The organism is Paenimyroides aestuarii (assembly GCF_024628805.1).
Taxonomy (GTDB): Bacteria; Bacteroidota; Bacteroidia; order Flavobacteriales; family Flavobacteriaceae; genus Flavobacterium; species Flavobacterium aestuarii_A.
This window is the reverse complement of the sequence record NZ_CP102382.1, coordinates 632,786-863,471: the sequence shown is the minus strand read 5'-3', so window position 1 is coordinate 863,471 and position 230,686 is coordinate 632,786. Positions and strand designations below refer to the sequence as shown.

The following is a 230,686-nucleotide window of genomic DNA, read 5'->3' as shown; positions in this document are numbered from 1 at the left end:
TGGAGAGGCGCCATGTAGAGTAGTTGTCATTACTTATTTTGAACAATTAGCATTTCAGTTAGATCCTAATGCATGCTTACCTGCTTTGATTCCTCCTCAAACTCACCAAATTGCTTTATATGAAACAACAAATTTTATTGATATAATAGTTACACAACACAATGGATGTCCGTTAACTAATGACGGAAATGCCATTTTAGGTATCAATAATGCAAATGGAACACAAGCTTATACGGCACCAAATAAAAATCTTGCTATTTATGATATTGTTCAACAGTCATGGAGGTTTAAACCGGCTGGAGAGCAATGGTATCGAATGGAATGGTTGGTAGATGGTGTGTTGCAAAGTAACCAAAATGCCCCTTTTGATGTGGTGATAGACAAAACTAAAATCATTACTGCTAAAATTATTCCTTTTGACTGTGATGGAGAGGATAAAGATGAAGATTTTGATAAATACGAAGTACGATTTAGACCTGCTATTGATCTGGATGAAATTGAATTGGATCGCTTAATTGTATGTGATAAAAATCAGAACACCTATAACTTGAATGAAATAGCACAAATGGTAAAAGATGGTCAGCCAAATGTGGATCCGGCAGAGTTAGATAAGCTTACCTTCTTGTATTATCCAACAGAAGATGATGCTATAAACAAAACAAATCGTATCACAAATCCTCGTGAATACCCAATTCAAATGGGTGAGAATGAATTATATGTGAGAGTAGAATCAGAAATTGCTAACTGTTTTGAAATTGCTAAAGCTTTAATAATAAAGGCGCCGGTTGAAGTTAAAACACCAGTTGATGTTAATAATTGTTTTGGATACGAACTACCTGTTTTAACAGATGATGAGTTTTACTATAAATTGGAACGACTTGATGAAGATGGTAACTTTGTAGTTAGTACATTACCACAACCTTCGGAAAAGCAAGTGATTGATGTGGTAGGGTATTACAGAGTTTCTATTAAAAAAACCAATGAATATGGATGTGAAGATGTTAAATCATTTATCTTGTTTGTAGAAAGCTGTAGTTTTCCTAAAGGAATTTCGCCAAACGGAGATGGTGCAAATGATTATTTAGATTTAACCTATAATAATGTACAAGAGTTGAAAATATACAACCGCTATGGAAAACTTGTATACGAGCATGGAAAAGGCTATAAAAGACAGTGGAGTGGTCAAGATTCTAGCGGTAAAATATTACCTTCAGGTACTTACTTTATGTATGTAAAAACAAAAGATAGTGAGTATCAAGATTGGATTCAATTAATGTATGAAGTGAAATAATTATAACAATTAATATTAATGAACATGAAAAATATAATATGTATTATCTTCTTAATTGTTTCGGCAAATGGTTTTGCGCAATCAGGAATTGCTAATGATCAATTGTTTTTAAAATATGAAGCAGCCTATCTAACATATCTAAACAATACTGATGCACAAGTGCTAAAAAAGTTAGATGATGATGAGTCTACTTTTTATAAAATGTTTATAAGTCCAAAGGCAATAAAAAGCTTTAAAAAACAAAAAAATCAGTCTAAGTGGTTGGAGAAAAACTTATCAAAGACACATTATAAATCTGTAATGGAAGCTCAAGAGGCATACAATGGCATTGTGACTGCTAAAAACAAGATGAATGATGACAGCAAGATATTTACTGAATTATTAGATGAACTTCTTAAAAAGTATGATTCTAAACTTATTTGGAAAACTTTAACAGAAAGAATGGACAAATAACCTTTGTTCCATTTTAATTACAAGTATAAAAGCCCGATAGTCAATTTCGGGCTTTTGTATTACTTTTTTATTACTGCTTACTCTTCATTAGCATCATTTTCGGTGTATTCCGGATAAAGAAAGTTATTATACGGAAAGCGGGTAATATGAATTTGCCTAACAGCTTCGTAAACCTTTTCGCGTAATTCTTCAAAATTTTCTTTTTCAGTAGCCGAAATAAATACAGTGTGTTCTTTACCTACTTTATTCATCCATGTTTTTTTCCATTCATCAATAGTGTAGTGCTTAGAGGTGCGCGCTATTATCAAGTCTTCTTCGTCAAAATATGCAGGTTTGTAAGCATCAATTTTGTTAAAAATCATAATTGTGGGCTTGTCATCGCTTTTGATATCTTTTAAAATTTGTTGTACCGATTCAATATGGTCTTCAAATTCAGGATGCGAAATGTCCACAACATGTAATAATAAATCTGCTTCGCGTACTTCATCTAAAGTAGATTTAAAAGATTCTACCAACTGAGTAGGTAATTTTCTAATAAACCCTACCGTATCTGAAAGTAAAAAAGGAAGGTTTTTTATAACCACTTTTCGAACAGTTGTATCCAAAGTTGCAAACAATTTGTTTTCAACAAACACTTCACTTTTTCCCATTGCGTTCATCAATGTAGATTTTCCTACATTGGTATATCCCACCAAGGCCACCCGAACCATAGCGCCGCGATTGCTGCGTTGCACAGCCATTTGGCGGTCAATAGTACGAATTTTTTCTTTCAGCAAAGCAATGCGGTCACGAACAATTCGGCGGTCGGTTTCAATTTCGGTTTCCCCCGGTCCGCGCATTCCAATACCTCCACGTTGGCGTTCCAAGTGGGTCCACATACCAGTTAATCGGGGTAACAAATATTGAAATTGTGCCAATTCTACTTGCGTCCTTGCGTAGGAAGTTTGTGCGCGTTGGGCAAAAATATCTAAGATTAAATTGGTACGATCTAAAACCTTACAATCTAATTGCCGCGATAAGTTTTTTTGCTGTGCCGGAGTTAATTCATCGTCAAAAATAACGGTGTCAATTTTGTGTTCCTTTGCAAAAAGCTCAATTTCTTCCAATTTTCCGGTTCCTACAAATGTTTTAGGATTGGGCTTATCCATTTTTTGAGTAAACCTTTTCACCACTTCTCCACCAGCAGTTTGGGTTAAGAATGCCAGTTCATCCAGATATTCCTGCAATTTATCTTCAGATTGATTTTGGGTAATAATGCCCACCAATACTGCTTTTTCATAATTAATCTCTTCTTTTTCTAACATTTTTTTATTTTTTGTAGTCTATATAATGCAAATTTATTAAAATAGCAGGTAAGAAACATGCCTAAAATTGGGCGAAGATTGTTTTTTTATAAATATTCAAAAAAATATTGATTATATTAAATTAATATTGTTATTTTAGTAATTTCTTAACAACGGCTGTTTAGGAAGAAATAATTGGCAATTATTATGCTACAAAAAATTAAAACTTATCTTTGTAATATTGAAATATAAATTTGTCCTTATGAAAATAAATAAGAGTATTGTTGCAGTAGTTTGTATTTTACTGGGGAGCTTAAAAGGTTTTGCCCAACAAGATCCTCATTATACGCAGTATATGTACAATCAAAGTATATTAAACCCTGCGTATGCAGGTATAAATGAATATATGTCAACCGGGGTGTTATACAGGTCACAATGGCTGGGTATGAACGACGCTCCTAAAACAGCAACCGCTTTTGTGCATACACCGGTTGCAAAAAATTTAGGTGTTGGTTTATCATTTATTAATGATAATATCGGTCCCGTAAGCGAAAATAATGTGTATGCTGATGTTTCTTATACCATCCGTTTAGGACAAGGTCATAGTTTGGCTTTGGGGGTTAAAGGAGGTGTTACTATGCAAAACATTGGCTTGTTTAGCGATATTAATAGTACATTACCTGAAAAAAGTGATATTGTTTTTGCAGAAGACAGTAGCGCTACTAATTTCAATGTGGGTGCAGGTTTGTTTTATTTTACAAATAAGTACTATGTTGGTTTTAGTATGCCTAACTTTTTGCAAAATACTTTTGTTGAAAAAAATAACAGAAAATTTGGTACCGATGTGGCGCACATGTTCTTAACAGGTGGATATGTATTTGATTTGAACAGAGAATGGAAACTAAAACCATCAACCATGTTAAAAATGGCTGTGGAATCTCCGGTTTCGGCAGATCTTTCTGTGAACGCTTTATACGATGAAAAATTAGAGTTTGGTGTAAGTTACCGTTTGCAAGATTCATTTGGAGCTATGGTAAATTATAGAGTTACACCAAAATTAAGAGTAGGTTATGCATACGATTATGTTACTTCAGCGCTAAATTATTCAACAAGCGGATCACACGAAGTTTTCATTTTGTTTGATATTTTCTACAAGAAAAAAGTATCTAGTTCACCACGTTTCTTCTAATATGCAAATATAAATCATGAGAAAAATTTACTTATCACTTCTATTAATAGGTTCCTTATACACTGCACAAGCTCAAAATACGGCTTTCATCAGTACACCTCAAGAACGCTTAAAACACGCCGATGAGTTGTTTAAACGTTACGAGTTTACAGATGCTGTAGAACATTACAAAAAATTAGTGCGCGGAGAAAAAACCGATAGTTATGTAGTTTTGCAATTAGCAGAAAGCTATTACCACTTGTTCAATACCGTTGAATCTGCAAAGTGGTACGCAAAAGCTGTAGAACTAAACCCTAATCAAGAACCTGAAATTTATTTCAGATATGCACAAATGCTTAAGGCAAGTGGACGTTATGATGTTTCAAACAAAATAATGAAGAAATTTGCCGATTTAAAACCAGAAGATTCGCGTGCTATCGATTTTCTTAAAGACCCGGATTATATCCCCGCTTTAAGAAGCCAAGAAGCGTTGTTTACTTTTGAAGACAGCCGAATGAATCACTCGCAGTTTTCTGATTTTGGAGGTATTTTAACAGCAGATAACATCTTATATTTTGCGTCTGCACGAGATGAATCTAAAAAGAAATACGGCTGGAACAACCAACCATACCTGAATGTTTATGCAGCCACTTACATCGCCGATGAAGAAAAGTTTAAAGACATTAAGCCGGTTGATGAATTAAATACAAAACATCACGACGGACCCACTACTATTACCGCAGATGGTCAAACAATGTTTTTTGCTACGGAAAGTTTCCGTGGAGGAAAATATGAAAAAGACAAAAAAAACCGTTTGAAAAAAGGTAAAGTTAGTGTATATCGTGCAAAATACAACGGAAAACGTTGGACAGATGTAGAGCCTGTACCTTTCAACTCTGCAAATTATATGGTGAGTAATCCGGCTGTAACGCCTGATGGAAAAACCCTTTACTTTGCTTCAGATATGCCCGGATCAGTGGGTGATATGGATATTTGGAGAGTAGCTTTAAACGACGATGGAACCTACGGAACTCCTGAAAACTTGGGAGCAATTGTAAATACAGAAGGTCGTGAATCGTTTCCTTTTATCTCTGAAGACGGAAAGCTTATCTTTGCTTCAGATGCTCATAAAGGCTTCGGTGGATTGGATTTGTATATGTATGATTTAACAGATCCAAATGCATCAGTACGCAACATTGGTGACCCAATTAATACCGCAAAAGACGATTTCCATTTGTCGTATTATCCTGAAAAAGGAATTGGTTTCTTATCAACCAACCGTGTGGGACGCGATGATATCTATAAAGTACGCCCAGTGTGTGTTACTGAAATGGTAATCACTGTGAAAGACCAAAAAACTGGTGCTATTCTAAAAAATGCAGAAGTAGCTATTTTAGATTATGACAGTAACATCATCGAAACTAAATATACCGATGCGTATGGTATTGTACGATACGATACCGATTGTAACAAGGTTTTTGCTTTGCAAGTTGGGGCAGAAGGTTATGAAAGCAAAGACGTGGAACTTCAAAAATGGGGTAATGGTAAATATCCAATCGATGTGGAACTACGACCTATTGAAATGATTGTTATTCCAGAGAAAATATTATTAGGAGACATTTATTTTGAGTTCGATAAATCGAATATTACCCAACAAGGGGCTTTTGAATTGAATAAGTTGGTTCAGGTTTTACAAAGAAATCCAGGAATGATGATTAAGATTGAATCGCACACCGATAACAAAGGAAGCGATGTATACAACTTAAAATTATCAGACGAACGTGCTCGTTCAACCAGACAATATGTGATTTCTAAAGGAATAAATCCTGCCCGCTTAGAAGCTCGTGGATACGGTGAAAGCCAACCAAAAGTTGATTGCGGTGCCGACTGTACACCAGAGCAAGATGCAATGAACCGCCGTTCAGAATTCCTTATCATAAAAAAATAAATGTTATCAATTATAATGTTAAAAGACCTCATTTTTTGAGGTCTTTTTCTATTAAGTGAATTTTGGCACAGTACTTGTTATTTTATAAGTGTAATAAAACTAAAAACAATAAAAATGAAAATATTTAGATTCGCATTAATAGCAACAGCCATGCTAACCGCAAGTGTTAGTAATGCGCAATACAACAGTGGTAATGCAACTGTTGTTGCTCAGAATTATGATATTTCTGATAATCTAGATTTGCAGGCAGTAGCATCTATTTTTGGCGAATCTAGAGATTTAGAAGATTTTGAGCGTAGATTGAATGATCCGTCTGCACAAATATCCAACCTTGATTTAAACAATGATAATTATGTGGATTATTTGCGTGTGGTGGAAGTAGGAGAAAGCGATGTGCGTGTGATTGTAATTCAAGCAGTTTTAGGACAAGACCAATTTCAGGATGTAGCAACGATTGAAATGGAACGTCAACGAAACAGAACCGTTCAAGTGCAAATTGTAGGTAATTCCTATTTATATGGACCAAATTATATTTATGAGCCGTTTTTCTATTCGCCTCCTGTATTTTTTGATATGTTCTGGTTGCCTACTTATCGCCCTTATTTTTCACCATGGTATTGGGGATATTATCCAACCTATTTTTCATATTGGAGACCAATGCCGGTGTTTAGATACCACAGACACATATATTCACATATCGACCGAAGAAACAGATATTCTTATACCGATAACCGCCGTTTAGTTCGTGCAGACCGTATGGCTAGTGGTGTGAGAGGGAATTCATTAGAGCGTCAAAGTCCGAACAGATCTTTTGCAAGCCGTAATGAAAACATAACCAATCGCAGAGCATTAGAATCAACCAGAACTTCAAGAGTAAATTCATTGAGTAATGGATCTAATTTAAGAAGCGCAAACCGAAGCGAAGGTATTGGTAGATCGCAAAGTTTTAACCGCAGCAATACAAATACGAGCCGTTCTGCTGTGCAGTCTGGTAGAGAAAGAGTTTCAAGCGAAGCATTTTCGCGTGGTAGAGCAACAAGCAGTTCGAGTCGTACAGAAAGAGTTCGTGTGCAGAACAACAACTTTGAAAGTGGAAGACTTAATTCTTCATCCATTAGGAGGGAAGCAGCTCCAGCACGTTCAAGAATAGAACGTTCCTCACGCATCTCTTCACAACCAAGCAGAACTTTTAACCAATCTAGCTCAAGCAGAAGTTCGGCTCCAACCATGCGTAGCTCGTCACCAACTATGAGTCGTTCGTCGGCTCCATCAATGAGCAGAAGCAGTGGTTCAATGAGTAGAAGTGGCGGCGGCGGAAGAAGTTCATCAGGTGGTGGAATGACCCGAGGAGGTAGATAATCATAAAATTATTCAAAAACAAAAGAGTGTGCTTTTCAGTACACTCTTTTCGTTTTTAAAGCTAAATAAAACTAAAAATCATTAAATAGTTGCGTGTTTTCAATATATTTGTGAAATGCAAATCTTTAATAACACACATCGCAAAATAATTTTATTGCTGTTGGCACTGCTTATAGTTGTGCCTTGTTCTGTTAAGAAAGATTTTAAAATTTCTATGCAAATTGGGCATTCTCAGCACCATAAAACTGAAAATATTCGAATTGCATGTGCTTCGTTTGTTAGTTTAAAAGAACAAAGTGAAGCGAAAACTACTTTAAACCGGACAGTACCTAAATTACCTCTTAATTCAGGAGGTGCAATTCACCGTTTTTGCACTACAACTGTCATTGCTTTTGAGGTATATAATCAACAAAAGGAAAAAGTTCCTTCATACCTTCTTTTAGAGAGATTTCTAATATGATTAATCGGAATATGCCAGTCTATTAAAGACACGTTTCGTTTAATTAAATATAGAAATTATGAATAAATCCTTACAAGTGAGTAGTTTATCTGTTCTAATTCTTCGTTTGTGCCTAAGCGGTATTTTTGTTTCAGCGGGCATTTCACATCTATTAAAACCTGAAGTAGTAATTCAGCGCATTCTTGATGCTTCATATAACTCTTTTGCATTATTTTTTGGACACTTACATCTATTAGTTATTTTATCGGGAGTATTAATGCTGATTGGTGGTATTGTCTTGCTATTTGGTTGGGCTAGCCGATGGTTTTCTTTGATGTTGTTAATTATTCTTATCCCAATAACAATAACTATCCAAATGGGAAATGGGTTCTTTTATGGCCCTTTGTGGAAAAATATAGCATTGATTGGTGCTCTTCTTTTCTTTATTCAGAACAATCCTAAAATTACAGTATTTACTCAAATTAAATTATAAAAACATGAAATCTTACATATTTTTAATTGTATCACTAATCAGTTTTACAACACAAATCGCTTATGCGCAAACCTCTAAAAACATAAAGCAAACAGAAGAATCCATCAAGAAAAAGGGAAAGTATGCTTTGCTGGTAATGAAAAAGCAACATTTAAAAGCAGCTGTTGAAACAGGTGCGGAGTTTAAAGCAAAAAGCAGCAAAATCAGTTTTGAAATTGTTATTTGTGGCTCGCTAGTAAAAGAAATTTCGGAAGATAAAGAATTGCAAAGATTGGTTATAAAAGCGGTAAAAGAGCAGCAACTGCACCTTTTAATTTGTGGTTTGTCTGTTAAGCAGTTTCAAGTTAATAGTACGCTTTTGCCCAAAGAAGTGCCAATAACCACGAATGGACTTATTTATATTTTCGGATTGCAAGAACAAGGTTTTAAAACCATAATACTTTAAAAAAATGAACTCATTTAAAAATAATAATTTAGATAATAACGCAGGTTTGTTTACACTTACTTTACGATTAGTTGTTGGTTGGACCTATTTTTCTGCTTTTTGGCGACGTTTAATTTTAGAAAATAAATTAACAATTGATGAAGCGGGATATATTGGAGAAAAATTCAATCACTTTTTACCAAACGCTTTAGGTATTAAACCTCTTATTGAATATTTGGTAACAAATCCGGAACAATTGCACACCGCAATGGTTGCTTTTACAGTGATAGAAGCGATAGTAGGACTTTTCATTATGTTGGGATTGTTTACCAGACTAATGAGTATTGGTGTTTTTGGCCTAGCAATGGGTATCTTATTGGGTTCGGGCTGGCTGGGTACCACCTGTTTAGACGAATGGCAAATCGGAGTGTTGGGAATTGCAACCGGATTTACATTGTTTTTTACGGGTAGCGGTGTTTTTTCATTAGATAATTATTTTATCAGAACCCAAAAAAGTTTTACAAAAAAGCAATGGTTTTTATGGCTGGGTTCGGGTGCTTTTACTAAAATGAATTTAAAAGCAGTTGTTTTAGTGGGATCATTATTTATTTTTGGAATCACTTTATTTACAAACCAATATTTTCATGGAGGCGTTTTTGGCAAATTACATAATAAATCGGTGAAACCTAAAATTGAAATTACAGCCATTAAGCACGAGCAATCTTTACTAACTTTCGATATTTTTCGTGTGGAAGGTGCAGATGTTTATGGGTCTTTTTTAATTGGTATTGAAATATTGGATAAAGAAAATAAAGTTTTAAAATCGTGGACTATGGAACAACTTGCTAATTATCCCGCAGAAAATATACATAATTACTATGTTGCCAAAATAAAGACGGGTGCACATAGTTTAGTAGTTCCTTTAGGTGCAAAAGCAAGAATTTCATTAAATATTAAAGATATAGATATACCTGAAAAAAGTAGGTTAAAACTTATTGATATAAGTGGAATTGAATGGCAGCAGCCAATAAAATAGTTAAAAAAAGCAAATAAAACATCTGTTCTATTTGCTTTTTAATTTTTTTAGCTGAATAAAGCTTTTAATTCGGTGGCTTCGCTGGGTTGCATTTTGCCTGCTAAAACCAAGCTTAATTGCTTGCGGCGAAGGGCAGCATCGAATCGGCTTTTTTCCTCATCGGTTTCAGGGGTAATTGCGGGTATTTCAATCGGAGTTCCCATTTCATCAACAGCAACAAAAGTGTAAATAGCTTCATTTGCTTTTTGGCGGTTGCCCGATTCGCGGTCTTCTATCCATACATCAAGAAAAATTTCCATAGATGTCCTAAAAGTACGCGATACTTTTGCCTCTACGGTTACCACACTTCCCAATGGAATACTTTTGTTAAAAGCCACATTGTTCACTGATGCGGTTACGCAAACGCGGCGCGAATGTCTGCGGGCTGTGATGCTGGCTGCGCGATCCATTCGGGCTAATAATTCGCCTCCAAAAAGGTTGTTCAAAGGGTTGGTTTCCCCCGGCAGCACAATATCTGTTAATATCGTTATAGAATCTTTAGGTGTTTTGGGTTGCATATTCGTAATTTTTTACAAAAGTAGCAGAATTAAATCATATCAAAATAAAAAAAAGACCAATGCGGTCTTTTTTTCTGTATTTAGTTTTCAATAAAAATCCAAGCGTCTTTATTTACTTTTTCGTGTATTACTCGCAATTCTTGCTGTGCTTCTTCTTGCGTTGCATAGCTGTTGTAAACCACCGGTCGCATGTTGTGTTTGGACGTGGATAAATATTTTGCATGGGCATAACCTTTTGCTTTTAACTCATTGGTTAAAATTTGAGCTTTGGCTTCGGTTTTGAAAGCGCCAGCAACAATATGAAAAGGTTTTTGTTCTATTTTTGAAGTAACTTCGGCAACTTTTTCTTTAATAATTTGCGGTGTTTCAATAACAAAAGTGGCTTGTTGCAGTTTTTGTTCGATTTGCGACTGCACTTCTTTTTCTACTGCCAATTTTTTGCCTTGATACACTTCGTATTCCTGATAGGTAGATACAGAACTGTATAAACCAATCACAGCTGCCACAGCTGCTGCATAGCGCATCCACTGTAAACGTGGTTTATTTGCTGTAGCTTTTAAAGCCACAACTTTTGTATTGGTTTGTTCATCTTTCGTTAAAGCATTCGCCACAACCGCAGATAAACCAAAAGAGGATGTAAGGTAATTGGTAGATCCAACGGGTTCAAACTGCAATTTTTGTTCGCTGTTTAAAGAAAGCTCACCAATATTTTTTAGGTAAATAATTTGTTTTTCATTCAAGGCATTTTTCCAGCTGTTTACTTGCTCATAAATCAAAGCTACCGCCTGATTAAACGAAATATTTTCTTCTAAAGCAATATGGTTTGCCAATAATCCATCGTTTTGTTGTAACAAACTGTTAAACAAAATGGTTTTTTTGGGTGGAACAAATGCATGCGTGGTTTCATTGTATCTTGCAGATACTGCTTCGGTAATAAAAGCACCAAAACCAGGTACCGTTACGCATTGGTAGCGGTATAATAATGCGGAAATATGTTTTTCGATCATCATAAAGCAAAAGTAAAAAATCAAATACAGTTTAAAGAAAATTATTCACAAATGTTATCAACAATTTTTGTCTGTTGTTGATAACATTTTCAGTTGCCTTGATTTAAGTGTTTTTCAAAATTAAAAAATGATTTATATTTATAAAAGAATGATAATCAAAAAGTAAATGAACAAGGAAACGTTAACGGCTTATTTGAAACTATTGGCGTGTGATGGGATTGGGGTGCTGCACGCGCGGAAAATACTTGATGCCTTTAAAAATGCAGAAGCTGTTTTTAATGAAGAACAGCATCATTTTTTTGCCGATGGAAAACTTTCCAACACTATCGAAAAGGCGGTGAAAGCATTCAATAAACAGGAAATAGTGGAAGAAGAACTGCGTTTTATCGAAAAAAAAGGTATTGAATGTGTCGGGATTTTAGATGATGCGTATCCTGCATTGTTAAAAGAATGTTCCGATGCACCTATTCTGCTGTTTTATAAAGGTGATTTGTCATTGTTGCATAATCGTTGTTTGGCTGTTGTAGGCACTCGTAAAATATCAGCCTACGGAAAAGAAATTACCACAAAGTTGATGGAGCATTTGGAGCCTTACAAACCCACAATTGTAAGTGGAATGGCTTATGGTGTTGATATTGCGGCATACCATGAAGCCCGAAAGTTAAACCTGAATATGGTAGGAATTATGGGTACAAGTTTTAAAAAATTGTATCCAAGTGTGCACAAAAAATATTATGATGATTTATTTACAAACGGATTAATCATTTCTGAATATGCAGGTTTTAACACATTGGTTCCCGAATTATTCACTCGAAGAAATAGGATCATTGCCGGTTTGTGTAATGCAACCGTGGTGGTTGAAAGTGCAGAAACAGGCGGGTCGCTTTCAACGGCCTATTTTGCCAATGATTATGCGCGCGAAGTGTATGCAATTCCCGGAAAAATAACCGATGCGTTTAGCAAAGGATGTTTGCGATTGATTCATGAAAACCGAGCACAAATTCTTTATAATTTTGACCACTTAATTACCGATTTAAATTGGAATACAACAGATGAACCCAAGAAACAAGCGGAAGTTAAAAAACAAATCAACTTAAATGATTTTACCGATTTGCAGCAAACTATTCTAAAAATTTTGCAAAACGAAGCCTTACATATTGATGAATTGGCGTTGCAAACCCAATTGTCAATGCCGGTTTTAAATGCTGAATTAATGATGCTGGAACTAAACGGAATTGTTGTGGGTTTGCCAGGGAAAATGTTTAAAGTGAAAGAATAATAAACAACTCTGCCAATGTTTTAAACTTTGGCAGAGGTTTATAAGCTATAATAAAAATCTTAAAAAGAATACCCCAACTTCTCACGAACTCGGTTCAATGTTCCGTTAGCAACAACAGCGGCTTTTGCAGCGCCTTCTGTCAAGAAACGATCAACCTCTTCCAAGTTGTTCATGTAATAGGTATATTTTTCGCGTATGTCTTTAAATTTTTCGCAAATCAATTCAAACAAAGCTTGTTTTGCGTGTCCGTAACCGTAGTTTCCACCTAAATAATTGGCACGCATTTGTTCAGTTTGTTCAGGTGTTGCCAATAATTTGTAAATAGCAAACACGTTGCACGTATCTGGATTTTTAGGTTCTTCTAACGGAGTAGCATCGGTAACAATTGCCATAATTTGTTTGCGCAATTTTTTATCGTCTTCAAAAATATTGATGAAATTGTTGCGAGATTTACTCATTTTTTCGCCATCTGTTCCAGGAACAGTCATGATTTCTTCGGAAATTTTTGCAGTGGGCAACACAAATGTTTCACCCATTTGGTTGTTAAATCGCGATGCCACATCACGCGTTATTTCCAAATGCTGTAATTGGTCTTTACCAACCGGTACAAATTCGGCATCATACAATAAAATATCAGCAGCCATAAGCATTGGGTAAGTAAACAATCCGGCGTTTACATTTTCCAAATAACTCGATTTATCTTTAAAAGAATGCGCCAACGTTAAACGCTGAAACGGAAAAAAACAGCTTAAGTACCAAGTAAGCTCACAAGTTTGTGGCACGCTTGATTGCTTGTAGAAGGTAACACGATTGGTGTTTAATCCACACGCAAGCCAAGTTGCAGCCACACTATAGGTGTTTTCTTTCAATGTTTTTGCGTCTTTAATCTGTGTAGCCGAATGCAAATCGGCGATAAATAAAAACGTTTCATTTTCAGGACTATTTGCCATTTCAATAGCTGGCAAAATGGCTCCTAAAAGATTTCCAAGGTGTGGGGTTCCGGTACTTTGAACTCCTGTTAATACTTTTGCCATTATTTAAAATTAAATTTTTACAAATTTAAAAGTTTATAACGTTAGTTGTTAAAATTATTTATTTATTAATTTGCATTGTCTAACAAAAAACACATGGATTTTTTAAAAAAAGCAGTTTGGTTTTTCTGGAAACTTTGGTTTTACCTCATCATACTGATCGTAATCGTGGTGCTTTCGCCCTTTTTAATTGTTTCGTTATCAACCGATAAATTCTATCGATTCTTTTTCTTTTTGGCTCGAATTTGGGCGTTTGCAGTCTTTTACGGAACAGGTTTTAGAAAATCAATCGTTACCAAACAGCCATTCGATCCCAATAAAAGTTATATGCTTACGGCAAACCACACGTCGATGATGGATATTATGCTGATGTTGATTTTGGTAAAAAATCCGTTTGTGTTCGTGGGGAAGAAAGAATTGGCAAAATTGCCCATTTTTGGATATTTCTATAAAAAAGCCTGTATTTTGGTTGACAGATCAAGTGCTGTGAGCCGACAGAGAACCATGATTATGGCGGCGCAAAAGTTGGCAAGCGGTTTAAGCGTTTGTATTTTTCCCGAAGGTGGTGTTCCAAACGACGAATCAGTTGTTTTAGATGATTTTAAAGACGGCGCTTTTCGTTTGGCAATCGATTTTGAAATTCCGGTAGTTCCCATGACCTTCATCGGATTAAAAAAGATGTTTCCTTTTCGGTTTTTTGCCGGACATCCCGGAAATGTGTTGGTTTACCAGCATCCGTTTGTTGCCACGAAAGGATTAACCCAGCGCGATAAACCCGAATTAAAAGATCAAGTACGCGAATTGATTTTAAAACCTTTATTAAAACATGAAAAAAATAATCATTCGTAGCTTAATAGCAATTTTTTTATTGGTTGCAGCTGCTTTGTTGATACTTAAATTCGTTCGTCCGCAACATGAAATATCGCAAGATTCTAAAGACCGATTTGCTGAAAACATTCAAATTTCTAAAACGTTTTTAAGCCATAACCCTGAGTTTAATCAAGATATTGTTTTATTGGCAGATATGGCTATTAAAAGCCGCTACAACCGTTTTTTTGTGTACGATGTAAAGAACAACCGTGTTTTGCACAAAGGTTTGGTGGCGCATGGAAAAGGATCGAATACCGGAACCTACGGCGAACTGCAATTTAGCAATGTGGAAGGCAGTAATATGACATCGTTAGGAAATTATAAAGTTGGAGCAAGTTATGTGGGCCGATTTGGAAAATCGTACAAACTGCATGGTTTAGATCCAACTAATGACCAAGCATTTGCACGTTACGTGGTACTACATACCTATACGTTTATGCCGCACGAAGAACATTTAGTACCTATTATAAATAGCGAAGGCTGCCCAATGGTAAGCCAAGAAACCTTTAAAATTCTTGAAAATATTATTGATAACAGCAAAAAACCTATTTTGTTAAGGATTTATTATAAGTAACACTGTTTTTCATATAGAACTTGATTCAGGACGAACAAGAAGAGATAAACTGTGTAAAGTTTTCTATGTAGACACAAAGTCAGGAGACTTCGCGTAGTGGGGACTGCGCGTAGCGGGTTAACATTTAAGTTGCCCCTTTTTTTAGTATGTTATTAAAGATTTAGTAGCCTCACAGGGATTACTTTTCACTGTTTCTTCATCAACACAAAGTATTGTTTCACGGCAACTAAACAGCATCGAATTAGTTTCTTTATCAATTCCAAAGAATCTTGCAAAACAATTTTTATCCCCTTCACAGATAAAAATTCTAATTCCATATTTATTATCAATAAAAAGTTTATCATCAATTTTTTTAAGAGCAATTACTAAATCTTTGTTCATATTAGATTTCATACTAATATAATAATAGTTTGCTCCTTCGTAATATTCCTTTTGAATAGTCATATAATTAAAATATTTTTTTTTGTCTGAAAAATGATAATTCATTGTTTCAATAAAATCTTTTTCATTAACGACTATTTTTTGAGTTTCATTTTCAATTTTTCCAATTTCTAATTTATCAATATAAAGTAATTTTTCTTCATATTGTTGGGAAAATGATTGTTGAGAAAATGAATTAAAAAAAACAAGTACGAATATGATGACAAATAATTTTTTCATGCAATTAATTATAAAAATTGATTAAAGGTGTATTCAGAAGTTGTTGAAGAGTTTTTTTCACAATCTCTAGTAGCACCGAAAGGAAGTGAACAACTAGAACAATAACAGTTTGAACCATCATCATTAGCCATAGATTGACAACCTGGTGATGAAGCACAAGCTTTACTTTTACATGAGCAAGTTTTTCCTCCAATTTCAAATATTCCACCACCTTTGTAAGTTAAATTGATTTTAATATTTTGTTCCCCATTTGTACTAATTGTTCGTAGAAAGAACGCACGAGAATCTGTTTCTTCAATTGTAAAATCTGTAAATTCCATTGCAGCTTCAATGTCAAGAGCAGTGCGCCAGTAATTAACTAATTGATGAGGTGTCAGCTGATGAAATTCATTAGTATCTGCATCAGTAAATCCAATTACATTGTTAAAAGCAATATCATAATCTATCTCTGCAAAAGATTTAGATTGTAGATTGGTCTCATTAACAACAGAATCTTCAGTTGTAACTTCGTCTTTCTCACAAGAAACTGCAAAAATTGATAAAAACATTAAAAGTCCTACCGAACTTAATAATAAATAAATTCATCTTTTCATTTTGAAAATGTTTAAATAATTAATATTTATAAAAATAATATTTTTTTGTTAAAAAGCAATACTATTATAAAAATAATAATAAATTTTATTTTACGTTTGTAATACAAATCCAGTCAGTAGCAATATAATTAAGAACACACTCTTCTAAAATTCGCATGCTGTGTAGCGGTAAAATAATCGCAAAATATTTGCTGAATAGGTTCGTTGGTGTGCGATGCTTTGATGCCTAACTGAAAATACAAATCTAAAATTCTGTGCGATAGATTGGCAACTAATGTTTCGCCAAACTGATGAATTTCGGTTTGAACTTCGGTTGTTATTTTCTGCTGGTTTTCTAAAAGTGTTTCCATTTTATTGGCAAATAAATAGGTTTTGTTTTCTTCTGAAGAAAGATCGTTTCTAAAAGCTGTTAAATCTAACTGCGGTCTTATTTTTTCAGCTTCATCTAAAAAATGTGCAGCCATTCCCAAATAATTTACCAACAAGGTTAAATCGGCAAAAATGCGAAACGGAATGCGATCTAAAACTGCATCGGTATAAAATTCATTGTAAATAAAACTGTGATGGACATCAACCAAAACGTTATCAACCGTAAACGAAAACGTTCCGGTAGCCTGCATTCCCATTGCATTCCAATCGGCAATGATTTCCGCTTGATCTTTCGGAATGATAAAAGATCGAACCAATTCTTTACCATTTTCGTCTAAAACAGGTTGGTCGTTTTCTGTAACCACTGCGTTCAACGTAAAATGACTCAAATGTGGTGCGCCGGTAGCAAATGTCCATCTGCCATTAATCAAATAAAAATCGTTCAGTTTTTCGGCAGTTCCGCCAATAGCTCCGCTTCCGCCAAAGCATGTAAAATTATCTTTAAAAAGTTCTTTCGCAATATCCGGTTTCAGGTTGCGCGAAAAATAATTGGCACCTGCACACAATGTAACCATCCAGCCCAGACTTCCATCGATAAAAGCCAATGATTTTAAAAGTTTTAATCCGTTGATAAAGCTTAAACCTAAACCGCCATACCTCTTTGGAACCCAAATTTGCAGCCAACGTTCATTATAAATGTGCTCCATCACATCAGCAGGAATTTCTTTGGCTTCCAATAGTTTTTGTTGAATTTTGAAACTATCCATTGTTTTGCTGCTTTAAAATTTTGTACCAATTCATGTATCCAAAAATGGCAACCACAAACAAAAAAGCGGTTAATGTGGCATACAAATACAGTTCTTTGTGGATGAAAAGCGGCACGGCAAGAAAGTTGCTCATATTTAGCAGCACCCAATTTTCTATTTTGCGTTTCGCCATAAGCCACATTCCCGCCCAAGCAAAAGCGGTAACCAAAGAATCCCAAAGCGGCACATCGCTGTTGGTGTAATTGGTTAAAAAAATATAGAAAATTAAAAAAGCAGCAACTACGATGCCTATTGCTTTGTATTTCTCTGTGGTTGTGGTAAACGAAATGGGTGTTTCAGTTTGTTTTTTGCCAAATTTCCAGAACAGCCAACCGTAAACGCTCATTACCAGATAGTAAAAATCCAGCGTAAACTCAGCATAAAGCTTGGCGTTGAACTTAACAAACATCGCCAAAATAATACCGGCAATTCCAAAAAGATAATTGTGAATGTTGTTCCGTTGTGCTAACAACACTTGCACTACTGCAAAAAAAACGCCTAGCCATTCTAGCCAAGAGGTTTTTGATAAAATTTCCTGCATCATATAAATAAATTAAATGATGAGATGATAAAGTTACAATCCCTACGCCGGCATTATCCGGATCAGGTGCAGAACAAAGTTCATGGGTATCATCTCAGCCAATCGTAATCGGCACCCCATTGTTTGTTCAAAATTGATGATTTTTTCTGGATTGGAAAAGGATTTGATAAAAAATTCCCTTTCCGTATTGGAAAGGGAGATTTTTGTTAAGCATTTTGCTGTTCTTTAATATGTTGTTTAATGCGGTCTTCTAATTCTTCCTGAAGTTCCGGATTATCTTTAATGAGACCTTTCACCGCATCGCGACCCTGACCTAATTTGGTATCGCCATAGCTAAACCATGATCCTGACTTTTTAACGATTTCAAAATCAACAGCTAAATCTAAAATTTCACCTGTTTTTGATATTCCTTCGCCATACATGATGTCAAATTCAGCGGTGCGGAACGGTGGTGCCACTTTGTTTTTGATGATTTTAACCTTAGTACGGTTCCCCATTACGTTGTCGCCGTCTTTAATTTGGGTTGATTTGCGAATATCTAAACGAACCGATGCGTAGAACTTCAATGCGTTACCTCCTGTGGTGGTTTCTGGGTTTCCAAACATCACCCCAATTTTTTCGCGCAATTGGTTAATAAAAAACACCGTACAATTTGTTTTGGAAATAGTAGCGGTTAACTTTCGTAAGGCTTGCGACATTAAACGTGCGTGTAGTCCCATTTTAGAATCGCCCATCTCGCCTTCAATTTCGCTTTTTGGTGTCAATGCAGCAACCGAGTCAATGACTACTAAATCAATTGCTCCTGAACGAATTAGGTTTTCGGCAATTTCCAACGCTTGTTCCCCATTGTCGGGTTGAGAAATAATCAAATTATCAATATCTACCCCCAATTTCTGCGCATAAAAACGATCAAAAGCATGTTCAGCATCAATAAAAGCGGCAATTCCACCAGCTTTTTGTGCTTCTGCAATGGCATGTAATGTTAAAGTGGTTTTACCAGACGATTCAGGCCCGTAGATTTCAATGATTCTTCCACGCGGATACCCCATTACTCCCAGAGCTAAATCCAACCCTAACGAACCCGATGGAATAGCATCTACCTCTTCCACTGCACTATCGCCCAATTTCATTACGGTACCCTTGCCGTATGTTTTGTCTAATTTATCTAATGTTAATTGTAAAGCCTTTAATTTTGCTTCTTTATCTGCACTCATAATTTATTTCTTTTCTAAGGTAAAAATACCTTTTTTTATTGAATAATTAAATATAAAATCTTTTTTAAAACGCAATAAATATTTTGATGAACCAAAAACCTTTCGTACCTTAATTTATCAAAACAACATATTGCTATGAGAAATTTAATTTTAATGATGGGATTGTGTTCCATCGCGTTTTACAGTTGCAAAGATACAACTGATTCACGACAAAAAATGTCGTCTGAAAAAAAATTAGAACGAAAGTATGAAAAAGCACAATCATACACTTATACGAATTGGGTGCTGAAAAGCAGCGATTCGGTTCGCAAAGTTTTCAAAGAAAAATTCACTTCCGAACAGCTTGCAACTATTGTGGCGCTGAACCGAGTTGATAAAAGCACTTTTACTTCGGTTGACACCTTGTTGATTCCCGATCAGTTTGATGATGATTTTTTGGCATATGCTCCTTTTCCTTATACATTAAATAGTGCGAAAGAAATATCTAAATTAGCCATATTTTCCTATCCCATTCAAGCGTACGGTTTGTACGAAAATGGCGAATTGGTAAAATGGGGGCCATCAAGTATGGGTTCTAAAGAGCATGCAACTCCCACAGGTTTGTATTTCTGTAATTGGAAAGGTGAAGAAGTGATCAGCACGTTTGATGACGAATGGGTTTTGCGCTGGAACTTTAATATTGAAAACGAAGAAGGAATTGGCTGGCATCAATATTCCATGCCTGGTTATCCGGCATCGCACTCTTGTTTGCGTTTGTTAGAAGCCGATGCGAAATGGATGTATGATTGGGCAGACGAATGGATTTTGGCTGATAAAGAAACTGTAAAAGCAAAAGGTACACCTGTAATTATTTATGGAAGCTATGATTTTGAAGGAAGAAAACCTTGGTTAGATTTAGCAAAAAACAGTCATGCCAATGATATTTCTGCCGAAACGTTGAACGAAATTGTGAAAAAACATCAAACCAATATCCTAAAAGAACAGAAAAATAGGGCTGCTGTAACGAATGCTAAATAATTTATTCCGAATTCATTAACCAATTATTTTAACAAACGGTTTTTTTATTATTTTCGTAAAAAATTTGGAATGAAAAAAATCATTGTTGTATTGTCGCTAACATTGTTTTTGGCAAGTTGTAAAAAAGAAGTTGAAACCGATACGGTAGAGTTTGAAGAAGACACCACCGCGGTTGATCGTTCTATGGAAAATCAAATTGATTCTATAGCCATAAAAAGGAATGATTCCATTGAAATGGCTAAAAAAGATTCCATTGCAGCCGTAAAAAAAGCAGCAATAGAGGAAAGTAAAAAATCAAATAAATTCAGTGTTTTTAAGGGCGATGCGTATAGTTATTGGCCCATAAAACCAAGCGATTCACTGCGTAAACTTTTTTACAATACTTTTACGAAAGAACAGCAATACACCATTGCTGCGCTGAATCGTATCGATACGGATCATATCAAGACCCGCGACACACTTATTGTGCCCAACGAGTTTAAAACAGCGTTTATAGATTACAGCCCTTTTCCACGCAAATTGACCAATATAACTGAAGTTCCTAAAATAATCATTTTTTCGTACCCCATTCAAGCCTATGGTGTGTATGAAAATGGAAATTTGGTGAAATGGGGACCAACCAACATGGGTAAGAAAGCATCGCAAACACCTAGAGGATTGTTTTTTACCAACTGGAAAGGACGCAAAGTTCGCAGTACTGTTGATGATGAATGGATTTTAAATTGGAACTTCAACATCAGCAACCACGGCGGTGTGGGCTGGCATCAATATGCTTTGCCAGGATATCCCGCTTCGCATTCGTGTTTGCGATTGTTAGATGCCGATGCCCAGTGGTTGTACAATTGGGCAGACCAATGGGTGTTAACAGAAGACCGAAACACAGTAAAGGTAAAAGGAACACCAGTAATTGTTTATGGCGATTACAAGTTTGGCGTGAAAGGTATTTGGCACCAATTAGTGGAAAATCCGTCGATAACAACCCTTTCGAAAAGTGAGTTAGAAGCCATTATTGAACCTTATTTGGCTGAAATTTTTAATCAGCAAACCATTCGCGAAGCCTATAACGAAGCAAAATTAAACAACAAGCCTAAAGAAGATAGTTTGAAAATTGTGAAAGATAGTATGAAATAATTCATTATATTTACACTTATAACATTGTAAATAAGTGAATTATGAAAAAATATACTTTTTTGTATCAATTGGTCGTAGTGCTTTTCACAGCATGTTCATTAGTTTCTTGCCGGTATTTAGATGATGCGGTTACAACACCAATTACATCAAATTGCGATAAAAATGCAATCTTAGACCCTACACAATTCACAAATGTTACAACCACGAATTACAGCATTACCAATGTGGTTTTAAACGGCGATTGTTTAGAGGTTACTGTATCATCGAGTGGATGCAACCCTGACAATTGGCAAATGGATTTGATTGGCGCAGCAAGTTTAACCAATATTTATCCACCGATGTTTCATGCTAAAGTAAAATTAATTAATAACGAAGCATGCCAAGCAGTTTTTCAAAAAACACATTCTTTTGACTTAACCCCTTTTCAAATGAATAACCAAAATACCATTCAAATAAATATAGAAGGTTGGAACGGGAATGTTGTTTATCAATACTAAAAAATTAAAAATTCTATGATTTTCGTCATTTGAACTTTAAAAATTAAAATCATAACTTTGCAGCCAGATTCTTCCATTTAGAGTCTGGTTTTTTTATTCTATTTGATCACTTAATTGTTTATAGCATGCAACTGTACAACACCTTAAGCGCTGAACAACGCGCACAATTAATCGAAGAAGCGGGACAAAACCGTATCACACTTTCTTTTTATCAATACGCAAAAATCGCAGATCCCCAACAATTTAGAAATGAACTGTTTTTGGCTTGGTCAAAATTAGATGCTTTGGGCAGAACATATGTGGCACATGAAGGGATTAATGCGCAGATGAGTATTCCTGCTGAAAATTTGGAAGCGTTCAGAGAAACTTTGGAAGCGTATGATTTTATGAAAGGAATTCGGTTGAATGTGGCGGTGGAACAAGACGATTTATCGTTTTTAAAACTAACGGTAAAAGTGCGCAATAAGATTGTTGCCGATGGATTGGACGATGCTACTTTTGATGTTACCAATAAAGGAGTGCATCTAAATGCCAAAGAATTCAACGAAATGTTGAACGATCCCGATGTGGTTTTGGTAGATTTCCGTAACCATTACGAAAGCGAAGTGGGTCATTTTACAGGAGCTATAACGCCTGATGTGGATACTTTTCGCGAATCATTGCCTATTATAAACGAACAGTTACAAAATCATAAACAAAATAAAAAATTATTAATGTATTGTACCGGCGGCATCCGTTGTGAAAAAGCCAGTGCATACTTTAAACATCAGGGTTTTGAAAACGTGTATCAATTAGAAGGCGGTATCATAGAATACACACGCCAAGTAAAAGCCGAAGGTTTAGAAAGTAAATTTATTGGGAAAAACTTTGTGTTTGATCACCGTTTGGGCGAACGTATTACGAACGATATCATTGCGAATTGCCATCAATGCGGTAAACCTTGCGACACCCATGTGAATTGTGCCAATGAAGCATGTCATTTGCTGTTTATTCAGTGCGATGAGTGCCACAGCAAAATGCACGGATGTTGTTCCGATGCATGTTTAGATATCATACAATTACCCGTAGAAGAACAAAAACGCCTGCGAAAAGGACAGCAAAAAGGTAATTTAATCTTTAAAAAAGGAAAATCGCCTGCCTTAAAATTTAAGAAAGAACGCAATGTTTTTGAAGAAGTAGTTCCTGTAAAAGTAGCAACCGTAACCGAAATTCGCAAAAAGAAACACGAGCGAAAAATTTTAGTAGGTCAAGGCGAACATTTCTTTACAAAGGCTTCGGTAGCACAATTTACCATCACAAACAATGAAGTAAAAGTAGGAGATGAGGTGTTAATTGTGGGGCCATCAACCGGAGAAGAGCGAATGGTTTTAACTGCTTTTAAAGTGAATGGTACAGAAGCCAAAGTTGCACAAGCAGGTGATAAAATAACCTTTGTGGTTCCGTTCCGCATTCGTTTATCTGATCGATTGTATTTGATCAAAAAAGAAAATTAATCAAATTTCATAAAAATATTCTAAAGCAAGTTGGTAAATTACGAACTTGCTTTTTTTAATAAAATGATTTTAAGGATGAAAAAAATCTATTACCTAAAAACCTGCGATACCTGTAAGCGTATCTTACAACAAATTGATAACATACAAGCATTTCAATTACAAGATATTAAAGAAGAATTTGTAACAGAGAAGCAACTCGAAGAAATGTATAAACTTACAGGCAATTACGAAACTTTGTTTAGCAAGCGCGCAAAACTTTACAAAGAGATGGGGTTAAAAGATAAAAACCTTACCGAAACCGATTTTAAACGATACCTTCTAGAGCATTATACCTTTTTGGCACGGCCGGTGATTATTTATGAACAGCAAATATTTGTAGGAAATAATAAAAAAACAATCGATGCAATGCTTCAAAAAGTAAACAACAGTTAAGCATTTTTACGCTGCTGAAACTGGCTTTTTTCATATAGCGCATATATGGTATTTTGATGAAACAGCCTTGTTTTTAAAGAGCAAAGTGTTAGTTTTAACATAAATTTTTAAAAAATCAAGTTGTATGAAAAAATTATTTGCAGAGTTCTTTGGAACTTTTTGGCTGGTTTTTGGCGGATGTGGAGCGGCAGTTTTTGCAGCAGGCGTACCCGAAATTGGTATAGGTTTAGCGGGTGTTTCGTTGGCCTTTGGTTTAACCGTTTTAACAATGGCTTATGCAGTAGGGCATATTTCAGGCGGACATTTTAACCCGGCAGTTTCGTTTGGTTTGTTTGCAAGCGGTAGATTTCCCGCAAAAGACTTATTCCCTTACATTGTTTCGCAAGTGCTGGGGGCATCGGCTGCTGCGGCATGTTTGTGGTTTATTTTAAACGGAGCAGGTGCATTTAGCGTTGAAGGTGTAGGAGCCTTTGCAACAAACTTCTACGAAATGGAAGGATATGCAGGCAGAAGCTACAGCATGGAAGCTGCATTTGCAGCAGAATTTTTGTTAACAGCATTTTTCCTAATCATTATCTTAGGAGCAACAGACAAATGGGCAAACGGTAAATTTGCCGGTATTGCTATTGGTTTGGCATTAACATTAATTCACTTAATTTCGATTCCAATCACCAATACATCGGTAAATCCGGCACGTTCTACTTCGCAAGCGCTATTTGTTCAAGGCGAAGCGTTATCGCAATTATGGTTGTTCTGGGCAGCACCAATTGCTGGTGCAATCGTTGGAGGGTTAATCTATAAATTTTTACTTGAGAAAACAGAAGAGTAGGTTTTGATAAAGAAATAAGAATGGCACATAGTATACTTTAGCTTCTAATAAAATACTATGTGCCATTTTTTATAATATTTTCCAGCTTTCCTCACTATTTCAAAAATTAAAAATAAATAATTCACTTTTTGGTTAATTATATTAAAAAATGAGTATATTTATAAAAAATCAGTGTAAAATTACGAAAGGGCATACTGTAATAGCTGATTTTTAAGAAAATTTAGAAAATAGGGCAAATGAAAAAATACATCATTTTTTTGTTATTTTTTGGCATTAAAGGTTTTTGTCAAACAGGAATTAATACACGCACTCCGCACAGTTCTGCCGAATTAGAAGTACAGTCAGACACCAAAGGTTTCTTACCTCCACGATTAGCATCGGCAGCCATAAGCACTTTATCTGCTACTGCAGCCGAAGGACTTATTGTTTTTGATAAAGATAAAAAGTTGTTTTTAGGTTGGGACGGTGCAAAATGGCAAATATTAGGCAATGCAGTGGCAACCACTTCTACAAGCTTTGCATCGTGGGAAGTAAACGGAATCACTAATTACGGCTCGTCGCCCTTTGCTGCATCAGCTATAAATGCAAATCTTAGTAGTGCTGCATTGAGCAGAGGATCTGGTTTATCTACAACTGGTGGTGGTGCTAACGATACTTGGGGCGGTTCAGATTTTAATAGTTTAATACTTGCAGATGCAATCACGAATGGCGATTTCTTTGAATGTACCTTGAATTTTGTATCCGGCAAAACCGTTTCTTTTAATCAAATTAATGCTATGAATATTCGTACAACCAATACCGGATCCACCAATATTCAATGGCAATACAGTATAAATGGCAGTGCTTTTGTGAATATAGGAAGCGCTTACACTTTAACTTCTACGGCTGCTACGGGAAACAATATTCCAAATATAGATTTAACGCTTTATTACGATTTGCAGAATATTAATACAACTTCAACACCCACAATCACATTTAGAATGGTAGGTTTTGGTGGAACTGCTAATTCTGGCAGAACCTATATTAATAATATTTCAGGCAACGATTTAGAGATTTTAGGGTCTATTCAATAAATTCGGAAGTATTGATCGCAAAATAGATTGATTTCGTGTTGATAATAATTACAAAGAACTTTCACAAAGAAATCTTAAAAAGCAAACAATTCTATTGAAGATAAAAATGTTTTGGTTACCTTCCTGGTTAGAATTATTTTAAAACCGTATATCGCATGATTTGGAGTAAACAGCAACAAACAGATAAGGTCTTAAGTATTGTAATTACTTGCAGTTTTCTATTTTGGTTTTTGGCGAAAATTCCCTATTTATGGGATTATACTTTATTTGGTGTTTTCTATGAAATGGGTGCATTAATCACCATGATTAGTACCTTACTTATTACGTTTTATTTTTTAGTAAGATGGGTGATGAATAGGCTTTCAGTAAACAAAATGCATTTATACGTTTTTTTACTCGGAGGCATCACTTTGCTTATGATGAGGTTTGTTTATAGTATATCTTTTTCGGGTATTACACTTTTTTAAGACGGTGAATAAATTTAAAAAGTCCCACAAACGTAGGACTTTTTACAACTAAACTAACCAAAATAAATTTTCCTTTTCATAACTTATATCGATTAATCAATTAGTGTGCCAAAAATATTATTGTAATATAAAAACTAAAAATAATGCGGGTATAAAGTAAATTACAATGGTTCGTGCACCGTCGTAATCTTTTGCAATTCGTTGACCAAAAAGTAAGAATAACAAGGTGATACACGAAACAATTCCCGAGTATAACGCTATTTCTTTGTTGTCATTCATAGTTAAAAACCAAATTCCGGCAAGCGCTAAAATTCCGGCAATGATTTCCAGAATCAAGATAATTCCTAACGAAAACGGAACTTTATTTCCTAAAAAAGTATTTTCAAAATGCGATTTTAACCAACCAACATTTCCGTTCCAATCTGCGATTTTATCGTAACCCGATTGCAAAAAGGTAATAGCCAAGAACAATAAAATAAGTATTTCTGTAATGTGATTCATGTTGTTTAATTTTTTTTTGTAAAGGTAAAATTTATTTTACGGATTCTGTTCCAAATTCGTAAATCTTATCCGGAGTGATGCAATAATCTAAGCGAATATCATGGCGGTTTGTATCGGCAATTGTTGGTTCAGCATCAAAAAAAGACAATCCTATTTTTACCACATTGGGCTTGCATTTTGATAAAAATAAATCATAGAAACCTTTGCCATAACCCACGCGGTTTCCTGAAACATCATAGGCTAAAAGCGGTATAAAAACCACATCGATTTGCTCATCCACCACCGAAAAACCGTTTTGCGGTTCGGGTATGTTCCATTCGTTTTTTTTAATGGTGACATTGTCTGTTAGTAAAACATGCTGCATGGTTCTGTTTTCAAAATCAGATTTAGAAACAATCACATTTTTATCTTTTCCGTTTAAGATATGCAACAGATAATCGGTCTGAACTTCTCTATGCTCGTGAATCGACAGAAAAATATGATAATTCTCAAAATTCCAAATGGGTAATTTTAATGCCTGATTGGCAATTTTTAAACTGAAATCCTCTATTTCGTCTGTGCTTAAAGCACCTCGTAAACTTTTGTATTTTCTCCGTAAATCTTTTTTATTCATCTTTTAATTGGGTTGAAATATGATAAACCGCATCACCTTGAAACACAATAGATGCTTGGTTTTCACAAATAATGTATCCATCATTTGGTGCTAAAATAGGTTCTTCTACCAAACCGTAGGGGTCGGTAATTATTCCCAATGTTTCGCCTTCTTTTACAAATGTTCCGTTTGGAGTGAAATTGTGTAGTAAACCTGAGTATTGCGCCCTGATCCATGTAGAATTTTCAATATAAATCATTTTTTTATCGGGTTTTTCTACTGAAAAATTCTTGTGCAGCATTTGCAATTTATCCAAAAAGCGAACCGTACCTTTTATACCTTCTTCAATAATACTTGTATTAATATCCAAAGCTTTTCCACCTTCAAAAAGCAAGTATTTTTTGCCTAATTTATCACATGATGATCTAAAAGATCCATCAATATTATTGGAATACAGCAAAAATTGGGTAGAAAATGCATCGGCCAAATCATCTAACTCATGATTGTTGGGTTCAATACGAATTTGTGGGGCATTGAATCTACTGCGTCCTCCTGCATGAAAATCAATCACGTAGTCAACCGTTGGTATCACATCGTTCATAATGCGATAAGCAAATCTGCTTGCCAGCGAACCATTTGCCGAACCAGGAAACACACGGTTTAAGTCGCGCCCATCGGGAAAATCGCGCGATTGGTTCACAAAACCAAACACATTTACAAGCGGCATGCAAATAATGGTGCCACGTTCGGGATAATTAAGTCCTTTTCGAATAATTTGCCGAACAATCTCAATACCAGTTAGTTCATCGCCGTGAAGCCCCGCAGTGAGCAAAACTGTTGGGCCTTCATACACCGAACGCGAAACAATAATCGGAATTTTCAACTGGGTCATGGTATGCAGTTTGGCAATTTTTAACTCAATTGTTTTTGTTGCCCCAGGAATAACCGATTTACCTAAAATTTTAAGGTTGCGAGATGTAAATTCCATAGTTAAATTTTATATAATGGTTTTTAAAGATACTGTTTTAGCCCAAACAATTCCAAAAGTTAATGTAAATTTGTTTTGGAAACAATTATATGAGTACAACAAAATCAGATATTTCGTTACAATTACAAACCTTACCCAATTTACCAGGTGTTTATCAGTATTTTGATAAAGATCAAAAATTACTATATGTGGGCAAGGCAAAAAATTTAAAAAAGCGGGTGGCTTCTTATTTCAATAAAACCCACGACAATGCCCGTTTAAATGTTTTGGTTCGAAAAATAGTGACCATAAAACACATTGTGGTTAAAACCGAAACCGATGCACTGCTTTTAGAAAACAATCTTATCAAAAACCTGCAACCTCGCTACAATATCATGTTGCGTGACGACAAAACCTATCCATGGATTTGTATCAAAAACGAACGTTTTCCAAGGGTTTTTTCTACCCGAAATTTCATAAAAGATGGTTCGGAATATTTTGGACCTTATACCAGCGGCAGAACCATGCACACTTTGCTTGATTTAATTCGCGAATTGTATCCTTTGCGCAATTGTAATTACGATTTAAGCGTGCAAAATATAAAAAACGAAAAGTATAAAGTTTGTTTGGAATATCATATTGGCAATTGTTTGGGGCCTTGCGAAGGCAATGAACCCGAAGAAGAATACCTGCACAAAATAAAAAATATAAGGGAGCTTTTAAAAGGAAATTTCAAAGAAAACTTGAAAGATTTTAAGCAATTAATGCTGAAATATGCCAGTGAAATGAAGTTTGAAGAAGCACAAGCGATAAAAGAAAAAATGCAGGTTTTGGAAAATTATCAGGCAAAATCTACAGTTGTAAACCCTAAAATAAACAACGTAGATGTTTTTTCGATTGTATCAGACGAAACCATGGCGTATGTGAATTTTCTACAAATAGCTCATGGAGCTGTTGTGCGGTCGCATACTTTAGAGTTGAAAAAGCGTTTAGATGAAACCGATGAAGAGCTGTTGCCATTAGCAATTATAGAAATTCGCGAGCGTTTTAAACTGTTAACGAAAGAAGTTGTTGTTCCGTTTGAAATTGATTTAGGCGAAAAAATCACTGTTACTGTACCAAAATTAGGCGATAAAAAACAACTTTTAGAGCTATCTGAACGCAATGCACGCTACTACCGATTAGATCAATTAAAACAAATCAAAATAGTAGATCCAGACAGGCACACTAACCGATTAATGGCACAAATGAAAGCCGATTTGCGTTTAAGCAAAGAACCGCGACATATTGAATGTTTCGATAATTCAAATATTCAAGGGACTAATCCGGTGGCTGCTTGTGTGGTTTTTAAAGATGGAAAACCCAGTAAAAAAGAGTACCGCCATTTTAATATTAAAACCGTTGAAGGCCCCAATGATTTTGCATCGATGGAAGAGGTGGTTTTTCGCAGATACCGCCGTTTGTTAGAAGAAGGCGAACCATTGCCCGATTTAATCATTATCGATGGAGGTAAAGGACAATTAGGTGCGGCGTTAAAAAGTCTGGATATTTTAGGTTTGCGTGGAAAAATAGCCATTGTGGGTATTGCCAAACGTTTGGAAGAATTGTTTTATCCGGGCGATAGTGTTCCGCTGTACTTAGATAAAAAATCAGAAACTTTAAAGGTGATTCAGCATTTGCGAAACGAAGCCCACCGTTTTGGGATTACTTTTCACAGAAACCAGCGCAGCAAAAACGCCATAGACAGTGGGTTGACCACCATTCCGGGAATTGGTCCAAAAACCATGGAAAAGCTTATGATTCAGTTTAAATCAATTAAAAGATTGGCCGAAACCCCCGAGGAAGAAATCGTGAAACTAATTGGTAAAAGTAAAGCAGAAAAAGTGATTTCGTATTTTAAAAACACTTAAATCAAGCCGTTACCAATCGTTTTCTTCTATTTCTTTTGCTTTTTTATCGTTTCGTAAATACGCATCATTATAAGTTTGCCAACCTTTTTTGTTGTATTTTTCGTTGGGACTAAATGCACCAGCGCCCAAATCAAAATCGGCAGAAACATTCGGTACACGAAAATCGCCCCAATTGCAAATTTTGGCTTCCTTGGTTTCGTAATCTGTCCAAAAACCTTGATACATGTTGTTTATGTAGCTGTCGCGCGATAAATCCAAATCGTTATAAAAAACGCCATCGTTTTCTGTAATTTGAAACATGGCGTGATATGTTCCTTCAAAAACTCCGGAATGGCTGCGGTCTTTAGGTTCATTAAACTGATAAACACCCGAAATTATCCCTTGATATTTTGTGGGTAAACTCACCGAATTTTCATCAAGTTCTCGGTCTTTGATTCGTTTTATTGTTTGCAGTTTAATCGTTCCTGTAAAGTGTTCAATATTTTTGCCCACTTTCGATTTTCCTGTTACATGATACAAATCTGCATTGGATGGATCTTTCTCTACATTGGTGATTTTAATGTGTATGCGTTTGTAATTATCGCCAATAATTCCATAGACTGTATTCATTTGCAAACCCAAAATCACAGGCGAAAAATCGTAGCTGTTCCATTTTTCCAATTCGTTTTCATGTGAAATATACTCCTTTTCATCTAAAATGGTAGTGAAGCGGTTTTGAGCCATTCCCGCAAAGCTTGCACACAGCGCAATCACAACAAATAATATTTTTTTCATTCGGAACAATTTTTTGTAAAAATAGTACTTTTTATTGCAATCTATCTAAAATTGTTTGTATCGTAACCTTATAAAAACCATTAATTTACATTTGATTTCAATCTTTGAATCAAAATTTAATTTCATGAAAAGATCCATAGAAATTGCTGTGATTTCTGATACCCATTTGGGAACTTACGGATGCAAAGCCCAGGAACTTTTGCGGTATTTACAGTCAATAGATCCAAAAATATTGATCATAAATGGCGATTTTATCGACATTTGGCAATTTAAAAAAAGCTATTTTCCCGAAAGCCATTTAGAGGTGATTAAATACATTTTAAACTTGTCATTAACCAATTGCCAAGTGATTTATTTAACCGGAAATCACGATGAATTTCTACGAAAATTTTCGCCTATGACTTTTGGTAAGATCCAATTGGCCGATAAATATATTTTTGAAATTGATGGTAAAAAAGCATGGGTTTTTCATGGCGATGTGTTCGATTCTTCGGTGCAACATTCCAAATGGATTGCCAAATTAGGTGGAATTGGGTATGATTATTTGATTCGTTTGAACAATCTATCGAATTGGATTTTAAACAAAATGGGTCGCGAGAAATATTCCTTCAGTAAAAAAATAAAAAACAATATCAAAAAAGCAGTAAAGTTTATTGGCGATTTTGAGCAAACAGCTTCTGAACTGGCTATCGAAAACAGCTTTGATTATGTAATCTGCGGGCATATTCATCAACCGCAAAAAAGGGAAGTTGTCAATGCAAAAGGAAAATGTATGTATCTAAATTCGGGCGATTGGATTGAAAACCTTACCGCTTTGGAATACAACAACGGCGATTGGGAGATTTACTATTTTGAGAATGATTTACTGATTGATTTGCTGGATGAAACCGCAGAAAAAACAGCCGATTTTCCGTATGATTATCAAAACATTGAAGCCCTTTTTATATGAAAATATTGTATGCTTTGCAGGCAACGGGCAATGGACACATTGCGCGTGCCAATGTTTTAGTGCCAAAATTGAAAGAACATGCCCAAGTGGATGTTTTTATTTCGGGACAAAATGCGCAGTTACATTTTAAGGGCGATGCAACAAAAAATAAAGGACTTTCGCTTTTCTATTCAGAAAACGGAGGCTTGAATTACGCCAAAATACTTCGTAAAAATTCGTTGATGCAATTCGTGCAATCGGTGCATCATTTTCCGGTGCAACCTTACGATTTAATCATCAACGATTTTGAACCCATCACTGCATATTCCGCTAAACTTCGCAATAAAAAGATCATTGGTTTAAGCCATCAAAGTGCGGTTTTGCATAAATTGGCACCACAACCCGAAAAAAAGCACCGGTTTAGCAAGTGGGTTTTGCAAAAGTATGCGCCGGTAGAAAAATCGTTTGGTTTTCACTTTACAAAATATGATGAAAACACCTTCCATCCCATTATTCGCGATACCATTAAAAAGCTAAATTGTGCCAACGAAGATTATTTCTTGGTGTATTTACCTAGTTACAAAAACGAAGAGATTTACAAAGTGCTTTCGAAATTAAAACACGTTGATTGGATGGTTTTTTCGCCTTTTAGTAAAGTTTCAAAAAAACAAGGAAATTGCACTTTTTTCCCCATTGATGAGCAGTTGTTTACGTCCTATTTGGCCACGGCAAAAGGCGTTTTGTGCGGAGCCGGCTTTGAATTTCCCGCGGAAGTGTTGCACTTAAAGAAGATGCTATTTGTGATACCTATTAAAGGGCAATTTGAACAATATTGCAACTATTTGGCTTTAAAGCAATTAGGAGTGATGGGCGCTGAGGATTTATGTGTTGAAAAAATAGACACTTGGATTGCATCCAATCACATTGCGGCTGTTTCGTTTACAGATGAAACCGATCTATTGATTGAAAAAGTTTTAAATACCTGATTACAAATTGTTTTTCTTTAAATGCGGATAAATCTTAATGTACAATTGTTCTACTTTTTCGCGTGCCCAAGGCGTTTTTCGCAAAAAAGTCAGCGATGATTTAATACTTGGGTTTTTCGTGAAGCAATTAATGGGAATTTCTTTGCCCATTGCGGTCCATCCTTCAAAAAATTCTACCATTTCTTCGAGTATTTTTTGAAGCGTCATTCCGTGTAATGGATCTTTATTTGTCATAAATAATATAATAGATAAAGCTGCATTGAATTTTTCTTGTCATTCCGACGAAGGAGGAATCTGTTCTTATAATTGAAAAATTCTTCACTTCATTCCTCCTTCGTTGTAATGACAGATCGAGATTTAATGCAGCTTTACTTTATAAATTAATGTGTTTCAGTACCATCGATACCATGCGCATGTCCGTGTGCTAATTCTTCTTCCGTAGCGGGGCGAGTAGCCACCACTTCTACATCAAAGTTTAAAGTTTTACCAGCCATTGGGTGGTTTAAATCTGCAACCACAGCATGGTCGTTTACTTCTGCAACCACAGCACGGAATTGGTTTCCTTGGTCATCTGTCAGCGGCAACATTGCACCAACTGGTGGTAAGCCCGACTCGCTAAACATTTCTAAAGGCAACTGTGCCAAAGCATTTGGGTCAATAGGTCCGTAACCTTCTTCCGGAGAAATAGTGAACGATTTTTTATCGCCTGCAGCCAAACCATTCATTTCGTCTTCGAATTTAGGAATCATCATACCCACACCGTGTAAATATGTTAATGGATTTTCTGTTGTAGTTTCTTCCACAAATATTTTTTCGCCGTTTGCTTCAATCGTGTGCAATTTGTAGTTTACTGCAACTACGTGGTTGTTTTCTATTGTCATTTTTTTGTTTTTGTGAGATATAATTCTCGTTTACACAAAGATAAAGGTTTTGAATTTGCTACAAATAAAATGAAGCAAAGATTCCTTTTTTTAAGAATAATTTAAGGGTAGGGGATTTTTATTGGATGATAAAAAGTGTTATTAACTAGGATGTTTAAGATTTTTTGAAACAAGTAAACAACCTCGAAATAAAAAACCTACAAGGTCATGCAGACCTTGCAGGTTCTAATATCAAATTGCTAACAAACTACAACGGAATGTTTCCGTGTTTGCGGTTTGGTGTGGCTACTTCTTTATTTTCAAGCATTTTAAATGCTTTGATTAATTTGCGTCGGGTATCTTGTGGGAAGATGACTTCATCGATAAATCCGCGTTGTGCGGCACGGTACGGGTTCGCAAATTTTTCGGCATATTCTGCTTCTTTTTCTGCTAATTTGGCTGCTGGATCTGCTGCTTCGGCAATTTCGCGTTTAAAGATGATTTCCGATGCACCTTTTGCTCCCATTACAGCAATTTCGGCTCCTGGCCATGCAAAATTCATATCGGCACCAATGTGTTTAGAGTTCATTACATCGTAAGCTCCACCATAAGCTTTACGCGTAATTACAGTCACTTTTGGTACAGTAGCTTCAGACAATGCATATAATAATTTGGCACCATGAACAATGATTCCGTTCCATTCTTGATCGGTTCCTGGTAAAAATCCTGGTACATCAACCAATACTAATAACGGAATGTTGAAAGCATCGCAAAAACGCACAAATCGAGCCGATTTTATCGATGAATTCACATCTAAACATCCTGCCAAAAACATCGGATTGTTGGCTACAATACCAACCGATTTTCCACCGATACGTGCAAATCCTACAATAATATTCTCGGCATAATTTTTATGAATTTCGTAAAAAGAATCTTCATCGATTACATTGTTGATTACATCGTGCATATCATAAGGCTTGTTGGCATTATCGGGCACAATATTGTTCAATTGTTCGCGGATTTCATCACCCAATTCATAAGGCAAATCTTCTACCACTTCTTGATTGTTTTGCGGAATGTAACTCAATAGTTGTTTTACATCTTCTAAACACTCAATATCGTTAGCCGAAGTGGTATGCGCAACACCTGATTTGGTAGAATGGGTTGATGCTCCTCCTAATTCTTCTGCCGAAACGGTTTCGTTGGTAACGGTTTTCACAACGTTTGGACCGGTAACGAACATATACGAAGATCCTTCAACCATCATGGTAAAATCGGTCATTGCTGGTGAATAAACCGCACCACCTGCACATGGTCCCATAATGGCTGAAATTTGTGGAATAACTCCTGATGCTTGTACGTTTCTAAAGAAAATATCGGCATAACCACCTAACGAACGCACCCCTTCTTGAATACGCGCGCCACCCGAATCGTTCAATCCAATCATGGGTGCACCCACTTTCAATGCCATGTCCATTACTTTACAGATTTTTTCTGCATGTGTTTCAGACAATGCGCCTCCAAAAACGGTGAAATCTTGTGCAAAAGCATACACCAAACGTCCATTTACGGTTCCATATCCTGTAATCACACCATCGCCTAAATAATGTTCTTTATCTAAACCAAAATCTTTGGTACGGTGTGTGACAAATGCACCAATTTCTTCAAACGACCCTTCATCGAAAAAATATTCGATACGTTCACGAGCCGTTAATTTCTTTTTTGCATGTTGCGCGTCGATACGCTTTTGACCGCCACCTAATTTGGTTTCGGCTAATTTTTTATTTAAAATATCAAAATTTGTATTCATAGTTTTATTGTTCTTTTATGAGTGATTTTAAATCTTCTTTGCTTGGAAGTACGGTTTTGTATCTGCTTGCAAAAATATGCTCATTGTTTTCAGGTAGTGTGAACTCAACTACCGCTTCGCTTTTGTTCTGACAAAGAATAATTCCTATGGTTTTGTTTTCGTCTTCTAACCGAACTTCTCTGTCGTAATAATTCACATACATTTGCATTTGGCCGATATCTTGATGCTTTAATTCACCTATCTTTAAATCGATTAAAACGAAAGATTTTAGAATACGGTTGTAAAATACTAAATCAATCCAAAAATGTTTATCATCGAATGAAATACGCTTTTGTCTTGCCACGAATGTAAATCCGCTGCCCAACTCTAGTAGAAAATGTTCTAATTTGTTAATAATTTCTTCTTCAAGTTGATTTTCAGTGTAAGAAGAATGAGCTGGCAAACCAATAAATTCTAAAATATATGGATCTTTAATCGCGTCTTTTGGTTTTTTGATAATTAACCCTTTTTTCGAAAGTTCTTTTACTTTTTCTTTATCTCTGCTTAAAGCCAACCGAGTGTATAGTGCAGAATCGTACTGACGTTCCAATTCCCGTACACTCCAATTGTTTTTTACGGCTTCAATTTCGTAAAATTTGCGTTCATTTTCATCGTCTATTCGCAATAACTTTAAGTAGTGCGACCAACTTAAATGGAATTGTGCAGATATCGTCTGCGATTTTTCATTTTGCAATTCGTCAGACATTGTTTGACCTTTTTTAGAAATCCTCAACGCTGTTGAGGATATTGAATACGCTAAATAAAAAGACCGCATTCTTTCTAAATTCTGAACAGAAAAACCTCGTCCAAATTCTTTGGTTAGCACTTTCGATAACTCTTTTAAAAGTTGTTTTCCGTATGCGGCTCTTTCTTTTCCTCCCTGCTCTTCTTCAACAATCATTCTTCCTATCTCAAAGTAAGTCAATACCATTGTTTGATTAATGGCACGCACTACATTACTCCTTGCCGATTGCAATAAATCAACAATTTGGGAAAAGAATTTTGTATTTGAAAGATTGTTAGTCACTTTTTTCTGGCTATTTTATCAAAAATATCTCCATTGAATTAATCCGCAATTGTGGTATCTACTACAATTTCGTTGGTACTCTCAAAACTTTTTGGTCTGTGAAATATTGTTTCAAAGCTATTAAAGCTGCAACTTCGGCTTCTTTCGCTTGGCTTTCTTTGATGATTTCGGGGCTGTAATATTTCTTCACGAAATTGGTATCAAAATCGCCCGAAACAAAAGCATCGTGCTTACAAACAAATGTTCCAAATGGCAAAGTGGTGCTCACACCTTCAATTTTGTAATCTTGAATGGCTTGTAGCATCAACTGTATGGCTTCGTTACGATCTTTTCCGTAAGTAATTAGTTTTGAAAGCATTGGGTCGTAATAAATCGGCACATCCATACCTTGTTCAAAACCGTTGTCCACACGTACACCTTCGCCTTCCGGTAAAATATAAGTCGATAAATTCCCTACAGATGGTAAGAAATCATTCAAAGGATCTTCGGCATATACCCGCAATTCCAGTGCATGACCTTTTATTTGTAAATCTTCTTGTTTGATAGGAAGTACTTCACCACGAGCCACACGAATTTGCATTTCTACTAAATCGATTCCTGTGATTAATTCGGTAACTGGATGCTCTACCTGCAAACGCGTATTCATTTCTAAAAAGTAGAAATTTTTGTTTTCGTCTAATAAAAACTCAACCGTTCCTGCGCCCACATAATCACACGATTTTGCCACTTTTACAGCAGCTTCGCCCATTGCTTTGCGAATTTCGGGCGTTAAAACAGCAGATGGTGCTTCCTCAACCACTTTTTGGTGGCGACGCTGTACCGAGCATTCACGTTCGAACAAATACACTACGTTTCCGTGGGTATCTGCCATGATTTGAATTTCGATATGACGCGGCGAACCTACATATTTTTCAATAAAAACAGATCCATCACCAAAAGCTGAGGTTGCTTCGGAAATAGCACGTTGCATTTGCGATTCAAAATCGGCTTCTTTTTCAACTATTCGCATTCCTTTTCCACCACCACCGGCAGATGCTTTAATCAAAATAGGAAAACCTACTTCTTTGGCTACTTTCTTGGCTTCGTCGATATCAGTAATGGCGTGGTCTAGTCCAGGAACCATCGGAATATCGTAGGCTTTTACGGTATCTTTTGCTGCCAATTTATCGCCCATCACTTCAATGGCATGCGATTTTGGACCGATAAATGTGATGCCGTTTTTCTCTGCCAATTCGGCAAATTTTGCGTTTTCTGATAAAAATCCGTATCCTGGATGAATTCCGTCCACGTTCAACTCTTTACATACTTCGATGATTTTATCACCCAAAAGATACGATTGGTTTGATGGTGCTTCACCTATACAAACGGCTTCGTCGGCAAATTTTACATGGGGTGACTGGCGATCGGCAACCGAATATACAGCTACGGTTTTAATGCCCATTTTTTTGGCTGTTTTCATGACACGCAGTGCAATTTCACCGCGGTTTGCAACTAATATTTTTCTCATTGGATTATTCAAATTCAATTAATAACTGACCTTTTTCAACTGCCTGACCTTTTTCAACTGCAATTGATTTAATGATTCCGGCACGAGGCGAATCGAAACTGTTTTCCATTTTCATGGCTTCTAAAATCAATAAATTATCACCTTCGTTCACTTCTTGCCCAACGCTCACATTGATTTCTAAAATCAACCCCGGCATTGGTGCTTTTATGGCATTTATCAATTTAGTTTTACCTACTTCAAAGCCCATTTCTTTAATCAGTTGGTCTAAATGGTTGGCAATTTGTACTACATATTCATTGTTGTTTACCAAAACCTTATAGGTTTTATTGATAAAATCGGTGTGCACAATTTTTGCATGATACGATGTATTGTTGTGCAACACATGAAAGTTTTCCTGATCTAAACTCACTGCATCGGCTGCAAGCATTTGCTTTTCTGAAATTTCAAAGTTGTGTTCTTTGTTTACAGAGACTTTAAGTGTGTTATTCATTGTATGTAATTGTTTCTAAAGGGTAAAGTTATTTAAAAAAATACAATTATTTTAATTATAAGAGCGGTTTCATATAGAACTTTTTGATGTTTTAAATACATAAAATTTTATAGGAGCATTTCATTGCTTAAAATGTTTAAGCACCTCATCATGTTTGGTCCAATAAAATTTAATGATATATTAATCAGTGATTTGTTTTTTGTCACAGATGTGTAGATACAATTTTGTATCCTAGAAAAAGAAAAAAATCTTAAAAAGAATGCGAAAAAAAATTAGTTTACGTTTTGTGAGAATCAACTCTGACAAAATTTTAAACTTTGTCAGAGTTTTTTATTATTGTTTCTTTTTTAAATAATGTTTCAACAAAAAAGTGGTCGAACAATCGTGTTGTTTGATTTGTTCTGATTGCAGTTCTGCTTTGATATTGTTTGCCAGTACTTTTCCATATTCCACACCAAATTGATCAAAACTGTAAATATTCCAAATATAACCTTGCACGAATGTTTTGTGTTCATACATTGCCAATAAACTTCCCAATGATTTAGGGGTTAATTGGTCAATTAAAATGGTGTTTGATGGGCGATTGCCTTTAAATTCTTTATAAACAGCGTTTTTGTCGTTAGTTGCCTCGGTATGGTATTTTCCTTCTTTTCCGTTCATTAATGCTTCGGTTTGTGCAAAGAAATTTGCCATTAATAAATCGTGCAAATCACTTGGGTTAAATGCATTTACAAAGCCAATAAAATCGGTAGGAATAATCTTTGTTCCTTGATGGAATAACTGAAAAAATGCGTGTTGTGAATTCGTACCCACTTCGCCCCAAACAATGGTTCCGGTTTCATAATTTACAGGGTTTCCGCCGCGGTCCACACTTTTTCCGTTGCTTTCCATAACCACTTGTTGCAGGTAGGCGGGAAGCATTTTTAATTTATCAACATACGGCACAACGGCTTCGGTTTCAAAGCAAAAAAAGTTATTGTACCAAACAGATAGCAAAGCCAAAACTACAGGAATATTCTGTTTAAAAGGAGTTTGGGCAAAGTGCACATCCATTTCGTGGGCACCGTTTAGCAATTCTTTGAAATGATTAAAACCAATAGCCAATGCAGTGCTAACGCCTACTGCACTCCACAAAGAATAACGTCCGCCAACATAATCCCACATTGGGAAAATATTTTGGGTTTCAATACCGTAATTCACCGCTTCTGGAATATTCGAAGAAACGGCTACTAAATGATCTTGTGTTTTTAAATTGTTTTGCAACAACCATTGTTTAAAGATATTGGCGTTGCTTATGGTTTCTAACGTTGTAAACGATTTTGAAACAATTACCACTAATGTGGTAGCCGGATTTAGTTTGTTTTTTAACGATTGAATGCTGTCATTGTCAATATTTGAAATATAGTGTACATTCAAATGGTTTTTATAATCGGTCAAAGCTTCGGTTACCAATTTGGGTCCTAAATCGGAACCGCCAATACCAATATTGATTACATCGGTAAAAGGCAAGCCGGTAGATCCTTTTAAATGGCCTTTAATCACATTTTCTGTAAATAGCTGTATTTGGTCTAATGCTGCGGCAACTTCTTGATTTTGATTGTTTGTTAGTTGGCGTAAATCGGTATGAAGCACTTTTCTACCTTCGGTTTCATTGATTGTTTCGCCTTTTATTAATGCTTCAATTCCTGCTTTTAGCTGTACTTCATCTGCCAATTCTGTTAATAAATCAATGGTAGTATTGGTGATGCGGTTTTTAGAAAAATCAATTAAAAAATCGTTCCAAACAATATGAAATTCATTTATTCGGTTGGGATTTTCTGCAAAAAGCTGTTGCATTTTTACAAATTGCACTTCGTAAAAATGTTGTCGCAGCTTTTGCCACGCTTGTGTTTCGGTTGGATTAATTTTTAATAACGGCATTTTTTCTAATTAAATTTTTCTGTAATCTTATCATCGATTGCTTTTTTTACAGGTTGTATTTGTGCTTTGAAATGAGCAATATCGCTTTGATCCATTGCCAATGACGTTGGTAATTTTTGTTTTAACGGATCTACTTGTACACCATTTTTCCAAAAACGATAGCAAACATGCGGACCTGTTGCCAAACCTGTGCTGCCAACTTTACCAATAATATCGCCTTGATTAACGCGCTGTCCGCGGCGAACCAAGATTTTAGACATGTGCAAATATTGCGTGGTGTACATGTTGTTGTGCTTAACTTTCACGTAATTTCCATTGCCCGATGTGCGTCCGGTTTCTATTACCACACCTGCTGCGGTGGTCATGATGGGTGTTCCGTGCGGTGCTGCATAATCGGTACCGTTGTGTGCTTTGAAACGCTTTTGAACGGGATGAAACCTGCTTTTGGAAAATTTTGAAGTGATGGTGAAATATTTTAAAGGCGATTTTAAAAACATGGTTCGCATTTGCTTGCCGTTTTCATCGTAAAACTGAGTTTCGGTTTCGCCGGGTTGTTTGTACGGAAATCCATATACATCTTTGCCATCATAGTTAAAATATGCACCTAAAATTTCCTCGGTTCCCACATAAATAGAATCATTAATAAATTTTTCGCGCACGGATAATGCAAATTGATCTCCTCTTTTAAACTTAAAGAAATCCACGCTCCAAGCAAATCGCTTCGCCAAAGCTGTTGCCAATCCAGGGTCTAAACCTTCTTTTTGAATAGATTCTGAAAGCGATCCTTCGATTTCGCCTGCAATGGTTCGCACTTTATAGGAAACCGGATAATTTACTGTATATGCATGAATGGAATCTCGAAAATCAATAACCTGAAACCCCATATTATCGGGCTGATAAATAAGTATTTCTAATTTAGATAACGCATCCTTCGATTTTAAAAGCGTAAATGTTTTGCCGGCTTTAATTTTCCTAACATCAAATGAATCTTTTACTTTACTTACAATGTCGTGTATTTCAGTGGCATCGTAATTATGATGCGCCAAAATCATACCTAAATTATCGCCACGTTCTACTGTATCGCGTTCTATATGGTATTCGTTTAATGGAAAACCATACGCAAATTCGGGTATTGTTTCTTCTTTTTCGTTTTTAACCACTTCGGCAAATTCAGACTCGGACTGTTTCTTACCACACGAAAAAAGTACAGCAACAATGGTTATATATAATATGATTTGAAAACGTTTCATTACAAAGCATCTTTGCCCCAATTGGCTAATTCTTCTTCGCTCCACAATTCTGGAAAGAAAATTCTTCTTTGATATTGTGGCAACATGTATTTTTTCCAATCACTACCGCCTGTAGCTTCTTGCGGACCAGCTTCGCTTTCAATATATTTTTTGGCCGCATTAAAGTGTCCCATTACCCAAGTGATGTTCACCGTTTTGTCGTAATGGCGCATGGCTTCTCGCAATTCTTCGTTTTGTTGATCTTCCAAAGGAAGTTGTTTAAACGTTTGCCACAAGTTTGCAGTGTTGTATTTTTCCATGAAATCAATAAATTCCTTTTTATATTTTTTTTCGAATTCATTGATAAGGTATGACTTTTGACCGGTTTTGTAATCTTTTCCAGCTGCTTGCCAGTACATGTGCTCTAGGGCATGCTCATAAGGCGTGTTTCGGTCGATTGTATCGCGGTAACGGGCATCAATTAAATTAATCAAATCGGTTGAAGCAAACTCTATAAGTCGGTATTGTGCACTTTGAAAGCCACTGGCAGGGGTTAAGGTGTTGCGGAATTTAAGATACTGATCGGTATCCATACCATCGCGCATAATGGTGAAAGATGTGGTGAGCATATCAAAATAACGCGAAATTCTTCCCAAGCGGTCTGTAAAAAAAGTAGTTGTTAAATTTTCCGCGAAACAAACCTGCTCCATTTCCCAAAGAATCATTTTGAACAATAATTCATTTACCTGATGATACATGATAAAAACCATTTCATCGGGTAGGGTAGATCTTTGAATTTGCAAATTCAGCAAGGCATCGGTTTGAATATAATCCCAGTAGGTGATTGGCTTTTGCCATTTCATGCCTTCTAAATGGGTGTCTAATTTTTGGTTGATGTTGCTGAATTTTTCTTCTAAATCTTGAATTTTTTGCAGGCGTTCGGTTGAAATTTCCATTATTTTACGACTTTCAAATTGGTTTTTAAATTTTTGTATTGAATTAATTCTGCTTTTAAAGAACCCACAAGTAAGCTTGCCTGAATTTTTAACGGAACTTTGTTTTCATCGTTTGAAACCCAAAGAGTTAAACTTTCTTCTTCTTTAAAAACACGCCCCGACATTACATACGGACGAAACTTCATGGCGTTTACCGTACCAAATTTAGTTTTAATTTTTTCATAACCCATAAATTTTAGTTTAAATTTAAAGGTTTCGTCGTCAAAAAACATATCAATTTGTATGGTTTCGCCTACTTTCACGTTGTCTATTTTGTCATGATTACGCAAATAGTAAAAAGCAGAAATAACGTCTTGAATATTATCTGAAACATTGTATGTTTTTTGGCTTTTTGCTTTGTAATCTTTCAGTAAAATGGTGTTGTTGGCATTGTTTACAAAACCTTCTTGGTTTTTGGTGTAACCCCCTTCGTTGATTTTTCTGATAAAACGATACGGTTGCCCCGTGTTGATGTCAAAATAACTTTGGTAATCGTCTTTTACTTTAAAAAATGCTTTAGACAATCCAGTGGTGTAACCATCGCCTTTTGCGTGATATACTTTTTTTCCGTTGTAGGTGGTTTCCTTTAATTCTAATGTTGCAATACCTGCATTTATAAAGCCATACGACACTTGAAATTTAAAGTACTCGCCCGACTTAAAAGCAGATGATTGCCCGAATGTTAATGCGGTTGTTAGAAAAAATAAAATAGCTAAAATGTTGTTTTTCATATTCTTTTTCAATTTTGTTCGAAAGATACAAAACAATATCTGTTCCAAAGTTACTAAAAACAAAAAAACCCAGTTGTTTCCAACCAGGTTTTTATGCTATTAACCAACCAAAAAACTATAAATTATGAAAAATTTATTACACTCCAATAAGGTTATAGAAGCCTTATTTTTGCGAGTGCAAAGGTAGGTTTATTTTTTAAAACACTAAATATAAACTTTTATTTAACTTATATTTAACATTTTAAGACTTTTAATTAAAGAGTTCCACGCTTTTCTTGCTCTCTTTCAATAGATTCGAACAAGGCTTTAAAGTTACCAGCACCAAATCCACGAGCACCCATGCGTTGAATTACTTCAAAGAACAAAGTAGGGCGATCTTCTACGGGTTTAGTGAAAATTTGCAACAAATATCCTTCTTCATCAGCATCAATCATGATACCTAATTTTTGAAGCTCTTTGATGTCTTCTTTAAATTTATCCATGTGGTCTTTTAAACGCTCTGGAATGGCATCATAATAGGCCTGTGGCGGCGTAGATAAAAATTCTACTCCACGTGCTTTCATATCGGCAACGGTTTTAATAATGTCGTCGGTAGCTACTGCAATGTGCTGCACGCCTGCGCCTTCGTAAAAGTCTAAGTACTCTTCGATTTGTGAACGTTTTTTACCTTCTGCTGGCTCGTTGATAGGGAATTTGATGCGCCCGTTTCCATTGGCCATTACTTTAGACATTAAAGCCGAATATTCGGTGGTAATTTGTTTATCGTCAAACGAAAGGAAGTTTACAAAGCCCATAATATCTTCAAACCATTTCACCCAAACGTTCATTTGGTTCCAACCAACGTTGCCCACCATGTGGTCGATAAATTTTAAGCCAACCGGAGCTGGGTTGTAATCGCTTTCCCATTTCACGTATCCTGGCATAAACAATCCATTGTAGTTTTTACGCTCGGTGAATAGAAAAACGGTTTCGCCATAAGCAAAAATACCTGCTTGAATAATTTCTCCGTTTTCGTCAGATGATACGGTTGGCTCCATGAAAGGTACCGCACCGCGCTTGGTGGTTTCTTCATAAGCAGCGCGTGCATCTTCTACCCACAATGCAATTACTTTTACCCCATCGCCATGTTTTTTTACATGTTCGCCGATTGGTGATTCTGAGTTTAAAGCGGTTGTTAAAACAATTCTGATTTTATCTTGCTTAATTACATACGAAGCACGGTCGCGAACGCCTGTTTCTAATCCTGAATAGGCTTCAGACTGGAAACCAAATGCTGTTTTGTAAAAATGAGCTGCTTGTTTGGCATTTCCTACATAAAATTCTACATAATCTGTACCTAAAATAGGTAAGAAATCTTGTGCTCCTTCAAATATTTTTTCTAATCCGTATTCTACAGATTTTAATTCTTTTGACATAATAATTGCTGTATTTTGTTACTATTGTTGTTTTATTCTTGATTTAGTGAATCTTGTGGTTGATTCAATGAATCGGTATAAATATAAATGCTGTCTTCTTCTGCTTCGTAATCCCATTCTTCGTCATCAACTCTTGATAATGTATCGTTTTTAGATTTGTTCATTTCATCTCTGATTGCTGAGAACATGAAAGAACCGGTAATGACTAAATACACCACAAAAGACAAAGTGATGAGTCCGTTTATAACAAGTGCAATAATGTTGATGATGCGTGCCGTATTTACATTTTCTCTACTGTTATGAGAATATGTTTCTGGATTTACTAGGTACTCTTTTAAACTTTTATTGGCGCTAACAAGTCCAATTATTGAAAGTGCCAAGCCAACAAACGAAAGCCCACAGCAACCAAAAAGAATTGCCATGCACAAAGCAACAATTGCGAGCACTAAAGCACTGGGATCGGCAGGTAGTTTTCTTTGAAACATTTATATTTTTATTAATCTAACCATGATTGATAATATTGTTCATCGGCAATTTTCATTGCTTCTTCGGTAACCATCAACGGCTTGAATGTATCAACCATTACGGCTAATTCTTGTGTATCTACTTTGCCAATGCTTCGTTCCATTGCGCCCGGGTGTGGTCCGTGTGGAATTCCTGCTGGATGCAAAGAAATGTGTCCGGCTTCGATGTCGTTTCGGCTCATAAAATCACCATCTACATAATACAATACTTCGTCTGAATCAATGTTGCTGTGATTGTAAGGCGCCGGAATAGATTCTGGGTGGTAATCATACAAACGCGGCACAAATGAACATACTACAAAGGCATCGGTTTCAAATGTTTGATGCACTGGTGGCGGTTGGTGAATACGTCCTGTGATGGGTTCGAAATCGTGTATTGAAAAGGCGTATGGAAAATTATATCCATCGTATCCAACCACATCAAAAGGATGAGTTGCATATACCATATCAAAAATTTCGTCTTGTTTGCGAACTTTGATCAAGAAATCGCCTTTTTCATCGTAGGTTTCCAATTCTTCCGGGCGGCGAATATCGCGTTCGCAAAAAGGGGAATGTTCTAATAGCTGACCAAACCAGTTGCGGTAGCGTTTTGGTGTGTAAATGGGTCTGCGCGATTCTACAATAAACAAACGATTATCTTCTGTGTCGAAATCGATTTTATAAATCACTCCGCGCGGAATCAATAAATAATCACCGTATTTAAAATCTAAATTTCCTAATATGGTGCGCAATTTACCGGTTCCTTTGTGAATAAAAATCAATTCGTCGGCGTCGGTATTTTTATAGAAATAATCTTGGGTTTTGTTTGTAGGTGCAGCCAAAGTAATGGTGCAATCGCTGTTTGTTAAAACCGCTTTACGGCTTTCTAAAAAATCGGGGGTAGGAGGCACTTGAAAACCACGCAAACGGTAAGACTGTATGTTGTTTTTTCGGGCAATTTTTGGTGCCACGCTATAAGAACCCTTGATTTCTTTTACTTGCGTAGGGCGGTGCTCATGATACATGTTTGACGACATGCCATCGAAACCAACCGTGCCAAAAAGCTGCTCGTAATAAAATCCGCCGTTTGGTTTGCGGAATTGTATGTGGCGTTTGTGCGGAATTTTTCCTAATTTATGATATAAAGGCATAGTTTATTTGTTTTTAATTAATAAATAAAAGCATAGCATTGCCTTCTTCATTCGGGGTTGCGTTTAATGAAGTATTTAAGTTTTGATAATAATCCTTGCCATGTTTTCATACCTAACAAATATAAAAACTATTTTTTTGAGATGTATTAAATTTAAGAAAAAATAAAAAGAATCATTTAAAAAAGAACCTCATTTAAAACCAAAAACCCAAACTAAACCAAGTGTAATGCTTTTTTACCTCGGGCGAATAGGATTGTTTAATTTCTAATGGACCAATAACTGTTTGAAAACCATAACCCAAAGCATACCCCGATTTTATGGGCTGTTCTAACCAATCGTTGTACTGAAACATGGCGTTTTGCAAGTGCATATAATTGGCGGTGAAATTGAGATGGTGTTTTTTATAGAAACGGTAATCCACTCTAAAAAGGGCTTTTAGATAGGTGTTGGCATTTAAACTTAAAAAATCATAGCCAAAAAAGGGTTTGATGTTAGATATTGATTGAAAACCGTATCCGCCTAAAAAATAATTCAGGTTTGTGGAAGGCAAACTGCCAATGGTTAAGCCCACGTCTGCTTTTGCTTCAAAGGAAATGCGATTAAAAAATGTTTTTACAGTTCCCAATTCGCCATTGATTTGTGTAAAGGGTTCAAAATTTTCGTTATAGTCTGACGATAAAAAAGTGTGTTTAATTTCTGCGTTGAAATTTAAACCTTGGGTGGGGAAATATTTATTGTCGTACGTGTCTAAAACGAGGTTAAAATACGAGCTAACATAGTGGCTGTTGTCTAACCAATTTTTGCTGAGGTTTACATTGCTTATATCCACAATCTGGTATTTGTGTTCTAAGCCCAAGCCAATAAGAAATTTATTGTTGTAATAATTTTGCAGATATAAGCGGTTGGTTAAATCGGTAAATTTGGTGCTGAATGTTTCTAATGTGAAAAACTGGTCGGTAATAATGGGTTTTTCGTCGGTTAATACATTGTATTTGAATTTATTAAGCCTGCTTTGTGCACCAAAACTCCATCGTAATCCATTGTCTATAAAATAATTAAAATTGTATCGCACATTGTCGCCAAAAACAAAATCCAGCGAAGCTACATCGTTTTTAAAAAGAAGCTTTTTTTGGGTTATATTTACTAATGCGGCACTTTTATACAAATTGTCAAAATGCAAACCAAATTTTAGAAATCGGTTAATGGTATTTTCCTTTAGATGCAACACTAAATAATCGCCTGTATCGTCGCCTTTTTCAAAATGATAATTAATACTGCTGAAATTTTGAGTGGCATTTAGATTGGTGATGCCGTGTTTTAATTCGTTAAACGATACACATTGTTCTTTAAAATAGCCCAATTTTCCAAAAACATAATCTTTGTTATAATTTTTTAAAGCGTTTATTTTTACTTCTTTGATAGCCAAATCATCGTGTAATAAATATTCAGGAAGTTTCTTTTTTGTGTAACCATTGCTGATTTTTTGTAAGTCTGCCGTTTTTTCTCGGGCAGCATCGATTCCTTTTTGAATGATTTCGTTTCCTTTATCAAAAGTTACAACAGAGAAGTTTGAAATATCGGGTTTCATGTAAATATCAGTGGCATTTTTCTTTTCTTCCATCCCTTGATACATACTGTAGTTGGCAATTTGCATTAAAATATCAAAAACGCCTTTTATTTCGCTGCGGTCTTTTTTGCCGTCTTGCACATCCACACCAATAATTACATCTACACCTTTATCGCGTAATTCTTTTATAGGATAATTATTAACCACGCCGCCGTCTATCAACAAACGATTGTCTATTTCAACAGGCGTGTATAAAGAGGGAAACGCGCCACTAGCCAAAATACTTTGTGCCAAATTTCCTTTTTCAAGCACCACGGCTTCCCCTGTAACCACATCGGTAGCCACGCAAAGAAAAGGAATGGGCAATTGCGTAAAATCATTTTCATAACGCACATGCGCCAGCAACTTGTTTAGTAAGTTATAGTTGTACATGCCCTTTGAAAGCGAAACGGGACTTCCTATTTTGAATTGATCAAACGGAAGCTGCAATGCATAAATTTCATCGTTTCTTTTTTCATAAAACGACTTGGAATTTCTAGGGATATAATCTTGTAATAGCGCATCGGCATCAACCGATTTAAAGATAGAATCTAACTGATTGGCGGTGTATCCCGATGCATACAAACCACCAATTATGGCGCCCATGCTGGTACCCGCAATATAATCTACTTGTACACCTTCTTCTTCAAGTACTTTTAAAACACCAATATGTGCCAAACCTTTTGCACCACCACCACTGAGAACCAACCCAACTTTAGGACGCTGATTTTCTTGAGGAAAAGCGGAAAGGCACAAGCAAAATAAAAAGCTTGTAAGAATAAATTTAAGCATCATATTTGGCTATTTTATAATATACTGATTTCTTTAGTGTTGCTCAAATTTAATTAAAATTAAGGAATAATTGGTTTGGAGTGGGATGAAAAAAATTAATTTTCAGGGGTTTATATCTAAAAAGCTTTCTATTTTCTCTGTTGATACTACTCGGTTTTTGGGTGAAGAAGTATATGAAAACGGAGGTAAAGATACATCATGTTCTTTTGCAGCATCTTGGTAAAAAACTTCTTTTGTTCTGTGGTCTGTTTCTACTAGATTAAAAACCGTATTAAGCAATGGTTGTTTAAGTAATAGGCAAATGGTTTTTAAGATGGTGTCTTGATACACAATGTTTACAGGTTCATTTCCATCTGTAATCTGGTCTTTTTTGGCTAAATGTTTTACAGGATGTCTGTTTTTTCCGATTAATCCACCAAGGCGTAGAATGGTAGCGTTAAATGCAGCATCTGTCAAAAAAACATCTTCGATACTTTTGAGTAGTTGTACCTTTGGAATAGTTAGCTTTAAAGCACTTGATTCTTTTACAATTCCTTCACAATCTTGATAAATGCCAGTGGAACTGCAAACTACGACATTTTTAATAGCGTGTTTTTTTAATACATCGGCTAAAGGATAAAAAACAGCAACGGCTTGCGGGGTTAGTGTACATATCAAAACATCTACATTTTTAAAAAAATCTAAACTGCCCGATACACCATTTAGTGACAACACTACTGTAAAAGCGTTCAAACCTTGCGTTTGCAAAAGCTCTTTTTTTTCATTGGTAGTTACCGAAACCTTTACCGTATGATTTTTGCTTAATACCTTTGCCAATTCGGTTCCTAACCACCCCGCGCCTAAAATTGCTATATTCAATTTATTTTAATTTTCTTAGTTTATATAAATCCAATCTTCGATCCTTTTTAATACGCACACTTCCCAATTCGTGTAGTTCTTTTAAAGCGTTTAATTCCACATCAACAATCAACGTCATTTCGGTATTTGGTGTAGCTTCGGCTTTGACACCATTATTTGGAAAAGCAAAATCAGATGGAGTGAAAACGGCTGCTTGCCCGTATTGAATATCCATATTATTTACTTTTGGAAGGTTTCCTACACAACCGGTAATAGCCACATAACACTCGTTTTCAATAGCACGAGCTTGGGCACAACTACGCACGCGGGTGTATCCGTTTTGCGTATCGGTTAAATAGGGAACAAAAAGAATTTCCATACCATCATCGCTCATTAGTCTGGAAAGTTCCGGAAACTCTACATCATAACAGATAATAATACCTATTTTTCCGCAATCGGTATCAAACGTTTGTATCACATCGCCGCCCTGCATTCCCCAATACAGTCGTTCGTTTGGTGTGATATGTATTTTTCGGTACATTTCGGAAGATCCATCGCGTTTGCATAAAAAGCCTACATTATAAAGTACATTTTCATCTAAATACGGCATACTTCCTGTGATGATATTGATATTGTATTGAATGGCGAGTTCTTGAAAACGTTTTTGAATGGTATCGGTATATTTTGCTAGTTCACGTATGGCTTCCGATTCAGATAAATGGTTGTAATCGGCCATAAGGGGTGCCACAAACAATTCAGGGAATGTTGCAAAATCACTTTCATAACCCGAAACGGCATCGATGAAAAATTCTGCCTGATCAAAAAATTCCTCTAAATTGTTCAAAGGCCGCATTTGCCATTGTATTAAACCTAAGCGAACCACGCTTTTTTTGGTATTGATTAATACAGGTGATTTATCGTATGAAATATTGTTCCACTCCAGCAAAACGGCATAATCACGCGAATCGCGATCGCCTTCTAAATAGTTGCGAAGCAATCTTTTAATGTGGAAATCGTTATTAACCTGAAACGAAATAACAGGATCATGAATTTCCTTTGTTTTTACTTTTTCAAGATATTGCTTTGGAGTTAAATCTTTGGAATAATTATGGTAATTTGGAATGCGACCGGCAAAAATAATCGATTTTAAATTGAGCTGTTCGCACAATTCTTTTCGTCCATCATACAAACGTCTTCCTAGTCGCAAACCACGGTAATTGGGGTGAATGAACACGTCTATTCCATACAAAACTTCCCCGTCAGGATTGTGTGTGTTAAACTTTCCATCGGTTATAATATCGTTGTATTTATGGTTTGAAAGAGCAACACTTTCATCAACAATTAGTGACAAAGCAGCACCCACAACAACATCATCTACTACAATAACGATTTGCCCTTCAGGAAAAATCTTTAATAATCGTCGAATTTCTTCTTTTTTCCAATACGGATCATCAACACCTTCTTCGTATGCTTGCAGCATTGAGTTCTTTAATCCGATATAATCTTCAATTTCTAAATTTCGTAGTTCAACTTTGTTAATTTGCATTTTTTTCAAAATTTTTTTTTAAGATAAAGAAAAAGCAGCAACTTTTTCTTAAATAAAACTAAAAATAATCTGATTTTGAAACTAAAAAAGGTTTTAAATTTTAAAAAATATTTGAATTGATTGATTTGTAGGTAATTGAAAGGCTTTTTGTAATCTATTTCTCAAAATAAGTAAACTGCTTTTAAACAAAAAAGTCTGCATCATTTAAATAATACAGACTTTTTTAGGTTTTTAAAGTAACCCTTAAAACGTGTAGCCCAACTTCACACCAGCTTTAAATACGAAGTTATCAAAATGGCGGTTATCGATGCCACCTTTGCCACGCACTTCCCATTTCCAATTGAAACCAACCGATGGGTCGATACTTAAATTTTTACTAAGATGTATTTTGTATCCAAGATTGGGGTTAAAAATACTCCAGAAACTGTACTTTCCTTCAAAATTTTCTCCATTGATCATTTCGTCGAATTTGATTTGTCCGTGTGTAATAAAGTTTTCTGCATAGAAACCTTCTCGAACTCCTTTTTTGAAATAGGTGCGGCTACCCAATTCAACCACAAACCCTTCTCCAGTGCTTTTTAAATAATTGTTGTCGTATTCCACTTGTCCGTAACTAACATTCAACAAGCGCGATGTTAAGCGTTCGTCTTTTTTAGCTTCTTTTGTGAATTCTATGCTAACACCGTATTGTGTAGGTTCGGAAAAGTTGTAGTTTGCAGAGATGGTTACCACATCTTTTTGTTGTTCTTGGGCAAAAGCACTTGTTGAGATTAGGGCTAAAAGGTAAATAATTCTTTTCATACTATTTTGTTGTTTTATGATTTGTTAGGGTCAACCCAAATTGCGTGCCAAAATTTTGTTAAAACTAAAAAAACTACTAAAAGTAGTAGCTTTAATAGATTTAATTTTTATAGTGTATCTTATTTAAGAGGGTAAAAACTCTTTGTTTTAAATTCTTCTGTTACATACAATTGTTGTATTTTTCAAATAGTTTGTCGAAGTTTATTTTTTCTATTTCTAAATGTTTTGGAGCACCATTTTGTTTTATGAAATTCCACTTTGCTTTTTTGTCGATTTGCATTGGCTGAATTTTTTCACTTAATTGATAAATTTGTCTATTCGTAAGGTTGAAAAAGACCTCACTATATATTTCAAATTTTGAGGAAGGAAATTTTTTATTTAGGTTGTATTCAGTATCCCATAAGTATAAAACTTCGTTTTGATTAATTTCAATAATGTATAAGTCACTCTCGTCATCATACTCTGGTGCTATTGCAATTTTTTTAGCAGTAATTAGACAAGTGTCAACCGTTCCTTTGACTATAATTGTATTTAGTTGTTCTAAAAATGACTTACATTTTTTTCTTTTTTTGTAGATTTCATATGGTGCAAAAAAGACAAATGCAAATAGTAAAACGGCAGTTGTTCCTGAAAGGAAAAGCCAAAAACTATCAGTAACTTTAAAAGAAATATATATTAAAACTGTTCCCAAAATTGTAGCTGCAACAAAATGATGGAGTTTAATTTTACTGCTTTTTTCTTTTTCTTTCTGCAATTTCAAGGTGTTTAATATTCGTAGTTCGTCAGGGTATAAATTCCTTGTCTTAAAGTGAATATTCATGATACTAATCTGTGTATCTGTGGTAAAAATTACTCTTTTATAACAATTTGCATGGTTTCGCGATTAATTTGCTGCAAAAGCACTGCTTTGTTTGCAATTACTTTTTCAGCAGCTTCGGGCGTGAAATGTCGAATGGTATAAAGCGATACATTTTCGTTGTATGTAATCTTGAAATTGTTGTCTAAATCTTCTAGAATGTGTTCAAAGTTGCCAAATTTATCTTCCACGCAAACCGTGAAACTAATTGCCGCATTTTGTATAACATTTACTTTTATGTGTTGATCGGCAAACAATTTAAAAATATCGCTTACTTGGTGTTCCATAATAAACGAAAAATCTTTTGAAGCAATAGAAATAAGTAATTGGTTTTTCTTTACAATAAAACAGGCAGTGTGAGGTTCTAAATCGGCACCTTTAGAAACCGATGTTCCCGGCAAGGTTGGGTTTACAAACGATTTAACAAACAAGGGGATTTCTTTTCTTTGTAAAGGTTGTAAGGTTTTTGGGTGAATGACCGATGCTCCGTAAAAAGCCAATTCAATGGCTTCGTGATACGAAATTTGGTTCAATAAAACAGTGTCTTCAAAATATCTTGGATCGGCATTTAAAACACCCGGCACATCTTTCCAAATGGTTACGCTTTCGGCATTCAAACAATAAGCAAAGATCGCAGCCGAATAATCAGATCCTTCTCTGCCTAAAGTAACCGAAAAGTGATTGGGATCAGACCCTATAAAACCTTGGGTTACATAGAGTTTTTTGCCTTGTAATTGATTGGTGATATTTTGTTCGGTTGCTTTCCAATCTACCAAACCATCGCGGTATGTGGTGTCGGTTTTAATCAAATTACGGGCATCAATCCAAATGTTTTCAATGCTTTGATCGTTAAAAAAATAACTTAAAATGGTAGTAGAAATAATTTCGCCATACGAAACAATTTGATCGTACACAAAATTGTAATTGGGCGATTTGTTGGTAGAAAGGAAAAATTCCATTTCTACGAATAAAACACGTACTTTGTCAAAAACCAAATGGCTTTTATTTTCAAACAATTCATTCAGAATTTCTAAATGGTAATCAGAAACAATTTGTAGGGCGTTTTTTAGCTCTTCGGGTTTCTTAAAATAAGCGTTCACCACATCTTCCAAGGCGTTTGTGGTTTTGCCCATTGCCGATGCAATGATTAAACTATTGTTGAAACCAACGGTTTTTAATACATGTAACACGTTGCGAATTGCTTGCGGATCTTTGATAGACGCACCACCAAATTTGAATACTTTCATTTTGCTTATTAGTAAATTAGGTTCATAAAAAAATAGAATTGTTTTGTTTGTTTGCGGCAAAAATAATGAACCGTTTTCATTGAACAATAACTACATTGCAAAAAACTTAAAAGAAATGGGTTTATATTTACATTTTACCGATATTTGTACCAGTTTTACAATAAAAAATGGAAGAAAGATATACTACTTTAGGTGAATTTATAATAAAGAAGCAGCAGGATTTTGCGTATTCTTCGGGTGAATTATCTCGGTTAATGAACTCTATTCGTTTGGCATCGAAGATTGTGGCGCAAAAAGTAAACCAAGCAGGTTTGGTAGATATTACCGGAGCTTTCGGAAGCGAAAACATTCAAGGCGAACAGCAACAAAAGTTAGATGTTTTTGCCAACGAAGTGTTTATCCAAACGCTTATTAACCGCGAAATTGTTTGCGGAATTGCATCGGAAGAAAACGATGATTTTATTACCGTTTGCGGAGCCGATGGCAACAACAATAATAAATATGTGTTGCTGATGGATCCTTTAGATGGTTCATCAAATATAGATGTGAATGTTTCTGTTGGAACTATTTTTTCTGTGTATCGTCGTATTTCAGAACCAGGAACACCGGTTACCCAGGCCGATTTTCTTCAAAAAGGAATTCACCAAGTGGCAGCGGGTTATGTGATTTATGGTTCTAGTACCATGTTGGTTTACACAACCGGCAATGGTGTAAATGGGTTTACGTTAGATCCATCTTTGGGAACGTTCTTTTTATCGCATCCCGATATGAAAATAAGTGCTAACGGTTCTATATTTTCTGTTAACGAAGGAAATTTCAATCAGTTTCAGCAAGGGGTAAAAGATTATATTTCTTTTTGTAAGGATGATTCCAACAAAAAACCATACAGCGGTAGATACATTGGCAGTTTGGTAGCTGATGTGCACAGAAATATCTTAAAAGGAGGTATTTATATGTATCCCGGAACCACATCAAAACCCAACGGAAAATTGCGTTTATTGTATGAATGTAATCCTTTTGCCATGATTATTGAACAAGCGGGCGGAAAAGCAACCGACGGGCACCAACGAATTTTAGAAATTGAACCCACCGAATTGCATCAACGCGTGCCAATTTTCTGCGGAAGTAAAAATATGGTTGATAAATTAGAAAGTTATTTGTAAAATATTAAATAGTCTGAAGAAATTCAGGCTATTTTTTTTAAATTAGCAAGAAGATTAATCAGGAAAATCATGGAAAACAAAAGTATATCAAAAGCAGTAATTCTAAGCGTGTCCATTATAATAGGTCTTTTTTTGTTAGGCTTTTTTATATTTAAAGGACTTAAAACATTTAGCGACAAAGACCGCGTTGTAGCCGTAAAAGGACTCGCAGAAATGGAAATGAAAGCCACTTCTGCTTGGGTTACACTAAGTTTTTCGTTTTCGGGCGATGATTTAAAAGGCGTTATCAACCAAACAGAGGTTAAAAAGAACAACGTTATAACTTATTTGGAAAGTATTGGATATGCAAAAGATGCAATAAAAGTGAACAATTTGAATGTTACCGATCGCCAAACATACTATTCCAGCGAATGGCGTGATGGCAAAGAAGTTCAAATTAAAATTGATCGATACACAGCCGCACAAAGCCTTTCAATAAAATCTAATGAAGTAGAAGAACTGGAAAGTAAAGCATCGAAAATAGAGCTTGATTTAATTAGTAAAGATCTAACATCAAAAATATATGTTGCATACACCTTTCCCGAACTAAACACGATAAAGCCAAAGTTAATAGCAGAAAGTACAAAAAACGCCCGGATTGCAGGGGAGCAATTTGCAAACGACTCGCAGGCGCAATTGGGAAAAATAAAAACGGCCTCACAAGGACAAATTTCTATTGTGGGTAATTATAGATATTACGATGGCGAAGGCGCTGAACCTTCGGAAAGCCCCAAAGAACCTTATATGCAAAAAGCAAGAGTGGTGAGTACCATTGTGTTTTTCTTAGAATAAAAAAGGATAAAAAAGAAGCTGTCCAAAAAGTTTGGGCAGCCCTTTTTTTGTTGTGTTTTCTCTAAAAAATTCGTATTTTAGAGTTGAACAAAAAACCCAACTATGGCTAAGGTAACATTTAAAAATCAAACAGGCAACTCTCCAGAACTTTTCCCTATCAATATTTTTGATTTGATTCCAGAAGACCACCCCGTTCGGTTGGTGGATTCGGTAGTTAATCAATTGGATATCAGCGATATTACAAATCTTTACTTAGGCGGAGGTTGCTCTGCATATCATCCGAGAATGATGATTAAAGTGTTGTTTTACAGCTATTTGTCCAACGTTTATTCGTGTAGAAAAATCGCCAAAGCCCTTACCGAAAACATTCATTTTATGTACATTTCGGGAAATTCTACGCCAAATTTTAGAACCATCAACGAATTTAGAGGGAAAATTTTGAAGGAGAAAATCAAAGATTTGTTTGCCGAAGTGGTGAAAATGCTGGTAGAATTGGGCTACATCAGCCTTGATGTTCAGTATATTGACGGCACAAAAATAGAGGCAAAATCCAATAAATACACCTTCGTTTGGCGGGGTTCTGTGGAAAAGTACAAAGAAAAATTAGAAGTTAAAATCAATACGATTCTTTCAGATATTGAAAACAGTATTCAATCAGATAATCAAGAACTTAACAAGGAAGAACTGCCCAAAAAAATCAATTCCGAAGAACTAAAAGAGAAGTTATCTGAATTGAACAAAAAACTAAAAGAACCTACCAAAAAACAGGCAAAAGAGCTACAAAAACTTCAGGATGAGCATCTTCCAAAATTAGAAAAATACGAAAAAGACCTAGAAACTTTAGGCGATAGGAATTCGTACAGCAAAACCGACCCCGATGCTACTTTTATGCGGATGAAGGAAGATCACATGAAAAACGGACAACTTAAACCTGCCTATAATACGCAGATTTCAACTGAAAACCAGTTTATTACCCACGTTTCCATCCATCAAAAACCGGGGGATACCACGACTTTGGAATCGCATCTCGATGGTTTTGAAAATGCTTACAAAAAACAAAGCAAAGAAGTGGTTGCCGATGCGGGATACGGAAGTGAGGAGAATTACGAAATGCTTGAAAATAAAAACGTTACAGCGTATGTGAAGTATAATTATTTTCATGCAGAACAGAAAAAGAAGATGGAAAACAATCCGTTTTTGGTTCAGAATTTATTCTATAACCAAGAACAAGATTTTTACGTTTGTCCGATGGGTCAACGAATGGAAAATATAGGCAAAGGCAAACGAATATCGAGCAACGGACACGAATCGCAAGTGTCTTATTATCAAGCTAAAAACTGCAACAATTGTCCGCTTCGAGGGGAATGTTTCAATGCAAAAGGCAACCGAAAAATAGAAGTCAATCACCGATTAAATGAATTAAAACACAAGGCTAAAACATTATTAACCAGCCAAGAAGGTTTACAACACCGAAGCAAACGCCCGATAGAAGTAGAAGCTGTCTTTGGTCAACTCAAAAGCAATAATAAATTTAACAGATTTACATTCAAAGGATTAGAAAAAGTAGAATTAGAATTTCTACTGATGGCTCTTGGGCATAATTTTAGAAAAATGGTGGCAGTAGCAGTTGAGGGAAGAAAAACGGTATTCAAACGCCGTATTTTTGGTTCTAAACTTGTCATTTTTGTCGAATTTAGATGCTATCAGCGGTCTTTATTTCAAGAAAAGCAAAAAATTAACTTTATTGATGATGTTGAAAAGTTAGTAGTATAAAAAAGAGGCTATCCTTTTTGGACAGCCTCTTTCACTTATTGTTTTAATGTAAAGATCCATTTCCAACTTAAAATCCTCTAAACTATATTCCATTACCAACAAACTAAGCGCTTTATTGGTAATAGCCCGAATATCGCCTACAAATCCCAAAGCCGATGCAAATTTTTGCAAAATGGCTTTCTGTTCAGGACCCAAAATATGGTTAATAAACACAATATGCGCCAGATCAAACAAGCGCTCAATGCGTCGTTCCTGTAAATAAGGAGGATTTACGGGATATTTTGTTGGATCTTCTAAAATCGATTTAAAATCTTCTTCTGTAATATCCAGTTTACTTGCCAATGCTTCAATGAATTGGCGTTCTGTTTCCGTGTATTTTCCATCGCTAAAAGCAATGCGTACAATCGATGCAAAATGACCTTTATTTCTTTCTTTTAATCCGCTATCATAAATATCCTGATACGACATATATTTTTATTTTAAAATTACCTATTAAATTTAACTATTAAATAAAAAATATGCAATTATTTTCTTACATTTATCATAATTTTAATACATTTATCTTACTATAAAAATATTTTAAATACCCAAATATATCTTTCGTTTAAATTTTTAGAATTGTTTTTTTTATGTAATTTTGCACTACCAATTTCTGTTAAAAAAAACAAAATAGTTCCTTTTTTCAATATATGAAAAACCAAACAAAGCTTAATAAGTATGACAAAGCCTACTTAAAAATTGCAAAAGAGTGGGGGCAGTTATCTTATTGTCAGCGAAAAAAAGTGGGTGCCATTATCGTTAAAGATAAAATGATTATATCCGACGGATATAACGGTACGCCATCGGGTTTTGAGAACTGTTGTGAAGACGAAGAAGGAACAACCAAATGGTATGTGCTACACGCAGAAGCCAACGCCATTCTAAAAGTTGCCAAATCTACGCAATCGTGCGATAATGCAACACTTTACATTACAATGAGTCCTTGCAAAGACTGTAGCAAGTTAATTCACCAAGCAGGTATTGTGCGTGTGGTTTATCAAAATAGTTATAAAGATTTAGCTGGTATCGATTTTTTAAAGAGAGCTGGAGTGGAAGTGGTTCAGATAGAAGATTTAAGCTCTTTGTTGTATGAGTAAGAAAAATTATTTATGGCCTTTAATAACAATGGGTTCCTTGGCAGCCGGTATTGTTTTAGGCGGATTTTTTGCTAAAAACGGTGCCCCCTTTTCTGTTAAAGAAGAAAAAGGGCGCGTGAAGCTGAACAAACTTATCGACTTGATTGAGCAGGAATATGTGGACAACGTAGATACCGATTCCATTATCGATATGACGGTTAACAATATCCTTTCGCAACTAGATCCACACTCTACCTATATTTCAAAATCAGAATTTGATGAGGTTCAAAACGTGATGAAAGGTTCCTTTGTAGGTATAGGAATTAATTACCATATTTTAAACGATACTTTAGCGGTTGTAAAACCTTTGCCAGGCGGTCCTTCAGACAAAGCAGGACTAAAACCGGGCGACCGAATTCTATATGCCGAAAAGGTACAATTGTTCAATCAAGGTCTTTCCAACGATTCTATCGTAAACCTCTTAAAAGGAAATGCCGGCACAAAAGCACTTTTAAAAGTTTATAGAAAATCTACCAATAAAACCTTTGATGTTGAAATTGCACGAGGAGAAGTGCCTCTAAAAAGCGTGGATACTGCTATAAAAATTGATAGCGAAACAGGTTATATCAAAATAAACCGATTTTCAGAAACCACCTATTCCGAATTTAAAAACGGCTTGCAATCATTGTTGAACCAAGGGATTAATGAGTTGGTGCTAGACCTGCGCGAAAACGGCGGCGGGTATATGGAACCGGCTATCCAAATTGCTGATGATTTCTTAGACGGAAACGAAATCATTGTGAAAACAGTAAACAAAAAAGGTAACGTAAAAATCACCAAAGCATCGAACAAAGGGCTGTTTCCTAATAAAAAACTATATGTTCTCATCAATGAAAATTCGGCATCTGCAAGCGAGATTATTGCCGGAGCCATTCAAGATAACGACCGGGGAACAATCGTTGGCCGACGTTCTTATGGAAAAGGTTTGGTGCAACGCGAAATGTATTTAGGCGACGGATCTGCCGTTCGGTTGACCACAGCACGTTATTACACGCCTTCAGGTAGATCGATTCAAAAACCCTACAACGATGGACTAGATGAATACAATAGCGATCTAAGTAACCGTTTCAAATCAGGTGAGTTGTATTCTAAAGACAGTATTCATTTAGCAGACAGCCTTAAATTTAAAACAATAAAAGGCAGAGTTGTTTTTGGCGGTGGTGGTATTGTTCCAGATGTTTTTGTGCCGTTAAAAAACAAACACGGGGAAGACGCTATACAGCTTTTAATGAAAACATCGTTGGTAAGCTACTATGTTTTTGAGCAAATCGAAAAAGAACGTGCCGTTTTGGAAAAACTATCGCCCAAACAGTTAGCAGAGCGTATCTACAACAACCCAAAATATTTTAATGAGCTAAAAGCACATTTAAAAACAAGCGGACTTACATTTAACTTAGACCGTCACAAAAACAATATCATGTTTTACTTGGTTGCCGAATACGTGTACCAATTATACGACGATAATGCATATTACCACTGGATTTTACAACAAGACCCCATGATACAAAAAATAAACACCTTGCAATAAGGTGTTTTTTTTTCGGGTTTATTGAAAAAGTCATTTTTGTATATTTGAGGAAACAATCAAACAGTTATATGAAGAGATTTTTTCATTTATTGCCTTTTTTATTCGTTCTGAATTCATGCGGATTGATTATCGTAAACGGCTTTTCAGACGATTATAATAATTTAAAAGAACAACACAAAGCCAATGATTGTTTCTTTTAAACCCAACCAACCTGTAGATAAAAACCGCATTTTTGTTATTAATCCGGTTGAATTACGCACTGAAATAAAAAAATATCCTAAAGCATTGGTTTATACATTTGCAAGTGGTTGCTCGTCTGAGTTTTGTAAACCTTTATATGTTTATGAGAATTGGGCCCAAAAAAACAATTACAAACTTTTTCTGGTAATGGTAAGTTATGCCAATTTAGATTATACTTTGCAAGAAATATATGATTCGCAATTATATGTTATAGATAGTCATTACTTTAAAGAATCTCGCTTTAGAAGCTATGTTTCTTATTTTGAAAATGAATTACAAGGTTTAGACAGATATGCAAAAGATAAAACAATAGGGAATTTATTCTTTTTTGAAAATGGTGTCTTTATTAAAAATCTGCGCGAGTTACCTAGGGAATAATTAAGAAAAAACCGTCTCAAAACTAAGTCTTGAGACGGTTTTTTATAGCTGTTTGAATTTTAATCTAAAAACTCACAACCAATACTAATCATTCAGTTTTAAAACAGCCATAAATGCCGATTGTGGTATTTCTACGTTACCCACTTGGCGCATACGTTTTTTACCTGCTTTTTGTTTTTCTAACAATTTTCGCTTACGGGAAATATCACCACCATAACATTTTGCAGTAACATCTTTTCGCAACGCTTTAATGGTTTCACGTGCAATAATTTTTGCACCAATTGCAGCCTGAATAGGAATGTCGAACTGTTGACGAGGGATTAATTCGCGTAATTTTTCGCACATTTTTTTTCCAATATGATAGGCGTTGTCTTCGTGAATTAAAGCCGAAAGCGCATCCACATTTTGGCCGTTTAACAACACATCCAAGCGTACTAATTTAGAAGAGCGCATACCAATTGGGTGGTAATCAAACGAAGCATATCCTTTTGAAACCGTTTTTAATCGATCGTAAAAATCAAATACAATCTCTGCCAAAGGCATATCAAAATTCAATTCAACTCGGCTTTCTGTTAAATAAGTTTGGTTGGTTATTAATCCGCGTTTTTCAATACACAAACTCATTACTTGTCCCACAAAATCAGATTTGGTGATGATTGTGGCTTTAATAAAAGGCTCTTCAACACGGTCTAATTTCGATGGTTCTGGTAAATCAGACGGGTTATTAACCACAAACGGAGTATCAGGTTCTTTTTTGGTGTATGCAAAATACGAAACATTGGGAACGGTTGTAATCACCGTCATGTTAAACTCACGCTCTAAGCGTTCCTGAATAATTTCCATGTGCAACATTCCCAAGAATCCACAACGGAAACCAAAACCTAAAGCCGCCGAACTTTCTGCCTGAAAAACCAACGAAGCATCATTTAATTGCAATTTTTCCATCGAAGCACGCAAATCTTCGTAATCTTCTGTATCAACAGGATAAATTCCAGCAAAAACCATCGGTTTCACGTCTTCAAAACCGGTAATCATATTTTTGGTAGGGTTTACCGCATCAGTAATGGTGTCACCTACTTTTACTTCTTTTGCTTCTTTAATTCCCGAAATCAAATAACCAACATCGCCTGCAGAAATTTTCTGCTTTGGCACTTGGTTTAATTTCAACGTACCCACTTCATCGGCATAATATTCATTGCCCGTAGCCATGAATTTGATCTTTTGATTCTTTTTAATTTCTCCATTCAAAACACGGAAAATAACTTCAATTCCACGGAACGGATTGTAATGCGAATCAAAAATCAACGCCTGTAAAGGTTCGTCTGGATTTCCTTTTGGTGCCGGAATTTTCTCGATAATAGCTGCCAAAATATTTTCAACACCAAACCCAGTTTTACCCGATGCATGAATAATATCTTCTAATTTACAACCCAATAAATCAATAATATCATCACTTACTTCTTCAGGGTTTGCAGATGGTAAATCAACCTTATTCAACACAGGAATAATCTCTAAATCGTTCTCTAATGCCAAATAAAGATTTGAAATAGTCTGTGCCTGAATACTTTGCGCTGCATCAACAATCAACAATGCACCTTCGCAGGCAGCAATTGATCGAGAAACCTCGTATGAAAAATCTACGTGTCCCGGAGTATCAATCAAATTCAAGATATAATCTTCGCCTTTGTATTTATATTCCATTTGAATGGCATGACTTTTAATCGTAATACCACGTTCTCTTTCAAGGTCCATATTATCAAGCAATTGCGCTTTTTCTTCACGAGCCGTCACCGTTTGTGTGGCGCCTAACAAGCGGTCTGCCAAGGTACTTTTACCGTGGTCAATATGGGCGATAATACAAAAGTTTCTAATATTTTTCATTGGTGTAAAATGTCTAAAAATAATTTTTCTTTGGGCGTGCCGTTCGTCGTTCCTCCTTCGTCGGGCTATATGCTTCAAGTCCTCATTCTTGCGGGCTTTCCGCTTCTATCCCTCACGCAGTTTCCAAAGGCTATAATGTGCAAATATAGTTTATTTTTTTGGTAGATTTTTACGGTTTCATTTTTTAATAAAACAATTTTTAACATGAAAAATTAATAAAAAATCGTATATTTATTTCATTACTAATCAATAAATTAACCTTGTTATGAAATTTAAAGCAACTTTTTTTATGATATTGCTGTTTTCACTTACTGAAAGTGCAAAATCGCAAGCAATGCAGCAATATGTATTAGTCGAAACGGATCATTCCTTTCAAGACGCATCTGGTTTGCCATCGAATCTAGTGAATATGTCTATGCCTGAAAAAATCAAAACTACAGGCTCTGAATATGTAAACGAATCGTTCAGTGAAGCAACTGTAAATAATGGCTCTCAATTTTTTGATTTAAGATATAATAATTATACCGGCTATTTTGAATATAAAAAATCTGCAACGGAAACAATTATTATAGCAAAGGAAAAAAATAAAGAAATACAGTTTAAAGATGGTAGAAAATATGTTTTGAAGAATATTGTAGAAAAAAAAGAACAAAAACCAACCTATTTGCTGGCTGTGGGCAATTCTAGCAGTGCTGTAAAATTATTTAAAGAAGAAATTGTAACCTATATTGCTTATCAAGAAGCTTTAAATAGTTATCAAGAACAAAAATTACCAGAATATAAATGGCAAAAACCTTTGTATTTTATAGAACATGAAAATACTATAACTGCTGTTCAGAAGAGTAAAGACATAGAAAAAATGTTTCCTGCTCATGCCAAAGAAATCAAAAAATTTATTAAACAAAAAAACATCGATTTTAATTCTGATGATTTAATTTTGGTTCAAAACTATTTGAATTCGATTCTTTAAAAGAAGCATAATAGTAGAAAAAAAATGGAATGGTCAAATTACCTTTCAGATGAGATAAATTAGAAAAGGCTTGGATATTAAAAACCAAGCCTTTTCTAATACAAATGATATTATAGCTACTTCTTAATGAATTTATGTGTAGTAGTGTGTTTATCCGTTTTAATAACCAAAATGTATGTGCCTGTGGTTAAATCAGCAACATTTATCTGCTGGTCAATTATACTAGAATTTTGGTGAAAAACCGTTTTAATTAATCTTCCGTTTAAATCAAAAATATTAAATGTAACGGTTCCGGTATCTTTCGTAGAAAAGGCAACATTTAAAACACTTGTAGTAGGATTAGGATAGATTTTCAAATCGTTTAAAGCCAATTCTTCAGTGCTTAAATTTGGATCCCACAAAGTGAACTTTTTAGAAACGGTATAGAAAATGTTTCCAACTGCTTCAATTTTTATTCGCGCCTCATACGTGCTGGTTAAATTGGTTGGTATAGTAACTGTTGCAGACCCGTTATTGGGTACGTTGGAAGCAATAGGCGTAAACGTTAGTCCTGCATCTGTTGATACTAAAATGTTTACATTGGTAGTATTTATATTATTTGCAGTGGTACCTGCCACATTCCAAGTAATTGTTTTGGTAGAACCCATAAACCATACTGGTTCGGTAGTGTTTGGGTTGTTGTTTGGTGCTGTTATTACAAAAGGTCCAGTATTGGCAACTGTGATTGTTGCGGGTTGGGTGTACACCACTCGTGCACCGTTTGCATTATTATCACGAACGGTTGCCACAAAACTGTATGTTCTTGCAACCATTGATAAACGTTCCCAATCATTACTTACCACACCATTTGTATTGGTAGTACCAGCTAAAACAGTTCCTAAATTAGGAAACGAGCGGTAATTATTCGCAGTAGGTGGCACAGACCTAAATGCGGGACCGATAGTCGTGGTTGCACTAGGTGGTTGCGAAGTTATTTGTGGATTGTTTTGTTCAAATGCATAGGTTAGAGCATCGCCGTCGGCATCGGTAGCTGTTACACTCAATATAAAAGGTGTTCCATAAGGAATGGTTTTGGGGGTTAATGGCGTTACAACCGGCGCTGCATTTGCAACAGTGGTTTGCTGCGCACACGTAGCAGAAAGTAAAAAAGTTTGCATTTCGCGAATACTTACATAATGATAATAAGCATCAACGTTGCTTTGCATGTCGGGTGGGCAAATACCTGCATATGACATAATGGTGCTTCCGCTCCCTGTTTCTACGGCTGTAGAGTTGTTTCTGTTAAATTGGCAAGAGTTATTAAAGGTATGGTTTGCACCAAATTGATGTCCCATTTCATGGGCAACATAATCTACATCATAGGCATCGCCCACTGGTGCGGAAGATCCTGTGATTCCGGATGCTTTGCTCCATGAACTACATACCGAACCTAGTGCTGCCAATCCACCTTGACCCGTACTAAAAGTGTGCCCTATATCGTAATTTGATGAGCCAATTACATTATCTATAACCGTTTGGCTTTCATCAATTAAAAAATCGGCATCATTATTCGAGAAGTTATCAGATGTGATAAAAATAATATCTTTATTATTGGCAATAAGATTTAGGTGCACGTTGAGCTCTCTCTCAAAAATTTGATTTAAACGGGTTAATGAAACATTCATGGCTGCCAACACGATATTTTTCTTTTGATCTACCGTTGTGTTGGGTGTGCCAGCAGGAGCATTGTTAATGTGAAAAGCTGCATATTCTATCGTACATGCTAAAGCCAATCGGTAGGTTCTTCGTTTGTTATCTAAGCTGAAAGATTGAATAGGATTTTCTAACGAAGTAATGGCATCGTCAAAATGATCTCCAGTCACCAGACATGAAAAATTGCTTTTTGGTAATTCTAAGTTGTTTCTTTGATAAGCAATAACGTTGTTTAAATCGGTGGTATAATTATCAATATAAAAAACAGATCCATCGGTTTTCATTCCCATACCATGTAATCCAAATATGTCCGAAATACTAATACTAATACTGTTTCCTGGGTTTTTTATATCAACTGCTTTTAAACTTCGAATGTTTTTCACGGTTGATGCCAATTCTGATTCCATTGCTGGATTGTCGTAAACCCAATAATTAGAAAAATTCCCATTGCCATCGGGAAATGCCAATACTAATGGAGAAGGTTCATTAGACAAGGGCGGCGCGTCTTTCACGCGTTCAAACAAATTTTTTACATCCAATTGATAAATTTCAAAAGTATGTGGAATGTGTTTTCTCACAAATTTTTCTTTTTCCGAAAAATTGCGCTCTGAAGCATTTGAAAATGCATTAAACTGGGCAAATAGGTTTCCGGTACATAAAAGCACCACGAAACAAATCATTTTGTTGTAAAATTTCATGCGGTAGAAATATAATCTTTTCAAAAATAGTAACTTTATTTGTAGCAAACATATTCGAGGCTGTTCAATTTTCAAAATTATTAACCTACATTAAGAACCATAATTCGCTACTTTATGTATTTTATTAATAACTTTGAAGAAAAATTCGATAAAATGAATGTTTTTCATTCGGCACAATCTTTTAAATCTTCCCAAAAAACCATTGTAACGCTTGGTACTTTTGATGGTATGCACATTGGGCATCAGGCTATTTTGAACAAATTAAAATTGCAAAAAAAAGCAAATGGTTACCAAACTTTGGTGCTTACATTTTTTCCACATCCGCGAATGGTTTTAAAAACCGATCACCAAATATCGTTGTTGAATACCATTGAGGAACGCATCAAACTGATTGATCATTTTGGAATTGATTATTTGGTGGTACAAGAATTTACCCAAGATTTTGCCAATTTATCGGCCGAAGAATTTGTGAAAACCATTTTGGTAGATCAGTTCAATATCGGAAAAATCATTATTGGATACGACCACCGTTTTGGAAAAAACCGTTCTGCCAATATTCACGATTTAATAGAATTTGGAAAAAAATACCATTTTGATGTGGAACAAATTTCTGCCGAAGAGTTAAACGATGTTTCCATAAGTTCCACCAAAATTCGCAATGCACTAAAAGTGGGCGATGTTGCTTTGGCAAAAAACTATTTGGGCTATCCGTATATGCTTTCGGGCAAAGTGGTTTCGGGCAAGCAATTGGGAAGAACCATTGGCTATCCCACAGCTAATATACAGATTGCTGAAGATTACAAACTCATTCCCGCAATTGGCGTTTATGTGGTGGGCGTTACTGTTAAAGGTAAAGATTATTTCGGAATGTTAAGTATAGGCACAAACCCCACAGTGGGCGGAATTGAGAAAACAATCGAAGTGTATATTTTTGATTTTAATGATATGATTTATGAAGAGGAAATAACCGTACGTTTTTTAACTAAAATTCGAGAAGAAATCCATTTTTCTTCGGTTGATGTATTGATAGAAGCATTAAAAAACGACGAGATTTTTTCTAGAAACTTCCTTTCAACAATGGAATAATTATGTGGAAAAAAGCATTTCAAAAAATAGATAATTCATCGTTGGTAGTTTTCCGGATTTTTTTCGGAATCATTTTTCTGGCTGAAGCTGTTGGCGCCTTAGCATTGAAATGGGTTGATCGCAATTTTGTTGATACCACTACTAATTTCACATTTATTGGCTTTGAATGGTTGCTGCATTTGCAAAACGAAACCATGTATGTAGTTTTTGGTTTAATGGCAGTGGCCTCAGTAGGAGTGATGCTGGGTTACAAATACCGATTTTCTGTTATAGCACTGACGATTTTGTGGAGTTTGGCTTATTTCGGACAAAAAACATCTTACAACAATCACTATTATTTAATGTGGCTAATTGGTTTAATTATGTGTTTTTTACCTGCAAACGCCAATGCTTCTATCGATGCGAAACAAAATCCATCTATAAAAAAGAACTACATGCCCCAGTGGATTCGATTGGTTTTTATCATCCAAGTAAGTTGTGTGTATTTCTATGCCACCATTGCTAAGTTTTACCCAGATTGGTTAGATGGAACGGTAACGCGCAATATGTTTTCTGGAATGAACAATGTGCCCGAAACCGTGCAAATTTTATTCAAAAAAACCGAATTTCAGCTTTTTATCGCCTATATGGGTATTGCTTTTGACGGATTGATTGTACCGGCATTGCTTTGGAAACGTACCCGTTGGTTTGCAATTATCGCATCGCTGATATTTCACATATTCAATTCAATAACCTTACAAATTGGCGTGTTTCCGTATTTTGCATTGAGCTTTTGTGTGTTCTTTTTTCCGCCTCATCAAATTCGGAATTTCTTTTTTAGAAAAAGACCAAAAGAAGATTACAGCGAAGAAACAACTGCCGATTACAGCACTATTTTTAAATACTTTTTCGTTCCGTATTTAATCATTCAGATTTTATTGCCCATTCGGCACTGGTTTTTTAAAGACGATGTATTGTGGACCGAAGAAGCACATCGATTAAGCTGGCGCATGATGTTAAGATCGCGAACAGGAGAAACATACTTTAAAGTAATCGATAAAAAAAACAATGAACGCTTAGCGTTTAGCAACACAGAATTATTGAACCAAAAACAGCGTTCGCGTTTAAATGCACCCGATGTGATCTGGCAAATGGCACAGAAAATTAAAGAGCATTTTAAAGAACAAGGAAAAGATGTGGCCGTGTATGCCGAACGAAGCAATGTAAGTATCAATATGCACCCAAGTAGCCGATTGATTGATCCTACTGTTGATTTAACAACCGTAAAATGGAGCCATTTTAAGCATCATGATTGGATTTTGGAACGAAAACTTCCGAAAGATCCTCCTTCGAAAAGGCACGCAGTTCAAAACCTGAAGCGGTTAAAACACCAAAAGTAAAGTACTGAATCCAATCGCCTAAATTGATGTATAAGGCATTTGGATTGTTTTTCAAGGGAAGTGTCATGGGTAAATGGCGGTGACCAAAAATAAAGTAATCGGCAAATTGTTCGTTCACCTTTTTGTTGGCGTATAAAATGAGCCATTCGTTATCTTCGCCTAAATATTTAGCATCGTCATCCCCTGAAATCAGTTTGTTTTTCACCGATAGATATTCCGCCAAACGCACTCCAACATCAGGATGCAACCAACGAAACAACCATTTTGAAAACCGGTTGGTAAACACTTTTTTCATGCGTTTGTAACCTTTATCACCCGGACCCAAACCATCGCCATGACCAATAAAAACAGTTTTGTTGAATATTTTAAACACTTTAGGTTCATGAAAAACAGGAATATCCAGTTCTTCTTCAAAATAGTCTTCCATCCATAAATCATGGTTTCCTACAAAAAAATAAATGGGCAAACCGCTGTCGCGCATCTGTGCCAATTTTCCTAAAATTCGTACGAATCCTTTGGGAACTACCTTTTTATATTCAAACCAAAAATCGAACAAATCGCCCACGATAAACAATGCACCTGCATCTTTCTCGATAGCGTTTAACCACTTTAAAAACAAGGCTTCGCGCGGAAGGCTTTTTTCACGAGTGGGCGCTCCGAAATGATGATCAGACGTAAAATATACTTTTTTATCTTTAGGAATTTCGAGTGTAATCATGTTTACGAATTGTCAGAAGCAAACCATTCGGCATACGAACTTTCGGTTTCTTGTAAACGCAAAGAGAATAACTTAATATTTTCGGGCAAACGGTTTTTGATACGTTCTGCAAAATCAATCACTAAATTTTCGCTTGTAGGTTGGTAATCTACCAAAATCACATGATGGCCGCGCTGTTCCAATTCTTTCGCCAGTTCCACATGAGGTGTGTTTTGGTTAAAAACCGTTGCATGATCAAACTGATCTACCACTTCTTCTTTAACAATAGCTTTTAAATCGGTAAAATCGATTACCATTCCGTATTTCACATGGTTTTTATCGGTAATAGGTTGCCCAATAACGGTAACCGACAGTTTGTAGCTGTGTCCGTGAACATTTCTGCATTTCCCGTCGTAACCATAAAGTGCATGACCGGTTTCAAAAGTAAATTGTTTAGTGATTCTGATAAAACTCATGATGCGAAAATTTTTAGCAAAATTAGTGATTTAAATTTTAATACCTGATACAGCTTGGCTAAAAACCACACATACACAGATTACCACAGAATTTAATAAAGTATGCTGGATGAGAAGCTGAATCAAATTCGGCTTGACAAAAGCTGTCATTCCTACAAAGGAGGAATCTTAAGCAAAGATTCTTCACTTCGTTCAGAATGACAACTTTTATATTATTTTCCTTTAAAAGCATGCAATGCATTCACAGTAAAATCAGATAAAACCAATTTGCCCGAAATCGCAGCGCGTTCTTTTAAAAGTGTATCCCAATTTTCGGTTCCTTCCCATAAAACTTTTTTCATTTCATATAAAGCTTCCGGATTGTAACTGCTTAAACGGGTAGTGAATTGTTCCAAGGCTTTATCCATTTGTGCGGCATCGTCAAACAATTCTGTGAATAATTTATTGTCAAAAGCCCAATTGGCAGTTTTCCAATTTTGGGCGTCTAAAGTCATTTCGGCTAAAGCAGGTTTTCCAATTTTGCGGCTCACGGCAGGTTCAATCACAAACGGACCAATACCAATTGCCAGTTCTGATAATTTAATCGAAGCGTTTTTGGTAGCAAATGTATAATCGCAGGCTGCTGCCAAACCAACGCCACCACCCACAGTTTTTCCTTGAATGCGTCCCACAATAATTTTGTTTGATTTTCGCATGGCGTTTATCACATTGGCAAACCCGCTAAAAAATTGTTCGCCTTGTTCCAGATTATTCACTTGCAACAATTCATCAAACGATGCACCTGCACAAAATGCTTTTTCGCCTGCACTTTTTAGTACAATAACCGCAATATGCTGCTGGTTATTCAAGTTGTTTAACGTGTTTGCAAGTTCTGCCAATTGAGAGCTTGGAAAGGAATTACTTGCCGGATGAAAGAATTCCACCACAGCAATTTGGTCTTTAATTGTAGTTGTAACGTATGCTGATTGTTCCATTAAAAAAATTGTTTGTTAATACAAATATAAAGCATGTTGGCAATTTGTGATTTATTTTTGATAAATATGTACATTTGCACCGTTTTAAAAGCACAAACATGTTTAAATATTTCATAACCTTATTTAGTTTTTCTTTTGCGGTATCGGCACAGCAAACAAATACGGTTTACTATGCAGCGCCTTATTTGCAGATTGAAGATGTACAGAAAAAAGCAGTTGCTGATGCCAATGATTTTGGATACAACATTTTAGTTCACCCAAAAGAACACTTTGTGAAAGAAGGTTTTTTTATGTGGGTAGATGATCAATGGTATGAAATTTTAAACAGTAAGGATCTTTTTATACCTTATCAAGATTTTAAAACACTTTTTACCATATCGAAGGATAACAAAAATCCTTTAAAAATAAAAGACGTTAACGATGTGGTTTACCTTTTTCCGATTGAAGCACTTGATAGTTACATTGTTTCTCCGTCTGATTTTGTAACACTTTCGCAAACCATTCAAAAGCAAAATGTGATTACTTATACCAAGCCTGTTGAGGTGATTGCAGAGAAAAAACCAGTTGTTTTAGATGTGATCGATGTGGTGGAAGTACCAAAAGAAGAGGCTCAAACTGTAATTGAAAAAGAAGAAAATACAGTAGTTTCTGTAAAAGAAGAAGGAGCTGTGGCAGCAGAATTACCAAAGCTAAATGGCAACGAACAGGTTTTGATTACCAGCGAAAACCCACAATCGGTTTTGTTAGACGTGATGGATGTGGTTGAAGTAGTAAAACGTGAAGAAATACCCTTTGATCCAACACAAAATACCGTTGTTGATAATCAGCCTGAAATAGTGGTGGAAAAACCAAAAGTTGAAGAGCAGATTACAGAGGAGGTTCCTGTGAAAATTGCAGCAAAAAACACACTGATTATCCCAAATCCAAGCAACGATTACGAAATTGCGGTGAACGAAGGTTTTGACGGAACGGTAACCGAATGGGTTGAAATGATTGATGCAAAAGGAGGAAAAACGGCATACCAGCAAGCGGTTGACAAAGGTTATAAAGGCACAGAAGAAGAGTGGATGAAAATGCTTTGGGGGCGCGAAGTGGATGTGGAAATTGCCAAACGCGATAAAACCACAGCAATTGTAACCGAATGGATTCAGTCATTGAAAACATCGAAAGGAAGCTCGCCTTACGAAATGGCCTTAAAACACGGTTTTTACGGAACATTTACTGAATGGGTAGAATCAGTAATAGGAACCGATGGTGAAAAAGCCTACGAGCATGCAAAAGAAAAAGGTTTTGAAGGAACATATAAAGAATGGATCGAACAACAATTGAACCAATCCAATCAAGAGGTATTGCGAAAAGAGCAATTGTCTAAAACACAAATGTTTGTGGCACCAAATGTATTAATGCCATTGCAAGCAACAGCAAATGAGCCTCTAACTTTTGATTTATACGATTACTACAATCAGTTTTATGGCGCGCCAATGGTTAGTAGTGCCGGAGAAAACAACAATGCTTTAGAAATAAAACCTACAGATTTGGAATATCAAATTACGTGGTTTGAAAAAGATAAAGTAAAAATTATAGAACTAACCAAAGAAGGTGTTTTAAAATACCAACCGTTAGAAGGTGTTTTGGATACCAATACCAAACTAAATGTGCGGTATGTTTTGAAGTAACAGCATCCTGCAAGGTTTTTTAAACCTTGTAGGTATTTAATAAAACCTACTGATTTTCCCGCATCGCCTTATAATAAGCGGCACGACTTAAAGGCTCGTATTCATTGGTTTCGCCCAGCATAACCAAATTATCGTTGGCTGCTTTTCTAAAACTATAATTTGCTAAATTTCCGGTGCGTGTGCAAACCGCATGAACTTTAGTCACGTACTCGGCAGTTGCCATTAAAGCAGGCATGGGGCCAAAAGGTTGTCCTTTAAAATCCATATCCAACCCTGCAACAATCACTCGGATTCCCGCATTTGCTAAATCATTGCAAACCGTTACGATTTCATCGTCAAAAAACTGCGCTTCATCAATCCCAATCACATCACAACCATCGGCCAAAATACGGATGTTTGCAGCAGCAGGAACGGGAGTAGATCTAATTTCGTTTCCCTGGTGCGAAACCACCAATTCGTCGTCATAGCGCGTGTCTACAGCAGGTTTGAAAATTTCTACACGCTGTTTGGCAAATTGTGCCCTACGCAATCTACGAATCAATTCTTCGGTTTTTCCCGAAAACATAGACCCACAGATCACTTCGATCCATCCAAATTGTTCTTTATGATTTACAGGATTTTCAAGAAACATTTTAGCAAATATAAGTTGTTTAAAACAGTTTTTTCTGTTACTTTGTATCTTGCAAATTTATCAAAAAATAATTGGTAAAAATTTAAAGTTATGAAGAAAATCATTGAATCAGATTTAATAAGTATTGCACACAGAATCTTAAAGTTAAAAGATAAATCCGAAATTTCTTCGCTATTGAAAGAAACTGAATTGTTGCATAATAAATTGATTTTGTTGCAGTTTTATGAAGATAATAAGTTTCGATTGGATCCATCAATCACTCCTGAAAAATTGTTAGAAGAGGTCACTGAAGAACCATCAAGCAGTATTTTTTTGAGCGAAGATAGGAAAGATGATGTGGTTTCTTTTGAAGAAGAATTAATTACGCCGATTGAATTAAGCGTTACAAATGCAGCTGCTATTGATGCCGCACCTCCGGTTGAAGATTCGGTTTTGAAGATACACGAATTGGAAAGCGAAGAAGAACCAGAAATTCAAGAAGATGATGTGGTGGAGTTTACGCCATCGCTTCATGAAACCATAAAAACTATTGATGCTATCGAGGAAGAAATAAAAAACGTGGAACAGCTAAATCCTGTTGAAGACGCAAAAGAAGCGGTTGAACGCGCTACGTTAGAGATTGATCCCGTTTTTTCTATTCCGCACAACGAACTTTTTAATACGAATGATTCCAACGAAAAAAAGGAAGATACGTTTAAAGGATCTCAACACTTTGTAACCAATCAGTCAGCAGATAAATCGACAGAAAATTACCGTCAAATACCTTTAAATAAATCGATAAACGATGCGTTTGCCAATAAAATTTCGATTGGTTTGAACGACAGGATAGCCTTTGAAAAAAACTTGTTTAACGGAAGCAGCGACGATTTAAACCGAGTGATTTCGCAATTAAACACCATTGAAAGTTACGAAGAAGCCAAAGATTTTATTGATGATCTAGTGAAGCCCGAATTTAACAACTGGAACGGAAAAGAAGATTACGAAAACCGTTTCATGCAGTTGGTTGAAAAAAGATTTTTGTAGTAAGTTTGATATACACAGATGAAAGATAAATTTAATCCAAAAAGGGTGATAATTCATAAACCACATTGAAATAATGTTTTGATTTCTTAGAAAACATAGACCATTTTTTAAGCTATGCTTAAAAACTATGAGCAACTAAAAAGTCTTTATAAAAGCTATATTTTCTATAAGTCTATGTGGTGAAAGATTATTTTAAAGATAGATCCGTGCATCTGTGGAAAAAATAAAAAAAGAAACTCAACAAATGAGTAAATTATACATTGTGCCAACGCCCATTGGCAACTTAGAAGACATGACTTTTAGAGCCATCAAGGTCTTAAAAGAAGTCGATTTAATTTTAGCAGAAGACACACGCACCAGTAGTAAATTGTTGAAACATTTTGAAATTGCTACACATATGCAAAGCCACCACATGCACAACGAGCACCAAACAGTGGAACATACAGTGCAAAAATTAAAAAACGGACAAACCATTGCCTTGATTTCTGATGCGGGAACGCCTGCTATTTCAGACCCCGGATTTTTATTAACGCGTGCTTGTGTAGAAAACGATATACCTGTGGAATGTTTACCGGGTGCCACGGCGTTTGTACCGGCATTGGTAAACAGTGGTTTGCCAAACGATAAATTTGTTTTCGAAGGATTTTTGCCTGATAAAAAAGGACGACAAACACGCTATTTGGCATTGGCAGAAGAAACCCGAACCATGATTCTGTATGTATCTCCGCATAAACTGCTAAAAACATTAACAGAGTTTGAAACCTATTTTGGGAAAGAACGCCAAGTTTCGGTATCGCGCGAATTATCAAAACTGCACGAAGAAACCATACGCGGGTCGGTAGAAGAAGTGTTGCAACATTTTGAAACCAAACCACCAAAAGGCGAAATAGTTGTAATTGTAGCAGGAAAGCAAAAAGAAAAAAAGAATAAAAATGAGTAGCCATAAAATCACCACCACTTGGAAAGGAAATATGCAATTTGAATCGACCAATCCGGGCGGTTCGTTAATGATTGATGCAGCAGAAGAAGTGGGCGGAACAAACAACGGATTACGGCCAAAAGCGTTAATGCTATCGGCTTTAGCCGGCTGTTCGGGCTTGGATGTTGCATCGCTGATTAAAAAAATGCGATTAGAAGTCACCGATTTCAACATTGAAACCCAAGGTTTTTTAACCGATACCGAACCACAGGTTTATAACAAAGTTATGGTTACCTATCATTTCTATGGAAGCAATTTAAACGAAGAAAAACTAAACCGCGCTGTTCAACTTTCAGTGGAAAAATATTGCGGCGTTATGCACATGTTCCGCAGTTTTGCCGATGTGAAAATTGAAACGGTTTTTCATAAGATTTAAAAAAAACAAAGGTTTCACCAATTTTTGGACAGCTTGATCAATATACAAAAACATTCAGCATCATCCTTAACCTGTGAATATTATGAATTCAATAAAAATCGGGCGTTCCTTTATGCTTCTTTCTGTTTTCTGTTTGATATTAAAGACCATATAACCGAGATAGCCAATACCGAACCAATGATGGTTAACGATACAGAGGAATCGAAATGATAATAAGGCATAATAATCATTTTTACTCCGATGAATGCCAAAATAATTGCCAAACCATAATGCAGTTTAGAAAACATATCCATGGAATTGGCTAGTAGGAAATACATAGAACGCAATCCTAAAATTGCAAAAATGTTCGATGTATAAAGTATAAATGGATCGTCTGGGGCGATGGCAAAAATAGCAGGAATGCTATCTACTGCGAATACCAAATCGGTGATTTCTATTACAGCTAAAGCTACAAACAGTGGCGTAACCATTTTTACGCCATTTTCTACCGTAAAAAATTTATCGCCGTGAAAATCTTTTGTTACTTTAAAAAACTTGTGTACAATACGCACACCGATGTTTCTTGACATATCTGCTCCTTGCTGAAAGATTGTTAGAAAATGCAGGAAAATTAAATTTATCTAAAAATGAATTGAGGCATATAAAACATTATTATCAAATGACATAATTGGTAAAGTCGCTAAAGACGGAGTTGAAATGTTATCAGAACTTATTATAAAATTTAAAAATTACAAACTATGACAGATAAAGAAATAATTGAAAAAGCAACTAAAGCCTTAAAGGTTCTAGATTTATTAGCAGAGTATAATTATATTGGAGTATACTAGGAAATAAATCCTGATATTGAATTTGAATACACCGTTCATTTTAGTTTTAATCCTCCTATATGAGGAGCAGGTGCAACAGTAACTGTAGATAGAAAAACCCATACATTGTTAATGATTATTACAAAAAGTGGGTTATATAATGTTCCCGAAGAATTGCAATAATTATAACCAGAAGTCGTCTCACAACTAGAGACGGTTTTTTTATGTAATTTTCTTGCATAAAAAAATGTTATTTTGCTTATATATACCTTATATAAAGATGGTTATACATAAATTTCAAACATTACAATCAACGTCAAACCACACTTTTACCTTATTCGTTTAACGACTTTATTTCAGAAAGACATCCCGTTCGGGTAGTGGACCAAGTGGTTGAATCTATCAATATTCAACCTTTGTTAAAAGCATACAGTAAAGAGGACAATCCTGACTATCATCCAAAATGCTCTTAAAAGTAATGTTGTACGCCTACATGACCGATATTTATTCTTCCCGAAAAATAAAATTAGCTATCAGAGAGAACATCAACTTTATGTGGCTAACGGGAATGACTATCGTTGATCACAATACCATTAACTGAGCACAAACATCAACCGAAAATCAAATCATTGTTAATTACACCATCTACCAAAATCCAACAGATACAAAGACATTAAAACCACATTTAGAAAACCTGAAAGAAACCTTTGGCGAAGCAATCTTTAAAAATATAGAAACAATCACAGCCGATACGGGGTACGGAAGCGAAGAAAACTATGATTACCTTGAAAAAGAAGAGCTAACGCTTTATGTGAAGTACAATACTTTTGACAAAGAACAAGATAAAAATTACCAAAAAATGCACAAAACATTCAGCAAAGAAAACCTTTATTACAACCAAGAATACGATTATTATGTGTGTGGGATGGGACAAAAAATGCACAAAACCCACGAAAGCACAAAAACAACACAAGCCAGATACACACAGTATTTATCACACTATCAGGCTGGAAATTGTCAAGGATGTCCGCTTCGGGGCATTTGTTTTAAAGCAAAAGGAAATTGGAGCATAGAGCGAAACAACAACCTTGAAAGGCACAAAGAAAAAGTGCGAAATCTGCTTTTAAATGATCGGGAACATCAAAAACAATCGAAACAGCCAATGGTGTTTCTCTTCGTATTTCTTTAACCTTTAAAGGATTGAATTTTGACATTTTGATTGAATTTCTGCAAAAATACAAAATTACAATGGCTTACTAATGATATTTATCATTTTCAAAATAAAATTATACCTAATATTTGGATGCATAAAAAAATGATGTATATTTGTTATACCTAAAAGTCATAAGTATATGAAAAAGCAACAACAATTGTACAAAGGAAGTTTAAACACCATTATTATGAAACTTCTAGAGCAAAATGGAAAGATGTATGGTTACGAAATCACTCAAAAGGTGAAAGAAATCACCCAAGGTGAAATGAATATCACCGAAGGCGCTTTATATCCGGCATTGCACAAGATGGAGGCAGATGGTTTTTTAGATGTAGAAATGGATCGTGTAGATGGTCGGGTTCGTAAATACTATAAGCTTACCGAAAGTGGGGTAAGAGAAACCGTTTCGCGTATGGAAGAGTTAGAGAATTTTATTCGAAACATGCAAAATATTGTAACAAGTCCCCATTTAAAATTAGATTATTAATGAAATTATCAGTAGAACAAATACACTTCATTGAAACAGCATTGATTGTAAAATGTAATTTTAAAGATTTTGATGATGTTAGAATGGAACTTACCGATCATATAGCATCAGAGATTGAAGTTGAAATAGAGAATAATAGGTTATTATTTGATACTGCATTTGTAAAAGTAATGACGCGTTGGAATCCAATGATTTTACCAAAAAGCTGGAGTAGATATGAAAATGTACCTTATATGGTTTGCAAGCTATGGAAATCGTTAGATTGGAAATATAATTTTAGTGCAATTCCTTTTACATTAATACTTACGGTTGGAATTATGTTTTTACAAAGAAAAGAAGTAGAAGTAGGTTTCTTAATATATTTTATAGAATTTATAGGTGTTTTGTCATGCTTGTTTTTGAATTTTAAAGCAAGAAAAAATAAATTTAAAACAACTTTAAGTATTTATGCAACAGATAGATTATTTACCTATTCCCTTCTGTTGATTTTGTTTATTTCTATTGCAATTGGTTTAAATGTTTACGATGGAGACACAAAAAGTCAACCTTTATTATGGGTAATTATTCATACAACAGTTATTTTGTCATTAAGAAGCATTTTAATGTATAAAAATGTAAAAATAGAAAATCAACTCTTAAAAGTAATGTAATGAAGTTATCAGTAGAACAAATAGAACAATTATTCACTTTTACTAAAAAACACTTTGTAGAACATTACGATGTGCAGGTGGAATTAGTTGATCATTTGGCAAATGCTATTGAAGATCAATGGAAAGAAAACCCCAACATTTTGTTTGAAGACGCTTTGCAAACCGAGTTTAAAAAGTTTGGTGTTTTTGGATTTACAGGTTTGGTTGAACAGAAACAGGCGCAATTACATAAGTATTACAATAAAATGCTTTGGAATGAAGTATTGAGATTTGTGTCTATTCCTAAAGTTATCATAACTGCAGTATTTTATTTAGGTATTTTTTATCTTTTAAACTATTATACATACTGGGCGGAAAATGTATTGTTAGCAATTATGTTTATATCGTTTCTTTATTTGACAATAGACGGATTTAGGTTTATGTTAATAATTAAAAAGGAACAGAAAAACAAGCAACGCACTTGGCTAATACAATCTGTGGCACAATCGGTTTTTTCTTTGCCAATTATTGGATTTGGAGGTTTTTATTTTAATATGTTTGGTCATTTTTTTGAATCTTCGAATGAATTATCCGTGTTAGGTATGCATTTTCTATCATTATTCTTTTTGCTTCATTTTATACTTTTTCATGTATTTTTCAAAATAATAAAACCCAAGTTTAAAAACGAAATAAGACAAACCGAAAAACGATTTCAATTTGTTTAAATTTGTAAAAATGTAACGTATGAATCTTTTTACCTATTATAGAATAGCGTTTGTATTAAGTTTTATCATCTTAATGGCGGGGTCGGTATTTAAAGTAACCCACATGGAGGTTGGCTTTTTAAACGGAAACCATTTAATCACCGCTGGTTTGCTTTCATCTGTTTTTTATATTGCTTTGGCGTATTTTATGATTTTTAAATCCAAAAAAATGCCTGCTGGCGAAAAATTAATCTGGGTAATTTGCTTCGCTTTAGGGTTTATTGTAAACGTTGGATTTATATCGTTTGCAACTGCTTTGGTGTTCTTTTTTGTTGGTCCCAAACGTTTGTTTTTCAGCAATAAAGAAAACATCTAGGATTGCACTTAATCAACAGACGTTCCAATAGCATTCACCGATTGATGCAGGTACAAATCTTGTTCAAAATCTTTTTTTACTACAACAGCACTCTTAGGAATGCTATCGTGCCAACCATTTTCGCCTAAAAAACTAAATGCTTCAAAAGGAATAAGTCTGCAAAAACTTCTTTTTATAAAAACACTATTTGCGGGTTGTTCTCCGTCTACGGTAACTACTTTGGTTCCTGTAATATATTTTCCTATGGATCTGCCTTTGGTTAATGTTTCAACACAAACATAATAAAACAGAAAAATAATTATACCAAACAGCCTACTTATTAGTTCATTGTCCAAAAAGGAGATGTCAAAATTAAATAACACTGATAATATTCCAATAAGGGCACCTACAATAAAACTTACAATAATAACTGCAATAAAATCAATTAAATAATTGGCAAAACGCAACCCTTTGCTTGCTTTGCTTTTCTGAACAATATCTGTTGTATTCATAAAATATTTTTTCCAAAAATAGAAAAAGCTCTTGAATAAACAAGAGCTTCACCTATTTTTAATATGCTAAATTCTAAAAACTTGCCTTAAATTGTTCTAAAAAGCGCACATCATTTTCAAAATACATTCTAATATCGCCAATTTGATACAAAAGCATTGCCATGCGCTCTAATCCCATACCAAAAGCAAAACCTGAATATTCCTCTGGATTAATGTTCGAGGCTTTTAATACGTTGGGATCCACCATTCCGCAACCCATAATTTCCAGCCAACCTGTTCCTTTGGTAATGCGGTAATCGGTTTCGGTTTTCAAGCCCCAATAAACATCTACTTCGGCGCTTGGTTCTGTAAATGGAAAATACGAAGGGCGCAAACGAATTTTCGATTTGCCAAACATTTCTTTTGTGAAATACAATAGTGTTTGTTTTAAATCGGCAAACGATACATCTTTGTCTATATACAATCCTTCTACCTGATGAAAAATACAGTGCGAACGCGACGAAATGGCTTCGTTACGGAAAACGCGCCCGGGCGAAATGGTTCTAATAGGCGGTTGGTTGTTTTCCATATAGCGCACTTGAACCGATGAGGTGTGCGTGCGCAACAAATAATCAGGATTCATTTGCACGAAAAAGGTATCTTGCATGTCGCGGGCAGGATGGTGTTCAGGGAAATTCAAGGCTTCAAAGTTGTGCCAATCGTCTTCTATTTCTGGACCTTCGGAAACGTTAAAACCAATGTTCGAGAAGACATCAATCACCTGATTTTTTACCAACGATATGGGGTGGCGCGCACCAATTTGCACGGGTGTTCCCGGACGAGTTAAATCGCCATAAATCCCAATTGCATCTTCTTTAGATTCCAATGCATCTTGTATGGTTTTAATTTTGTTTTCTACGGCATTTTTTAAGGTGTTTATTGCCTGTCCAAATGCTTTCTTTTGCTCGTTTGGAACATTTTTAAACTCGGCAAAAATCTCATTAATCAAGCCTTTTTTAGAAATAAACTTAATTCTAAAAGCTTCTAAAGCATCTTTATCAGTAGTGGTAAAAGCTTCTGCTTCGCCAATCAGTTCTTTAATTTTATCTATCATTGTTTTATAAAACAGGTAATTGTTGCAAATTTACGCTTTTTGGGCGATGCTGAAAATTAGAAAGGTTAAAAATTAGTCAATATAGCCATTCTCTAAAAAATACTGCACAATGGCATCTTTCATTAATATGGTTTGTTCGCCTGCTTTTAGGTGGGGCAACTGATCTTTTACGGTATAATGTGGCCAACCGTCTGCATCATAGTGCGAAAATTCATAGTAGCCAAAAGGTTCCAGCAAACGGCAAATGGCTATGTGCATAATGTTTACTTTCTCGTCTTTCTTAAATTTTTTATTGAACTTACCAAGTTCTTGTATGCCAATTAAATAGGTGATTCCATCAACATCTAAAGCATCGCCGTCTGCAAATTGTTTGGATAGTTTTTCTACCAAAACGCTCCATCGCTCTTTTAGTTGTTCGTCTCGTGTCATAAATTTTTTATTGAGCTACAAAGATATTTCTTAATACCGAAACTGCTTTATATTTGTATTTTATTTTATAGTTATGATTGTTGTAGATTTAATAATTGCCGTTTTATTGGGCTATGCTTTGTTTAAAGGCGTGAAAAACGGTTTGGTGGTTTCGGTAGTTTCGTTTGTGGCACTAATCGCCGGAATTTATCTGTCGTTGCGTTTTTCGTTTTATGTTCGTGGTTTTTTAACAATACACACACAATGGAACCCTGAAACGTTAACGGTGGTGGCTTTTATGCTTACTTTTATTATTGTGTTGGTGTCGCTTTTTTTCTTGGGAAAAGCATTAACCAAAATAGCTGAAAGTTTGGCATTGGGTTTTGTGAATAAGTTGCTCGGTGCTGTTTTTGAAGGATTGAAAATGCTGTTGATTATATCGGTTTTTTTGAATGTATTCCAAAAGATTAATTACAACAACCTTATTGTGTCGGAAGAAACATTAGATACATCTGTTTTTTACAAACCTATCGAAAAAGTGGCGCAATACATTTTTCCTTTAATGGAACAGTGGTATCAATTGGCGTTAACCGAAACAATGGATCAAATAAAGAATATCGACACACAACAAAAAAAGTAAATGAGCTCATTATCCTACCGAAATGCAACCATAGAAGACCTTTCTGAAATTGTTGCCATATACAATTCTACCATTGCTTCCCGAATGGTTACTGCCGATACAGAAATGGTTTCTGTGGAGAGCAAACAGAAATGGTTTTACGAACACAACGTTTCCACACGGCCTTTGTGGATGGTGGAAAACAACCGCAATGAGTTAGTGGGGTGGGTGAGTTTTCAATCGTTTTATGGTCGGCCGGCATACAACGCTACTGCCGAAATTAGTATTTATTTGCATGAAGCACAACGAAAAAAGGGGTATGGCAAGCAAATTTTACAATATTGTATGGAAACGGCTCCCGAGTTTGGCATAAAAACCTTATTGGGATTTATTTTTGCGCACAATCACCCCAGTTTAAAACTTTTTAAAGATTTAGGATTTAGCGATTGGGCAACTTTGCCAAATATTGCAATGCTTGATGGGCAAGAGTTTGGGTTGAAAATTGTAGGAAAACGCATCGCTTAAGCCATTCATTTGTTCGTTTTTCCGAAACTTATGTGATTTTATTGTTAATATAGCATAAAAATGCTATATGTTATTGGTAGTATAGTAGAAAATCAGTACATTTCAACAGAAAATTTTAGTGATTTTAAAGTGTTGTTTCAACAGGCCCAATAAAAGTATTATGTATAAAATTACAGATGAACTCAATGAAAACGGTTTCAGCGTAAATTCGGTAGATGTTTTAATTAAAAGGAATAATGGCAGCCGTGCCTTTAATACCTTAGATTATTTTGTAATCTTAATTGCTGTTAGCGAAGCCCAATTTACCATACAAGGAATTGATTACAAGGTAAAAAAGGGAAGTCTTACTTTTTTAGGACCGGCAAAAGATATTGTGTTTTGTCCCAATTGTAATGCAGAAGGGAATGTGTATGCCTTAACATTTTCTTCTTCTTTTTTCGAACGATCTGCAAAAGACACCTTGTTGCTGCATTCTGATTTGTTTTTTAATACCGCTTTGCCTTTTGTTACCACGCAAGCTTCTATCCCTATTGATGAAGTTTTAAAATTGATTATAAACCGTTTGGCTCTTTATAAAACCAAACAGAACAATGGCTTGTATATTTCTGTTGCACACAATTGCGTAGAAGCGCTACTGCTTGACGGGTTGTTTTATGTAGATGAAAAAGTATGCGAAATCAACGATACGCGTAAGTTCACTTTTCTAGACATCGTAAACCGTTTCCGGGTGTTGTTGCAACGAAATTATCAAACAGAAAAGCAAGTGAGTTTTTATGCCGATTTGCTGCATATCACACCACGCCGATTAAGTGAAATGACAGAATCTGTTTTAGGGAAAAGTGCCAAACAAGTGATTATTGATAAAATAGTGGGTGAAGGCACTCGAATGTTAAAACACTCCAACTATACCGTTTCAGAAATAGCTTACCAATTAGGGTTTAATGACGAAGCAAACTTTAGTACATTCATAAAGAAATACACCCACAAAAATCCACGCATGATTCGGGAGGAAGTAAACACTGTGTTAGGAACCTAAAGAGTATCAATGTGTAAGGTTTTTTAATGATTATTTTTTTGTAAATAAATGATAATTGTCTGTTTTTGATCAGAATTATTTCGTTATATTTAACATATTAATTGTTAAACCGATTAATTATCGGACGTATGTTTATAAAAAACGGAATAGCGGTCATTGCACTACATTTTTTTAGTTTTGCGGTTCAGGCACAAAGTAGTGTAACGCTGAACGTGAACTTATATCCGATACAAACATTAGTTGTTAACGCAGAACAAAAAAGTGTAGATTTATCATACAACACCCGCGAAGACTACAAAAACGGTGTGGTTTCTGAACAAAAAGACCATTTAACCATATACAGCACAGGCGGCTTTCAGGTAAAAGTAAATGCAATTGCTGCTTCTGCAACCGATAAAACTTTTGAAAATATCGCTGTTTTGCCCACATCAGGTTCTCAACCTTTAAGCAACTCGCATGCGGTTTATACTCAAAAAAACATTTCCGAAACAGCACAGCCCATTATATCTGCTACCAAAGGAGCCATCAATAAAAATGTAAACATTAGCTATAAAGGTGCTGCCAATGACACTTTTGCTGATTTTGCGAACAGTAACTCGGTTATCAACAAAAGCTACACAATTGTTTATACGATTATTTCACAATAAACGACTGTTTATCAGTTTGTTGTGTATCAATTTTTTCTTCAAAATTTAATAAGGAATTCAAACAAGTAAAAAACTACAAGTTTTATGCATATTTTAATAAGTAGCATAAAAATGCTATGCGGTACTTTTGTATCCGAATTTAGAAGTAAGTATTTCCAACTATCAAATATAATAAAAAGAATTAAGCAACAAAATAAAAAATAAGAAAAAAATGAAAAAATTAGTAATTGCATCTTTAGTAGTTTTATGTGGAATCACAGCTCAAGCACAAACTGACAACGTAACTTTAAATGTGCGACTAAATCCTATTCAAACATTAGTAGTGAATCCACAACAGAAAACAGTTAATTTAGATTACACAACAAAGCAACACTACAACGATGGGGTATCTTCAAGACAAGAAAACCATTTGAATATTTTCAGTACGGGTGGTTTTGAAGTGAAAGTGAAAGCAAGTGGCTCTGAATTAACAAATTCTGGAACAGCGGGTCCTAATGGAAATATTGCTGCAGCAACAATCAAACTTACTGCTTTAGCGGGTACACAGGATGCGTTAGCAGATGCACAATACAGCCAAAACATTGAATTGTCTGCTACAGAAGGTGTTATTGCATCATCTACAAAAGGAGCAAGAGATAAAAATATCGACATTGAATACAAAGCTGCTGGGAACGATGCATATCTTGACAAATATGTGGCAAACCAAACCCCAACAACGTTTACAACTACAGTAACTTATACCATTTACGCTAAATAATAGCCTAAACAAATTACATATAAAAGTGCTGCATGATTTGTAGCACTTTTTTTAAATAATTTCTTTTCGTTTTTTTTATGAAAATAACAGCCTTTCTTTTAGTAACCTTTTGCTGGTGTTTTGGAGTTTTTGCCCAAACCGGTGTTTCGGTTTCGCCGCCCCGTCTTTATTATGAATCAGATGCCGGGCAAAGCAGTAGGCAAAAAGTAGTTGTTACCAATGTAAGTGCCGCGCATGTAATGGATCTTGCAGTGAGTTTGGGCGATTGGCAATACAATGATTTGGGCGAAAATATGATGTATGCGGCTGATAGTTTGGCAACATCGTGTGCGGGTTGGGTGAGCATTAGCAAAAAAGATAGTTATTTTTCACTAAAACCTGGCGAGCAAAAAGAAATCGAAGTAAACATTACGGTTCCAAACACTTTTAAAGACGATATTCCCGTGCACACGGCTATGTTGTATGTAACCCAAATGAATCCAATTGATGATGTGGACAGCCGCGGCGCCAATATAAAAGTAAGTGTTCGTTCGGGCATTAAATTGTTCCATAGAACCCAAGCAATTAAAAATCGAAAATTAGAAATAGAGAATATTCTGTTCGATAAAAAAAGCAATCAAATTGAATTGTACTTTAAAAATACAGGAAACATTTGGGCAGATGGTATTGTGTATCCGGAACTGTTAAACACGCAAACGGGTAAGAAAACAATTATTGATCATATAATCTTTTACACCATGCCGGCAGACAATCGCAAAATGATTATTGCATTGCCCGAAGCTATTGAAAAAGGAAAATATACAGCGACTATACTTATTGATTACGGCGATGAAAACACCATAGAAATGGGCGAATTAACTTTTACCAATGAATAGCAAGTATTTTTTTATTGTTTTAGTATGCTTTTGTTCATTAATCCATGCACAAAATTTGAATGTGGATAGTAACAACTATGCCAGTATTAACTCTTACAATGGTATTGTGAAAACTAATGCCTATAAAGTTTGGATTGATGGTAACGGCAATTTAAACTTACCCACATGGAGGGTTTCTGTGCGCGTGAAACAACCAATTAGCAACGGAAGCCAGATTTTTCCTGCAGATAAAATCAGTTTGTTGCCCACCACCACCTACGGACAATTCAACGGAGGAAATGTGCCTACAATTACACAAATTGGCATGCCTTTGCAAACTTTTTTACAACAAGGTCAGGAAGTTTTCTTAGTACCTCAGTCACAAGCAGGTTTGTACAATGTGGCGGCAGGTGGAAATCCGTATTATAATTTGCACATTCCTTTTGATTTAAAGGTAGAAGGCGGGGCTTATCTTTCACAATTTACTACTTGGTCTGAATTTGCAATGGTTTTAGAATTTAGATTTTACGATCATAAAAATCAAGTTAAGGGCATACAAGAGCGGTATTACCGATTGCAAATCGCTACTTTGAGCGGCACACCACCAACACCAACCAATCAATTGGCTATCAAAATAGCTTCGAATGCGGTAAATGGTTTGGTAGAATTAAAAACAAAGCAAGATTATTTGCAAGGCACCAATGCTACTTATGCAAATGGACTAATGGTGACTACAAATACCAACTATCAATTGAAAGTAGCTTCTTTGCAGCCACATTTTTTGTCGGTATCAAATAATACATTGCCTTTAAATACGATTAACTTGTCATTGGTTCCCACTTTAGGCAATCAAGCCGTGGTGTTTCCAGTTTTGTTAAGTGCAACTTCGCAAAAAATAGCAACAGGAGCATCAACCCAAGGGGCGCAGGTTTATTTTGATATGATGTATGCCACCAAACCAAACGATATCAATTTAATAAACGCAAAACCAGAACAATATACCACTACTTTGCAATACGAGATTGTTCCTCAGTAAAAAAACAAAATTCATGTTTCATTTCTTCCTAAAAAGGCTTTGGCTTTTGCTGTGCATGGTTGCTGCTTGCTACGAATTGCAAGCACAGCAAATTGTGGAAATGCATGTGGAAACAACAGCTGCAAAGGGAAGAGCCAATATAATTGACAGTACTGTTGCTTTAAAAAACAGTTCTGAAAATCCGTTTAGCGGATTTATACAAATTACCACTCCGCAAGGTTTTAAAAGCATTTCAGGATCAGAAATAGCGGTGCAACTGCAACCCAATGAACAAGTTTATATCCCTTTGAAAATAATCAAAGGAAAAGCTGCAACAGCCGGAACTGCAGAAATTGTAGTAACACTTTTAGATAATAACAACCAATTAATTGCAACGAACAGCGTGGAAGAACACGTGGAAGAGAATAACGCAATGAGTTTGCAGGCTGTTTCGCCCACTATTTTTCTAACTAACGCCAACGATTCACTATCGGTAAAAGTTCGGATAAGCAATTTGGGCAACAAACCGCAACAAGTTTTTGTGGTTTTTAGTATTCCGCAATTAACAAGTGAAAATAATTTTTTCGAGCAAACTGCTGTGATAGATGTTCGAAAAGATTCTGTATTCGATTTTAAATTTTGGGTAGAAAAATCACTTTTAGAAAAATCACAATTTACGGTAAACGTAGCAGCAATGCGCAGTTCAGAAAAAATATTGTTTGGAAACCTAGCTATAAATGTGCAAAATGTGTCGTCGGTAAAACGCTATGAAGACACTCAAAGTGCAACCTATTCGCGTTACTATCAAAAAAACACGCTTACAACCAGCTATCGAACCAGTGGATCAAACAGCAATGTGTATCAATTAATGGGTTCAGGCGATGTGGATTTACCTGCGGGTTATTTATCGGTAAACGGAAATATTTACAAAACCGATAGTCAAAACCAACCCTTAATCAGCAACACTTATTTGGCGTATCATTTAGAGCAGCATCAATTAAAAATAGGCAATTTAAGTCAGCCTTTAGAGATGCCTTTGTTTGGACGAGGAATTCAATTAGAATCGGCCAATAAAAATTTAAACAACCGTTTTGTGGCAGGATTTATCGATGAAAATTTTAATTTAATTGAGCAAGATGCCTTTTTAAAGCGAGGTTTTGGTGTGTATGCCTTGGGAACGTTTGGAGCCAACAATCCATCCAATCAAAAAAGTTTTAATTATGTTTTTAAGGAAGATAAAATAGAGGCTGCAACCCATCAGGTGTTTGGTGTGGAAAAAGCACAGTTTATCAACAATAATTGGAGTCTTCGGTTGAAAGCCCACGGAGGTTTTAGTCATTACAATCGCATCAATAAAAAGCAACCTTCGTTTGCGCTTGAAACGCAGTATAATGGTTCCATAAACAATATCCGCTTGTCTGGAAATTACTATGTTAGCAGTGATTATTTTCCAGGAAATAGGAGAGGAGTGGTGCAAGTGCAACAAAATTTCATGAAAAACCTAAAGCGCGAACGCACTGTGTTTGCCAATATTTTTTATGCCGATTTTGCTCCGGAATCTTTCACGTATCAATTTAATATGCAAACCACCACATTTCGTTTGGATACGGGGTTTACCCTTCCGCGCGTAAAATCAATCGGGAAAAGCTTTGGTTTTCAATATTATAAAGAAACAAGTGATGCGTTTGCCTGGCTTGTGCCTAATGGTTTTTTGGCGATGGATGCTTTTCGTCTTACGCAGCATTTTAATTGGTTGAGTCCCAATCAAAAACACTCAATTATTTTGGGGATTGAAGAAGGTTTGCTAAAAATGTCTGAGAAAGCAAAGATGTATCCGCAGTTTAAGCTGAATAGTATTTACAGTTTTAAAGGTTTTAATGCCAGCGCAACTTATCAGCAAGGCAGTTTTTTTCTGTCTGAATACACCTCATTATTGGCGTTAAACAAAAATCAGAACGATTTCAAACGATTGTCTATCTCGGTTGCAACAGATCATAAATTCTTTTCCAACAAATTGATGCTGAGAAGTGGTATGGCTTATTTGAATGATTTCGTTTCGGGCGAAACACCTTCAGCTTTCCTAAATATGAATTATGCTCCAACAGATATGTATCGGTTCTTTTTAAATGCATCATGGTTCCGTTACAGCAATAACACTTTTTTTCAAACCAACACCCAATTTATTGTAGAAGCTGGGTTTAGTATGAATTTAGGTGGAAAAGCAGCTTCGGCAGGTAGAAAAGGAACACTTACCGCACATGTTTTTTACGATAAAAACAGTAATAATATATTTGATGAAGATGATGAGTCGGCACCTGATTTTTTAGTTACTATTAACAAAACAACTTTTAAAACCAATGCCAATGGAATCATTCAATACAAAAGTATTCCTTTTGGAACCTATAATTTGCAAGCTGTTTTTCAGAACGGATGGTTTGCCGAAAGCACCAATTGTGTCATCAATAATTACAGCAATGAAGTGGCTATACCCTTGCAACAAAACGGCACCTTAAAAGGAAAAATCAAGTATCAATACGATGAAAAATTGGTTAAAAATTTCGATTTTAAAACCGGAGGAATTATATGCATCATCACCAAAAATGGTCAGTTTATACAAAGAGTTGTTACCAATGATGAAGCAGATTTTGTAGCATTTTTACCCACAGGAAATTATGAAGTTACCATAGATACCCACTCTTTACCAGAACATACTTTTTGCAAAGAAGTAACTCAAAGCGTTCAAATTCAGTCTGGTGCGATAACTACCATCCCCGATTTTGTGATACAAGTACAACAAAAACAAGTAAAAGTGAAAAAGTTTGGGGGGTAAACACTTTGTAATTTTACTTTTTATGAATCAATCGGGTTAATTTAATGGATAAATCAGTAAGGATAATTTTAGCGTTTCCGTTGCGTTCAATATGGTAAATAGCGTCTTCGATTTCTTTGTAGATGTCTAAAATATTGTTTTCGTTGACAAAAGGGGCAAAATTCTGCAAGTTAAATCCCTCCACTTTGGGCTGCATATACACTAGTTTCGGTGTGCTGTAATTCAGTAATAACGCCTGACGAAAAAGCTCCATACAATGGTTTAAAAACTGTTTTTGTTTTTCTCTGCCAATGGCCGAAATTTCATCGCTCCATTTTATTAAATCGTTTACAACACGTGCGTTTTTGTTTGCTCTAAAAGCTGCTCGTACCCAAGTGACAAACCATTCATCAAAAGGATATTCGCTAGTGATATTGTACCGCAATTTTAGTGCTTTGTTATAATTGCCTTGTGCTTCTTTAGCAATTCCGTAAGCATCTGCTTCATCGCAATTTTCTCTATCAATAAGTGCTTGAAAAATTTCTTGTTCGTTCAAAGCAGTAAAATGCAGAACCTGGCAACGAGACACAATGGTTTGCAACAACGCTTTTTCATCTTCTGCGATTAATAGAAAAATAGTTTTTTCGGTTGGCTCTTCTAATATTTTTAGCAGTTTGTTTGCGGTTTCAGTATTCATTTTTTCAGCCATCCACACAATCATTACTTTATAACCACCTTCAAAAGGTTTCAAAGCTAATTTTTTTAGAATACTTGCCGCTTCGTGCACCGAAATGTTTCCTTGTTTTTTCTGAATACCAATAGCTTCGTACCAATCATTTACCGAACCATATAGGTTTTGTTTGATAAAATCATTCCACACAGTTAAAAAATCGCTACTCACAGGTGTAGATTTTACGCTATCGGTTGTTGCAACAGGATACACAAAGTGCAAATCGGGATGTTGCAAATGGTCAAACTTTAAATTGCAGGCAGCTGCTCCGCCTTCGTTTTCATTTCCTTGATTATTGCAAATAATGTATTGGGCATAAGCAATTGCCATTGCCAAAGTGCCGCTTCCTTCGGGGCCAATAAAAAGTTGGGCATGAGGAATTCTGCCTTTTTGTACACTATTCGTTAAGTGGTTTTTTAAATGGTTTTGACCAACGATTTCAGAAAATTTCATACCGCAAAAATAGGATTATTAAATATATTGGAGGAATAATTTTATTTTTTCATTGTTTTCTTTAATCAAGCGATACTAAAAATCCCCAATATTTGCTTTTATGGGAATCACCATAAATTGTTTTTTATATTCGTTGTCTTTTGTGGCAACATTCCAACGGGTTGATGCAATTACACGAACGGCTTCTTTATAAAAACTGTTTTCGGCCAAAATTTCTTTAGGTGAAAATTCAAATGCTTTGCCGTCTTCACTCACTGCAAACACCACATAAAAAACAAAATAAGGTTTGTTTTTAGCAGCTGCTGGTATATCTTCCTTTTTTACGTTGTTGTAATTGAAATTGTTGTTTACGTAATAGTACAAATCTTCGGTGTTTCCGCCGGCATAGTGGGCATCTTTAACAATGGGTTTATAAGGCAAAACCAATGTGTCTTGCGCAAATGCCGATAAATTATTAAAAAGTAAAAGTATTAAAAGGCATAGATTTCTCATAGTTGCTGTAGTTTTTGAAGGTTCTCTAACGCTTTACTGATTGATTTGATGTGATCGAACGTTAAAAGCAATCGCAAGCCGTTTTTGGTTTGTTTTTCTTTTAATGTGGCTAGTTTTGGATACAACTGAACAAACTGTAACACTTTGCGGAATTGTGCCGATTGATAATACATGGACTGTTGGTCGCTTACAAAATAGCCAATCATTTTGCCTTGTTTCAACACTAATTTTTCAATTCCAGCTTTTGATGCAATCCATTTAATTCGAACCGAATCTAACAGATTCAAGGCTTGTTTAGGCAATGCGCCAAAACGGTCAATCAATTTGTTTTGAAAAGCAATTAATTCTTCTTCGGTTTTCAATGTTGCCAGTTCGTTATACAACGTTAATCGTTCAGAAACATTATTGATGTATTCATCTGGAAACAAAATCTCGAAATCAGATTCTATCACAATATCTTTTACATATTCTTTGGTGTCTATATTTTGTTCTTCTTCGTATAAATCTTTAAACTCGTTTTCTTTCAATTCATCAATGGCTTCATTCATGATTTTTTGATAGGTTTCAAAACCAATTTCATTAATAAAACCACTTTGTTCGCCACCCAAAATATCGCCTGCACCACGAATTTCCAAATCTTTCATGGCAATATTAAATCCACTGCCTAAATCGCTGAATTGTTCCAATGCTGAAATTCGTTTACGCGCCTCTTCGGTCATTACACTGTAAGGCGGCGTGATAAAATAACAAAACGCCTTTTTATTGCTTCGCCCAACTCTACCGCGCATTTGGTGCAAATCGCTCAAACCAAAATTGTTGGCATTATTAATGAAAATGGTGTTTGCATTAGGAACATCTAATCCGCTTTCAATAATCGTTGTGGCAACCAACACATCAAATTCGCCTTCCATGAACGATAAAAGCAAGTCTTCCAACTTCTTCCCTTCCATTTGTCCGTGACCGATTCCCACTTTTGCATTTGGAACCAAACGTTGAATCATTCCTGCGACTTCCTTAATATTTTCAATTCTATTATTGATAAAATAAACCTGCCCGCCTCGTTCAATTTCGTACGCAATGGCATCACGAATAACTTCTTCGTTGAACCCAATCACATTAGTTTCGATGGGATAACGATTCGGCGGCGGCGTGGTAATTACCGATAAATCGCGCGCTGCCATTAACGAAAACTGTAAGGTTCGTGGGATTGGTGTTGCGGTAAGCGTTAGCGTATCAATATTTTCACCAATGGTTTTTAGTTTGTCTTTTACGGCAACTCCGAATTTTTGTTCTTCATCAATCACCAATAATCCCAAATCTTTAAAAACCACGTTTTTATTGACCAATTGATGGGTTCCAATGATGATATCAATTTTGCCTTCTGCCAATTCTTTCAAGGTTTCGGCTTTTTGTTTGGCGGTTTTAAATCGGTTTAAATAAGCCACATTCACAGGCATATCTTTTAAACGCTCGGTAAACGTTTTGTGATGTTGAAATGCCAAAATAGTTGTTGGCACCAATACGGCGACTTGTTTGCCGTTATCGACCATTTTAAAAGCGGCACGAATGGCAACTTCGGTTTTACCAAATCCCACATCTCCACAAACCAATCGATCCATTGGACGTTCGCTTTCCATATCGGTTTTCACATCAATAGTAGATTTTAACTGGTCGGGCGTGTCTTCGTAAATAAACGAACTTTCTAATTCTGCCTGCAAATAACTGTCGGGTGCACACGCAAATCCTTTCTCTAGTCGGCGTTTTGCGTACAGTTTTATAAGGTTAAACGCAATGTGTTTTACGCGCGCTTTTGTTTTTTGCTTTAAGGCTTTCCATGCACCAGAGCCAATTTTGTAAATCTTTGGTGGCGCCCCTTCTTTACCGTTGTATTTTGATATTTTGTGCAGTGAATGTATCGAAACATACACAATATCGTTATCGGCATATACCAGTTTTATGGCTTCTTGTTTTTTGCCTTCCACATCAATTTTTTGCAAACCGCCAAACTTTCCAATGCCGTGGTCAATATGTGTTACATAATCGCCCACAGAAAGCGTGGTTAGCTCTTTTAGCGTAATGGTTTGCTTTTTGGTGTAGCCGTTTTTTATGCTGAATTTGTGGTAGCGTTCAAAAATCTGGTGATCGGTATAACAAGCAATTTGGTTTTCTTTGTCGATAAACCCTTGAAACAAAGGCATAACAACGGTTTTGTATTGCTGAATGCTTTTGTTTTGATCTTTTAAGCTACTGAAAATTTCTTCGAAACGTTTGCTTTGCGATTCGCTTGAACAATACAGATAATTGGTGTATCCGTTTTCGGTATTTTGATTTAGGTTTTCAATCAATAAATCGAATTGCTTATTGAACGACGGTTGCGGATTAAAATGAAAATCAACCGAAAAATTAGGTGTAAAAAAGTTTTGCTGTGCTAGTTCAACCACCGTAAAATCATCGGCTTTTTGAAGAAATTCAGCCGAAGGCAAAAACATTTGTTCGGGGCTTAAATGCTGAACATCCTTATTGAGTTTATCGAACACTTCGGTTGCTTTCTGAAACATTTTAGTGAGTTGTTCCTTGACCAAAATGGTGTTTTGAAGAAACAAAACCGTATTAGGACTGATGTAGTTTAGAAAACTTTCCCGGTTTTCCTGTAAAAATTTATTTTCTACATTCGGAATAATGGTGATTTTTTTATTGGTTTCGATCGAAAGTTGGGTTTCCACATCAAAAGTACGGATACTGTCTATTTCATTTCCGAAAAATTCAATTCGATACGGGTTTTCATTCGAAAAAGAAAATACATCGATGATTCCGCCACGAACTGAAAATTCGCCCGGTTCCGAAACAAAATCTACCCGTTTAAAATTGTATTCAAACAACACTTCGTTCACAAAATCAATCGTCATTTTATCGTTAACGGCGATTTTCAACGTGTTTTTGTCCAATTGTTTGCGCGTAACCACTTTTTCAAACAACGCATCGGTATATGAAACAATTACAACCGGTTTTTTTCGTGCGTTCAATCGGTTTAAAACCTCGGCACGCAACAACACATTGGCATTATCTGTTTCTTCGATTTGATACGGACGACGGTACGATCCCGGATAAAACAGCACATAATCTTTTGAAATCAAATGCTCTAAATCGTTCAAGTAATAAGCCGCTTCTTCTTTATCATTAAAAATCAATAAAAAATGCTGGTCGGACTCTTTAAACAACGCCTGAATTTGAAACGACAATGCCGAGCCAATAAATCCTTTTGCATGAATTTTATTGCCTAACTTATTTATTTGTTGCTTTAGTTGTTGTGTTTTGGTTGCTTGTTCAAATACTTTTTTAATACTCATTATTCTTGTGGTAAGGCATTTAAAGTGGCACGTTTAATAGTGTCTATTGGTTGAATAAGTTGTTCTTCGCCAGATTCTTTTGGAATTTTTGCTTTTATTTCAAATTCATTGAATTGATACAAAATAGAATTCGTGTTTTTTTGAATATTAGCAAGCAAATGAATGATTTCTTTGCTGTTTAAAGGCTCTAATTCTAGCAACATATCCAAATTTTGAATATTGGTTTCAAGCAATGCCATTCGTGCTTTAGTTTCTGGTCTGTTGTACATTTCGGGTATGTTTTTTTTCAAAACAGCCGATTTTTCTACCAGAGCATTGGCTTTTCGGGTTAAATTTGCCAAACTGGCATTCGGCGCAATGGTGAGCTCATTCACATAGTTGCGCCAATCATCCCAACTGTTTAATTTAGAAGTAACCGCAGGGTTTGTAGCTGCTACGGTAAATTTCCATTTTTGGTGTATATTTTTAACCATAGAGTCTTGTGAAATCTTGCTGGTTGCATTTGGTGCTACAACAACCTCTTTTTTACAACTAATGGTAGCTGTTGTAAGCAGTATTAAAAGAAATATATATTTCATAAAAATGTTCTGTAAATCAAACTACAAAATTACTAATATTGGCGGAACGAATTCGTTTAAAAAACAAATATTAAGGTGCTTTTGAGGAATTTTTGCAAAAGATTAAAAAAAAATAGTTACAAAGGCTATCTTTGTAAAAGAAATTAAACAACATGAACGATACCAAAATACTAATCATTGGAGCCTGCGGCCAAATTGGCTCTGAACTTACCTTAAAATTACGCGAAATATACGGAACAGAAAACGTAATAGCATCAGACATTCGGAAAGGCGAACAAGACGTTTTTAAAACAGGACCTTTTGAACTAGTAGATGCTATGAATTATGAACAAGTGGAAGCTTTGATTGATAAATATAAGGTTGAAGAGGTTTATTTAATGGCAGCCTTGCTTTCTGCTACTGCAGAAAAAAATCCGGCTTTTGCATGGGATTTGAACATGAATTCGCTTTTCCATGTACTGAATTTAGCAAAAGAAGGTAAGATAAAAAAGATTTTTTGGCCATCAAGCATTGCGGTTTTTGGACCAACAACTCCAAAACAAAACACGCCACAATACACCGTTATGGAACCATCGACCGTTTACGGAATTTCTAAACAGGCTGGTGAACGTTGGTGTGAGTATTACTTTAATAAATATGGTGTTGATGTGCGCTCTATCCGCTATCCGGGATTAATTTCGTGGAAGACGCCTCCGGGTGGTGGAACAACTGATTATGCGGTTGATATTTATTACAAAGCAGTAGCAGAAAACAAATACACTTGTTTTTTAAGTGAAAACACCGAATTGCCAATGATGTATATGGATGATGCCATTCGTGCAACCATAGGAATTATGCAGGCTGATAAAGAACAAATAAAGATTCGGTCGTCGTATAATCTTTCTGCGATAAGTTTTACACCAAAACAAATTGCAGCAGCTATTGCGAAAGAAAAACCAGGTTTCGAGATATCTTATGCACCCGATTTCCGTCAGGAAATTGCCGATTCTTGGCCAAGTAGCATTAATGATTCTGAAGCCCGAAAAGATTGGAATTGGCAACATCACTACGATTTAGAACGCATGACCCAAGAGATGTTAGAAAATTTGTCGGAATAGTTTGGTTTAAAAAAAAAGTTTTTTTATCATTGTAAATTACAAAAAAATAGTACATTAGCATAAAAATACCTAAACTATAAATAATTAACTATGAAAAAAGTATTTTCACTTTTATTAATATGTTTACCATTAACATTCTTAGCTGTTTCATGTCACGAAGAAGAAGATCCGATTGTTAAAACTACACCATATTCAAAGTATAAAGGACCTTGGTCTGGAAGCTATTCTGGTGGTGATTCAGGAATTATCGAATTTAGTATTAAAGATGATGGATCAATTATTGGAACAATTGAGTCTGATAATTTTCCAGAGTCTGATATGAGTTTAAAGGGAAAAGTGACGATTGAGGGAGAAATTAACATAAGAATCCTTTATTTAAACCAGATTGATTGGGGAGGATTTGTAGGAAACATAACTGAATCATCAGGATCTGGAACTTGGATAAATACTTCAGCAGGAAATATCACGGGAACGTGGGTTGCAGGCAAATAATCAAATGAAATAAAATAACCAAAGGTGATGTAAATGAATGTTTACATCACCTTTTTCTTTTAAGCACTACTCTTTTTTTTAAGATGTAATTAACACCTTAGGGCATTAGTTTTTTAGAGAAGTATTTATATTTTTACAAACTAAATATTATATAATTAGTATAAAAATAGACCAATTTAGTAAAATATTGTTAGGAGCGTTTTTATGGCAAAAAATATACAAACAGAATTCAACAGTAAAAAGCTGTTTACTTATGTAACAAAAGAAAAAAAAGATGTGGCAAGTATATACATATATGCCATTCTTAGTGGTTTGGTGCAATTAAGCATACCTTTGGGCATACAAGCAATTGTAAGTTATGTGATGGGCGCAACCATGGTCACTTCGCTTTATATTTTAATAGGCTTCGTGGTTTTTGGAACTTTTTTAGCCGGATTTTTCCGTATAAGAGTGATGCAAATTATCGAAAAAATTCAACAAAAATTATTTGTAGAATATTCATTAGCCATCGCTGATAAATTGCCTAAAATCAATTTAGCATCTACCAAAAAATATTATTTACCTGAATTGGTGAACCGTTTTTTTGATGTACCTAATCTGCAAAAAGGGATATCGAAAATTTTGCTCGAAATTCCAACAGCTTTAATACAAATTGTTTTTGGAATTTTACTTTTATCGTTCTACCATCCATGGTTTCTAGTATTTGGAGCTTTGGTTTGTATTTTGGTACTTTTAATCTTTAGATTTACATCAAGCTCTGGTATTGAATCAAGTTTAAAAGAAAGTGATAAAAAATACGAGGTAGCATCATGGCTTGAAGATATTGCCGGATCGGTTAAGACTTTTAAAATCAATTCAAAAAGTCACACTCATTTGCGGGGTACAGATAATCGCATTGTTTCTTATCTAAATCATAGAACAAGTCATTTTAAAGTACTGCTTTTTCAATATTGGACCATTGTTCTTTTTAAAGTTTTAATTACCCTGTTAATGCTTTCCATAGGAACCTACTTATTGATCAATCAAGAGTTAAACATTGGGGCATTCGTTGCGGCTGAAATAGTTGTTTTAACCATACTTACAGCGGTTGAGAAGCTTATTAAAAGCCTAGAAAGTTATTACGACGTGATAACTTCGTTAACCAAATTAAGCAAAATTACCGAACTGCCCGAAGAGCATAATTCAGACATTGAAATTAAAAACAAAAAGAAAGGTATTGAAATGGCGTTTAAAGATGTAAGTATCCATTTTTACGACCAAAAGCCAATTATTTCCAACTTAAATTTTGAAATACAAAAAAATACCATAAATGTTATCAAAGGATACTTAGGATCGGGGAAATCTTTATTATTAAATATGATGGCAGGTTTTTATGAACCAACCAATGGAACCATCATGTTTGACAAAGTACCATTTAATAATATAGATAAAGCCGCTTTTAGAGAACAAACGGGTATTTATCTGGAAGATATGCACATTATTAAAGCATCTCTTTTAGAAAATATCACTCTAAATAAAGAAGAATTTCAAACGCAAGATGTGCTAAACCTAGCGGAAGAATGGGGCGTGGAAGATTTTTCAAGTCAATTTACACAAGGTTTGTTAACACCATTAAGCGAAACCGATACCGAATTATCATTTAGTTCGCGAAAAAAAATTCTGCTCTTGCGTGCCATGCTAGGCAATAAACGTTTATTGTTGTTAGAAGATCCTGTGGATGGAATGAACCAAGAGTTCATAGAAAAAATGATGAACTATCTAATAAAGATAAAATCAGAAACAACAATCGTTATTGTATCTGAAAGCAAAGAATTAGAAAGCATTGCTGACCATATTTTTTCTGTTCAAAATGGCAGTGTATTCCAAGTAAAATAAACCTATTTTAAAAATTAAAAAGCAACAGCACCAATGAAACCGAAATCTTTTGAAAATATATACCACGTACATCGAAATTCAAGAGTAAAAAGGTGGTTCTACATTTTTATGGCATTGGCTATCATTACCCTTTTTTTGCCTTGGACCCAAAATATTAAAACCGCTGGAACCGTTACTACGCTTTACCAAGAGCAACGACCACAGCAGCTAAATTCTCCCATTCCCGGACGTATCGTTAAATGGTATGTTAAAAACGGTGATTTTGTAAAAAAAGGAGATACTATTCTGAAACTTTCTGAGGTGAAAGAAGACTATATGGATCCCATGCTTATCGATAGAACTGAAGAACAAGTAGCGGCCAAAAAAGGGGTTCGTGATTTTTATGAAGCAAAAGTAGGTACAACAAACGCACAACTTGAAGCACTGAATAGCGCACGCGAATTGAAATTGCAACAATTAAAGGTAAAAATTCAGCAGTTAAATAATAAACTAGCTGCAGAAGAAGCTGAATTAAAAGCGGCGGAAAATGCGCTAACTTTATCGGCCGATCAATACGAACGCCAGCAAAAAATGTACAACGAAGGTTTGGTTTCGCTTACGCAATTTCAGCAACGAAGCGTATCCTACCAAAATGCGCTCGCGAAAAAAACAGCAGCCGAAAACAAACTGGCACAAACCCGTCAAGAAGTTATTGCAACAACCATTGAACAAAACGCCACTATACAGGATTATACCGAAAAGCTAAGTAAAATTCAGGGCGATCGTTTTCAAAGTATGGGACAAATTGAAAGCAGCTCTGGCGAAATTGCAAAGCTTGAAAATCAAATGTCGAATTACAAAATCCGTCAAGGGTTGTATCATGTGTTGGCATCACAAGATGGTCAAATTGTACAACTTCACAAATCGGGGATCGGGGAAATTTTAAAAGACGGCGAAAGCATCGGTTCCATTGTGCCTTTAAACGTTGATTATGCAGTTGAAATCTATATAAAACCTGTCGATTTGCCTCTGGTAAAACCCGGACAGCGTGTCATGTGTATTTTCGATGGTTTTCCTGCCATTGTTTTTTCAGGTTGGCCCAATACAAGCTACGGAACCTTTGCCGGAAAAGTAATAGCTGTAGAAAGCAATATTAATGCAAACGGACTTTTTAAAGCTTTGGTAGTTGAAGAAAAAGGCAAAAAACCTTGGCCTCCGCAAATAAAAATTGGTGCCGGTGTGCAAGGAATTGCTATTTTAAACGATGTGCCGGTTTGGTATGAATTATGGCGAAATATTAATGGATTCCCAGCCGATTACTATACCGTACAACCTGATAAATCTGAAAAGAAAGATGAAAAAAAGAAATAAATGGGTTGTTACCTTCTTAATGTTTTTCTGCACCTTTTTTGTTTTTGGGCAAGATACGTTGCGCATGAGTCATAAAGAATTTATTTCCATTGTAAAAAGCTATCATCCGTTGGCCTATTCGTATCGTTTGCAGAACCAAATAGCCGAAGCAGAAATCCAAAAGGCTCGTGGCAATTTTGATCCATTGGTCGATGGAAAAAATGGTTCAAAAACAATTGATGGCACACAATATTACAAAGAAACCAATGTGGGACTTGATATTCCAACTTGGTATGGTATCGAATTAAGCGGAAGTTACAATTACATCAATGGAGAAAAATTGAACAACAGCGATACAAAAGGAGGTTTGTATCAATTTGGAGTGACTTTACCATTGGCTAAAAATCTTTTGTACGACAAACGCCGTGCGCTGTTAGACCAAGCAAAATTTGCTTTAGAAATGACTCAGGCAGAACAAAGACTGCTTACCAACGAATTGTTGCTGAATGCCGATAATGCATATTGGAACTGGGTGCGGTTGTATGAAAACTATTTACTGCAAAGCCAAACGGTTGCTGTAAATGAGCAGCGGTTTATTCTTACCAAAAAAACCTACGAATATGGCGAAAGAGCTGCGATTGATACCACCGAAGTGGCTTCGCAATTACAAAGTTTTGTGGTGGAAAAAGAAAACGCATATCTTAGTTTTTTAAAAGCTACTCAAGAACTTTCATTGTTTTTATGGACCGAAAACCAGCAACCTTATAATATAGAGCAGTTAATCGTTCCTTCACAACGTATTACACAAGCAGAATCGTATGATAATTATGGTGTTTTGTTGGCTTTGATTGATCAAAGAAGCATGAACCAACATGCCGCTTTGCAGTACTATCAGCAAAAAAACAACATTTTAGAAAGCGAGCGCCGATTGAAAAAACAAAGTTTATTACCCAAATTAGATTTTACCTATAACTTTTTTAATAAAGAGAATTACCGGGCAGAGTTGATTCCTTTTTTTCAAAATAATTATCAATATGGTTTAAAGTTAGAAATACCGCTGTTTTTAAGACAAGCCCGAGCAGATTATAAAATTGCAAAGTATAAAATTGAACAGAATCAATTAGATATTGATTATAAACAGCAAGAATTACAAGCGAAAATTACGGCTTATAAAAACGAAGTTTTAAGTTATCAAACACAAATAAAGGTAATGCAAAACAATATTGAAAACTACAAGCGTTTGTTATATGCCGAAGAAATACGTTTCAGCAATGGAGAAAGTTCACTTTTTTTAATCAATTCGCGTGAAAATAAATTGCTAGAAGCCGAACAAAAACTCTTGGATTTGCGTTTAAAGTTCATCAACAGCTACAATCAATTAAAATGGTTTAATGAAAATTTTGAGGGATAATTTGTCCTATAAATGATAATTAAAAAGCTTTATTTATTCTATTGTAGGTTAAAAAAACACGAAAACATAATTGCTAATTTTTACACAACTATATGTATCTCACAAATAAAAGAAAGTAAGCTGTTTAAGTCGGTAAATACGAAAACATTTAGTTTAATCTGAACAAAATTTGCTAAAATTAAGCATTAAAAAAAGTTGCAATTGCAACTTTTTTTTAATCAGTTAAACGTTAATATGTTATATGCTTTAAAAGGCTTAGTTTCTACTCATTAACAAACGCAATACATACCAGAATAATAACATTAACGATGCAAACAATGATAAAGCTGCTGCAATGTATTGGTTGGTTCCAAAGTTGTTTTTAATTTGGTGGGTGTTGTACAAAATAGATCCTGATGCTAAAACAATCATTCCTACTGAAAACCATAAACCTAAATCGAAGTTAAAAAGCATACCGGCAACGATTGCACCTATTGCCACAAAAAATCCAATGGCTAAAATGCTTCGTAGAAATGAAAAATCAGCTTTTGTACTAAATACTACAAAGGTCAATCCTAAAACAAACTCCCTGTAATAATGGCTGCTTGGGTTAATAAATCAGTACCACCTGTATAAAAGATGGCAATATAAAGTATCGGCACAAATATTAATGCTTCAGCAATAATATACAAAAAATACCCTAAATATTGTTGAGGTAAGCTGGCGCTTTTGTATGTTATGTTTTGAGCAATATACGTTACTCCCATAAAGCCTCCTAAAAGCAACAACCACAAATATCCTTGAGTTAAACTAAGCATAAATGTTACTAAAGGCTCTATGCGCAAAAAAGCGGTTTCTAAAATCACAAACGCTACAATGCCCAACGCTAAGTTTAAGTAGGTTTTTTTGTAAAAAGTTGCTTGTTCTTGTTTGGTTGCTTCTGCGGCTAATTGATAAGTATTCATAAGAAATGTATTTTAGTTTTTACTATTTTAATGTATAAATATAAACAAGTTTTTTGTTGAAAAGAAAAAACTTATTTAAAAACTTTTTTGTTGAAAAGAAAAAACTTATTTAAAAACTTTTTTGTTGAAAAGAATTAAGAGACCTACTCCAACAGATATGGCTACGTCGGCAACGTTGAAAATAGCGTTAAAGAATGTAAATTGTTCGCCGCCCCAAAAAGGCAACCAATTAGGTAAATTTCCTCTCCAAATTGGAAAATAAAACATATCTACCACCTTTCCGTGAAACCAAGTTCCATAAGGTTCATCACTAAATAAAGTGGCAATTTGCCCATGACTGTCGTTAAAAAGCACTCCGTAAAAAACCGAATCGATAATATTACCAACTGCGCCTGCCAAAATCAAGGCAATGGCAACAATCAAAATTTTTGATCCTTTCTTTTTTACGGAATCATTCAACCAATAAATAATACCGGCTACTGCGATGATTCTAAAAACGGTAAGCAACAGTTTTCCGTAATTTCCGGGCAGTTCTACACCCCAAGCCATTCCTTCGTTTTCTATAAAATGAATACGGAACCAGTCTAAGCCCAACACCTCAAATCCACCATAAATGGCATAAGTAGTTTTGATATATATTTTTGAAATTTGATCAATGATAATTACTACAATCGCTAAGAATAAAGCCTTGTTAAACGACATAATATGCAAAAATTTTGCACAAATGTAAGTTATTTAAAACAAAAAACGCTCTTAATTAAGAGCGTTTTATCATTTTTTAAATATTGTTTGATAGGTATTGTTTATTCTAATCGGTAGGGATGCTTGTTCTTGTATGTAAAACACAACCCTGCCAAGTTAAAACCTACCAAATCTTCACTCGATTTTTGGGCGAAACGTATAATTTATCTCCTGGTTTAATATCGAAGGCCTCATACCAAGAATCTACGTTTTGCAACGGCACATACGAACGATACATTCCCGGAGCATGTGGATCAGTTTTTACTTGGTTTTTAATGGCTTCATCGCGCATTTTTGTTCTCCAGATGGTTCCCCACGAAATAAAGAAACGTTGTTCCGGCGTGTATCCATCAATCAATCCCGGACGGCCTTTATCTTGTAAATATAACTGTAAACCATCATACGCAGCATTTACTCCACCTAGATCGCCAATGTTTTCGCCTAAGGTAAATTTACCATCAACAAATGTATTTGGAAGCGGTTCTAAAGCCGAGTATTGATCTGCCAAGGCGCCGCCTAATCCTGTGAATTGTTTTAAATCGTCTTCTGTCCACCAGTTAACCAAGTTACCATCGGCATTGTATCGAGAGCCAGAATCATCAAACCCATGCGAAATTTCGTGGCCAATTACAGCGCCAATTCCACCAAAATTCACAGCCATATCGGCCTTGTAATCGTAAAAAGGCGGTTGTAAAATAGCGGCCGGAAACACAATTTCGTTGTTGGTTGGGTTAAAATAAGCGTTTACCGTTTGTGGCGACATGCCCCATTTGGTTTTATCTACCGGTTTGCCGTATTCTGCCATGTTTTTTGCAAAGCCCCAACGTGCCACGTTTTTCATGTTTTCGTAATACGTTCCAGCGTTTTCAGGTGCTTTAATCTCTAGTTTAGAATAATCTTCCCATTTATCTGGATATCCAATTTTCACGGTCGATTTACGCAATTTGTCAATAGCTCCTTGGCGTGTTGCTGGTGTCATCCACGGTAAATTGTTAATGCGGTTTTCAAACGCCAAAAACACATAATCAATCATCTCTTTTGCTTTTGCTTTCGCTTCCGGTGGAAATTTCTTCTCCACATATAGTTTTCCCAAAGCTTCGCCCACCGTTCCGTTTACCACTTGCAACGCACGTTCTTCAATAGGGCGCTGTGCAATGGCTCCGGTCAATGTTTTTCCGTAGAAATCAAAGTTGGCTTCGTCTATCGCTGTTGTTAAAACTCCTGTGTTTTTATTAATCAGCGTCCATCTTAAATAGGCTTTTAATTCATCAATACTTGCTGTTTTAAAGATATTTTCTAAAGTTTCCATGTATTTGGGCATTGAAACTACCACGTTGTCCACATTTTTTAATCCAGCTGCATTGAAATAGTTATTCCAATTTACAGAAGGTGTTAGTTTTTGCAATTCTGCAACCGACATTGGATTGTAGGTTTTTCTGCGATCGCGACGCTCCACACGGTCTAAACGTGCTTCTGCCATTTTGGTTTCTAAAGCCACAACTTGTGCCGCTTGTTTTTTAGCCGATGCTTCATCAATTCCTAAAAACCGCAACATACGGGCAACGTGTACTTCGTATTTCTGTTTTTTGTCTTGCGAATCGGCATCTTTTGAAACATAATAATCACGGTCGGGCAAACCAATACTTCCTGGTGAAATATTTACTACATTTTTGTTAGAATCCATGGCATCGGCATAAACATACATGCCAAAAAATCCTAAGCCACCTTCGGGCATTTTATCGGTAAGCAACGCCACCACATCTTTTGTGTTTTGTACTTTATTGATTTGATCTAATGTAGATTGAATAGGTTGAATGCCTAATTTGTTGCGTGTTTCTAAATCTAAATACGTTTTAAAAACATTCACCGCTTTCATTTGATCCGAATTTGGATCTAATTTTTTATTGTTAACCGCTTCTTTCAAAATGGTCAACGCATCGATATCGGTATTTTGACGCAATTCATCAAAACTTCCCCAACGGGTTCTGTCTGCAGGAATTTCGGTTTTGTCAAACCATTCCCCGTTTACATATCTAAAGAAATCATCACCTGGCTTCACGTTTTTATCCATGTATTCCAAGTTGATTCCGTGGTTTTCGTTTGATTGATCTTGTGCCTGAACTGTTGCAGTTGCAATCATTAATATTGTTGCAGGCAAGAACATAAATTTTTTATTCATTTTACAATTGATTAGGTATATATCCTTACAAAAATAAAAATATTGCCGAATTAATAGGTTGTTTTATAACTTATTTAACCGTTTTTAGTGGAAACGTTTTGTAATTTCGCACAAAATTGAAGTAATGAAGGCTATTTTTTATCGATACAGATACTTGTTTATAACCATTGGCGTATTGTCGGTTGTGATTCTGTTTTTGTTTTACAATGCTTTGAAACCAGAGAAACATTTACCTATTTATACACCTGCAATGGTAAATCCGGAATTGGTGGATAGTTTGGTGCAGCACGAAAACAATAAACTAAAGCATCAAATTGCCGATTTTTCGTTTCAAAACCAAAACAATGAAACCATTACGCAAAACGAGTATGAAAACGTAATTTATGTTGCTGATTTCTTTTTTACAACTTGCCCCACAATTTGTCCTAAAATGACCGATAATATGGTGTGGTTGCAAAATCAAATCAAAGAAATGCCCGATGTGAAGTTGCTTTCTTTTTCGGTTACTCCTGATATTGATACGCCTGAAGTATTGCGAAAATATGCCGATGAAAAAGGGGTGAACGATGCCAAATGGAACTTGCTCACTGGCGATAAAAAAGCGATTTATTATTTGGCACGACAATCATTTTTGGCGGTGAAGACCGAAACCACCGGAGAGTTGTATGATATGGTACACACCGAAAATTTTATTTTGGTGGATAAAAACAAACGCATTCGTGGTTTTTACGACGGCACCAATTTGGATACAGACAAAGACGACGGCACCAAAAACATGATGCAACTTCTAGAGGATATTAAATGGCTTCGAAATAAAAACTGATTTTTGATGCGCTTTTAATAGATGTTTAAAACGTTTTTAAAACGCTGAAAAGCATATTTCAAAAGTTAAAATATTTATAAATGTTAAGTAATTGTAAAGGGGAATTTTCCAAACATTGGGATTTCCCTTTTTTAATAAGTAGATTTGCAATCTAAAATAAATCTAAATAAGATGATGACGCTGGATTTTGTGAAAAAGGGTCAAAAAGCAGAAATCCTTTCAATAAACACTTTTAAGGTGCCCTTGAAACTAATTGAAATGGGTTGTTTGCCGGGTAATATTGTAGAAGTGTTGCAAATTGCACCATTGTCTGACCCTATATATATAAAAGTAAACGATTCTTTTTTAAGCATTCGCAAAGATTTGGCAAAAGAAATTGAAGTGAAAATGATCTAACAACGCATGAAACAACTAAAAATAGCTTTAATTGGAAACCCCAATGTAGGAAAAACCTCGGTTTTTAATGCGTTAACAGGTTTAAACCAGCATGTGGGCAACTATCCGGGCGTTACTGTGGAACGCAAGTCAGGATCGTTTCATTTATCAAAAGATACAAAAGCAAGTATTGTAGATTTGCCGGGTGTTTATTCCATAAATCCCACCTCAAAAGATGAAGAAATTGCTTTGAATGCTATTTTCGATGCCTCGAACAAAGATTTTCCGGATGTGGTGGTGGTGGTTGCCGAAGTTGAAAACCTAAAACGCAATTTGTTGCTTTTTACACAAGTGAAAGATTTAGGTTTTCCGGTGATTTTAGCTTTGAACATGGCAGATCAAATGGAAAAAAAAGGCATTTCTATTGATGTACCTGCGTTGGAAAAAGCGTTGGATACCAAAATTGTGCTCATTTCTGCAAGAAAAAAAGATGGAATAATTGCTTTAAAAGAAGCGGTATTAAACTATGAAACATATACAACCGACTCTATTTTTGACTTAAAAGCCATAGACGAAGCTTATTTTTCGACTTTAGAACAGTTGTATCCCAATGAAAATCCTTATAAAGTGTGGCTTACACAAACGGGCGTGTATTCTTTTGAAAACATAAGTCCGCTTGTTTCAAGCACCACCGATTTTACCAAATCAACAACCGAAATTAAAAAACTGCAACAGCGCGAAACCATTAAGCGCTATCAGTTCATCAATACTATTTTAAAGGATACTTATGCCATAGATACCACCAAAGCAACCGATATTCGTATGCGTTTTGATCGGGTTTTAACCCATAAAATCGGCGGATACGTGATTTTTTTCTTTGTATTGTTGTTAATCTATGGTTCTATATTTGAATTGGCAGCTTTTCCAATGGATTTTGTAGATGGTTTGTTTGCAGATTTATCTACTTGGGCTGCCGCTACATTTCCCGAAGGAAAACTCACCGATTTAATTGCCAACGGAATTATTCCCGGATTAGGCGGTGTGTTGATGTTTGTGCCCCAAATTGCGATTTTGTTTTTCTTAATATCTATTTTAGAAGAAACCGGCTACATGAGTCGGGTGGTTTTTTTAATGGATCGCATCATGAAACCCTTTGGATTGAGTGGCAAATCGGTAGTTCCGTTAGTGTCGGGAACTGCTTGTGCCATTCCAGCAATTATGAGCGCCCGAACCATTGAAAACCCCAAAGAGCGGTTAATCACTATGTTGGTTACACCATTCACCACTTGTTCGGCCCGCATTCCGGTATATATCATTATTATATCGCTCATCATTCCGCGCAGTTACATTTTTGGTATTATTCCCTTGCAAGCTTTTGTAATGACCATGATGTATGTAATAGGATTTTTAGCAGCATTAGTAGCTGGTTGGGTGCTAAGCAAAATCATTAAAAGATATAAAGATTCCTTTTTTGTGATTGAAATGCCCACCTATAAAGTACCTATTTTAAAGAATGTGTTTTTAAATATGTATGAAAAAGTTATTTCGTATATCGTTGGTGCCGGAAAAATTATTTTAGCATTATCGGTTATTTTGTGGTTTTTAGGTTCACACGGACCAAGCGATACTTTTGGAAAAGCCTCGCAAATAGTTAGCGGAAAACATATCAATGAAAATTTATCGGAAGAAGAATTGCAAAGCGAAATTTCGGGTTATCAATTAGAACATTCGTATATTGGAATTATAGGCAGAACAATCGAACCTGTTTTTCGTCCGCTGGGATACGATTGGAAAATAAGCATTGCGGTTTTAACATCGTTTGCAGCCCGTGAAGTTTTTGTAGGAAATTTAGCTACGCTATACAATTTAGGGGAAGATGCCACAGAAGACGAAGCCAAAATCATCAACCGAATGGCCAATGAAAAACGCCCTGACGGAACAGCTGTTTACACCCTTGCAACCGGTTTTTCGCTGCTATTGTTTTATGCGTTTGCCATGCAGTGTTTATCAACTGTGGCGGTTACCAAAAAAGAAACCAATTCGTGGAAATGGACCTTTCTTCAAATGGCTTTTATGACCACAGTTGCATACATAGCCGCATTTATAGCTTATCAACTTTTAAAATAACATCCATGCAAAATGTAATTGTTTATATCGCCCTGTGTATGGCAGTTGCCTTTCTTTTAAAAAAGTTTGTTTTCAAGAAAAAGAAGAAAGGCAACTGTGGCGACGGCAATTGCGGTTGTGGGTGATTTTTTTGTTGATTGTAAATGGTATTGCTGTATATTGTAGAGCTGTATCCATAAAATCTGTGTAATCTGTTATTAAATTAAAAGTTACTTACACAGTTTTGATGAAATTTCTTTTGAACGAGGATAATTTTTGTCAGCTGCAATTTTTAGAAATTCACAAGCATTTGTGTTGTCTCTTTTCGCTGCATAACATAAACCTATAGTAAACTCAATTTTTCCATCATCTGTTCTATTCGGATATTTAAGCGATTTTTTTAAATACATAATAGCCTTGTCATAATCTTTGTTTCTACTGTAATAATATCCTAGGTTAACGGTCTCTGAAAATTTATCAGAACCATTCGTAAGATTATTTTTTACTAAAAGCTGTTTTTTAGTAATTGTTGTAATACTGTTGTTGCTTTTCTTAGCGTAAAGCGCATTAGTCAAGGAATCAACTTTTAATCTTGATTCTATCGGAAATTTATCATTTTCAAATTTGACAAAATTTATCAATTTTTCTTTATTATAATTAAGAAAAGTTAATGAAAACGCAGCTTCTTTCAAAGCATTAATATCGCCATGAATTTTATTATAATGTTTATATGCATTAAAAATTTCGGTTGAATCTTTGTTTACAATCGCCATTTTTAAAAGTCTTTTGTAAATTTCAATATTCCAAGCTCGGCGATAGAAAGAAGACTTTAAATCGATATAAGCACTATCATTTTGTCCTCTTTTTAAATGAATATAATATTTGTAAAAATCCGCTTTTCCAATATAAGGATTTATCTTGTTCGCACGGTCGAAATATTTTAAAGCTTCGTCGAAATTATTTTCAACATAAAACAATGTTCCAATATATTCATCAAACGAAGCTGTAGAGGTTTGTAAAATATTTGGGAATTTAGGATCAAGTTTTAAAATATCACTTGCTTTCATCTTGGGTTTAGCTGTAATATCATTATGAACAGGATCCTGATATATTTTTGTTTCCATAAGCATTGTTTGGTAGCTATAATAGGTAACATATAATGGTGTTATTGCAAAAAGGATACAAATTATTCCCCAAAAGCTGTATCTAGGAAATTTGGAATCCTCAGTAGTTTCTTGAGCATTTCTTAATGAATTTAAAATACTAATTACTAATAGTAGAATAAATGCCAATTGCATAGTTGGGCGATAACGCGGAAAATTAAAAAAAGCGTCAATACCATAAACAATTAAAAGAAGTAAGGCTAATAGCGCAACTGTTTGTTTATCGTCAAATTCTTTTTTCTTAAAAAGTATTCTAAGATTAACAAATAATAAAGCAATAAATAACGAAAAATATAAAACACCATTTAATACTCCAGTTTCAGCAAATGTTTCCATGAAGTCATTATGCGGATGAAACGAAAAATGGTTCGTCTTTGGAGGTTCATAGGGTGTTGCTTCAATACTCCAATTTCCAATCCCGATACCTAAAACAGGATTTTTTTCTGTCATTTTTGCTGCATTTTTCCATAGAAAAAGCCTTACATCGCCAGAATTTATTTGTTGTAAACGTTCAACTGCTGATGTATTACCTAGTCTGCCTTCATCGTTAACATTCTTTTTAACAGAATTTGTGTACAGAAATGCAGCTATAAAAGGTAATAGTAAAAATGGTATTTTGTAAACTAAAAAATGTTTTGTGACAAGTTTATTTTTAAGAATATATATTGATATAACAAGAAAAATGATTATTAAAGTTAGCAATGAAGCACGGGCATTAATAAAGAATATACAAATAAGACTTAAAGATAATGAAACTGTTAGGAACCATTTTGCCAAAACGTGTTTGTAGTGTAAAATCGCAATAAACATAAATGGTAGTTTAGTAAGCAAACTAGCCGAAAAAATATTTATATTACCCGTATTGCCTCTCAGATATATTGAAATCTCGTTTGCTACGGTACTACTATTGGAAAAATTAATGTTACTAAGTGCTTTTCCAGCCTGAAGAAATGCAAAAAAACCTACTAAAAAAGCTATTTTAAAAATCAAGTAAAACCTACTTTGCAATAAAATGATGAAGTTTATAAAAGCCATTAAAAAAACAGCAAGTTGCGACAGCCTAAATATACTTAAATTTTGGTTGTTAGCGCATAAAGCAGAAATACAACACAGTGAAAAAAAAGCAATATATCCCCAAAAAATATAATTTTTTTTAAAAGATATTTTTATGAGATTCATTCTTAATTGTGGAATAAGAAAGATACAAGTGGAAACTACAATGTTTAATATATTCAAATAGAGATATTGTGACTCTGCAGTTCTTATACCTTTTGATGGGAAGAGTTCAATAATTAGATACCCAATCACAAAAAAAAGCGTCAAAAAATCATAAAAATTTAATTTATTTTGTGGTTTTGCTTCATCAAACATATTCATTTACTTTAAATTAGCCCCTTTGTTAGGCAGTAAGTTCTTCTTGCAAATCTAATATAATTTTATAATAATTTAACACTCTTAAGTTTAATGATGGTTTGGATTATATATTTGTTATAGTTTTTGGAGTCTGTAAGCTATAAGGTATAGTCAGTGAAAATTCTTGCTATTTTTGGTTGAAATGTTTACAACATTAAAATTCTTGCTTTTCAGCCCAATTTAATTCTTTTGGGAGATTGATATTGGATAATTCTATATGAAGCACTCTTCGTTTCTCATTGTTTGTTGTTTTGCCCGAACTGTGTAGCAACAATGGTTTCATAAGCATCACTCCACCTTTAGCAACATCGCAAGTTGTTTCTTTTTCATTTTTCCAATCAATGTTTTCTGCTCTGTAGATTCCTTTTGAATGAGAATTTTCAATTACCTTCAACGCGCCGTTTTCAGAATTTGTTTCATCCAAATGAATTCGTAGGGTTGTAATATTCTCTAAAACCGAAATTGGAGGTTGAACCGCAAATTGATTTTGCTTTTTGGTCCAATTAATAAAATTTTCGATTTCTGCTTTTTTATCTACCGAAATGGTTAAATCTTGATGGTAAGCCACATACCAATTAGATTTTTCGGGTTTGTCAAAATAGATGCTTTTCACAATGAAATAATCATTACCTACAATATGTGCAATCAATTTGCGAAGGTTATCATTAAAAACAAATGGAATCATCTCTGGGATTTCTTTCAAAACTTGCCTTATCGCAAATAAATCTACCGATTTTCTAAAAGTAGTTTTGGTTTGATCGGCTTTGTCAATGCAAGATATGATAGATTCTATTTCGGTATCAGTATAAATTCCCTCCACAATAGAAAATCCTTTGTTGTTTAAGCTATCTTTCGCAGTATTAAAATAGTTCATCATTATATTTCTCTTAATTACCCCAAAGCCACATCCAGCATCATCATTACAATAAAACCGCCAATAAAGCCAAGGGTGGCAATATCTCCGTTATCGCCTTGTTGGGTTTCGGGCACTACTTCTTCAATCACCACAAAAATCATGGCACCGGCTGCAAAGGCTAATGCGTAAGGCAAAATCGGCGTAAAAAAGCCAACAGCCAATGCCCCAATCACAGCCGCAACGGGTTCCACCAATGCAGAGCTTTGTCCGTACATAAAACTTTTGCCTTTGCTCATTCCCGCCCGGCGCAACGGAAATGAAACCGCCAAACCTTCGGGTAAATTTTGCAAACCAATTCCAATTGCCAACGTTAACGCCCCAGCAATAGTTGCTTCGGGTATTCCGGCAGCCACACCACCAAACAAAACACCAACTGCCAAACCTTCGGGAATGTTGTGCAGCGTAATCGCTAAAACCAATAAAGTTGTTTTTTGCCAAGGCGTTTTGGTTTTCACGCCTTCTGCTTTCGATTCGGGGTGATTCAAATGCAAATGCGGCAACACTTTATCCAAGCCAAACAAAAACAAAGCACCCAATGCAAAACCTACTGCTGCGGGAACCACCTTTATAAAACCCTCGCCTTGGCTCATTTTAATTGCGGGAGCCAGCAAACTCCAAAAACTGGCTGCAATCATCACGCCGCCTGTGAAACCAAGCATGCCGTCTAACATTTTTTTGCTAGGATTGCGAAAAACAAAAACCAATGCGGCGCCAATTGCGGTTAACGACCAAGTAAATAATCCGGCGAAAAGTGCTGCCCAAACCGGATCTACCGATTCAAAAAAAGCGATGAGTTGATCGAACATATTAAATTTTCTTTACAAATAAATTTTGAGCCACAACTTTAGAAAGTGTTAACTCGGTTGATTGAAAAAGTACCGTTACTGAATGGTCGAAATTTTCGTGTTTTAAAATTTTAAACGTGCTTCCAAGAGCAATTTTTTGTCGATCTAAATATTGCAAAAATGCAGGCGAAGTGTCTTTCACACCCACACACATATATTCGCTGTTTACTTTTGCCTCTGTGAGCAACTCTTTTTCTCGGTACGGAATTTCGCCTTTCGCATTTGGAATAGGGTCGCCATGCGGATCTTCTTTCGGATAATCTAAAAAAGCATCTAGTGCGTTTATCAATTTTTCCGACTTGATATGTTCCAATTCTTCGGCAACATCGTGCACTTCATCCCAATTAAAATGTAGTTTATCCACCAAAAAAACTTCCCATAAACGGTGTTTTCTAATAATCATTTTGGCTGTTTGTATCCCCAATTTAGTGATAAAAACGCCTTTGTATCGTTCGTGTGTAATTAATTTTTTCTCTTTTAATTTCTTTATCATATCGGTAACCGATGACGCTTTGGTATCAATTTTTTGAGCAATGGCATTGGTAGAAATGCCATTATCTTCGGTTTGCGATAAATGATAAATTATTTTTAAATAGTTTTCTTCGGAATGAGTAAGCATAGTTTCAAATAAATATCAAATATAAATAAATAATTGAATTCTATATTTAGATGTTTAAAAAATATTTTTAGATTTGTCTAAAAATTAAATAAAATGAAACTAATTATATTTTTCGTGGTGTTTATTTCTTTTCAGAGTGTTACTGCACAAGTTTCTTTCAAGGGAAAGGTGACAAATAATGGATTGCCTGTTGAAACAGTTGTTTATATTGAAGAAATTGATACGGAATTGCCTACAAACGCCGATGGATATTTTTATTATGAATTTGAAAAAGAAGGTTTGTATCATGCCAAAATTCAGAATGAAAATGGATTTATACAAGATTTTGAGTGGATGGTATCGGCTGATAATCCACAGTTTCATTTTATTTTAAACCAAGAACCAGTTGCTGATCAATTAGACGAAATTGTGATTTCGGGCAGTTTAAAACCTGTGCTTCGGTCTGAAAGTTTAATGCCGGTAGAGGTATATACACCTACTTTTTTCAAAAAAAATCCAACCCCAAATATTTTTGAAGCCCTTCAAAATGTCAATGGCGTAAAGCCGCAGGTTAATTGCAGTGTTTGCAATACGGGCGATATTCATATTAACGGCTTAGAAGGACCTTATACTTTTGTTTTAATTGATGGAATGCCCATTGTAAGCGGCTTGTCAACCGTTTATGGTTTGTCGGGTATTCCGAATTCGTTGATAGAGAAAGTAGAAATCGTGAAAGGTCCGGCATCGTCGTTATACGGTAGTGAAGCTGTGGGTGGATTGATCAATATCATTACAAAAAATCCGTTGTATGCATCAAAATATGCGGTGGATGTTTTTGGAACTTCGTGGGGTGAAATCAATACCGATTTGGGTCTTTCTTTAAAAGTTTCAGATAAAGTGCATTGGTTAATGGGGGCTAATTACTTTAATTACTCCAATCCCATCGACAAAAATAAAGACGGATTTACCGATATAACTTTGCAAGACCGTATTTCATTTTTTAATAAATTTACGTTTGATCGCAACTCAAAAAAGCAATTAGCAGTTGCCACTCGTTATTTTTACGAAGATCGGTGGGGCGGACAAATGAATTGGAACCGCAATTTCCGAGGAGGAACGGATGTGTATGGAGAATCGATTTACACCAACCGCTTTGAATTGCTTGGTTTATACGAATTGCCGTTTACCGAAAAAATTACCAGTCAGTTTTCTTTTACCGCTCACGATCAAAATTCCATGTATGGCGATACACCTTTTCTTGCGAAACAAAACATTGCTTTTGCTCAATTCTATTGGGATAAAACCTATGGAAAACACGATTTTTTGGTGGGAACTGCTGCCCGCTATCAATTGTATGATGACAACAGCGTAGCCACTTCAACAGCAGATGAAACATTTATTCCCAGTTTTTTTGTTCAAGATTCATATAAAATCAACAAGCTTTTCAGTGTGTTGGGCGGTTTGCGATATGATTACCACAAAACCCACAAAAGTATTGTTACGCCCAGACTTGCATTTCGCTATGAATCTAAAAAAGGAACTATTTTGCGTTTAAACACTGGCACAGGTTTTAGGGTTGTGAATTTGTTTACAGAAGAACATGCGGCGCTTTCCGGCGCACGAGAAGTGGTGATTTTAGAAGATTTAAAACCCGAACAATCGTTTAATGTGAATCTGAATTTCCTAAAAACCTGGATGTTGAAAGATGATTTAATGCTTCAAGCCGAAGCAGCAGCTTGGTACACTCATTTTACCAATTCCATTATCCCTGACTATGACACCAACCCCAATGAAATTATTTATAAAAATTTAGAAGGATATGCCGAAACTAAAGGAATCAGCCTAAATGTGGATGCAGTGTATGCCAATAATTTAAAAATGATGTTGGGGGTAACGGTGCAAGATGTGGGTAAGGTAGAAAAGGGTGTGCGTACCCAACAGATTCTTACTGAAAATTTTTCGGGCACTTGGGTGGTTTCCTACACTTTTAATAATGTAAACCTTACGGTTGACTATTCTGGAAATGTATATGGACCGATGCGTTTGCCTTTGGTTAGTGCATTAGATCCGCGTTTGCCTTATTCTAAAACCTATAGTTTACAAAATATTCAATTTACATATAAAGGTTTTAAGCATTTTGAAATCTATGGAGGTGTGAAAAATATTTTGAATTGGACACCCAACAAAAACAATCCGTTTTTAATTGCTCGTTCACATGATCCCTTTGACAAAAATGTGCAATATGATGCTAATGGAACGGCTTTGGTAACGGCTGAAAATCCGTATGGTTTAGTGTTTGATCCCACTTATATTTATGCACCAAACCAAGGTATTAGAACGTTTTTTGGAGTGCGATACAGCTTTTAAAATTGTGTTAAAAAATATTTATTTTAAGCAAAAATTTCACTATGTATTTGTTTTTCAGTATCTTTGCCTTTGTGTTAAAATTAAAAGGTGCTTTTTAACAATAAAAAAAGCCTATATTTGCCAGCAAACAACAATAATTTAAAACTATGTACACAGGTTTACAACACGCACATTCTTACATTGCCTATTTGGCTTTAATTTTGTTAATTGTTGCTTCGATCAATGCAATCATCGGAATGACATCAAACAAAGAATTTAAAGATGGCGACCGTAAAATTTCGTTATTTGCGTTAATTTTTACACACACACAATTGTTAATTGGAATCATACTTTATTTTGTGTCTCCAATGGTTCAATCATTTTCAGTAGCAATGAAAGATAGCACCTTGCGATTGTATGCTTTAGAGCATCCATTGATCAATATAATTGCAGTAGTTTTAATTACAATTGGTTGGTCGCGTCACAAAAAAATGACAACAAGTAAAGCAAAATTCAAATCAATTGCCATCATGTATGCCTTGGGAACCATCTTGATATTGTCTAGAATTCCTTGGAGCGCTTGGTTATAAAATTCAATTCTTAATTAAATAAAAAGAAAAGAATCCTCTTGTCTTTACAAGAAAAAAAGAAGTTTAATTAAATTACAATTTATGAAGAAGCATTTTTCATTAATTTTAGTAGGATTGGTAACACTAACGGCAATAATGAGCTACGGTGTATTATCAAAAAACACGGAGACGGATAACAACGAAAAAGTTGTGGGGAAAGAATTAGCGTTTGCAGAAGTAGCAACAGCTAACAGTTTGGGGAAAGATTCTTCTAAAATAAACGAAAAAGAAGCAGACTTAAAAAGCGAATTAGTTAAATTAAATGCCGAATTAGAAGCCTTGGAAGAGGAAGTAGAGGTGGTGCATGAAGAAACAAATGCTTCATATTACCACGACAAATTCAACGGTAGAAAAACAGCAAGTGGTGCCATTTTTAGCAATAAAAAATATACTGCGGCTCACAAAACACTTCCTTTTGGTACCAAAGTACGCGTGACCAATTTAAGAAATGATCGCGAAATAATTGTAGAAATAAACGATCGCGGCCCTTTTGTGAAAGGTCGAAAACTAGATTTAAGCAAAACCGCTTTTATGGACTTAGCAAGCAATAAAGGTCGTGGTGTTTTACCTGTTAAAATAGAAGTTTTACCAGAAAATTACGAAGAAAGAAAAAGCGAATTGCAAGAAGAGTTGAGTATCATTACTTCTATTCCAGAAGATTTAGATTTAAACGAATTTGCGCTATAACGTATTTTTTATACTAATATTAATGTGTTTGGCAAGTTGCAAAACCGCCAAAACAAACAAAAAAATAGAAACCTCATTGTTTAAAAATGAGGTTTTTGCTTGTTATTACCACGATAAATTCAATGGGAGAACCACTGCCAATGGAGAAATTTTTTCAAATAATAAGCAAACGGCCGCTCACAAAATCCTTCCATTTGGCACAAAAGTAAAAGTAACCAACCTTGCAAACAACAAAAGTGTTGAGGTGCTGATTAACGACCGCGGTCCATTCACAAAAGGCTTAGAAATTGACCTAAGCAAAAAAGCGTTCAATGCCATTTCCCACGATAAAAAAGCAGGTAAGCTAAAAGTGAAATTAGAATTGGTTAATCCACCCAATTAGCAAACGGATGATTGCTTAAATAAGAGTTGTAAAATCGCTTATCACCTGTAAGTTCATCGCCCAGCCAATCGGGTTTTTCAAAATGTTCATCGGTAGTTTGCAATTCAATTTCGGCAATAACCAAACCGGTGTTTAATCCTTCAAAAACATCCACTTCAAACACTGAATCGCCATTCAAAACTATATATCTGGTTTTATCGATGATGAAATCCTCACAAAGCAATAGCAAAGCTTCTGCCTCTTCAACAGCAATCTCTTTTTCCCATTCAAACCGTTTTAAACCATCGGCACTGCTTATTCCCTTTACCGTAATGAAACCTTTATCGCCTTTAATACGCACCCGAACCGTTCGGTTTTCGTTAGAATTCAAATAACCTTGCGTAATCTTATAGCTTTTTTTAGCATTCGCCAAAAAAGTAGTACTTTTAACGCTGAATTTTCGTTCAATTTCAAACATGATTTTTTTAAGTTTTACTAAAGAATCAAATATCGTAAAAAAGATTGTATGAGTTTATTAAAAAAGAACTTTACCTATAAAAACATTAGCGAAATCTTTGCGAAGTATATCGTAGAAGATCAAGTAATGTTGCAAGATAGCCTGTATTTTTTGTACGATTTGGTTCGATATATTCGTCCGAAAAATCCAAAACGTGTAGCAAACATCACCCTTCGCGAATTGTTGGATCATTTAATTGAATTTGATAAAGATCGAAAAACGTTAAGTGATTATTTAAAAAATATTCTTTCAGGAAGAAAGTTTCACTTAATGGCTTCAGACGCCGGTATTCTGCAAGATTCTGATTTTATATATGAAATTAGAAAGCGCATCTCGGCTAAAGTTTTGCCCTATCAGCCCCAGAAAGAAACATTAGAATATGTTTTAAATCAGGTGTTTTATAAAGAAAACGATTTTATTTGGATTAATAAAATACCACTGACCGAATTGGTAGAGCTGCTTGAAATTTTGCAAATAAAAGATATTTATCAGTTTGAAAAAGCCGATGAAGGTGCCATGTCTGAAATGCTTTATGCCATGGGATTGCTCACCCAACGAATGAGTGGTCGTTCCATGGAAACCAGTATTTTAAACATGATTCCTAAATACAACCATTTGGCGAGTCCGTTTTTAGGTTTCGAAAGTGAATTTTTAGAAATAGAAAGCCGCTTGCGCAAAGGCGAAATTCAGTTTGTTGATGCCAATGATTTAAACTATAAACAATTAGTTATTTTGCACAATCAATGTGTAGAGTTGGTGAAACATGCCTATAAAAACAGTTCTGTATTCGGAATTACGCTTAAAGTAAACCAAAGTTTATTGCGTATCAGGCAGCAATTAGATCGCATCAAATTTTTAATGGATTTATTAGTGGTTGATACCAAACAAGACCAACTCACCAATACCATTAAATTGTCACTCAGATTAATCGAATACAATTGCTATAAAAACAATGTAAGCAAACTAATCGCAGAAAGCACGCAAGTAGTTTCCTACGAAATTACACAATATACCGCCAAAACCGGAGAACATTACATTACCGAAACTGTTAAAGAATATTTTGGAATGTTCAAAGCTTCATTAGGCGCCGGGTTAATAGTGGGTTTTTTGTGTATCTTTAAAGTATTGCTGTCTAAGGCCGATACCAGCGATTTTGGATTTGCCTTTTTGTACAGTATGAACTATGCTTTTGGATTCATCGTGATTTATTTGTTAGGCTTTGCTTTAGCAACCAAACAGCCTGCTATGACAGCGTCAACCATTATTAAAGCGATAGAAGAAGGCCGCAAAAACCAATCGTCTGCCGAACAGCATACTGCTTTTGCCCGATTGTTTGCCCGATTGTTTCGTTCGCAATTTATTGCATTTGTAGGCAATGTAATTATGGCATTTTTAGTTGCTTTGCTGCTTATTTGGTGTATAGACAGTATTACGGGCATCAATATCACCGATACCAAATGGCACACGCTGCTAAAAGATGCCAGCCCTGTGCATTCTTGGGCAATTTTGCATGCAGGTATTGCAGGTGTTTTTCTTTTTCTTTCTGGAATTATTTCTGGAAATGTATCCAACAAAAACAAACACAACCAAGTGTATTACCGCATTCAAGAAAATCCATTTCTAAAAAGCACGATTGGTGCTTACAAATCGCATCGATTGGCTACTTGGCTCGAAAAAAAATGGCCGGGTATTATATCAAACTTTTGGTTTGGTGTGTTTATGGGCAGTACACACTCTATTGGAATTTTCTTGGGACTGAATTTAGATATTCGCCATATAACCTTCGTGGGTGGAAACATTGCATTGGGTGCTTATGGAGCCGATTTTCAATTGCCCACAGAAACCTGGTTATGGTGTTTGCTAGGATTGTTTTTTGTAGGATTTATGAACTTTATTGTCAGTTTTGGATTGTCTTTAGGATTGGCTTTCCGTTCCAGAAACATTCCTTTGATTGAAGTATTCGCGCTACAAAAGTCGGTTTGGCAACACTTTAAAAAACACCCTCTTCATTTCTTTTTCCCAAAGAGAAATAAGGAAAACTTGTAAATGAATAATAAATGACGGCAGCGCATCGAAAAATAATACATATCGATATGGATGCGTTTTACGCTTCGGTAGAGCAACTCGATTTTCCCGAATTGCGAAACAAACCATTGGCAGTTGGTGGTTCAGAAATCCGAGGTGTGATTTCTGCAGCAAGCTATGAAGCACGGAAATTTGGTGTGCGAAGTGCTATGAGCGGAAAATTAGCTATAAAAAAATGTCCGGAACTTATTTTTGTGAAACCCAGGTTTGATCGCTACAAAGAAGTGTCGCAACAAATTCGTGCCATTTTTTTAGAATATACCGATTTAGTAGAACCCTTGTCTTTAGACGAAGCATTTTTAGATGTTACCATCAATAAAAAAAACCTGAAAAGCGCTACAAACATTGCAGAGGAAATTCGCAGAAAAATTTTCGAAACTACTGGTTTAACAGCATCTGCAGGAATTTCAGTGAATAAGTTTTTAGCCAAAATAGCCAGCGACTACAATAAGCCCAACGGACAAAAAACCATTCGCCCCGAAGAAATCATTCCTTTTTTAGATGCTTTAGAAATTAAACGTTTTTTTGGAGTAGGGAAGAAAACCTGTGAAAAAATGTATCATTTAGGGATATTTACGGGCAGCGACCTGCGAATGAAATCAATAGACTTTCTAGAGGAGCATTTTGGCAATTCAGGACTACACTTTTATCAATTGGCACGTGGTATTAGCAATTCACCAGTAGTACCCAACCGATTGCCGAAATCAATTGGTGCCGAACGAACCTTCACAGAAAACTTCACCTCAATCATTCCTTTGCAAGATAAACTAAAAGACGTTTGCGAAGAAGTTTCTATACGCTTACAAAAACGCAATTTATCGGGGAAAACTCTTACCCTTAAAATAAAGTACAGCGATTTTACGCTTCAAACCAAAAGCACCACCTTGCCTTATTACATAAGCAGCTACGATTTGTTACTAGACACAGCCCTGGATCTGCTTGCAAACAGTGATTTAAAAACATCTGTACGGTTAATAGGAATTCAAATAAGCAACTTAAACATCAACCAAAAAAAAGCAGAGTATGTGCAATTAAAATTTCGGTTTTAAAGCAAAAAAGCTGCCCACTGTTTTGGACAGCTTCTTAGAATTGATTTTTAAATATTTCTACATTTTTTCGTAGTCTTGTGTGGTATTAGCTTTTGCTTTTTGAGCATTTACCACGTTTCCGTCTTTATCAAGAACTGCAACAACCACACTTGTTTTTGAAAGATCTTCAATAGTGTATGATAAGCTTGCAGAAGCTTTGAATTCGTTTGATGTTTTTTGACCAGCAGGAACAGGCTCCCCTAAGAAATTATTAGTAGCACGTACCACGTGATCATGAACAAAATTCATTGACCAAGCTGGTTCTCCTGAGTTGTTGCCAAACATAGCAGTAGCATTTGCTTGTTGAAACACTAAGCCATCTTCCAATAAATAAACAACATATTTAAGTTCTTGATCAATGTTTTGGCTGAATTTTAAGCTCACATCAACTTTACCGCTTGTTGCACCTAAGTTTGATTCAATTTTGATTCCGATTGGAGATCCTTCGTTTAAAAGTTTATATTTCTTTTGGAAAGTTTCAAATCTATCAGCAGAAAAGGAGTAAACCCCTGAAGCAGTTGCAGGAATAAAACTTTGAAACCCAGTTCCAGGAATGGTGGTATTTCGGTTAAAACTTAAATGTGGCCAACCTTTTAGTTTAATAGCTTTCATAAGATTGGTCATACCTGGTAAAACAAATGGATCTTTTACGCTGTTTGGGTTAAAATCACCGTGCACACCAACACCAATAACTCTATCTTTATAGTCAGAACCTTCTAATCCTTCAATTGCAACAGTACCTAGCGGACACCACATACAACTTGCAGAAGTAATATCTTCAACTAATACTTTTTGTTTGTATTCTCCTTTTGTAAAATCTACCTCTGTTGGTGTGTCAGCTGAATCATCAGAACCTGAACAACCAACAAAACCAATAGATGCTATTCCAAATAGCAAAGCGGGCAATAATTTTTTAGTAAACATAGAAATAAGTTAATAATAAGTTAATAATATGTAAAAGTAAAAAAAAAATAATAGTTACAAAATTCTTTATGTAATTATTTTATTCTTACTTTTGGAAATCATTTTTTAATAGAATCTTAAAGTATCATGAAATTACGTACATCATTATTAATTGTGTGTTGTTTTATAGCTACTATTGCTGTAGCGCAGAACAAACTCCCAAATGTATCCCTAAAAACATTAGATAACAAAGCAATCAATATAGCCAATTATAATAACTCATCAAAACCGGTAATCGTTAGCTTTTGGGCTACTTGGTGCGGACCATGTATTAGAGAGTTAGAAGCCATTAAAACAAAATACAGCCACTGGAAAAAAGACTATGGTGTGGAATTAATCGCTGTTTCTATCGATGATTCAAAAACCATTAATAGAGTAAAGCCTATGGTTGCATCTAAAAGCTGGAAATACAATGTTTTATTAGACACCAATCAAGACCTTAAAAGAACATTAAATGTTGTTAATGTTCCCTATACCATGGTGCTTTACAAAGGAAAAGTGATGTTTACTCACTCCAATTATACACCGGGTATTGAAAATATTATTGAAGAAGAATTGGTGAAAATTTTAAAAAAATAATTAATGAAAAAAATATTTTTTTTGGCGGCGTTCTTAACGTCGTCTTTCTTTTATGCGCAAATTCGTGTAGGTATTGAATCAAATAGTCAATATTACATAGACGATGAAAAAATTAAGATAGACGAAACAGAAGCGGAAGAAAGGCTAAGGTCGAATACCTATATTAAACTAGATTATTTTAAAAACAAATGGGAGTTTGGAACCCAGATAGAAGCTTACTATCCTAAAGCAATAATCAACTACAATCCAGATCTACAGGATGTACATATCGGTACCATTTACGCAAAGTATAACGATTTTGATAATGGTGTAAACATTACTTTGGGTCACTTCTATGAGCAATTTGGCAGCGGATTAATTCTGCGTTCATGGGAAGATCGTGCGTTAGGAATTAACAATGCGCTTTTTGGTTTGAATGCGAAATTACGATTAACAAAAAACCTTGACCTTACCACTTTAGGAGGTAAACAACGTTTTGGAATGGGATTTGACCTGTCTGAGAGCTATGTAGTGGGAACTAATATAGAATTTAACTTGTCAGACGCATTAAAATTTGAAAGTACCGATTTAAGGTTAGGTGCCAGCTATGTGGGTAGATTAGATGAAGAAAAAGTGGTTGACTACAATGGTGTGAATGATCTTATCAACGCCTTTTCAGGTCGTGTAAGCTTAGGGTTAGGTAGTTTTAACCTTAGTGGTGAATATATTCATAAGCAAAAAGATATCATTTTTGAAAATGATGATTATGTTGACGAAACATTTCTAGATGGGAATGCAATATTGGTAAACCTAGGATATAATAAAAATAACTTTGGATCTAGTGTGAATCTGCGTAGATTAGAAAACATGATGTTTTATTCTGAAAGAAAGTTTACCGGAAATGTATATAATAAAGGAGTGATAAACTATGTGCCTGCGCTAACCAAACAATACGATTTTTCGCTGCAAAATATTTATGTGTATCAAGCGCAAGGAGGGGTTAATTGGTTCGAGAAAAGAAATGGAGAAATTGGCGGACAGTATGATTTTTACTATGATTTTGTAGAAGGAACAACATTAGGAGGTGAGTATGGAACCCATTTGGCCGTTAATGGATCCTATTGGGCAGGTCTAAAATCATCATACAACTTTGATACCAATATCCTAAATGATGAATTTTTGCAATTTGGAGAAAAATACTATAAGGATCTGGCAATTGAAGTTAGAAAAAGATACTCAACAAAATTTCAAATGATTGCCATGTATATGAACCAATATTACAACGCACCCCTTTTAGAAGGAAAGTTTGATGATGTTAAAACAGATATAGCTAGTGTGGAAGGCTTATATAATTTTTCAGAAACAACCTCTGTTCGTTTGCAATTACAAAATATGTGGGCAACCGCAGATAAAGGTGATTGGGGAGCAGCGCTATTAGAGTTTGTTCCAAACACAATGTTTAGCCTTTATGTAACCGATATGTATAACTACGGAAACTCACATCCAGAAAGTCGTATTCATTACTACAGCGTAGGAGGAAGCTTCTCCAAAGGAGCAACACGTATCGCTCTAAACTATGGACGTCAACGTGGTGGTTTAATCTGCGTAGGCGGTGTATGTAGGTTCGTGCCAGAATCAAACGGATTAACCGTAAACCTAACAACCAATTTCTAAATAAAAAAAAGTCTGGAATTCATTTTTTAGACTTTTTTTATTGATTTCTAGGAAGATAAAAAAAAACAACGTAAATTTGCACCACTTTTTAGCAGAAGAAAAGGATTGAGCTAAAAAGTGAAAACAATAATCAATAACAACTTCTGTTTAAAACTTCATTTCAATCCTTAAATAAACAGAATACAAATTTATTATCAGACATGTCTGAACAAACACAAAACACAAAAGAATTCTTAGACACTTTCAACTGGGACAGTTATGAAAACGGTATTGATGCAGTAGATGCTTCAAACCTTAAAGAATTCGAAGACTTAGTAGAAAAAACATTTATCTCAACCGGTGATGAAGAAGTTGTAGAAGGTGTAGTAGTAAGAATCACAGACAGAGATGCAATTGTTGATATCAACGCTAAATCTGAAGGTGTTATCTCTTTAAACGAATTTCGCTACAATCCAAACTTAAAAGTTGGTGACAAAGTAGAAGTTCTAATCGACGTTCGCGAAGATAAAAACGGACAATTAGTATTATCTCACCGCAAAGCACGTACCATCAAAGCTTGGGATCGCGTGATTGCAGCTCATGACACAGGCGAAATCGTAAACGGTTTTGTTAAATGCAGAACAAAAGGTGGTATGATCGTTGACGTATTCGGTATCGAAGCATTCTTACCAGGATCTCAAATCGATGTGAAACCAATCCGCGATTACGATCAATACGTTAACAAAACCATGGAATTTAAAGTTGTAAAAATCAACCACGAATTCAAAAACGTAGTAGTATCTCACAAAGCATTAATCGAAGCTGATATCGAAATTCAGAAAAAAGAAATCATCGGTCAGTTAGAAAAAGGTCAAGTATTAGAAGGTGTAGTTAAAAACATCACTTCATACGGTGTATTCATCGATTTAGGTGGCGTTGACGGATTAATCCACATCACAGACTTATCATGGTCTCGTATCAACCACCCATCTGAAGTATTAGAATTAGACCAAAAATTAAACGTAGTAATCTTAGACTTCGACGACGAGAAAACACGTATCCAATTAGGTTTAAAACAATTAAACGCACACCCTTGGGATGCTTTAGACGCTAACTTAAACGTTGGAGATAAAGTAAAAGGTAAAGTAGTTGTTTTAGCTGATTACGGTGCATTTATCGAAGTAGCAGAAGGAGTAGAAGGATTGATCCACGTTTCTGAAATGTCATGGTCAACACATTTACGTTCAGCTCAAGATTTCGTTAAAATCGGAGACGAAGTAGAAGCAGTTATCTTAACTTTAGACCGCGAAGAGCGTAAAATGTCATTAGGTATCAAACAATTATCAAACGATCCTTGGACAGACATCACATCTAAATACCCAGTAGGTTCTAAACATACAGGCACCGTTCGTAACTTCACAAACTTCGGCGTTTTCGTTGAATTAGAAGAAGGTATCGACGGATTAGTTTACATTTCAGACCTATCTTGGACTAAGAAAATCAAACACCCATCAGAATTTGTAAACGTAGGAGACAAATTAGACGTTGTAGTGTTAGAATTAGATGTAGAAGGTCGCAAATTATCTTTAGGTCACAAACAAACTACCGACAACCCATGGGATGCACACGAAGCAGCTTACGGCGTAGGTACTGTTCACAACGGAACAATTGCAGACTTAAACGATAAAGGAGCAACCATTAACTTTGAAGAAGATGTAGTAGCCTTCATCCCAACTCGTCACTTAGAAAAAGAAGACGGAAAAAAATTGAAAAAAGGCGATACAGCAGATTTCAAAGTAATCGAATTCAACAAAGAATTCAAAAGAGTAGTAGCATCGCACACTGCAACATTCCGTGAAGAAGAAGAGAAAAACTTCAAAGCAGCAGAAGAAAAAGCAGCAGCAAACAACGCTTCAAACGAAAAAACTACATTAGGAGATATCGACGCATTAGCAGAATTAAAAGCTAAAATGGAAGGTAAAAACTAATACGTTTTTCACACATATTCAATCCCGTCATTTTCAAAAGTGGCGGGATTTTTTTTATGATATGGGCGTTCCCCTTCCATTCCGTTTCAAAACAAAGCTCAGAACCCACACACCATTTCGTACATCACAGAAAAATGCAAGCAAACAGGGGGCGGGCTATTCGCTACAATCTTTTTGTTCGCAAGCTCACAAAAAGGATTTTCGCTGCTATCCCTAACGCGGTTTTTATTGTATAATGTAAATTGTGTTTTGTAAAATTGTACAACTTTGCCAAAGTTCCAAACTTTGGCAAAGATTATTTTCACCTAGTTTAAACTTCAAAACCACACGCTGTCAAACAATTACAAAAAAGATTAAAAAACTTTGAAAAACCATTTGCAAAAGCCAAAAAAAGAGTAGTATATTTGCAACCGCTTTCAGGATAACGAAAGCCACGTTCATAGAAAAAAAGTAAAAAATAAATTTGGATGGTATAGAAAAAGGTTATTATCTTTGCAGTCCGTTCAAAAAGAAAAAGGGCGATTAGCTCAGCTGGTTCAGAGCACCTCGTTTACACCGAGGGGGTCGGGGGTTCGAACCCCTCATCGCCCACAAAAAAAACTTTTTCAAAAAAAAGCAAAAATAAATTTGCTGATTAAAAAATAAGTTTTACTTTTGCAACCGCTTTGAGAGAGAAGCGAAGATAAGAAGAATAAGTTCATAGACATATTGGATTAACAGAGAATTAAAGAGTAAAAGCTCTTGGATAACCAAGAGGTTTTAAACGACACATCAACAATATAAAAAATTATACGATGAAGAGTTTGATCCTGGCTCAGGATGAACGCTAGCGGCAGGCCTAACACATGCAAGTCGAGGGGTAGAAGCAGCTTGCTGTTTTGAGACCGGCGCACGGGTGCGTAACGCGTATGCAATCTACCTTATACTAAGGGATAGCCCAGAGAAATTTGGATTAATACCTTATAGTTAATAGCATTGGCATCAATATATTATAAAATATTATTGGTATAATATGAGCATGCGTCCCATTAGTTAGTTGGTGTGGTAACGGCATACCAAGACGATGATGGGTAGGGGTCCTGAGAGGGAGATCCCCCACACTGGTACTGAGACACGGACCAGACTCCTACGGGAGGCAGCAGTGAGGAATATTGGTCAATGGGCGCAAGCCTGAACCAGCCATGCCGCGTGCAGGATGACGGTCCTATGGATTGTAAACTGCTTTTGTACAGGAAAAACACTCCCATGCGTGGGAATTTATGACGGTACTGTAAGAATAAGGATCGGCTAACTCCGTGCCAGCAGCCGCGGTAATACGGAGGATCCAAGCGTTATCCGGAATCATTGGGTTTAAAGGGTCCGTAGGCGGCTTTATAAGTCAGTGGTGAAAGTTTTTGGCTTAACCAAAAAAATGCCATTGATACTGTAGGGCTTGAATATTTGTGAAGTAACTAGAATATGTAGTGTAGCGGTGAAATGCTTAGATATTACATGGAATACCAATTGCGAAGGCAGGTTACTAACAAATGATTGACGCTGATGGACGAAAGCGTGGTAGCGAACAGGATTAGATACCCTGGTAGTCCACGCCGTAAACGATGGATACTAGCTGTTCGAGCTTCGGTTTGAGTGGCTAAGCGAAAGTGATAAGTATCCCACCTGGGAGTACGGGCGCAAGCCTGAAACTCAAAGGAATTGACGGGGGCCCGCACAAGCGGTGGAGCATGTGGTTTAATTCGATGATACGCGAGGAACCTTACCAGGGCTTAAATGTAGTTTGACGTATTTGGAAACAGATATTTCTTCGGACAAATTACAAGTGCTGCATGGTTGTCGTCAGCTCGTGCCGTGAGGTGTCAGGTTAAGTCCTATAACGAGCGCAACCCCTGTTGTTAGTTGCCAGCGAGTCATGTCGGGAACTCTAGCAAGACAGCCAGTGTAAACTGTGAGGAAGGTGGGGATGACGTCAAATCATCACGGCCCTTACGTCCTGGGCCACACACGTGCTACAATGGCCGGTACAGAGAGCAGCCACTTGGCGACAAGGAGCGAATCTATAAAACCGGTCACAGTTCGGATCGAGTCTGCAACTCGACTCCGTGAAGCTGGAATCGCTAAATAACGGATATCACCATGATCCGGTGAATACGTTCCCGGGCCTTGTACACACCGCCCGTCAAGCCATGGAAGCTGGGGGTACCTGAAGTCGGTGACCGCAAGGAGCTGCCTAGGGTAAAAACCGGTAACTAGGCTAAGTCGTAACAAGGTAGCCGTACCGGAAGGTGCGGCTGGAACACCTCCTTTCTAGAGATGGTTTAAACATCTTTTACTCTTTAACTGTTGGTTCAAAAAAAAGCAGAATAAAAAATACAGAGTCTCGTAGCTCAGCTGGTTAGAGTACTACACTGATAATGTAGGGGTCGGCAGTTCGAGTCTGCCCGGGACTACAAAGTATTTTATTCAAAGGAAATTCTAGAGGTTAGCTAACCTTACAGTTACTGTTAACTATAAACTGTTAACTAACAACTACGATACGGGGGATTAGCTCAGCTGGCTAGAGCGCCTGCCTTGCACGCAGGAGGTCAAGGGTTCGACTCCCTTATTCTCCACAAGAAGCAATAAGCTGTAAGCTTAAAGCTAAAAGCCTAGTGCGTAAAGCGCGAAGCAAAAAGTTCATTGACATATTGAGATACATTTAAAAAGTAGAAAAGATATTAGAAATAATATAAAGCACATTTTTTGGTAGTACGTTATAAGAAATACGTTTTAGGTTTTCGAACCTATAAGCTATAACTTACAACATAGAACTAAAAAAGTAGAGCACAATAAGCAAAATAAGGGCGTATGGGGAATGCCTAGGCTCTCAGAGGCGAAGAAGGACGTGATAAGCTGCGAAAAGCTACGGGGATTGGCACACACGAGACGATCCGTAGATATCCGAATGGGGCAACCCGTCATGTTGAAGACATGTCATCCTGATAAGGAAGCAAACCCGCTGAACTGAAACATCTAAGTAGGCGGAGGAGAAGAAAACAAAAGTGATCCGTAGTAGTGGCGAGCGAACGCGGAAAAGCCCAAACCAAAGTTGTTACGGCAATTTTTGGGGTTGTAGGACCACGACATTTATGCAAATCGAATAAGAATCATTTGAAAATGAACCGCAGAGGGTGATAGTCCCGTATTGGTAAGAGATGTAATAGATAGTGGTATCCTGAGTAGGTCGGGGCACGAGAAACCTTGATTAAACCGGCGGACCATCCGCCAAGGCTAAATACTCCTGAGAGACCGATAGTGAACCAGTACCGTGAGGGAAAGGTGAAAAGAACCGTGAATAACGGAGTGAAAAAGAACCTGAAACCATATACGCCTACAAGCGGTCGGAGCCCATTCGTTGGGTGACGCGTGCCTTTTGCATAATGAGCCTACGAATTACCGTTGCTGGCAAGGTTAAGTAATTAAGTTACGCAGCCGAAGCGAAAGCGAGTCTGAATAGGGCGCATGAGTCAGTAATGGTAGACGCGAAACCGTGTGATCTACCCATGGGCAGGTTGAAGTTTGGGGTAACACCAAATGGAGGACCGAACCGGTTGACGAAAAGTCTTCGGATGACCTGTGGGTAGGGGAGAAAGGCCAATCAAACTCGGAAATAGCTCGTACTCCCCGAAATGCATTTAGGTCAGCGCTGAAAAAAGTTTAATAGAGGTAGAGCTACTGATTGGATGCGGGGGCTTCACCGCCTACCAATTCCTGACAAACTCCGAATGCATTAAATGATTTTCATCAGTGAGGGCATGGGTGCTAAGGTCCATGTCCGAGAGGGAAAGAACCCAGACCATCAGCTAAGGTCCCCAAATGTATGCTAAAGTTGAAAAAACGCGGTTTGATTGCCCCGACAGCTAGGATGTTGGCTTGGAAGCAGCCATTCATTTAAAGAGTGCGTAACAGCTCACTAGTCGAGCGATCGAGCATGGATAATAATCGGGCATAAGCATACTACCGAAGCTATGGATTGTACAAGGTACAGTGGTAGGGGAGCATTCTAAACTGGGTAGAAGGTGATTTGTGAGAATTGCTGGACTGTTTAGAAAAGAAAATGTAGGCATAAGTAACGATAATGCGGGCGAGAAACCCGCACACCGTAAGACCAAGGTTTCCACAGCTATGCTAATCAGCTGTGGGTTAGTCGGGACCTAAGGCACACCCGAAGGGGGACGTCGATGGCCAACGGGTTAATATTCCCGTACTTGTAATAATTGTGATGGAGTGACGCAGTGGTGAAAGTACCGCGAACTGACGGAATAGTTCGTTAAAGCACGTACCTATATCTTTAATAGTAAAATGCGTTAGAGATGGAGAAATGCGATAGTACTCGGAGCCTTCGGGCAAAGAGATAGTGTACCTAAAGGCTGTCAAGAAAAGCTTCTAAACCTAGATTATTAGAACCCGTACCGCAAACCGACACAGGTGGTCGAGGAGAGTATCCTCAGGTGCTCGAGAGATTCATGGCTAAGGAATTAGGCAAAATAGACCTGTAACTTCGGGAGAAAGGTCGCCACGCTCAGGCGTGGCCGCAGTGAAAAGGTCCAGGCGACTGTTTATCAAAAACACAGGGCTCTGCTAAATCGTAAGATGACGTATAGGGCCTGACACCTGCCCGGTGCTGGAAGGTTAAGAGGAGATGTTATCTTCGGAGAAGCATTGAATTGAAGCCCCAGTAAACGGCGGCCGTAACTATAACGGTCCTAAGGTAGCGAAATTCCTTGTCGGGTAAGTTCCGACCTGCACGAATGGTGTAACGATCTGGACACTGTCTCAGCCATGAGCTCGGTGAAATTGTAGTATCGGTGAAGATGCCGATTACCCGCAGTGGGACGAAAAGACCCTGTGCACCTTTACTATAGCTTAGTATTGTTCTTGGATAAGTGATGTGTAGGATAGGTGGGAGACTATGAAGCGGCGTCGCTAGGCGTTGTGGAGTCATTGTTGAAATACCACCCTTTGCTTATCTGAGATCTAACCCCGCGTTTCGGGGGACATTGCTTGGTGGGTAGTTTGACTGGGGTGGTCGCCTCCAAAAGAGTAACGGAGGCTTCTAAAGGTTCCCTCAGCACGCTTGGTAACCGTGCGTAGAGTGCAATGGCAAAAGGGAGCTTGACTGAGAGACCTACAAGTCGATCAGGTACGAAAGTAGAGCATAGTGATCCGGTGGTTCCGCATGGAAGGGCCATCGCTCAAAGGATAAAAGGTACGCCGGGGATAACAGGCTGATCTCCCCCAAGAGCTCATATCGACGGGGGGGTTTGGCACCTCGATGTCGGCTCGTCACATCCTGGGGCTGGAGAAGGTCCCAAGGGTTGGGCTGTTCGCCCATTAAAGTGGCACGCGAGCTGGGTTCAGAACGTCGTGAGACAGTTCGGTCTCTATCTACTGTGGGCGTTAGAAATTTGAGTGGATCTGATTCTAGTACGAGAGGACCGAATTGGACCAACCTCTGGTGTATCAGTTGTGCCGCCAGGTGCATCGCTGAGTAGCTACGTTGGGAAGGGATAAGCGCTGAAAGCATATAAGCGCGAAACCCACCACAAGATGAGATTTCTTTAAAGGGTCGTTGGAGATGACAACGTTGATAGGCTATAGATGTAAAGGCAGTAATGTCATAGTCGAGTAGTACTAATAGCCCGTATGCTTATGTGCTCTGGAAGTTGCTTTGTAAAGTATAGTATTAGTATTAAGATTTTAGTATTAAGTATTAAGACTGAAATAATATCTACAAATAAATAAAAGTATCGAAAATATGTTAACAATATTGCAGCAAAGCTGCGTTTAAAGTTGAAAGTTTAACGCGTTCAAGGTTAAAACCTGAAACAAAGAAACTTTAAACCTTAAACAAAAATTTAAGGTGGTTATAGCATCGGGGCTCACCTCTTCCCATTCCGAACAGAGAAGTTAAGCCCGATAGCGCAGATGGTACTGCATCTTCATGTGGGAGAGTATGTCGCCGCCTTTTTTTAGTAAAGCCTGTCTTTTTCAAGATAGGCTTTCTTTTTTTATTTACTACGTACCGTTCGCTTCGCTCGGGTGGTGCGGCGCAATTCGCAAGCTCGGGTCGCCTTTTTTTAATAAAGCCTGTCTTTTTCAAGACGGGCTTTTTTTTATTTACTACGTACCGTTCGCTTCGTTCGGGTGGTGCGGCGCAATTCGCAAGCTCGGGTCGTCGCCTTTTTTTCTACAATATACAGTAATACAATTTACATTATACATGAAGTGTGGCTAAGGCCTATTGTAAATTTGCATCATAACCATCGAACTATGGTTCGAGACAAGTTCATCTAAAAGAACTTGAAACTTTAAATCTTAAGCAAACCACAGATCACAAAATTTGCACTTATTTTCTTCAATATACAGCAGTACAATTTACATTATACAACTATATAATCTACCTAAAAGACCAATCATCAGCTAACCGCAATAGGGATTGCAGCCTTGTTGGAGCTCTTTGTTTTTTGCGAAAAAACAAAAGCGACGGCGGAAAGCCCGACCTGAAACGGTAGTGGAAGGGATTGCCCATATGTTTTATGTGCTTAACTCCTTCAAAAAATCAAATATTAAGTGGGTTTCATAGCCTTTGCGTAAAAGATAATCGGTCCATCTGCGTTTTTTCTTTTCAAGAGAAGTGTCGGTGAGGGTTTGCCATTTTTTTTCGGCTAGGTTGTAGAAATTGGTTAAATAATCGGTTTCTATTTCTTTTAAAGCTGTTTTAATGTTGTGTGAGGAAATATCTCTGAATTTCAGCTCTTGTTCTATGCGACGTTTGCCCCAATGTTTGAATTTGTGTTTGCCGCGCGCAAAGCTTTTTGCAAAGCGTTCTTCGTTTAGAAAGTTGTTTTCAGATAAATGGGTAAGGATGTGGTCTATGGCGGTTTGAAACATTCCCAGCGTTTTTAGTTTGGCAATAACTTCTTTGTAGCACCGATCTTGATACGAACAATAATATTCTAATTTTTTTATTGCTTCGTTTACCGAAAGTGGGTTTTTGTTCATTTTAATTTTTTTGCTAAAATAAAAAAAATCCCCATAGAGAGGATTTTACTATTTATCTTGTGTGTCTTCAGAATTATCTAGGTCTATATCAAGATCATCTTCGTCTAGTTCATTGAATTGATTCATGATTTGATCGATTTCTTCGTCGGTTAACTCTTCTTCCACTTCGATATCTTCTAGTAACGATTCAAAGCGTTTAATGCTTTTTTTCATGCGTTTGGCTAAGTCTTCGTATTCGCCTAAAAGTTTGTTGTATGATTTAATAATTGATTTTTGTTTTTTAAGCTGTTTGTTTTGAGCTTTTAATTTTTTCTTTAATTCGTCTTTTTTCATAATGATAGGTTTTTGTTTAGTAAATATATTAAAAATGCTTGAAGTATTTTTGATTTTTATGTTAAGTTTTGTGTTATAAAAAAGGGTATACTTTTTGGGTATATCCTTCTTAGATAAAGTAAAACAGGTGTTATTTTCTTTTTACATTTATTGCTGTAATCCCTTTTCTTTCTTGTTCCATGTCAAAAACAACTAAATCGTTTTCGCGTACTCTGTCTAACAAGCCACTTGTGTGAACAAAAATATCTTAATCACCATTTGCTTGTGAAATAAATCCAAATCCTTTAGATTCATTAAAAAATTTTACAGTGCCTTCGTGCATCGTTTCTATATATTAAATTAATTATTCGTTTACTTTTCCAAGTCGATTGCTCGAAAACCTTTTGGAGTCATTTCTTTTTTAAAACTAATTTTATCGTGTTTATTCACTGCGATTGTTGTTTGACCAATGTGGAAAAATATACTGTCGCCGGTTTTTTCTTCGGTAATAAAACCATAGCCTTTGTCGCTTAAATAAGTTACAATGCCTGTGAAAACAGCATGTTCATCTATTGCTTGGTTTTTTGCATTTTTTTGTGCTTTTGCCAAATCTTCCTCTTTATTTTGAAGGTGAGGTGGCACTGATGTGAAATTTCCGTTTATATCAACATATACAATCATATCGTCGAGGCTTTTGCCTTTATTGTTGTTTGTTTTACGGTCTTCGCGTCGTAATTGTTTGTCTTGTAATTTTTTTGTTTTTTTCTTATTATTTTCTTTTTTAGAAAAAGAATCGGCCATACTTTTATCGTTATTTTTAAGTTTATAAATAGGGTATTAGTTTGCAACAGTTAGTACCGGCATGGTAAACCCAATTAGTTTTTGAATGTTTTTTAGGTCTTTCTTTTGTTCGTCATCGCAAAAAGAAACGGCGGTGCCAGAATTTCCTGCTCTGCCGGTGCGTCCAATTCGGTGTACATACGTTTCGGGAACATTGGGCAGTTCGAAATTAATAACATGCGGCAGTTCGTCTATATCAATCCCGCGTGCGGCAATGTCTGTTGCAATTAAAACCTGAATTCGGTTGTTTTTAAAATCTTCTAGCGCTTTTTGGCGGGCATTTTGCGATTTATTTCCATGAATAGCGGCGGCATGAATGCCCGTTCTTTTTAGTTGTTTTACCAATTTATCGGCGCCGTATTTTGTGCGTGCAAAAATTAAAGAACGCTCAATAGATTGCTCTTGCAGAATGTGAACCAATAGATTTAGTTTTTCTGGTTTTTCTACAAAATACACCCCTTGTTTTACAGTTTGTGCGGTAGAAGAAACAGGAGTTACGCTAATTTCGGTTGGATTTTGAAGAAAGCTGTACGCAAAATTTCGTATTTCTTTAGGCATAGTAGCAGAGAAAAGCAAACTTTGTCTTTTAGTGGGTATTTTAGTTAGAATTTTCTTTACATCGTTCACAAAACCCATGTCTAGCATTCGGTCGGCTTCATCTAGTACAAATATTTCAAGTGAACGCAAATTGATGCATCCTTGCGCCATTAGATCCAATAACCGTCCGGGTGTGGCAATAAGCACATCGGTTCCTTTGTTTAATTGTTTTAGTTGGTTGCCTTGCGGTACACCACCAAAAATTGCCAAATGATTTATAGGAAGAAAATTTCCGTAGGTGCTGAAATTATCGCTTATTTGTATTGCTAATTCGCGAGTGGGTGTTAAAATCAGTGCGCGAATAGCATTTTTATTGGTTGGTGTTTTTTGGCTAAGTAGTTGTAAAATAGGAATAGCAAATGATGCTGTTTTTCCAGTACCTGTTTGTGCGCAACCAATCACATCTTTTCCGTTTAATATAGGTGGAATTGCTTGTTTTTGTATTTCGGTTGCATTGGTATATCCTGCTGTTGCTACAGCTTTTAGGATATTGGGTATAATGTGTAATTCTTTAAAAGTCATAATATATTGTGCCCGTGGGCTGGTATTAAAATGTTTTATGGGTTTTATTTAATCAATAAACGGAATTTATAAATCATAAAATTTCAAGCAAAATGTGTGTATGTCATTTAATATAAATCAAATGGAATATCAACCCTATGAAAGAAGTTTTTTTCATGAAAAATAATCGTTTTCAGTTTGCCAGTTGTGTGGTTCATAATATTATGGTATTGGTGGCAGCTGAAAAAAAGCAAAAACTGAGAGAAAAAAATGCTTTAAACTATTCAGAAAAGGCAATAGGCAGAAGCCTGTGATGTAAATAAAGTACAAATGTACAATAAATTATTTGATTTTCAGACAAATATACTTTTTATTTATTTTTTAAAGTGTTTTTTTTTAAATTGATAGATAAAATTAAAGTTTTAAATTAAATTTAGAAATTATTAAAAATGTTTTAAAAAAACAACCATGCATCGAATCACCTATCTGCGGAAAGTGCCTTTCACAAAATATTTAATATCCTTTTTATTGTTCGTGTCGGGATTGTATTTTTTAATTTATCAAAATATATTTTTTGGATTACTATTTGCGGTGATTGGATTTGGTTTGATGAAAACCGAAGGCTCGCAAATTGATTTTCAAACCCAGAAATATCGAAATATACAGTCCATTTTTGCAATCCACGTTGGCAAATGGAAGCCTTTACCTGTTTTTGATTATGTATCGGTTTTTAAAACCACAGAAGGTAAAAGAATTAGCGTGGCTACTGCCTCCACAGTCATGCGCGAAGAAATATATGAAGTGAATTTGTTTTATGAAAACAGCAAACGAATCACTTTTTATAAGACAACCAACAAAGAAGACGCATTTAAAATGGCAATGAACTTTCACCGCTCTTTGAATCTAAAAGTGCTCGATGCCACAAACGCTCAAAATGTTTGGGTAACTACATAAAAAAAGCCCAACTTTTCAGTTGAGCTTTCTGTACCTGAGGTGGGAATCGAACCCACACTCCGAAGAACACGAGTTTGAGTCGTGCGCGTCTACCAATTCCGCCACTCAGGCTTTTTGCTTGAAATTGTGATTGCAAATGTAAGTACATTTTCAAATAAAACAAATAAAAATCTAAAAAAATGTGAGCAACATCAAAATTATTTCTAAATTTGCACCCACAATACAACAAGCAATAATAACTACTAAATTAAGCAACAATGAGTTACTTTGAACCTGAAGCAAAAGTGTTTGCATGTTCGCAGAGTAAAGAATTAGCAGAAAAAATGGCCAAGCATTACGGAGTAGAGCTAGGAAAAGTTACCTTTTCGCATTACAGCGATGGTGAATTTCAGCCTTCATTCGAAGAATCAATCCGCGGATTACGCGTGTTCTTAGTATGCTCTACCTTTCCAAGTGCAGATAATTTAATGGAATTATTGTTAATGTGCGATGCTGCCAAACGTGCGTCGGCTCGTCATATTACCGCTGTAATTCCTTATTTTGGATGGGCTCGTCAAGACCGTAAAGACAAGCCACGCGTGCCAATAGGTGCTAAATTAGTAGCAAAAATGCTAGAAACAGCCGGAGCAACTCGTGTAATGACTATGGATTTACACGCAGACCAAATACAAGGCTTTTTCGAAAAACCAGTAGATCACTTATATGCATCAACCATATTCTTGCCGTATGTGCAATCATTGGGTTTAGAGAATTTAACCATTGCATCACCCGACATGGGCGGTTCTAAACGCGCTTATGCCTATGCAAAATATCTAGAAAGCGAAGTAGTGGTATGTTACAAACAACGCAAAAAAGCAAATGTAATAGACACCATGGAGCTTATCGGAGACGTAACCGGTAGAAACGTAATTTTAGTAGATGACATGATTGATACAGGCGGCACTCTTGCAAAAGCAGCCGATGTAATGATCGAGCGTGGCGCATTAAGCGTACGAGCAATTTGCACACACGCCATTTTATCAGGCAATGCCTACGAAAAAATAGAAAACTCATCACTAACCGAATTGATCGTTACCGATTCTATTCCGTTAAAAAAACAAAGCAGCAAAATACGCGTATTAAGCTGTGCCGAATTATTCGCAGACGTGATGCACATGGTGCAAAACAACACATCAATCAGCGATAAATTTATCATGTAATTTTTTATTAATTTTTATATATTCAAAATGAAATCAATTTCAATTAAAGGACAAGAAAGAGAAAGCGTGGGCAAAGTAGCTACAAAAGCCGCACGTAATGCTGGATTGGTTCCTTGCGTAGTTTACGGAGGAGAACAACCAGTGCATTTTACAGCTGAAGAAAAAGCGTTTAAAAACTTGGTGTACACTCCAAACGTACACACAGTTGCAATTGATTTAGACGGTAAAAAAATTGATGCTATTCTACAAGACATCCAATTTCACCCAGTGTCAGACAAAATTTTACACATCGATTTCTACCAATTACACGAAGATAAAGAAATCACTATGGAAGTTCCTGTAAAAGTAGTAGGAAACTCTAAAGGTGTAATGGCAGGTGGTGTATTGCGTTTAAACCAACGCAAATTAAAAGTGCGCGCTTTACCGGCAAACTTACCAGATTTCGTAGAAGCGGATATCACCGAATTGGAAATGGGTAACAAATTATACGTTACAAAGTTGCCAACCGAAAACTTTAAATTGTTACACCCAGACAACACGGTTGTTGCTCAAGTTCGTATCTCTCGTGCGGCTATGAAAGCTGCTCAAGAAGCTGCAAAAGCAGAAAAAGGAGCAAAAAAGAAAAAATAATTTCAACCTTTTATACACAAAAGCCTCGATTTTTCGAGGCTTTTCTTTTTTTATATTATTTCGGCAAATCCCTTTGGACTAGGCTTTATGTTAAAAAATTTATGCTTATAATTTCCAAAAAGGATTTCTACTGCACTTGAGGTTTTAGTCGAATTGACTGAAGGTAATCCCTTTTGTAAAATGAACCTTCCACAAAAACCAAATTATACTATAAGGTTTCACTTTATATTTTTTCGTTCTTTACATTCAATTTTTTTGTTAAAGAAATATATTTTTTAGTATTTTTATAAAATAACAACAATCAAAAACAATCGGTTATGAAACTTATAGTAATACTTATCTTTTTTGTAAGCTTAAACATTTACAGCCAAGATTATAAAGTAACTCAAAAATCCCACAGTGTATCAACAATTAAAGGAGATACAATAAAAACTCCGGTAAGTTTTATTTTATTTGGAATTGCAGACCACAGCAACTCCGAAAGTGCTCTTTCTTTTAAAAATAAGTTTGCAGTTGGTTTTCGGTTTGAAAGTTGCGTAGTTTTACCAACAGATTTAAAACGAGCGGAAGAAAACAACAGAGAAATAGCCAAACAATTAACACAAAAATTTGGAGTGGCATGGCTTAAAGAACTTCCTTTTTCAATTCCTGGAGTTGAAAATAGCTAACCCTTTTGGGCAGCAACCTGCAGAACACTTGGTGTTTTTCGACTAAAAAATAAAAAGCCATTCTCGGTTAAGAATGACTTTTTGTTGTTAGATGTTAAATATTTTTAAGGTTTTAATCTATTATTGGCTTCGAGATAATTCTTAAATGTTGAAAGATCCCTTAAAGATTCTGTATCATTAAATAAAACTTCACAGCAATGCATACCGCTAATAAACTTTTTTTCTCCGTCGGGAAATTCATAAATTGTTCCCCCTTTATCAGATATAAGATGATGGCTTACAAACCAAAATTTAACTTTTTGCGCATTATTCAAACTAATAATTCCATACTCTACACCGCTATTGCTTAAATTGGATTGCAACCAGTTGTTTTTCGGTTTTAAATCGGAAAAATCAAAATTTTCTTTTGCTAACCTTTCTTCTAAAAATTTTTCAGATTCAGAAGAGCATGATATGCACAATAGCATCAAACCAAAAAATACAGAATTTCTTACCTTCATTTACTCAATTTCAGAAACTCGAATCGTGTTTACCATCCCTTTTTCAATTAATGGCATTGAAGCTAAATTAATCGTGTAATCGCCTGGTTGCACATAATTGTTTTCTTTAGCAATTTGGTTAATGTCTTCAATCGTCACATCGGTACTTTCGTATTTGTCATACCAAAAAGCAGTAACGCCCCAAAGCAAGCTCAACTGCGTTAGCATGTGTTTGTTTGATGTATAAGCCAAAATGTGTGCATTTGGTCGCCAAGCCGAAATTTGGAACGCTGTGTAACCAGAATTGGTCAAGGTGTTAATTACTTTGGCTTCGATATCATTTGCCATAATGGCTGCGTGGAAACAGATTGATTTGGTAATGAAGCGTTTGGTTTTTATTTTTGGATCATTCACCGGTAGTTTAATTAAATCGGAATCTTCCACACTGTTGATGATTTGTGTCATCCGTTCAATAACTTGCACTGGATAATTACCCACCGATGTTTCGCCTGAAAGCATTACCGCGTCTGCACCATCCATTACCGAGTTGGCAACGTCGTTCACTTCTGCACGAGTAGGCGTTAGGCTGGTGATCATGGTTTCCATCATTTGAGTGGCAATTATAACCGGAATACGCGCATATTTTGCCTTGTGAACCAATTGTTTTTGGATGAGCGGTACTTCCTGCGCCGGAATTTCTACACCCAAATCGCCACGCGCCACCATTAATCCATCGCAATGCGAAACAATTTTGTTGATGTTTGCCACTGCTTCGGGTTTTTCTATTTTTGCAATAATCGGAATTTTGTGATCCGAATGTTCTTCAATCAATAAACGCAAATCCTCCAAATCGTCTTCCGTTCTTACAAACGAAAGGGCAATCCAATCCACACTTAATTTAATGGCAAATAAAGCGTCTTTAATATCTTTCTCGGTCAATGCCGGTAACGATACCTTAGTGTTGGGTAGATTAACGCCTTTTTTGGAACGCAAAGGCCCGCCTTGCACCACCACCGCTCTCACTTCGTGTTCGCGATCGGTATCCAAAACGTTGAAAATCAGTTTGCCGTCATCAAGCAAAATACTTTCTCCGGGGTTCACGTCCTGCGGAAAGCTTTTATAGGTCATATACACTTTTTCGGCTGTTCCTAAAAACTCTTCTTTAGTTGAAAAAGTAATGATGTCGCCTTTTTTAAGAACCACTTCGTCTTTCATCACACCTACGCGCAATTTGGGTCCTTGTAAATCGGCTAATATCGAGGTGTTGTACTGAAACTCTTCGTTTAGCTCACGGATAATTCGCACCTTGTCTTCGATATCAAAATAGTCTGCATGCGAAAAATTGATTCTAAAAACATTCACACCTGCTTCAATCATTTGTTTAATAATTTCTTTGGTGCTACAAGCCGGTCCTAAGGTTGCGACTATTTTTGTTTTTTTTCTTGGTAACATATTAAAAAATTAAATTTTTTTGTGTTTTTATACTTAAAGAATCCCAGTCCACTAAAAAATGCGTTGAAAGGTTCTTTATATCTTGCAGTTTTTCCAGCAATTCTTCGGGGTTAAAGAACAGATCTGCATTTTCGATTAAAATAAAAAAATCGATGTTTTTCCATTCGTTTACTAAATAATTGGTGGCAGTAAACAAGGTGTTTTCGTTGGTAAATAATGAATAAGGTTGTTCGGTGATGTTTTCAGAATGATTGGATTTGTTTTCTAAAAGCCGCCAAACCAAATGGTTTTTTGTGTCCTGAAACGCAAAGGTTCTAAAATAAGCCACGCCGGTGTCGGTAGTCAAAGAAATATCATCTGTTGCTTTTTCAAAACGAACCGATAAATGCCTATTGAGCAAATACGCCATTTTGTAATCGGGAATATTTGATTTTAAAGCAATAAGAATCGTTTCATCGTCTGCATCATCAATGAAATCTAACTTATGTAAAATTTCGTTTGTATTTTTTTTAACCATACTCATTCTTTAACAAAATTACAAAAATTATACGGTTTTAATGAAGCATAGTTGCGATTTAATTGTTTTTTAATGTTTGATGCGCTGTTTGTAAATTAAAAAAGCCTCTGCAATAGAAAGCTATTGCAGAGGCTTGCCAATAAAATTAAGGTTGTTTTTATCTTGAGATGCTTAAATTAAGAACTTCAAAACTTCCATTTTTCATATCAATATGTACTTTGTAAATTCCATTTGTTAGGTGTGCTACATTTGTACTTCCACCTTGGTTCGTTATTTCAAATTGGTGTACTCTTTGTGCTTGTAAATTATATATAAATACATCTGTACGATTTCCTGGGAATTCAACTACTGGAGCACTTTCAACTCGCATAATATTTAATACATCGCCTGTCGTAGGATTAGGTGCAATTTCAAATCCTGGCATTCCTGGATTGTGTTGGTGTGACACATCTAATGAAATATAAGTTGAACAACCACACTCATTACATGCGCGTACTTTTATTTGCCCACTTCCTGATAGGGGCGACCTTACAGAAATTATATTTGAATTAGCTGTTGAAGCTAATAATTCCCAATTCTGAGGTATATCCGTAGGAACACCTAACTGACTTACAAGTTGATAGTTACCAGGTAATATCCATTCGTAATAAGTTGCTCCCGTTGTATTAGGTGCAGTATAAGTTAGTGGGAAACTGAATTGTTGATTACCATTTGTTTGAATAACATTCCATCCTGCGATACTTCCTATCATGAATGGTGTTCCGGCATGGACATTTTTACTTAGTGTTACCGCACCACAAGTACTTGAATTAATCGTTACAAGAATGCTTTTAGGGTTTATTCCTCCATTATCTTTTACAACTAAATTTGATGTATTTTGACCTGAAACTATCTGCAATCCACTTACAGACCAATTGATAGTAACTCCTGCTAATTCGGGAATACTGTAGGTGTAATTAGCTCCATCGCATATAAAATCAGAACCTGTTATTTCACTTTCTCCACAGAAAATAGAACAATCTGTAACAAGCTGATTATTGTTAGAGTTTCGTGCAGCATTCAGTTCACTTGCAAGCCATTGTCCGTTTCTTGGGTTAAAAGTAATATGACGAAAATTATGATAGTTGTCATTTATTGGATTAAAATCAGTTGAAAAATTAGCAAAAGGAGATGAGTAGATTCCTGTGGGTGGAGTAGCGCCTACGTAGCTTGCACGTAGATTGTTACTGCCTATTGTATGAATGTATTTACCGATATCTAAGGCACTGGTTGTTGGTATAAAGTTAAACCGCGGTTTAATATTATAATCAACTATTCCGGTATAATTAAATTTAGTAATTTGGTCAACATTTGTATCATCATAAATTTGAAAATTTCCACCGCCAAAATGGCTAAATTCTGTTCCTGAGCGTGAATAAGCATCTTTATGAAAAATATTTGTATTGTCGTTAATCACAAATAAAACCTTTTGATGATAAGTTAAATCTGCATGATACACATGTTGCTGTAAACTTGCTGTTTCACTCATTGTTTTTGCCCATAAATCTAAGGTAAGTTTTTTCTTAGATGATATAGTAGCCTTTAACCCTGTTAAGAAAACATTCCAATCTTTGAATAACCAAGCTCCGTAAGCACCTGCAATGGGACCAATAGCGCTACCTATAACATCGCTTAATATTGTAGGTTTATTGCTAAAATGAATGTTTAATAAGTTGGCATTGGGCTGAACATCAAATTGTGTAGCACCACATTCGCTTCCGTTGCTTAAAGCAATATTTCTTGTCAATGTTGGATAACCTCCATTGCTATTCATTGCTCTTAAAGCTGTGTAGAAAGCATAATGCTCAGAGTTGTTGTAGCTATAATTACCCGCAACCCAATATCTTAAAAGTTGTTTTGAAGCGGGTTGGTCTAACATACCCACAACATTATTCATTTTGTTAATGAGATCTTTGGGTATTAGCTTTAAATTTAAAATTCTTGTACCCGATTTTACTTTAACATACATTTGCGTTAAGTGACGGTACATAAACTGGTAACTATCCGGAATGTTTGCTCCCTGATGTGGTGCATCGTGCGAAATAAACAAATTGGTTTCGTGTGCCAAACTGTTATTTTCCATATCGGTAAGTGCATACCGTGTTACCACACCGCCCATACTTTGCCCAATAATAACGTTAGGTTCATTGCCTTGTTTGATGCTGTTTACCCATTTTATGGCTTCTTCTAACGCATAAGCGTTGCGTTCCATATAATCCATACCGTTGATCCAATCTACATAAATAATGTCATATTCACGTCCTGCATTAAACAAAAGATTTCGTAAATCATTACTTCCAAATTCTACCCCATCTCTAAAAGTTCCAATATTTGTAGTCCCTTATTTACTTTCAGGGTCAAAAAGGTTCCCGATATCAAAACCTTCTACCACAATCAACGGATTGTTGATGATACCGTCGCCCGAACAACGGATTGTAAGGTTCAGCTCTCCGTATTCGCCTAAATGTGCTTTGGTTGCCGTAACTTTTCTAGTCATATTCCACATTCCGCAGTAAACACTTCCGGTAACAGGTATAGGGTTTTCCCAATCAACAATACCAATCACAGATCGGCTGTCAAGTGTTAGTCCGCCGGAAATCCTAATTCTGTACCGCCATTCTTTGTCGCCAGGGGTTGCATAGGTTACCGCAATAGGTTGATTAAAGGTAACGGTTCTGAAACCCAAGCCATCGCCAAAATCAATCTGTATGTTTTCAATGTTTTCAAGCAGGTTGCTTTTAAAAAGAGAAGACGGCAGCTTCACGTTCATTTCTTTTCCGTAAAAGGTTTTAAAGCCCGGGGCAATACCCACAGTATAATTTTCGGTATAAGGATTTTGCCCGGGTACATCTATCAAAGCTCCGGAACCGTTTACCATAATCTGTTCTTGCTGGTACGCATCTTCTTTAAACAAATTGTATTTAAACAGCATCCCCGATAAAATAACTTCATCGGTATTACGTGCAGACAACCATTCTTCTTCGTATTCGTCAGGGATTTGAAGGTTGTACAAACTTTCGTTGGTTTCATCCACAATACTTGAAAAAATGGTTTTGTAAATACTTTTAACCGTTCCGCCGTTCACATAAAGCGAATCTGGTAAGTCAGTACCGTTAAAAGTTTCAATATCCGTAAACGGAAAACCTGCTTCGTACAAAATACCCGTGGGCACTTTTGTTGGGTCTAACTGACCGAATCTCATCACCTGATTCTCAAAGAATGCGGTGCTTACCTCTTCTTGTGCATTTGCAGTAAAACAAATACACATTAGTAGTATTACGCTAACCTGTGTAATTTTTTCTTCATAATGACTTAATATTTAGAGTTAAAATTCTTTTCTATCCTGCCCAGCCTTCAAATACCATATCAAAACGCCCCTCGCGGATTTCTACTTTTTTGCTTTGCTCATTAACCGCATCAAACCAAAACGTACCCGATATTACATTGTTTGTTTTATCCAATTTGGTTATATGAAGTTCGCCTATATATTCGTCATTTGTATCATAAAATTGATAGTCATTTCTATCAAAAACTCTATACCCCCCAGAATGGTCACTGTTTTCTGCTTGTAAAACATATGTATTCCCTTCTTCGAGAAAGGTATTTGAACTATATACGACCACAGATTCTGTTCCGTTAGCAGTAATATTGTCATTGTTTTTAACTACATTAAATACTAAAGAAAAAGCATCATGGAAATATCCGCAATAAGGGTTACTACTGCCTGTTAATTGTCCTTCAGGTAAAAAAGCTTTACCATTAACCAAACAACCTACTTTGTTGGCACCTGTTTGGGTAGCAGGTGGCAGCTTTTCTATTTCGGTAGGTTCCGGTGTTGGTTGCGGAGCTTCGTCATCTTTGTAGCAGGCTATAATCAATAGAGCTACTGCAAATAGTAAAAATATTTTTTTCATAATAATTTATTATTTTGTTATTAAACTTTTCCCGCCCAGCCTTCAAATACCATATCAAAACGTCCCTCGCGGATTTCTACTTTCTTTCCTTGTTCGTTTACGGCATCAAACCAAAACGTACCCGATATAATATTTTTTTCTTTATCTAATTTGGTTATATGAAGTTCGCCATTTATCTCATTAGTAGTTTCATAAGTATCAAAATTAGGGAAATTTGTGATATCATAAATTGCTGACTGATTGCTACTGCTATTTTGTATTTTGTATTTTGTATTTTCTTCTAAAATTACATTAGAACTATATAAGGCAATTGATTCGGTTCCATTACCTGTTATATTTTCTTCATTCTTTACAATACTGAAAACTAAAGAAAGTTTATCATGGTAATACCCACAGTAGGGGTTGCTACTACCAGTTAGTTGCCCTTTAGGTAAAAAAGCCTTACCGTTAACCAAACAACCAATTTTATTGGCTCCGGTTTGGGTAGGTGGTGGCAGCTTGTCTATTTCGGCTATTTGCGGTTCTGGTTGTGGTGCTTGGTCGTCTTTGTTGCAAGAAACAAAGAAAGCAATGGTTGCTAATATAAATAGTAGTTTTTTCATAAAAGTAGTTTTAATTTGAAACGTAAATTAGTAAAAAAATAACTAAAAATCAAAACTTTAATAAAAAATTTTTTTTAAATCAACGTTTTATATTTATAACACTTGGTTTTATTGCTGATTTAGTTTAACGGTATATTATCCTGCCCAGCCTTCAAATACCATATCAAAACGTCCCTCGCGGATTTCTACTTTCTTTCCTTGTTCGTTTACGGCATCAAACCAAAACGTACCAGATATAATATTTTTTTCTTTATCCAATTTGGTAATATGAAGTTCTCCAGTGTATTCTGTATTAGTTTCAAAACTCTGAAAGTTATTTATCCTATTGATTCTATATGCACCAGAATGATTACTATTGTCAGCACGTAGAACATATATCATTCCTTCTTCAAGAATAATATCCGAACTATACACAGCCACTGATTCTGTACCATTTCCGGTAATATTATCCTCATTTTTAGTTATTCTGAATACTAAAGAAAAAGCATCGTGATAATATCCACAGTAAGGGTTGCTACCACCTGACTGCCCAACGGGCAAAAAAGCTCTACCGTTTAGTAAACAGCCTACTTTATTGGCTCCTGTTTGTGTTGCAGGTGGCAGCTTTTCTATTTCGGTAGGTTCCGGTGTTGGTTGCGGAGCTTCATCGTCTTTATTGCAGGCTATCATCAATAGAGCTACTGCAAATAGTAAAAATATTTTTTTCATAATAATTTATTATTTTGTTATTAAACTTTTCCCGCCCAGCCTTCAAATACCATATCAAAACGCCCCTCGCGGATTTCAACTTTTTTACCTTGTTCGTTTACGGCATCAAACCAAAACGTGCCCGATATAATATTTTTTTCTTTATCCAATTTGGTTATATGAAATTCGCCTACTTGCTCTTCGGTAGTGTCGTATCTATCTGATTTAGGCGATCTTTTTGTTATTAAATATCCTGCTCTTTGATCATTAATTTTTAATGAATATGTTTTACTTTCTTCTAAAATTACATTACTGCTATGAATAGCTATGGATTCAGTTCCTTCCATAGAGGTATTATTTTCATTTCTTACAATAGAAAAAGACAAAACAAAAGCATCGTGATAATATGCACAATAAGGATTTGGATTACCACCTGTGGGATTAGTGCCACTTGGCAAAAAAGCTTTACCGTTTAGCAAACAGCCTACTTTGTTGGCTCCTGTTTGCGTTGCAGGTGGCAGCTTTTCTATTTCGGTAGGTTCCGGTGTTGGTTGTGGAGCTTCGTCGTCTTTATTGCAGGCTATAATCAATAGAGCTACTGCAAATAGTAAAAATATTTTTTTCATAATAATTTATTATTTTGTTATTAAACTTTTCCCGCCCAGCCTTCAAATACCATATCAAAACGCCCGTCGCGGATTTCTACTTTTTTACCTTGTTCGTTTACGGCATCAAACCAAAACGTGCCCGATATAATATTTTTTTCTTTATCTAATTTGGTAATATGGAGTTCGCCCGTATGATTTTCAGTAGTTTCATAACTGTCAGGATTAACTATATTATTGTAATGTGTATAAACAGCAGAGTGATTACTTGCTGACACCTTTAATAAATATGTTCTCCCTTCTTCTAAAATTATATCGCTGTTATAAAGCGCGATAGTTTCAGAACCTAACATTGAAGTGTTATTTTCATTCTTTACAATAGAGAAGGCTAATACAAAATTGTCGTGATAATAAGCACAATAAGGATTTGGATTACCACCTGTGGGATTAGTGCCACTTGGCAAAAAAGCTTTACCGTTTAGCAAACAGCCTACTTTGTTGGCTCCTGTTTGTGTTGCAGGTGGCAGCTTTTCTATTTCGGTAGGTTCCGGTGTTGGTTGCGGAGCTTCGTCATCTTTGTTGCAGGCTATCATCAGTATAGCTACTGCAAATAGTAAAAATATTTTTTTCATAATAATTTATTATTTTGTTATTAAACTTTTCCTGCCCAGCCTTCAAATACCATATCAAAACGTCCCTCACGGATTTCTACTTTTTTACCTTGTTCGTTTACGGCATCAAACCAAAACGTGCCTGATATAATATTTTTTTCTTTATCTAATTTGGTTATATGTAGTTCACCTGTATGGTCTTCATTCGTTTCATAACTTTGGGAATTAGTTCTACTGATAATACTGTACACGCCAAAATGGTTTGTATTGTCCATTTTCAAACTATAAGTGTTATTTTCTTCCAAAATTATATCAGTGCTATATACACCAATAGATTCCGTTCCGTTTCCTGTAATATTATCCTCATTTTTAACAATCCTAAAAACTAAAACAAAGGCATCGTGATAATATGCACAATAAGGATTACTACTGGAAGGTAATTGTCCTTCAGGTAAAAAAGCTTTACCGTTTAGCAAACAGCCTACTTTGTTGGCTCCTGTTTGTGTTGCAGGTGGCAGCTTATCTATTTCGGTAGGTTCCGGTGTTGGTTGCGGAGCTTGGTCGTCTTTGTTGCAAGAAATAAACAATGCGATAGTAACTAAAAAAGCAGGGTGTTTTTCATAAGATTTTGCTTTGTTTAAGCTGAAATAGCTATTTTTTTATTTAAAACAAAAAAAATAAAATAATTTTTTAAAGAATATTTTATTTCTTTTTTAAGCATTTGTTTATAAAATGTACTATTCATTGGTAAATAACGTTAAAGCATTGTTGTTTTATAATTATGCCAATGCTTTAAACAGTTTCACTGTGAAAAGCGGGTATCGAAACGCCCGTCGCGAATTTCTATTTTTTCGCCCGTCCAAGGGTTTTGTATATCAAACCAAAAAGTACCTGAAACAATTTCGTTTTGTACATCAAATTTTGTAATCGTCATTTCACCAGTGTAGGTTGCAGTGGTTTTACTTCTCTCAATGGTATTACTATTAAAGTCTACAACATCTGCTCCCGCTCCGTATCCAGGATTATTACTATTTAGAATGTATGTATTATTACTTTCAATAGGTGAATTTCCAAGATTAGATAGAAAAATACTCCAAATTAAACTAGTTTTTTTTCTGCCTGTAATAACAAACCCATATCCGCCATTTACCCACTGGTAATAGCTGGTTACTTGGCTGTAGTCTTTGCAAATATACGGTATGCCATTCACGGTACATGCTAACATAACAGCACCGTTTTGGGTGGCAGGTGGTAGTTGCTCAACTGGGTTTACAGGTGTTGGGGTAGGGTCGTCGTCTTTGTTACAAGAAATAAAGAGAGCAATGATTGCTAATATAAATAGTAGTTTTTTCATAGTGGAAGTAATTTTAATTGGAAAACTAATGTGGTAAAAATTAACTGAAAATCAAAAAATTAATAAAAATAATAAATAAAATTTAATACTAAAGTGTCTTATATGAGTAATATAAGTTCTATTTGGGCGTTCCCGGCTTTTTAGTGAGCCGGTCGGGCTTTCCGCTATATCTTTTATCGGGGCTTTGAGTGCCTCAGCCACCGATAAAAGGATGCCGCTGCAATCCCTAACGCAAGCGAAGTTGAAAATTGCCCTTGTTAAGATCGTTTAGTCCAACGAATTCCAATGCTCCATAAAAGTACGGTTATTACTATTTTAATAACCGAAAAAGCAATGTATCCTACGTTGTATCCAATTTCATAACTATTAGACTCAGCTTTAAACATAGTAAGTAATACCTTCATAAATTTAGGCAGAAGTGCAATGAAGCTAAAGCTTAAAACAATTGCAATTACTATAAAAATATATCCGAAAGTCTTCTTAGTTGTCATCAACCATTCTTCTTACTTTTATTATATTTTGTTCATCTGTATCATCAAAATTAGTGTTCCTTGTTCCGTCAAAGCTTAAAATCATCACAAAATTATTTTCATTAATCAGCTTGATTGCACCTAAAATCCTACCTTTTTCATCATTGTCCATAAGAGCAATTAAATCAATTTCTATGGGATTTTTATCTGCATCTATAGAATATTTCAATTCCCCTTTCTTGCCATTATTCTTACCACCTTTAACGATAAAGTTTTTTCCGTCGATGAAATCTCCGTTAATTGTTATTGAAATATAGTTGTCTTCAGATAAAATTAAAGGACTTTCGTTGTTCCAAAAATCTATTGCTAACCAATTTCCAATAAAAACATTTGGTTCATTTTGTGCATTAGATGTTTTACTAACAAACAGAATAGCAATCAGCAAAAGTTTAAAAAAGTGTTTCATTATTTCTAATTGTAATAAAAAAAAACCTACGAGGTTTTTAAAACCTCGCAGGTTATAATTTATAAATCTGTCTTATAGCTAAAGGCTAAAAACTTAATTATGGTAATGGTTGCCCAACCGAAATATCGCAACGGTGACCTGGTTGTCCGTGTGCCGGGTTTGGTTTCCCTTTCATTCCCGGAGCTGTTTGTTGGGGTGGCATTTGTTGTTGTGGCGCTGCTTGTTGTGGTGCTCCTTGGTTGTTGCCGCTGCCTAAAAATCCACTACCTTGACCAGACGGTGCCGTTTGTGCTGCTTGCTGTTGTGCACCTTGTCCTGGAGGCGAGTTTAATGGCGCGCCCACTGGAATATCGCATCGGTGACCCGGTTGTCCATGTGGTGGATTCATGCCTGCTGCCGTTTTTGTATCGGTAGCAGCCGTATTGGTTGTGGTAGCCGGAGCTGCATGATCATGGTCGTGACCTTCACCTGGGGCATGGTTGTGACCTGCATGCGGATCCGCCGGAGCAGTTTCTGTGGTTGTGGTAGTTTCTGTTGTGGTTGCTTCTGCCTTTGTATCTTTACAAGAAATCATTCCTAAAGCAGCAAATAATGCAATAATTGTTATTTTTTTCATGCTTAAAATTCTAATTAGTAAACAAATATAAGCATTTTGTTTAAAAAAATGCACGCAATTGAATACTTCCTGTGTGAATGGTTTTTGCGGTTTCGCTCGTTCGTCCTTGATAACTTATGTTGGCATCTAAATACTTGGTTAAATTGCGTTGAAATAGTAAGCGCCATGTGATATTTTTTCCGGGTTGCAAGCCTTCCAACATTTGATAAGCCACTGCCGATAACGGATTGCCCGAAAATTTGTTGTTGTAAAACGAAAATTCTCCGTTTAGTGTAAATTTTTGCGACGTACTCCAATTAAATGCCGTTCCAATGCGGTGTTGTTCCAATGTTTCTAAATCGCCTTGAACATTTTCTTTATCTTTCCATTCATAAAACAATTCCACACGTGCATTTTGCGAAAACAAATAACTTATTTTTGGATTCAGGGTGCTGTTGTGCAACAAATAGTTTTTAGAACCGTAGTTTTCTGATATGCTTTCTACTCGGTCTAATTTTGTGGTTAATTGTGCCAGCCACCACTTGTTTAACAAATGCTGAAATTGCACTTGATGCGTGGTGATTTTATTGTCTAAACTACCAAAATTCATCAGGTTTTTTGCCCGGTTGTTTATCAAGGAATAGATGGTTGTGTATTTTTGTTTTCCGCGGTTGAAATAAATAGAATTGCGAATATTTGCATTTTCTGCCACCAAATCATCTGATGAAGATCCAAATGGGTTCCACGCAATTCCGTTGCCATCTCTCAAAATGCTTCGATCGATTATAAAAGAAGATTGCAAATGAAACTGACTGGCAAATTTTTTAAAACCGCTTTCGTTTTGCCAAGTGCTAAAGTTAAAATTAAAAACTTGCGTTAATTTGGTTTGGTGTGTTTTTACAAAAGTTTGGTTGGGCAAAAACATCCGCACATATTCTGCCAAATCGGGGTAAGGCGCAATTTCAAACTCTTCCAATTCCTGAATTCCATTGCCATTGTAATCGTTCCACATGTGCGTTCCCAAGCCGGGATCTACCTTAATATATGTAAACTCTTGCTGTGCCACAGCTCCCGATGAGGTTTCGTAAATGGTGTTGGTTTGTATTAGGTTTTTTAAATAACGATCGTTGTAGGTAATGCGCGAATTTAGTGTGGGTTCAACCAAGCCGGTGTCGGTATATTTTAATCGACGGTAATTTGCATAAACAGACAAATCGCTGGTTTGGGTTTTAAAAAGCTGTGATTTTACATAAAACGAATGCGCGTTGGAAACATTTCGCAACACATTATTCTGCAACGAATCGTTTACACGGAATTTATAACCAATTTCCACGTATGTTTTCAAGGTGTCGCCACGACCAACAAACGCATCCATTTGCGCGTATTTTTGTGATAAGGTTTGAAATTGCTGTGTGGCTACATCTTTTACCTGATAATTTTCTAAATCTAAACGCGAACCCGCCCAATTTTTGTTTTTGGTATAAACCGCTTGTGTTTTGCTTCGGGCAAAATTGGTGTTGTAAACCGATCCTTTTGCAGCTAAAAAGCTGGTGTTGGTGTTAAACTGGAAGTTTTTATATTGATAGGTACCCATCAAAGATTGTTTGTGCCCAATGTAGCTGTTGCTGTATTCTAATCGACTGTATTGATAGGTTAAAGCGCTGTTTTCGTTTGGTGAAATTTTAGAGCCAAAAGTGAGTAATGATTGATTACCAAAAGTGTTTGACACATTCCAATCTCGATCAAATTCAATCGAATATAAACGTTCAATGGTCTTGAAATGTTCAGTTACCAACTGCACATTTCCAAAAACATCAATTTTCCATTTATTGTTTAAAACTCTGTGTGTGGCATTTACATTGGCGGCAATGCCTTTGTTGTCTTCATTGTCAATTGGCGAAAATAGGTTTTGGTCGTGGTTGCTAAACCCAAACTCAAAGTCAACCTGTGAAAAATCTTTTGGTTTGTATTGCCCCATAACGGTTGCCAATGTTAAGCGCATAGGAGCAATCAACTGAATTAAAGGTTCATAATCACCTTGTTGCACACCATCTATGGGTTCAATAAATTCATATATTTTACCAATACTTGCCGAGCTTGCCAAACGATAATTTCCGTTGCTTGGCCCCACATAGCTAAATGAAACTGCGTATAAAGTATCGGTTGGGGTGTTGGAATATTGATAAAATTCATAGCCGTTTTGATTGACTTTTTTGTACAACGTTTTGTTTTCAGAATACGTATCAGGATAGGCAGACGGAGCCATCATCAACGCCAAACTGTCTCCGGCTTGCTTCAGAATATCCACCTGCTCTTTGTTGAGGTTTTGCTGTACCGGTTGATTTTTAATATCGGTTTCATTATAAACATATCCGGCAATATTCCAGTTTTTGCGTTCGTGTTTTATACCGCCATAACCCAAAAATCGGGCATAATTTCTATCGGTAAACTGATATTCAACTACAATACGCATTTCGGCCGTAATTGGGAAAAGTGTAGTAAAGCGAATTTCACCTGAATTGTAATCAATCACATAATCATTTTGTTCGCCGCGGGTTAATTTACGTCCGTTTACAAAAACCGATTCCGACCCCGAAATAATCAAAATATACAATTGATTGTTACTTCCTTTTAATTTATACGGACCTTGATTGCCTTCCTGACCAATGAATTCGCTTTTTGCATACTGTCCGCGAACCAAAGCAGCTGCTGTTTCAATAGTGGTTTTGCTTTTGTCGTTTTCAAATTTTAAGGTACCTGAGATTCCTTGTACTTTTTTATTGAAATTTAAGAAGCGGGAAGCTCTGTTCTCTAAAAACAAATCGCCGGCTTTAATGCTCCAATTAGTTGAAAACAGTTCCATAAAAATCTGATCGAACTCATCCATTTTTTGAGAATAGCCGCCGTTTTGCAAAGGAACATTACTGTCTTGTAGCGATGCCCGAATTTGAACTTTATCTGATAAATTCCCCACAATCTGCAAATCGAGATTGGAATTGGTTACCAGATTTTGATTGTTCCCTACGGTAATTCCCCTTGAGATACTTCCGTTGGTATTCAAGCCCTCGAAAGGCGTAAAAGTATTTGCTTGTTTTTCGGGAACCGAGAATACATATGCCCCTTCTTTGTTGGGGATAACTCGTTTGGTATCGTAAAGTGCGTAGGTTTTGGTTAAAAAATCGGGATAATTGAGATACGAAACCGTTAATGTATCGTGTATGGGTTTTTTAAAAGTGATGCTAGCTTTGTTGAAATCTATTGAAAAATGAGCGGTGTCGATAGCAGTTCCTTGATTGTTGGTGATTTGAAAATAGTTTTTGTTTAAAGCCACCGTATCGATATATACAACAGTTGTCAATGAATCAACGGTAATTTTTTTTGTTTGATACAGCGTGTTGCGTTCCTGTGCATTGACCACAGAAAAAAACAACAAACACCATAGAACACACAAAAACTGCTTCATTAAAGATATAACTACAAAACATCAAAAATAGTGTATTTTGTGGTGAAAGTTTTAACTAAAGTCCATTTCCTTTGTTAAGAAATATCTTATTTGCACGGATGTTTTTTTTAATGAAAAAAATATTTGATAGAAACAAAAAAAAACTCCAAAACATGGCATAGTTGTACTGATTTTAGTTCTTTTTCACAAGAACCAGCCAATCATGTTCTATGAGCATATATCCTTGATCGTAAACAAAATAATAGGTTACGTTAGATTTTGTGGTGTATATGGAAGTGAACAACGAAAAATCGAAACCTAAATCGAGTAGTTTTTTACGGTTGATTTTTGTTTTCCCATCGGGATTGTTTTCGCATAAAATACGGTAATTTTTGCGAAGGGTATAGTTCACCGTTCGCATAAAATTGGTGGTATCTTTATTCAGTTTATTGTTGTAAGTGTTGCGGCATGAGTCGTTACAAAATTTTTTATCTTCACGCCCAATGATTTTCTCGCCACATTCTAAACAATTTTTGCCCATTTTTATTTTAAAGATACAAAAGTGTTTCTTTAAAATTAAAAAAAAATATTTTTTTTGATGTACTTTATTGCAGTCCTTATTGAAAGTCAAAAGTTTGAATTGCTTTAATATTCTTTTCTAAAGTATCAAAAGTGACATGTATATATTTAAAATTGGATAATGTTCTGTCGTCAGAAGCATTAAAAATTAAGTTATTCTCTATTCCTTCTCGCTTAATTAATCTTTCACTAATAAAATTTTTCGTATTGAATGTTTTATTGTAGTTTTTTATCGTAACATTTGTTCCATCAGTTAAAAATGTTTCATAATAGGTGCCTAAAAATTCCTTTTTAGTCCTTAGTTTTTCAACATGAATATTTAATGTGTAATCTGTCTTTACGGAATCAATAATAATAAACATATTCGTATAATCATTAGTATATTTCTTATCATATTCGAAAGACAATTTCTCTAATAAAGAAGCTTTTTTTCTTCCACATGAAGGAAAGTAATTAATGATTGTAAAAATCAATGTTAGATATAATAAAAATTTCTTCATTGAGTGTTTTTTTATTAATTCTTTAAATTGACTAGGATATATATGTTTATGAAATAAAAGAAAAATCTACTTCAAAAGCACTAAGTGCTGTTGCAGTTCATCGCGCACTTCCATGTAGTTTTTGTAATACAAACTCGAAAAAACGGCAATTGCTTTTTTGTCTTGAATCAAATAACAATATTCGTGGTATTGTGCTCGTTGTTTAAAATCGCGAATGGCAAAACCATCAATAGCATCCATCTGAAAAATCTTTTTAGTGCCAAATCCCAACAGTTGTTTTACTTCAATGGTGTTGTTGGAAATTTTTACAGTTGCCATGCGCAGGTTCATTTCAATAAAAAAGCCCCAAATAACAACAAACAAACTTACCAATCCGCACAGAACCAAAAATACCGTTAAGCCCCAATGCCAAGTGTCTTGAAACATGCGTAAAAATTTGTTGACAATAAAGGCCGTTAAAACCGGAAAACTTAAAATTAATAAACTGTAAAAATAGGCGGTGTTACTTAATTTTGACTGAACCATTTTATATTTTTTTTTCAAATTTAGCGTATAATTTCCAAAAGCTTTGCAGGTTTTCAGTATTAAAATCTTCCGATTTCCATTCGTTTAGTTTCAAATTGATTGTGGATTGATTTTGATTATAAGTGCCAATAAAAATTTCGTTGGATGTTAAAAACATTCCGTACTGATTGTTTAGGGTGTGCAATGTATCAATTTGTACTTGTTCAAAAAACAAAATGGTATATTCGGGCATATTCATACTTGCAGGCGCAGCAATTTCGTGCGTAAATTCCAAAGCAATAAACTTGTTCGAGCTATACATGGGAAACGTAATCAGTTCTAATCGCTGCATATCAAAAGTTCCTTCTTTAATATGATGAATGGCTTCGCGCGATATAAAGGGAATATTTGTAAAATTTTTTTGCAATTTTTTTTGACTTTCTTCCTTAAAATAGTCGTTAAAATTCAATATTTCGTTTACTGAGAGTTGTTTTGTCAGTAAATGTTCCAATGGTATGCTAAAATAATTAGCAATTTTTATAACGCTTTCTAATTTGGGTTCAGCACGCTGTTCTTCATACGAAGAAATATTGCCACGTGTTAAGCTAAATAGTTCTGCAAAAGCTTGTTGACTCAAATTTTTTACATTTCGTAACTTCTTTATATTGTAACCTATTTTACTCATTTCAAAAAAAATTAAAAAATTGCTAATTATATTTGCAAAAAGTAGTATCTTTATGCAAAAGATATGTGCAAGATACAAAATTAATTTACAATGCATTTTTTAAACGTCGAAAAATATATTTTAGATACCGGATATAGTATCAAATATAAAAGTAAAGAAGAAGGTATTTTCGTAATAGAAAATCTGGCAGACGGTGTTCAAAACTTAATCGTTGGTGTGGCCACACCGGTGTTAATTTTTGAGCAATACCTGTTCACTTTGCAGGCAGACAATTTACAAATATTTAAAAGCCTGCTTATGAAAAACAGAGATATTATTCATGGTGCTTTTGCACTTACAGATGATGGTTCAAAGGTAATCTTTAGATATACCTTGCAAATTCACAATTTAGATTTTAATGAATTTGATGCAGCATTGAATTCATTAAGCTTGTTGTTGAGTGAGTATTCTGAACAACTGATAAAATTTTCAAAGTAAAACTTTTACAAATAGTTTTTTTAAAAAATGATACAGTGAAAGTGGAATAAATAATTAAAAAATTAAAAGATATGAGTATTTTTAAGCGAATTTTTAGAATAGGTCAGGCCGAGATACATGCGGTGGTTGATAAAATGGAGGATCCTGTTAAAATGACCGAACAAGGAATCCGTGAAATGAAGCAAGATTTAGATCAAGCAATGGAAGCTTATGCAAAAGTGAAAGCATTGGCAATTCGCACTTTTAATGCGGCAGAAGAAAAAAGAAACGCAGCTGCCGATTATGAAAGCAAAGCCATTTTGTTGCTTCAAAAGCTTCAAAAAAACGAATTGGAAGCCGATTTGGCCGAACGTTTGGCGAAAGAAGCATTGCATTTAAAAAAGCAACATATAATTGAAGCCGAAACCTTGGAAAATCAAGCAAATGCACACGAAGATTCGGCAAACGAAGTGCACAAAAACATTGAAGTGTTAAAATACAACATCAACAAATGGGAAAGCGAATTGGCAACCATTAAAGCACGTGTTCGGGTGGCAAACGCAACAAAAATTGTAAACAAACAATTAGCAAAAATGGATTCAAACAGCACCATTAGCATGTTGGAACGAATGAAAGAAAAAGCTGAAGAAGACGAAGCTTTGGCAAAGGCTTATGGCGAAATGGCAAACAATCAAACCAATGCTTCAGACGAGATAGATCAAGCATTGAACAACCATTCTGCCGATGCCGATTTAGAGGCTTTAAAAAAACAATTGGGCATGTAAAAACAGTTGTTTAGCTATTAGTTTTTAGCGTAAAGTGTGTCATTCCGACGTAGGAGGAATCTCTAATGTTTTCTTCGTTCAATTAATAATTCAAAAGGATTAATAATAAATTAAAACATTTTTATGAAGCGATTTGAATATAAAACCATAGAAATTAAACCAAAAGGCACTTGGAGTTGGAAATTCGATATTGTTGAAATTGATAAAATTTTAAACGATATGGGCAGTCAAGGCTGGGAATTAGTGACAAAAGAAAGTTTAGACACTGGCGGAACATCTTACAGTTTTCATCTAACTTTCAAACGAGAAATATAACAATTATAAAAAATGACCGAACTTTTAAACCTTTTATTTCACCCCTTATCAAACGGAATCATGACCGTGCTTACAGGAATATCTTTGCTGTACTGGGTTTTTATGTTTTTTTCGGGTGATGGAATGGATACCGATGCAGAATTTCACATGGGTGATGTGGCCGATGGAGAAGTTGCTGCCGAAACCGATGCCGAAATGTCGTTCGGTTCTAAAGTAATGGAATTTATCAATATCGGTAAAATGCCTTTAATGGTAATCGTTACCCTTTTTAAATTCATCGGTTGGATTCTTACTTTGCTGTCTTCTATTTTTTTAGGATTAGCAAGTTGGGGTATGAAATCGGTTTTAATACTCATTCCGGTTTTTATAATTACCTATATCATCATGCATTTTGTAACCAAACCATTAGTAAAAATGTATAAAAATTTAGGCTACAACGGCGACGAATCGATTGATTTTTTAGGAAGAACCGGCACATTGAAATCAACCATTGAAAACAACAAGATGGGTATTTTAGAAGTTGTTATTCAAAATGATGTTTTTCGGTTAAATGTAAAAAGCTATCAAGGCATCCGCATTGAATATGGTGCCGAAGTAATGATTATCAAAAGCGTAGAAAACAATATCTACGAAGTAAAACCAAATATAACCCTACATAATATAAACTAACTTTTTTATCAATGAACAAATTATTAATTATCGACGGGCTTTCGGGCGTGTCTGGCGTAATTTTATTAGCACTTGGCGTAATTGTATTCCTAATCCTTTCGTTTTTTGTAGTACTAAGCATGTTCTACAAAAAAATTCCACAAGGAAAAGCAATTGTTCGTACAGGTATTGGCGGCTCTAAAGTAGCTTTTAACAAAGGAATGTATGTAATTCCGGTATTCCACAAAATGGAAATAATGGATATTTCGGTAAAAAAAATCGAAATTGGGCGTATGCAACACGATGGCTTAATTTGTAAAGACAACATTCGTGCCGACATTAAAGTAGCATTTTTCGTGCGCGTAAACAAATCGGTTGACGATGTCATCAATGTGGCTCAAAATCTAGGATGCGACCGCGCAAGTGAACCCGAAACGTTGAAAAGTATTTTTGAATCAAAGTTTTCAGAAGCATTAAAAACCGTGGGTAAAAAATTCGATTTTATCGAACTATATGAAGCCAGACGTGAATTTCGCGATGAAATTTTAAATATTATTGGTACCGATCTAAACGGGTATATTTTAGACGATTGCGCCATTGATTATTTAGAACAAACTGAATTACAGTTTTTAAGCGCAAACAATATTTTAGATTCAGAAGGAATTAAAAAAATCACCGAATTAACGGCAAAACAAAACATGAATGCCAATTTAATTCGTCGGGAAGAAGAAAAAGTAATCAAAAAACAAAACGTAGAAGCGCGCGAAGCCATTCTAGAATTAGAGCGTCAGTTGGCAGAAAAAGAAGAACGCCAAAAACGAGAAATCGATAATATCAAAGCACGCGAAGAAGCAGAAATTGCAAAAGTGCGCGAAGAAGAACGTTTAAAATCGCAAACCGTGCGCATTTCAACCGAAGAACAATTGGCTGTACAGGAAGAAAACAAACTGCGTCAAATTATTATTGCAGAGAAGAATAAAATCCGTACAGATGCCATTGAAACAGAGCGTGTAGAAAAAGACCGTGCATTAGAGCAAACCGAAAGAGAACGTATTGTTACCTTGGCACAGATTGATAAAGAGCGATCAATTGAAACCGAAAAAAAATCTATTCAAAATGTGATTAAAGAGCGTGTTCAGCTAGAAAAAGGCGTGGTAGAAGAGCAGCAAAATGTGCGCGACGTTGAAGTGTATCGCGAAGTGGAACGTAAAAAGCAAGCGGGCGTAATTGCAGCATCGCAAGAAGCAGAAGAGCGTTTAATTGCCACCGTAAAAGCAGCCGAAGCGTCTAAAATCGCAGCAGAGCAAGAAAAAGAGAAAAAAGTAATCGATGCCGAAGCAGAAAAATTAGTTGCAGAACGCAAAGCTCAAGAAGTATTGATCGATGCCGAAGCGAAGAAAGAAGCAGCTGCAAAAGAAGCCGAAGCACGTAAAATTATTGCCGAAGCACAAGCGAAAGAAGAAGCTGCCATTGGATTATCAGAAGCAGAAGTAATGATTGCAAAAGCCGAAGCCGAAGAAATTCAAGGAACAAAAACCGCTGCGGTTATCGAAATTAAAGCCGAAGCAATGCGTAAAGAAGGTTTGGCACAAGCCGAAGTTGTTCGCGAAAAAGCACTAGCAGAAGCTAAAGGTATTGAAGAAAAAGCCGAAGCTATGAAAAAATTAGACGGCGTTGGTAAAGAACACGAAGAGTTTAAACTACAACTACAAAAAGAAAAAGAAATAGAGTTGGCGCATATCAATATCCAAAAAGATATTGCATCTGCACAAGCCGAAGTATTATCTGAAGCGTTGAAAACAGCTAAAATTGATATCGTTGGTGGCGAAACCATGTTCTTTGAAAACATTGTTCGTCAGGTTTCTAACTCAAAAGGATTTGATCACTTAATCAACAATTCGCAACATGCGTTAGATATAAAAGAATCGTTATTGGGACCAGATGGAAAAGGCGATTTAGCAGAGAAAATTCGTGGCATGGCTGATAAATACGGTATTTCATCAAACGATATTAAAAACCTTACCGTTTCGGCAGCCTTAATGAAATTGCAACAAGCAGCAAGCAGCCAAAACAATGAAGAAGATGCTGGTTTTATTAATTCGCTATTTGGCTTGGCAAAAAACCTGGGTATATCAAACAAGAAGTTGTAGGTAAACTTTTCTGAAAGGGAATCTGTATCAACCCAAGGTATATTGATGAAGTAATGATAATCAGATTATGGCGCAATCCTTATCAAAATTGTACGTACATATTGTGTTTCATACCAAACACAATCAACCTCTGATCAGTCCAGAAATAGAGAAGGAATTGTATGCATTTATCGGAGGAATCATTAAGAAAAATGAATCAATTCCTATAAAAATTGGAGGAACAGAAGATCACATTCATATTTTGGCAGCAATGTCCAAGAATATCGCTTTAGCAAAATTAGTAGAAGAAATTAAACGAAACAGCAGTAGATGGATTAAAACCAAAGATGCTAAATTTCAAAGTTTTGCTTGGCAAGGAGGATATGGCGGGTTTTCGGTTAGTCAATCTGTTTTGGAACGTGTGAAAAATTACATTGAAAACCAGAAGGAACATCATAAAAAGATTTCTACTCAGGATGAATATGTGAAGTTTTTGTCGGAATATATGGTTGATTTTGATGAGAACTACTTGTGGAAGTGACTATATGCTGCCCTTTCAGGGCGAAGTCTAGATATTGATGTCAGCCCAAGGCGTTGCCTTGGGTTCACATAGAAAAGGCCTTCAGCCTTAAGAAATGGTAAGAATTTTCCCTGAAAGGAAAACATATAATAGCCCAATGGCATCGCCTTGTGAGATATGGCATCGCCTTGGGAGATAAGGCATCGCCTTGTAAGATAAGGCAACGCCTTGATAAACAAAATGAATATGCAAGAAAATCAAAACATACAGCTCGATTCTGGAACCTACGAAATCATTAAACGTCGGCTTCAGGCACAGAAAGAGGAATTGCTAAACCGACTGAGTCAGCTAAACAATGCACGCAAAGAAGTTTTCAACTCCACCAACTTTGTATTGAAAGCCAACCAGCGTATCGACACAGAAAATACCTGTGCGGCTAGAGGAATTGTGGCTATAGAAAATCTTTGTATTTTTGGGTATAATGTACATTTTGGTTTGCGAACCGAAATAAAACTGAACGATGTTTTTAGTATTTATCAATTTGAAAACAATCAATTTATACCCCAATCATTAGATTTAATAAACGATGCTAATTTTATAACCGATTATCAAAATCTTTATAAATATTACCGCGATTCTATCTTTTCAAAGTTCCGAAAAACTGAAAATTACTTGTACATGATTTTTCAAACAAGTAAAAGTGTAGATGACTTAAAGGCTTTTAAATGGTTGATCAAAGACGGCCAATTGATTTATCAAGATGATCGCAGCATTCATGAAGTAAAGCAACCTGCACAATTTGAATTTCAATGGATTAAAACCAATTTAGAAGACCGCCGCTTAGGAAAATTCCCTCATATTTCAATTTTAGATAAAGTTTTTATTGAAGCATTGCACGGCGATATAACTTTTAAAATTGAAGATAATACGGAAACAGGTAAAGGTGTTTTTAGTGAAAAAGTAACTCATTTAGACCAGCAATTAGACGATGCCGAATACTATTATGCCGATTTAGGTAATTTAATAGCCGTTCGCATCAAGCCGTATCAAGAAGATTTTCGGGCTTATGTTTTCAATTTGCGCACTAAAGAGGTGATCAATCTTCCATCGCTTAATCATTCAGCGATTTTGTTGCCAGATAATCAGGGAATCATTTTTTCAAACGGATATTATCTGCAAAATGGCACGCACAAAGTCTTCGATTCACAGCTGGAAAACGTTCAGTTTCTTCGCAAGATTGCATCGCCAAACGGAGAAGATTTTCTATATGTTTTTAACCATCGTGAAAGCAATACGTTCATTCTTATGTCGTATAATATTATTCAGCAAGCGGTTGAAACGCCCATTGTTTGTAACGGATTCACTATTTTTAAAGACGGTAGTTTAACCTATTTTAAAACCGAACCCGATGCAACGCGCCATCATCAGGTGCAGATTTGGGAAACGCCTTATATGGCTGTTTTAAAAGAAAACGAAGCACGCAAAAACGACCCTTTATACAAAGTGGGCAACAAACAAATTGTGCAGGCAATGGCAGAAGCGCAAGAAGTGATTCAGCTAGCAAACAAAGAAGATTCGTATGAAGGTTTATATGAAGAAATTCTCAAAAAAACCACCACCTTGCTCGATTCTTATTTTTGGATTAACGATGCTTCACTAAACGATTTAGGAACACCATTAAGTCAGTTAAAAGAAGTGGCCAATACGGCAATCGATGAATTTGTAAAAGTTCAGGCACAACGCAAACATGCAGATGAATTGTACCAAAATGCCCAAAAAAATCTCGAAGAACTTCTTTTTAAGGTAAACAGCACCACGGTTGAAACACTAGATCAATTGGTGCACTTGCTCGCAGTTGCCCGAAAGTTGCAAGGCGAATTTATCGACTTAAAAAATGTGCGGTATATGCCTTTGGAAAAAATCGAAGCTCTTACAGTGCGTTTACAAGAACTTGTGAACGATTTATCCAATCAAACTATTGAGTTTCTTTTACAAGACGAAGCTTTGTTGCCTTATGAGCAAAAAGTGGCAGCACAAAAAGAACAAGTTGCAGCTATTGAAAAAGTGTTTGCTACCAAAGCAGTAGAGCAAACAAATAACGAAATTTCATCGGAATTAGAGTTGTTGATTGACATGCTGAACAGTTTAAAAATTGAAGATGCAACACAAACAACAAAAATTGTTGAGAAAATATCGGTTATTTTTAGCTCCTTAAACGAAGTTCGTGCGCAACTTAGCCGAAAAATTCAAACCCTAAGAAATCAAGAAGCCGGTGCCGAATTTGCAGCACAATTAACCTTGCTAGAGCAAACAGTAACAAATTATTTAGAATTAGCAACATCGGCAGAAAAAACCGATGAATACTACACCAAAGTCATTGTTCAGCTAGAAGAACTGGAAAGTAAATTTGCAGATATTGATGATTTTGCTTTAAAAATTGCCGATAAACGCGATGAGGTAGTGAAAGCCTTTCATATCAAGCGCGAACAAATTGTATCACAAATAAACAAGCGTGCTGATGCCTTAGAGCAAATTGGTTTGCGCGTGCTTAAAAACATTGAAAACAAAGCAGAAACCTTTACAGCGAAAGAAGCTGTTTTAAGCTTTTTTGCTTCTGATTTAATGGTAGATAAAATACGGCAATTGGTGACCGAGCTAAAAACACTGAACGATATTTCGAAGGCTGAAAATTTAGAAAATTTATTAAAAAAAGCACAAGAAGACACCTTGCGCATTTTGCGTGATAAAAAAGAATTGTATGTAAACGGTGAAAACATCATTGCACTAGGAAAGCACCATTTTTCGGTGAACACACAAGCATTGAGTTTAACCTTGGTAAACCGCAACAACGAACTTTTTTATCATTTAACCGGAACCAGTTTTTACCAAAAGGTTCAAAACGAAGATTTGGTTAACTATAAAGATATTTGGAATCAGGAATTGGTTTCAGAAAACAGTGAAGTGTATCGCGCGTCATATTTGGCATATCAAACATTTTTGGCACGAAATCAAAAAGATTTTCAAGCAGAAAATTTCATTAATCAATCCGTAGAAAAAAAATATTCCGAAGGATATATTAAAGGCGTGCACAACCACGACGCTTTGCTTATTTACAATGCCTTGGCTGCGGTTGAAGATAAATTGGGCGCATTGCGGTATTCCATTTCCACCCGGGCTATTGCACAGTTGTTTTGGCATTCGCTGCAAGATACGGTACAACAGAAATTACAGGCCTATGTTCAATCGGCTCATTTGGTGTTGAAAACGTTTCCAAACACACCACACTATCAATCGGCAATTGTGCAGATACAAGCTTGTTTCGAGCAATGGGAAACCCATCTAGATCTTACCAAAATTGATAAAAAGCAAGTGGCAAATTACTTGTTTGAAACCTTTAGTTTGTATAATAAATTTGCAGTGAGCGAAACCAGCACACTTTTAAAACAAGATTTTTTAAGGGTTTTAAACGATAAAAGGTTAGCCGCCGATTTTCAGAATGATGTGCAAAACGAGCAGTTTTCTGCTACCGATCGCTATTATTTAATTTTAAATTGGTTGCATGCTTTTGTTGATGAGCATGTTGATTTAGAAAGCTATCGAAAATATATCGAAGAGGCAGCCGTTCTTTTATTATTTTCTACCGAAGAATACCAATTGATTTTTGCGAACGATGCTATTGAAGTAAACGATTTAAAAGGAAACCACAACAGCCTGCAAAACGGATTGTTTCAAATAGATTATTATGAATTTACAGAAAAATTAGCCGATTTCACACAGCACAAAGCACCTCGGTTTGAAGCATTCGTGCAATTAAAAAATCAATTGAGTTCATCGTATGAAAAATCGCTAAAAATAAATGAATTACAACCAAAAGTGCTTACTTCATTTGTGCGCAACAAATTAATCAACGAGGTTTATTTTCCGCTGATTGGCAACAATTTGGCAAAGCAATTGGGCACGGCAGGCGATAATAAACGCACGGCGCGCATGGGAATGTTGCTCTTAATTTCGCCACCTGGTTATGGAAAAACCACGTTAATGGAATATTTAGCAAAAACAATGGGGTTGCACTTTGTGAAAGTAAACGGTCCCACCATTGGGCATTCAATTACATCGATCGATCCATTAGAAGCCAAAACATCAGGTGAACGCGAAGAATTGAAAAAAATCAATTTATCGTTTGAAATGGCAGACAACGTGATGCTTTACTTAGACGATATTCAGCATTTAAGTTCGGAATTCTTACAAAAATTTATTTCATTGGCCGATGGGCAGCGAAAAATTGACGGGATTTTTGATGGTGAAAGTAAAACCTATGATTTGCGTGGGAAACGTTTTTGCATTGTGATGGCGGGAAATCCGTACACCGAAAGCGGTTCAAAGTTTCAAATTCCGGATATGTTGGCAAACCGAGCCGATGTGTATAATTTGGGTGATGTGATAGGCGATACCGAACATTTGTTTCATTTAAGCCTATTGGAAAACGCAGCAGTCGAAAACAAATACCTGGAAAAAATTGTGAGTAAATCGTTCACTGATTTTTATACTTTGGTTGATTTTGTGACGCAAAATGCAGAGCAATTACCTGATTTAGAAGGAAATTATAGCAAACAAGAAATCGATGATTTTGTGGCAGTAATGAAACATTTAATTACAATTCGCAATTTGGTGATTAAAGTAAACCAAGAATATATTCAAAGTGCTGCCATGCAAGATGCTTACCGCACCGAACCGGCATTTAAAATGCAAGGTTCCTACCGAAATATGAACAAATTGGTGGCGCAAGTAGTGCCTATGATGAACGAAAAAGAAATCAACGATTTGATGCTCACGCATTATGAAAGCGAATCACAAACGCTCACTGCCGATACCGAAAGCAACTTGTTAAAACTAAAAGAGCTTGCCGGACTACTCACAACCAATGAGAAAATTCGTTGGCATGAAATTAAAGAAATGTTCCGCAAAAACAACAAGCACGGCGGTTTGGCTAAAGATGATAAAGTGTTTGCCGAAATGCTGAACTTAAACGAAAATCTGGAAGGAATTATTAAGGTTATTAAAGAAAAATAAAGGAAGTCAATTGGCTTCCTTTTGGTTTTGTTTATAGAAAGCGATACACTCTTTTTTATTTCAGTTTCATTAGTCCTTTTTTGCGATTGGCAAACAAAATGTACTGTTTGTGTAGCCGGCTCTTTTTTGTATATATGTTAACGTGGCGGCGGATTTGACATGTAAGGGATTTCGAGGCACAAAAGCCGAATTTATTATTAAATTTTAATTGAATAACTGCCGTTGAATTTTGCACTTCAGCCCGCCTGACGCAAAACGTTTTATACGTTAAGAGCAGTTTTTTTAATCAAAATTCAAGTTCGTCAAAATCCTTAATTTCAGATAATCTTAAAATTTTTTTTATTTTCATATTTTCCAAAGTTTCTCTGTATTTAACATTGGAGTCATCATCGTCATATTTATTTAGATTATCTCTTGTTAGTTTCTTATTAGTCAAAAAATTTATACTCACTTCATATTGCGGAACTGGACCACGGCTTGAATACGAGTCGTAACCAATTAATTCCATATCTCCGTTTTGATACCTAAATGTGTAACCCCAATTCCCGTATCTTCCGTGACCATAACTGATGTGTAATTTTCCTTTTTTTATTTCAACATAAAGTTCAGGAGCAAAATATACACCGCCATCTTCATTCTCGGAAGAAAAACAATCGTAATTTTTTGAAGCTAATTCGTAAAAAGCTCCTTTGTTAAATAGTACAATAATACCTCTTCGATTTCGGTCTAATTCTCCACGGTATTCATCTTTTATGAATTTACTTTTGTCAGTTCCTTTAATAATAAGAACAATATCTTCCAATCCATCTTTGTTTAAGTCTCCTTTTATTTCGTCCCAACTTCCAGATGAAATTCCGCCTTCATACTTATGAATTACATATCCTTTTGGTATAAAGTCAGATGGATTTTTGTATTGTTTGACTTGACCAAAAACAGAAACTGTCAAAGTAAGAAATAAAAATGTTAGTTGTTTTTTCATTGTGTAGTTGTTATGTACTTGCCAATAACGGTTATTTATTAGAATAGTTGCGGTTTTGTATGCAAGGATTTTCCGAAGAAAAATGAGGCACTATAAATACTTAATGATTTTTTATTAAGCACTAAGCCGTAATTATTTTTATACAATGTTAGCATGTCGTTTTTTTGTTTATTAATTTTTACTTTTAAAATTTTCTACATAATTTTCTTTCGAATTCAGAAATTCATTAACTGAAACATATCGTATTTCAACATTTTCCATTTCAGTTTTTATTTGTTTTCGAATTCCGTAATTGTTTGATTCCAATAAGATAAATTTTCCGTTTTCAATTCTGTAGCGAATTACAACGAACTGCCCAATATCAATATCCTTATTTTCTGAATAGTCTTTTTTATCATTTTCCGAAATAATTGTTCGAGAGTGCTCTCCTCTTAATCCCCAAATCCACGATTTTAAATATACATTATTATCATTGCCAAGTTCTACTTTTTTAATTTTCCACTATTCGTTGTCCGATTTGCAAGAAGTCAGAAGTAAGATGATAAGAAATAATTTAATTATATATTTCATTTAATTTTCTCAATTTAAATTTTGATTATAAAAGTTGAATTTTCGTTTTTCGTACCGTTTTTTTCAAATGCACGCCATTGAGGCGGCGGTTTTGCGAAGTTCTTTTTACGAGCTTGCCTAGGAAGAGATTTTGCAAAACCGACTTTCTTGTTGCACCACTCAAAAATAGAAAAAAATGGAATCTTACTTTATGCAAGTACAAAAAAAATACTTTTCAAAAAATAAACCTCGCTTAATAAGGCTTTAAACGAGGTTTGAAACTCTATATGTTTTCTGATAAATGGGAATTGTGCAAGGGTTGCAGATGTTATACGACGCTTTTCATTTTTCTGTTTAATATTTCGAGTAGTTTTTGTTGCTTGATATTTAGAAAATCTTTATAAATAGAATATTGTGCGTTCGCTAAAGGTTTACTTATCTTGCTGAGAAATTTATAGAACCACATATTTGAAAAATTTTCTGTTGGCTTTTTCAGTTCAATAAATATTTGTCTGTTTGTCTTAATTCCGTAATAATAGTTATTAACTATAAAAAATGATTTCACATTGTTAAATTCAATAGTTTTAGATGAAGTTAAAACACTATGAATTATTATTTGTTTATCAGTAATTACTAAAAGTGGTTTTTTTCTTCCCAACAATAAAATTGATAAAACAATTCCAAAAGTAATTAATAAAAAAATTAAAACAAGAATTACACTCTTAAAAGGTTTTTCTTCAAAATCAACCATTTTGTCACCGAGAAATATTCCGAAAACAACAAACGTTGTAGATATAAATAAAAGTAAAAACGATGATAATTTGTTTGTATAAAAGTTTAATTCTTCCAAGTCAATTTTTGGTTTAATTATATAATACTTGTGTTTTCAAATATAGTCACAATATGTTGTATAGCGTTTTACCACTTTGCGAAGGCGGAGATTTTTAGCACAATAGTTCAACCGAAAAATTGCATTTTGGCTAAGCACTTTCTTGTCCTACGAAGCACGAAACGCCAGACTTTCTTATAAGTGATGTTACTACACGTACTTTATTTATTCGGTCAATTGTTTTTTTCGTTTTTCTCTGAACCATAATATTAGTCCAAGAAGAATTATCAACAAAATCAAGCTTGGTTCGCTCATCCTTTGAGTATCTTCTCCAAGGTCTAAGGATTTGTTACCTGATAAAACCTGTTCTTGTTTCTTTTTCAGCATTGCTTTTTGTGCTTCGTTCTCTACCACTAAATATGATGTTACAGGTGTCATTACTTTTGATATGAAACTGTATTTTACCATATTCAACCATTCTTTGTCTGAAATTTCAGGATGCAGGATTTGCGAAATCCATTGCCCCTGCATTGTCAAGGCAGATTGCCAATTCTTTTCTTTAATTTCTGTTTCGGAAACATCAAAAATATCCTTTCTCAAAATGATGCTTGGTTGATTATTGTTCGCTAAATAGGCAACAGAATTGTCCGTTAGCTTGTATTCCAAAACAGTTTCACAAAACATACATTCTCTTAGAATTTCAGGCAGTTCTTTTATTGGGTTTTCTGTCAAAGAATGCTCTCTTAAATTTCCTTTCTTGTCAAGATTGAAAAACAAGTCGCTTTCAGGAAAAGTAAATTTTAAGTCTGCAAAATCTTTGTCTAAAACAGCATTTTCAATACTGTCTGTCACTACTACAATTACAGGGTATGTTTTCGATTTATCTTGATAAGCATTAAACAAGGTTGTTCTTATTGCTCTGTCTAAATAATAACCGCCTTCAAAAGTTTGATTTTTATATTCTCCTTTCCAATATTTATCTAAAGTAGTGGTAGTTACATAGCTGTTTACAAAACTGATTTTTGCGTTTTCCGAAAGTGGTTGATTGGCTTCAATAACTTGTTCAATTCTTTTAATGAAATCGGTTGAATTACTGTTTTGGTTTTTAGAAGCGTTAACCAAAAAATGAAAATAGGGTTCACGTTTGACCGTTTTCAATTTTTGTTTTTGTCGGGTTGAAACGTAGGCTATATTTTCAGTTTCAATCTTTTCATAAATGGTTTCTTCAATGTTTCCTAATTCAATTATGTTGTTGTCAATGTTGAGCGTAATTGGCTCTTTATGTAAGAACTCTATTCCCGTTTTTCTCACTTCATCTTTTGCAAAAGGAAATACTCTAAATGCAACTTTATTCCCTGTCAAATAATATAGAATTCCCGGGTCTCTATTTTCATTTCGGATTTGTGAAAATATCCACATTGCTGATTTTTTCTCTGCTAAAATACCTGGCTCTTTTACGTCACCAACATAAAGGTAGTAATCGCTAATCCAACAACCTTCAGGTAAATTAATCGTTGTGGCATATTCAGAAAACCAAGTGTTTCCACTTTTGTTGGTTATTTCCAAGTCAACCCAACTTTTCCAAGCATTTTGAGATTTATCGTAAGTGCTGTTTGTGGAAATATTACTTAACTGAACATTGTCGTTTTGGATATTTTCAGGTCGTAAATCAAAAGAAGTGTTGCCAAAAAATATTTTTTCAACGGTGTTGATTTTAGAATCAGACAAAGTAAGGTTGTCCATAACCAACCAATTGAAATACGAAGACAAATAGGGAATTCCATTGCCAAATATTCCACCCCTGCTATCTCTGTGGTCTTTATGGCTTTTTATAACATTAAGCGTTTTTTGAAGCGAAACTTTATCAATGTTGTATTGTTTTGAGTAATCAGGGTTATATAAATATGAAAGGGTTTCATCTAAAACGCTTTTGTCTTTTAAATATGTTATGGTGATAAAAGCGGGAATTACCAAAAAGCTCAATAACGAAATTCCGATGATGATTTTTTTGGAAAGCTGTGTTTTTAGGTAAGTAAAATCCTTTGAAAGCTCGTTGATGTGAATAACGAAAAGTAGTAAAGGGGTTAGCATTAAAAATCCTGTCCCTATTGCAATAATTGCAATTACTGATAAAGGCAAAAAGGGAAGAAACACTAAAAAGAAATAGAATGTGTAGGCAAATGTTACACTTCTTCCGATGAACACAAATAGTCGATATAGTTTGTTTTCAAGGTTGGGTAAGCAAACCAATATGCCATTAACAACAGCAAGAATATAAAACCAAGCATTATTGAAATCTCCAAAAATCCCTGAATCACTCGGTCCGAAATTATTAAATAGGTGTCCGTTGTTTACTGCTAATCCTATTAATGGAAGCACTATAGCAATTGGAATTTTCCAAGCTAATTGGTATTTCTGCCATACTTCTGCCTTTTTGGTAGCTAGTATAAAAGCGCCCCGAATTAAGAAAAAGAGGAAAACTAAAGTAGCAGTAATAACAAGAATCACTATTGCGTGAACGCTAAAGTCCCTGTCAAATGGTTGCCATAATGGAAGAATGATTTGAGTAAATAAGTAACCTGCAATCGGAATTCCAATTGCAATTAAAAAGTTTATCCAAGCTTTATGTTCTTTGCTTTCAGGTGTAAAATGAGAAACCAAAACGAATAATGAATAGGCTAGTGTCGGCATTAGAAATGTCCCAACATATAAAAAGATGTTGCCCGAAACCATCCATTGAGGGATTGAAAATGGAATGATTTTGTCTAAATGGTAGCCGTATAGGTAAATGAATGGTATGTAGCAAAGTAGAGCTATTAAACCAAACCATACAGAAACATTCTTTTTCTTTAAAGTCAAATAAACAGCATAAGAAAAATTCAGTAAACCAAGTACTCCCAACGAAAAGCCAAAAGTTTTCCAAAGTTGGATATTGTCATCTTCCAATAATGTTTTTATGATATTAAACTGACCAAAGAAAAGGAAGAACAACACGACCAACGGTAGCGTGTTTATAACAAATAGCCATTTCGGATTAAGCAAATTTCGCATTGTATCGTTTGTGGATTAATAATTTCTCAATTAGTATGTAAGCTAAAATCAGGAAAGTCAGATTCGTAATTATGCCAATAGCTTCGTGTATGATATGTTGTTGGTTCAGAAAAATGCCTTTTGTCTGAGTCTGTACAATGATAGAGGCAAAAATCCTTGATGTATTTACAAATATCGTCAGTAGATAAGCTCCAATTAAAGCAGTCGGAATTGTAAGGATTTTGCTTAAAGTCTTGTCAAAGTGTTTTACTGTCAAGTAAGTAAAAAGAAGGAAGCACAAAACCCAAAAATTAAAACCCGAGCAAGATTTGTCAATAATGATGTTTAAGTTTTCGTGGAAATAACCACTTTCGGAGAGATAAATGGAATGTGAGCCTGTCAAAAGTCCAAAAAGTTTGTCGGTCGGATTGAGAAGAAAGGTTAAGTCGTTATTGTCAGCAAGTGTAAAACCAAATTTCAGCAATATGAAAAATCCAACTGCTGTCAAATAATATGGTATGTTCTTGTTTGTTTGTACTGTCATTTTTTATATGTGAGGTACTATAAAACGGCTTTTTGCAGATGAGGATTTTTAGCACAGAAACTGATTAAAATATCAATTGTTTAATTATACAAAAAAATTTATTAATATTTCTTCTGCAAACTTGCATACCCCCATTCGCTAGTTGCACCACTCAAAAATAGAAAAAAAATAGAATCTTATTTTATACAAGTACAAAAAAATTCCCTTTCAAAATACTTTTCAAAAAAAACCTCGCTTAAAAAAGCTTAAACGAGGTTTGAAATTCTATATGTTTTCTGAAAAATGGGAATTGTGCAAGGGTTGTCTGTATTGTGCGTTCTTTCTTAATTTTTCTTCTATTTATTTCTATACGGACAGTTCAACTTCTTTTTCAAGTTGATTCATTTTTGATGTGTCGTTCTAAAATGCCTGCCAACGTTGAAGTATTTGCATAGTTGGGAAATTAGGATTCCGTCAGCTCAAATTCAACAGAAAAGGTCAATAGAATTCCAAATGTTGAATCACTTCCTTCTCTGCTTCAATTACTCAAATACCCTTTGCCTGCCGTATTTATTTTATCCGTTTTCTAATTTCTGCCAATGTTTGGTCAATCAATAATTCTCCGTCTCTGAAAATTTCTTTCAATTCACCTTGTTTTTCTTGTTCCCAGGTTGCTTGGTCTATAAGTTTGTAAGTGCCATTTTCGAGTTCGATTTTCATTAATCCTTTTGCAGATTTTTTAGTTCCATCGTCAGTAACAGGGTCTTTGAAGATTTCTCTGCCTTGTCCGTTTACTTCACCGTAAGTTGCTTTCATGGCAAAACCAAAAGTATCTCTCGTATTGTATTGGTAAGTGTATGAACCAATTCCCAAAACTACGTTTGTTGAAGCAAAACCTTTCTTTTTAAGTCGTTCACATATTTGAGTTGCTCTTGCCACTGTAATGCTGTCGCCATAAATTGCACCAATATGGGGGTCTAATTCTTTGAATCCTTTAGCGTTTGTTGTACCACCAAATGTTTCCCAAAGCAATTCTATTACGCCTTTTTTCTCATTGTCATTTTTACCATTTGGATTGCCACAAATAATGTCAACAGGATCGCCACTGTCGGGTCGAATAACTACTTTTCCTTCTCTGTTTAATACTTCGTTTTTAAGTTTGGGTAAATATTCGGTAAGTACTTTCCATAAATCCCAAGTGTCAGAAACTATTGAAACAATGCCTTTTGGGTAAACATCGCAAATCAATCTTTGGAAAGTTCCAATTTCATCTTCAATAGTTCCCATACACATTACGCTGTGTTCGGTGGCTGAAACTGAACCACCAATTAGTTCTTTTTCAGAATCAGCATTGTAATACTTTTCTAATAATGAGATTGCAGGAATGGTATCTGTTCCGCTAAAGCTCAAAAGGTGTCCACTAGCTGAAATTAAACTTGCCTCTATTCCTGCCATCCCTCTCATTGAAAAATCGTGACCTTGCCAATCTACGAATTCAGGGATTGATGAAGTTTCAAGAGCAAATTTGTCTAATACTTTTCGGTATTGTTTGGCAATAGTTGCAGATGTGCAAGGCATCCAAACCACCGCCGAAACCAAAGTTTCAAAATAATTAGTCAGCCAAAAAAACTCGGGCAGGGTGTTGTACATGGTAAACATAGGTACTCTCACAGGTACGCTTACACCTTCGGGCAATGCCTTTATTACCATCGGTATATATCCCAAATCGTGTAAATCTTCAATGTGTTTAGTGCCAACTTGATTTTCACCCAAATAATTATTTATGCGTCTTGAGTATTCGGCAACTACTTTTTCTTTTGGTTGTTTGAAAAAATAGGTTTCAAAGTCTTCTAAAATGTATTTTTTAATAAAATATTGCAGTCCAAAAAGCACAACATCATCTACTTCTTCAATACGACTTTTTCTGGGGGTCCAATTTGAGTAAACCAATGTCGTTCCGTTAGGGTATTGTCTTCTATGATCAACTTTGTAACCATCTGTTAATAGTAAAGGATTCATATTTTTTTGTTTTGGTTGTTAATACTAAATTATTTAATTCGTCAAATACTTGCTTTAAACCTGCTCTATCGTCTAAATATGCATTTGCATATATTTTTCTGCTTGTTGATTTATGGAAAGGTGGGTTTTCATTAATAGCATCAAAAGGAATATTATTTTCTTTAAAATAACCTTTTACAAAGTTGGCATCTTCTTGTCCTGTCCAACAAATCAGGTAGCAGTTTATTGATTTTAAATCTTGTAAAAGTTTGATTACATCATGGTAGATTCTTCCTTTTTTGTGAAAATCATAAACGGTATCGTCAAAATCGAAAGCTATAACCAAAGTGCGGTATTTATTATATTCCTCAATTAATCTGTTCGAGGATTTTTTAGTGTTGAGATAAAAGTCCATTGTTAATCTTTATTTGAGTTAAACAATCACTTTCTATGTTCTTGATCGAATCAGTAGTAAAAATTCGTTCAAAACATTTTAAATCATGAAAACCTTTGCTGAAAATACCGTGGCTAACTGCCAAATACAATTTTCCTGCATGTTTCTTTTTTAGTTCTTCGGCTAATCCAATGAAAGTTCCACCACCATCACAAATGTCATCAACTATCAAACAATCTTTACCTTGCAAATCATCAGCATATACTTTAAAACCTGTTAGCTTACCTGTTTTTACATTACGACTTTTACTGCATTCCACCACTTCAACTCCGCCCAAAAATTCGGACACTTTATAGATTTTTTTCAAAGCTCCACCATCTGGGGAAATCAATAAAACTTCGCTTCCAATTGCTTGAATTACTTGCTGAATAAATTTATGATTGGTAATCACTTCGCAATTATTCAAAACTGCTAGCGTAACTTCTGAATGAGCATCAAAAACAACAACTTTTTTGAAATTGAAAGTATTGATAATATCGGCATAAACTTTTACTGAAAGGGGTTCGCCTTTTATCATAACTCTGTCTTGCCTTGCTGCTGGAAAATAGGGAATAATCAAATTTTCTAATTTTGCTCCCATCCTTTTCAAAGCATCAACTGCCAAACACAACAACCCTAAATCATTAAATGAGTTAAGTCTATGAGTTATTGTAATGCTTTCAGATACATTAAAATTTGGATTTATTTTGATGTGTGGCTCACCACCTGAAAAAATAAAGTTTTCAAACTGTATTTCTTCGCCTTGTTTGGGCTTGAAATCTTTGTCTAAATTCAATATCATAGTTTTTTATTTTGTGTAAATTATACGCAAAGTTAGATTAAATATTTTAACTGCCAAATAATTTGTGTAAATATTACGCAAAATTAATCTCGAACAAAAATCCGCTCTTATGTAATTTGCTATATTTCTGTTTATTAAATCTAAAAAGTTTGGCTGGTCTGCCTTTTATTTTATTACCATATTTTTCCGTTTCCTCAATTATATCATAACTCAAAATTTTTTTTCTGAAATTTCTACGGTCTATTTCTTTATTCAATATGGTGCAATAAAGATTTTCAAGTTCAGAAAACAAAAACTCTTTTGGAAGCAAATCGAAACCAATAGGTTGATAGGTAAGTTTACTTTGTAATCTAAGCTGTGCAGTAGCTATAATTTCTTTGTGGTCAAAAGCCAATTCGGGAAGGTTATTTATTGGAAACCACTTAGCCTCTTCTGCATCGCTGTCGGCTTTCAATATTAGCTTTGTAGAGTTTATCAGTGCAAAATATGCGACTGAAACTACTCGAAATCTTGGGTCACGGTTAATATTATCGCCAAATGTGTAGAGTTGTTCTAAATAATTCACCTTTATTCCTGCTTCTTCTTTAAGTTCTCTGTTTACTGCGTCATTCAAGGTTTCGTTGTCCTTAACAAAACCTCCAACCAAAGCCCATTGGTTTTTTAATATGCCAAATTTTTGTTTAATCAGCAAAACATTCAACTTGTTGTCGGCATATCCAAAAACTATTGCATCTACTGCTAGTTTAATATTCTGTTTTAATTCCATTTTATATATGCGTATAATTTACGCAAATATATTGATTTTTTCGTAAATTTGTCTTTAGCAGGGTATCTAAAATGTCCGACAACGCCCCGAATCTAGCTAAAAAAGCTTAAGCAGATTTCGCTATATCGGTTTACGTATTGGTGCTGGTGGGGAATTTGAAAAACTGTCGCCCGATTTTACACGTCAGCCCGCCTTACGCAAAACCCGTGTTACCGGCTGGCTTTTTCTAGTTTGTCGTTTACAATATATTTTATTTCTCCTGTTCCAATAACTGTCACACCTTCTCTAAATTCAAAATGCATTCCTTCTGTCAAGCTACCTGCAAAATAGTCTAGAGATAATATTTTGATTTTTGCGTCAACTATGTCGCCAGGGAAAACTATTTCTTTATCAATAAATGTTTGTTGTCCCGAAGTCTGCATTTCAGTAAAGTCAAACTTTACTTGTGGTCTGTAACCGCTTTTTAAAGGAGTTTGTCTACCGCCTTGTTCGGTCGTCCTATATGTAAGTTTTGCAATAAAGTCTGTCTTATTAAACTCTTGTTCGTAGAAGTCAAGAATGTTTTTTAAGATATTGTCGAAGTTACTTTCATTGCAAAATCTTGTCGAAGTGTCAATGAGTTCAGCTATCGAACTTCCCGCTTCAACGTGCCAAGCATTTTGTCCGTTGAATTTTCTTGCGTCTATTTTCTCAACTGTCAGCGGTGAACCGAAATACTCTTTGAGTTCGTGAACAAAGTTAGCAATTTTGCTTTGGTCTTGTGTAGGCCAGTCGTTCATTGCGTTCAAAAACAGAGTTGCAATGTCCTTCAACTTGTGGTCGGTCTGGTCAATGTCAACCAAGTTCCAAAGTGTCGAATATGTTTCAATTTTGTTGTCCACTGTGTCGTTGTCTAAGCTTGCCGGTAACGTTTCGGGGCTCCTATGTTTGCAAAGTAATAAATTTGCAGATAAAAAGCAAAAGGAATGAGAGAACATTCGGGGCTTAATAATCTAAAAGATATATTCTCGCAAAGAACCATCCTCATTCCTTTACTTCTTTTAGAGTTTGAACAGAATGTAAAGAGTTTTATAAACATCTTGAATAACAATTTGGAGACAAAACGAAGGAAGATTTTGCTTTAATAAAATTTACAACGTATGAAGATATTAAAACAAGTTTTGGGAGTTGATGTTGCACAAGATGAGCTGGTTGTAGCTATAGGAACCCTCCATGAAGATTTAACAACGGAAACAAAAAATTATCAGGTTTTCAGTAATAACGAAAAAGGTTTTAAATCGCTATTACAATGGGTCGATAAAACGAAATCTAAAGACGTAGAAGTTTTTTTTGTGATGGAGTCTACGGGAGTTTATCACGAGCGTTTTGCTTACTTTCTTTATGATAAAGGAGAAAAAGTAGTGATTGTATTGCCTACTAAAATCAGCAATTTCATGCGTACTTTAGACATTAAAACCATCACCGATAAAAGTTGCTCCATCGCCATTGCACAATTTGGATTAAGCAGAAAATTATAAGAGTGGCAACCGTCAAATAAGGTTTACAAAGAGCTTCAGCAGTTGAGCAGGGAGAAAAACCAAGTAATCAGCGAGCGCGTGGTTTGTATGAACCAGCTTCATGCAGAAAAGGCAGAAGCTATGCCCAATATACGAACAATCAAACGATTGAAAGCAAGAATTTCATTGCTGGAAAAACAAGAAAAAGAAATCAACACCGATATGTTGAAAGAGGTAGAAAACAGCCAAGAAGCTAGCCAAGCAATACAGTATATGAGTAGCATACCAGGCGTGGGAAAAGCCACAGCCATTGCAATTTTAGCAGAAACCAATGGTTTTGAACTGATAAGAAACAAAAAACAGTTAACCAGTTATGCCGGGTTGGATATTAGGGAAAAGCAATCAGGCACATCGGTAAAAGGCAAGGCAAGAATCAGCAAAAAGGGCAACAGGAATTTACGCAAAACACTTCATTTTCCATCAATGACGGCAGTAAAATTGAATCAAGAGCACCGTGAATTGTATCAACGCATAGTAAACAAAACAGGAGTTAAAATGAAGGGGTTAGTAGCTGTGCAGAGAAAATTATTAGAATTAACGTATATTTTATATAAAACCAAAACATTCTACGAAGTCAACTTTGAAGAAAATAGGGCGAAAACTCAAATAGATTTCCACCCTATAGAAGCTAACTTGTAGTCGCTTTAATTTTTACAAAATTATAAAAAAACATTAGGTTTTTAACACAGAATCTTTGCGATGATGGGGCAATCGAAGCACGAAAGCCGATATTATTACTAAAGTTTAATTGAAAAACTGCCGTTGAATTTTGCATTTCAGCCCGCCTGACGCAAAACCCTTGTTAGCTGACGTATTATTTGGTCTTTGTTTTTGTTTTTGATTTCACTGTTTTGTTTTGTAATGATTTTCCAAAAATGGAATTGTGATTTTTGTTATCATTTATTGCTTCGACAATTGGGTTAATAGCATTTTCAGAAAATACAATTTTATGCGTTTTATCAAGTGTTTCAACCCAAATAAACTGATTAAATTCATTGTTTATTTTTGTTTCGTCGGGATTTTCAATTGGAAGTTTCTCGTCTGTAATCCAATTTAAATGTTTAAACACACATTTTAATTGATTGGAAGATAAATTATAATTTGATTGAGCTTTTATTTTGTCAAATAAAGATGAAAAATAGATAAAATCTCTTGGAGTTTTGCTCTTTAATTCTCCTACGATTTTATAAATTGGTTTACCTTCATCGTTTGAAATCTTCCCAATATCTCCCGCAGAAATCGCATTAAGAATTATATTAAATATACCGTTTTCAGTTTGGTCAATGTCAATTTCGCTACTTGAAAGCAAGTTTTCTTTTGAGTTATATCCGTAAACAGTATTGTTTTTCGGATTAAGAATTAAAACTTCTCTTGGATTTATGTCAAACATTTCTGGTAAAAGTTTTGACCATATTTCCATAAACTCTTTGTTCTTTTCGTTTGCTTTGATTTGTATAAATTTGTTAAAATCTTGAGTGGTTGAGTTAGCAACTTCGTTTTTCCCAGAAACCCTGTAAATTATTTCTCCTTTTTTTAAATTATACTCTTTAAAATCATTAATTGGAATTATTATTTGATTTTGTTTTTCAATTAGAAGATAAAAGAAATTTCTTGTTCCTATTTGAAATGATTGCAAATCTAAATCTACACCGACTTTAGCAACTTTGTTAAATTGCTGACAAACTAAACTCAAATCTATTTGATTTAGAAGGTCAATATTTTTCACATCTAATCCAATGTCTTCCAAAGTTCCAGTCTTTTTATCTTCTTTTATTCCGAGTAAAAGTATTCCACCATTTGAGTTTGAGAAAGATAAAATGTCTTTTGCGAAATTCCTCATAAAAATTTCGATACATTCTGTTAAACCATAAAAATTTAGTTCCATTTTATAATCATAAAGATTATTTTCTTTTGGAAATTTTCCGTGGTCTTTTAAATTCTCAATTGTTGTTGAAATTTGTTCTTTTAGTTCCTTTAAATTCATAAAAACTTGTTTGGTCGTTCTTTTCGGAAAATATGTCAGCTAACGGTTCGGGTATTGCCGAAGGCGGGGATTTTTGCTCCCAAGCCTAATAGAAATACCTCAAGCCAAATATATGCAAAAATTTCTAAATGTGCACTTTAGCCCCGCTTTTGGCAATACCTTGTTGTGCGATTGTGCTTTTCTTTCTGTCATTTTCGTATGTGTTTAAGATATACATAAAGCCAACATATTAATGCAAAAAAGAACATTACTAATCCTCCTTTAAGTTCATTTTTTATAAAAATCCCAAAAAACCGAAAAAAGTGCAGACTGATGCGATTAACGACATGGTAATTAAATCAAAAAGTTTAGACTTTCTTTCTTTTCGCTGGGCTTGTTCTATTACTATTTGGTGCTTTTCGTCATTCTTTTTATTAATGGCTTTTTGTTCAAGATTTATTTTTTTGTAAACGCTTGAAAATGGCTCAAAGTCATTATTGAAGCCTATGGTTTGAAATGTAACTTTTTCTGTATGAAATTCTTTTTGAGTTTGTGTGTCGGTATGAAATTTTTCAAGCTCTATGAAAATATCTTCTTGTTGATTGCAAAACCAACTTATTTCCTCAATAGATAATTCAATAGTTGAATTGTTCAGCACTTCAGATTGTATAAATTTGATAAATTCTAACCGCAATTGCTTTTTATCACTACTTTCATTTAAGTTTATTTTCGATTGTAAGTTTTTAATTGCGTTCTCTTTTGTAACTTTTAAGTTTGCTTTTCGTTCTTCATCTTCCCCATTGTATTCATTCTTTGTAAATGCTTCTATAATTTTATTTTTTTGAGCTTCGATAAGTTCAATATTATACAATTCCTGCCATAAAGAAGGAATAATTGTAGCATACTCAAATTCACGCCATTCGTTTTCTTTATTCTGATAAAATAAGTAAGTTCTATTTGCCATTTTTCTTTTGGGGAAGTTGTTGGTTTAGCATATCGCACAACGGTTTCGGGCTTGGCGAAGGTGGCGATTTTCACCACAAATGTTGATGCGGAGAACCAAACTTTGATTAACCACAAATGTGTCTGCGGAGCACTGAACCCGCCACTTTTGCCAAACCCGTGTTAGCGGTTGTATTTCTTTATTATTTTTTCTTCGTCCGTGTCAATTTTCAATACTATTTCGTCAGTCGTCACTGTGTCAATCTCCACACAATTTCTCAGTCCACCAATTACATGTTCAACACATTTCGATTTCTCAAATCCTGTTGAAAGGATTTCATTTCTATTCTTAATGTCATAAATGAGCAATTTTTCATTCTGTTCATGTTCATTTTCTATGTAGAGCATGACTTGTTCTTTCTCGTCAACATCCACCCAAGTTCCTTTACGTAATTCCTTTCCTGTTTTTTTGTCAATTAGCTGAATTTCATGCGGGTTTCCTGAACCAAAAGATTGAACAAATACAAAAGAGCTGTCAAAGTCCGCACCGATATAACCTAAGTTTTTAAATAGCATAGGAAAACTTGTCTCATTCAGCACTTTAATTTCATCATCTCCTTTTCTCAAAGTCAAGCTTTGAAGTTTTTCACCCGTTTTGTCCGTATATACTTTATATTTAAAATTGTATCCACCGCTCAAAATTGTGTCGTAGTCGTAAGGCTCAAACTCAATTATGCCGTCAGGAGTTTGATGTTCAACAATTGTCGTATCAGAATAATTTATAGAATCAAATATCTTGCCTTCTTGACTTTTATTTTGACAAGAAATTAGAACTATGAATATCAATATTATTAAAATTGTCTGTTTCATTTTATATAACCGCTAACGGTTTCGTATAAGCGTAGTGCGGGATTTAAAAGCACTTCACTTTCGGTTTACCACTATGTTTGTTAATATTCAATTCGTTTAAATTTAGCACTTTAGCCCGCATTACGCTTATACATTGTTGGCAGCTGTATTTTCTTCTTTTTTCTTAATTGTCTTGTTCATAAATAATTTCATCGTGTAACCAAATCCAAGTCCGCCAATTGTCCAAATTACAAGTCCTAAGAATAAAGTTTTCAAAGTTATTTCTTGTCCGTCAAAGTATGGAAATCCGATTGACATAATCAAAAACATAAATGCTCCCCAACTTAATCCTGTTTTAATCCACCTCTTTTTGTCAAAAGGATTGGGAATATGTTCGAGGTCAATATTTTCATATCGTTTTGGTTGTTTTTCTAACCATTTTTCTCTTAGACTTTTTCTAAACCAACCCCAAATCGGAAAAGTAATTGCGAGAATTATCAAACTCAGTCCATTAGTCAGACAAGGTATGGTATTCCCACAGTTTTTACAATATAGTCCAAACCAATTTTTAAATGCGGTTCCGTTTTCTTTCGACCAAGTTCTTCCATCGTGAAGTGTCTCGCAATGAGGACAAGGAACAAGTGTTCTTTCAATCCTCGGCTTGTCAATTGTTTTATCTTCCAAACTGACTTTCGGAACTCTTTGTCCTAAAATCAATTCATTTATTGCTAAACATGGATTCAAAATCCAATGTAGCATCATCCAATTTTTCCAAGTATAAACTTTGTACTTTTCTTTATTAAATTCCATTGCGTTCTGTTTTTTCATATAGCTGCCAACACCCAAATATACGAAAGTTCCTTAATTAACAAAAAATAAAACACGAAGTCATAAATATCTGTTAATAAACCATATAATCGACAACAAACATTTACAATCGACTACAAATGTTTAACAACCGAATAAAATTTGCAAGCTGTCGCAACTTTGTATCAAATCATTATTTAATCATAAATTTTATACGCCATGAGTACATTACGCAACAACGTTCGCTTAATCGGGAGAGTAGGCAACACACCAGAAACCAAAACTTTTGACAATGGTACAAAAGTAACCTTATCGCTTGCAACGAGCGATTATTATTACAACGATAAAAAAGAAAAAGTGGAAACCACCCAATGGCACAACATCGTTGCATGGGGCAAAACCGCTGAACTGATTCAAAAATATGTTGAAAAAGGTAAAGAAATTGCCGTGGAGGGTAAACTTACTTATCGCACCTACGAGGATAAAGAGGGCATCAAGCGCAGCATTACCGAAATTGTAATCAGCGAAGTGCTGTTTTTCTGAAACGAAAATCGGTAGGGTATTATAGCATTTTCACAGGTGCACAGATGGTAATCTTGCATCTGTGGTTTCCTTCTATATCAACAAGTCACGGGCTGCTTTAAAGGTGTTTACATGGGCTTGCAATATAGTTCGCAGGTCGGGTGAATAACCTCCACCCATGCTGCACTGAATGGGGATATGGTATTTTTTAGCCAACGAAAACACCAATATGTCGCGTTGTTTGCAACCATTAATGCTACAGTTCAATTTACCCAATTTGTCGGTTGTTAAAATATCCACACCTGCTTGGTAAAAAATAAAGTCGGGTTTTTCAGCAGCAATTATGGGCTCTAAATGCTGTGTTAAAAGCTGCAGATATTCCGCATCGGTAGTGTTGTTTTCTAATGCAATGTCTAAACTCGATTGTTCTTTTTTAAACGGATAATTGGTTTTTCCGTGCATAGAAAATGTGAAAACGTTTGGGTTGTTGCTGAAAATTTCCGCTGTTCCATTGCCTTGATGCACATCTAAATCAACAATAAGTACTTTAGATACCAAATGGTGTTTTAGCAAATAGGCAGCTGCAATTGCTTGGTCGTTCAGCATACAGAAACCTTCGCCATAATTAGAAAAAGCATGATGGGTGCCTCCGGCAATATTAAAGGCAATACCGCTGTTTTCGATCGCTTTTAAAGCGCCGGTTAAAGTGCCTTGTGCAATGATTCGTTCCCGTTGCACCAGTTGGGCGTTGTGTATAAAGCCCGTTTTTCTAATTTCTTTTGCGGTGAGTTGTAAATTCATATATCGGTTCACATAATCGCTATCATGAACCAAACAAACGGTGTTGGTGTCTATTTCAGTGGGTTGAAAAAAATGTTCCTCGCTCACAATTCCTTCAAAAAGCAGTTGTTGAGGGAGCAGCTCGTATTTTTCCATTGGAAATCGATGGTTTTCTGGAACCGGATGTTTGTAAATAGGATGATACGCTATGGGAAACATTTTTTTTTTCAAAGATAAAATGATTTTTTTGCTAGATTTACAATAAATCCTTTTTTAAACATGAAAACATTTATAACTGTTCTATTTGCCATTGTATCGCAAATTGTTTTTTCACAAAATTTACAAACATCTCCGTTTATTGAAGTAGTTGGAACTGCCGAAAAAGAAATAGTTCCCGATGAAATTATCATTGCTATTACCTTAAAAGAGCATACTGATTCTAAAAACAAAATTTCAATTGAAGAGCAAGAAGCATCATTATTAAGTGAATTAAAAAAGAAAGGTATTCCTTTGGAACAACTGACTCTTGAAAATGCAAATGCGTATGAATTAAGGGTTCGTAAAAAAACAAATGAGTTAATCAACCAAAAGCAATACCAATTAAAATTAGCTTCAATCGAAGAGGTAAACAGCGCTATAGATGCTTTTGATTCTGCCAAGATTAAAGTGTTTTATATACAAGAAATGACGCATACCCTTATCGAAGATTTTAGAAAAGAAGTAAAAATATTGGCTCTTAAAGCTGCAAAAGACAAAGCAAAATATCTGTTGGAAAGTATTGATCAAACTGTTGGTAATGCTTTAGAAATTGTAGAGGTTTCAGATTACAACCTTGTAAATGCGCGATCAAATGTTGCAGCACCTTCATTTCAAGAAAAGGGTAATGAAATTGGTTTAAAGCCCATTCTCATAAAAGTCAGTATGAAAACTAAATTTGAGATTAAATAGATTCACAAATTTTTAGTGGCTAATTATAAAAGAAATCTGTGCATCTGTGGTAAAAAACAATTAATCTATTCATTCAAAATATCCTGAAACAAATCAAAAAAGCGCCCCATATCAATACCGTCAACCAAACCGTGATGTGCAAATAAAGCAACATTGAAAAATTTTCTACCATTTTTGTCCATCATTTTGCCAATAGAAACTTTTGGTGCACTATCAGGGTATTGAAAGCCCCGGGCATGTGTTAACGAGGTGAAATTCACCCAAGGGATTGCAGAAAAATGAATAATATTGTCGCCGTAATCGTCTTTCGTAAGCAATGTGGTGGTTTGTTGAACGCGTGCCATTTCCTTTTGCACCGATTTTTGAAAAAGCTCTAAATCTTCTTGATAAATAATATGCGAAAAGCCAAAGGTTTCGTCTTCTTTTAATACCGTTGACGAAGCATCAATCCGATCATGCTGAAAAACCTTTCCATTGTCAATCCGCAGTTTAAAAGCCGGCAATTGATTCATGGTTTTCAATGTAGCATACAAATAATAAATAAAAAACGATATGTTTAATGCTTTCGCTTTTTCGTAGGCTTTGGTAACATCGATTTCAACAGTAAGTCCGTAAAAGGGTTCATCCATTGCCGAGAAAAATTCAAAATGACTTTTTCGTTTCCAACTATCTAAATTAATTTCTGTTTTCATATGTTCAATAAGGTAATAATTTCGCTTGCTTTTTCAACCGTAAAAAAATGATTATGCACAATTTCGTGGTCAATGCGTTCGTGTGCCCAAGTGGTGTGGAAAGGTACGTGCACGGCAGTTCCGCCAATGTTTAACACAGGCAATACGTCTGATTTTAACGAGTTTCCAATCATTAAAAAGTTTTCGGGTTCAATTTCTAAGCGTTTCAAAAGTTTTTCATAATCTAATTCTTCTTTTTCAACCATCACTTCGATATGATGAAAATATGCCCCCAAACCCGATAAATGCAATTTGCGGTGTTGGTCTTTTAAATCGCCTTTCGTTGCCACCACCAATTTGTATTTTCCGTGTAATTGTTGCAAGGTTTCTTCAATGCCTTCTAACAGAACAACCGGTTTTGCCAATAATTCTTTTCCAATTTCAATGATTTTTTGCATTACTTTGGTCGATACCGTGTGGTTTGAAACCTCGTAAGCCGTTTGTACCATCGATAAAACATATCCTTTGATACCATAACCATACAATGGTAAATTGCCGATTTGCGTTTTGAACAGCGCCTGTGCTAAACTTTGTTTTGAGAGATAATCACTCATTAAAGCACAAAATTTTTCTTCGGCTTCGTCAAAATAAGGTTCATTTATAAATAGAGTATCGTCGGCGTCAAAGGCAATTACTTGTATGTTTTGTATCATTTTATTCAAAGTTTCTTCAAAGATAAAACCTAAAATCAGAGTAATTGTTCAAAAGGAATCAATTTGTTAAAAAAAAATGCCATATCATTAAATTTTGTACATTTAATATAAAAAAGAGAAACTATGAAAAATGTAATGAAACAAGAAATGCAGCAGCTCAATTATGAAGATGCAGCTGCTTTGGTAACCACAGGTGCAGCGGCAGGAATTGCCGTAACAAAAATTACAGGACATTCTAAAACATTGGGTGCAGCGGTTGGCGTTGGTTTAAGTATGTTGTTTTATGGGATTTTAAAAAAATATGGAAAGTGAAAAAAATAGTATTGTTGTTGGTTGCAGCATTTTCGTTCAGCGCTTGTTGCACAGGGTTGAATGATGATCTTCCAACTCCTGAACCGCGAGGCCCGTATGTTGCCGTATTAATTGTTGATGACATAACCAATAATTTTGAGGGCGGAAAGATTTATCATTATAATCAGGAATTTTCAACATATAATTTAACGGTTGAAAATGTTCCCCCGGCTGATGTTGGATATATTAAAGTGCATTATGTGGAAGCAAATCAGTTGATTTATCACGCCACCCAAGTTTTCATGGGCATTGGTGAAATAATTGTTCCAAACCCATTAAAACCGCCACAAGATTTTCAGCGCGTGTTGACCGAAGATTTCTTTGCTTTGCCAAATGATGCAATTGAACTGACAAACGCACCATCGCCCGAAGGAAAAGCCGAAGAAAAATGGACACAAATTCAAAATTTAGAAGTGGTTCGCAATGCGTTGCAACAAAACAAAGGTTCTATACACTATTTTAAACACATCACAGACACCGGAGGTTTTGTAGAAAATGCCAAATGGGTTTTTATCGTAAAAAATTAAGGTTGCCAAGTGCAGCCTTTTTTATTGATTTTTTAAAATAAACGTTTATTTTAGCAGTTAAAACAAACTAAAACTTTCAACTTTGGAACAAACAACTACAAGCAATTCTTTGAAAAGAGGATTGTCTAACCGCCATATTCAGTTAATTGCCTTGGGTGGAGCCATTGGAACGGGCTTATTTTTAGGAATTGGACCCGCTGCCGTTTTGGCCGGCCCCTCGGTTATTTTAGGATATGCCTTTGCAGGAATCATCGCTTTTTTTATCATGCGTCAGTTGGGGGAAATGGTGGTAGAAGAACCTGTTTCGGGCTCTTTTTCGCATTTTGCTTATAAATATTGGGGATCGTTTGCAGGTTATTCTTCCGGTTGGAACTATTGGATTTTGTATATTCTGGTTTCCATGGCAGAATTAACAGCCATTGGCAAATATGTACAATTTTGGTGGCCCGATATTCCTTTGTGGGTTTCTAGTTTATTTTTCTTTGTAACGATAACCGCCTTGAATTTAGGCTCGGTTAAAATGTTTGGCGAAGCCGAGTTTTGGTTTTCTATTATTAAAGTAGTGGCTATTTTAGCCATGATTGCTTTTGGATCGTACTTATTGATTTCGGGAACAGGTGGCGAACAAGCAAGTATTTCCAATCTTACAAACAACGGAGGATTTTTTCCAAAAGGTTGGCTCGAAAAAACCAGTGACGGATACCAAGGTTTGCTCTCGGTGATGGCGATCATCATGTTTTCTTTCGGCGGATTGGAACTAATTGGAATTACAGCTGCCGAAGCCGCAAATCCCGAGAAAAACATTCCAAAAGCAACCAATCAAGTAATTTATCGTATTTTAATTTTCTATGTAGGTGCTTTAATCATTTTGTTTTCGCTTTCTCCGTGGGCAACCATCACCACAGAAACAAGCCCATTTGTTACCGTTTTTGATAATTTAAAAGGTTTACATTTCAATCTATTCGGAACCGATATTTCGGGTACAAATTTAATTGCCAATGTACTTAATTTAATTGTATTAACAGCTGCATTATCGGTTTACAATTCATCGGTTTACAGCAACAGCCGCATGTTATATGGCTTGGCAGAACAAGGAAATGCACCAAAATTCGTAATGCACTTAAATAAAAGTTCGGTTCCCACCCGCGCTATTATTGTTTCGAGTTGTTTTGCAGGTTTGTGTATCATTATTAATAAGTTAATGCCAGATGAAGCCTTTAAAATACTTATGTCCTTGGTGGTTTCATGTTTAATCATTAACTGGATCATGATTTCGTTTACACATTTAAAATTCCGTAAGTTTAAAGACAGCGTTTTGATAAAAACCAAATTCCCATCGTTTTTATATCCGGTTTCCAATTATATATGTATGGCGTTTTTGTTAGGGATTTTAGTGATAATGAGTATGACCGGTATGCATGTTTCGGTAATTTTAATTCCGGTTTGGTTGCTTATTCTATTTATAACATATCAGCTTGTTCAAAAGAATAAAAATCAATCTTAATATAGCTTAACAATTAGTTGCAGTGTTTTTTGTAACTTTAAGAAACAAATTTAAAAACAAAATTAGTTATGGAAATCAATCACAGAAAAGAAGAAAGTAAAGGTGTTTTTATTGCAACAGAAAACAGCTTAAAAGCCGGTGAGATGACTTATAGTAAGGCTGGGGATGATAAATTTATTATAGACCATACCGAGGTAAATCCGGAATTCAAAGGAAAAGGAGTTGGTAAAGAAATGGTTTTGGCAGCAGTTGATTACGCCCGCGAAAACGGAATTAAAATTTTGCCTTTATGTCCGTTTGCGAAAGCAATGTTTGATAAAAACAAAGACATCCAAGACGTTTTGGTTTAACATACAAAGAGGCTGTCCAAAAAGTTTGGGCAGCCCTTTTTTTGTTGTGTTTTCTCTAAAAAATTCGTATTTTAGAGTTGAACAAAAAACCCAACTATGGCTAAGGTAACATTTAAAAATCAAACAGGCAACTCTCCAGAACTTTTCCCTATCAATATTTTTGATTTGATTCCAGAAGACCACCCCGTTCGGTTGGTGGATTCGGTGGTTAATCAATTGGATATCAGCGATATTACAAATCTTTACTTAGGCGGAGGTTGCTCTGCATATCATCCGAGAATGATGATTAAAGTGTTGTTTTACAGCTATTTGTCCAACATTTATTCGTGTAGAAAAATCGCCAAAGCCCTTACCGAAAACATTCATTTTATGTACATTTCGGGAAATTCTACGCCAAATTTTAGAACCATCAACGAATTTAGAGGGAAAATTTTGAAGGAGAAAATCAAAGATTTGTTTGCCGAAGTGGGTGAAAATGCTGGTAGAATTGGGCTACATCAGCCTTGATATTCAGTATATTGACGGCACAAAAATAGAGGCAAAATCCAATAATACACCTTCGTTTGGCGGGGTTCTGTGGAAAAGTACAAAGAAAAATTAGAAGTTAAAATCAATACGATTCTTTCAGATATTGAAAACAGTATTCAATCAGATAATCAAGAACTTAACAAGGAAGAACTGCCCAAAAAAATCAATTCCGAAGAACTAAAAGAGAAGTTATCTGAATTGAACAAAAAACTAAAAAGACCTACCAAAAAACAGGCAAAAGAGCTACAAAAACTTCAGGATGAGCATCTTCCAAAATTAGAAAAATACGAAAAAGACCTAGAAACTTTAGGCGATAGGAATTCTTACAGCAAAACCGACCCCGACGCTACTTTTATGCGGATGAAGGAAGATCACATGAAAAACGGACAGCTTAAACCGGCTTATAATACGCAGATTTCAACTGAAAACCAGTTTATTACACACATCTCTATCCATCAAAAACCTGGTGACACCACCACTTTAGAATCTCATTTGGAAGGTTTTGAAAATGCTTACAAAAAACAAAGCAAGAAGTGGTTGCCGATGCAGGATACGGAAGTGAGGAGAATTACGAAATGCTTGAAAATAAGAGCGTTACAGCGTATGTGAAGTATAATTATTTTCATGCAGAACAGAAAAAGAAGATGGAAAACAATCCGTTTTTGGTTCAGAATTTATTCTATAACCAAGAACAAGATTTTTACGTTTGTCCGATGGGTCAACGAATGGAAAATATAGGCAAAGGCAAACGAATTTCGAGCAACGGATACGAATCGCAAGTGTCTTATTATCAAGCTAAAAACTGCAACAATTGTCCGCTTCGAGGGGAATGTTTCAATGCAAAAGGCAACCGAAAAATAGAAGTCAACCACCGATTAAATGAATTAAAACACAAGGCTAAAACATTATTAACTAGCGAAGAAGGTTTAAAACACCGAAGCAAACGCCCGATAGAAGTAGAAGCTGTCTTTGGTCAACTCAAAAGCAATAATAAATTTAACAGATTTACATTCAAAGGATTAGAAAAAGTAGAATTAGAATTTCTACTGATGGCTCTTGGACATAATTTTAGAAAAATGGTGGCTAAAGGAGCGACTTCTAAGAAAATTGTTGTAAAAACCGCAAAACGAGGTTCAAAAATGATTTTTGAAATTGAAATTTTCATTTTTAAGCATCAAGAATTTTCTTCAACTAAAAATAATCATCAAAATTTTCACTATCAAAAATTAGCCGCATAAAAAAAAGACTGCCCTTTTTGGACAGCCTCTTTTTTTTAATAGACAGTTTATATGAAACGTTTTATTATTATAATTTTATTTTTGCTTCAAACATTTTCTTCATTTTCTCAAAAAGCAAATGTACTAGAGTCACGCATTGTTTATCTACCATCACCATTTAGATATGAACATAAAATCAATAAAATCCCCAAAAATAAAGTAGAAAAAATAGATAAACTAATTATTCTTAGATTCAACTAATAAATGCAACATCATAAAAAAAACAGGGGGAACATTTTAGCCCCGCGGGGCTAAAATGTTCCCCCTGTTGGCGAAAAAATACCTTACTTTGTGGTTCCGACACTACAAAATAAAGATGGGACATTTAACGCTTGAACAAAGATACAAAATTGAAACTTACCACAGCTTAGGTAAACGAATTATTGAAATTGCCGACTATATCGGGAAAGACAAATCGGTTGTTTCCAGAGAAATCAAGAGAAATTCTGATGGCAGAAACGGCATCTATAAAGCCAGTTTAGCACATCGAAAAGCCCAAAAAAGGCATCAAATCAAGCCTAAAAAACTTACATTCACTCCAGAGGTTATAAGCAATGTAAAACAGTATTTAGCACAAGATTTCAGTCCAGAGCAAATGGTGGGAAGAGCCGTTTTAGAAGGAAAAAAAATGGTTTCTCACGAACGTATTTATCAGTATATCTGGAAAGATAAGCGAGCCGGTGGCAACCTATACAAACATTTGAGAACCAAAGGTAAAAAATACCGCAAAAGAGGTAGTTCAAAAGACAATAGAGGCTTGATAGCCAATAGGGTAGATATCAGCAAACGACCGCAAATTGTGGAGAAAAAAGAACGATTTGGAGACAAATAGATTTAGTTTTGGTAAAGATCATAAAGGTGCACTATTAACGATTAACGACCGAGCCACAGGATTACTTTTTATGGGAAAAATTGACAGCAAAGAAGCAAAAGCCGTAGAAACCAAACCATAGAACTTTTAAAAGACTGGAAACCTTTATTACACACCATTACATCAGACAATGGAAAGGAATTTGCCAACCACGAGCAACTCTCAGAAAAGCTCGCAATTGATTACTTTTTTGCAAAGCCCTATCATAGTTGGGAAAGAGGTGCTAATGAAAATTTAAATGGTTTAGTAAGACAATATTTTCCTAAAAGTTCTAACTTTGAATCGATAACCCAAGATCAAATTAATAGAGTTATTAATATTTTAAACAACAGACCACGAAAAAGATTTGGTTTCAAAACGCCTAACGAAGTTTTTGCTCTAAAAATGAACGAAAATAGACGAGTTGCATTTAAAACTTGAATCCACGATTCAAAAAACATTTGAATTACCTTTAACAGAAGAAGAAATTAATGTTATCAAGGATTTATACATTTCTAAAAATAGTTTTGGAATATCTCAAAACAAATACCAACAAATTATTAACTCAAATATATTAAGTATTGATTTTAATGAGAAGGATTCTATTAAAATGAATTTCACGGAGATATTAAGTGCAGTAATTGACGGTGCACCTTTTACATTTCATTTACGAACAAAATCTAATGAACTAAGTTTTGAGAGTAATCTAGGTGGTATTCCCAAGCCTGATGAGTTTCACAAATATTTGATTTTTTATCTTATATACAACAATGAAATGCAGTTTGGAAAAAAATCAAACAAATCATTAAAAGCATACTTTAATAGTGAAACAATGATAAAAAGCGCCATGTGGTATCTATCTAAATTAAACTAAATATGAAAATACAATATTTAACTTACATCGTTATTTTTCTTTTATTTTCTTGTAAAAAGTCATCTTATAAAGAAGAAATAAACAAAAATTCTAAATTAAAATTAGAACTAGCCGAAGCACAAAAAATCATTGCGCTTCCGTTGCATTGTTTAGAAGTGGAATATCCAAATAAATTGGGACAGGTTTTAAATTCATCAGAAGAATTGAAATCTCCCAAACAGTTGCGTCCCATTTTTTATGGTTGTTTCGATTGGCATTCATCGGCACACGGATATTGGTCGGTAGTGAAATTGGTCAAGCAATTCCCGGAATTAGATCAAGACAAAACAATCGACCACTTGCTAACAAAGGTATTTACCAATGAAAATGTAGCGATAGAAAAAGCATTCTTTGATCAACCGCACAATAAAAATTTCGAAAGAACCTATGGTTGGGCATGGTTTTTTAAATTGCAGGAAGAATTATATACATGGAAAGACAACCCGAAAGCACAACAATGGTATCAAACACTGCAACCGTTAGAAAATGTTTTTGTTGAAAGATATTTGGACTACCTGCCAAAATTGAATTACCCAATCAGAACTGGAACACACGACAACACCGCGTTTGGAATGGCGTTGAGCTTAGAATATGCACAAACGGTTGGTAACACCAAATTAAAAGACGCGATTACCGCAAAAGCGAAAGAATTATACTCGAACGACACAAACTGCCCAATTGCGTATGAACCAAGCGGTCACGATTTTTTATCGCCTTGTTTGCAAGAAGCTTGGTTAATGAGCAAAGTATTACCACAAACTGATTATAAAACGTGGTTACAGAAATTCTTACCACAATTATTTGATAAGAACTTTGATTTAGAAGTCGGAAAAGTTTCTGATAGAACCGACGGGCATTTGGTGCATTTAGACGGTTTGAACTTTAGCAGAGCAACCTGTTTGTTTCAAATCGCAAAAGTGTTACCGGAACTAAATCATTTAAGACCAATAGCCGAAAAGCATTTTAATGCTGCTTTTCCAAATATATCAAACGATGATTATATGGGAAGCCATTGGTTAGGAAGCTTTGCGTTGCAAGCGTTGGATGCGGAGTAAGCTGTTTTTAATTGATTATAGGAATGAGTTTCAGGGTGGAAAGTATATAAAGCACAAACCATTTAGTTTGTATTCCTATTTATGAAAAATCAACAAGTATTAAAAAAGAAAAAGAGGGCAATAGATAGATAATCTAGTTTGCCCTCTCTTATTAACCAAAAAAAACACTTATGAGCCACAAAGATAGGCAGTGTTGGCATTTAAAAACTTAATCTAGATTAAGTTTTTTGTTTTTTGTGAATTTCTTTGAAAAAAAGTGTCCTCGGCGGGATTCGAACCCACATCATCAGAACCGGAATCTGACATTCTATCCTTTGAACTACGAAGACTTGTGATCAAAACTAAGCTGTTAATAGCTTTTTAACGATCGTTGATATGGTTTTTCCATCGGCTGATCCTGCTAATTTAGCATTTGCCAAGCCCATTACTTGTCCCATTGCTGCCATTCCACTAAAGTTGCCTTCTGCTATAATACTTTTTACCACTGCTTCTACTTCGCTTTCTGATAGCTGTGCAGGTAAAAATTGCTCTATAATAGCAGCTTGTGCCAATTCGGGTTCAGCTAAATCGGTGCGGTTTTGTTCGATAAAAATTGCCGCAGCATCTTTGCGTTGTTTCACTAATTTTTGAAGTAGTTTTATTTCGTCGGCTTCTGTAAATGCTGTATCGGATCCGGATGTTTGGGCTAATAAAAGTTCTGATTTTATAGCGCGCAATGATTCTAAAGCTACTTGGTCTTTTGCTTTCATTGCTTCTTTTAAAGCGGCAGTTATATTTGTTTGTAAGCTCATCTTGATTGTATTTAATAGCTGCAAATATAATGAAAAAAAACCTCAAAAAGAACGACTCTTTTTGAGGTTGAGGTAAATATAATCCTAATTTAATTAGTCAACATTATCGTGCAAAAACGAGTTGTTTGAGCGCAATTGCACATCATTGTTTCTGTCTGATGAAACCGAAGTTCTAGAAACATTGTTTGCAGGGTTTTGAGTTAAATCTACTCCCATTCTTTTGTATGCCGGCTCTTTTTCCAAATCGTTTATTTGGTTGCTCGCTGTATTAAATTTATGGTTAAACTCTTTCATTTTGCGTTTACGTTCTTCTGCACGCTCGCGCAAAATATCGTTAATAGAGGTTTCCATTGGCGATGCATTTTCATCAACAATCACTCTCGTTGGTGTTACAGATGGCTCTTCCGTGCGAACAGTAAATGAGAATGCATCCTCTTCTCTCACTGGTTCTTCGGTTTGTTTTGAACCTAAAAGTTGGTCTTCCACTTCCATATAATCACTTAAATCATAACGAATGATTTCGTTTTCATCGCTCTTATTTTGAGGGGCAGATTCAACAGGTTTTTGTATTTCAAACGAAAATTCTTGTTGGTTCGATTCAAATGCATCTTGCTGTTGCTGTAAATCGAAACTAAATTGCTCATTTGTAATTGCTTGCGTTTCAGTAGCAACTTGTTTTGGTTTCACAATTACAAACGTTGGTTCGTTTACAACAATATTACGAATATCTACTGTTTTTACAACATTTTGAGCTGCCTCTGCTTCTGGTTGAACTGGCTGTGGTTGCTGTGCAGTAATTTGATTGCTCGGTGAGGCAACCGCAGCGTGATTTTCAACTGAATTAGAGGTTTGAGTTTGAACTATTGTTTTTTTTTCAATATCATTTTGTTGGTTTCCCATGTCATCGTCTAAATTGTAAACGATTTTAGGAGCCGATGAAAATGTGGGATTGCTTTGCAACGGTTGCTCTGGCGATGGCGTGTTGCTAAACACAGGCGCTTGGTTTCCCAACAAATCTGCCGTAGCTTTTTGTTCTTCGCCCAAATGGTGAATGATTTTATTCTTGTTTTCGTCGTTTGCGTTAACAATCAATTTTTGTTGTTCTACATTAAACCCCGTAGCAATGATTGTTACCGAAATGGCATCACCTAAATTTGGATCTTCACCAACACCCATAATAATATTTGCGTTGTGACCAGCTTCCATTTGAATGTGGTCATTGATTTCTCCAATTTCATCAATCGTGATTTCATTTTCACCAGAGACAATCAACAACAATACATTTTTAGCTCCAGTAATTTTATTATCGTTTAATAACGGAGAATCTAAAGCACTAACAATTGCTTCCTTTGCACGGTTTTCTCCACTTGCTTCTGCCGACCCCATGATTGCTGTACCCGAATTAGACAATACGGTTTTTGCATCTTTTAAGTCGATATTTTGTGTGTAATGGTGTGTAATTACTTCTGCAATTCCGCGCGAAGCAGTTGCTAAAACTTCATCTGCTTTAGAGAAACCAGCCTTAAAGCCAAGGTTTCCGTAAACTTCGCGTAATTTGTTATTGTTAATTACGATCAACGAATCTACGTTCTTGCGTAGGTTCTCCACTCCTCGTAGGGCTTGTTCTTGGCGTACTTTTCCTTCAAATTGAAAAGGGATTGTTACAATACCAACAGTTAAAATGTCGCGGTCTTTTGCCAATTGTGCAATAACGGGTGCTGCTCCTGTTCCGGTACCACCGCCCATTCCGGCTGTGATAAATACCATCTTGGTATTGGTATCTAAAATTTGCTCAATCTCTTCGATACTTTCCAAGGCTGACTGCTGACCCACTTCAGGATTTGCACCTGCACCTAAACCTTCTGTTAAGGTTAAACCTAACTGAATTTTAATTGGCACGGGACTGTTGTTCAATGCTTGCGCATCGGTATTGCACACTACAAAGTCAACTCCGTTAATACCTTGATTATACATGTGGTTTATGGCGTTGCTACCACCACCACCAACTCCAATTACTTTGATTACATTCGATTTGTTTTTTGGCAAATCTGGAGAGAATGCTAAATTTTCAAAAACTTGATCCATATACTTTGGTGCTTTCTTTTTATTCTGCTTTATCAATAAAATCTTTAAACTTCTTTATAAATTTTCCAAGGAAACGATTTTCAATATAGGCCGATGTTCCTTGTTCCACATCATTTTGTTCTTCAGAATTTGTTTCTTGTTCTGAATGCTGTGGTTTATCGGTTATGGTATTCATTTGTATGCCAGTGTTTTTTGCTTCGTTTGCGTTGTTGAAAGGTTCGGCTTTTGGCTGAATTTTCACACCTGGATGCTCTTGCACATACAAACGGCTTCGGGAATTGTTAATGTCGCTTTCCATCATCAATCCAACTGCTGTTGCAAATAATGGGCGCGAAACCAATTTAGCCGATTCGCCTGAAATATGTTCGTTTGGATAGCCAATTCGCGTGTCTATTCCAGTGATGTATTCTACTAATTGTTTAATATGTTTTAGTTCTGATCCGCCACCTGTTAATACAATTCCTGCAATTAATTTTTTGCGTGGATTGTCGTATCCATAGGCTTTTATTTCAGAGAAAACCATGTCAATGATTTCTACCACACGGGCGTGAATGATTTTAGACAGGTTTTTTAATGAAATTTCTTTTGCTTCCTGACCTCTTAATCCGGGTATTGAAACAATTTCGTTTTCTTTGTTTTCTCCGGGCCAAGCTGATCCAAAACGTATTTTTAATTGTTCGGCTTGTTTTTCAATGATCGAACAACCTTCTTTAATATCTTCAGTGATGACATTTCCACCAAAAGGAATTACCGCTGTATGGCGAATGATTCCATCTTTAAAAATGGCTAAATCGGTTGTTCCGCCACCAATATCAATCAATGCCACACCTGCTTCTTTTTCTTCTTGGCTTAAAACGGCGTCTGATGAAGCCAAAGGTTCTAACGTTAAACCCGAGAGTTCTAATCCAGAGTCTTTCACGCATCTGCCCGCATTTCGGATCGATGCAGATTGACCAACCACCACATGGAAACTTGCTTCTAATCGGCGGCCATACATACCAATGGGTTCTTTTATGCCGCCTTCTTCATCTACTTTGAATTCTTGTGGAAGTACATGAATGATTTCTTCACCGGGTAGCATGTTTAATTTTTGAACTTGTGCAATAAGTTTGTCGATGTCTAATTCTGAAATCACTGTATCGGGTTTGTCACGCGTGATGTATTCTTGGTGGTGAATACTGCGAATGTGTTGCCCAGCAATTCCTAAAACCACATCGTTTATTTTGCACCCCGATTCTGCTGATGCTTGTGCCACCGCATGTTGAATTGATTGTATGGTTTGCGTTATATTGTTAACCACACCACGTTTTACACCTAAACTTTTTGCGTTACCAATACCAAGAATTTCGAGTTTTCCGTACTCGTTTCTTTTACCTACCATTGCAACAATTTTTGTTGTTCCAATATCTAATCCTACTGCAATGTTTTCTTTATTCATATCCTTTTATTTCGTGCAAACTACTTGCTCTGTAAATCGTAAATTAACGTTTTTGTAATGCCCAATAAGGGTGTCGTTTTTTGAGTAATGTACAAAAGCTTTGTAATTGTCAAACTTTTTTTCAATTTCTTTTAAATGCCCAAATTCTATCAAATAATTGTAATCGCGTACCGTAAAAATAAGCGATTGGTCGTTATTTATTTTAATGCCTGTGATGGCTGTTTTTAGAAATGCATCCTCATTTATTTGATTCAGCATTTTGGCAAAGGCAGCTTTGTTTTTTGGGTTCAGCGTTCCATATACCACCGGTACATGTGCGCTGAATTGCTGCGACAAGGGCATTTTATCTCCATTTTCATCAATATAGTATGATTGAGTGCCGTTTATAACCCTTGCCATGGCTGTTTTTTGGGTTACTTGTGCATGTAATTTGCCATCTACATCAACAAAAACTTCCGATTTTGCAATCATTGGGTGTTTGTTCAGCTTGTTTTCTATGCTGTTTAAGTTCAATTCACTGTTTATTATTTTTGAATCGCGAGGAAAGGTTTGAACTATTGCGTTTTTCACCATTTCTTGCGTAATAAAGTGATTGTTAGAACTTAACAGTTTCACATCAATCTGTTCAATGTAGCGTGCGTTGTTTCTGTTGTTAGCAAAGGCTACCAAAGCAAACAAGGCGGCAATTACAAACGCCAAAAATACATCGAACCAATTGATTTTTTTAATCATTTTTTCAATTATTTTTTTCTAATTCTTTTTTAATTTCTTCTACCATTTCGCCTATGTCGCCAGCACCGATAATTAAAAGAACTTCTGGTGTATTTTCGGTTAAAAAAGGTACTAAATCTTCTTTAGGCAACAAAATTTTATTAGGCGAATTTATCTTATTTATCAACACTTCAGAATTGATGTTTTCAATCGGCAACTCGCGTGCTGGGTAGATTTCAAGCAAAACTATATTGTTGAATGTTGATAAACTTTCTGCAAAACCATCCATAAAATCTCTTGTTCTAGAGAATAAATGGGGCTGAAACACGGCTGTAATCTTCTTATTTGGATACATTTCGTGAACGGCTTGGCTTACAGCTTTTATTTCTGTTGGATGATGCGCATAATCGTCAATCATCACTAATTTTTCGGTATTGATTTTAAAAGAAAAACGACGACGGATTCCTTTAAAACTGTCTAAGCCCGATTTAATTTCTTCGTTGCTTAAACCATAAGTTTTCGCCATTGCAAATGCCAATGAAGCGTTCAAAACATTGTGTTCGCCGGGCATTAACAATTTTATATCGGTAATTTTTTCGCCCTTAAAATCTAAATCAAAAACACGTTTTCCGTTTTCGAATCGTAAATTATAGGCATTGATAACAGCTGTTCCGTTTACCGAAACTTCTGTACCGTTGATGTTTTCAATTCCTTGTGCGATAAACAGTTTGTCTTTATCGCTGATTTTTGATGCAAATTCTACAAACGATGATTTAATGGCATCATTGGTTCCGTAAATATCCAAATGATCGGCATCGTCTGAAATTACACAACCAATATTTGGATGCAGGTGCAAAAAAGAACGATCAAACTCATCGGCTTCCACAACTGTAGCTTCGGTTCCGTTACCAATTAAATTCGTATCGTATCCTTCTACAACTCCGCCTAAAAAGCCAGTAACAGGGGCATTTGCAGCAACCAAAATGTGCGCCAAAATACTCGATGTGGTTGTTTTTCCATGCGTACCCGCAACTGCCAACGAAAAACTGTTCTGCGTGATAATACCCAACACTTCGGCACGTTTTTTTACAGCAAAACCATTATTTTGAAAATAATTCAATTCGGAATGATGTTTTGGAACAGCCGGTGTGTAAACCACCAATGTATCTTCGGTATTTTGATAATCTGCTGTAATGTTTTCTAAATCATCGGTGTAATGAATAGCAATACCTTCGGCTTCTAACTCGTGTGTTAACTGCGTAGGGGTTTTGTCGTAACCGGCAACATTTTTACCAATACGCTTAAAGTATCGGGCAATGGCACTCATGCCAATACCGCCGATTCCTATAAAGAATACATTATGTATGTCTTTTAAATTCATTACTTAACCAACTTAAAAATTTCGTTTACTATATCTTTTGTAGCATTTGGTAATGCTAATTATTCTTTTTTATTTCCTTAATCAATTTATCAAAATCACTTTGATAAGATTTATCTTGTACTACTCGAAATTTATCATATTCGCTTTCTGCTTTTAATTTAGCTTCCAGCATTGTTACCTTTCCTTTGTCTTTTAGAATCGGATAATTGGAAAGTTCTAAAAAGCTGTCCAAAAATTTTGTCCATTGTTGCATGTTAAAAGCAATTCCTCTTTGAGCATTATTTTCTGCCAAATCTAAATATGCAGAAACAATTCTATTCAATTCAGTAATGTGTTCATGCGATAGATAATTCTTAGCAACCGAAACATCACTCTTCAAAATTTTCCCGTCGGGAGCATCTTTCCACGTTTTTAACCCCATATACAATTTGGTGGCATCGGCTTCGGTATAAATAATTTCGGCAGCTGTTTTTCCTGTAATTGCCCAATGCAATTTATTTTGAACCATAGCAAAAAAGCTTTTAGTTTGAGTGCTATTTTTATCATAATCGCTACTTAATGCATATAAATCGGTTATTTTTTGATAAAATCTACGCTCACTTGAACGAATTTCACGAATTCGCTCTAAAAGCTCATCAAAATAGTCTTGTCCGAAATCTTTACCTTGCTTCATTCGTTCATCGTCCATTACAAAACCTTTGATGATAAATTCATTCAATGTTTGCGTTGCCCATTTTCTAAATTCAGTTGCTTGAGCAGAATTTACTCGGTAGCCAACTGCTAAAACCGCTTCTAAACGGTAGAATTTTGTATTATAACTTTTACCATCTTCAGCAGTATGTGCAATTTTTGCACATACTGAATTTTCTTCTAATTCAGCAGTTTGAAAGATATTTTTTAAATGTTTGGTAATTACCGAACGTTCAACATCGAACAATTCTGCCATTGTTTTTTGTGTAAGCCAAAAGGTTCCGTTCTGAAAATGAACAGAAATATTGACTTTTTGATCGATGCTATTAAACAATAAAATATCTTTTGGTTTCATAATTTACTTAACCAACTTAAAAATTTCGTTTACTATATCTTTTGTAGCATTTGGTAATGCCAACATTTTAATATTTTTTGACAATGCTTCGGCAACCTGATCGTTTGTTAGCAAGCGGAGCATTTGTTCTTGAAAATGTTGATCTAAATCGGTTTCTTTCAACAAAACGGCTGCGTTTTTATCGGTTATGCTTTTGGCATTTTTTGTTTGATGATCCTCAGCAACGTTTGGCGACGGAATAAAAATAACCGGTTTGCCAACAATTGCCAATTCTGAAACAGATGAAGCTCCGGCGCGCGAAACAATCACATCGGCTGCTGCGAACAGTAAATCCATTCGCTCTATAAAATCGTACACAAAAACATCTTCGTTGTTGTGGTGTTTTTTGTAATCGTTGATGTAAAATTTACCACACTGCCAGATTACCTGAACGTTTTGCTCTTTGAAAAATGCTAATTCTTTTTCTACCAATTGGTTTATTCTGCGAGCACCTAAACTTCCGCCTAAAATAACAACTGTTTTTTTATCAGGATTTAATCCGTAAAATTCTTGTGCTTCGCTGCGTTTGGTATCAATCGTTAATAGATCCTGACGAACGGGATTTCCTGTTTTAATGATTTTGTTCGATTTAAAATAAGTCGATAATCCATCATAAGCCACACAAATAGCGTTTGCTTTTGATGCCAACATTTTATTGGTGATTCCCGGATACGAATTTTGTTCCTGAATAACTGTTGGAATATTCATTTGTTGCGCCACTTTTACAACCGCACCACTTGCAAAACCGCCGGTTCCAATCACCGCATCGGGTTTAAATTCTTTGATGATTTTGCGCGATTTTAGTAAGCTAGATAAAAACTTAACTGGAAACAGGGCGTTGTCAATCGTTATTTTTCTTTGAATGCCTGAAATCCATAATCCTTTGATAGCATAACCCGCCGCAGGCACTTTCTGCATTTCCATTTTGTCTTGTGCGCCCACAAATAAAATTTCGGCAGCAGGAATCTGTGCCTTAATTTCGTTTGCAATAGCAATTGCCGGATAAATGTGTCCGCCTGTGCCGCCGCCGCTGATAATGAATCTTGGATTTGGTTTCATACTTTATTTGTTTAAAACTGCATAAATCGGATTGCTGTCCGAATCGTTTTCATTCTTTAACTCGTCTTCTGCCTGTTGTTCTTCTAAAATGCGTTTAAATTCGTCTTGCTTTCGTTGTTGATCTGCCAATTGTTGCTTTACTTGTTCTTCTTTTCTGGAGATACTTAAAATAATTCCTAACGATACACACGTCATCCAAATTGATGTTCCTCCAGAGCTAACCAATGGCAAAGGCTGACCTGTTGTCGGGAAAATTTCAACCGCAACGCCCATGTTGATAAACGCTTGGAAAATGATCGAAAACCCTAATCCAAAGGCTAAGTATTTTCCAAACAAATTGGGTGCTTTGTTGCTCACTACTAAAAAGCGGAACAGCAATAATATATAAACAATTAATATAGAAATTCCGCCCAAAAAACCAAATTCTTCTACAATAATGGCATAAATAAAATCGGACGACGATTGCGGCAAAAAGTTTTTCTGAACACTTTTACCAGGACCAACACCAAACATTTGCCCTTGAGCAATGGCAATTTTTGCATTTTCGATTTGATAACGGTCTTCGTCTTTATCTTCCGAACCAAAACGACTAAAACGTGCTTCCCAAGTTTTGTAGCGCGATGGCGCCATATCTGGAAATGCCTTGAACATTCCAATTGCAAGAACCAATGCAATGGCACCTGCAGTAATGATTTTGGTCATGTATTTCATAGGATATTTTCCTACAAACAACAACAATGCTATGGTGAATAAGATAATAGCAGCGGTTGATAAATTCGAGGGCAATATGGGACCAATGATGCACAATGCCGGAGCGCCCAACCAAAGAAGCGACCAAGCAAACGTGTATTTTTCATCGGCAAATCGCCATAAAAACCAAGCAACATATGCTATTAGCGCAATCCAGCCTAATGAGGAAGGTTGAAACGAAATGTTTAACAACGGAATTTTTAACCAACGGCTGGCATTTGCTCCGCCAATCATCATTCCTTGTGCTGCGGTAATTAATAGCAAGCCCGAAACGGGAATCCATGCTACGGGTGCAATATATTTTAATCGATCAAAAGGAATGCGATGCACAAAAAAGATGATTACAATCCCCACGAATATGTGACCGAAGTGTTTAAACAACAATCCCACGATAGAACCTGTTCCAACAACGTGCACCAAGTTGGTACTTGCGCTAAAAACCGGCATAAACGAGAACAGGGCAAGTAGTACAACGTACGCCCATATAGCTTTATCGCCTTGAAATTGGGATAATAACTTTCTCATTTTAATTATAATTTTTTTACTTCGTTCTTAAATTGTGTGCCACGGTCTTCGTAGCTTGTAAATAAATCAAAACTTGCACAAGCTGGTGATAATAAAACCGTATCGCCTTCTTCAGAAACATTTGCGGCTAATCGCACCGCTTCGTTCATAGATGCGGCTTCGTAAATCACGTCAACAATCGGTGAAAAAGCATCAATAATTTTAGAATTGTCGATACCTAAGCAAATAATAGCTTTCACTTTTTCGTTTACAAAAGTCATTAACTCGTCATAGTCATTTCCTTTGTCCACTCCGCCCACAATCCAAACGGTTGGTGCAGTCATGCTTTCTAAAGCAAAATATGTGGCGTTTACATTGGTTGCTTTTGAATCGTTGATGTATTGTACTTTATTAATTTTTGCAACTTTTTCTAAACGATGCTCTGCATTTTGAAAATTAGATAAACTTTCGCGAATTGTTTGTTTGCGTACACGCATCATTTGCGCAACTAAAGTGGCAGCCATAGCATTTTTTAAGTTGTGTTTACCTTCTATTGCAATTTCGTTTGCAGGTACAGTTATTTGTTCGTTGTTTATCATTGCTGTAATGTTGTTATCTTCTAAATAGGCACCTATTTCAAATTTTTTGGTAAGCGAAAAAGGAACCAATTGTGCTTTTGTTTTATTATTTTTTAACCAATTATCGATGGCTTCGTCGTCTGCATCATAAATCAAATAATCTTTTTCGGTTTGATTCATTGTGATACGAAATTTTGATGCAATATAATTTTCGTATTTATAGTCGTATCGATCTAAATGATCCGGGCTGATATTTGTAATCACTGCAATGTGCGGGTTGTAATCGATATTTCCGTCTAACTGAAAACTGCTCAATTCCAACACAAACATTTTCTCGGGATGCAAAGCCACTTGTTTTGCATAACTTTCGCCGATGTTTCCTGCCAAACCCACATTCAATCCTTCTTGTTTTAACAAATGATAAGCAAGTAGAGTGGTGGTGGTTTTGCCATTGCTACCCGTGATTGCTATGGATGTGTTTTTTGCAAAAGGATATACAAATTCTATTTCGGAAATGACCTTAATGCCTTTTTCATGCAATTTTTTTACGATGGGTGCCTTGTCCGGAATGCCCGGGCTTTTCACAACCACATCTGCATTTAAAATTTTGCTTTCTGTATGCTGTTGCTGTTCCCATTCAATCTTTTCATTGTTCAATATTTGCTGGTATTTTTCACTGATTGATCCAAAATCAGAAACAAAAACTTCATATCCCTTTTGTTTGCCTAACAATGCTGTTCCAACACCGCTTTCTCCTGCACCTAAAATCACCAACCGCATACTATCTTAATTTTAATGAAACCACACAGAAAATGGCTAAAAAGATTCCTACAATCCAAAAACGAGTTACAATTTTACTTTCGTGATACCCTTTTTTCTGGTAATGATGGTGAAGGGGCGACATTAATAAAATGCGTCGGCCTTCGCCGTATCTTTTTTTGGTATATTTAAAATAACTTACTTGCAACACTACCGAAAGGTTTTCGGCCAAGAAAATACCGCACAAAACGGGAATCAACATTTCTTTGCGCACTGCAATTGCCAAAACAGCGATGATTCCGCCAATGGTTAAACTTCCGGTATCGCCCATAAAAACTTGTGCGGGGAACGCATTGTACCAGAGAAAACCAACGAGTGCCCCCACAAAGGCGGCAATGAAAACCGTCATTTCCCCCGAATTGGGTATATACATAATGTTGAGGTAATTAGCAAAGATGAAATTTCCCGAAACAAAGGCAAAAATTCCTAAAGCCACTACTGTAATTGCTGATGTTCCTGCTGCAAGACCATCGATTCCATCGGTTAAATTAGCGCCGTTTGAAACTGCCGTTACAATGAAAATTACAATGGGAATAAAAATCAACCACACGTAGTTTTCATAACCATCGCCCATCCACGAAATCAATTGTCCGTAATTAAACTCGTTATCTTTAAAAAAAGGAATAGTTGTAGTAGTTGATTTAATGTCGAACTTGCTCACCACATCGGTTTCCAATAAAATGCTTGGCGTGTCGCGAACGGTGACATTTGGGTGAAAATAGAAAATTGCACCAACGATGATTCCTAAACCAATTTGTCCAACTACTTTAAATTTTCCTTTTAAACCTTCTTTATCTTTCTTAAAAACCTTTATGTAATCGTCTAAAAAGCCAATAACACCCATCCATACGGTTGTAAGGATTAAAACAAGCACATAAATATTGTCTAGTTTTGCCAGCAATAAAACCGGAATTAACGTTGCCATAATGATAATGACACCACCCATTGTTGGCGTTCCTGCTTTTTCGTTCTGACCTTCTAAACCTAATTCGCGTACGGTTTCGCCTATTTGCTGTCTGCGTAAATAATTGATAATTCTTTTTCCGAACAAGGTGGATACCAATAAGGAAATAATGAACGCAACACCCGAGCGAAAGGTGATGAATTGGTACAATGCCGATCCCGGAAAATCGAACATGGTGTCTAAATATTTTAATAAGTAGTATAGCATGTTACTTATTGAATTCGTTTAAAAAATTGATAACTTCCTCTAAATCGTTAAAGTGGTGTTTCACCCCTTTTATTTCTTGATAATCTTCGTGACCTTTGCCAGCAATTAAAATGATATCGCCTTCTTTTGCCATTTTGCAAGCTGTTTTTATGGCTTGTTGGCGGTCTTCAATAGTGAGAAAACGATTGCTGTTTTGGGGTTCCACGCCGGCTTCTATTTGTTTTAAAATCTCAAAAGGATCTTCATTTCGCGGATTGTCTGACGTGAAAATGACTGTATCGCTGTTTTCTGTTGCAATTCTGCCCATTTCCGGTCGTTTGGCGCTGTCGCGATTTCCGCCACAACCAACTACTGTGATTAATTGTTCGTTGAACGTGCGGATTTCGGCAATGGTTTTTAATACGTTTTCCAACGCATCCGGAGTGTGTGCGTAATCTACAATGGCTGTGATTTTTGTTTTTGAAACAATAAATTGAAACCTGCCCGACACACTTTTTAAGGTACTTAAATGCAACAAAACTTCTTCTTTGGTTAAGCCCAATTCGGTTGCTGCTGCGAAAATTGCTAAAAGGTTTGATGCGTTGAACTTACCAATTAGCTGCACCCAAACTTCTTGTTGGTTGATGTTGAGTAACATACCGTTGAACTGGCTTTCTATGATTTTGCCATGCACATCGGCAACGTTTTGAATGCTGTATGTAATTTTTTTTGCAGAGCAGTTTTGCAACATATAAGCACCATTTTTGTCATCGGCATTACTGATGGCAAAAGATGTGTTAGCGAGTGAATCGAAAAATGATTTTTTTACATTACGATACTCTGCAAATGTTTTGTGATAATCTAAATGATCGTGTGATAAATTAGTGAAAATTCCGCCTTTAAAAGCCAATGCATGTGTACGTTCTTGTGCAATTCCGTGCGAACTTACTTCCATAAAACAATAGCTGCAACCTGCTTGAACCATTTGATTTAAGTAGCGGTTTATAGTGATGGAATCGGGTGTGGTATGCGTAGCAGGGAATTCCTCGTTGCCTACCAAAATTTTTACGGTTGATAACAACCCAACTTTATATCCTGCTTTTGTAAATAATTGATGCAGTAAAGTGGCAATCGTGGTTTTGCCGTTTGTGCCAGTTACACCAACCAATGACATTTTTTCTGATGGATTATCGTAAAAATGAGCAGCTACTTGCGCCAATGCTTTGTTAGCATCGCTTACTTTAATATAGGTTATATTTTCTGCAAAAACTTTAGGGTCATCTTCATAAATTACGGCAGAAGCACCATTTTCAATAGCTTTTTCGATATAATCGTGTCCGTTTACTAATGTTCCTTTTTGGGCGATAAACAAACAGTTTGGAACCACTTTTCTCGAATCAAAGACAATAGCAGTGATTGCCACATTTGTAGAACCTCTAACAGCATCTATCGATACTTTGTATAATATGTCTTTTAATTGTTTCAACTTAATTCTAATGTAATTGTTTGTTTTTTTGTTACTTTTTCGCCGTTTGCAACTGATTGTTTGGTTACTTTTCCAAAGCCAATGGTTTGTACTTTTAAACCTAAATTTTCAAGAATTGCTACAGCATCCATCGCTGGTAAACCAACCACATTTGGCATAACATTGCCCGATTGTTTCACGTTTGCGTAATAGTTTTTATAGCTTTTTACTGCTTTTTGCGATGGTGTTTCTATATTTTTAATTTCTTTTAACGAAGGCACATCGGTAAAAATCTTTTGTGCAATTCGTTTAAAAACCGGTCCGGCAACATCCCCTCCGTAATAACTGTGTTTTGTTGGTCGGTGAATGACTACGATACACGAATATTTTGGGTTTTCGGCTGGGAAATATCCAACGAACGACGAGGCATAATACATACCACCACGGTTTCCATAATTCATTTGTGCAGTACCTGTTTTTCCTGCCATTGAAAAATCGTCTGAGCGAAGTCCTTTACCAGTTCCTCTTAAAACCACATTTTTCATAATCGCCTGCATTTCTTTTACCACTTTTGGTTTCACGATTTGCGGATTAATCACTTCTTTATCAAAAGTTCTAATTACTTGGTTCACATCACGAATTTCTTTTACAAACTGTGGCTTTACCATTTCGCCATTGTTTGCAATAGCATTATAAAGAGTGAGTGTTTGCATAGGTGTAACCAAAATTCCGTAACCATAAGCCATCCATGGTAAGGCAATTTTACTCCAATTTCGGTCGCCCGGCACAGGAATATAAGATTTTGGTTCGCCTTTAAGATCCATTCCCAATGTGGCGTTGAAACCAAAATCTTTCATTTTATCGGTGAAATCCTTCGGATTGTCTTTATAGGCTTTGTAAACCGCTTGTGTTACAACAGTGTTTGACGATACCTCAAAGGCTCTACCTAAGGAAATTTTTCCGTAACCTCTGCGATTGGAATCGCGTACTTGTCTGCCCGAGAAAGTTACAATACCATTATGTGTATCATAAATCGTTGCTGTATCGGCTTTTCCGTCATCAAGCAATGCTAAATATGATGCCAATTTAAATGTAGAACCCGGGTCATGGCGTTCTAAAACAGCATAATTCACAGTTTCCCGATACGATCCATCGCCAATTTTCCCCAGATTTGATATAGCTTTTATTTGTCCGGTATTGGTTTCCATAACCACCACTGTTCCGTGATCGGCTTCGTAATATTCCAAAGAACTTAATAGGGCATGATGGGCAATGTCTTGAATATACACATCGATTGTGGTGGTGATGTCGTATCCATCTTTTGGATCGATTTCGTTTTCATCGTGAATGGGTTTCCACAAACTTTTCGACATTTTTTGAACCTTTCGTTTGCCTTCTTTACCTGTTAAATAGTCAGTAAAAGCAGCTTCAATCCCTTTTCGAGTAATGGTTTTGTCATCATTTACACGTTCATAGCCAATGGTTCTGTTAGCAATCATTCCCATTGGATATTCGCGTACATGTACTTGGTTCACAATCATTCCGCCTTTGAATTTTCCCAAATTAAACAGTGGAAACGATTTCATTTTCATGTATTGCGTGTAGCTTAATTTGGTAGCTATATGAATGTATCTTTTTTTGTTGGAACGCGCCTTTCTAAAATAAGATTTGTACTCGCTTGCCGATTTTCGTGGGATCATTTTTGCCAAAGAATCAGAAAATGGCTCGATGTATTTTTCAAAATTTTCAGACGAAGGTGCCATTGGGTCAAAATAAATCGTGTATTTTGGAATAGAGGTAGCCAATAAACTACCGTCTGCCGAATAAATATTTCCGCGATTTGCCGGAATGATTTCGTCTTTAATTGTTAAGCTATCTGCTTTGCTGCGCCATTGTTCGCCTTCTTTGAACTGAATGATGCTCATTTTTGCAAAAATGGCAATACCAATGGCAAGCATTCCAAAGAAAACAAAGAAAATTCTGTTATTTTCGTTTTTTGCTAGTCCCATATTTCATACCATTTTTTTTCTTTCTCCATCACAACCTTTATCTTTTTGGGTGGAACCGATGAAGGTAAAATTTGATACACTTCCATTTGTTTTGAAATGTTCGATTCCATTCGCAATTGCATCAATTCGGATCTTTTGTCAACAAATTCCGAACGCAATTCTTTTACTTGCTCGGTTAGGTCTTTCGCTTTCATCATTTTTTGTTCGTAAAAATGATTGTTTGCAATAAGTACCAATGTCCAGAAAACAATATAAATTATAAAAAGCCAATTTTTTAACGATTGCCCTTCAACCAAAAATTTTGCTTTTATTATACTGTTTAAACCCATTTTAATTTTTTTCTGCTATTCTTAATTTGGCACTTCGTGCTCTATTGTTTTGTTTAATTTCTTCTTCTGATGGAACAATTAGTTTGCCTATCGCTTTTAAGGGCACTTCATATCTGCCAAAAAAATCGCGTTCGGGTTCGCCTTCAAACATTCCGTTTTTTATGAAGCGTTTTACCAAGCGATCTTCTAATGAATGATAGGATATCACGCTTAACCGTCCACCTGGTTTTAGCAATTCTAATGCTTGTTCTAAAAATTCTTTTAAAACGTCCATTTCTTGGTTTACTTCAATGCGTATTGCTTGATAGATTTGTGCCAAGATTTTATTGCTTTTATGAGCCGGTAAAAACCGCGACAACACTTTTTTTAATTGTTCCGAATTTTTAATTGGCTCGGTTTTTCGTGCGGATACGATTGCAGCTGCCAGCCCACGAGCAGTGCTCAATTCGCCGTAATCAAAAAACATTTTGCTCAATGCAACTTCTTCGTAATTGTTGATTACTTCAAAAGCAGAAAGACTGTTTTTTTGGTTCATGCGCATGTCTAAATCGGCATCGAATCGGGTAGAGAATCCGCGTTCTGCTACATCAAATTGATGAGATGATACACCAAAATCGCCCAAAATTCCATCAACTTGCTTAATGCCATACACACGCAAAAAGCGTTTTATAAAACGAAAATTTTCGTTGATTAACACAAAACGGTCGTCATTTAGTGTATTTGCCAAAGCATCTGTGTCTTGGTCAAAAGCAAAAAGCTTTCCGTTGGGACCCAAATGGCGCATAATTTCTTTTGAATGACCACCGCCGCCAAAAGTTACATCCACGTAGATACCATCGGGTTTAATGTTTAAACCATCTACTGTTTCTTTTAACAGTACCGGATTGTGGTATTCGTATTCGTTATGCTCCATAATTTGTTCTTGTTCCCATTACCTCTTCTGCCAAATCGCCAAAGTCTAAATCTTCGTCGTTTACAATTTTTTCGTATAAATCTTTATCCCAAATTTCAATGATGTTTATTTTCGATGAAAAAACCACTTCTTTGGAAATGTTTGCAAATTCTAACAAATCTTTATTCATTTGCAAGCGGCCGGCGTCATCGATATCTACTATTTTTACACCAGCCATAAATTTGCGAACAAACATATCTGCTTTGCGGTCAAAACGATTCAATTCGTTTAATTTTTCCATCATCACATTCCATTCGGTCATGGGCCAAAGTTCTACGCATTTCTCATAAACAGAACGCTTTAGAACAAAACCTTCGCCAATTGCAGCCAATTGTTTTTTTAACGCAGCAGGTATCAACACCCTTCCTTTGGTGTCGATTTTACATTCGTATGTACCTACTATTGGTTGCATGAAATTTTTATAAATGATTAAATACAAAACAAAAGTAAGTAAAATTTTACCACTTTCTACCACTTTTTACCACTTTGTTGATAAGTTTTTCTGAAGCATGCACGAAATGGTAACTTATTGATTATAAGATGTAAAGTTTTTTTTAAAGATTTTTTATTGAAGCATCCAAAATATATAAGTATCTTTCAAAAGAAATACCTAATTAGTATAAAATAATGTAAATGATTTAACGAAGGTGCATTAACAGCAAAATGGTATCAAGGAGCATTTGTTAATTAAACTACTTTAACTTTACAGTATTTTTTTATTAATATCGTATATTTGTGAAATTGAAATCGCATATATGGAGCGAAACATAAAAGAAGAAGGAAAATTTAGATACATAGAGATTGGTGAAGGTACACCAATTGTTATTTTACACGGTTTAATGGGCGGTTTAAGTAATTTTGATGGCGTATCGGATTACTTTCCTAAAAAAGGCTATAAAGTAGTGCTGCCAGAATTGCCTATTTATACATTAAATATACTAAAAACCAACATAAAAGCTTTTGCAAAGTTTGTACACGATTTTGTGAAGCATAAAAAATACGAAAAGATCATTTTGCTTGGAAACTCACTTGGCGGGCATATAGCGTTGTATTACACTAAAATGTATCCAGAGTTTGTAGAAGCATTGGTGATTACAGGAAGCTCGGGCTTGTACGAAAGCGCAATGGGTGATTCGTACCCGCGACGAGGCGATTACGAGTTTATTAAAAAGAAAGCAGAAGATGTTTTTTATGATCCGGCAGTAGCAACCAAAGAGATTGTTGATGATGTTTTTAACACTGTGAACGATCGTATGAAGTTGATAAAAACCCTTACCATTGCAAAAAGTGCCATTCGGCATAATATGGCGAAAGATTTGCCAAAAATGCACACGCCCACTTGTATTATCTGGGGGAGAAACGATATTGTGACGCCTCCCGATGTGGCCGAAGAGTTTCATGAATTACTTCCCGATTCTGATTTGTACTGGATTGATCAATGCGGACACGCTGCCATGATGGAAAAACCCGATGCTTTTAATGAAATTTTAGACCAGTGGTTTGAAAAACGAAATATTAAGTAATTATGAAAATTAATACTGCTGAATTTATCATAAGTAATTCGGATGTAAAGAAATGCCCTTCAGAGCCTCTTCCAGAATATGCTTTTATAGGAAGATCGAATGTTGGGAAATCTTCGCTGATTAATATGCTTACCAATAATAAAAATTTGGCAAAAACATCAAGCCGACCTGGGAAAACACAATTAATCAATCACTTTAAAATCAATAGCAATTGGTTTTTGGTGGATTTGCCTGGATACGGTTACGCGAAAGTTTCTAAATCAACCAAAGCAATCTTTCAGAAATTCATTACTCAATATTTTGAAAAACGCGAACAACTGGTAAGTGCGTTTGTTTTGGTGGATATTCGTCACGAAGCTCAAAAAATCGATTTAGAATTTATTAATTATTTAGGTGAAAGCGGTGTTCCGTTTGGAATTATCTTTACAAAAGCCGACAAGATAAGCAAAGGAAGCATTCAAAAGCACACGGCAGCGTACAAAAAAGCACTACACGCAAATGGATGGGAGGAAATACCGCCGTATTTTGTAACATCGTCTGAAAGTGAATTGGGCAAAGAAGAAGTTTTAAACTACATTGATCAGATAAATCAAGATATATTTAAAAACAACAGTTTTGTATAAAAGCAAGCAAAAAGGTTTCCAAAGCGGAAACCTTTTTTTACTTATAATGTTATTAATTAAACGCTTTGGCAATCATTACCAATGAATCTTTATCTGTGATACCTGATTGTCGCCAAACCATTACTCCATTTTTATAAACCATTAACGTAGGTGCCGATTTAATCCGAAGCGCTTCTACCAATTCTGGATTTTTTAAAGTGTCTATATTAATAATAGTAAGTTTATCGCTCATTTCTAAAGCCACTTCTTCAATAATTTGCTGCATTTGCTCGCATTCGGGGTTGTGTTCGGCTGTAAACTGAATTAAAACCGGAATAGTTGAGTTGATTAAATCGCCAAATTTCGACATACATACCTTTTTTTCTATCTCTACAAAATTATAATTTTTCGGATATTATCGCCTTATTATTTACTTTTTTTTAATTCTAATAGTGTAATTTCTGGCCAAATTCCCACACGTCCGGAATAGGCATGAAAACCAAATCCACGGTTCACATATATATATTGATGTCCTTTGTTGTACAAACCGCCCCATTCTGGGTACACATACGTTGCCGGACTCCATTCCATAACCTTCGGGATTTTAAAACCAAATTGCATTCCGTGTGTATGACCTGATAAAGTGAGTTGGTATTTTTGCGGATGATTCACAATTTCGGCATTCCAATGTGAAGGGTCGTGTGTCATTACAATTTTAAAAGCATCGGTAGGAACATTTAAGGATGTCTTTTTTAAATCGCCTGCTTTTTTAAAGTTTAATCCCCAGTTTTCAACTCCTAAAAGGTAAATAGAATCGGTTTCGGTTTTTAAAACCACATTTTCATTGAGCAGCAATTGAAATCCACTCGTTGTGATATTGTTTTTTATTTGCACAAAGTTGGCTTCTTTTTCTGCCGCGGAATTCCACTTAACATATTCGCCATAATCATGATTTCCTAAAACCGCAAATTTACCATATTTGGGGGTTTTAATTTTTTGTAAGATACGAATCCATGGATCGGCTTCACTTGCCAAAGTGTTTACAAAGTCGCCCGTGAAAAGCAGCACATCGTAATCTTGTTGATTAATCATTTTAATGCCCTTTTCAATAGCGTCTTTATTATCCCAACTGCCCACATGTAAATCGGAAATTTGCAATACTTTTAATCCATCAAAACTTTCAGGTAAATCTTTAAAAACAATTGTTTCTTTCCGCACCTGAAAATTGTATTTACCCACTACAATTCCATAAATGATAGAAGCCATTAGTAAAAGAGATGCAGGTAAAATAATCTTTAGCAATGTTCCGCTTCTTAAAAGAGTTACGCTTTTGGCAAGGAAAAGTTTGGTGTAGCCCCAATAAAAAAAACGAATGATATCCTCAAAAAACAACGGAACACTTATTAATAATTTTGGAAGTATAAATAGTAAGAGCAAAGCAGTAACATGCATGCTTTCTGCTGTTTGTCCGGCACTTCGGTCAAAGCTTTTAAAATATGAAATTATGCTCACTATTATTACAGCTAGTAAAAGTAAATAAGCATATACGGCTATTTTTTTTTCAGTGAATCGGTAAATGAGTATGCAAGTGTACACTTCTCCCAAAACCACCAAGATAAGCAGCAGATAAATTATGGTTTTAATCATTAGAGTGATTTAGTTTTTTGTCAAAAGTACATAACTTATTTTTTGATAGGCTTTTCGTTTTTAATACTTTAACATATTCGTGTTTATTCAGTTGAAATTTAAAATATAGTTTCATTACGAAATTTGCAAAAAAAAGCCGTCTCAAAATACTAGAGACGGCTTTTTATTTGGGTTTTAGATAAACTTATCGTTTTACCACTTTAATGAATTGTGATGCTTTTGCAGTTTCAACCTTCACTAAATACGTTCCTGAACTTAGGCGCGATAAATCGGTGGTTACTTCAATAGCATTGAACTCATTGCTCATCACTTTTTGCCCAGTTAGGGTAAACACTTCTACCTTGGTAATAGCTTCGTTGTAGCTAATATGCAACGCGCTATCAACCGGGTTTGGATAGTATTTCAAATGGGTTAAGTCTAACTCTTGCGTGCTTACAGAAAGTATAACTGTAACTGCTGTAGGCGCACTTCCACAATTGTTAGGGTTTACAATAATTCCATAATAGGTAGTATTGCTCATCAAAAAGGTGCTTGGAGCAAGCTCGTTAATCATTTCCATGGCATCATTTGCAGATGCGTACCATTTCACATTCGGTTGGTTCATTACCAGATCAGATACTTTGGCCGGGTAAGGAAACGTTTGTGTTGTTTGACCTGTTGGGCTGTTTGGCACCGGGCTCACATTCACAGCTACATTGGTTCTTGTTGATATACATCCTGCATTTTCTTGTGCAATGTAATATGATCCTGAGGTTAACACAAAACTATTTGGTAATGGTGTGGTAGCTGTATTGCTTACATACCATACATAAGTTGTGGTTGGTGTGTTCAAATCGCCAATCTGCGTGCCATTACAAGCAGTGATAGAGGTCATCGTTGGTGCGGTAACATTTACTACTTGAATAGGAACAGCTACGCGTACCGATTCACAATTTCCAATAACTTGCTGTACATAGTAAGTACCGTTTGATACTTGCGTAGTTCCTGACAATGGAATCATTGATTGTAATGAACTGTACCAGTTTAAACTTGCAGAAGGATCTTTTCCTACTACTAAATCATTTAATGTACTGTTGCCACATACTGTTTGGGCGGTTGCCGTTGGTGCAGGTACTGCTGCCGCTACCGTTACTTGTACTGCTTGGCGTGGTGATTCACACGTTCCTGTTAACGAGCTAATGTAATATGTTCCCGTTGCCAATAATTGGCTTGCCGGTAATTGTATCGCACTTGTTGGGCTGCTGTACCATTTTAATTGGGTGTAATTGAACCCGTCTATGGTCATGTTTTGTACACGGGTGTTGCTACACACATTTAACTGTGTGGTGGTTAACGGGGTTCCTTGGTTCAAAGTGATTTGAACTGCCGTACGTGTACTGCTTTCGCATGTTCCTACGGTTTGTGAAGCATAGTAAGTAGTACCATTTGTTAATACGGTTGTTGCAGGCAACAACATACCTCCTGTTGAAGCACTGTACCATTTGATAGTACTTCCGGTGATTACAACATCTGCCAATGTTGCATTTTGACCAATACAGAAGCTTTGGTTAAATGCTACAGGAGCAGTTACAAACGCTGGCTCTACGATAGTATATGATTCTGTTTTAGAACATCCGTTCGCATCGGTAACAGTTACAATGTAAGTTCCTTTAGCTAAACTACTTAAGCTGGTGCCGCTTTGACCATTTGACCATAAATAGGTGTAAGGTGCTGTTCCGCCAGTTGCTGAAACGGTAATCGCTCCATCGTTTTGTCCGAAACAACTGATGTTTGTTGCTGTTCCAGTGATTGCCAATGCCGTTGGTTGTGCGATAGAAACACTTGCGGTTGCTTTACATCCGTTGGCATCGGTGATGCTTACCGTATAATTACCCACGTTTAAGTTGGTTGCCATATTGCTCATCATTCCGTTTGACCATAAGTACGTATATGGTGCGGTTCCCCCGGCTACGCTTACTGTAGCTGTTCCGTTGTTTGCCCCGTTACATGTAATGTCGGTTTTTGAAACAGTTCCAACTATCGGAGCAGGCTCGGTGATGGTAAAGTTCTCGGTGATGGTATTTCCTGTGTGGTCGGTTACTAACACACTATACATACCTGCCGAAAGTCCTGTTGCGGTAGCAGCAGTTCCTCCACTTGGTGACCATTGGTACGTGTAAGGTGCATTTCCACCTATTGCTACGATGCTTGCGATTGCGTCTGATCCGCCATTACAACTTACGTTGGTTTGAGAGACAGACTGAACCATCAATGGGATAGGTTGTGTGATTACAAAATCTTCTGTTGCGGTACAACCATTTGCATCGGTTACTGTTGCAGTGTATGTTCCTGCAGTTAAGTTTGCGATTGCTGCGGTGGTTGCTCCATTGCTCCACATATATGCATATGGTGCTGTTCCGCCACTTGCCGCCACAGTTGCTGAACCGTCATTACCTCCAAAAAGGGTAACATTGGTTTGTGCAGCGTTTGTTGCTACCAAAACAGTAGGTTCTGTAATAACAAAATCTTCTGTTGCAGTACAATTGTTGGCATCTGTAATGGTTAAGGAATAAGTACCCGGCGCTAAATTGCTTACAGAAGTACCAGTGTCTCCTGTAGTCCACAGATAGGTGTAAGGAGCCGTTCCGCCTGTTGGCGTGATATCAATTGTTCCATTGTTTGAACCATTACAACTAATGTTGTTTACAACTGCGTTTGAAAGTAAAGCATCAGGCTCAGTAACTACTGCTGTAGCGGTAGCTGTAACGTTGTTTGCATCAGTTACTGTTACAGTGTATGTTCCTGCTGCTAACCCAGTTGCTTTGAAGCCTGTTCCTCCTGATGGAGCCCAAGAATAAGTATAAGGTGGTGTGCCATCAACAGTTAAAACCTCAGCTGTTCCAGTTGTACCGCCATAGCATGTGTTGTTAACAACTGTTGTGGTAGCAGTTGGTGGTGGGGTAACATCTATTCGAATATCATCCAAAGAAATATACCATGGAGAACCATTCATGTATCCTTTAATTCCAACATAATAAGTGCCTGTTGTAGCTGGTGTAAACTTTCCTGTAATTAATTGGTAATTACCATCAATAATTCCAGTTGGAGGCACTATTGCATTTGTCATTGCCGTATCAGATGCAGATGTTCCGTAACTAATTGCAATATCAGAATTAGTAGCAGTTGACCCATCTTGGCGTGCATATAGTTCAACAGTGTACCCTGTTCCCCCTATTAAATTAATAGGAATATAAATCCAATCGTCGTTACTATATCTTAAAAATGCATTCCAGCTACCTGTCCTAGGAGATCTGTTGTAAGTTGTTTCAGTAGAATTGGCAGTCCATACTTGTGAACCGTTCATAGATTGTTGTACTAAACATCCTTCCACAGATGCTGCATTTGTATAACCTGTTTCAAATCCTTCGAAATATGGTGTTGTGTATGGATTACATAATGTTTTAAAGCTACCGCCACTTGCCCATTTACTAGTGTCACCAGCGCCACAGTTAGCACGTACCCACCAAAAATATGTAGTGTCAGGCGATAATCCTGTTGCATTGTATGGTGTTGTTTGATTGGTTGCTAACGGGGTTGTTGCATTTGTAGGAGCTGTGTTTGATGTACTCCAATAAATATCATAATTTCCTGACGGATTACTTGTTGAGGCAGTCCATGTCATAGTTACTCCTGTAGCAGTAGGATTTGAAGAAACAAGAGCTGTAGGGCTTATACAAGTTGGTGTAGCATCTATTGATATGTCATCTAAAGAAATATACCATGGAGAACTATTCATGAATCCCTTGATTCCTACATAGTAAGTTCCAGTTGTTGCGGGTGTAAAACTACCTGTAATTAATTGGTAGTTCCCGTTAATAATACCTGTAGCTGGAACAATTGTATTTGTCATTGCAGTAGCAACGGCTGATGTTCCATAGCTAACAGTAATATTAGAGTTTGTTGAAGTGCTACCATCTTGTCTTGCATATAATTCAACTGTATAACTCACTCCTCCAGTTAAATTTATGGGAATGTAAATCCAATCATCGTTACTATATCTTAAGAATGCATTCCAGTTACCTGTTCTTGGAGATCTATTGTAATCAGTTGCACTAGAATTGGCAGTCCACACTTGTGTTCCATTAATAGATTCTTGATATAAACATCCACTAATTGTTGCAGCATCTGTATAACTTGATTCAAAACCTTCAAAGTAAGGTATTGTGTAAGGATTACACAAAGTTTTAAAACTTCCGCCACTTACCCAAGAACTGTTACCGCTTCCGCCACAATTTGAACGTACCCACCAAAAATAAGTAGTATTAGGTGCTAAACCTGTTGCGTTATAAGGTGATGTTTGATTTGTGTATGATGCAGCAGTAGTACTTGTAGGAGCCGTATTGTTTGTGCTCCAGTAAATATCATAATTAGCAGACGGATTACTAGGAGAAGCCAACCAAGAAACAGTTGCTCCTGTTTGTGTTATATTGGTAGTAGTTACACCTGAAGGAGGTACACAAGAGGGAGCTGCCCCTTGCGAAATAACAACGTCATCAATATAAACGTAATTGTCAGCTAAAGGAGTTCCAGGTGTTACATGGAATCTAATGTAAACATTTCCTGATCCAGGTAAGCCCGAAAAAGTTGTAGTTTTTACCGCACAAGAAGCCGAAACTGTGTGGTTGGTGTTATCAACTTGAAAAACATCTGTCCATGGACCTGAAGTAGAGGTAGCCCATTGCAATTTGATGATACCCAAATCTGTTAAAGTTTGTCCAGTAGTATTTGAACTGTACTGTGTGACTTTGTAACTAAAACTTACTGTTAAATCTCCACCATTTGTGCCTGTTAATGCAGGTGAAGTTAAAAGCGAAGTTGCGCCACTGTAATTATTAGCCCTTACCGAAGCAGTTCCAACACACGGTGTGGTGGTATTGCGGCTAAACGCATAGGAAGTAGAAGTTGTCCATGAATTTAATCCGGTAGTTTCCCAACCTTGTGTGTAGGATATTTGAGCATTTAGCTCAAATAAACTTAAAGCGAGAACTAATAGAAAAATAATTTTTTTCATATTTTAATTAATTAAAATTTATAAATTCTGTAAAAAATCTAATTAATCGCGATAATACACAAGCTGTAAGACAAATAAAGTCTTAAGCTTAGCATAAAATTCAACAACAATCACTATTTTTTACTTTTCTAAATATGCGATAAATGTAATTAAAAAAAATATATAAAAACAAAATAATTTATCAATTGAAACAAAGTTTAACGAATTTATTTAATTTTTATTTTTTCGGAATTGGGACAGTTCTCATTTTTTATTGGTAATTTTATTAAACTCTATTTCAAGGGACTTATTTAGAAGTCTATTTTAGGTTTTTATCAAAAACATACATTATTTAATCAACTTATTTCTTTTTTGTACTTTTGACTTTGTTGAAACAAATAGTATGAGTGAAAAACGATTATTTCTTTTAGATGCCTACGCATTGATATTTCGTGGGTATTATGCCTTTATAAAAAATCCACGTATCAATTCCAAAGGGTTAGATACCTCGGCAGTTATGGGTTTTATGAATTCATTGATGGACGTTATAAAGCGCGAACGCCCCAATTATTTGGCAGTTGCTTTTGATAAGGATGGAAGCCAAGCTCGTTGCGAGATTTTTCCGGAATACAAAGCAAACCGTGATGAAACCCCCGAAGCCATTAAAATTGCAGTGCCTTACATCCAAGAAATTTTAAAAGCAATGCACATTCCCATTATCGAAGTGCCCGGAATTGAAGCCGACGATTTAATAGGAACCTTATCTAAAAAAGCCGAGAAAGAAGGTTTTCAGGTTTTTATGGTAACGCCCGATAAAGACTATGCGCAGCTGGTTTCGGAAAATATTTTTATGTACCGCCCGGCACGCATGGGCAATGGAATTGAAATTTGGGGCGTGAAGGAAGTTCAAGAGAAGTTTGAAGTGGAACACCCTTTGCAAGTAATCGATTTTTTGGGAATGATGGGCGATGCGGTTGATAATATTCCCGGATTGCCAGGCGTTGGCGAAAAAACAGCTAAGAAATTGTTGGCTGAATTTGGTTCCATGGAAAATTTGTTGGAAAATACCGACAAATTAAAGGGTAAAATGCGCGAAAAGATCGAAGCAAATAAAGAGCTCGGCTTGCTTTCTAAGAAGTTAGCCCGTATTTTTTTAGATTGTCCGGTAGAATTTGATGAAACATTTTTTAAGCTAGATAAACCTGACGTAGAGAAAACCGATGCAATTTTTCAGGAATTAGAGTTCCGAAGAATGAAAGAACAGTTCGATAAAATCTTTGCAGATGATGCAACAATGGTTCAGCCCACCCCAATTGGCAAGCAACCCGAAAAAACATCCGATCAATTTTCTTTATTTGAAACAGGCGACAGCGAAATTAAAATTGATCAAGAAGGATATTACAAAAATTTAGCAACAACCGATCATCATTACCAAATAATACAAGGTAAATTCGCTTTGCAACTCTTCACAAAAACCTTGTTGGAACAGACCGAAGTGTGTTTTGATACCGAAACAACCAATTTAGATGCAAATTTAGCCGAATTGGTCGGCATGTCGTTTGCATACACCAAAGGATCGGCTTACTATCTTCCGTTTCCTGAAAATCAAGCCGAAGCACAAGAGTTAATCGAAATACTGCGACCGTTTTTTGAAAACGAACAAATTGTAAAAATTGGTCAAAATTTAAAATACGATATTAAAGTACTTAAAAATTATAATGTTGAAGTAAAAGGATTTTTGTTTGATACCATGATTGCGCATTATTTGATAAATCCAGATATGCGTCATAATATGGATGTTTTGGCTGAAACCTATCTGCAGTATCAACCTAAATCGATCGAAGAATTAATCGGTAAAAAAGGTAAAGGACAGCAATCAATGCGCGATGTAGCTTTAGAAGATATTAAAGAATATGCCGCCGAAGACGCTGATATCACCTATCAATTAAAAGAGGTTTTTGCTCCTAGATTGGATCAATCCAAAACCCGTGAATTGTTTGATAAAATCGAAAGTCCGTTGGTTTCTGTTTTAGCTGAAATGGAATCCGAAGGTATTCGATTGGATGTGGATTATCTAAAAAAGTTGTCGGTTGATTTATCTGCAGAAGCCGCATCACTTCAAACCAAAATATTTGAAACTGCCGGCGAGGAATTCAATCTGGCATCGCCCAAACAGTTAGGTGTTGTTTTATTTGAAAAATTAAAAATAAGCAATGGCAAGATAAAGAAAACCAAAACGGGACAATATGCCACAGGAGAAGAGGTTTTGAGTGAATTAGCAAAAGACAACGAAGTGGTTCGGGATATTTTAGAATGGCGACAAATTGTTAAATTACAAAACACATATGTTGATGCCTTGCCCCATCAGATCAATCCAAAAACAGGTCGTGTGCATACCGATTATATGCAGGCGGTTGCAGCTACTGGGCGTTTAAGTTCAAACAATCCCAATTTGCAAAATATCCCAATTCGCACCCAGCGCGGGCAAAATGTTCGAAAGGCATTTGTAGCACGAGATGAAAATCACGTGTTGGTATCTGCCGATTATTCGCAAATTGAATTGCGCATCATTGCTGCTTTGAGTGAAGAACCAAACATGATTGAATCGTTCAAAAAGCAAGAAGATATTCATAAGGCAACCGCTGCAAAAGTTTTTAATGTAGCTTTAGATGAGGTTACACGTGAGCAACGAAGCAATGCCAAAACGGTGAACTTTGGAATTATCTACGGTGTTTCGGCTTTTGGACTGAGTCAGCAAACCAGTTTAAGTCGTGCCGAAAGTAAAGAGTTGATAGATGCTTATTACCAAACTTATCCCAAATTGCGCGATTATATTGATAATCAAATCGCTTTTGCAAGAGAAAATGGTTATGTACAAACGGTTTTAGGTCGTCGCAGATATTTAAAAGACATCAACTCGCAAAACGCAGTGGTTCGTGGCGGGGCAGAACGCAATGCGGTAAATGCGCCAATACAAGGATCGGCAGCCGACATCATTAAAATTGCGATGATCAACATTCATAACCGATTGCTAAAAGAAAATTTGCAAACCAGAATGTTGCTGCAAGTACACGATGAATTGGTTTTCGATGTTCCCAAAACCGAATTAGAGACGATAAAACCAATAATTAAAGAAGAAATGGAAAATGCTTTTGTGTTTGCTGTTCCGTTAGAAGTAGAAATAGGTGAAGGATCCAATTGGTTGGATGCACATTAATATGCTATTTTTAGTATAAATTAAAAATATTTTTGTTAAATAGTGTTAATATAACTATGTTTGATAAAAATTAGAAAAATATTATGAATTATTACTTAAAAGTATTACAGAATTACGCCGTGTTTAACGGTAGAGCAAGAAGAAAAGAATATTGGATGTTTTTTTTATTTAATGTTATTTTTGCATTTGCATTTGGTTTTATTTGTGGATTATTAGATGTTCCTAATTTGGCAAATATTTATACATTAGCAGTTTTGCTTCCTGGTATTGCCGTAGGAGTGAGAAGAATGCATGATGTGGGTAAAAGTGGTTGGTTTATTTTAATACCCATTTATAACTTGATCTTGGCTTTTACAGAAGGTGATAAAGGACCAAACGAATACGGTGAAGATCCAAAAGCAAATATGTAATACAAAGTTTACATGGAAAAGGGCAGTTCAATTATTGAACTGTTTTTTTTTAGGTAGTATCAAATTTATCTTACTTTGGTTTTCTTTATTTTCAAATCGGTCATTATAAACATCGGTATGTTTTTGAATATCAAAGCTTTTAATATAATTCTGATTTAACGATTGAAACGTTTCTTCGCTAACACGCACGCCATCTATAATATAAGAATAATTGCCATTTCGTGTTAAAGCCTCTGTATTTTTTAAAATGGTTTCGGGTTTTCTTAAATTTTTGACGGTCACATATCGATATTAAAAACTAATAGGAATACAACATCTACAATATAATTTTTATTAAGTTAAGTTTTTTTAACACGAACTGAATCAATAGTACATCCTGTTGCTAAATGATAATTGATAGAGATAATAACATCAGGTAAGTCAGTATCATTTTTTATCATCTTAACATTCAAAATATTACTCCTACGAACAGTCGCCATACTTGTTTTAAATCCTTCATAAACAAATTGAATTTTATCGCCTTCATTTACATTTAAGCTATATTTACCTTCAACATCAGTATCTGTTCCTTGATTAGTCCCCACTTTTAAAACAACAGCTCCCGGAATTGGATCTCCTTGTTCAGTTTTATCAATGCCTGTAATCTCTAGAAAAGCATCTTGCTGAAACTTATATCGACTTAGATTTTCTAAAGATGCGGATTTTACAGTCCAAGTAGAAAGCAAAATCACTCCGAAAACAATAGCAATGTATCTGCAAAGACTAAATAGTCTATTAACTTTTATCTGATTATTTACTTCATTATTTATCATATCACAACCGCTTTATCTTCATTTGCCAATAACTTACAGCAAGTTACTACTTTTTATTCAAAAAATTCAATCATAAAATATTTTGTCTTTCTTCTTAAAAAATAAGTATTTTTGTGAGAACTAAACAATTGTAGATATGAAACCGGATTTATTTCAGGCACCAGATTATTATTTATTAGACGATTTACTTACAGAAGAGCATAAATTAGTACGCGATGCGGCGCGTGCATGGGTTAAGAAAGAAGTTTCGCCCATTATTGAAGAGTATGCGCAACGTGCGGAATTCCCTACACAAATTGTAAAAGGTTTAGGCGAAATTGGTGGTTTTGGACCATACATTCCTGTGGAATACGGCGGTGCAGGATTAGATCAAATTTCCTATGGATTGATTATGCAGGAAATTGAACGTGGCGATTCAGGTGTACGTTCCACTTCATCCGTGCAATCATCGTTGGTAATGTATCCTATTTGGAAATACGGAAACGAAGAACAACACATGAAATATCTTCCAAAATTAGCAACCGGCGAAATGATTGGATGTTTTGGTTTAACAGAACCAGATTACGGTTCCAATCCAGGCGGAATGGTTACCAACTTTAAAGACAAAGGTGATCATTACTTATTAAACGGTGCCAAAATGTGGATTTCAAACGCTCCATTTGCAGATATAGCCGTGGTTTGGGCAAAGAATGAAGAAGGTAGAATTCATGGATTAATCGTGGAAAGAGGAATGGAAGGTTTTTCAACTCCTGAAACGCACAATAAATGGTCGTTAAGAGCATCGGCAACTGGAGAATTGATTTTTGACAATGTGAAAGTTCCTAAAGAAAATTTATTACCAAACAAATCGGGCTTGGGCGCGCCACTTGGTTGTTTAGATTCAGCTCGATACGGTATTGCGTGGGGTGCAATTGGTGCTGCAATGGACTGTTATGATACGGCTTTAAGATATTCTAAAGAACGCATTCAGTTTGATAAACCAATCGGAGCTTTTCAATTACAGCAAAAGAAATTAGCTGAAATGATTACAGAAATCACCAAAGCACAATTATTAACTTGGCGTTTAGGTGTTTTGCGTAACGAAGGTAAAGCAACATCGGCACAAATATCAATGGCAAAACGCAATAATGTGGATATGGCATTAACCATTGCCCGTGATGCTCGCCAAATGTTAGGCGGAATGGGGATTACCGGTGAATATTCCATTATGCGTCACATGATGAATTTAGAATCGGTGGTAACGTATGAAGGTACACACGACATTCACTTGTTAATCACAGGTATGGATGTGACTGGTTTCCCAGCGTTTAAATAAGATTAGATTTTATAGATGAGAAATCCCGAATATAGTTCGGGATTTATTGTTTTTAGTATAATTTAAAACAGCTTATCTTCCTCCTGCTGAAGATAAACTTTGCGGTATTTTGCATACCAAATCCACAATCCAAAAATGGATAAAAACACCACTAATAATGTTTGGTCGATCTTTTTCCAACGGTCGAACAGTTCGCTGCTCCAAATTACAAATAGTGCAGACAATGATGCGGCTAAATGTACTAACTGAATAATTAGGTAAATTTTATACTTTTCGTTCATGTAAAAAACGATGTCGTGAAAAAAAGTAATTCCACAAATATATGCCAACAACAATACGGTTAGTGCCAGCAATAACCACTTTATAACATTTAATAAAGCTTTCATAAAAAATGATTAAGAACAAGCAAAATTAAATAAATATTTGTTTGAAATTACGCAGCATTGCAAATAGTTTTATAAAAGGAAAAACGAAGCATACACCTCGTTTTTCACTAAAATAATCCAATAAAATAAATCTATGCATTCAATAAATTCATTCAAATTTGCTTAAAGGTACAAATTATTTATGAAAAGTGATTCGTTTTTCTTTAAACATTTATTAACTTTCTGGTGCCAATTCAATTCGTAAGCCTTCAATTTCAGGTGAAATACCAATTTGGCAACCTAGCCGGCTGTTTTCTTTCACATTAAAAGCTTCCCACAACATGGCTTCTTCGTCTGGATTTTTTTCGGGTAAATTTACCTCTTCTTCGTTTAAAACGTAGCATTGACACGAGGCACACATTGCCATACCGCCACAAATACCAATGGTTCCTTCTTCGGCTAATTCGTAAGCACGCACCAGTTCCATTATGTTCATATTCATATCGGTAGGTGCGTCTACAATATGCTCGTTGCCTGTTCTGTCTATTATTGTTATTTTAATATCGTTCATAATCTGCATTTTTGCAAAGATACTAATAAAAAACCACAGCTATTCAGTATGTAATGTAACATTAATGTACAAACCAATACTAATTATAAAAACAATTAAAAAATGAATGCACACGAAATAGATTATGAGATTTTTGGGGAAGAAATGCAATTTGTAGAGATTGAGTTAGACCCACAAGAAACCGTTGTTGCTGAAGCAGGCAGTTTTATGATGATGGATGACGGTATTAAAATGGAAACCATTTTTGGTGATGGCAGCCAGCAACAAGGTGGTTTGTTTGGAAAAGTGTTAAATGCAGGTAAGCGTTGGGTTACGGGTGAAGGTTTGTTTATGACAACTTTTACAAATGTCAATTACGGTAAAAAAAAGGTGTCATTTGCATCGCCTTATCCCGGTAAGATCATTGCTTTGGATTTGCGCACCACCAATGGAAAGTTTATCTGTCAAAAAGATGCATTCTTGTGTGCTGCAAAGGGTGTTTCGGTAGGAATTGAATTCAACCGTAAAATTGGAACAGGACTTTTTGGTGGTGAAGGATTTATCATGCAGAAATTAGAGGGAGATGGTTTAGCTTTTATACACGCTGGCGGTACATTGCATAAAAAAATATTACAACCGGGCGAAGTTTTAAAAGTAGATACAGGTTGTATTGTTGGTTTTACCAGCAGTGTTACTTACGATATACAATTTGTGGGCGGTATTAAAAACAGTATTTTTGGCGGAGAAGGATTGTTCTTTGCAACCCTTCAAGGACCAGGTACTGTGTATGTGCAGTCGTTGCCTTTTAGCAGGTTAGCCGATAGAATCATTGCCCATGCTCCAAGCGCTGGTGGTAAATCGCAGGGAGAAGGAAGTATTTTAGGTGGTTTAGGTAGATTGCTAGACGGCGATAATTAATAGAAAAACGAGCTTTTATAGAGCTCGTTTTTTATATTGATACCTATAAGGTTCTTGAAAATTTGCAGTATGAATCTACATTTAAAGTAAATTAAACAACCACATCAAAAAACGCTGTTAATTCTTCATACGAATACTCTTTTGTGTGAATATCTTTAATGATGTTTCCGCGTTCAAAACAAACAATTCTGTCTGAAATTTCAAAAGTATGATTCAAATCGTGGCTTGAAACCAATAAAGTTGTTTGTTGGGTATCGGCAATATTTCGTAAAATCTTTTTTAAACGAATTTGTGTAGTGGGATCCAAATTAGCGAACGGTTCATCTAAAATAATCACTTTAGGATTGCCAATTAATGTTCCAATGATTCCAACTTTCTTTTGATTTCCTTTAGAAAGATCGCGGATGTATTTGTTTTTACCCAAAATTTCATCGTTAAAAAAATCGGCATATGTAACCAAGAAAGCATCGACTTGCTCTTTGGTTTGGTTGCGCAATTCTCCTAAAAAATAAAAATATTCTTCGCAGGTAAGGTATCCAATTAAAAAACTGTCGTCTAAAAACGCAGTGGTAAAAGCTTTCCAATTTTCGTTTTTGTTCACAATTACTTCGTTGTTCTTAATAAAACCTTGCGATGGTTCAATTAAATCGAGCAGTAAACTAAAAAAAGTGGTTTTTCCCGCGCCATTGTTTCCTACCAAACCAAAACTTTGCCCCATGGGAATCTGTAATTCTTCTATATTTAAAACGGTAGTACCACCGTAGGTTTTTCGTAATTTATCTACTTGTATCATAACTATTTATATGCTTGTATGGTTTTGTATTTTTGTGATTTATAAAGATTTTCTATCAAATTAAACATTGTTTTTTTCAACAATACACCAATTAAACCAATGATTATAAAAGCAATAATTGCCATATTGAACGATAGTAAACTGGTTAGTAGCAAATACAACACCATAGGAACTGCAATTGTTGGAATACTTAAAAGCAATGTTTGAACATTAAAGGCTTTTGAATCGCCAAAGGCATTTTTATTACTTGATAAATCGATTTTAGTACGTACAAATGCGCCGGTGATGAGCGACATATAACAGTTCCAACCAATGTTATAGCAACCCACTGCCACAATAATCAAATAGGTTTGCAACCCAAAAAATAAGTAGAAACTTGCCAAAATAGTGGAAATTAAGGTACCCAAAACCATAATTAACCATTTTGATTCTAGATATTGACGGTAGGGAACATTTTGTGTCATCATTAACGGGAAATAGCTACTGTCCCAACTTGGTACAGATTGCCCGAAAAGCATCATAAAACCGCCCGTAATCATGATGGAAGCCAATATGATGAAAAAGCTACTGCCTTTATACATGTCCATGGTGAAAAACAATAATCCGTATAATAAAAACACGCCACTCATAAGCAATACAGTTCGGGTGCGTTTGTTGCGGGTGAGCAGTTTTATATCGGTTTTTAAGAACGGAGCCAACTTGCCAAATCGGTTTAAAAAATTTAATTCGTAATAAGTGTAAGTTTCTTTTTTAACAACAACGGCGCTATCTAACGATAAATTTTTGAAGTAAAAACGATAACATGCAACGAGTAAAGCCAATAAATAAACAACCATCACTGCCAACAAAAATGGATAATTGTAAATGGCTTCAAAGAAATATTTGGTGTATGCCGTTACTTCTACATATTTAAAATAATCTAATGCTAAAACAGCTGCAAAAAGCACTAAAAACGGCAAGGCGAATTTGTTTACATGGTTTAAAAGTTGCACCAAAAAGTTGTTTGCCCAAAAGAAAACCGTGAACGATAATGCAAATAAAATGCTATTTGTAACACCTATTTCATAATCAAACGCCAACATTAAAAACAACGCAATACCCATACACAGATTCACAAAGTTAAAGAATGATACAGCCGATTTGGTTAAACAATAACTAACAATCGTTTTTTTGCGAATATTTTGTATCAGCAAGGGTTTTACCAAAGTGGTTGGCATTTTTTGAAAGAAATAACGAATTACCAGATCGCCCAACCACAAATAAATGGCATATTTAAAAAAACCTTGAAACGGATCCAATCCTTCCTCTTCGGCTAGTTTAAACAATCCAGCAACCATGCTTGTCATAATTACCAAATAGAAAAGTCCGAAATAACCTTTACCCAATGCCATTAAAACACGTTGTGTAACCGCTCCTTTTCGAATCGTGGCTTTCCATTCCAAGCCAGCAAGTTGTTTAAATGTCATACTGCTTTTTATTTAGTAAGTAGTGTTTTTTACGGAATGTTACAAAAAAAGAGTATGCTTTTTGAACATACTCTTTTACTTTTTATTTAGATGGATTAATCAATCGCTTTTACTACTGCTTTTTCGGCTTCTTTTCGTGTTCCATCAAAACCGTCGATTCCGGAAACCGTAGTGTATTTCAACACATATTTTTTCCCGGGATTTATTCGGTTATACACACTTTGGCACATTAAAGTGGCTTCGTGAAATCCGCATAAAATCAATTTTAATTTACCCGGATAGGTATTGATGTCGCCAATGGCATAAATACCTTCTATATTGGTTTGATAATCTAAGGCATTGTTTACTTTAATGGCATTTTTTTCGATTTCTAATCCCCAGTTTGCAATAGGGCCCAATTTTGGCGTTAAACCAAACAACGGAATAAAATAATCGGTTTTAATGGTTTGGGAAGATGATCCACCATTGAAAGACAGCGTTACCGCTTCTACATGCTCATTGCCATGAATTTCGGTTACTTCT

At 35.7% G+C, this 230,686-nt stretch carries 213 protein-coding genes, 5 tRNA genes, 3 rRNA genes, 6 pseudogenes and 1 riboswitch (2 of these 228 cut by a window edge); of the genes and pseudogenes, 104 read left to right on the top strand and 123 right to left on the bottom strand.

The features are described 5' to 3' along the window. Together NPX36_RS04230 and NPX36_RS04225 are read left to right on the top strand one after the other, a co-directional pair. On the top strand, positions 1–1,291 hold the 3' portion of the coding sequence (locus tag NPX36_RS04230) for a gliding motility-associated C-terminal domain-containing protein (RefSeq protein WP_257500169.1). It extends 527 nt beyond the left edge of the window; 1,291 of the gene's 1,818 nt are visible here — the last part of the coding sequence; its start codon lies off the left edge, out of view; its stop codon occupies positions 1,289–1,291. Positions 1,292–1,315: 24 nt separating this feature from the next. Then, positions 1,316–1,744, top strand: coding sequence for a hypothetical protein (locus NPX36_RS04225; protein WP_257500168.1), 429 nt, complete (start codon positions 1,316–1,318; stop codon positions 1,742–1,744). A 77-nt stretch (positions 1,745–1,821) separates the two neighbouring features. Here NPX36_RS04225 and hflX read toward each other — a convergent pair whose 3' ends face one another. Then, on the bottom strand, positions 1,822–3,048 hold the full coding sequence (gene hflX / locus NPX36_RS04220; RefSeq protein ID WP_257500167.1) for a GTPase HflX: 1,227 nt from the start codon (positions 3,046–3,048) through the stop codon (positions 1,822–1,824). Between the two features lie 241 nt (positions 3,049–3,289). Between hflX and NPX36_RS04215 the strand changes: the two genes are divergently transcribed. The 7 genes from NPX36_RS04215 to NPX36_RS04185 all read left to right on the top strand — a co-directional run bounded on the left by NPX36_RS04215 (position 3,290) and on the right by NPX36_RS04185 (position 9,894). Then, positions 3,290–4,216: a PorP/SprF family type IX secretion system membrane protein gene (locus NPX36_RS04215; protein ID WP_257500166.1), complete on the top strand. Its 927-nt coding sequence runs from the start codon at positions 3,290–3,292 to the stop codon at positions 4,214–4,216. 16 nt (positions 4,217–4,232) lie between these two features. Next, complete coding sequence (locus tag NPX36_RS04210) at positions 4,233–6,143, top strand: OmpA family protein (RefSeq protein ID WP_257500165.1); 1,911 nt, start codon at positions 4,233–4,235, stop codon at positions 6,141–6,143. Positions 6,144–6,257: 114 nt separating this feature from the next. Next, positions 6,258–7,502 carry a hypothetical protein gene (locus tag NPX36_RS04205; RefSeq protein ID WP_257500164.1) on the top strand — a complete coding sequence of 415 codons (1,245 nt, stop codon included), beginning with the start codon at positions 6,258–6,260 and terminating at the stop codon, positions 7,500–7,502. 115 nt (positions 7,503–7,617) lie between these two features. After that, positions 7,618–7,962 (top strand): hypothetical protein, encoded by a 345-nt coding sequence (locus NPX36_RS04200; protein WP_257500163.1) that lies wholly within the window; start codon positions 7,618–7,620, stop codon positions 7,960–7,962. Between the two features lie 58 nt (positions 7,963–8,020). Next, positions 8,021–8,434 carry a DoxX family protein gene (locus NPX36_RS04195; protein WP_257500162.1) on the top strand — a complete coding sequence of 138 codons (414 nt, stop codon included), beginning with the start codon at positions 8,021–8,023 and terminating at the stop codon, positions 8,432–8,434. Positions 8,435–8,438: 4 nt separating this feature from the next. Continuing rightward, positions 8,439–8,879 carry a hypothetical protein gene (locus NPX36_RS04190; RefSeq protein ID WP_257500161.1) on the top strand — a complete coding sequence of 147 codons (441 nt, stop codon included), beginning with the start codon at positions 8,439–8,441 and terminating at the stop codon, positions 8,877–8,879. Between the two features lie 4 nt (positions 8,880–8,883). After that, a complete protein-coding gene (locus NPX36_RS04185; protein ID WP_257500160.1) occupies positions 8,884–9,894 on the top strand; it encodes a TQO small subunit DoxD in 1,011 nt (336 codons plus the stop codon). A gap of 47 nt (positions 9,895–9,941) precedes the next feature. Here NPX36_RS04185 and NPX36_RS04180 read toward each other — a convergent pair whose 3' ends face one another. Then, entirely contained in the window at positions 9,942–10,451 is a 510-nt protein-coding gene (locus NPX36_RS04180) for an acyl-CoA thioesterase (RefSeq protein ID WP_257500159.1), read from the bottom strand. Between the two features lie 80 nt (positions 10,452–10,531). Continuing rightward, on the bottom strand, positions 10,532–11,461 hold the full coding sequence (locus NPX36_RS04175) for an HU domain-containing protein (RefSeq protein WP_257500158.1): 930 nt from the start codon (positions 11,459–11,461) through the stop codon (positions 10,532–10,534). A 163-nt stretch (positions 11,462–11,624) separates the two neighbouring features. On the opposite strand from NPX36_RS04175, the gene dprA reads away from it, so the two are divergent. Next, positions 11,625–12,737: a DNA-processing protein DprA gene (dprA, locus tag NPX36_RS04170; protein ID WP_257500157.1), complete on the top strand. Its 1,113-nt coding sequence runs from the start codon at positions 11,625–11,627 to the stop codon at positions 12,735–12,737. A 59-nt stretch (positions 12,738–12,796) separates the two neighbouring features. On the opposite strand, the gene trpS is transcribed toward dprA, so the two are convergent. After that, complete coding sequence (trpS, locus tag NPX36_RS04165; protein ID WP_257500156.1) at positions 12,797–13,771, bottom strand: tryptophan--tRNA ligase; 975 nt, start codon at positions 13,769–13,771, stop codon at positions 12,797–12,799. Between the two features lie 93 nt (positions 13,772–13,864). On the opposite strand from trpS, the gene NPX36_RS04160 reads away from it, so the two are divergent. Beyond that, on the top strand, positions 13,865–14,617 hold the full coding sequence (locus NPX36_RS04160; RefSeq protein WP_257500155.1) for a lysophospholipid acyltransferase family protein: 753 nt from the start codon (positions 13,865–13,867) through the stop codon (positions 14,615–14,617). Further along, a complete protein-coding gene (locus NPX36_RS04155; RefSeq protein ID WP_257500154.1) occupies positions 14,595–15,212 on the top strand; it encodes a murein L,D-transpeptidase catalytic domain family protein in 618 nt (205 codons plus the stop codon). The genes NPX36_RS04160 and NPX36_RS04155 overlap by 23 nt, the downstream gene beginning before the upstream one ends. A gap of 141 nt (positions 15,213–15,353) precedes the next feature. On the opposite strand, the gene NPX36_RS04150 is transcribed toward NPX36_RS04155, so the two are convergent. The 5 genes from NPX36_RS04150 to recA form a co-directional block, all read right to left on the bottom strand. Next, positions 15,354–15,872 carry a hypothetical protein gene (locus NPX36_RS04150; RefSeq protein ID WP_257500153.1) on the bottom strand — a complete coding sequence of 173 codons (519 nt, stop codon included), beginning with the start codon at positions 15,870–15,872 and terminating at the stop codon, positions 15,354–15,356. A gap of 8 nt (positions 15,873–15,880) precedes the next feature. Further along, positions 15,881–16,420 (bottom strand): hypothetical protein, encoded by a 540-nt coding sequence (locus tag NPX36_RS04145; RefSeq protein ID WP_257500152.1) that lies wholly within the window; start codon positions 16,418–16,420, stop codon positions 15,881–15,883. A 173-nt stretch (positions 16,421–16,593) separates the two neighbouring features. Then, entirely contained in the window at positions 16,594–17,601 is a 1,008-nt protein-coding gene (locus NPX36_RS04140) for an acyl-CoA dehydrogenase family protein (RefSeq protein WP_257500151.1), read from the bottom strand. Then, positions 17,594–18,184 carry a nicotinamide riboside transporter PnuC gene (pnuC, locus tag NPX36_RS04135; RefSeq protein WP_257500150.1) on the bottom strand — a complete coding sequence of 197 codons (591 nt, stop codon included), beginning with the start codon at positions 18,182–18,184 and terminating at the stop codon, positions 17,594–17,596. Before pnuC ends, NPX36_RS04140 begins: the two co-directional genes overlap by 8 nt. A gap of 19 nt (positions 18,185–18,203) precedes the next feature. After that, positions 18,204–18,310, bottom strand: a riboswitch (TPP riboswitch). Between the two features lie 77 nt (positions 18,311–18,387). Then, positions 18,388–19,395, bottom strand: a complete 1,008-nt coding sequence (gene recA, locus NPX36_RS04130; RefSeq protein WP_257500149.1) for a recombinase RecA — start codon at positions 19,393–19,395, stop codon at positions 18,388–18,390. Between the two features lie 135 nt (positions 19,396–19,530). Between recA and NPX36_RS04125 the strand changes: the two genes are divergently transcribed. From NPX36_RS04125 to NPX36_RS04095, 7 genes are all read left to right on the top strand, one after another. Beyond that, positions 19,531–20,412 (top strand): L,D-transpeptidase, encoded by an 882-nt coding sequence (locus NPX36_RS04125; RefSeq protein ID WP_257500148.1) that lies wholly within the window; start codon positions 19,531–19,533, stop codon positions 20,410–20,412. Between the two features lie 69 nt (positions 20,413–20,481). Then, positions 20,482–21,543, top strand: a complete 1,062-nt coding sequence (locus tag NPX36_RS04120; protein WP_257500147.1) for a L,D-transpeptidase — start codon at positions 20,482–20,484, stop codon at positions 21,541–21,543. A 41-nt stretch (positions 21,544–21,584) separates the two neighbouring features. Continuing rightward, positions 21,585–22,040, top strand: a complete 456-nt coding sequence (locus NPX36_RS04115) for a hypothetical protein (protein ID WP_257500146.1) — start codon at positions 21,585–21,587, stop codon at positions 22,038–22,040. Between the two features lie 125 nt (positions 22,041–22,165). Further along, positions 22,166–23,533 (top strand): oxygen-dependent tRNA uridine(34) hydroxylase TrhO, encoded by a 1,368-nt coding sequence (trhO, locus tag NPX36_RS04110; RefSeq protein WP_257500145.1) that lies wholly within the window; start codon positions 22,166–22,168, stop codon positions 23,531–23,533. 75 nt (positions 23,534–23,608) lie between these two features. Beyond that, complete coding sequence (locus tag NPX36_RS04105) at positions 23,609–23,965, top strand: arsenate reductase family protein (protein WP_257500144.1); 357 nt, start codon at positions 23,609–23,611, stop codon at positions 23,963–23,965. Between the two features lie 103 nt (positions 23,966–24,068). Further along, positions 24,069–24,794, top strand: coding sequence for an aquaporin Z (aqpZ, locus tag NPX36_RS04100; protein ID WP_257500722.1), 726 nt, complete (start codon positions 24,069–24,071; stop codon positions 24,792–24,794). A gap of 236 nt (positions 24,795–25,030) precedes the next feature. Beyond that, positions 25,031–25,867: a hypothetical protein gene (locus NPX36_RS04095; protein WP_257500143.1), complete on the top strand. Its 837-nt coding sequence runs from the start codon at positions 25,031–25,033 to the stop codon at positions 25,865–25,867. A gap of 584 nt (positions 25,868–26,451) precedes the next feature. On the opposite strand, the gene NPX36_RS04090 is transcribed toward NPX36_RS04095, so the two are convergent. Genes NPX36_RS04090 through NPX36_RS04080 form a run of 3 tightly spaced genes read right to left on the bottom strand, consistent with a single transcriptional unit; the run spans position 26,452 to position 28,415 of the window. Further along, complete coding sequence (locus tag NPX36_RS04090; RefSeq protein ID WP_257500142.1) at positions 26,452–26,835, bottom strand: DoxX family protein; 384 nt, start codon at positions 26,833–26,835, stop codon at positions 26,452–26,454. Positions 26,836–26,866: 31 nt separating this feature from the next. Continuing rightward, positions 26,867–27,448: a 5-formyltetrahydrofolate cyclo-ligase gene (locus tag NPX36_RS04085; protein ID WP_257500141.1), complete on the bottom strand. Its 582-nt coding sequence runs from the start codon at positions 27,446–27,448 to the stop codon at positions 26,867–26,869. After that, entirely contained in the window at positions 27,441–28,415 is a 975-nt protein-coding gene (locus tag NPX36_RS04080) for a succinylglutamate desuccinylase/aspartoacylase family protein (RefSeq protein ID WP_257500140.1), read from the bottom strand. The genes NPX36_RS04085 and NPX36_RS04080 overlap by 8 nt, the downstream gene beginning before the upstream one ends. Positions 28,416–28,504: 89 nt before the next feature. On the opposite strand from NPX36_RS04080, the gene uvrC reads away from it, so the two are divergent. Beyond that, positions 28,505–30,304: an excinuclease ABC subunit UvrC gene (uvrC, locus tag NPX36_RS04075; RefSeq protein ID WP_257500139.1), complete on the top strand. Its 1,800-nt coding sequence runs from the start codon at positions 28,505–28,507 to the stop codon at positions 30,302–30,304. Positions 30,305–30,313: 9 nt separating this feature from the next. Here the strand turns inward: uvrC and NPX36_RS04070 are convergent, their stop codons facing one another. Further along, positions 30,314–31,078, bottom strand: coding sequence for a hypothetical protein (locus tag NPX36_RS04070; protein ID WP_257500138.1), 765 nt, complete (start codon positions 31,076–31,078; stop codon positions 30,314–30,316). Positions 31,079–31,202: 124 nt separating this feature from the next. On the opposite strand from NPX36_RS04070, the gene NPX36_RS04065 reads away from it, so the two are divergent. Continuing rightward, complete coding sequence (locus tag NPX36_RS04065) at positions 31,203–32,027, top strand: UDP-2,3-diacylglucosamine diphosphatase (protein WP_257500137.1); 825 nt, start codon at positions 31,203–31,205, stop codon at positions 32,025–32,027. After that, positions 32,024–32,992 (top strand): glycosyltransferase family protein, encoded by a 969-nt coding sequence (locus NPX36_RS04060; RefSeq protein WP_257500136.1) that lies wholly within the window; start codon positions 32,024–32,026, stop codon positions 32,990–32,992. Before NPX36_RS04065 ends, NPX36_RS04060 begins: the two co-directional genes overlap by 4 nt. On the opposite strand, the gene NPX36_RS04055 is transcribed toward NPX36_RS04060, so the two are convergent. The 19 genes from NPX36_RS04055 to NPX36_RS03965 all read right to left on the bottom strand — a co-directional run bounded on the left by NPX36_RS04055 (position 32,993) and on the right by NPX36_RS03965 (position 54,354). Then, positions 32,993–33,226 (bottom strand): VF530 family protein, encoded by a 234-nt coding sequence (locus NPX36_RS04055; RefSeq protein WP_257500135.1) that lies wholly within the window; start codon positions 33,224–33,226, stop codon positions 32,993–32,995. Between the two features lie 146 nt (positions 33,227–33,372). Beyond that, a complete protein-coding gene (locus tag NPX36_RS04050; RefSeq protein ID WP_257500134.1) occupies positions 33,373–33,873 on the bottom strand; it encodes an FKBP-type peptidyl-prolyl cis-trans isomerase in 501 nt (166 codons plus the stop codon). Between the two features lie 247 nt (positions 33,874–34,120). Further along, positions 34,121–35,662, bottom strand: coding sequence for an acyl-CoA carboxylase subunit beta (locus NPX36_RS04045; protein ID WP_257500133.1), 1,542 nt, complete (start codon positions 35,660–35,662; stop codon positions 34,121–34,123). 4 nt (positions 35,663–35,666) lie between these two features. Then, positions 35,667–36,728, bottom strand: coding sequence for a PDDEXK nuclease domain-containing protein (locus NPX36_RS04040; RefSeq protein WP_257500132.1), 1,062 nt, complete (start codon positions 36,726–36,728; stop codon positions 35,667–35,669). Between the two features lie 61 nt (positions 36,729–36,789). Further along, complete coding sequence (gene accC, locus NPX36_RS04035) at positions 36,790–38,235, bottom strand: acetyl-CoA carboxylase biotin carboxylase subunit (protein WP_257500131.1); 1,446 nt, start codon at positions 38,233–38,235, stop codon at positions 36,790–36,792. A 4-nt stretch (positions 38,236–38,239) separates the two neighbouring features. Continuing rightward, positions 38,240–38,725: an acetyl-CoA carboxylase biotin carboxyl carrier protein subunit gene (locus NPX36_RS04030; protein WP_257500130.1), complete on the bottom strand. Its 486-nt coding sequence runs from the start codon at positions 38,723–38,725 to the stop codon at positions 38,240–38,242. Between the two features lie 333 nt (positions 38,726–39,058). Then, entirely contained in the window at positions 39,059–40,645 is a 1,587-nt protein-coding gene (gene pgi, locus NPX36_RS04025) for a glucose-6-phosphate isomerase (protein ID WP_257500129.1), read from the bottom strand. A gap of 5 nt (positions 40,646–40,650) precedes the next feature. Continuing rightward, the gene (locus NPX36_RS04020; protein WP_257500128.1) at positions 40,651–41,895 is read right to left on the bottom strand and encodes a peptidoglycan DD-metalloendopeptidase family protein; all 1,245 of its coding nucleotides are present in this window, start codon (positions 41,893–41,895) and stop codon (positions 40,651–40,653) included. After that, complete coding sequence (locus tag NPX36_RS04015; protein ID WP_257500127.1) at positions 41,895–42,830, bottom strand: tryptophan 2,3-dioxygenase family protein; 936 nt, start codon at positions 42,828–42,830, stop codon at positions 41,895–41,897. Before NPX36_RS04015 ends, NPX36_RS04020 begins: the two co-directional genes overlap by 1 nt. Then, positions 42,830–43,600, bottom strand: coding sequence for a DUF3108 domain-containing protein (locus NPX36_RS04010; RefSeq protein ID WP_257500126.1), 771 nt, complete (start codon positions 43,598–43,600; stop codon positions 42,830–42,832). The genes NPX36_RS04015 and NPX36_RS04010 overlap by 1 nt, the downstream gene beginning before the upstream one ends. A 254-nt stretch (positions 43,601–43,854) precedes the next feature. Next, the gene (hppD, locus tag NPX36_RS04005) at positions 43,855–45,015 is read right to left on the bottom strand and encodes a 4-hydroxyphenylpyruvate dioxygenase (protein ID WP_257500125.1); all 1,161 of its coding nucleotides are present in this window, start codon (positions 45,013–45,015) and stop codon (positions 43,855–43,857) included. 32 nt (positions 45,016–45,047) lie between these two features. Next, on the bottom strand, positions 45,048–45,500 hold the full coding sequence (locus NPX36_RS04000) for a CCC motif membrane protein (protein WP_257500124.1): 453 nt from the start codon (positions 45,498–45,500) through the stop codon (positions 45,048–45,050). An 11-nt stretch (positions 45,501–45,511) separates the two neighbouring features. Beyond that, the gene (locus NPX36_RS03995) at positions 45,512–46,669 is read right to left on the bottom strand and encodes a homogentisate 1,2-dioxygenase (protein WP_257500123.1); all 1,158 of its coding nucleotides are present in this window, start codon (positions 46,667–46,669) and stop codon (positions 45,512–45,514) included. A gap of 193 nt (positions 46,670–46,862) precedes the next feature. Next, positions 46,863–49,070, bottom strand: coding sequence for a patatin-like phospholipase family protein (locus tag NPX36_RS03990; RefSeq protein ID WP_257500122.1), 2,208 nt, complete (start codon positions 49,068–49,070; stop codon positions 46,863–46,865). Positions 49,071–49,169: 99 nt separating this feature from the next. Continuing rightward, positions 49,170–49,925: an NAD(P)H-binding protein gene (locus tag NPX36_RS03985; RefSeq protein WP_257500121.1), complete on the bottom strand. Its 756-nt coding sequence runs from the start codon at positions 49,923–49,925 to the stop codon at positions 49,170–49,172. A gap of 1 nt (position 49,926) precedes the next feature. Continuing rightward, positions 49,927–51,450 carry a carbon-nitrogen hydrolase family protein gene (locus NPX36_RS03980; protein WP_257500120.1) on the bottom strand — a complete coding sequence of 508 codons (1,524 nt, stop codon included), beginning with the start codon at positions 51,448–51,450 and terminating at the stop codon, positions 49,927–49,929. Positions 51,451–51,693: 243 nt separating this feature from the next. Then, positions 51,694–52,251 (bottom strand): autotransporter outer membrane beta-barrel domain-containing protein, encoded by a 558-nt coding sequence (locus NPX36_RS03975; protein WP_257500119.1) that lies wholly within the window; start codon positions 52,249–52,251, stop codon positions 51,694–51,696. Between the two features lie 160 nt (positions 52,252–52,411). Continuing rightward, positions 52,412–53,005 (bottom strand): hypothetical protein, encoded by a 594-nt coding sequence (locus NPX36_RS03970; RefSeq protein WP_257500118.1) that lies wholly within the window; start codon positions 53,003–53,005, stop codon positions 52,412–52,414. Positions 53,006–53,100: 95 nt separating this feature from the next. After that, the gene (locus NPX36_RS03965; RefSeq protein ID WP_257500117.1) at positions 53,101–54,354 is read right to left on the bottom strand and encodes an aspartate kinase; all 1,254 of its coding nucleotides are present in this window, start codon (positions 54,352–54,354) and stop codon (positions 53,101–53,103) included. Between the two features lie 167 nt (positions 54,355–54,521). On the opposite strand from NPX36_RS03965, the gene fbp reads away from it, so the two are divergent. The 3 genes from fbp (at position 54,522) to NPX36_RS03950 (ending at position 58,121) form a co-directional block, all read left to right on the top strand. Continuing rightward, positions 54,522–55,517, top strand: a complete 996-nt coding sequence (fbp, locus tag NPX36_RS03960) for a class 1 fructose-bisphosphatase (RefSeq protein ID WP_257500116.1) — start codon at positions 54,522–54,524, stop codon at positions 55,515–55,517. Between the two features lie 69 nt (positions 55,518–55,586). Then, positions 55,587–56,348: an SIMPL domain-containing protein gene (locus NPX36_RS03955; RefSeq protein ID WP_257500115.1), complete on the top strand. Its 762-nt coding sequence runs from the start codon at positions 55,587–55,589 to the stop codon at positions 56,346–56,348. 102 nt (positions 56,349–56,450) lie between these two features. Beyond that, the gene (locus tag NPX36_RS03950; protein ID WP_257500114.1) at positions 56,451–58,121 is read left to right on the top strand and encodes an IS1182 family transposase; all 1,671 of its coding nucleotides are present in this window, start codon (positions 56,451–56,453) and stop codon (positions 58,119–58,121) included. On the opposite strand, the gene NPX36_RS03945 is transcribed toward NPX36_RS03950, so the two are convergent. After that, a complete protein-coding gene (locus NPX36_RS03945; protein ID WP_257500113.1) occupies positions 58,110–58,589 on the bottom strand; it encodes a tellurite resistance TerB family protein in 480 nt (159 codons plus the stop codon). The two genes, NPX36_RS03950 and NPX36_RS03945, sit on opposite strands and share 12 nt — an antisense overlap. 221 nt (positions 58,590–58,810) lie before the next feature. On the opposite strand from NPX36_RS03945, the gene NPX36_RS03940 reads away from it, so the two are divergent. The 4 genes from NPX36_RS03940 to NPX36_RS03925 all read left to right on the top strand — a co-directional run bounded on the left by NPX36_RS03940 (position 58,811) and on the right by NPX36_RS03925 (position 61,442). Continuing rightward, positions 58,811–59,257, top strand: a complete 447-nt coding sequence (locus NPX36_RS03940; RefSeq protein ID WP_257500112.1) for a deoxycytidylate deaminase — start codon at positions 58,811–58,813, stop codon at positions 59,255–59,257. Beyond that, positions 59,250–60,824, top strand: a complete 1,575-nt coding sequence (locus tag NPX36_RS03935; RefSeq protein WP_257500111.1) for a S41 family peptidase — start codon at positions 59,250–59,252, stop codon at positions 60,822–60,824. The genes NPX36_RS03940 and NPX36_RS03935 overlap by 8 nt, the downstream gene beginning before the upstream one ends. Positions 60,825–60,892: 68 nt before the next feature. Further along, the gene (locus NPX36_RS03930; RefSeq protein WP_257500110.1) at positions 60,893–61,024 is read left to right on the top strand and encodes a hypothetical protein; all 132 of its coding nucleotides are present in this window, start codon (positions 60,893–60,895) and stop codon (positions 61,022–61,024) included. Continuing rightward, positions 61,008–61,442, top strand: a complete 435-nt coding sequence (locus NPX36_RS03925; protein WP_257500109.1) for a hypothetical protein — start codon at positions 61,008–61,010, stop codon at positions 61,440–61,442. Before NPX36_RS03930 ends, NPX36_RS03925 begins: the two co-directional genes overlap by 17 nt. A gap of 84 nt (positions 61,443–61,526) precedes the next feature. Here NPX36_RS03925 and lepA read toward each other — a convergent pair whose 3' ends face one another. Beyond that, complete coding sequence (gene lepA / locus NPX36_RS03920; protein WP_257500108.1) at positions 61,527–63,323, bottom strand: translation elongation factor 4; 1,797 nt, start codon at positions 63,321–63,323, stop codon at positions 61,527–61,529. 265 nt (positions 63,324–63,588) lie between these two features. Between lepA and NPX36_RS03915 the strand changes: the two genes are divergently transcribed. Continuing rightward, the gene (locus tag NPX36_RS03915; protein ID WP_257500107.1) at positions 63,589–64,293 is read left to right on the top strand and encodes a hypothetical protein; all 705 of its coding nucleotides are present in this window, start codon (positions 63,589–63,591) and stop codon (positions 64,291–64,293) included. 116 nt (positions 64,294–64,409) lie between these two features. Here NPX36_RS03915 and NPX36_RS03910 read toward each other — a convergent pair whose 3' ends face one another. Then, positions 64,410–66,707 carry a zinc-dependent metalloprotease gene (locus NPX36_RS03910; RefSeq protein ID WP_257500106.1) on the bottom strand — a complete coding sequence of 766 codons (2,298 nt, stop codon included), beginning with the start codon at positions 66,705–66,707 and terminating at the stop codon, positions 64,410–64,412. A 129-nt stretch (positions 66,708–66,836) separates the two neighbouring features. Here NPX36_RS03910 and NPX36_RS03905 point away from each other — a divergent pair, with 129 nt between their 5' ends. Continuing rightward, positions 66,837–67,769 (top strand): bifunctional riboflavin kinase/FAD synthetase, encoded by a 933-nt coding sequence (locus NPX36_RS03905; protein ID WP_257500105.1) that lies wholly within the window; start codon positions 66,837–66,839, stop codon positions 67,767–67,769. Between the two features lie 2 nt (positions 67,770–67,771). Further along, positions 67,772–69,148 carry an HTTM domain-containing protein gene (locus NPX36_RS03900; protein WP_257500104.1) on the top strand — a complete coding sequence of 459 codons (1,377 nt, stop codon included), beginning with the start codon at positions 67,772–67,774 and terminating at the stop codon, positions 69,146–69,148. On the opposite strand, the gene NPX36_RS03895 is transcribed toward NPX36_RS03900, so the two are convergent. From NPX36_RS03895 to NPX36_RS03885, 3 genes are all read right to left on the bottom strand, one after another. Next, on the bottom strand, positions 69,048–69,866 hold the full coding sequence (locus NPX36_RS03895) for a UDP-2,3-diacylglucosamine diphosphatase (RefSeq protein ID WP_257500103.1): 819 nt from the start codon (positions 69,864–69,866) through the stop codon (positions 69,048–69,050). The genes NPX36_RS03900 and NPX36_RS03895 overlap by 101 nt on opposite strands. Before the next feature lie 2 nt (positions 69,867–69,868). After that, positions 69,869–70,321 carry a 6-pyruvoyl trahydropterin synthase family protein gene (locus NPX36_RS03890; RefSeq protein ID WP_257500102.1) on the bottom strand — a complete coding sequence of 151 codons (453 nt, stop codon included), beginning with the start codon at positions 70,319–70,321 and terminating at the stop codon, positions 69,869–69,871. A 212-nt stretch (positions 70,322–70,533) separates the two neighbouring features. Continuing rightward, complete coding sequence (locus tag NPX36_RS03885) at positions 70,534–71,295, bottom strand: enoyl-CoA hydratase/isomerase family protein (RefSeq protein WP_257500101.1); 762 nt, start codon at positions 71,293–71,295, stop codon at positions 70,534–70,536. A 98-nt stretch (positions 71,296–71,393) separates the two neighbouring features. Here NPX36_RS03885 and NPX36_RS03880 point away from each other — a divergent pair, with 98 nt between their 5' ends. Next, a complete protein-coding gene (locus NPX36_RS03880; protein ID WP_257500100.1) occupies positions 71,394–72,971 on the top strand; it encodes a hypothetical protein in 1,578 nt (525 codons plus the stop codon). 46 nt (positions 72,972–73,017) lie between these two features. On the opposite strand, the gene NPX36_RS03875 is transcribed toward NPX36_RS03880, so the two are convergent. Continuing rightward, positions 73,018–73,602: a thymidine kinase gene (locus tag NPX36_RS03875; RefSeq protein ID WP_257500099.1), complete on the bottom strand. Its 585-nt coding sequence runs from the start codon at positions 73,600–73,602 to the stop codon at positions 73,018–73,020. A gap of 90 nt (positions 73,603–73,692) precedes the next feature. Here NPX36_RS03875 and NPX36_RS03870 point away from each other — a divergent pair, with 90 nt between their 5' ends. The 3 genes from NPX36_RS03870 (at position 73,693) to NPX36_RS03860 (ending at position 75,980) form a co-directional block, all read left to right on the top strand. Beyond that, positions 73,693–74,625: a hypothetical protein gene (locus NPX36_RS03870; protein ID WP_257500098.1), complete on the top strand. Its 933-nt coding sequence runs from the start codon at positions 73,693–73,695 to the stop codon at positions 74,623–74,625. A gap of 244 nt (positions 74,626–74,869) precedes the next feature. Next, on the top strand, positions 74,870–75,565 hold the full coding sequence (rsmI, locus tag NPX36_RS03865; RefSeq protein ID WP_257500097.1) for a 16S rRNA (cytidine(1402)-2'-O)-methyltransferase: 696 nt from the start codon (positions 74,870–74,872) through the stop codon (positions 75,563–75,565). Beyond that, positions 75,558–75,980 carry an OsmC family protein gene (locus tag NPX36_RS03860; RefSeq protein WP_257500096.1) on the top strand — a complete coding sequence of 141 codons (423 nt, stop codon included), beginning with the start codon at positions 75,558–75,560 and terminating at the stop codon, positions 75,978–75,980. The genes rsmI and NPX36_RS03860 overlap by 8 nt, the downstream gene beginning before the upstream one ends. A 110-nt stretch (positions 75,981–76,090) precedes the next feature. On the opposite strand, the pseudogene NPX36_RS03855 reads toward NPX36_RS03860, so the two are convergent. After that, positions 76,091–76,552, bottom strand: a pseudogene (locus tag NPX36_RS03855) (TerC family protein); the annotation flags it as partial. Between the two features lie 697 nt (positions 76,553–77,249). Between NPX36_RS03855 and NPX36_RS14370 the strand changes: the two are divergent. The 7 genes and pseudogenes from NPX36_RS14370 (at position 77,250) to NPX36_RS03825 (ending at position 80,195) form a co-directional block, all read left to right on the top strand. After that, positions 77,250–77,387, top strand: a complete 138-nt coding sequence (locus tag NPX36_RS14370) for a transposase (protein ID WP_397376457.1) — start codon at positions 77,250–77,252, stop codon at positions 77,385–77,387. 18 nt (positions 77,388–77,405) lie between these two features. Then, positions 77,406–77,690, top strand: a pseudogene (locus NPX36_RS14365) (transposase); the annotation flags it as partial. A gap of 21 nt (positions 77,691–77,711) precedes the next feature. Beyond that, on the top strand, positions 77,712–77,975 hold the full coding sequence (locus tag NPX36_RS14360; protein WP_397376461.1) for a transposase: 264 nt from the start codon (positions 77,712–77,714) through the stop codon (positions 77,973–77,975). A gap of 163 nt (positions 77,976–78,138) precedes the next feature. Next, complete coding sequence (locus NPX36_RS03840) at positions 78,139–78,486, top strand: PadR family transcriptional regulator (RefSeq protein WP_257500095.1); 348 nt, start codon at positions 78,139–78,141, stop codon at positions 78,484–78,486. Further along, positions 78,486–79,136 carry a hypothetical protein gene (locus NPX36_RS03835; protein ID WP_257500094.1) on the top strand — a complete coding sequence of 217 codons (651 nt, stop codon included), beginning with the start codon at positions 78,486–78,488 and terminating at the stop codon, positions 79,134–79,136. The genes NPX36_RS03840 and NPX36_RS03835 overlap by 1 nt, the downstream gene beginning before the upstream one ends. After that, on the top strand, positions 79,136–79,840 hold the full coding sequence (locus NPX36_RS03830) for a hypothetical protein (protein WP_257500093.1): 705 nt from the start codon (positions 79,136–79,138) through the stop codon (positions 79,838–79,840). The genes NPX36_RS03835 and NPX36_RS03830 overlap by 1 nt, the downstream gene beginning before the upstream one ends. Positions 79,841–79,859: 19 nt before the next feature. After that, positions 79,860–80,195 (top strand): hypothetical protein, encoded by a 336-nt coding sequence (locus NPX36_RS03825; RefSeq protein ID WP_257500092.1) that lies wholly within the window; start codon positions 79,860–79,862, stop codon positions 80,193–80,195. An 8-nt stretch (positions 80,196–80,203) separates the two neighbouring features. On the opposite strand, the gene NPX36_RS03820 is transcribed toward NPX36_RS03825, so the two are convergent. The 3 genes from NPX36_RS03820 to NPX36_RS03810 form a co-directional block, all read right to left on the bottom strand. Further along, positions 80,204–80,686, bottom strand: coding sequence for an RDD family protein (locus NPX36_RS03820; protein WP_257500091.1), 483 nt, complete (start codon positions 80,684–80,686; stop codon positions 80,204–80,206). A 73-nt stretch (positions 80,687–80,759) separates the two neighbouring features. Further along, positions 80,760–81,779, bottom strand: a complete 1,020-nt coding sequence (gene pheS / locus NPX36_RS03815) for a phenylalanine--tRNA ligase subunit alpha (protein WP_257500090.1) — start codon at positions 81,777–81,779, stop codon at positions 80,760–80,762. A gap of 72 nt (positions 81,780–81,851) precedes the next feature. After that, complete coding sequence (locus NPX36_RS03810; protein ID WP_257500089.1) at positions 81,852–82,208, bottom strand: hypothetical protein; 357 nt, start codon at positions 82,206–82,208, stop codon at positions 81,852–81,854. A gap of 73 nt (positions 82,209–82,281) precedes the next feature. Between NPX36_RS03810 and NPX36_RS03805 the strand changes: the two genes are divergently transcribed. The 8 genes from NPX36_RS03805 (at position 82,282) to NPX36_RS03770 (ending at position 90,470) form a co-directional block, all read left to right on the top strand. Continuing rightward, entirely contained in the window at positions 82,282–82,827 is a 546-nt protein-coding gene (locus tag NPX36_RS03805; RefSeq protein WP_257500088.1) for a CvpA family protein, read from the top strand. Then, entirely contained in the window at positions 82,828–83,331 is a 504-nt protein-coding gene (locus NPX36_RS03800) for a GNAT family N-acetyltransferase (protein ID WP_257500087.1), read from the top strand. Between the two features lie 160 nt (positions 83,332–83,491). Beyond that, positions 83,492–84,367 carry a helix-turn-helix domain-containing protein gene (locus NPX36_RS03795; protein ID WP_257500086.1) on the top strand — a complete coding sequence of 292 codons (876 nt, stop codon included), beginning with the start codon at positions 83,492–83,494 and terminating at the stop codon, positions 84,365–84,367. Positions 84,368–84,468: 101 nt separating this feature from the next. Next, positions 84,469–85,014 (top strand): hypothetical protein, encoded by a 546-nt coding sequence (locus NPX36_RS03790; RefSeq protein ID WP_257500085.1) that lies wholly within the window; start codon positions 84,469–84,471, stop codon positions 85,012–85,014. A gap of 211 nt (positions 85,015–85,225) precedes the next feature. Continuing rightward, complete coding sequence (locus NPX36_RS03785) at positions 85,226–85,771, top strand: hypothetical protein (protein WP_257500084.1); 546 nt, start codon at positions 85,226–85,228, stop codon at positions 85,769–85,771. Positions 85,772–85,848: 77 nt separating this feature from the next. Continuing rightward, positions 85,849–86,646, top strand: coding sequence for a fimbrial biogenesis chaperone (locus NPX36_RS03780; protein ID WP_257500083.1), 798 nt, complete (start codon positions 85,849–85,851; stop codon positions 86,644–86,646). A 61-nt stretch (positions 86,647–86,707) separates the two neighbouring features. Further along, the gene (locus NPX36_RS03775; RefSeq protein ID WP_257500082.1) at positions 86,708–87,661 is read left to right on the top strand and encodes a hypothetical protein; all 954 of its coding nucleotides are present in this window, start codon (positions 86,708–86,710) and stop codon (positions 87,659–87,661) included. Positions 87,662–87,674: 13 nt separating this feature from the next. After that, the gene (locus tag NPX36_RS03770; protein ID WP_257500081.1) at positions 87,675–90,470 is read left to right on the top strand and encodes a COG1470 family protein; all 2,796 of its coding nucleotides are present in this window, start codon (positions 87,675–87,677) and stop codon (positions 90,468–90,470) included. Positions 90,471–90,483: 13 nt separating this feature from the next. Here NPX36_RS03770 and NPX36_RS03765 read toward each other — a convergent pair whose 3' ends face one another. The 4 genes from NPX36_RS03765 to NPX36_RS03750 all read right to left on the bottom strand — a co-directional run bounded on the left by NPX36_RS03765 (position 90,484) and on the right by NPX36_RS03750 (position 96,049). Next, a complete protein-coding gene (locus tag NPX36_RS03765; protein ID WP_257500080.1) occupies positions 90,484–91,632 on the bottom strand; it encodes a DNA polymerase III subunit in 1,149 nt (382 codons plus the stop codon). 75 nt (positions 91,633–91,707) lie between these two features. Next, positions 91,708–92,124 (bottom strand): hypothetical protein, encoded by a 417-nt coding sequence (locus NPX36_RS03760; protein WP_257500079.1) that lies wholly within the window; start codon positions 92,122–92,124, stop codon positions 91,708–91,710. Beyond that, positions 92,121–95,471, bottom strand: a complete 3,351-nt coding sequence (mfd, locus tag NPX36_RS03755; protein WP_257500078.1) for a transcription-repair coupling factor — start codon at positions 95,469–95,471, stop codon at positions 92,121–92,123. Before mfd ends, NPX36_RS03760 begins: the two co-directional genes overlap by 4 nt. Beyond that, entirely contained in the window at positions 95,471–96,049 is a 579-nt protein-coding gene (locus NPX36_RS03750) for a hypothetical protein (RefSeq protein ID WP_257500077.1), read from the bottom strand. Before NPX36_RS03750 ends, mfd begins: the two co-directional genes overlap by 1 nt. Before the next feature lie 152 nt (positions 96,050–96,201). Here NPX36_RS03750 and NPX36_RS03745 point away from each other — a divergent pair, with 152 nt between their 5' ends. The 5 genes from NPX36_RS03745 (at position 96,202) to NPX36_RS03725 (ending at position 102,253) form a co-directional block, all read left to right on the top strand. After that, positions 96,202–97,146, top strand: coding sequence for an NAD-dependent epimerase/dehydratase family protein (locus NPX36_RS03745; protein ID WP_257500076.1), 945 nt, complete (start codon positions 96,202–96,204; stop codon positions 97,144–97,146). A gap of 90 nt (positions 97,147–97,236) precedes the next feature. Then, positions 97,237–97,638 carry a hypothetical protein gene (locus tag NPX36_RS03740; protein ID WP_257500075.1) on the top strand — a complete coding sequence of 134 codons (402 nt, stop codon included), beginning with the start codon at positions 97,237–97,239 and terminating at the stop codon, positions 97,636–97,638. A gap of 204 nt (positions 97,639–97,842) precedes the next feature. Then, the gene (locus NPX36_RS03735) at positions 97,843–99,513 is read left to right on the top strand and encodes a peptidase domain-containing ABC transporter (RefSeq protein WP_257500074.1); all 1,671 of its coding nucleotides are present in this window, start codon (positions 97,843–97,845) and stop codon (positions 99,511–99,513) included. A gap of 33 nt (positions 99,514–99,546) precedes the next feature. Next, the gene (locus NPX36_RS03730; protein ID WP_257500073.1) at positions 99,547–100,863 is read left to right on the top strand and encodes an HlyD family secretion protein; all 1,317 of its coding nucleotides are present in this window, start codon (positions 99,547–99,549) and stop codon (positions 100,861–100,863) included. Continuing rightward, positions 100,847–102,253, top strand: coding sequence for a TolC family protein (locus NPX36_RS03725; RefSeq protein ID WP_257500072.1), 1,407 nt, complete (start codon positions 100,847–100,849; stop codon positions 102,251–102,253). Before NPX36_RS03730 ends, NPX36_RS03725 begins: the two co-directional genes overlap by 17 nt. Before the next feature lie 255 nt (positions 102,254–102,508). On the opposite strand, the pseudogene NPX36_RS03720 reads toward NPX36_RS03725, so the two are convergent. From NPX36_RS03720 to NPX36_RS03710, 3 genes and pseudogenes are all read right to left on the bottom strand, one after another. Next, a pseudogene (locus tag NPX36_RS03720) lies at positions 102,509–103,197 on the bottom strand (Bax inhibitor-1/YccA family protein). 105 nt (positions 103,198–103,302) lie between these two features. Continuing rightward, the gene (locus NPX36_RS03715) at positions 103,303–103,899 is read right to left on the bottom strand and encodes a lipoprotein signal peptidase (protein WP_257500071.1); all 597 of its coding nucleotides are present in this window, start codon (positions 103,897–103,899) and stop codon (positions 103,303–103,305) included. A 163-nt stretch (positions 103,900–104,062) separates the two neighbouring features. After that, the gene (locus NPX36_RS03710) at positions 104,063–106,117 is read right to left on the bottom strand and encodes a M13 family metallopeptidase (RefSeq protein ID WP_397376456.1); all 2,055 of its coding nucleotides are present in this window, start codon (positions 106,115–106,117) and stop codon (positions 104,063–104,065) included. Positions 106,118–106,241: 124 nt separating this feature from the next. Here NPX36_RS03710 and NPX36_RS03705 point away from each other — a divergent pair, with 124 nt between their 5' ends. From NPX36_RS03705 to feoB, 3 genes are all read left to right on the top strand, one after another. Continuing rightward, positions 106,242–106,940 carry an SCO family protein gene (locus tag NPX36_RS03705; protein ID WP_257500070.1) on the top strand — a complete coding sequence of 233 codons (699 nt, stop codon included), beginning with the start codon at positions 106,242–106,244 and terminating at the stop codon, positions 106,938–106,940. Positions 106,941–107,111: 171 nt separating this feature from the next. Continuing rightward, positions 107,112–107,336, top strand: a complete 225-nt coding sequence (locus tag NPX36_RS03700) for a FeoA family protein (protein WP_257500069.1) — start codon at positions 107,112–107,114, stop codon at positions 107,334–107,336. Between the two features lie 6 nt (positions 107,337–107,342). After that, positions 107,343–109,442, top strand: coding sequence for a ferrous iron transport protein B (gene feoB / locus NPX36_RS03695; RefSeq protein WP_257500068.1), 2,100 nt, complete (start codon positions 107,343–107,345; stop codon positions 109,440–109,442). Positions 109,443–109,651: 209 nt separating this feature from the next. Here the strand turns inward: feoB and NPX36_RS03685 are convergent, their stop codons facing one another. From NPX36_RS03685 to NPX36_RS03670, 4 genes are all read right to left on the bottom strand, one after another. After that, a complete protein-coding gene (locus NPX36_RS03685) occupies positions 109,652–111,955 on the bottom strand; it encodes an O-antigen ligase family protein (protein ID WP_257500066.1) in 2,304 nt (767 codons plus the stop codon). 196 nt (positions 111,956–112,151) lie between these two features. Beyond that, complete coding sequence (locus tag NPX36_RS03680) at positions 112,152–112,871, bottom strand: phytanoyl-CoA dioxygenase family protein (RefSeq protein ID WP_257500719.1); 720 nt, start codon at positions 112,869–112,871, stop codon at positions 112,152–112,154. Positions 112,872–112,888: 17 nt separating this feature from the next. Then, positions 112,889–113,719 (bottom strand): ZIP family metal transporter, encoded by an 831-nt coding sequence (locus NPX36_RS03675; RefSeq protein WP_257500065.1) that lies wholly within the window; start codon positions 113,717–113,719, stop codon positions 112,889–112,891. 1 nt (position 113,720) lies between these two features. Next, positions 113,721–114,377, bottom strand: coding sequence for a metal-dependent transcriptional regulator (locus tag NPX36_RS03670; protein WP_257500064.1), 657 nt, complete (start codon positions 114,375–114,377; stop codon positions 113,721–113,723). 93 nt (positions 114,378–114,470) lie between these two features. Between NPX36_RS03670 and NPX36_RS03665 the strand changes: the two genes are divergently transcribed. The 4 genes from NPX36_RS03665 to NPX36_RS03650 all read left to right on the top strand — a co-directional run bounded on the left by NPX36_RS03665 (position 114,471) and on the right by NPX36_RS03650 (position 118,400). Further along, positions 114,471–116,723: a TonB-dependent receptor plug domain-containing protein gene (locus NPX36_RS03665; RefSeq protein ID WP_257500063.1), complete on the top strand. Its 2,253-nt coding sequence runs from the start codon at positions 114,471–114,473 to the stop codon at positions 116,721–116,723. Between the two features lie 146 nt (positions 116,724–116,869). Continuing rightward, the gene (locus tag NPX36_RS03660) at positions 116,870–117,292 is read left to right on the top strand and encodes a hypothetical protein (RefSeq protein ID WP_257500062.1); all 423 of its coding nucleotides are present in this window, start codon (positions 116,870–116,872) and stop codon (positions 117,290–117,292) included. An 81-nt stretch (positions 117,293–117,373) separates the two neighbouring features. Then, complete coding sequence (locus tag NPX36_RS03655) at positions 117,374–118,018, top strand: septal ring lytic transglycosylase RlpA family protein (RefSeq protein ID WP_257500061.1); 645 nt, start codon at positions 117,374–117,376, stop codon at positions 118,016–118,018. A gap of 22 nt (positions 118,019–118,040) precedes the next feature. Next, the gene (locus NPX36_RS03650) at positions 118,041–118,400 is read left to right on the top strand and encodes a septal ring lytic transglycosylase RlpA family protein (protein ID WP_257500718.1); all 360 of its coding nucleotides are present in this window, start codon (positions 118,041–118,043) and stop codon (positions 118,398–118,400) included. Here the strand turns inward: NPX36_RS03650 and NPX36_RS03645 are convergent. After that, a complete protein-coding gene (locus NPX36_RS03645) occupies positions 118,384–118,857 on the bottom strand; it encodes a CYTH domain-containing protein (protein WP_257500060.1) in 474 nt (157 codons plus the stop codon). The two genes, NPX36_RS03650 and NPX36_RS03645, sit on opposite strands and share 17 nt — an antisense overlap. A gap of 48 nt (positions 118,858–118,905) precedes the next feature. On the opposite strand from NPX36_RS03645, the gene NPX36_RS03640 reads away from it, so the two are divergent. Both NPX36_RS03640 and dinB read left to right on the top strand, forming a co-directional pair. Beyond that, positions 118,906–120,942: a site-specific recombinase gene (locus NPX36_RS03640; protein ID WP_257500059.1), complete on the top strand. Its 2,037-nt coding sequence runs from the start codon at positions 118,906–118,908 to the stop codon at positions 120,940–120,942. Positions 120,943–120,953: 11 nt separating this feature from the next. After that, positions 120,954–122,030: a DNA polymerase IV gene (dinB, locus tag NPX36_RS03635; RefSeq protein ID WP_257500058.1), complete on the top strand. Its 1,077-nt coding sequence runs from the start codon at positions 120,954–120,956 to the stop codon at positions 122,028–122,030. Between the two features lie 57 nt (positions 122,031–122,087). Here dinB and NPX36_RS03630 read toward each other — a convergent pair whose 3' ends face one another. Next, a complete protein-coding gene (locus tag NPX36_RS03630) occupies positions 122,088–122,993 on the bottom strand; it encodes an Omp28-related outer membrane protein (RefSeq protein WP_257500057.1) in 906 nt (301 codons plus the stop codon). A gap of 126 nt (positions 122,994–123,119) precedes the next feature. Here NPX36_RS03630 and NPX36_RS03625 point away from each other — a divergent pair, with 126 nt between their 5' ends. From NPX36_RS03625 to rrf, 9 genes are all read left to right on the top strand, one after another. Next, positions 123,120–123,611 (top strand): TlpA family protein disulfide reductase, encoded by a 492-nt coding sequence (locus NPX36_RS03625; protein ID WP_257500056.1) that lies wholly within the window; start codon positions 123,120–123,122, stop codon positions 123,609–123,611. 3 nt (positions 123,612–123,614) lie between these two features. After that, positions 123,615–125,264 carry a DUF6029 family protein gene (locus NPX36_RS03620; protein WP_257500055.1) on the top strand — a complete coding sequence of 550 codons (1,650 nt, stop codon included), beginning with the start codon at positions 123,615–123,617 and terminating at the stop codon, positions 125,262–125,264. 200 nt (positions 125,265–125,464) lie between these two features. Beyond that, positions 125,465–127,231, top strand: coding sequence for a 30S ribosomal protein S1 (gene rpsA, locus NPX36_RS03615; protein ID WP_257500054.1), 1,767 nt, complete (start codon positions 125,465–125,467; stop codon positions 127,229–127,231). A gap of 516 nt (positions 127,232–127,747) precedes the next feature. Beyond that, positions 127,748–127,822: transfer RNA gene (locus NPX36_RS03610), tRNA-Val, on the top strand. A 200-nt stretch (positions 127,823–128,022) separates the two neighbouring features. Beyond that, positions 128,023–129,535: ribosomal RNA gene (locus tag NPX36_RS03605) — 16S ribosomal RNA — on the top strand. Between the two features lie 69 nt (positions 129,536–129,604). After that, a tRNA-Ile gene (locus tag NPX36_RS03600) sits at positions 129,605–129,678 on the top strand. Between the two features lie 88 nt (positions 129,679–129,766). Continuing rightward, a tRNA-Ala gene (locus tag NPX36_RS03595) sits at positions 129,767–129,840 on the top strand. Positions 129,841–130,055: 215 nt separating this feature from the next. Continuing rightward, positions 130,056–132,924: ribosomal RNA gene (locus NPX36_RS03590) — 23S ribosomal RNA — on the top strand. 202 nt (positions 132,925–133,126) lie between these two features. Beyond that, positions 133,127–133,238: ribosomal RNA gene (gene rrf / locus NPX36_RS03585) — 5S ribosomal RNA — on the top strand. The 16S, 23S and 5S rRNA genes sit together here with 3 tRNA genes alongside, the layout of an rRNA operon. A gap of 566 nt (positions 133,239–133,804) precedes the next feature. On the opposite strand, the gene NPX36_RS03580 is transcribed toward rrf, so the two are convergent. The 5 genes and pseudogenes from NPX36_RS03580 to NPX36_RS03560 form a co-directional block, all read right to left on the bottom strand. Then, entirely contained in the window at positions 133,805–134,272 is a 468-nt protein-coding gene (locus tag NPX36_RS03580) for a regulatory protein RecX (protein ID WP_257500053.1), read from the bottom strand. 48 nt (positions 134,273–134,320) lie between these two features. Continuing rightward, complete coding sequence (locus tag NPX36_RS03575) at positions 134,321–134,605, bottom strand: hypothetical protein (RefSeq protein ID WP_257500052.1); 285 nt, start codon at positions 134,603–134,605, stop codon at positions 134,321–134,323. Between the two features lie 130 nt (positions 134,606–134,735). Then, positions 134,736–134,927: pseudogene (locus tag NPX36_RS14330) on the bottom strand (cold-shock protein). A 29-nt stretch (positions 134,928–134,956) separates the two neighbouring features. Beyond that, positions 134,957–135,385, bottom strand: a complete 429-nt coding sequence (locus tag NPX36_RS03565; RefSeq protein ID WP_257500051.1) for a cold-shock protein — start codon at positions 135,383–135,385, stop codon at positions 134,957–134,959. Between the two features lie 36 nt (positions 135,386–135,421). Then, the gene (locus tag NPX36_RS03560) at positions 135,422–136,543 is read right to left on the bottom strand and encodes a DEAD/DEAH box helicase (RefSeq protein ID WP_257500050.1); all 1,122 of its coding nucleotides are present in this window, start codon (positions 136,541–136,543) and stop codon (positions 135,422–135,424) included. A gap of 137 nt (positions 136,544–136,680) precedes the next feature. Between NPX36_RS03560 and NPX36_RS03555 the strand changes: the two genes are divergently transcribed. Both NPX36_RS03555 and NPX36_RS03550 read left to right on the top strand, forming a co-directional pair. Continuing rightward, positions 136,681–136,836, top strand: coding sequence for a hypothetical protein (locus tag NPX36_RS03555; protein ID WP_257500049.1), 156 nt, complete (start codon positions 136,681–136,683; stop codon positions 136,834–136,836). Positions 136,837–136,990: 154 nt separating this feature from the next. Continuing rightward, on the top strand, positions 136,991–137,476 hold the full coding sequence (locus NPX36_RS03550; RefSeq protein WP_257500048.1) for a hypothetical protein: 486 nt from the start codon (positions 136,991–136,993) through the stop codon (positions 137,474–137,476). 31 nt (positions 137,477–137,507) lie between these two features. Here the strand turns inward: NPX36_RS03550 and NPX36_RS03545 are convergent. Continuing rightward, a tRNA-Leu gene (locus NPX36_RS03545) sits at positions 137,508–137,587 on the bottom strand. 146 nt (positions 137,588–137,733) lie between these two features. Here NPX36_RS03545 and NPX36_RS03540 point away from each other — a divergent pair. The 3 genes from NPX36_RS03540 (at position 137,734) to NPX36_RS03530 (ending at position 139,973) form a co-directional block, all read left to right on the top strand. Continuing rightward, positions 137,734–138,675, top strand: coding sequence for a ribose-phosphate pyrophosphokinase (locus NPX36_RS03540; RefSeq protein WP_257500047.1), 942 nt, complete (start codon positions 137,734–137,736; stop codon positions 138,673–138,675). Between the two features lie 27 nt (positions 138,676–138,702). After that, positions 138,703–139,305: a 50S ribosomal protein L25/general stress protein Ctc gene (locus NPX36_RS03535; RefSeq protein WP_257500046.1), complete on the top strand. Its 603-nt coding sequence runs from the start codon at positions 138,703–138,705 to the stop codon at positions 139,303–139,305. 317 nt (positions 139,306–139,622) lie between these two features. After that, on the top strand, positions 139,623–139,973 hold the full coding sequence (locus NPX36_RS03530; RefSeq protein ID WP_257500045.1) for an FEKKY domain-containing protein: 351 nt from the start codon (positions 139,623–139,625) through the stop codon (positions 139,971–139,973). A gap of 104 nt (positions 139,974–140,077) precedes the next feature. Here NPX36_RS03530 and NPX36_RS03525 read toward each other — a convergent pair whose 3' ends face one another. From NPX36_RS03525 to NPX36_RS03430, 20 genes are all read right to left on the bottom strand, one after another. Continuing rightward, entirely contained in the window at positions 140,078–140,473 is a 396-nt protein-coding gene (locus tag NPX36_RS03525) for a hypothetical protein (protein ID WP_257500044.1), read from the bottom strand. After that, entirely contained in the window at positions 140,474–141,904 is a 1,431-nt protein-coding gene (gene pyk, locus NPX36_RS03520; protein ID WP_257500043.1) for a pyruvate kinase, read from the bottom strand. Between the two features lies 1 nt (position 141,905). After that, on the bottom strand, positions 141,906–142,421 hold the full coding sequence (locus NPX36_RS03515) for an IPExxxVDY family protein (protein ID WP_257500042.1): 516 nt from the start codon (positions 142,419–142,421) through the stop codon (positions 141,906–141,908). A 157-nt stretch (positions 142,422–142,578) separates the two neighbouring features. After that, complete coding sequence (locus NPX36_RS03510; RefSeq protein ID WP_257500041.1) at positions 142,579–144,735, bottom strand: GPI inositol-deacylase; 2,157 nt, start codon at positions 144,733–144,735, stop codon at positions 142,579–142,581. A gap of 66 nt (positions 144,736–144,801) precedes the next feature. Then, positions 144,802–145,728: a hypothetical protein gene (locus tag NPX36_RS03505; protein WP_257500040.1), complete on the bottom strand. Its 927-nt coding sequence runs from the start codon at positions 145,726–145,728 to the stop codon at positions 144,802–144,804. A 70-nt stretch (positions 145,729–145,798) separates the two neighbouring features. After that, on the bottom strand, positions 145,799–146,374 hold the full coding sequence (locus NPX36_RS03500; protein ID WP_257500039.1) for a DUF6252 family protein: 576 nt from the start codon (positions 146,372–146,374) through the stop codon (positions 145,799–145,801). A 20-nt stretch (positions 146,375–146,394) separates the two neighbouring features. Further along, complete coding sequence (locus tag NPX36_RS03495) at positions 146,395–146,976, bottom strand: DUF6252 family protein (protein ID WP_257500038.1); 582 nt, start codon at positions 146,974–146,976, stop codon at positions 146,395–146,397. 135 nt (positions 146,977–147,111) lie between these two features. Next, positions 147,112–147,645: a DUF6252 family protein gene (locus NPX36_RS03490; protein ID WP_257500717.1), complete on the bottom strand. Its 534-nt coding sequence runs from the start codon at positions 147,643–147,645 to the stop codon at positions 147,112–147,114. A 59-nt stretch (positions 147,646–147,704) separates the two neighbouring features. Further along, positions 147,705–148,289, bottom strand: coding sequence for a DUF6252 family protein (locus tag NPX36_RS03485; protein WP_257500037.1), 585 nt, complete (start codon positions 148,287–148,289; stop codon positions 147,705–147,707). Positions 148,290–148,309: 20 nt separating this feature from the next. Then, a complete protein-coding gene (locus NPX36_RS03480; RefSeq protein WP_257500036.1) occupies positions 148,310–148,900 on the bottom strand; it encodes a DUF6252 family protein in 591 nt (196 codons plus the stop codon). A 20-nt stretch (positions 148,901–148,920) separates the two neighbouring features. After that, on the bottom strand, positions 148,921–149,466 hold the full coding sequence (locus NPX36_RS03475) for a DUF6252 family protein (protein ID WP_257500035.1): 546 nt from the start codon (positions 149,464–149,466) through the stop codon (positions 148,921–148,923). A gap of 215 nt (positions 149,467–149,681) precedes the next feature. Continuing rightward, positions 149,682–150,233, bottom strand: coding sequence for a DUF6252 family protein (locus NPX36_RS03470; protein WP_257500034.1), 552 nt, complete (start codon positions 150,231–150,233; stop codon positions 149,682–149,684). Between the two features lie 257 nt (positions 150,234–150,490). Next, entirely contained in the window at positions 150,491–150,637 is a 147-nt protein-coding gene (locus tag NPX36_RS03465; RefSeq protein WP_257500033.1) for a hypothetical protein, read from the bottom strand. Positions 150,638–150,713: 76 nt separating this feature from the next. Then, entirely contained in the window at positions 150,714–151,169 is a 456-nt protein-coding gene (locus tag NPX36_RS03460; RefSeq protein ID WP_257500032.1) for a hypothetical protein, read from the bottom strand. A gap of 97 nt (positions 151,170–151,266) precedes the next feature. Beyond that, entirely contained in the window at positions 151,267–151,785 is a 519-nt protein-coding gene (locus NPX36_RS03455; protein WP_257500031.1) for a hypothetical protein, read from the bottom strand. A 40-nt stretch (positions 151,786–151,825) separates the two neighbouring features. Then, a complete protein-coding gene (locus NPX36_RS03450; RefSeq protein WP_257500030.1) occupies positions 151,826–155,227 on the bottom strand; it encodes a hypothetical protein in 3,402 nt (1,133 codons plus the stop codon). 172 nt (positions 155,228–155,399) lie between these two features. Then, positions 155,400–155,747 carry a hypothetical protein gene (locus NPX36_RS03445; RefSeq protein ID WP_257500029.1) on the bottom strand — a complete coding sequence of 116 codons (348 nt, stop codon included), beginning with the start codon at positions 155,745–155,747 and terminating at the stop codon, positions 155,400–155,402. 76 nt (positions 155,748–155,823) lie between these two features. Next, the gene (locus NPX36_RS03440) at positions 155,824–156,285 is read right to left on the bottom strand and encodes a hypothetical protein (RefSeq protein WP_257500028.1); all 462 of its coding nucleotides are present in this window, start codon (positions 156,283–156,285) and stop codon (positions 155,824–155,826) included. A 66-nt stretch (positions 156,286–156,351) separates the two neighbouring features. Next, a complete protein-coding gene (locus NPX36_RS03435) occupies positions 156,352–156,810 on the bottom strand; it encodes a hypothetical protein (protein ID WP_257500027.1) in 459 nt (152 codons plus the stop codon). Between the two features lies 1 nt (position 156,811). After that, positions 156,812–157,474 (bottom strand): helix-turn-helix domain-containing protein, encoded by a 663-nt coding sequence (locus NPX36_RS03430; RefSeq protein WP_257500026.1) that lies wholly within the window; start codon positions 157,472–157,474, stop codon positions 156,812–156,814. A 90-nt stretch (positions 157,475–157,564) separates the two neighbouring features. Here NPX36_RS03430 and NPX36_RS03425 point away from each other — a divergent pair, with 90 nt between their 5' ends. The 7 genes from NPX36_RS03425 to NPX36_RS03395 all read left to right on the top strand — a co-directional run bounded on the left by NPX36_RS03425 (position 157,565) and on the right by NPX36_RS03395 (position 167,397). Continuing rightward, a complete protein-coding gene (locus NPX36_RS03425; RefSeq protein ID WP_257500025.1) occupies positions 157,565–157,951 on the top strand; it encodes a YbjN domain-containing protein in 387 nt (128 codons plus the stop codon). Between the two features lie 71 nt (positions 157,952–158,022). Beyond that, positions 158,023–158,715 (top strand): PspA/IM30 family protein, encoded by a 693-nt coding sequence (locus tag NPX36_RS03420; RefSeq protein ID WP_257500024.1) that lies wholly within the window; start codon positions 158,023–158,025, stop codon positions 158,713–158,715. 123 nt (positions 158,716–158,838) lie between these two features. Beyond that, positions 158,839–159,030 (top strand): DUF4177 domain-containing protein, encoded by a 192-nt coding sequence (locus NPX36_RS03415; RefSeq protein ID WP_257500023.1) that lies wholly within the window; start codon positions 158,839–158,841, stop codon positions 159,028–159,030. A gap of 12 nt (positions 159,031–159,042) precedes the next feature. Next, the gene (locus tag NPX36_RS03410; RefSeq protein WP_257500022.1) at positions 159,043–159,699 is read left to right on the top strand and encodes a hypothetical protein; all 657 of its coding nucleotides are present in this window, start codon (positions 159,043–159,045) and stop codon (positions 159,697–159,699) included. Between the two features lie 11 nt (positions 159,700–159,710). Beyond that, positions 159,711–161,828, top strand: a complete 2,118-nt coding sequence (locus NPX36_RS03405; protein WP_257500021.1) for a flotillin family protein — start codon at positions 159,711–159,713, stop codon at positions 161,826–161,828. Positions 161,829–161,895: 67 nt separating this feature from the next. Continuing rightward, entirely contained in the window at positions 161,896–162,348 is a 453-nt protein-coding gene (tnpA, locus tag NPX36_RS03400) for an IS200/IS605 family transposase (RefSeq protein WP_257500020.1), read from the top strand. A 219-nt stretch (positions 162,349–162,567) separates the two neighbouring features. Next, a complete protein-coding gene (locus tag NPX36_RS03395) occupies positions 162,568–167,397 on the top strand; it encodes a DNA repair ATPase (RefSeq protein WP_257500019.1) in 4,830 nt (1,609 codons plus the stop codon). 286 nt (positions 167,398–167,683) lie between these two features. On the opposite strand, the gene NPX36_RS03390 is transcribed toward NPX36_RS03395, so the two are convergent. From NPX36_RS03390 to NPX36_RS03350, 9 genes are all read right to left on the bottom strand, one after another. Further along, the gene (locus tag NPX36_RS03390; protein WP_257500018.1) at positions 167,684–168,376 is read right to left on the bottom strand and encodes a hypothetical protein; all 693 of its coding nucleotides are present in this window, start codon (positions 168,374–168,376) and stop codon (positions 167,684–167,686) included. A gap of 877 nt (positions 168,377–169,253) precedes the next feature. Next, positions 169,254–169,775, bottom strand: coding sequence for an STM3941 family protein (locus NPX36_RS03385; protein WP_257500017.1), 522 nt, complete (start codon positions 169,773–169,775; stop codon positions 169,254–169,256). 204 nt (positions 169,776–169,979) lie between these two features. After that, positions 169,980–172,805 (bottom strand): MSEP-CTERM sorting domain-containing protein, encoded by a 2,826-nt coding sequence (locus NPX36_RS03380; protein ID WP_257500016.1) that lies wholly within the window; start codon positions 172,803–172,805, stop codon positions 169,980–169,982. Next, on the bottom strand, positions 172,789–173,328 hold the full coding sequence (gene xrtK, locus NPX36_RS03375; protein WP_257500015.1) for an exosortase K: 540 nt from the start codon (positions 173,326–173,328) through the stop codon (positions 172,789–172,791). The genes NPX36_RS03380 and xrtK overlap by 17 nt, the downstream gene beginning before the upstream one ends. Before the next feature lie 549 nt (positions 173,329–173,877). Then, a complete protein-coding gene (locus NPX36_RS03370; RefSeq protein WP_257500014.1) occupies positions 173,878–175,326 on the bottom strand; it encodes a nicotinate phosphoribosyltransferase in 1,449 nt (482 codons plus the stop codon). Next, positions 175,289–175,720, bottom strand: a complete 432-nt coding sequence (locus NPX36_RS03365; RefSeq protein ID WP_257500013.1) for a hypothetical protein — start codon at positions 175,718–175,720, stop codon at positions 175,289–175,291. The genes NPX36_RS03370 and NPX36_RS03365 overlap by 38 nt, the downstream gene beginning before the upstream one ends. Then, complete coding sequence (gene prs / locus NPX36_RS03360) at positions 175,698–176,540, bottom strand: ribose-phosphate diphosphokinase (RefSeq protein ID WP_257500012.1); 843 nt, start codon at positions 176,538–176,540, stop codon at positions 175,698–175,700. The genes NPX36_RS03365 and prs overlap by 23 nt, the downstream gene beginning before the upstream one ends. 73 nt (positions 176,541–176,613) lie before the next feature. Continuing rightward, positions 176,614–177,306 carry an NUDIX hydrolase gene (locus NPX36_RS03355; RefSeq protein ID WP_257500011.1) on the bottom strand — a complete coding sequence of 231 codons (693 nt, stop codon included), beginning with the start codon at positions 177,304–177,306 and terminating at the stop codon, positions 176,614–176,616. A 209-nt stretch (positions 177,307–177,515) separates the two neighbouring features. Further along, entirely contained in the window at positions 177,516–178,187 is a 672-nt protein-coding gene (locus NPX36_RS03350; RefSeq protein ID WP_257500010.1) for an EF-Tu C-terminal domain-related protein, read from the bottom strand. 258 nt (positions 178,188–178,445) lie between these two features. Here NPX36_RS03350 and NPX36_RS03345 point away from each other — a divergent pair, with 258 nt between their 5' ends. Together NPX36_RS03345 and NPX36_RS03340 are read left to right on the top strand one after the other, a co-directional pair. Further along, a complete protein-coding gene (locus NPX36_RS03345) occupies positions 178,446–178,823 on the top strand; it encodes an IS110 family transposase (protein WP_257500009.1) in 378 nt (125 codons plus the stop codon). 42 nt (positions 178,824–178,865) lie between these two features. Continuing rightward, positions 178,866–179,501 (top strand): transposase, encoded by a 636-nt coding sequence (locus tag NPX36_RS03340; RefSeq protein ID WP_257500008.1) that lies wholly within the window; start codon positions 178,866–178,868, stop codon positions 179,499–179,501. Between the two features lie 175 nt (positions 179,502–179,676). Here the strand turns inward: NPX36_RS03340 and NPX36_RS03335 are convergent, their stop codons facing one another. The 4 genes from NPX36_RS03335 to NPX36_RS03320 form a co-directional block, all read right to left on the bottom strand. Then, positions 179,677–180,846 (bottom strand): ATP-binding protein, encoded by a 1,170-nt coding sequence (locus tag NPX36_RS03335; RefSeq protein WP_257500007.1) that lies wholly within the window; start codon positions 180,844–180,846, stop codon positions 179,677–179,679. Positions 180,847–181,120: 274 nt separating this feature from the next. After that, complete coding sequence (locus NPX36_RS03330) at positions 181,121–181,789, bottom strand: hypothetical protein (protein WP_257500006.1); 669 nt, start codon at positions 181,787–181,789, stop codon at positions 181,121–181,123. Positions 181,790–181,950: 161 nt separating this feature from the next. Further along, on the bottom strand, positions 181,951–182,637 hold the full coding sequence (locus NPX36_RS03325) for a hypothetical protein (RefSeq protein ID WP_257500005.1): 687 nt from the start codon (positions 182,635–182,637) through the stop codon (positions 181,951–181,953). A gap of 126 nt (positions 182,638–182,763) precedes the next feature. Next, the gene (locus tag NPX36_RS03320) at positions 182,764–183,426 is read right to left on the bottom strand and encodes a hypothetical protein (RefSeq protein WP_257500004.1); all 663 of its coding nucleotides are present in this window, start codon (positions 183,424–183,426) and stop codon (positions 182,764–182,766) included. 216 nt (positions 183,427–183,642) lie between these two features. On the opposite strand from NPX36_RS03320, the gene NPX36_RS03315 reads away from it, so the two are divergent. Beyond that, complete coding sequence (locus NPX36_RS03315; RefSeq protein WP_257498279.1) at positions 183,643–183,966, top strand: single-stranded DNA-binding protein; 324 nt, start codon at positions 183,643–183,645, stop codon at positions 183,964–183,966. Positions 183,967–184,038: 72 nt separating this feature from the next. Here NPX36_RS03315 and NPX36_RS03310 read toward each other — a convergent pair whose 3' ends face one another. After that, positions 184,039–184,944 carry a histone deacetylase family protein gene (locus tag NPX36_RS03310; protein WP_257500003.1) on the bottom strand — a complete coding sequence of 302 codons (906 nt, stop codon included), beginning with the start codon at positions 184,942–184,944 and terminating at the stop codon, positions 184,039–184,041. A gap of 60 nt (positions 184,945–185,004) precedes the next feature. Between NPX36_RS03310 and NPX36_RS03305 the strand changes: the two genes are divergently transcribed. After that, positions 185,005–185,673, top strand: a complete 669-nt coding sequence (locus tag NPX36_RS03305) for an SIMPL domain-containing protein (protein WP_257500002.1) — start codon at positions 185,005–185,007, stop codon at positions 185,671–185,673. A gap of 65 nt (positions 185,674–185,738) precedes the next feature. Here NPX36_RS03305 and NPX36_RS03300 read toward each other — a convergent pair whose 3' ends face one another. Both NPX36_RS03300 and NPX36_RS03295 read right to left on the bottom strand, forming a co-directional pair. After that, positions 185,739–186,365, bottom strand: coding sequence for a chloramphenicol acetyltransferase (locus tag NPX36_RS03300; protein ID WP_257500001.1), 627 nt, complete (start codon positions 186,363–186,365; stop codon positions 185,739–185,741). Then, positions 186,362–187,057: an HAD family hydrolase gene (locus NPX36_RS03295; protein ID WP_257500000.1), complete on the bottom strand. Its 696-nt coding sequence runs from the start codon at positions 187,055–187,057 to the stop codon at positions 186,362–186,364. Before NPX36_RS03295 ends, NPX36_RS03300 begins: the two co-directional genes overlap by 4 nt. Before the next feature lie 123 nt (positions 187,058–187,180). Here NPX36_RS03295 and NPX36_RS03290 point away from each other — a divergent pair, with 123 nt between their 5' ends. The 8 genes and pseudogenes from NPX36_RS03290 (at position 187,181) to NPX36_RS03245 (ending at position 194,412) form a co-directional block, all read left to right on the top strand. Next, positions 187,181–187,369 (top strand): hypothetical protein, encoded by a 189-nt coding sequence (locus NPX36_RS03290; protein ID WP_257499999.1) that lies wholly within the window; start codon positions 187,181–187,183, stop codon positions 187,367–187,369. Continuing rightward, a complete protein-coding gene (locus NPX36_RS03285; RefSeq protein WP_257499998.1) occupies positions 187,366–187,935 on the top strand; it encodes a hypothetical protein in 570 nt (189 codons plus the stop codon). The genes NPX36_RS03290 and NPX36_RS03285 overlap by 4 nt, the downstream gene beginning before the upstream one ends. A gap of 82 nt (positions 187,936–188,017) precedes the next feature. After that, positions 188,018–189,439, top strand: coding sequence for an amino acid permease (locus NPX36_RS03280; RefSeq protein WP_257499997.1), 1,422 nt, complete (start codon positions 188,018–188,020; stop codon positions 189,437–189,439). Positions 189,440–189,507: 68 nt separating this feature from the next. Beyond that, positions 189,508–189,789, top strand: coding sequence for a GNAT family N-acetyltransferase (locus NPX36_RS03275; protein WP_257499996.1), 282 nt, complete (start codon positions 189,508–189,510; stop codon positions 189,787–189,789). Positions 189,790–189,885: 96 nt separating this feature from the next. After that, a pseudogene (locus tag NPX36_RS03270) lies at positions 189,886–191,459 on the top strand (IS1182 family transposase); the annotation flags it as partial. A 451-nt stretch (positions 191,460–191,910) separates the two neighbouring features. Next, positions 191,911–192,885 (top strand): annotated as a pseudogene (locus NPX36_RS14355) (IS30 family transposase). Further along, positions 192,869–193,318 (top strand): hypothetical protein, encoded by a 450-nt coding sequence (locus tag NPX36_RS03250; protein ID WP_257499993.1) that lies wholly within the window; start codon positions 192,869–192,871, stop codon positions 193,316–193,318. Before NPX36_RS14355 ends, NPX36_RS03250 begins: the two are co-directional and overlap by 17 nt. 2 nt (positions 193,319–193,320) lie before the next feature. Further along, positions 193,321–194,412 carry a DUF2891 domain-containing protein gene (locus tag NPX36_RS03245; RefSeq protein WP_257499992.1) on the top strand — a complete coding sequence of 364 codons (1,092 nt, stop codon included), beginning with the start codon at positions 193,321–193,323 and terminating at the stop codon, positions 194,410–194,412. A gap of 257 nt (positions 194,413–194,669) precedes the next feature. On the opposite strand, the gene NPX36_RS03240 is transcribed toward NPX36_RS03245, so the two are convergent. The 16 genes from NPX36_RS03240 to mraZ form a co-directional block, all read right to left on the bottom strand. After that, positions 194,670–194,741: transfer RNA gene (locus tag NPX36_RS03240), tRNA-Arg, on the bottom strand. A 12-nt stretch (positions 194,742–194,753) separates the two neighbouring features. Next, positions 194,754–195,203, bottom strand: coding sequence for a GatB/YqeY domain-containing protein (locus NPX36_RS03235; protein ID WP_257499991.1), 450 nt, complete (start codon positions 195,201–195,203; stop codon positions 194,754–194,756). A gap of 93 nt (positions 195,204–195,296) precedes the next feature. Next, on the bottom strand, positions 195,297–197,288 hold the full coding sequence (gene ftsZ, locus NPX36_RS03230; protein WP_257499990.1) for a cell division protein FtsZ: 1,992 nt from the start codon (positions 197,286–197,288) through the stop codon (positions 195,297–195,299). A 19-nt stretch (positions 197,289–197,307) separates the two neighbouring features. Then, positions 197,308–198,726, bottom strand: a complete 1,419-nt coding sequence (gene ftsA / locus NPX36_RS03225) for a cell division protein FtsA (RefSeq protein WP_257499989.1) — start codon at positions 198,724–198,726, stop codon at positions 197,308–197,310. Positions 198,727–198,732: 6 nt separating this feature from the next. Beyond that, positions 198,733–199,458 (bottom strand): cell division protein FtsQ/DivIB, encoded by a 726-nt coding sequence (locus NPX36_RS03220; protein ID WP_257499988.1) that lies wholly within the window; start codon positions 199,456–199,458, stop codon positions 198,733–198,735. 4 nt (positions 199,459–199,462) lie between these two features. Beyond that, positions 199,463–200,818, bottom strand: coding sequence for a UDP-N-acetylmuramate--L-alanine ligase (murC, locus tag NPX36_RS03215; protein WP_257499987.1), 1,356 nt, complete (start codon positions 200,816–200,818; stop codon positions 199,463–199,465). A gap of 55 nt (positions 200,819–200,873) precedes the next feature. Further along, on the bottom strand, positions 200,874–201,863 hold the full coding sequence (locus NPX36_RS03210; protein ID WP_257499986.1) for a virulence RhuM family protein: 990 nt from the start codon (positions 201,861–201,863) through the stop codon (positions 200,874–200,876). A 3-nt stretch (positions 201,864–201,866) separates the two neighbouring features. Next, entirely contained in the window at positions 201,867–202,961 is a 1,095-nt protein-coding gene (gene murG / locus NPX36_RS03205) for an undecaprenyldiphospho-muramoylpentapeptide beta-N-acetylglucosaminyltransferase (protein ID WP_257499985.1), read from the bottom strand. A 3-nt stretch (positions 202,962–202,964) separates the two neighbouring features. Further along, positions 202,965–204,236 (bottom strand): FtsW/RodA/SpoVE family cell cycle protein, encoded by a 1,272-nt coding sequence (locus NPX36_RS03200; protein WP_257499984.1) that lies wholly within the window; start codon positions 204,234–204,236, stop codon positions 202,965–202,967. Positions 204,237–204,241: 5 nt separating this feature from the next. After that, positions 204,242–205,573, bottom strand: a complete 1,332-nt coding sequence (murD, locus tag NPX36_RS03195) for a UDP-N-acetylmuramoyl-L-alanine--D-glutamate ligase (protein WP_257499983.1) — start codon at positions 205,571–205,573, stop codon at positions 204,242–204,244. A gap of 1 nt (position 205,574) precedes the next feature. Then, entirely contained in the window at positions 205,575–206,783 is a 1,209-nt protein-coding gene (gene mraY, locus NPX36_RS03190; RefSeq protein ID WP_257499982.1) for a phospho-N-acetylmuramoyl-pentapeptide-transferase, read from the bottom strand. Between the two features lies 1 nt (position 206,784). Beyond that, positions 206,785–208,248, bottom strand: a complete 1,464-nt coding sequence (locus NPX36_RS03185) for a UDP-N-acetylmuramoyl-L-alanyl-D-glutamate--2,6-diaminopimelate ligase (RefSeq protein WP_257499981.1) — start codon at positions 208,246–208,248, stop codon at positions 206,785–206,787. Then, positions 208,245–210,236 (bottom strand): penicillin-binding protein, encoded by a 1,992-nt coding sequence (locus NPX36_RS03180; protein WP_257499980.1) that lies wholly within the window; start codon positions 210,234–210,236, stop codon positions 208,245–208,247. Before NPX36_RS03180 ends, NPX36_RS03185 begins: the two co-directional genes overlap by 4 nt. Further along, a complete protein-coding gene (locus NPX36_RS03175) occupies positions 210,227–210,565 on the bottom strand; it encodes an FtsL-like putative cell division protein (RefSeq protein ID WP_317618268.1) in 339 nt (112 codons plus the stop codon). Before NPX36_RS03175 ends, NPX36_RS03180 begins: the two co-directional genes overlap by 10 nt. A 1-nt stretch (position 210,566) precedes the next feature. Continuing rightward, a complete protein-coding gene (gene rsmH / locus NPX36_RS03170) occupies positions 210,567–211,478 on the bottom strand; it encodes a 16S rRNA (cytosine(1402)-N(4))-methyltransferase RsmH (RefSeq protein WP_257499979.1) in 912 nt (303 codons plus the stop codon). Next, positions 211,468–211,929 (bottom strand): division/cell wall cluster transcriptional repressor MraZ, encoded by a 462-nt coding sequence (mraZ, locus tag NPX36_RS03165; RefSeq protein ID WP_257499978.1) that lies wholly within the window; start codon positions 211,927–211,929, stop codon positions 211,468–211,470. Before mraZ ends, rsmH begins: the two co-directional genes overlap by 11 nt. Positions 211,930–212,272: 343 nt before the next feature. On the opposite strand from mraZ, the gene NPX36_RS03160 reads away from it, so the two are divergent. Together NPX36_RS03160 and yihA are read left to right on the top strand one after the other, a co-directional pair. Next, a complete protein-coding gene (locus tag NPX36_RS03160) occupies positions 212,273–213,040 on the top strand; it encodes an alpha/beta fold hydrolase (RefSeq protein ID WP_257499977.1) in 768 nt (255 codons plus the stop codon). Positions 213,041–213,042: 2 nt separating this feature from the next. After that, positions 213,043–213,663 carry a ribosome biogenesis GTP-binding protein YihA/YsxC gene (yihA, locus tag NPX36_RS03155; protein ID WP_257499976.1) on the top strand — a complete coding sequence of 207 codons (621 nt, stop codon included), beginning with the start codon at positions 213,043–213,045 and terminating at the stop codon, positions 213,661–213,663. A 52-nt stretch (positions 213,664–213,715) separates the two neighbouring features. Here the strand turns inward: yihA and NPX36_RS03150 are convergent, their stop codons facing one another. The 3 genes from NPX36_RS03150 to NPX36_RS03140 form a co-directional block, all read right to left on the bottom strand. Next, complete coding sequence (locus NPX36_RS03150; protein ID WP_257499975.1) at positions 213,716–214,012, bottom strand: thioredoxin family protein; 297 nt, start codon at positions 214,010–214,012, stop codon at positions 213,716–213,718. A 56-nt stretch (positions 214,013–214,068) separates the two neighbouring features. Then, positions 214,069–215,289 carry a metallophosphoesterase gene (locus tag NPX36_RS03145; protein ID WP_257499974.1) on the bottom strand — a complete coding sequence of 407 codons (1,221 nt, stop codon included), beginning with the start codon at positions 215,287–215,289 and terminating at the stop codon, positions 214,069–214,071. Between the two features lie 184 nt (positions 215,290–215,473). Beyond that, on the bottom strand, positions 215,474–220,339 hold the full coding sequence (locus NPX36_RS03140) for an Ig-like domain-containing protein (RefSeq protein ID WP_257499973.1): 4,866 nt from the start codon (positions 220,337–220,339) through the stop codon (positions 215,474–215,476). Between the two features lie 382 nt (positions 220,340–220,721). On the opposite strand from NPX36_RS03140, the gene polA reads away from it, so the two are divergent. After that, on the top strand, positions 220,722–223,535 hold the full coding sequence (gene polA, locus NPX36_RS03135) for a DNA polymerase I (RefSeq protein ID WP_257499972.1): 2,814 nt from the start codon (positions 220,722–220,724) through the stop codon (positions 223,533–223,535). An 83-nt stretch (positions 223,536–223,618) separates the two neighbouring features. Then, on the top strand, positions 223,619–223,945 hold the full coding sequence (locus tag NPX36_RS03130; protein WP_257499971.1) for a DUF805 domain-containing protein: 327 nt from the start codon (positions 223,619–223,621) through the stop codon (positions 223,943–223,945). Between the two features lie 338 nt (positions 223,946–224,283). Here NPX36_RS03130 and NPX36_RS03125 read toward each other — a convergent pair whose 3' ends face one another. After that, positions 224,284–224,757, bottom strand: coding sequence for a carboxypeptidase-like regulatory domain-containing protein (locus tag NPX36_RS03125; protein WP_257499970.1), 474 nt, complete (start codon positions 224,755–224,757; stop codon positions 224,284–224,286). 136 nt (positions 224,758–224,893) lie between these two features. On the opposite strand from NPX36_RS03125, the gene NPX36_RS03120 reads away from it, so the two are divergent. Then, a complete protein-coding gene (locus tag NPX36_RS03120; protein ID WP_257499969.1) occupies positions 224,894–226,072 on the top strand; it encodes an acyl-CoA dehydrogenase family protein in 1,179 nt (392 codons plus the stop codon). A 62-nt stretch (positions 226,073–226,134) separates the two neighbouring features. Here NPX36_RS03120 and NPX36_RS03115 read toward each other — a convergent pair whose 3' ends face one another. Both NPX36_RS03115 and NPX36_RS03110 read right to left on the bottom strand, forming a co-directional pair. Then, positions 226,135–226,458: a hypothetical protein gene (locus NPX36_RS03115; protein ID WP_257499968.1), complete on the bottom strand. Its 324-nt coding sequence runs from the start codon at positions 226,456–226,458 to the stop codon at positions 226,135–226,137. A gap of 214 nt (positions 226,459–226,672) precedes the next feature. Continuing rightward, a complete protein-coding gene (locus tag NPX36_RS03110) occupies positions 226,673–227,008 on the bottom strand; it encodes a 2Fe-2S iron-sulfur cluster-binding family protein (protein ID WP_257499967.1) in 336 nt (111 codons plus the stop codon). A gap of 102 nt (positions 227,009–227,110) precedes the next feature. Here NPX36_RS03110 and NPX36_RS03105 point away from each other — a divergent pair, with 102 nt between their 5' ends. Then, entirely contained in the window at positions 227,111–227,905 is a 795-nt protein-coding gene (locus tag NPX36_RS03105; RefSeq protein WP_257499966.1) for a TIGR00266 family protein, read from the top strand. A 91-nt stretch (positions 227,906–227,996) separates the two neighbouring features. Here NPX36_RS03105 and NPX36_RS03100 read toward each other — a convergent pair whose 3' ends face one another. From NPX36_RS03100 to NPX36_RS03090, 3 genes are all read right to left on the bottom strand, one after another. Then, complete coding sequence (locus tag NPX36_RS03100) at positions 227,997–228,698, bottom strand: ATP-binding cassette domain-containing protein (protein ID WP_257499965.1); 702 nt, start codon at positions 228,696–228,698, stop codon at positions 227,997–227,999. Positions 228,699–228,700: 2 nt separating this feature from the next. Continuing rightward, the gene (locus NPX36_RS03095) at positions 228,701–230,164 is read right to left on the bottom strand and encodes a DUF5687 family protein (protein ID WP_257499964.1); all 1,464 of its coding nucleotides are present in this window, start codon (positions 230,162–230,164) and stop codon (positions 228,701–228,703) included. 95 nt (positions 230,165–230,259) lie between these two features. After that, on the bottom strand, positions 230,260–230,686 hold the 3' portion of the coding sequence (locus NPX36_RS03090) for an NAD(P)/FAD-dependent oxidoreductase (protein ID WP_257499963.1). Its footprint extends 632 nt past the window's final position; 427 of the gene's 1,059 nt are visible here — the last part of the coding sequence; its start codon lies off the right edge, out of view — the gene reads right to left on this strand; it ends in the stop codon at positions 230,260–230,262.

Excerpts from the sequence above, each read along its gene's own strand:
- NPX36_RS04225 (WP_257500168.1), top strand. The coding sequence starts at position 1,316 with ATGAAAAATATAATATGTATTATCTTCTTAATTGTTTCGGCAAATGGT.
- hflX (WP_257500167.1), bottom strand. The coding sequence starts at position 3,048 with ATGTTAGAAAAAGAAGAGATTAATTATGAAAAAGCAGTATTGGTGGGC.
- NPX36_RS04215 (WP_257500166.1), top strand. The coding sequence starts at position 3,290 with ATGAAAATAAATAAGAGTATTGTTGCAGTAGTTTGTATTTTACTGGGG.
- NPX36_RS04210 (WP_257500165.1), top strand. The coding sequence starts at position 4,233 with ATGAGAAAAATTTACTTATCACTTCTATTAATAGGTTCCTTATACACT.
- NPX36_RS04205 (WP_257500164.1), top strand. The coding sequence starts at position 6,258 with ATGAAAATATTTAGATTCGCATTAATAGCAACAGCCATGCTAACCGCA.
- NPX36_RS04200 (WP_257500163.1), top strand. The coding sequence starts at position 7,618 with ATGCAAATCTTTAATAACACACATCGCAAAATAATTTTATTGCTGTTG.
- NPX36_RS04195 (WP_257500162.1), top strand. The coding sequence starts at position 8,021 with ATGAATAAATCCTTACAAGTGAGTAGTTTATCTGTTCTAATTCTTCGT.
- NPX36_RS04190 (WP_257500161.1), top strand. The coding sequence starts at position 8,439 with ATGAAATCTTACATATTTTTAATTGTATCACTAATCAGTTTTACAACA.
- NPX36_RS04185 (WP_257500160.1), top strand. The coding sequence starts at position 8,884 with ATGAACTCATTTAAAAATAATAATTTAGATAATAACGCAGGTTTGTTT.
- NPX36_RS04180 (WP_257500159.1), bottom strand. The coding sequence starts at position 10,451 with ATGCAACCCAAAACACCTAAAGATTCTATAACGATATTAACAGATATT.
- NPX36_RS04175 (WP_257500158.1), bottom strand. The coding sequence starts at position 11,461 with ATGATGATCGAAAAACATATTTCCGCATTATTATACCGCTACCAATGC.
- dprA (WP_257500157.1), top strand. The coding sequence starts at position 11,625 with ATGAACAAGGAAACGTTAACGGCTTATTTGAAACTATTGGCGTGTGAT.
- trpS (WP_257500156.1), bottom strand. The coding sequence starts at position 13,771 with ATGGCAAAAGTATTAACAGGAGTTCAAAGTACCGGAACCCCACACCTT.
- NPX36_RS04160 (WP_257500155.1), top strand. The coding sequence starts at position 13,865 with ATGGATTTTTTAAAAAAAGCAGTTTGGTTTTTCTGGAAACTTTGGTTT.
- NPX36_RS04155 (WP_257500154.1), top strand. The coding sequence starts at position 14,595 with ATGAAAAAAATAATCATTCGTAGCTTAATAGCAATTTTTTTATTGGTT.
- NPX36_RS04150 (WP_257500153.1), bottom strand. The coding sequence starts at position 15,872 with ATGAAAAAATTATTTGTCATCATATTCGTACTTGTTTTTTTTAATTCA.
- NPX36_RS04145 (WP_257500152.1), bottom strand. The coding sequence starts at position 16,420 with ATGTTTTTATCAATTTTTGCAGTTTCTTGTGAGAAAGACGAAGTTACA.
- NPX36_RS04140 (WP_257500151.1), bottom strand. The coding sequence starts at position 17,601 with ATGGATAGTTTCAAAATTCAACAAAAACTATTGGAAGCCAAAGAAATT.
- pnuC (WP_257500150.1), bottom strand. The coding sequence starts at position 18,184 with ATGATGCAGGAAATTTTATCAAAAACCTCTTGGCTAGAATGGCTAGGC.
- recA (WP_257500149.1), bottom strand. The coding sequence starts at position 19,395 with ATGAGTGCAGATAAAGAAGCAAAATTAAAGGCTTTACAATTAACATTA.
- NPX36_RS04125 (WP_257500148.1), top strand. The coding sequence starts at position 19,531 with ATGAGAAATTTAATTTTAATGATGGGATTGTGTTCCATCGCGTTTTAC.
- NPX36_RS04120 (WP_257500147.1), top strand. The coding sequence starts at position 20,482 with ATGAAAAAAATCATTGTTGTATTGTCGCTAACATTGTTTTTGGCAAGT.
- NPX36_RS04115 (WP_257500146.1), top strand. The coding sequence starts at position 21,585 with ATGAAAAAATATACTTTTTTGTATCAATTGGTCGTAGTGCTTTTCACA.
- trhO (WP_257500145.1), top strand. The coding sequence starts at position 22,166 with ATGCAACTGTACAACACCTTAAGCGCTGAACAACGCGCACAATTAATC.
- NPX36_RS04105 (WP_257500144.1), top strand. The coding sequence starts at position 23,609 with ATGAAAAAAATCTATTACCTAAAAACCTGCGATACCTGTAAGCGTATC.
- NPX36_RS04095 (WP_257500143.1), top strand. The coding sequence starts at position 25,031 with ATGAAAAAATACATCATTTTTTTGTTATTTTTTGGCATTAAAGGTTTT.
- NPX36_RS04090 (WP_257500142.1), bottom strand. The coding sequence starts at position 26,835 with ATGAATCACATTACAGAAATACTTATTTTATTGTTCTTGGCTATTACC.
- NPX36_RS04085 (WP_257500141.1), bottom strand. The coding sequence starts at position 27,448 with ATGAATAAAAAAGATTTACGGAGAAAATACAAAAGTTTACGAGGTGCT.
- NPX36_RS04080 (WP_257500140.1), bottom strand. The coding sequence starts at position 28,415 with ATGGAATTTACATCTCGCAACCTTAAAATTTTAGGTAAATCGGTTATT.
- uvrC (WP_257500139.1), top strand. The coding sequence starts at position 28,505 with ATGAGTACAACAAAATCAGATATTTCGTTACAATTACAAACCTTACCC.
- NPX36_RS04070 (WP_257500138.1), bottom strand. The coding sequence starts at position 31,078 with ATGAAAAAAATATTATTTGTTGTGATTGCGCTGTGTGCAAGCTTTGCG.
- NPX36_RS04065 (WP_257500137.1), top strand. The coding sequence starts at position 31,203 with ATGAAAAGATCCATAGAAATTGCTGTGATTTCTGATACCCATTTGGGA.
- NPX36_RS04060 (WP_257500136.1), top strand. The coding sequence starts at position 32,024 with ATGAAAATATTGTATGCTTTGCAGGCAACGGGCAATGGACACATTGCG.
- NPX36_RS04055 (WP_257500135.1), bottom strand. The coding sequence starts at position 33,226 with ATGACAAATAAAGATCCATTACACGGAATGACGCTTCAAAAAATACTC.
- NPX36_RS04050 (WP_257500134.1), bottom strand. The coding sequence starts at position 33,873 with ATGACAATAGAAAACAACCACGTAGTTGCAGTAAACTACAAATTGCAC.
- NPX36_RS04045 (WP_257500133.1), bottom strand. The coding sequence starts at position 35,662 with ATGAATACAAATTTTGATATTTTAAATAAAAAATTAGCCGAAACCAAA.
- accC (WP_257500131.1), bottom strand. The coding sequence starts at position 38,235 with ATGAGAAAAATATTAGTTGCAAACCGCGGTGAAATTGCACTGCGTGTC.
- NPX36_RS04030 (WP_257500130.1), bottom strand. The coding sequence starts at position 38,725 with ATGAATAACACACTTAAAGTCTCTGTAAACAAAGAACACAACTTTGAA.
- pgi (WP_257500129.1), bottom strand. The coding sequence starts at position 40,645 with ATGCCGTTATTAAAAATTAATCCAACCGAAACACAAGCGTGGCAAAAG.
- NPX36_RS04020 (WP_257500128.1), bottom strand. The coding sequence starts at position 41,895 with ATGAAACGTTTTCAAATCATATTATATATAACCATTGTTGCTGTACTT.
- NPX36_RS04015 (WP_257500127.1), bottom strand. The coding sequence starts at position 42,830 with ATGGAAATTTCAACCGAACGCCTGCAAAAAATTCAAGATTTAGAAGAA.
- NPX36_RS04010 (WP_257500126.1), bottom strand. The coding sequence starts at position 43,600 with ATGAAAAACAACATTTTAGCTATTTTATTTTTTCTAACAACCGCATTA.
- hppD (WP_257500125.1), bottom strand. The coding sequence starts at position 45,015 with ATGTCAAAAGAATTAAAATCTGTAGAATACGGATTAGAAAAAATATTT.
- NPX36_RS04000 (WP_257500124.1), bottom strand. The coding sequence starts at position 45,500 with ATGTTTCAAAGAAAACTACCTGCCGATCCCAGTGCTTTAGTGCTCGCA.
- NPX36_RS03995 (WP_257500123.1), bottom strand. The coding sequence starts at position 46,669 with ATGCCTTTATATCATAAATTAGGAAAAATTCCGCACAAACGCCACATA.
- NPX36_RS03990 (WP_257500122.1), bottom strand. The coding sequence starts at position 49,070 with ATGATGCTTAAATTTATTCTTACAAGCTTTTTATTTTGCTTGTGCCTT.
- NPX36_RS03980 (WP_257500120.1), bottom strand. The coding sequence starts at position 51,450 with ATGCAAATTAACAAAGTTGAACTACGAAATTTAGAAATTGAAGATTAT.
- NPX36_RS03975 (WP_257500119.1), bottom strand. The coding sequence starts at position 52,251 with ATGAAAAGAATTATTTACCTTTTAGCCCTAATCTCAACAAGTGCTTTT.
- NPX36_RS03965 (WP_257500117.1), bottom strand. The coding sequence starts at position 54,354 with ATGAAAGTATTCAAATTTGGTGGTGCGTCTATCAAAGATCCGCAAGCA.
- fbp (WP_257500116.1), top strand. The coding sequence starts at position 54,522 with ATGGAAGAAAGATATACTACTTTAGGTGAATTTATAATAAAGAAGCAG.
- NPX36_RS03955 (WP_257500115.1), top strand. The coding sequence starts at position 55,587 with ATGGAAAACAAAAGTATATCAAAAGCAGTAATTCTAAGCGTGTCCATT.
- NPX36_RS03950 (WP_257500114.1), top strand. The coding sequence starts at position 56,451 with ATGGCTAAGGTAACATTTAAAAATCAAACAGGCAACTCTCCAGAACTT.
- NPX36_RS03945 (WP_257500113.1), bottom strand. The coding sequence starts at position 58,589 with ATGTCGTATCAGGATATTTATGATAGCGGATTAAAAGAAAGAAATAAA.
- NPX36_RS03940 (WP_257500112.1), top strand. The coding sequence starts at position 58,811 with ATGAAAAACCAAACAAAGCTTAATAAGTATGACAAAGCCTACTTAAAA.
- NPX36_RS03935 (WP_257500111.1), top strand. The coding sequence starts at position 59,250 with ATGAGTAAGAAAAATTATTTATGGCCTTTAATAACAATGGGTTCCTTG.
- NPX36_RS03930 (WP_257500110.1), top strand. The coding sequence starts at position 60,893 with ATGAAGAGATTTTTTCATTTATTGCCTTTTTTATTCGTTCTGAATTCA.
- NPX36_RS03925 (WP_257500109.1), top strand. The coding sequence starts at position 61,008 with ATGATTGTTTCTTTTAAACCCAACCAACCTGTAGATAAAAACCGCATT.
- lepA (WP_257500108.1), bottom strand. The coding sequence starts at position 63,323 with ATGAAAAATATTAGAAACTTTTGTATTATCGCCCATATTGACCACGGT.
- NPX36_RS03915 (WP_257500107.1), top strand. The coding sequence starts at position 63,589 with ATGAAATTTAAAGCAACTTTTTTTATGATATTGCTGTTTTCACTTACT.
- NPX36_RS03905 (WP_257500105.1), top strand. The coding sequence starts at position 66,837 with ATGAATGTTTTTCATTCGGCACAATCTTTTAAATCTTCCCAAAAAACC.
- NPX36_RS03900 (WP_257500104.1), top strand. The coding sequence starts at position 67,772 with ATGTGGAAAAAAGCATTTCAAAAAATAGATAATTCATCGTTGGTAGTT.
- NPX36_RS03895 (WP_257500103.1), bottom strand. The coding sequence starts at position 69,866 with ATGATTACACTCGAAATTCCTAAAGATAAAAAAGTATATTTTACGTCT.
- NPX36_RS03890 (WP_257500102.1), bottom strand. The coding sequence starts at position 70,321 with ATGAGTTTTATCAGAATCACTAAACAATTTACTTTTGAAACCGGTCAT.
- NPX36_RS03885 (WP_257500101.1), bottom strand. The coding sequence starts at position 71,295 with ATGGAACAATCAGCATACGTTACAACTACAATTAAAGACCAAATTGCT.
- NPX36_RS03880 (WP_257500100.1), top strand. The coding sequence starts at position 71,394 with ATGTTTAAATATTTCATAACCTTATTTAGTTTTTCTTTTGCGGTATCG.
- NPX36_RS03875 (WP_257500099.1), bottom strand. The coding sequence starts at position 73,602 with ATGTTTCTTGAAAATCCTGTAAATCATAAAGAACAATTTGGATGGATC.
- NPX36_RS03870 (WP_257500098.1), top strand. The coding sequence starts at position 73,693 with ATGAAGAAAATCATTGAATCAGATTTAATAAGTATTGCACACAGAATC.
- rsmI (WP_257500097.1), top strand. The coding sequence starts at position 74,870 with ATGAGTAAATTATACATTGTGCCAACGCCCATTGGCAACTTAGAAGAC.
- NPX36_RS03860 (WP_257500096.1), top strand. The coding sequence starts at position 75,558 with ATGAGTAGCCATAAAATCACCACCACTTGGAAAGGAAATATGCAATTT.
- NPX36_RS14370 (WP_397376457.1), top strand. The coding sequence starts at position 77,250 with ATGCTCTTAAAAGTAATGTTGTACGCCTACATGACCGATATTTATTCT.
- NPX36_RS14360 (WP_397376461.1), top strand. The coding sequence starts at position 77,712 with ATGGGACAAAAAATGCACAAAACCCACGAAAGCACAAAAACAACACAA.
- NPX36_RS03840 (WP_257500095.1), top strand. The coding sequence starts at position 78,139 with ATGAAAAAGCAACAACAATTGTACAAAGGAAGTTTAAACACCATTATT.
- NPX36_RS03835 (WP_257500094.1), top strand. The coding sequence starts at position 78,486 with ATGAAATTATCAGTAGAACAAATACACTTCATTGAAACAGCATTGATT.
- NPX36_RS03830 (WP_257500093.1), top strand. The coding sequence starts at position 79,136 with ATGAAGTTATCAGTAGAACAAATAGAACAATTATTCACTTTTACTAAA.
- NPX36_RS03825 (WP_257500092.1), top strand. The coding sequence starts at position 79,860 with ATGAATCTTTTTACCTATTATAGAATAGCGTTTGTATTAAGTTTTATC.
- NPX36_RS03820 (WP_257500091.1), bottom strand. The coding sequence starts at position 80,686 with ATGAATACAACAGATATTGTTCAGAAAAGCAAAGCAAGCAAAGGGTTG.
- pheS (WP_257500090.1), bottom strand. The coding sequence starts at position 81,779 with ATGATAGATAAAATTAAAGAACTGATTGGCGAAGCAGAAGCTTTTACC.
- NPX36_RS03810 (WP_257500089.1), bottom strand. The coding sequence starts at position 82,208 with ATGACACGAGACGAACAACTAAAAGAGCGATGGAGCGTTTTGGTAGAA.
- NPX36_RS03805 (WP_257500088.1), top strand. The coding sequence starts at position 82,282 with ATGATTGTTGTAGATTTAATAATTGCCGTTTTATTGGGCTATGCTTTG.
- NPX36_RS03800 (WP_257500087.1), top strand. The coding sequence starts at position 82,828 with ATGAGCTCATTATCCTACCGAAATGCAACCATAGAAGACCTTTCTGAA.
- NPX36_RS03795 (WP_257500086.1), top strand. The coding sequence starts at position 83,492 with ATGTATAAAATTACAGATGAACTCAATGAAAACGGTTTCAGCGTAAAT.
- NPX36_RS03785 (WP_257500084.1), top strand. The coding sequence starts at position 85,226 with ATGAAAAAATTAGTAATTGCATCTTTAGTAGTTTTATGTGGAATCACA.
- NPX36_RS03780 (WP_257500083.1), top strand. The coding sequence starts at position 85,849 with ATGAAAATAACAGCCTTTCTTTTAGTAACCTTTTGCTGGTGTTTTGGA.
- NPX36_RS03770 (WP_257500081.1), top strand. The coding sequence starts at position 87,675 with ATGTTTCATTTCTTCCTAAAAAGGCTTTGGCTTTTGCTGTGCATGGTT.
- NPX36_RS03765 (WP_257500080.1), bottom strand. The coding sequence starts at position 91,632 with ATGAAATTTTCTGAAATCGTTGGTCAAAACCATTTAAAAAACCACTTA.
- NPX36_RS03760 (WP_257500079.1), bottom strand. The coding sequence starts at position 92,124 with ATGAGAAATCTATGCCTTTTAATACTTTTACTTTTTAATAATTTATCG.
- mfd (WP_257500078.1), bottom strand. The coding sequence starts at position 95,471 with ATGAGTATTAAAAAAGTATTTGAACAAGCAACCAAAACACAACAACTA.
- NPX36_RS03750 (WP_257500077.1), bottom strand. The coding sequence starts at position 96,049 with ATGAAATATATATTTCTTTTAATACTGCTTACAACAGCTACCATTAGT.
- NPX36_RS03745 (WP_257500076.1), top strand. The coding sequence starts at position 96,202 with ATGAACGATACCAAAATACTAATCATTGGAGCCTGCGGCCAAATTGGC.
- NPX36_RS03740 (WP_257500075.1), top strand. The coding sequence starts at position 97,237 with ATGAAAAAAGTATTTTCACTTTTATTAATATGTTTACCATTAACATTC.
- NPX36_RS03735 (WP_257500074.1), top strand. The coding sequence starts at position 97,843 with ATGGCAAAAAATATACAAACAGAATTCAACAGTAAAAAGCTGTTTACT.
- NPX36_RS03730 (WP_257500073.1), top strand. The coding sequence starts at position 99,547 with ATGAAACCGAAATCTTTTGAAAATATATACCACGTACATCGAAATTCA.
- NPX36_RS03725 (WP_257500072.1), top strand. The coding sequence starts at position 100,847 with ATGAAAAAAAGAAATAAATGGGTTGTTACCTTCTTAATGTTTTTCTGC.
- NPX36_RS03715 (WP_257500071.1), bottom strand. The coding sequence starts at position 103,899 with ATGTCGTTTAACAAGGCTTTATTCTTAGCGATTGTAGTAATTATCATT.
- NPX36_RS03710 (WP_397376456.1), bottom strand. The coding sequence starts at position 106,117 with ATGAATAAAAAATTTATGTTCTTGCCTGCAACAATATTAATGATTGCA.
- NPX36_RS03705 (WP_257500070.1), top strand. The coding sequence starts at position 106,242 with ATGAAGGCTATTTTTTATCGATACAGATACTTGTTTATAACCATTGGC.
- NPX36_RS03700 (WP_257500069.1), top strand. The coding sequence starts at position 107,112 with ATGATGACGCTGGATTTTGTGAAAAAGGGTCAAAAAGCAGAAATCCTT.
- feoB (WP_257500068.1), top strand. The coding sequence starts at position 107,343 with ATGAAACAACTAAAAATAGCTTTAATTGGAAACCCCAATGTAGGAAAA.
- NPX36_RS03685 (WP_257500066.1), bottom strand. The coding sequence starts at position 111,955 with ATGTTTGATGAAGCAAAACCACAAAATAAATTAAATTTTTATGATTTT.
- NPX36_RS03680 (WP_257500719.1), bottom strand. The coding sequence starts at position 112,871 with ATGAACTATTTTAATACTGCGAAAGATAGCTTAAACAACAAAGGATTT.
- NPX36_RS03675 (WP_257500065.1), bottom strand. The coding sequence starts at position 113,719 with ATGTTCGATCAACTCATCGCTTTTTTTGAATCGGTAGATCCGGTTTGG.
- NPX36_RS03670 (WP_257500064.1), bottom strand. The coding sequence starts at position 114,377 with ATGCTTACTCATTCCGAAGAAAACTATTTAAAAATAATTTATCATTTA.
- NPX36_RS03665 (WP_257500063.1), top strand. The coding sequence starts at position 114,471 with ATGAAACTAATTATATTTTTCGTGGTGTTTATTTCTTTTCAGAGTGTT.
- NPX36_RS03660 (WP_257500062.1), top strand. The coding sequence starts at position 116,870 with ATGTACACAGGTTTACAACACGCACATTCTTACATTGCCTATTTGGCT.
- NPX36_RS03655 (WP_257500061.1), top strand. The coding sequence starts at position 117,374 with ATGAAGAAGCATTTTTCATTAATTTTAGTAGGATTGGTAACACTAACG.
- NPX36_RS03650 (WP_257500718.1), top strand. The coding sequence starts at position 118,041 with ATGTGTTTGGCAAGTTGCAAAACCGCCAAAACAAACAAAAAAATAGAA.
- NPX36_RS03645 (WP_257500060.1), bottom strand. The coding sequence starts at position 118,857 with ATGTTTGAAATTGAACGAAAATTCAGCGTTAAAAGTACTACTTTTTTG.
- NPX36_RS03640 (WP_257500059.1), top strand. The coding sequence starts at position 118,906 with ATGAGTTTATTAAAAAAGAACTTTACCTATAAAAACATTAGCGAAATC.
- dinB (WP_257500058.1), top strand. The coding sequence starts at position 120,954 with ATGACGGCAGCGCATCGAAAAATAATACATATCGATATGGATGCGTTT.
- NPX36_RS03630 (WP_257500057.1), bottom strand. The coding sequence starts at position 122,993 with ATGTTTACTAAAAAATTATTGCCCGCTTTGCTATTTGGAATAGCATCT.
- NPX36_RS03625 (WP_257500056.1), top strand. The coding sequence starts at position 123,120 with ATGAAATTACGTACATCATTATTAATTGTGTGTTGTTTTATAGCTACT.
- NPX36_RS03620 (WP_257500055.1), top strand. The coding sequence starts at position 123,615 with ATGAAAAAAATATTTTTTTTGGCGGCGTTCTTAACGTCGTCTTTCTTT.
- rpsA (WP_257500054.1), top strand. The coding sequence starts at position 125,465 with ATGTCTGAACAAACACAAAACACAAAAGAATTCTTAGACACTTTCAAC.
- NPX36_RS03580 (WP_257500053.1), bottom strand. The coding sequence starts at position 134,272 with ATGAACAAAAACCCACTTTCGGTAAACGAAGCAATAAAAAAATTAGAA.
- NPX36_RS03575 (WP_257500052.1), bottom strand. The coding sequence starts at position 134,605 with ATGAAAAAAGACGAATTAAAGAAAAAATTAAAAGCTCAAAACAAACAG.
- NPX36_RS03565 (WP_257500051.1), bottom strand. The coding sequence starts at position 135,385 with ATGGCCGATTCTTTTTCTAAAAAAGAAAATAATAAGAAAAAAACAAAA.
- NPX36_RS03560 (WP_257500050.1), bottom strand. The coding sequence starts at position 136,543 with ATGACTTTTAAAGAATTACACATTATACCCAATATCCTAAAAGCTGTA.
- NPX36_RS03555 (WP_257500049.1), top strand. The coding sequence starts at position 136,681 with ATGAAAGAAGTTTTTTTCATGAAAAATAATCGTTTTCAGTTTGCCAGT.
- NPX36_RS03550 (WP_257500048.1), top strand. The coding sequence starts at position 136,991 with ATGCATCGAATCACCTATCTGCGGAAAGTGCCTTTCACAAAATATTTA.
- NPX36_RS03540 (WP_257500047.1), top strand. The coding sequence starts at position 137,734 with ATGAGTTACTTTGAACCTGAAGCAAAAGTGTTTGCATGTTCGCAGAGT.
- NPX36_RS03535 (WP_257500046.1), top strand. The coding sequence starts at position 138,703 with ATGAAATCAATTTCAATTAAAGGACAAGAAAGAGAAAGCGTGGGCAAA.
- NPX36_RS03530 (WP_257500045.1), top strand. The coding sequence starts at position 139,623 with ATGAAACTTATAGTAATACTTATCTTTTTTGTAAGCTTAAACATTTAC.
- NPX36_RS03525 (WP_257500044.1), bottom strand. The coding sequence starts at position 140,473 with ATGAAGGTAAGAAATTCTGTATTTTTTGGTTTGATGCTATTGTGCATA.
- pyk (WP_257500043.1), bottom strand. The coding sequence starts at position 141,904 with ATGTTACCAAGAAAAAAAACAAAAATAGTCGCAACCTTAGGACCGGCT.
- NPX36_RS03515 (WP_257500042.1), bottom strand. The coding sequence starts at position 142,421 with ATGGTTAAAAAAAATACAAACGAAATTTTACATAAGTTAGATTTCATT.
- NPX36_RS03505 (WP_257500040.1), bottom strand. The coding sequence starts at position 145,728 with ATGTGTATTTGTTTTACTGCAAATGCACAAGAAGAGGTAAGCACCGCA.
- NPX36_RS03500 (WP_257500039.1), bottom strand. The coding sequence starts at position 146,374 with ATGAAAAAAATATTTTTACTATTTGCAGTAGCTCTATTGATTATAGCC.
- NPX36_RS03495 (WP_257500038.1), bottom strand. The coding sequence starts at position 146,976 with ATGAAAAAACTACTATTTATATTAGCAACCATTGCTTTCTTTGTTTCT.
- NPX36_RS03490 (WP_257500717.1), bottom strand. The coding sequence starts at position 147,645 with ATGATAGCCTGCAATAAAGACGATGAAGCTCCGCAACCAACACCGGAA.
- NPX36_RS03485 (WP_257500037.1), bottom strand. The coding sequence starts at position 148,289 with ATGAAAAAAATATTTTTACTATTTGCAGTAGCTCTATTGATTATAGCC.
- NPX36_RS03480 (WP_257500036.1), bottom strand. The coding sequence starts at position 148,900 with ATGAAAAAAATATTTTTACTATTTGCAGTAGCTATACTGATGATAGCC.
- NPX36_RS03470 (WP_257500034.1), bottom strand. The coding sequence starts at position 150,233 with ATGAAAAAACTACTATTTATATTAGCAATCATTGCTCTCTTTATTTCT.
- NPX36_RS03465 (WP_257500033.1), bottom strand. The coding sequence starts at position 150,637 with ATGAAGGTATTACTTACTATGTTTAAAGCTGAGTCTAATAGTTATGAA.
- NPX36_RS03460 (WP_257500032.1), bottom strand. The coding sequence starts at position 151,169 with ATGAAACACTTTTTTAAACTTTTGCTGATTGCTATTCTGTTTGTTAGT.
- NPX36_RS03455 (WP_257500031.1), bottom strand. The coding sequence starts at position 151,785 with ATGAAAAAAATAACAATTATTGCATTATTTGCTGCTTTAGGAATGATT.
- NPX36_RS03450 (WP_257500030.1), bottom strand. The coding sequence starts at position 155,227 with ATGAAGCAGTTTTTGTGTGTTCTATGGTGTTTGTTGTTTTTTTCTGTG.
- NPX36_RS03445 (WP_257500029.1), bottom strand. The coding sequence starts at position 155,747 with ATGGGCAAAAATTGTTTAGAATGTGGCGAGAAAATCATTGGGCGTGAA.
- NPX36_RS03440 (WP_257500028.1), bottom strand. The coding sequence starts at position 156,285 with ATGAAGAAATTTTTATTATATCTAACATTGATTTTTACAATCATTAAT.
- NPX36_RS03435 (WP_257500027.1), bottom strand. The coding sequence starts at position 156,810 with ATGGTTCAGTCAAAATTAAGTAACACCGCCTATTTTTACAGTTTATTA.
- NPX36_RS03430 (WP_257500026.1), bottom strand. The coding sequence starts at position 157,474 with ATGAGTAAAATAGGTTACAATATAAAGAAGTTACGAAATGTAAAAAAT.
- NPX36_RS03425 (WP_257500025.1), top strand. The coding sequence starts at position 157,565 with ATGCATTTTTTAAACGTCGAAAAATATATTTTAGATACCGGATATAGT.
- NPX36_RS03420 (WP_257500024.1), top strand. The coding sequence starts at position 158,023 with ATGAGTATTTTTAAGCGAATTTTTAGAATAGGTCAGGCCGAGATACAT.
- NPX36_RS03415 (WP_257500023.1), top strand. The coding sequence starts at position 158,839 with ATGAAGCGATTTGAATATAAAACCATAGAAATTAAACCAAAAGGCACT.
- NPX36_RS03410 (WP_257500022.1), top strand. The coding sequence starts at position 159,043 with ATGACCGAACTTTTAAACCTTTTATTTCACCCCTTATCAAACGGAATC.
- NPX36_RS03405 (WP_257500021.1), top strand. The coding sequence starts at position 159,711 with ATGAACAAATTATTAATTATCGACGGGCTTTCGGGCGTGTCTGGCGTA.
- tnpA (WP_257500020.1), top strand. The coding sequence starts at position 161,896 with ATGGCGCAATCCTTATCAAAATTGTACGTACATATTGTGTTTCATACC.
- NPX36_RS03395 (WP_257500019.1), top strand. The coding sequence starts at position 162,568 with ATGAATATGCAAGAAAATCAAAACATACAGCTCGATTCTGGAACCTAC.
- NPX36_RS03390 (WP_257500018.1), bottom strand. The coding sequence starts at position 168,376 with ATGAAAAAACAACTAACATTTTTATTTCTTACTTTGACAGTTTCTGTT.
- NPX36_RS03380 (WP_257500016.1), bottom strand. The coding sequence starts at position 172,805 with ATGCGAAATTTGCTTAATCCGAAATGGCTATTTGTTATAAACACGCTA.
- xrtK (WP_257500015.1), bottom strand. The coding sequence starts at position 173,328 with ATGACAGTACAAACAAACAAGAACATACCATATTATTTGACAGCAGTT.
- NPX36_RS03370 (WP_257500014.1), bottom strand. The coding sequence starts at position 175,326 with ATGAATCCTTTACTATTAACAGATGGTTACAAAGTTGATCATAGAAGA.
- NPX36_RS03365 (WP_257500013.1), bottom strand. The coding sequence starts at position 175,720 with ATGGACTTTTATCTCAACACTAAAAAATCCTCGAACAGATTAATTGAG.
- prs (WP_257500012.1), bottom strand. The coding sequence starts at position 176,540 with ATGATATTGAATTTAGACAAAGATTTCAAGCCCAAACAAGGCGAAGAA.
- NPX36_RS03355 (WP_257500011.1), bottom strand. The coding sequence starts at position 177,306 with ATGGAATTAAAACAGAATATTAAACTAGCAGTAGATGCAATAGTTTTT.
- NPX36_RS03345 (WP_257500009.1), top strand. The coding sequence starts at position 178,446 with ATGAAGATATTAAAACAAGTTTTGGGAGTTGATGTTGCACAAGATGAG.
- NPX36_RS03335 (WP_257500007.1), bottom strand. The coding sequence starts at position 180,846 with ATGAATTTAAAGGAACTAAAAGAACAAATTTCAACAACAATTGAGAAT.
- NPX36_RS03330 (WP_257500006.1), bottom strand. The coding sequence starts at position 181,789 with ATGGCAAATAGAACTTACTTATTTTATCAGAATAAAGAAAACGAATGG.
- NPX36_RS03325 (WP_257500005.1), bottom strand. The coding sequence starts at position 182,637 with ATGAAACAGACAATTTTAATAATATTGATATTCATAGTTCTAATTTCT.
- NPX36_RS03320 (WP_257500004.1), bottom strand. The coding sequence starts at position 183,426 with ATGGAATTTAATAAAGAAAAGTACAAAGTTTATACTTGGAAAAATTGG.
- NPX36_RS03315 (WP_257498279.1), top strand. The coding sequence starts at position 183,643 with ATGAGTACATTACGCAACAACGTTCGCTTAATCGGGAGAGTAGGCAAC.
- NPX36_RS03310 (WP_257500003.1), bottom strand. The coding sequence starts at position 184,944 with ATGTTTCCCATAGCGTATCATCCTATTTACAAACATCCGGTTCCAGAA.
- NPX36_RS03305 (WP_257500002.1), top strand. The coding sequence starts at position 185,005 with ATGAAAACATTTATAACTGTTCTATTTGCCATTGTATCGCAAATTGTT.
- NPX36_RS03300 (WP_257500001.1), bottom strand. The coding sequence starts at position 186,365 with ATGAAAACAGAAATTAATTTAGATAGTTGGAAACGAAAAAGTCATTTT.
- NPX36_RS03295 (WP_257500000.1), bottom strand. The coding sequence starts at position 187,057 with ATGATACAAAACATACAAGTAATTGCCTTTGACGCCGACGATACTCTA.
- NPX36_RS03290 (WP_257499999.1), top strand. The coding sequence starts at position 187,181 with ATGAAAAATGTAATGAAACAAGAAATGCAGCAGCTCAATTATGAAGAT.
- NPX36_RS03275 (WP_257499996.1), top strand. The coding sequence starts at position 189,508 with ATGGAAATCAATCACAGAAAAGAAGAAAGTAAAGGTGTTTTTATTGCA.
- NPX36_RS03245 (WP_257499992.1), top strand. The coding sequence starts at position 193,321 with ATGAAAATACAATATTTAACTTACATCGTTATTTTTCTTTTATTTTCT.
- NPX36_RS03235 (WP_257499991.1), bottom strand. The coding sequence starts at position 195,203 with ATGAGCTTACAAACAAATATAACTGCCGCTTTAAAAGAAGCAATGAAA.
- ftsZ (WP_257499990.1), bottom strand. The coding sequence starts at position 197,288 with ATGGATCAAGTTTTTGAAAATTTAGCATTCTCTCCAGATTTGCCAAAA.
- ftsA (WP_257499989.1), bottom strand. The coding sequence starts at position 198,726 with ATGAATAAAGAAAACATTGCAGTAGGATTAGATATTGGAACAACAAAA.
- NPX36_RS03220 (WP_257499988.1), bottom strand. The coding sequence starts at position 199,458 with ATGATTAAAAAAATCAATTGGTTCGATGTATTTTTGGCGTTTGTAATT.
- murC (WP_257499987.1), bottom strand. The coding sequence starts at position 200,818 with ATGAATTTAAAAGACATACATAATGTATTCTTTATAGGAATCGGCGGT.
- NPX36_RS03210 (WP_257499986.1), bottom strand. The coding sequence starts at position 201,863 with ATGAAACCAAAAGATATTTTATTGTTTAATAGCATCGATCAAAAAGTC.
- murG (WP_257499985.1), bottom strand. The coding sequence starts at position 202,961 with ATGAAACCAAATCCAAGATTCATTATCAGCGGCGGCGGCACAGGCGGA.
- NPX36_RS03200 (WP_257499984.1), bottom strand. The coding sequence starts at position 204,236 with ATGAGAAAGTTATTATCCCAATTTCAAGGCGATAAAGCTATATGGGCG.
- murD (WP_257499983.1), bottom strand. The coding sequence starts at position 205,573 with ATGCGGTTGGTGATTTTAGGTGCAGGAGAAAGCGGTGTTGGAACAGCA.
- mraY (WP_257499982.1), bottom strand. The coding sequence starts at position 206,783 with ATGCTATACTACTTATTAAAATATTTAGACACCATGTTCGATTTTCCG.
- NPX36_RS03180 (WP_257499980.1), bottom strand. The coding sequence starts at position 210,236 with ATGGGACTAGCAAAAAACGAAAATAACAGAATTTTCTTTGTTTTCTTT.
- NPX36_RS03175 (WP_317618268.1), bottom strand. The coding sequence starts at position 210,565 with ATGGGTTTAAACAGTATAATAAAAGCAAAATTTTTGGTTGAAGGGCAA.
- rsmH (WP_257499979.1), bottom strand. The coding sequence starts at position 211,478 with ATGGAGCATAACGAATACGAATACCACAATCCGGTACTGTTAAAAGAA.
- mraZ (WP_257499978.1), bottom strand. The coding sequence starts at position 211,929 with ATGCAACCAATAGTAGGTACATACGAATGTAAAATCGACACCAAAGGA.
- NPX36_RS03160 (WP_257499977.1), top strand. The coding sequence starts at position 212,273 with ATGGAGCGAAACATAAAAGAAGAAGGAAAATTTAGATACATAGAGATT.
- yihA (WP_257499976.1), top strand. The coding sequence starts at position 213,043 with ATGAAAATTAATACTGCTGAATTTATCATAAGTAATTCGGATGTAAAG.
- NPX36_RS03150 (WP_257499975.1), bottom strand. The coding sequence starts at position 214,012 with ATGTCGAAATTTGGCGATTTAATCAACTCAACTATTCCGGTTTTAATT.
- NPX36_RS03145 (WP_257499974.1), bottom strand. The coding sequence starts at position 215,289 with ATGATTAAAACCATAATTTATCTGCTGCTTATCTTGGTGGTTTTGGGA.
- NPX36_RS03140 (WP_257499973.1), bottom strand. The coding sequence starts at position 220,339 with ATGAAAAAAATTATTTTTCTATTAGTTCTCGCTTTAAGTTTATTTGAG.
- polA (WP_257499972.1), top strand. The coding sequence starts at position 220,722 with ATGAGTGAAAAACGATTATTTCTTTTAGATGCCTACGCATTGATATTT.
- NPX36_RS03130 (WP_257499971.1), top strand. The coding sequence starts at position 223,619 with ATGAATTATTACTTAAAAGTATTACAGAATTACGCCGTGTTTAACGGT.
- NPX36_RS03125 (WP_257499970.1), bottom strand. The coding sequence starts at position 224,757 with ATGATAAATAATGAAGTAAATAATCAGATAAAAGTTAATAGACTATTT.
- NPX36_RS03120 (WP_257499969.1), top strand. The coding sequence starts at position 224,894 with ATGAAACCGGATTTATTTCAGGCACCAGATTATTATTTATTAGACGAT.
- NPX36_RS03115 (WP_257499968.1), bottom strand. The coding sequence starts at position 226,458 with ATGAAAGCTTTATTAAATGTTATAAAGTGGTTATTGCTGGCACTAACC.
- NPX36_RS03110 (WP_257499967.1), bottom strand. The coding sequence starts at position 227,008 with ATGAACGATATTAAAATAACAATAATAGACAGAACAGGCAACGAGCAT.
- NPX36_RS03105 (WP_257499966.1), top strand. The coding sequence starts at position 227,111 with ATGAATGCACACGAAATAGATTATGAGATTTTTGGGGAAGAAATGCAA.
- NPX36_RS03100 (WP_257499965.1), bottom strand. The coding sequence starts at position 228,698 with ATGATACAAGTAGATAAATTACGAAAAACCTACGGTGGTACTACCGTT.
- NPX36_RS03095 (WP_257499964.1), bottom strand. The coding sequence starts at position 230,164 with ATGACATTTAAACAACTTGCTGGCTTGGAATGGAAAGCCACGATTCGA.